This window comes from Janthinobacterium kochi (assembly GCF_051380715.1).
Lineage (GTDB): Bacteria > Pseudomonadota > Gammaproteobacteria > Burkholderiales > Burkholderiaceae_D > Janthinobacterium.
The window spans coordinates 55090-280852 of record NZ_JBNYXO010000006.1; the positions used below are offsets into that span (position 1 = coordinate 55090).

The following is a 225763-nucleotide window of genomic DNA, read 5'->3' on the forward strand; positions in this document are numbered from 1 at the left end:
ACCGCCCCAGTGCTTGCCATCGACGTGGATCGGCACGGATAAATCGTGCATGACTTCGCCCGTGTCGCGTTTATAGGTCTGCAACAGGAACGGCTTGGTATTGCTGCCGCAGCGCTTGCCCGTGCGGTCGCTGAAGATGCGCTTGGTGCGATTATTCACCATATCGGTGGCGTAATCGCCCGTCAGCGGCTGGGAAAACTTCTTGTTGTGCGTCGGAAAATATCCATTGTTGTCGACGGCGCCCGCATACGCCAGATGGGGTAGGGCGGCCAGCACGCCTTCCTGCAAGTCCGGCAGCACCTTGTCCGTGAATGCGTCGAATTTCGTGTTGTGCTTGGGCGGATTGGTATTCGGGATGGGGCGGTAGTGGCGGTCGAACAGGGCTTCGCGCGTGATGCGCCCCGATGCGATGGCTTGCTCGAACAGTTTGCCCACCTCGCGCGCCGCGCGCTGGGCCGCTGCACGGATTTCGTCGTGCGGCGTGGCCACGCTCGATTCGCCCAGGGCGCCGGCGATCGCTTCGGCCCGCTCGGCCAGCGCCATGGCCGACTGCGTGGCACGCGGCAATTCGGCATTCGTCGACAGCATGCTGTCGCGGATTTGCAGGATGGCGTCGGCGATCAGCTGCGTGGTGTCGACGTGTTCGCGCGAGGCGCGGGCGATTTGCCCGATCGCGTCTTCCGACTCACCCGACGATTCCTCGATATGGCTGAGCGAGGCATGCACGCTTTGCACATTGTGTGCCGCTTCCGTCACGCCCGCCGCAAGCGAACTCATGCCGCGCGCCGCTTTTTCCGACTGTTCATTGATCTCGCGCACCATCACGCTGATTTCATCGGAGGCTTCCTTGGTGCGCTGCGCCAACTGCCGCACTTCACCTGCCACCACGGCAAAACCGCGTCCGTGTTCGCCTGCGCGCGCCGCCTCGATGGCGGCGTTCAGCGCCAGCAAGTTGGTGCGCGCGGAAATATCGGAAATGGCTTCCGTAAAGCCGGTGATGCGTTTGGATTTGTCCTGCAAGCTCAGCATGGTGCTGGAGGCGCCTTGCGCTTCCTCGCGTGCCTTATTGATGCGGTGCAGCCCCTGATCCACTTCGGCACGCGCCGCCACGCTTTCCACGCGCACGCCGGCAGCCACCTTGGCGGCTCGTTCCGCATTGGCGGCGATCTTTTCCGTCATCGCGGCATTTTGTACGGAACTGTCGGCGATGTCGCTGGCCGTGCGCACATCGAGTTCCACCTTCTGTTTCACGGAATCGACGAAATACGAGGTTTCCGCCGCGCCGATCATGATGGCGTCGATGGCGTTGCCCACCGTGTCGGCGAACTGGTGCAAGCCCGGCTCACCGCGCGGGCGGGCGGCGAACGCCAGCAGCGCGGCGCCGATGGCGGCGGCCACGCAGGCAATCAAATAGGGATGGTCGCCGCCCGAGAGCAGCAGCAGATAGGCCAGGCAACAGGCCACAGCCATGGCCAGGATCGTGAATATAAGGAAACGCACCAGCTGATGCTGCAACTGCTTCATTTGTCCCCCGCTGCGCGAACCCGTCACGTCCCCGCGGGGACGTGCTGTAACCGTATGCGGGTGGGCACGATTGCCCACCTTGCACCCTGAACGTAACGTCTGCGCGGCGTTTCAGGCGGCTACCGGATAGCAGAATTGTAGTTCTACCCTACAACATTTGTTCCGATAGCTCAATCAGAAAAGTGGGCTGGCTACACCGAGGTCACTTAATTGGCAATTTGGTGGTGTTTTTGACCTCTTCCATGACGGCATAAGTGTGGGTTTCCCGCACACCTTTTTGCAGCAAGGTCTTGCCCAGGAATTCGCGGTAGGCCGCCATGTCCTTGACACGCGCCTTGACCAGGTAATCGAAACCGCCAGCGACCATATGACATTCCAGTACCTCTGGAATGATTTGTACGCTATGCTTGAAGGCGTCGAACACTTCCGGCGTCGTGCGATCGAGCACCACTTCGATGAAGACCAGCAGCGATACGTCGAGCAGTTGCGGGTTCAACTGGGCCGTATAGCCCATGATGTAACCGGATTCGTGCAATTTGCGCACGCGTTCCAGGCAGGCGGCCGGCGACAGGTTCACGCGCGCAGCCAGCTCCACATTGCTGATGCGTCCATCGCTCTGCAATTCCATCAAGATTTTCTTACTGATCTTGTCCAGCATTCCTATCACCCCCAAATTAATATTATTTGGTTAAATTGTCGCATCAAAAACTATCTATTGCTAGCCCCCTGTATTACCAGAATTAATCCATAAGAATCCCCTTTACAATCGAATCATCTTAACGTCCGACTTTCTGTATTTTTTTGCACCAAAAAAGAGCAAGAATTACGTCAGTTTTCGTCCCCATTTCCTTGTAAAGAGTACTTATGCATCCTGCAGGCCCCTCGGCTTTTACCCCGATTCCTTTTGCTGCGTTCCAGGCAGAAATCCTGCCCGAAGCGACACCCCAGCGCGCCGCCATCACCGCCGCCTATAGGCGCGACGAGGTTTCCGCCGTGCAGTGGCTGTTGCAACAAGTGCGCCCCAGCAGCACCGAAACGACGGCCGAGGGACAAGCCCTGGCACACCGCCTGGTCTCGAACGTGCGCCACAAACGCACGCGCGCGTCCGGCGTCGATGCGCTGATGCACGAGTTCTCGCTGTCGTCGGAAGAGGGTGTTGCATTGATGTGTCTGGCTGAAGCGCTGTTGCGTATACCCGACAGTCAAACGGCTGATCGCCTGATTGCCGACAAAATCAGCAAGGGCGACTGGAAGAAGCATCTGGGCGAATCTCCATCGCTGTTCGTCAATGCCGCCACCTGGGGCTTGCTGATTACGGGAAAACTGGTCAGTACCAGCAGCGAATCGGGCCTCGGTTCGGCCATGAGCAAGCTCATCGCCAAGGGCGGCGAACCGCTGATCCGCAAAGGCGTCGACCTGGCCATGCGCATGCTGGGCAACCAGTTCGTTACGGGCCAGACCATCGAGGAAGCCTTGAAAAACAGCCGCGAGAATGAAACGCGCGGCTACCGTTACTCGTACGACATGCTGGGCGAGGCGGCCCTGACGCAACAGGACGCGGCCAGCTATTACGCCTCGTACGAAACGGCGATCCATGCCATCGGCAAGGCATCGAACGGACGCGGCATCCGCAACGGCCCCGGCATTTCCGTGAAACTGTCGGCCCTGCACGCGCGCTACAGCCGCGCCCAGCGCACCCGTGTCATGGAAGAATTGCTGCCGAAGGTCAAGGCGCTGCTCTTGCTGGCCAAACAGTACAACATCGGCTTCAACATCGATGCGGAAGAAACGGACCGCCTGGAACTGTCGCTCGACCTGATGGAAGCATTGGCTTTTGATGCAGATCTGGCCGGTTTCGACGGCATCGGCTACGTGGTGCAGGCATATCAAAAACGCTGCCCCTTCGCCATCGATTTCCTGATCGACCTGGCGCGCCGCAGCGGCCGCAAGTTCATGGTGCGCCTGGTCAAGGGCGCGTACTGGGATGCGGAAGTCAAACGCGCGCAAGTCGATGGCCAGGAAGGCTATCCCGTCTATACGCGCAAGGTCTACACGGACGTTTCCTACCTCGTATGCGCACAAAGACTGCTGGCCGCCAGCAGCCTGATCTATCCACAATTTGCCACGCACAACGCGCAAACCCTTGCGACCATCTATACCTGGGCGAAACGCGACGGCATCACCGACTACGAATTCCAGTGCCTGCACGGCATGGGCGAAACCCTGTACGACCAGGTCGTCGGCCCCGACAATCTCGACAAGCCGTGCCGCATCTACGCCCCCGTCGGCTCGCATGAAACCCTGCTGGCCTACCTGGTGCGCCGCCTGCTGGAAAACGGCGCCAACTCGTCGTTCGTCAACCAGATCGTCGACGAAAGCGTGGCCATCGATAGCCTGATCCGCGATCCGCTCGAGCTAGCGCGCCTGCAGGGCGGCTTGCCGCACCCGTCGATTCCACTGCCGCTGGACATGTTTGGCAGCGAACGCAAGAACTCGGCTGGCCTGGATCTGTCAAATGAAGACACCTTGCGCACCCTGGCCACCGGCCTGGCGCAACAGCAGACATGGCAGGCAGCGCCGCTGATCGATGGCGCCGTCAGCCTGAATGGCCCCACGCACATGCTGCATAATCCGGCCCAGCACGACGATATCGTAGGGAAAGTCATGGAAGCCGGCCCGGCCGACGTGGAAACGGCGCTGGCCAGCGCCGCCACCAGCGCCATGGACTGGCAGACCACGCAACCGTCGATGCGCGCGCAAGCGCTGCTGCGCGCGGCCGATCTGTTCGAAGAGCATCACATCGAGCTGATGGCCCTGGCAGTGCGCGAAGCGGGCAAGTCCCTGCCAAACGCGATCGCGGAAATCCGCGAAGCCGTCGACTTCCTGCGTTACTACGCGGCGCAGGTGGAACACGCGCCGAATACCTTGGCGCTCGGTCCCGTCACCTGCATCAGCCCGTGGAACTTCCCGCTGGCCATCTTTACGGGCCAGCTGGCCGCCGCCCTGGCGGCAGGCAACGTGGTGCTGGCCAAGCCGGCCGAGCAAACGCCGCTGATCGCCCACCGCGCCGTGCAACTGCTGCATGCGGCAGGCGTGCCGCGCGGCGCACTGCAATTTTTGCCCGGCAGCGGCGAGATCGTTGGTGCCGGCCTGTGCAATGACGCGCGCGTGAAAGGCGTGATTTTCACGGGCTCGACGGAAGTGGCGCAATTGATCAACCGCAACCTGGCCACACGTGCGGTGGCCGAAGGCATCGACATTCCCCTGATCGCCGAAACGGGTGGCCAGAATGCCCTGATCGTCGATTCGTCGGCTTTGCCGGAACAAGTGGTGCAGGACGTGATGTCGTCGGCCTTTGACAGCGCCGGCCAGCGCTGCTCGGCCTTGCGCGTGCTGTTCTTGCAAACGGAAATCGCCGACAAGACCATCCACATGCTCAAGGGCGCCATGCAGGAATTGCGCGTTGGCAATCCTGACCGCCTGGCCACCGATATCGGTCCCGTCATCGATGCGGAAGCGCAAGGCAATTTGCTGGCGCACATCAACAAGATGAAAACCATGGCCATCGATCATTATTCGCTCGATTTGCCCACCGTCAAAGGCACGTTTGTCGCTCCGACCGTGCTGGAAATCAAGTCGCTGGCGCAATTGACGCAGGAAGTCTTTGGCCCCGTACTGCACGTGATCCGCTACAAGCGCTCCGAACTGCCGCAACTGGTGCAATCGATCAACGACAGCGGTTACGGTTTGACCCTGGGCATCCATACGCGCATCGATGAAACCATCGACTTCATCACCAGGCGCGCGCACGTGGGCAATATTTACGTGAACCGCAACATCGTTGGTGCCGTCGTCGGCGTGCAGCCGTTCGGCGGCGAAGGCAAATCGGGGACCGGTCCGAAGGCGGGTGGCCCCCTGTACCTGAAACGCCTGCAGCGCAATGCACCGGCCGATGCCCAGCACCAGCGTCAGGCGCCGCCCGCGCTCGACGCGCTCACCGTGTGGGCAAAGATGCATGGGCACGACAAGGTCGAGCAGTTGGCGCAGGAATACGCGCGCACGACCTTGCTGGGCAGCACCACCGTCTTGCCAGGCCCGACCGGTGAGCGCAATACCCTGAACTTTGCCGCACGCGGCACGATTCTGTGTGCGGCGGCCACCTCCGGCACGCTGATGAATCAGCTGGCGGCCGTGCTGGCCACCGGAAACCAGGCCCTGGTGCTGGCGCAAACGCCCGATCTGATCCCGGGCGACTTGCCGGCGGCGCTGAAAGACCGCATCCAGGTCGTCAGCAGCCTGGCGTCGGTCGAGCATGATTTCCAGATCGCCATGATCGAACCTGGCCTCGATGGTCAGCTCAAACCGCTGCTGGCGGCCCGGGAAGGGGCCCTGGTGGGCACCATCGCCACCACGCAGGAGGGCGTCATCCCTCTGTGGCGCCTGGTCGCTGAGCGAGCGCTGTGCGTGAATACGACGGCAGCGGGCGGAAATGCCAGCCTGATGATGCTGAGTGTTTAAAATTTAGGCAGCTTTTGAATACAAAAAGGGCAGAACCAGTGGTTCTGCCCTTTTTTTATACACGCTTGAATGAAAATCAGCCAGCCAGGCGCTGGCATAGCTGCTGAATGACCGTCAACGCGTACGGCGAGGCGACGGTCTGCACGAAGCGCATGAAGTCGACGGCGGCCTCTTCGTTGGCGTTGTCGGAAATGGTGCGCATGACCGTAAATGGCACGCCCAGTTCAAAACATACTTGCGCCACGGCGGCGCCTTCCATTTCAACGGCCAGCAGATCGGGAATATCCGCTTTCAGCTGGTTCATATGCGCGGCGCTGCTGATGAACTGGTCGCCGCTGGCGATCAGGCCGCGGTGGACTTGCGCGTGCTGCAAGCCAAATGCCACGATATCGGCCGCCTTGAGCACGCTGGAAACATCGTCACGCAAAAAATCTTCCGCGGCAGCTGCCAGTTGCGTGCTCAGTTCCAGGTCCGTAGCAAAGCGCTGCAGTCCCGTCAGCGGAACTTCGAAGCGGGGAAACAGGGGGCGAGCGTCCATATCGTGCTGCAGCAATGCTTCAGCCACCACGATGTCGCCAACTTTGACGTGTTTATCCCCACTGCCGGCCACGCCGGTGAAGACGATGTGGGTAACTCCATACTTTTCCACAAGGATAGAAGCTGTCATGGCAGCGGCAACCTTGCCCAGACGCGACAGGACGCACACAGCGTCGATATTCCACAGGGTCCCCAGGGTGTAGTCGCGCATGCCGTACGAACGCCTCTGGGGGCCTTGCATGGCTTCTACCAGCCCCTGCTGTTCTTCGTGCAAGGCACTGATGATGCCTAAACGCATTTTCTTGTGTGAATTCATGCTGTTTTTACAGGTTTTTTTTGATTGCCAGACGGTTTACAAGGTGAAAACAGCCGTTTCGGCGGCTTTTCCACCGTTTGCGTTTGTCTCTGTGTTTTAAATAAAGATGTATACATAAAAATAGTAGTGATAGTAAACGGCCATTTTTTTGTGGATAAGTCGGTATACCGTCGAAAAATCATCGACTTAACGCGCAAAAAAGTAGGCGCACAAGCATTGTATCCAGTGAGGACTTGTTTGGGATAAAAATTGAGCTGTGGACAAAGATCGACTTTTCCCACATGTCATCCTGTGGATATGCAGGCACTTATCCACAGCAACAAGCAAAAATCACGGGTTTTCTTGCTGTAGTGGCATGTTTGACGTGGCGCGTGTGCATTGATCCTTGTCCGGCAATCAACGTTGAGGGATGACGAGCGCGGTTCTTTCGCTGACGTGAGCGTCCAGTGGATTTCTGCAAGACGGTTTGGCAGTGGATCTTGCTGTCGCCGTTGGCTTCTTTTTTTTGATGCTTTTTGCCTGCTTTTTGGGAATATCCCCGGACTTCCGCTTTTTTTATCGGTTTACAATAAAGTTATATATAAAAATAGTAGTAATAGTAAACGTGGTTTTTTCTGTGGATAAGTCGCTTTTTTTCAACAGGATCAAGCGTTTACACGCAAAATAAAGCGTGCATAATCGCTGTATCACGCGAGGAGCAAAATTGTATAAAATGCGGGTCTGCGCAAAAGTTCGTGTTTACGCACAAGTCATCCTGTGGATATCAAGTGACTTATCCACAATCGTTTCAAATTTCCCCTCTTTTTGCCATCGAACTGCTTGCTGGCCCAGTGCCTGGTCAGGCCTGTTGACGTTTCCATTTTGCAAAACGGTTTGGTATTGCTTGTCTGCGTGATGCCGGCCGCGCCGGTTTTCGTCGCTCAGTTGTTGGCGCGATTTTTTTTGTCAGCAAAAGTGGCTTGCCATTTTTTTGATGAAAGGCTTGCCGGCGTTGTTGACGGCGAAGGGCATGCAAAGCGCACGTTGTCGGGTTTACCTTAATAAGATCGTAAACAAGAATAGTAATAGTAGTTAACGGTGGCATCTTCTGTGGATAAGTCCCGATTTATCCTTGTAAACAATCGCTTGGCGTGCGGACAAGCGCTGAGTAAGGCTTGTATCTGCCTGGGATGGTTTCTGGACAAAAAAACGTCGCTGGAAAAAATTTTCGTTTACGCACATATCGTCCCTGTGGATATCCATACGGTTATCCACAGCCTGCAACCCCTGTTTTGCGCTGTGTTTTACCTTGCCGTGACGCTAGCCCATACCGCTTGCCACGATTAATGTCGCCCTGGCCCGGCACTGGTGGTAATCTCAATACGGCTCAGCAGCCATGCATGCATGAAGAAAGACAGACTCTGGTAGCGGAACGCGGTGGGGAGACACGCCGCGCGACAGCTTGATGGCATACCGAAAGGAGCTTCATTGGAATCGGCAGGCGAATACGACTACATCATCGTGGGCGGCGGCACGGCAGGTTGCGTGCTGGCCAACCGCCTTACACGCGACAAGAATGCCAACGTTTTACTCGTGGAAGCGGGCGGCAAGGACGATTATGTGTGGATCCACATCCCCGTCGGCTATCTGCATTGCATCGGCAATGCCCGCACGGATTGGCTGTATTCCACGCAGGCGGACGCGGGCCTGGGCGGGCGCAGCCTGATCTATCCGCGCGGAAAAGTGCTGGGCGGTAGCTCTTCCATCAACGGCATGATCTATATGCGCGGCCAGGCTGGCGATTATGACCACTGGGCGGACCTCACGGACGACGCCTCCTGGCGTTGGGACAAAGTATTGCCGCTGTTTAAACAAAGCGAGGATTACTACGGCGGTGCGTCGGAAAACCATGGCGTGGGCGGCGAATGGCGCGTGGAAAAACAGCGGCTGTCGTGGGATATTTTGAATGCGTTCCGCGACGCGGCGCAGCAGGTTGGCATTCCAAAAACCAGCGATTTCAATGGCGGCGACAATAGCGGCAGCGCGTATTTCGACGTCAACCAGCGCCGCGGCATCCGCTGGAATACCTCGAAAGCATTTTTGAAACCGGCTGCGCGCCGCCCGAATCTGACCATCATGACGGGCTGCCACGTGGAACGTCTGCTGCTGGAAACTTCGGAGTCGGGGCCGCGCTGCACGGGCATCGTATTTTCGGGCGGCGGCACGCAATGGCAGGCGACGGCCAAACGGGAAACCTTGCTGACGGCGGGCGCCATTGGTTCGCCGCAATTGCTGCAATTGTCCGGCATCGGCCCGGCCGCCTTGCTGCAGCAGCATGGCATCGTGCCCGTGCTCGATGTTGCCGGCGTGGGCGGCAATTTGCAAGATCATTTGCAGCTGCGCATGGTTTACAAGGTGCAGGGCGTGAAAACCCTGAATGTGATGGCCAGCAATATCGTTGGAAAAATGCAGATCGGCTTGCAATATGCGTTGTTCCAGAGCGGGCCCATGTCGATGGCGCCGTCGCAGCTGGGCGCGTTTGCCAAGTCCGATCCGCAGCAAGTCACGCCGAACCTGCAATACCACGTGCAACCGCTCTCCTTGGATAAATTCGGCGAGCCGCTGCATGCATTTCCCGCGTTTACGGCCAGCGTGTGCAATCTGCGCCCCACCTCGCGCGGCCATGTGCAGATCGCATCGGCCGACAGCTATGCGGCGCCGAACATCGTTCCTAACTATCTCAGTACGCAGCAGGATCGCAGCGTCGCAGCCGACGCCTTGCGCCTGACGCGGGCCATCGCCGCCGCGCCAGCCCTGAAAAAATTCGCTCCGGAAGAATACAAGCCTGGCGTGCAATTCCAGAGCGAGGAAGAACTGGCGCAGGCGGCCAGCCAGATCGGCACCACCATCTTTCATCCGGTGGGCACCTGCCGCATGGGCCTGGCCAGCGATGCCTCTAGCGTGGTCGACAGCCAGTTGCGCGTGATTGGCGTGGCTGGACTGCGCGTCGTCGATGCCTCCATCATGCCCTACATTACTTCTGGTAATACGAACTCGCCGACGGTGATGATCGCGGAAAAAGCGGCGCAAATGATACACGCGACCTGGAAATGACCGCGTAAAAGCACGGGTTTGCGCCATTCGGGCTGGCGCAAAATCCCCGTAGTTATACTGTATTGTGCGTTAAATTTAAGTTGTGTATTATAAAAATGACTAAGTAGTACAAAAAGTACAACTAGGAGACACGATGTCAAACATAATCTTGGAAACAAGAAATTTGACCAAGGAATTCAAGGGTTTCACCGCTGTGAGCGAGGTGAACCTGAAGGTAGAGCGGGGCCATATCCACGCCTTGATCGGTCCGAACGGCGCCGGCAAGACCACGTGTTTTAACTTGCTCACCAAATTTCTGGTCCCCACTTCCGGACAGATCCTGTTCAATGGGAAAGATATCACGGCTGCCAAACCGGCCCAGATCGCCCGCATGGGTGTGATCCGCTCATTCCAGATTTCTGCCGTCTTTCCGCATTTGTCTGTGCTGCAAAATGTGCGCATCGGCTTGCAGCGCCAACTGGGCACTTCGTTCCACTTCTGGAAAAGCGAACGTTCCTTGAACCAGCTCAACGACCGCGCAATGGCCTTGCTGGCCGAGGTCGACCTGACAGAATTTGCCGACACCATCACGGTCGACATGCCGTATGGGCGCAAGCGGGCGCTGGAAATTGCCACCACCCTGGCGATGGAGCCGGAAATGATGCTGCTCGACGAACCGACCCAGGGCATGGGCCACGAAGACGTGCACCGCGTCACCGAACTGATCAAGAAAGTCTCGGCTGGCCGCACGATTTTGATGGTGGAACACAATATGAGCGTGGTCTCTGGCATCTGCGACAAGATTTCCGTCCTGCAGCGCGGAGCCACGCTGGCCGAAGGCAGTTACGCGGAAGTGTCGCGCAATCCGCAAGTGATGGAAGCGTACATGGGCACCACCCACGCCGAACTGGAAGGGGCGCATTGATGGCGACACAAGCGAATGGCGGCGCACCCGCGCTGGAAATTGCACAGCTGCACACCTGGTATGGCGAATCGCACATCCTGCACGACGTGAATCTGAAAGTGGAGCAGGGCGAAGTGGTGACTTTGCTGGGCCGCAACGGCGCCGGCCGTACCACCACCTTGCGCGCCATCATGGGTTTGACGGGGGCGCGCACGGGCTCCATCAAAGTCAATGGCGTCGAAGCGATAGGTTTGGCCACGCACAAAATCGCCCACCTGGGCATCGGCTATTGTCCCGAAGAGCGCGGCATTTTTTCATCGCTGTCGACCGAGGAAAACCTGATGCTGCCGCCGACCCTGGCCAGCGGCGAGAAAGGCATGTCGGTAGAAGAAATCTACGCCATGTTCCCGAATTTGCAGGAGCGCCGCCACAGCCAGGGCACGCGATTGTCGGGCGGGGAACAGCAGATGCTGGCCGTGGCACGCATCTTGCGAACGGGCGCGCGCATGCTGCTGCTCGATGAAATATCCGAAGGCCTGGCGCCCGTCATCGTGCAAGGCCTGGCGCGCATGATCACCACCCTGAAAGCGAAGGGTTACACCATCGTCATGGTGGAACAGAATTTCCGGTTTGCCGCACCACTGGCAGACCGGTTTTATGTGATGGAGCACGGTCAGATCGTCGAGACCTTTGCTGCATCCGAACTGGAAGCCAAGATGCCGGTATTGACCGAGCTGCTTGGCGTGTAATGCCCATGTAGTTCCGTATCGTCGTCGAGCAATCGTTTAAATAGCAAACAATAATCCCAACGGAGACACTATGAAACGTAACGCTATCGCCATTGCCACCGCCACTCTTTGCGCATTGGGCTTTTCCGCTGCCGCGCACGCCCAGGTATCGGGCGACACCATCAAGATCGGGTTTATTTCTGACATGTCGGGCGTGTATTCCGACGTCGACGGCCTCGGTGGCGCGGAAGCCATCAAGATGGCGATCGCCGATGCCGGCGTTGTTCTTGCAGGCAAGAAGGTGGAATTCATTTCCGCCGACCATCAAAACAAGGCCGACATCGCCGCTTCGAAGGCGCGCGAATGGTTCGACCAGCAAGGCGTCGACATGCTGATCGGCGGCACCAATTCCGGCGCCAGCCTGGCCATGGCCAAGGTCGCGGCGGAAAAGAAAAAAATCTTCATTGCCATCGGCGCCGGTTCCTCGCGCCTGACAAATGAAGAATGCACGCCCTACACCGTGCATTACGCCTACGACACCGTGGCGCTGGCGCGCGGCACGGGTGGCACCATCGTCAAGCAGGGCGGCAAGAGCTGGTATTTCATGACGGCCGACTACGCGTTTGGCCATTCGCTGGAAAAAGACACGGCCGAGGTCGTCAAGGCGGCCGGCGGCAAGGTGCTGGGCAGCGTCAAGCATCCGCTGGGCGCGTCGGATTTCTCTTCCTTCCTGCTGCAGGCGCAGGCAGCCAAGCCGCAAATCCTGGGTCTGGCGAATGCCGGCGGCGACGCCATCAACAGCATCAAGGCGGCCAACGAGTTCGGCTTGACGAAATCGATGAAACTGGCCGGCTTGCTGATCTTCATCAATGACATCCATTCGCTGGGCTTGAACCTGACGCAAGGCATGTACCTGACCGATGGCTGGTACTGGGACTTGAATGCGGACACGCGCGCCTGGTCGAAACGCTATTTCGCCAAGATGAAGAAAGAGCCGTCGATGCTGCAGGCGGCCGACTATTCGGCCGCGGCGACCTACCTGAAAGCCGTCAAGGCGCTGGGGACGGATGACACCGAGAAAGTCATGGCGTATCTGAAGAAGACCAAGATCAACGACATGTTCACGCAGAATGGCGAAGTGCGTCCCGATGGCCGCATGGTGCACGATATGTACCTGATGGAAGTCAAGAAGCCGTCCGAGTCGAAATACCCATGGGATTACTACAAGGTGGTCGCCACCGTGCCCGGTGCGCAAGCGTATGTGACCAAGGCTGAATCGAAGTGTTCGCTGTGGAAGTAAGGCTGTAGCAACATCCATGGAGTGCCCGCCGCTGCGCGGGTGCTCCGTCCTGCACGCTTCGCCCGCAGGGTTCGCCTTGCGCCGCCGCGCCAGTCTGCGGTGGCGTGTTTCCCTTGATACCACATCGTCGTCCGACGGTGCTTTTTATACTGTGATGCCATGGAAATTTTCGGCGTTCCAATACAAGCGATGATGAGCCAGCTGCTGCTGGGTCTCGTCAACGGCTCGTTCTATGCCATGTTGTCCCTCGGTCTGGCCGTCATCTTCGGCTTGCTCAACGTTATTAATTTCTCGCACGGCGCCATGTACATGATGGGCGCCTTCCTGGCCTGGATGGGCCTCAGCTATTTCGACATCAATTACTGGGCCATGCTGGTCATCGCCCCGATCCTCGTCGGCCTGGTCGGCATTCTGATCGAAAAGACCATGCTGCGCTGGCTGTATAAACTCGACCACCTGTATGGCTTGCTGCTGACCTTTGGCATCACCCTGATCATGGAAGGCGTGTTTCGCTCGTTCTATGGCGTCTCGGGCCAGCCGTATGCAGTGCCTGAAGCGCTGGCCGGCGCGACCGACCTCGGCTTCATGATCTTGCCGAACTACCGCGCCTGGGTGGTGATCGCCTCGCTCTCCGTGTGCCTGGCCACCTGGTTCGTCATCGAAAAAACCAAGTTGGGCGCCTACCTGCGGGCCGGCACGGAAAACCCGAAACTGGTGGAAGCGTTCGGCATCAACGTGCCGCTGATGGTGACGTTGACATTCGGCTTCGGCGTGGCGCTGGCCGGTTTCGCCGGCGTGCTGGCCGCACCGATCATTCAGGTTTCGCCGCTGATGGGCTCGAACCTGATCATCGTCGTGTTTGCCGTGGTGGTGATCGGTGGCATGGGTTCCATCATGGGCTCTATCCTGACGGGCCTGGGCCTGGGCGTGATCGAGGGCCTGACCCGCGTGTTCTACCCGGAAGGCTCGGCCACCGTGGTGTTCGTGGTGATGGTCATCGTGCTGCTGTTGCGTCCCGCCGGCCTGTTCGGCAAAGAAAAGTAATCCTCATCAGTCATGTATTGGAGCTACCACGATGAATAAAAATGTAGGCTACGCCATTGCCTTGCTGCTGGCCTTGGCGGCCCCGTTTTACGGCTATCCCGTCTTTCTGATGAAGTTGCTGTGCTTTGCCCTGTTTGCCTGCGCCTTCAACTTGCTGATCGGCTACACCGGCTTGCTGTCGTTTGGCCACGCGGCCTTCTTCGGCGGCGCCGGTTATGTCACCGGCTACGCGCTGCGCACCTGGGGCTGGCCAACCGAACTCGGTTTGCTGGCCGGCGTCGCCACGGGAGCCTTGCTGGGCCTGCTGATCGGCGGCCTGGCGATCCGCCGCCAGGGCATCTACTTTACGATGATCACCCTGGCGCTGGCGCAGATGGTGTACTTTCTGGCCTTGCGCCTGCCGTTCACGGGCGGCGAGGATGGCTTGCAGGGTGTTCCACGTGGAACCTTGCTGGGCACGATAGACCTGGGCAATGATACCGTCCTGTATTACTTCGTGCTGGCCATCTTCATCGCCGGCTTTGCCCTGATCGTGCGCACCATCCACTCGCCGTTCGGACAAGTGCTTAAGGCGATCAAGGAAAATGAACCGCGCGCCATTTCGCTCGGCTACGACGTCAACAAGTACAAGCTGATGGCCATCGTGCTGTCCGCTTCGCTGGCCGCGCTGGCCGGTGCCACCAAGACTCTGGTGCTGGGCTTTGAAACCCTCACCGATGTGTACTGGGGCATGTCGGGTCTGGTCGTGCTGATGACCTTGGTGGGCGGCATGGGCACCTTGTCCGGCCCCATCCTCGGTGCCGTGCTGATCATTGCGCTGGAAAACAAGCTGGGCGATGTCGGTACCTATCTGGCCACGCACACGGGTATCGAGTGGTTCGGCACCCTGGGCGAATCGGTGGGCATGGTCACCGGCGTGATCTTCGTCATCTGCGTGCTGCTGTTCCGGCGCGGCATCGTCGGCGAAGCCATCGCGCGCTTCGGCGGCAAGGCTGCCAAAGCCGCTGTCTGATTTTCAAGCAACGCCGGACGGATCGTCCGGCGTTTTTCATTGTGCGTCTACTGTTACTTCAACGGAGAGTACCACCATGCAAATGACGATCACGCGCGCGGGCACTACTGGCATGAGCCTGTGCACCCTGCTGGCGTTGGCAGCCTGCGGCAGCAACCATGCGCCGGAAGAACTGAACCAGATGCCAGGCTACCTGGGCTCCATCACGCGGGCCGACTACGATGGCAAGACGAACGATCTGCTGACGGCCGGGCTGGGCAAGACGGGTCTGGCGGGCGCCGCACCCGCGTATGCGAACGTGGAACAGCCGACGCCGCTCGAACTGCGCCGCAATGCCATCTACGCCAATTATCGCGCCGTGCTCGACATTGCCGCCAACAGCGGCTACGGCACCCTGTACGGACCGAACGTGGATGCGTCGGGGAACGTGGGCATGGGCGAGGGCCTGGTGGCGGGCAGCGAATACATCGCCTATGCCGACGATGGCACGGGCAAGAAGAATATCACCTTGATGGTGCAAGTGCCGGCCAGCTTCGATCCCGAGCATGCCTGCATCGTCACGGGCACGTCCAGCGGCTCGCGCGGCATCTACGGTGCCATCGGCAGCTCGGGGGAGTGGGGTTTGAAGAAGGGCTGCGCCGTGGCGTATGCTGACAAGGGGTCCGGCACGGGCCTGTATGTATTTGAAGGCGACAGCGTCAACTTGCAGAACGGCGTGCGGGCAGGCAGGGGGGCCGCCGGCAAGAATGCGCTCTTCGCGCCGGACTTGAGCGACGCCGACAGGGTGGCCTGGGCCGTTGCCAACCCGAACCGCATCGCCTTCAAGCATGCGCACTCGCAGCAGAACCCGGAAAAGGACTGGGGCAAGGCCACCTTGCAGGCGGTCGAGATGGCCTATTACGTCTTGAACGAACGCTATGGCGTGCTGGCCCGCGACGGTAGTTCACGCGTCGTGCGCCTGACGCCGAAGAACACCATCACGATAGCATCGAGCATTTCCAACGGCGCCGGCTCGGCCTTGCTGGCGGCGGAACAGGATAGCAAGGGCTTGATCAGTGGCGTGGCCGCCAGCGAGCCGCAAGTCCAGCCGGCAGCATCGAGCACCTACAGCGTGCGCCAGGGCGGAGTGGTAGTCGCCAATCCGGGCCGTGCACTGTTTGACTATGCCACCTATGCGGCCCTGTATCAGCCGTGCATCGCTTCCATCGCGGGCAATGCGGGACGCTGCACGGCGCTGGTAGCCAAGGGGCTGTTGAATGGCGCCGACCTGGCGGCGCAGCAGGCGGATGCGAAACAGCGCTTGCGCGCGTATGGCTGGCTGGTCGATTCCGATCCGCTGCAGGCGGCGCATGCAGGCACAAATATCCTGGTGGCCGTCACGTATGCCTATGCCTACGGCAAGTTCCCCGTGACAGAAAAGGTATGTGGTTTCACGTTTGCGCAGACGGATGGCAGCGGCAATCCGATCGCGTTTACTGCGGCGCAAAAGGCGGCCAGCTTTGCCGCGCAAAACGGCATACTCGGCAGTGTCGTCTACGAGCACAGCGTGGGTGGCGCCAAGGTCTATACGGCCGGTGTGTCGCCGTCAAACAGCTTGGCGGACCAGTCGCTCGATGGTTTCCTCTGCCTGCGCAGCCTGGCGACGGGGCGCGACGCCGTCAGCGGTGCCGCCTTGCAGGGTACGCTTGCCACGCAGAGCGTGCGCGTGCGGGCAGGCATGGCCGAAGTGGCGGCCAGCGGCAAATTGAATGGCAAGCCGGCCATCATCGTTCATGGCCGCAGCGATACCCTGATTCCCGTCAATCACGCTTCGCGCGCCTATCTTGGCCTGAACGCCGCGGTGGAAGGGGCGAATAGCCGCTTGCGCTATATCGAGGTGACGAACGCCAATCACTTTGATTCCTTCAGCAGTGCCTTGCCGACACTGATCGTGCCGCTACATGTGTACCTGAACCGGGCACTCGATGCCATGTATGCGCATTTGTCGGCCAGACAGGCCTTGCCGCCATCGCAAGTGGTGCGCACGGTAACACGCGCCGATGCGTCGACCTTGATCACGACTGTCAACGTGCCGGCGATAGAGTCGACCCCTGCGGCAGGCAATGCGATCAGTGTGGCGGGGGCGGTGGTGGATGTACCCAACTGAGTGTCATAGCGCGGCCGCATAGATGGCGCGGGCATCCTCGCGTGTGACGACGCGCGGATTGTTGCCCAGTAATCGCGTCTGCAGCATGGCATCGTCGGCCAGCTGGTCCAGGTCGCTCGCCGCGATGCCCACCTCGCGCAGTGTGCGCGCGATGCCGGTGGCGCGCGTCAGCGCCTGCATGGCGTCGATCAGGGCCATGGCCCGGGCTTCTTCGCTGCCCACGATGCCGGGCTGGAGAATGGCGGCCAGCTGCGCATACAGGGGCGCCGCGCTGGACAGATTGAAACGCAGCACGTGCGGAAGCACCAGCGCATTCGACAGGCCATGTGGCACGTGGAATAGACCACCGATGGGATAGGCGAGCGCGTGTACGGCTGCGACGGGCGCATTGGCAAACGCCTGGCCGGCCAGCATAGCGCCCAGTAACATGGCCTGGCGTGCCGGCAAGTTGGCGCCATCGCGGCAGGCCGTGAGCAAATTGCTGGACAGCAGTGATAGCGCCTGGATGGCCAGCATGTCGGAGAATGGATTTTTCAGCAGGCGGCTGGTGTACGCTTCGATGGCGTGCACCATGGCGTCGATGCCGGTGGCGGCTGTCACGGCGGGCGGCAAGCCCAGGGTCAGGCCGGCGTCGAGGATGGCCAGGTCCGCATACAATTGCGGCGCGACCACGCCCATCTTGCTGGTGGCACCCGTGGTGACGATGGCGATATGTGTGACTTCCGAACCTGTGCCGGCCGTGGTCGGCAATTGCACCAGAGGCAGGCGCTGGCCGGAGACATTGCCGATGCCATATAGTTGCGCCAGCTCCTGGTGCCCGGGGGCCAGCACGGCGATCAGCTTGGCCACGTCCAGCGAGCTGCCGCCACCGAGGCCGATAATCAGTTCCACGTGAAACATTTGCGCCTGGGCCACGCCGGCCAGCACGATCGCTTCGGGAGGATCGGCCTGTACCTCGGCAAAGACGTGGACCTCGATCCCCGCCGCCTGCAAGCTGTGCAGGGGAGCATCGGCCAGGCCCGTACGCAGGAAGCCCGCGTCGGTGACGAGCAGGGCGCGGCGCACGGTCGGGAAGTGATGGGCGATGTGCGCGCCCAGTTGGGCGGCGGCGCCCGGTTCAACGATCAGATGCGGCACGGTGCGGAACTGGAAGGCGGACATGCAGACTCCTGACAGTGAGGACAGAAGCCAAGCTTACCCCGCTTTCCTGTCCCGCGCATGTTTCACGTGGAACCAGAAGCGGGGGCTACTCCCACTCCAGCGCGCCGCGTTTCCATTCATAGGCCAGGCCGACGGTCAGCAGGTTCAAGAAACCCATGACGGCCCAGAAGCCTGGCAAGCCGAGTTCGTTGACGTTGGCCGCCCATGGCATCAGGAAGATCACCTCGATATCGAACAGAATGAAGAGGATGGCGACCAGGTAGAAGCGGATGTCGAACTTCATGCGCGCGTCGCCGAACGCTTCGAAGCCGCGTTCGTACTGGGACAAATTTATGCGGACCCAGCACGCGCCCCAGCAGCATGGGTACGATGCCGATCAGAATGAACAGGAGGACGGGGAAATAGTGTTCGAGGAGCATGGGGATTCCTCTCAGTGGCTGGACGACAGTTTCATCAGTACGATGCCGCACACGATGAGGACGGCGGCGCACACGCGCACGGTGTTGACTTGCTCGCCCAGAAAGACGATGCCGACGATGAAGGCGCCGACGGCACCGATACCGGTCCAGATGGTGTAGGCAGTGCCCAGGGGCAGGGTGCGCATGGCTATCGACAGCAAGCCGAAGCTGGCGATCATCATGACGATGGTCATGACGGAAGGGGTGAGTCGGGTGAAACCCTCGGAGAGTTTCATCGAGTATGCCCACACGACTTCAAACATGCCGGCAATCAGTAAAAGTATCCAGGCCATGGCGGCTCCTTATACAGAGCGGGCCGTCCCGGTGTGTACCCATGATGGGGGAGGCCGTCCTCCTGGATGATCGTCACTATGGCCACTGGCGTGACCACGGTGTTGCTGACGATGCGGCAATTGTAGCAAACATTGCCCGCCGCTGCAGCCCCATCGCCAGCCCGGTAAGTGTTCCACGTGAAACAGAAATCACCGATTTCTTGCCACTGCTGAGTAAAAATTAAGCAAAAATTGGCCCGTGGAAGGTTGCGCTCGTAAAAAGACTCTATAATCGGAGCTCTCTTCCCGCATTTTTACTTGCACTGTTACCTATTTATCATGTTATTTCCTACAGAATTCGACGTCATCGTTGTCGGTGGTGGTCACGCCGGTACCGAGGCGGCCCTCGCTTCCGCCCGCATGGGGCAGAAGACGCTATTGCTCACGCATAATATTGAGACACTGGGCCAGATGTCGTGCAACCCCTCCATCGGTGGTATCGGCAAGGGCCACCTGGTCAAGGAGGTCGATGCCATGGGCGGCGCGATGGCGATTGCCACCGACGAGTCCGGCATCCAGTTCCGCATCCTGAACTCCTCGAAAGGCCCGGCAGTCCGCGCCACGCGCGCCCAGGCCGACCGTATTTTATACAAGGCCGCCATCCGTACGCGCCTGGAAAACCAGCCGAATTTGTGGCTGTTCCAGCAAGCGGTCGATGATTTGATCGTCGAAGGCGAGCGCGTCGTCGGCGCCGTGACGCAGATCGGTTTGAAGTTCCTGTCGCGCGCGGTGGTGCTGACGGCTGGCACTTTCCTCGACGGCAAGATCCACGTGGGCTTGAATAACTACTCGGCCGGCCGCGCCGGCGATCCGCCCGCCATTTCGCTGTCCGCCCGCTTGAAGGAATTGAAACTGCCGCAGGGCCGCTTGAAAACGGGCACGCCGCCGCGCATCGATGGCCGCACGATCGACTTTTCCGTGATGCAAGAACAGCCGGGCGACCTCGATCCGGTGCCCGTCTTTTCCGTCATGGGCAACACGTCCATGCACCCGCGCCAGGTGCCATGCTGGGTCACGCATACGAATAGCCAGACACACGACATCATCCGCGCCGGCCTCGATCGCAGCCCCATGTACACGGGCGTCATCGAGGGCGTGGGCCCCCGTTATTGCCCGTCCATCGAAGACAAGATCCACCGTTTCGCGGGCAAGGAATCGCACCAGATCTTCCTCGAGCCGGAAGGCTTGACGACGCATGAGTTCTATCCGAACGGCATCTCCACCAGCCTGCCGTTCGACGTGCAGATCGCCCTGGTGCAATCGATGAAGGGCATGGAAAACGCGCACATCCTGCGCCCCGGCTACGCCATCGAATACGATTACTTTGACCCGCGCGGCTTGAAAGCCTCGCTGGAAACGAAGGCCGTGGCCGGCCTGTTCTTCGCCGGCCAGATCAACGGCACCACCGGCTACGAAGAAGCGGCCGCGCAAGGCATGCTGGCGGGCCTGAATGCAGCCTTGCTGACGCAGGACAAGGAAGCCTGGGTACCGGGCCGCTCCGAGGCGTATCTGGGCGTGCTGGTCGACGACCTGATCACCCAGGGCGTGCAGGAACCGTACCGCATGTTCACCAGTCGCGCCGAGTACCGCTTGAGCCTGCGCGAAGACAATGCCGACATGCGCCTGACGGAAATCGGCCGCACCCTGGGCTGCGTCGGCGACGCCCAATGGCAAGCGTTCGAGACCAAGCGCGAAGCGGTGGCGCTGGAACTGCAGCGCCTGCGTTCCACGTGGGTCAATCCGCGCATCCTGGCGGCTGCCGAATCGGAACGCATCGTCGGCCAGGCCATCGAGCGCGAGTATTCGCTGGCCGATTTGCTGTGCCGCCCGAACGTCGCCTACGACACGCTGATGAGCATGACGGGCATGGAAGGCCAGGCCCTGGCCGGCCCCGGCGTGCAGGATCCCGCCGTGCGCGAGCAGGTGGAAATCCAGCTCAAATATGCGGGCTACATCGAGCGCCAGAGCAAGGAAATCGAGCGCCACGAGCACTATGAAAACCTGGCCTTGCCGGAAGGTTTTAATTACCTCGATATCGGCGCGCTGTCGGTCGAAGTGCGGCAAAAACTCGACAAGCAGCGCCCGGAAACCCTGGGCCAGGCCTCGCGCATTTCAGGCGTGACGCCGGCGGCGATTTCGCTGCTGCTGGTGCATTTGAAAAAGCGCGGCTTCGGTGCCGCGCAGACCACCACTTTAAAGGACGAGGTTGTTGAATGAAGCAGTTTGACCGGGCCGCACTGGCCCCCATTTTGAATGAAGGCATCGCCGCGCTGGGGCTGGACCTGAGCGCGGATCAGACGGAAAAACTGCTCGATTACCTGGCCTTGCTGGCCAAATGGAATAGCGTGTACAACCTGACGTCGGTGCGCGATCCGATGCAGATGCTGACCCTGCACGTACTCGATTCGCTGGCGGCCGTGCCCGCATTCGCGGACGCCAAAAACGTGCTCGACGTGGGCGCCGGTGGCGGCTTGCCGGGCATGGTATTGGCCATCGCGCGGCCCGACGTAAAAGTATCGATGATCGACACGGTGCACAAGAAGACGGCATTCCTGACGCAAGTGAAGGCGGAACTGGGCCTAGCCAACGTGACCGTGTACACGAAGCGGGTGGAACAGCTGGAAGTGCAGCAGAAATTCGACGTCATCACCTCGCGCGCCTTCGCCGACCTGTCCGACTTCGTCAACTGGTCTGGCCACGTGCTGGAAGAAGGCGGTCAGTTCATCGCCTTGAAAGGGGTGGCACCGCCAGACGAGCGCGAGCGACTTCCAGCGGAATGGCAAGTTACAGAGCTACGCGCAATCGCGGTGCCAGGGCTAAATGCAGAGCGTCATCTGGTCTTTATAGCAAGAATTTAAAAGTCGGAAATTAAATAGTATAAATAATTTATACGATATAAATGATATAAACCGTATAAACGATTTATATCGTATAAATGAAATAAACAGTATAAATCGTTTCGGTCAACATGCCGGGGCGCACGATGAAGTTTGCATCTCTTTACAACTAGAAGATACATGGCCAAAATTTTTTGTGTAGCAAATCAAAAGGGTGGTGTTGGTAAAACCACAACAAGCGTCAACCTTTCCGCCGGTCTGGCCAAGTTGAACCAGCGCGTGCTGCTGGTCGACCTCGACCCGCAAGGCAATGCGACCATGGGCGCCGGCATCAACAAGGCCGGCCTGAAGGCGTCCACCTATGAAGTCATGCTGGGCGAGTCCGATGTCAAGACGGCACGCCAGCGTTCGGAAGCGGGGCGTTTCGATGTCTTGCCGTCGAACCGCGAACTGGCCGGCGCCGAAGTGGAGATGGTCGACCTGGACAACCGCGAACGCCGCCTGAAGGATGCGCTGGCCGAAGTCGACAGCGAATATGACTTCATCCTCGTTGATTGCCCGCCGGCATTATCGATGCTGACCCTGAACGGCCTGTGCGCCGCGCATGGCGTGATCATCCCGATGCAGTGCGAGTACTACGCGCTGGAAGGCTTGTCCGACCTGGTCAACACCATCAAGAAGGTGCATGCCAACCTGAACCCCGATTTGAAGATCATTGGTCTCTTGCGCGTGATGTTCGATCCACGCATGACATTATCACAACAAGTGTCGGCCCAACTGGAGCAGCACTTCGGCGACAAGGTTTTCAATACCATCATCCCGCGCAATGTGCGCCTGGCCGAAGCGCCATCGTACGGCGTGCCCGGCGTGACCTTCGACCCCAGCTCGAAAGGTGCCCAGGCGTATATCGCCTTCGGCGCCGAGATGGTCGAGCGCATCAAACATATGTAAACAGCGGCACCGGGGTCAGACCCTTGGGTCTGACCCCAGCTTTAGCAGTTGGGTTGAAAACTGCCAACCCCAAGAAAAATACTGGGGTCAGACGGGGACGCCGAGTCCCGAAGGGTCTGACCCCTTAGTTAGTTAGGACAGCATGGCTACGAAAAAATTAAAAGGACTGGGTCGCGGACTCGACGCCCTGTTGGGCGGCGGCGGCGACTTCGCCAGTCCGGACACGCATCAACCGTCGAACTTGCCCGTGTCGCAAATGCAAGCCGGCAAATACCAGCCGCGCACGCGCATGGACGAGGGGGCCCTGAATGAACTGGCCGCCTCGATCAAGGCGCAAGGACTGATGCAGCCCATCCTGGTGCGCCCGATCGGGCAAGACACCCTGAGCGGACTTGTCAAATATGAAATCATCGCCGGTGAGCGCCGCTTCCGCGCTTCGAAGCTGGCTGGCCTGACGGAAGTGCCGGTGCTGGTGCGCGATGTGGACGACCTGGCCGCCGCGGCCATGGCGCTGATCGAGAATATCCAGCGCGAAGACCTCAATCCCCTGGAAGAGGCGCAGGGTATCCACCGCCTGATCGCCGACTTCAATTTTACGCATGAGCAAGCGGCCACTGCGCTGGGACGCTCGCGCAGCGCGGTGTCGAACCTGTTGCGCCTGATGAACCTCGCCAGCCCCGTGCAGACCATGCTGATGGCCGGCGATATCGACATGGGCCATGCGCGCGCCTTGCTGGCCGTCGATGCGGCCAGCCAGATCACGCTGGCCAATCAGGTGGTCGCCAAGCGCCTGTCGGTGCGCGAAACGGAAAAGCTGGTCACCCGCACGGTCGAAGAGGCGGCCAACCCCGTCGAGCCGCGGCAGAAGGAAAAGTCCGGCGACATCGCGCGCCTGGAAGAAGAGTTGTCCGATGCGCTGGCCACGCCCGTGGTGTTCAAAATGGGCAACAAAGGCCGTGGCCAATTGGTGATCGATTTTGCAGATCTTGACGTGCTCGATGGCTTGTTGACCCGCTTGCGTGGTTAAATAGCAAGCTGCAAAGACACGGGGAGTGTGGGTGTGGACAATCCGGCCATGCTTTCCAGATGCACCACGTGATTCCTTGATAACACGGCTGGAAGCGGCCAGACAAGCGACTTTGCCATATAGTGGTGCAAATGGCGGCGAATAGTCGGTAAAGCGTCAGTTTCGCGCCGCAATCGCCCTGCTGCGGTGCAGCAACGTTTGACTCTATAGATCAAAGCCAACTATAATCCCGTGTCTTTGCGTGTGTAGATTTTTCTGGGAACCTGGCAATTGAGTGATTCACAACAAAGTATTGCCAAGCCCGTCTACAAAGTAGTTGCCTTGCAGCTAGCAATCGTGATCAGCTTTGCCACGCTCACCCTGTTTTTCGGTGGTAGTGTCAGAGGCTGGTCCGCCGCATGCGGCGGTGCGATCGCCGTCGCCGGCAGTCTGGCGTATGCCTTGCTGGTGGTTCGCGGTAGTAGCGACGCCAAAAAGGCTTTTCGCGCGCACGTGCGTGCGGAAATGGTGAAAATATTTATTACAGCGGTGCTGTTTATATTGGCACTGGTGTTGTTTCAGTCGGCCGCCTGGTTATGGCTGATCTTGGGTTTCGCGGTGGCAACCTTAGCATACTGGTTTTCATTGCTCGCTGTTTAATCATTGGTTTTGGGGCCTGTTGTGCTCTGAAACGACAAATCTAAATTCATTATGACCACAGAACACGCTATTGAAGCGGGCCATGCTGCCCCGGCCAACGCCACAGAATACATCAGCCACCACTTGACCCACTTGAAAAGCGCCGATGGCGCCTTCAATCTGGACACCTTCTGGGTGTCTGCCATCATGGGCTTTGTTTTCCTTGCCGTTTTCTACATGGCTTCGCGCCGCGCGACGGCCGGTGTTCCTGGCAAACTGCAAAACTTCGTCGAAATGATCATGGAAATGGTCAATGAAACTATTAATGGGGCCTTCCACGCAAAAAGCAAGATCATCGCGCCGCTGGCCATCACGATTTTCGTGTGGGTCTGGTTGTTGAACGCAATGGACTTCTTGCCGGTGGACCTGCTGCCGACAGTGTTGAGCTGGTTTGGCGTGCACAAGCTGCGCGTGGTGCCGACCGCCGACGTGAACCATACTTTTGGCATGTCGTTGTCGGTCGTTCTGTGCATTATCGCGTTTTCCATCAAGGCCAAGGGCCTGGGCGGCTGGATCAAGGAATTGTTTACCGCACCTTTCCATGCAAGTGGCATCATCGGCACGATCTTGTTGGCACCAGTTAATTTCTTGCTGCAAATGGTTGAGTTGGTTGCAAAACTGATCTCCCTGTCGCTGCGACTGTTCGGCAATATGTATGCCGGCGAGCTGATTTTCATCTTGATCGCGTTGTTGCCTTGGTGGGCACAGTGGGCGTTGGGTGGTCCATGGGCAATTTTCCATATCTTGATTGTAACTTTGCAAGCTTTTGTGTTTATGGCGTTGACGGTTGTGTATCTGAGCCTTGCGGTTGAGAAACATTAATCAGCAACTTTATATTTTGTTTTTTTAGTATCTTTCGTTTTTAAATTTAGGAGAATTTTATGCAAGCTCTGATCGCACAAGTACAAAGCATGACCGTTCTGGCAGCAGCAATCATCATCGGCCTGGCCGCAATCGGCACCGCTCTGGGCTTCGCTATTCTGGGTGGCAAATTCCTGGAAGCTTCGGCACGTCAACCAGAACTGATGCCACAACTGCAAACCAAATTGTTCGTTATCGCTGGTCTGCTGGATGCTATCTCGATGATCGGCGTTGGTATCGCTCTGCTGTACACGTTCGCTAACCCGTTCCTGGCTCCATTGATGGCTGCTGTTGCTCAGTAATTCGCTCCAATCCTAGGAGAAACTTTTAGTCAGGAGCAAAGGTATGGACATCAATATGTCGCTCATCGGCCAGATGATCACCTTCGCGGTGTTGGTCTGGGTCTCGATGAAGTTCGTATTTCCAGCGCTGAACACAGCGCTGGATGAGCGTGCCAAACGAATCGCGGATGGATTGGCTGCGGCCGATCAAGGTCAGGCTTCGATGGCTGTCGCTGAAAAGCGTGCGCAAGAGGCATTGAACAGTGCACGTGAAGAAGCGTCGCAACGCGTTGCGGACGCTGAAAAGCGCGCGCAGCTGGTTGCTGAAGAGATCAAGCAAAATGCACAAGCTGAAGCTGCGCGTATCATTGCGCAAGCCCAGTCGGACGCCGAACAGCAACTGTCGAAAGCACGCGAACAATTGCGCGCTCAGGTGGCTGACCTGGCTGTCAAGGGTGCCGAGCAGATCTTGAAGCGTGAAGTCAACGCTACGGCTCACGCCGAAATGTTGCAGCGTCTTGCTGTCGAGCTGTAATCATGGCAGAACTCGCAACCGTCGCCCGTCCCTACGCGGAAGCTTTGTTCCGCGTAGCCCAAGCTGGTAAGGAGTCAAGCAACCTCGCGGCGTGGTCCGAACTGGTGTCCGAACTGGCACAGATCGGTAGCCACCCCGAGGTACAGGCGTACGCGCGCAATCCGAAAGTTTCGGAAAGCGACGTCGCCGCCACCATCCTGTCGTTGTTGAAATCGCCGCTCAATGAAGAAGTCAAAAACTTCGTCACGTTGTTGATCGAAAATGGCCGCATCAGCCTGCTGCCGGAAATCGGCGCGCAATTCCATGCCTTGAAAAATGGTCTGGAAGGTGCGGCTGACGCCGAGATCACGAGCGCTTTCGATCTGAGCGAAGGCCAAACGGCCGAGCTGGTCGCAACGCTGGAAAAGAAATTCAGTCGTAAGCTCAACCCTGCCGTCACAGTGGATCCATCGCTGCTCGGCGGCGTGCGCGTGGTTGTTGGCGACCAAGTGCTCGATACCTCGGTGCGCGCCAAGCTGCAGCAACTGCACGCTGCACTGGTGTCGTAAGACACGCGCTTCGGCAGGCCAGCTAAGACAGACCCTTACCCCTCGCGCAAGCTGAGAGAAACACTTTTAGGAGTTAGTATGCAACTCAACCCATCTGAAATCAGCGAGTTGATCAAGAGCCGGATCCAAGGTCTTGACGGCGGCGCTGAAGTGCGTAATCAAGGCACGGTTATTTCCGTCGCCGACGGTATCTGCCGCATCCACGGTTTGTCGGACGTGATGCAAGGCGAGATGCTGGAATTCCCAGGCAACACGTTTGGCCTGGCAATGAATCTGGAACGCGACTCCGTCGGTTCCGTGATTCTGGGTGCCTACGAGCACATCTCCGAAGGCGACACGGTGAAATGCACCGGCCGCATTCTGGAAGTGCCAATTGGTCCTGAGCTGCTCGGCCGCGTTGTCAACGCGCTGGGTCAGCCAATCGACGGCAAAGGCGCCATCGACACGAAACTGACGGCCGCGATTGAAAAAATCGCTCCGGGCGTGATCGCCCGTGAGTCCGTTTCGCAACCAATGCAAACCGGCCTGAAGTCGATCGATGCGATGGTTCCAGTTGGCCGCGGCCAGCGCGAACTGATCATCGGCGACCGTCAAACCGGCAAGTCGGCTGTGGCGATTGATGCGATCATCAATCAAAAAGGCCAGGGCATGAAATGTATCTACGTCGCGATTGGCCAAAAAGCCTCGTCGATCAAGAACATCGTGCGCTCGCTGGAACAGCACGGCGCGATGGAATACACCATCGTTGTCGCCGCTTCCGCTTCGGAATCGGCCGCCATGCAATACATCTCGCCGTACTCCGGTTGCGCCATGGGCGAATACTTCCGTGACCGCGGTGAAGATGCACTGATCGTCTACGATGATCTGTCCAAACAAGCTGTTGCATACCGTCAAATCTCGCTGCTGCTGCGCCGTCCACCAGGTCGCGAAGCGTACCCAGGCGACGTGTTCTACCTGCACAGCCGCCTGCTGGAACGCGCAGCACGCGTGAACGCCGACTACGTCGAGAAGTTCACCGACGGCGCCGTCAAAGGCAAGACCGGTTCCCTGACGGCACTGCCGATCATTGAAACGCAAGCTGGCGACGTGTCCGCATTCGTTCCAACCAACGTGATTTCGATTACCGACGGTCAGATCTTCCTGGAAACCTCGCTGTTCAACGCCGGTATCCGTCCTGCCATTAACGCCGGTATTTCCGTATCGCGCGTCGGTGGCGCCGCCCAGACCAAGGTCATCAAAAACCTGTCCGGTGGTATCCGTACCGACTTGGCGCAGTACCGTGAATTGGCCGCGTTTGCGCAGTTCGCATCCGACCTCGATGAGTCGACCCGCAAGCAGCTGGACCGTGGTGCCCGCGTGACGGAATTGCTCAAGCAAGCCCAGTACTCGCCACTGTCGATCTCGCTGATGGCCGTATCGCTGTTCTCGGTGAACAAAGGCTTCATGGACGACGTGCCAGTCAAGCAAGTGCTGTCGTTCGAAGCTGGTGTCCACGCTTACATGAAGACCAAGCAAGCTGCTCTGCTGGCCAAGATCGAAGAAACCAAGCAACTCGACAAAGACAGCGAAGCAACTCTGTCGGCGGCCATTGCTGATTTCAAGAAATCCGGCGCATATTAAGCGGCCAGGCGGCGCCCACCTCGAGTGAGGCGCCGCCCTACGCGCAGAAGGAGTAAGGACTCATGGCATCAAGCAAAGAGATACGAGGCAAGATCAAGAGCGTAGAGAATACGAAGAAGATCACCAAGGCGATGGAAATGGTCGCCGCGTCCAAAATGCGCAAGGCGCAAGACCGGATGCGGGCCGCTCGTCCCTATAGTGACAAGATTCGGAATATCGCCGCCAATCTGGCGAATGCCAATCCGGAATACACGCACCCGTTCCTGGCAGCTGCCCAGGGTACGCAAGCGAAGGCAGTGGGTTTCATCGTTGTCACGACCGACAAGGGTCTGTGCGGCGGCATGAACACCAACATCCTGCGCCAGGTGACGTCGAAGTCGCGCGAGCTGGAAGCAGCTGGCAACCGGATTGAAGCAGTTGCCATCGGTAACAAGGGTTTGGGTTTTTTGAATCGCATCGGCGTCAAGATCATTGCGCACGCCATTCAAACCGGTGATACGCCCCACCTGGACAAATTGATCGGACCTGTCAAGGTCATGCTCGAAGAGTTCCAGGCAGGCAAGCTCGACGCAGTGTACCTGTGCTACACCAAATTCATCAACACGATGAAGCAGGAACCAGTGGTCGAACAGTTGCTGCCCCTGACGGCTGACAAGATGGTCGCCGACAAGAGCGCACACTCGTGGGATTACATCTACGAGCCGGATGCGCAAAGCATCATCGACGAATTGCTGGAGCGCTATGTAGAAGCGCTGGTGTACCAGGCAGTCGCGGAGAATCTGGCGTCCGAGCAATCGGCACGGATGGTCGCGATGAAAGCTGCAAGCGACAACGCGGGTAGTGTGATCGGCGAACTGAAGCTGATCTACAACAAGACCCGCCAAGCTGCGATTACCAAAGAACTCTCCGAAATCGTCGCCGGTGCGGCTGCGGTTTAAACGAATTTAACTATATTGAAGGAACGAACATGGCTGATGGCAAAATCGTTCAGTGTATCGGCGCTGTGGTGGACGTTGAGTTTCCCCGCAACGCGATGCCTAAGGTATTTGATGCCTTGAAGATGGCAGGCTCGGAACTGACCCTGGAAGTACAACAGCAGTTGGGCGACGGCATTGTCCGTACCATTGCACTCGGCACGTCCGATGGCTTGCGTCGCGGCATGATGATCCAGAACACCGGCAAACCTATCATGGTGCCAGTCGGTAAAGCAACCCTGGGTCGCATCATGGACGTGCTGGGCAACCCGATCGACGAATGCGGCCCAGTGTCGCACGAGCAAGTCGCGTCGATCCACCGCACCGCTCCTGCATACGACGAACTGTCGCCATCGCAAGAACTGCTGGAAACCGGCATCAAGGTGATCGATCTGGTTTGCCCGTTTGCAAAAGGCGGTAAAGTTGGTCTGTTCGGCGGCGCTGGCGTAGGCAAGACCGTCAACATGATGGAATTGATTAACAACATCGCCAAAGCGCACAGCGGCGTGTCCGTGTTCGCCGGTGTGGGTGAGCGTACGCGTGAGGGTAACGACTTCTACCACGAGATGGCTGACGCGAAAGTGGTCGATCTGGAAAATCCAGAGAACTCCAAAGTAGCGATGGTCTACGGTCAGATGAATGAACCGCCAGGTAACCGTCTGCGCGTTGCGCTGACCGGCCTGACGATCGCTGAATCGTTCCGTGATGAAGGCAAGGACGTTCTGTTCTTCGTCGACAACATCTACCGCTTTACGCTGGCCGGTACCGAAGTCTCGGCACTGCTGGGCCGTATGCCGTCGGCTGTGGGTTACCAACCGACCCTGGCTGAAGAAATGGGCCGTCTGCAAGAGCGTATCACGTCGACCAAGACCGGTTCGATCACCTCGATCCAGGCCGTCTACGTTCCAGCCGATGATTACACCGATCCATCGCCTGCTACCACGTTTGCTCACTTGGATTCGACCGTTGCGCTGTCGCGTGACATCGCTTCCCTGGGTATCTACCCAGCCGTGGATCCACTCGATTCGACCTCGCGTCAGCTCGATCCGTTGATCGTTGGTCAAGAGCACTATGACACCGCGCGTGCCGTGCAAACGACCCTGCAACGCTACAAAGAATTGCGCGACATTATCGCGATTCTGGGCATGGACGAGCTGGCACCGGAAGACAAACTGCTGGTCGCCCGTGCACGTAAGATGCAGCGTTTCCTGTCGCAGCCTTTCCACGTCGCTGAAGTCTTTACCGGCGCGCCTGGTAAATACGTTTCGCTCAAAGACACGATCAAGGGCTTCAAAATGATCGCTTCGGGCGAACTCGATCACCTGCCGGAACAAGCGTTCTACATGGTCGGCACGATCGAAGAAGCAATCGAAAAAGCCAAGAAACTTAACTAAGTTAAGTCTGGGCCTAACCCCGCCCTTTACACGGCGGGGTTCTTCAACCCGATAGGATACACATGGCACACACAATTCACGTTGACGTGGTTTCCGCTGAAGAACTGATTTTTTCAGGCGAAGCAGAATTCGTCGCGTTGCCGGGTGAGCAGGGCGAGCTGGGTATCTACCCACGCCACACGCCTTTGATTACCCGCATCCGTCCGGGCGCGGTCCGCATCAAGGTAGTCGGTCAGGCTGAAGAAGAGTTCGTCTTCGTTGCTGGCGGTCTGCTGGAAGTGCAACCTGACACCGTGACCGTCCTGGCCGATACCGCGATCCGCGGTCACGACCTCGACGAAGCGAAAGCGCTGGAAGCGAAGAAGTTGGCGGAAGAAAATATCCACAACAAGGATTCGGGCATCGACTACGCGCAAGCGCAAGCCGAGCTGGCCAGCGCGATTGCGCAGCTGGCAGCGATCCAGAAGCTGCGCAAGCATTAATTTGCTCGCACGCAGTAAAACAAAAAGGCAGCCTTCGGGCTGCCTTTTTTTTCAGCAAACTGATTTCAGTAAAAATTAGCGGCGCTTGTCCTTTCCCCTTTCCAGTCCCGCCTTCAATATCGTCTTCCACTTGGCGCGCGCGGCAATGCGCTCGAGCGGCGTCTCGTCGATGCGCCGGGCGTCGCGCAGCAGCTTGTGATAATTGCGCAAGCGGTCGGCATCGACGGCGCCGCGCACCTGGCAGCCTGGTTCGCTGGCATGCTGGCAATCGCGGAACTGGCACGTCGATGCGAGCGCCGCAATATCGTCAAACGTGGCCGCCAAGGTCTCCGCATCGGCATCGGCTCGCCAGCTGCGTAAGCCCGGCGTGTCGATGATGCAGGCACCGCTGGAGCACAGGTGCAAGGAACGCGCCGTCGTCGTATGCCGTCCGCGTCCATCGCCATGGCGCACACCGTTGGTTGCCTGCTGCGCCGCGCACAGCGTATTGGTCAGGCTGGACTTGCCGGCGCCCGATGAACCGAGCAGTACCAGGGTCTGGCCAGCGCCCAGCCAGGGTTCCAGGATGGCCACGTCATACGCATGGCGCGTATCGATGGCAAACAGCGGCACGTGCGACGGCAGACGGTGTTTCAGTTGCGCCAGCTTGCCCGGCACGTCGTCGGCCATGTCGGCCTTGCTCAGTACCACCACGGGCATCACTCGCGCCGCCAGCACGATGGACAGATAGCGTTCCAGGCGGCGCGGGTTGAAGTCCCCATCCAGTCCCATCACCAGCAGGGCCGTATCGACATTGCTGGCGAGTACCTGGCGCCGGCCGTCATTGCCGCGCCGGGCGATTTGCGTGACCGGGGATAAGTACTCCCTTATCCACAGCGTGCCCTGAGGATCCTGTTCGGCGGCGACCCAGTCGCCCACAGCAAGGATGGTGTCCTGCGCCTGCAGCTCGTGCAGCAGGCGCGGCAGGATCCGTGACGGCTGTTCCAGGATGCCATCGTGCACGCCGATGCTGTCGCGGTGCACGGCGCTCACGCGCAGCAGCTGCGCGGCGGGGGAAGATACGTTGAGTTGGGTGGCTGCGCCGGCGATGGCCTGCTGCAGCCCGATAAGGCGTAGTTGCGCAAAATCGAATGCGATCATGGTAGCGTGATTCCAAATTCTATCGTCCGCGTGCGGACGTGAAGCCTGCGCGTGCAGGCACCGCCAGTCGCGATGACTGGCACGAAAGAAGGGGAACGTCGGCTACGCGATCACGCGTATGAAGAAGAGCGGGCTAAGGGTCTTAGCCGGGAAAAACAGTGATCAGGCAGCCGACAACACGGCAGTATCCGAATGGCGCATATTGTCTACTCCTGAGGTGTGAGGGAAAACGCCAGTGTGCCACTGGCATGCGCCGCCGTCAATGGACGGTGTGGCTTAGCTGCACATGCCGTAGGTCGGATTGGCCCGCAGGGCGTAATCCGACACATTGTTGGCGCGATTGTTGAATTAGCTGCACATGCCGTAAGCCTGGCGCTCGGGGAAATAACGGTACGTAAATGTGCGCACCGGGTAGCGCTTGCCGCCGACGAGCATGTCGGGCATGGATAAATCAAAGCGCTGCGGCAGCTGGCGCGGCAGCTGCAGGCGCAAGCGCCACTGCGTCTCGGCGCTCGAACCCACGGCGGAAAACATGATGGGCAGCGTGTCGATGACGTCGACGATTTCCGCTTTCCGGTTCATGCCGCGCTGGTAGATGGTCAGCACCTTGGCTTCGGCAAACGGTGCTTGTTTTGGTTCTTCCAGCAGGAAGGACAGGCGCGTGAAGCTGGCTTGCGTGCCGACGGGCAAGGTAAAAATCAGTGCCAGCTCCGTACCGCCTTCCTTCAAGGTGACGGGGGGCGTGGCATACACGCTGATACCGCGCGGCAGATCGAAACGCGAACCTTCCGTCCATGTCTTGCACTCGGGCGTGGTGGCCTGGTACAGGCTGGGCGCCGTGTAGTCGTCGCAGGCAGAAACCAGCAGCAGCAGGGGCAGGGCGAGGAGGGCGGAACGGCGCATGGGAGTAACGGTTGGGATATGAGCCGACAGTGTAAGCGATCCCCACGCGATCCACCAGCGACGCCAGGCCTACCCCGGCGGGGCGCGCCGCATGGATTGCAGCTGGCAGTGCGCCGCCTGCAGCGCATCCTTGATGATGTCGAGCGCCAGTTGCGGCCGCGCCGCGCCGCACATGAAGATATCCACGGCGGCAAAGCCGACTTCGGGCCAGGTGTGCAGCGAGATGTGCGACTCGGCCAGCAGCAGCACGCCCGTGATGCCCTGGCCCGGGCCAAAGCTGTGGAAATGGCCGTGTAGTACCTGCGCGCCGGCCGCGACGGCCGCGTCGCGCAGCAGGCGTTCGAGCGCGGCGCAGTCGCGCAGGCAGTCCGGCGCGATGCCCGACAAGTCGGCCAGCAGATGGGTACCCAGGGGCAGATGCGGTGTGGCAGTCATGCTTATTTGTGGCTGCCGCCGCTGGAGCCGCCGCCATAGCTGCCGCCGCCGCTGCCCGTGCGCGAACTCCAGCTGCTGCCGCCGCTGCCACTGCCCGCCACCTTGAACATGCGTACCCAGTTGGCGGCCGTGACACTGAAGGTCACCATCAAGGCATAGATCACGTATTTACTCATGGGGGATTCTTTGTATTCTTGTCGAGAAAAACGGCCGGCAGGAACAGCGCCAGGCAGCCCAGCAAACTCCACATCAAGGTACTGGAAAACGAGACAAACATCGGGATCGCATTCAAGACCAGCACGATGACGATGAAGACCTTGGCGATGCCGCGGTGGCTCAGCTGGATATTCTGCACCTTGGCACCGCCATGGAAGGCGGCACCGAACCAGGCGGCCATCTGGTCATAGGCGACGGGTACGGAGCGCGACCAGGTCATTTCCTCGCCGGTGATTTCCGCCGCCAGTTTTGTTTGTCCCTGTTCGAATTCAAACACGCGCGTGCTGTCGCCGACGGCCACTTTCCAGTTGAACGCACCCGCCGCATACACCACCTGCGAGCCGTAGTCATACAGTTTGCGGTAAGTGGCGCCATCGAGCGTGCAGGTATCGGCGTCCAGCGAGGCCCAGTTGGGCCAGTTCGGCAGTACGTTGGAGCGCGACCAGCCGTCGTCCGTTTCCACCAGCCAGAAGAAGCCGGCGCGCGCGTTGTACAACAGGTATTCGTTCCACTCGCTGCCCTCGTCGTCGGCGCGGCGCATCATGCCGATCACCGTAAAGTCGGCATTGCTGATCTTTGCGCTGGCACCCAGTTCCAGCGTGATGTCGGCATTGTCGTGCACCTGCTTGCCGATGGCCAGCACCTGCGCTTCCGCTCCGCTGGCGTCGAGCTGCGCGTGGCAGGCGGGGCACACCAGCTGCGCCGCCGCGCCAGGGACGTACTTGATGCCGCTGCCGCAGGAAGGGCAGTCGAGCGCATCGAGCTTGCCGCGGTACTTGCCGGCGCTCTTGGCGATGGCGTCGTCGTCGCGCAGCAGCTGGCATTTCAAACTGTTCAGGGTGACGGCAACGCCCTGGTAGACGACCGGTTGCGGGCCATCCGTGTAGTCGAGCGTGACAAAGCTGGCGTAGTTGCGCAAGTCTGCCACCTGGATGCGCCAGCCGGCGCCCACCTTGAATGGCAATTCTCCCTGGCCGGCGATGCACTCGGCGTTGCGGATCTCGGCCGCCGTGTACGGCTCGCCGCAGAGCGTATAGCGCTTGCCCGGCGCCAGCTCGCCAAAGACGGGCAGGGCGTCTTGCGTCGCGCGCTCACGCGTCAGCGTGTACAGGCCGGACGAGTCGCCCAGCCACGCCGTGCTGGCGTCGTCGAACAGCAGATACCACTCGTTCCACGTGCCGGCGCTGTAGCGCTGCTGGATGCGCCCGACGACGGTGAAGTGCAGGCCGTCGTGTACGCCGGCCGTGCCGATCTGGATCGGTGTATAGTCTTCCAGGACGGCCGACATCTTGCCCATGTCCCTGACGGAATCGGCGTCCTTGAGGATGGTGCTGTGGCAGTAGTCGCACACGGCGAGCACGGAAGCGTGCGAGCGGAAGCGGACTTCCGCGCCGCAGCTGGGACAGGAAACAGTTTGCATGCAGTCGTATTTCGCTAATATTTAGCCGATCAGTTTTTTCAGCAGTTCAGCCTTGGCGCCGTCGTAGTCGGCCGGTGAAATGAGACCCTTGTCGAGCAGACCCTTGAGCTTTTCCAGGCGTGCCTCGATCGGCTCCTCGCTTGGCGCCGGTGGCGCCGCCGGAGCCGGTGCCTGCTGCTGCAGCGCACCGCCCATGCTTTGTGCCATCACCTGGCCGATCGACAGCCCGGCGCCCAGGCCCGCGCCGATGCCGGCCATGCCGCCTTCGTTCTGCGCCGCCAGCGGGATGGCGTTGGCGACCTGGAATTTGGTGTAGCCGCTCATCTTGTCGGCGCCCAGGCCACCCTTCATGCCGGCCGAGATGCGCTCGTCGAGCGCCGCCTGCAATTCCTCGGGCAGGCTGATGCTGGCCACGTTGAATTCATCGAGGCCCACGCCATAGCGGGCAAACGCCTGCACCAGGCCATCCTTGACCTCTTGCGCCATCAGCGCCTGGTTGGCCGCCATGTCGAGGAAGGGAACATTCGCGCCGCCCAGCGAGCTGGCCATGCTCGACATCAAAATGCCGCGCAATTGATCTTCCACCTCGTCGCGCGTATAGACTTCGCGCGTGCCGCTGATCTCGGTAAAGAAGGTGCGGGCATCGGCGATGCGGTACGAGTACATGCCGAAGGCGCGCACGCGTATCATGTCGAAATCCTTGTCGCGGATGGTGATCGGCTGCGGCGTGCCCCACTTGCGGCCAGTCTGCACGCGGGTGCTGAAGTAATACACGTCCGACTTGAAGGGCGAATCGAACAGCTTGTCCCAGTTTTTCAGGTTGGTCAGCAGGGGTAACGTCTGCGTCGTCAGCTTGTGCGTGCCGGGACCGAAGACGTCGGCGATCCTGCCTTCATTGACGAAGACGGCGACCTGCGATTCGCGCACATTCAGGATGGCGCCGTTCTGGATCTCGAAATCCTGCATGGGAAAGCGCCAGGCCAGCACGCCTTCCGTTTCTTCGTTCCACTGCAGTACGTCGATAAACTGCTTCTTGATAAAGCTGCCGAGGCTCATGATGGATATCCTTGAATGAGGTAAAACGTCAGGAAATGCAGGCGGCGTTGATGGCGCCGATCGACAGGGAAATGGCGGCCAGCAGGCCGCCGAAGGCGCTGTTGTTCGATTCGATCTGGTCCTTCGACATGCGCAGCAGGCGCGTGGTGACCACATAGGCGAGCAATTGCACCACCATGGCGCCAAAGGCCCAGGCGAAGAATTGCTGGTAGTCGGCCGTGTGCATCAGGGACGAGGCGATGGTGGCGGAAAAGCCCAGCAGCGCGCCGCCCAGCGACAGGGCCGCCGCCTGGTTGCCCTGGCGAATCAGCAGCACTTCCTTATACGGCGTGACGCGCGTGTAGATGATAAAAAATACAATCAACAGCCCGGCGGCCAGTAAAAGATGGATCAGATAGTTTAGGATGGCGGGCACGGCTTTCCTCGCAATGAGTATTTGATAACGTCAACGCATATTAGAACAAAAAAAGTCCCATGAACAAAAAGATTCTGATCTTGTCCGTCTTCGTGGTCGCCTCCTGCGGCCTCGCGTATGAGCTGATCGCCGGCGCCATGTCCAGCTACCTGCTCGGCGACTCCATCCTGCAGTTTTCCACCATCATCGGCTGCTACCTGTTCGCCATGGGTGTGGGCGCTCACTTTTCAAAGTATGTGCAGGACGACGACGTGCTCTCGCGCTTCGTCGATATCGAACTGGCCGTGGGCCTGATCGGCGGCCTGTCGGCCGCCATCCTGTTCATGACGTTTTCGTGGATGGCTGCGCCCTTTCGCACCTTATTGTATGTGATGGTGTTCCTGATCGGCGCATTGGTCGGCATGGAAGTACCGCTGGTGATGCGCGCCCTCAATTCGCGCCAGACGGAATTTAGTGAACTTGTCAGCCGCGTGCTCACTTTCGATTACCTGGGCGCGCTGGCCGTTTCCCTGCTGTTCCCTCTGGTGCTGTCGCCGTATCTGGGATTGGTGCGCACGGGCTTTTTGTTCGGCATGCTCAACGTGGGCGTGGGCTTGTGGACGATTTACGTGTTTCGCGCCGAGCTGAAGAACCTCACGGGGCGCTTCCTGCGCGCCTGCGCCGTGATGGTGGTGCTGATCGCCGGCTTTGCCATGTCGGACCGCATGGTGGCCTGGGGCGAACATGGCCTGTTCGGTGACCAGATCGTGTATTCCACCACCACGCCTTACCAGCGCCTGGTGATCACGCGCTGGAAGGACGATACGCGGCTGTACATCAATGGCAACCTGCAGTTTTCCTCGCGCGACGAGTACCGCTACCACGAAGCGCTGGTGCACCCCGTGCTGGAAGCCTTGCCCTGGGCGCGCCGCGTGCTGGTGCTGGGCGGCGGCGATGGCCTGGCGCTGCGCGAAATCCTGCGTTATCCCCATATCGAACACGTCACCGTGGTCGACCTCGATCCTGCCATGACGGCCGCGTTTACCACGCGCCCGGAACTGGCAAAATTGAATAACAGCGCGTTCTCGGACAAGCGCGTCACCGTCGTCAATGCCGATGCCGCCGTCTGGCTGCGCAACAACGGCGACATGTTCGACGCGGCCATCGTCGACTTCCCCGATCCGTCCAGCTTCGCGCTCGGCAAACTGTATTCCGTGCCCTTCTACGACCTGGTGAAAAAACACCTGGCGGCCAAGGGCTTGATGGTGGTGCAATCGACCTCGCCCTTCTTTGCCCCGCACGCCTACTGGACCATCAATGCGACCCTGCGCGAAGTGGGCATGCGCACCTGGCCCTACCACGCCTACGTACCCTCGTTCGGCGAATGGGGTTTTATCCTGGCTTCACCCCAGCTCGACTACACACCGCCGACGACATACCGCCTGCCGATGCGCTACCTGAATGCGGACACCACGCGTGAAATGTTCATCTTCCCGCCCGACATGCAGCCGCTGCCGATGGCGCCGAATCGCTTGAATACCCAGTCGCTCGTGCATGAATTCGAGCAGGACTGGAACCGGGTGATACGCTGATGCAGCGCCGCTCCTTCATGCTGTGGGCCGCTGGCGGCACGGTGGCGGCGGCCGCCGGCATCGGCAGCATCGCCGCGTATCTGCGCTGGCAGGAAATCACGCCCAAGGTGCTGTATCCGGGGCGCAGCGAAGGGCACTATTTGCGCAAGCTGCTGCGCGAGCGCACGGCGCTGCCGGCGCCTTCGGCAACCATCACCACGGATGTCGCCATCCTCGGTTCCGGCATCGCCGGCCTGACGGCGGCCTGGCGCCTGAACAAGCTGGGGCACCAGGACTTCCTCATGATCGACGGCCCGCAGCCATATGGCAACGCGGCCGGCGGGCAGTTCGGCGAGCTGGCCTATCCGACCGGTGGCCATTACCTGCCGCTGCCTTCACCCGAATCGACCCATGTGCGCGAGATCCTGTTCGATCTGGGGATCATTCAACGCGACCCGATGGCGGAAAAGCCGACTTACGACGAGCGCTACATCTTGCACGCGCCAGAAGAGCGATTGCTGTTCAACGGTCACTGGCAGGATGGCTTCATTCCCACCGAAGGCGTGCCGCCTGCGGAACTGGCGCAGCATGAACGCTTCTTTGCGCAGGTGGCGCAGCTGCGCCAGGCGCGCGGCAACGATGGCAAACGCGTGTTTGTCTTTCCCACCGTGGAATCGTCGCAAGACCCGGCCTGGCAGGCGCTCGACGCCATCACCTTGAAGCAGTGGATGGAGCGCGAAGGCTATACCTCGCCCACCCTGCACTGGTATCTGAATTACTGCTGCCGCGACGACTATGGCACGCGCTACGACCAGGTGTCGGCCTGGGCCGGCCTGCATTACTATTGCAGCCGCTGGGGGCAGGCGGCCAACGCGGGCAATGGCGCCTGGCTGACCTGGCCCGGCGGCATGCAGCCAGTCGCCACGGCCATGGAGCAGGCCTCAGGCGTCAAACGTCATGCGGGCACGGTGGTGTCCGTGCAGACGACGGAGCAGGGCGTGGAAGCGCTGTGCCTGGAATGGATCGACGGCCAGCCGCGCACCTACCTGGTCAAGGCACGCAAGGCCATCTGCGCCATGCCGCTGTATGTCGCGGCGCGCGTGGTGAACAATATCGCCGACTATGGCTTTGACGCGAAGCGCGATACGCCCGCGTATGCGCCATGGATGGTGGCGAACTTTTTACTGAAACGCTTTCCCGACGAACTGCCGCATGCACCGCTATGCTGGGACAACGTGGTGTACCAGGAACCGGGCCTCGGCTACGTCGTCTCCACGCACCAGGATATCCGTGTGCGCCCGCCCGAGAAAACCGTCTTCAGCGCCTACGTGGCCCTGTCCGACCGCACGCCGCAGGCAGCCCGCAAGTGGCTCGATACGGCCACGCCTGAGCAATTGCTGGCGCTGGCCAGCGTCGACCTGAAAACGGCGTATGGGCGCGATTTTGCCAGCTGCGTCGAGCGCGTCGACATCACCGTGCGCGGCCACGCCATGGCCGCTCCCTTGCCCGGTTTTCGCAGCAATGCGGGGCTCAAAGCCTTGCGTGAGCATGACGGCGCCATCCTGTTCGCGCATGCCGATCTGTCGGGTTTTTCCGTGTTCGAGGAAGCGGCGTGGTGGGGGGATCGTGCGGCGCGATTAGCTGCCGCATAAAAAAGGCCGGCGCAAGCGCCGGCCTGAGCCCCCTAAGGCTCGAACCGGTCTACTTGTTCTTGTTGATGACGTCGATGAACACGGCCGCCAGCAGCACCAGGCCCTTGATCACTTGCTGGTAATCGATGCCGATGCCCATGATGGACATGCCGTTGTTCATCACGCCCATGATGAAGGCGCCGATGACGGCCCCCATCACCTTGCCGACGCCGCCCGAGGCCGAGGCGCCGCCGATGAAGCAGGCGGCGATCACGTCCAGCTCGAAACCCGTGCCGGCCTTCGGCGTGGCCGTGTTCAGGCGCGCCGCGAAGATCAGGCCTGCCAGCGCGGCCAGCATGCCCATGTTGACGAAGGTGTAGAAACTGACCCGTTCCGTCTTGATGCCGGACAGCCGCGCCGCCTTTTCGTTGCCGCCCACGGCATACACGCGTCGGCCCAGCACGGTGCGGTTGGTAATGAAGGTGTAGGCGACGATCAGCAGCGACATCACGGCCAGCACGTTGGGGAAACCGCGGTACGACGACAGCAGGTAGCTGAAGTACACCATCACGGCGGCGAAGATCGCGTTTTTCAGCAGAAAGAAGGCGCGTGGCTCGTTTTCCATGCCGTGTTTCAGTTGCTTGGCGCGGCTGCGCAGCGAGGTGATGATGAGCGCTGCGGCGGCGATCACGCCCAGCAGCAGCGACAAGCCGCGCAGGTTTTCGCCGCCGAACGGGTCGGGCAGGAAGCCCGAGCTGAGCATCTGGAAGCCTTCCGGGAAGGGGCCGACTGACTGGCCTGCCAGCAGCGCCAGGGTCAGGCCCTTGAATACCAGCATGCCGGCCAGCGTGACGATAAACGATGGGATCTTGAAGAAGGCGACAAAATAGCCTTGCGCGCCGCCGATGACGGCGCCGGCCAGCAGGCAGACGATGCTGGCGGCGACAAAGTTCATCTCGTAGTTGACGATCAGGACGGCCGCCAGCGCGCCGACGAAGCCGACCACCGAGCCGACGGACAAATCGATATGGCCGGCCACGATGACCATCAGCATGCCCAGCGCCATGATGACGATGTAGCTGTTTTGCAGCACCAGGTTCGTCAGGTTCAGCGGCTGCATCAGGGTGCCGTCGGTCATGTACTGGAAAAAGCCCATGATGACGATCAGGGAGAGCAGCATGCCGTAGTCGCGCATATTGTTTTTCAAAAAGCCGGCATAGCTTTTCGCTTGCGGCGCGGCCGCTGGCGCGCCGGCCGCCGGTCCCGCTGTCAGTTTATTGTCCATTGTTTTCTCCGTGTGTAACGATCGCGCGCATGATGCGCTCCTGCGATGCTTCTGCTGCGCTCAGTTCTGCCGCGAAGCGGCCTTCGTTCATGACATAGATCCGGTCGCACATGCCCAGCAATTCCGGCATTTCCGAGGAAATCATGATGATGCATTTGCCTTCGGCGGCCAGCTCGCTGATGATGCTGTAGATCTCGTATTTGGCGCCCACGTCGATGCCGCGGCTCGGTTCATCGAGGATCAGGATATCGGGGCGCGAAAACAGCCATTTCGCCAGCACCACTTTCTGCTGGTTGCCGCCGGACAGGTTGACCACTTTCTGCGCCACGCTCGAGCAACGGGTCTTGAGCTTGCGGCGGAAATCCTCGGCCACGCTGAATTCACGCTGCTCGTCGATCACCATGCGCTGTGAAATCGCGTCCAGGTTGGCCAGGCTGGTGTTCTTCTGGATGTCTTCCTCAAGGATCAGGCCCAGGCCCTTGCGGTCTTCCGTGACATACGCGAGGCCATGGGCGATTGCCTTGCCGATGGTGCTGACGTCGATTTCCTGGCCATTCTTGAGCACCGTGCCGCTGATGCGCTGGCCGTAGGCGCGCCCGAAGAGGCTCATCGCCAGTTCCGTGCGCCCGGAGCCCATCAGGCCGGCGATGCCGATGATCTCGCCCTTTTTGGCGTGCATGTTGATGCCTTTGATGACGGGGCGGTCGGCATGCTCGGGATGGAAGACGCGCCAGTCGCGCACTTCGAAAATGGTCTCGCCGATGGTCGGCGTGCGCGGCGGATAGCGGTCCGCCATCTCGCGCCCGACCATTTTTTCGATGATGCGGTCTTCGCTGACGGGCTCGATACGGCAGTCGAAACTGTCGACCGTATTCCCGTCGCGCAGCACCGTAATGGCGTCGGCGACCCGTGAAATTTCATTGAGCTTGTGCGAAATCAGGATCGATGCGATGCCCTGGCGTTTCAGCTCCAGCAGCAGGTCGAGCAGGGCCGCGCTGTCGCTTTCGTTCAGGCTGGCCGTCGGCTCGTCGAGGATCAGCAGCTTGACGTCCTTGCACAGCGCCTTGGCGATTTCGATCAGCTGCTGCTTGCCCACGCCCAGGTTGGTGATCAGGGTGTCGGGCGACTCTTTCAGGCCGACTTTGTGCAGCAGTTCGCGCGTCTTCGTTTGCGCGTATTCCCAGTCGATGACGCCCATGCTGGACGGTTCGTTGCCGAGGAAGATATTCTCGGCGATCGACAGCTGGGGCACCAGCGCCAGTTCCTGGTGGATGATGATGATGCCGATTTCTTCGCTGTCCTTGATGCCGCGGAAGTGCCGCGTCTGGCCCAGGTAATCGATGTCGCCCGTATAGCTGCCATGGCCGTAGACGCCGCTCAGCACTTTCATCAGGGTCGATTTGCCGGCGCCGTTTTCGCCGACGATGGCGTGGATCTCGCCGCTGCGTACCCGCAGGTTGACATTGTCGAGCGCAACGACGCCCGGGAATGTTTTGCGTATCCCGCGCATTTCCAGGATAGTGTTCGTCATATAACCTCTCTGGCACGGCCGCGCTGGTCGGTATCGGTCGTGCGGCAGTCTTGTTCTGGATCGTGCATGAAGCGAAAGGCCCGGCAGCGCCGGGCCTTCAGAACTGTCGATGCTTATTTCACTTGCGCTTCCGTGTAGTAGCCGCTGCCGGTGACGAGCACCTGCTTCCAGTTCGCCTTGTCGACAGTGACCGGTTTCAACAGGTAGGACGGCACGACTTTCACGCCGTTGTTATAGGTCTTGGTATCGTTGACGGCCGGCGTCTTGCCGCTCATCATCGCGTCGACCATATTCGCCGTCACCTTGGCCAGTTCGCGCGTGTCTTTGAACACGGTCGATGCCTGTTCGCCGCGGATGATCGATTTCACCGACGGGATTTCCGCATCCTGGCCCGTGACGACGGGGAACGGTTGTTTCGGCGTGCCGTAGCCGACGCCCTTGAGCGAGGACAGGATGCCGATGCTCAAGCCATCATACGGCGACAGCACCGCGTCGACGCGCGCATTGCCGTAGTAGGCGCTGAGCAGGTTGTCCATGCGGGCCTGCGCCACGGCGCCATCCCAGCGCAAGGTGGCGACCTTTTCCATGCCCATCTGCTTCGAGCGCACCACCAGCTTGCCGCTGTCGATGTACGGTTTGAGTACCGACAGCGCGCCGTTGTAGAAGAAGTGCGCGTTGTTGTCATCGGCCGAGCCGCCGAACAGTTCGATATTGAACGGACCCTTGCCTTCCTTGAGTTTCAGCGCCGACTCGATATAGCCCGCTTGCAGCATGCCGACCTGGAAGTTGTCGAAGGTGGCGTAGTAATCGATGTTTTTCGTGCCGCGGATCAGACGATCATACGAGATGACCTTGATGCCCTTGTCGGCCGCTTTTTGCAGCACGTTCGACAAGGTGGTGCCGTCGATGGCGGCGATCACCAGCACCTTGGCGCCCTTGGTGATCATGTTTTCCACCTGTGCCAGCTGGTTCGGGATATCGTCGTCGGCAAATTGCAAGTCCGTCTTGTAGCCGCGCTCCTTGAATACCTTGACCATGTTGTCGCCGTCGGCGATCCAGCGCATGGACGACTTGGTCGGCATCGAGATGCCGATGGCGCCCTTGTCGGCGGCACTTGCCACGGGTATTACTGCCATGCCGGAGATGGCCAGCGCCAGGCTCGCGGTCAGCATTTTCATTGTTGTTTTCATTTCAGGTCTCCACCGTCTTCGATAGTTGAATGTGCCAGGGCCGTCGTCCCAGTGGGCGGGCTCCGTGCGGATGGCCGATTGCAGGCCACGGCTGATACTAGTTTGTCCATCCATCCCTCACCAATCACTTTTTTCGCATTGGTGATATCCAAAACGATATCGATGGACCAATTGATGCAATGCGCCATTGCGCCCCTTCCCGCCTGCGGACAGGGCGGAAACGTGGGTCGGGTGGCGGCTTTTTTTGGTGCACTGCAATACCAATAATCATCATTCAATTTGGTGATTTTCGTAATTGCGGCGACACAGGGCGGCGCGCAGAATCGGTCCGAACCTGAAGACCAGCCATCCCGTCACGACCTTTTGAAAGCTTGCCATGCAGCCGATTTCCCCCGTCTCCCTGTTGCCCGCCGACCTGGCGCAGGCCCTCCTCATCGGCCGCATCTGGCGTGACGGCCCATGTGTCGTCGCCGTGCGCGGCGGCGAAGTGGTCGACATCACGCAGACGGTGGCGACGGTGGCCGAGCTGTTCGAGCGCAGCGATGCGCTCGATATCGCCCGCCATGCGCCCGGTATCGCGCTCGGCCCCGTGCAAACGCTGCTGGAGCAGGCGCTGGCCGCGCCGGCCGGCGAGCCGCTGCTACTGGCGCCGTGCGACCTGCAGGCCGTCAAGGCATGCGGCGTGACCTTCGCCGTCAGCCTGCTCGAACGGGTGATCGAGGAACAGGCGGGTGGCGACGCGGCGCGCGCGGCGAGCCTGCGCGCTGCACTGCAATCGACCCTGGGCGGCGATCTGTCTGCATTGAAGCCTGGCTCGGATGCGGCGCAGCGCCTGAAACAGCAGCTGCAGCAGCGCGGCGCCTGGTCGCAATACATGGAAGTGGGGATCGGCCCCGATGCGGAAGTGTTTACCAAGGCGCAGCCGATGTCGTCGGTGGGCTGCGGCGCGCAGGTGGGCTTGCTGCCATCGTCCGCCTGGAACAACCCGGAGCCGGAGATAGTCCTGGCCGTCAACAGCCGCAGCGAGGTGCTGGGAGCGACCTTGGGTAACGACGTCAACCTGCGCGACGTCGAAGGGCGCAGCGCCCTCTTGCTGGGCAAGGCCAAGGATAACAACGGTTCCTGCGCCATCGGCCCCTTCATCCGCCTGTTCGACGAGGGCTTTACGCTCGATACCGTGCGTCAGGCGGAAGTGTCGCTGCTGATCGAAGGCGCGGACGACGGCTTTGTGCTCGAAGGCGCCAGCTTCATGCGCGAGATCAGCCGCGATCCGCTCGACCTGGTGCGCCAGACGGCAGGCCAGTACCACCAGTATCCGGACGGCTTCATGCTGTTCCTGGGGACCATGTTCTCGCCCGTGAAAGACCGCGGTGCGCAGGGTGGCGGCTTCACGCACCACCTGGGAGACCGGGTCACCATCGCCAGCGCCGCGCTGGGCGCGCTGGTCAACGAAGTACAGCGTTGCGATGCGATACCTCCCTGGACGTTCGGCGTGCGCGCGCTGTACCAGAACCTGGCCCAACGCGGTTTGCTTTGATCCGATTTTTTTAAAAGAGAGACACCATGCAGCATGCAATCTATCCCAGCCTGGCCGGCAAGCGCGTCGTCATCACGGGCGGCGGCACGGGCATTGGCGTGGCCATCGTCGAGGCGTTCGCGCGCCAGGGCGCCCACGTCACCTTTCTCGATATCGCCCGTGTAGCGTCGCTGGCGCTGCAGGAAAAGCTCGCCCACCTGCCGCAGCCGCCCGTTTTCCGCTATTGCGACTTGACGGACCTGGGCGCCCTGGCCGCCACCTTCGCCGAGATTGAACACAGCGCGGGTGCCACCGATATCCTCGTCAACAATGCGGCCAATGACGACCGCCACCAGCTGCAGGATGTCACGCCGGCCTATTGGGACGAGCGCATCGCCGTCAACCTGCGCCACCAGTATTTCTGCGCCCAGGCAGTGGCGCCGGCCATGCGCGCCAAGGGCAGCGGCGTGATCCTCAACCTGGGATCGATTTCCTGGCACCTGGCGCAAGCCCGCCTGTCGATCTACATGACGGCCAAAGCCGGCATCGAGGGTCTCACGCGCGGCCTGGCGCGCGACCTGGGCGTCGACGGCATCCGCGTCAACTGCATCATTCCCGGCGCCGTACGCACGCCGCGCCAGGAAAAGCTGTGGCATACGCCGGAAGCGGAAGCGGTGATCCTGCAGGGCCAATGCCTGCAAACGCGCGTGGAGCCGGAAGACGTGGCGGCGCTGGCGCTGTTCCTCGCGTCCGACAACGCGGCCAAGTGCGCGGGACGCGAATACTACGTCGACGCAGGCTGGTACGGCGCATGAGCATTCCCGCCCAAGCCCAGGCACGGCGCTTCCGTTCGCAGGACTGGTTCGACAATCCCGAGCACATCGACATGACGGCGCTGTACCTGGAGCGCTTCATGAACTACGGTATCACGGCCGAGGAGCTGCGTTCGGGCCGGCCCATCATCGGCATTGCGCAAAGCGGCAGCGATATCAGTCCCTGCAACCGCATCCACCTGGAGCTGGCGCAGCGCGTGCGCGACGGCATCCGCGACGCGGGCGGCATCCCGATGGAATTCCCGCTGCACCCGATCTTTGAAAATTGCCGCCGCCCGACGGCCGCGCTGGACCGCAACCTGGCGTATCTGGGCCTGGTGGAAATCCTGCATGGCTACCCGATCGACGCCGTGGTGCTGACCACGGGCTGCGACAAGACCACGCCGGCGCAATTGATGGCCGCCGCCACGGTGGACATCCCCGCCATCGTGCTGTCGGGCGGCCCCATGCTCGACGGCTGGATGGACGGCGAACTGGTGGGTTCCGGCGCCTCCATCTGGAAAGGTCGCCGCCAGCTGTCCGCCGGCTTGATCGACAACGACAAATTCCTGCAGATCGCGGCCGCCTCGGCGCCGTCGGCCGGCCACTGCAACACCATGGGCACGGCATCGACCATGAATGCGCTGGCCGAGGCGCTGGGCATGTCCCTGACGGGCTGCTCGGCCATCCCCGCGCCATACCGTGAGCGGGGCCAGATCGCCTACGAAACGGGGCGGCGCATCGTCGGCATGGCGCATGACGACGTGCGCCCGTCGAGCATCCTCACGCGCGCAGCGTTCCTGGACGCCATCATCGTCAACGCGGCCATCGGCGGCTCCACCAACGCCCAGCCGCATTTGATGGCAATGGCGCGCCATGCGGGCGTGGCATTGCACTCGAGCGACTGGATGGAACACGGCTACGACGTGCCGCTGCTCCTGAACATGCAGCCGGCCGGCAAATACCTGGGCGAGCGCTTCCACCGCGCCGGCGGCGTACCGGCCGTGATGTGGGAGTTACAGCAGGCGGGCTTGCTGCACGCCGAGCGGCCCACCGTCACGGGCCAGACGATGTCGGCCAACCTGGCGGGCCGTGAAAGCGCGGACCGCGAGATGATCCGCCCGTTTGCCGCGCCGTTGAAAGAAAAGGCCGGTTTCATGGCCTTGCAGGGCAATTTGTTCGACTTCGCCATCATGAAGACCAGCGTGATCTCGCCCGCTTTCCGCGAGCGCTACCTGTCGCGCACCGGCAGCGAAGGCGTGTTCGAGGCGCGCGCCATCGTCTTCGACGGTTCGTCCGACTATCACGCGCGCATCAACGACCCGGCATTGGCGATCGACGACAGCTGCATGCTGGTCATGCGCGGCGCCGGTCCCGTGGGCTGGCCCGGTTCGGCCGAAGTGGTCAACATGCAGCCGCCCGATGCCTTGCTCAAGGCCGGCATTTTGAACCTGCCGACCCTGGGCGACGGGCGCCAGTCGGGCACCTCGGACAGTCCTTCTATCCTGAACGCCTCGCCGGAAAGCGCCGTGGGCGGTGGCCTGGCGCTGCTGCGCACGGGCGACATTATCCGCGTGGACTTGAACGCGGGGCGCTGCGACATGCTGGTCGACCAGGCCGAGCTGGCGCGCCGCGCGCAAGAACTGCCGCCGCCCGTCAACGATAGCGCCACGCCATGGCAGGAGCTCTACCGCGCCAGCGTGGGCCAGCTGGAAACGGGCGCCTGCATGGAGCTGGCGCTGAAATACCGCGCCGTGGGCCAGACCCTGCCACGCCACAACCATTAGCAGGCGGGTCGGGGTAGGTCGGGTTAGCGCTCCGCGCGTAACCCGACACCACCACAGACATAAAATTTTTCAGCAGCACCCGTAGTGAAAAAACGTTGTTAATAAAATCCACAAGGAGACACACAATGAACAAGATCATCAGTGCAGCCATCATGACCGCCATGCTGGCATTGAGCAGCAGCGCCGCTCTGGCCGATGCGAAAAACCCGAAGATCGGCTTTTCCATCGACGATTTGCGCGTGGAACGCTGGACGCGTGACCGCGATTTCTTCATCGCTGCCGCCGAGAAGCAGGGCGCCAAGGTGTTCGTGCAATCGGCCGACGCCAGCGAACAGCGCCAGATTTCGCAGATCGAGAACCTGATCTCGCGCGGCGTGGACGTGCTGGTGATCGTGCCATTCAACGCGACTGTCCTCAACAACACCGTCAAGGAGGCGAAAAAGGCCGGCATCAAGGTGCTGTCGTATGACCGCCTGATCCTGAATGCCGATATCGACGCGTATATCTCGTTCGACAACGAGAAAGTGGGCGAGATGCAGGCCGAAGGCGTGACCAAGCTGCAGCCGAAAGGCAATTACTACCTGCTGGGCGGTTCGCCCACCGACAACAACGCCAAGATGCTGCGCGAAGGCCAGATGAAGGTACTCAAACCGTTCATCGACAAGGGTGACATCAAGATCGTCGGCCAGCAGTGGGTGAAGGACTGGAGCGCCACCGAAGCGCTGTCCATCGTGGAAAACGCGCTGACGGCCAACGGCAACAAGATCGACGCCATCGTCGCCTCGAACGACGGCACGGCCGGCGGCGCCATCCAGGCCCTGGCCGCGCAAAAACTGGCCGGCAAGGTGCCGGTCTCCGGCCAGGATGCCGACCTGGCGGCGGTGAAACGCGTCATCGCCGGCACGCAGTCGATGACCGTCTACAAGCCGTTGAAAACCATCGCTTCGGAAGCGGCCAAGCTGGCCATCCAGCTGGCGCGCAATGAAAAGCCGGCCTACAACTCCAGCTATGACAACGGCCTGAAAAAAGTCAGCACGGTACTGCTGAAACCAACGCCCCTGACCAAGGCGAATGTGAACATTCTCGTCGATGACGGCTTCTATACGAAGGCGCAGCTGGGTAATTAATCACCCGCCTGATGTCGGCTTACGCGCTGCGCGCTAAGCCGACCTACGATTGCCCGCATCGGCCGTTATCCGACAATCGCCGGCTCCGGAAACGCCGGTTGTGGTGTCGGCCGTCCGCATCGACCGTAGGTCGGATTAGCGACGCCTTGGCGTCGCGTAATCCGACATTTCCCCCCCGTATCCGCAACGAGAGTGAGCATGTCCGATTATCTGCTTGAAATGAAAGGCATCGTCAAACAGTTTGGCGGTGTCCGCGCGCTGGACGGCATCGACCTGCAGGTGCGGGCCGGCGAGTGCATCGGCTTGTGCGGCGAGAATGGCGCCGGCAAGTCGACCCTGATGAAGGTGTTGTCCGGCGTCTATCCGCATGGCACCTGGGATGGCGACATCCTGTGGGATGGCCAGCCCCTGCGCGCGCAATCGATCCGCGACACGGAAGACGCGGGCATCATCATCATCCACCAGGAACTGATGCTGGTACCGCAGCTGTCCGTGGCCGAGAATATCTTCATGGGGCGCGAGCTCACCCTGCCCGGCGGGCGCATGCATTACGCGGCCATGTACAAGCGCGCCGACGAGCTGCTGCGCGAACTGAAAATTCCCGAACTGAACGTGGCGCAGCCCGTAATGAATTACGGCGGCGGCCACCAGCAGCTGGTGGAAATCGCCAAGGCGCTCAACAAGAATGCGCGCTTGCTGATTCTCGACGAACCGTCGTCGTCGCTGACGGCGTCGGAAATCGCCGTGCTGCTCGATATCCTGCGCGCCCTGAAAGCCAAGGGCGTCACCTGCATCTATATTTCGCACAAGCTCGATGAAGTGGCGGCCATCTGCGACACCATCGTCGTCATCCGCGACGGCAAGCATATCGCCACCACGCCGATGGCGCAGATGAATGTGGAACGCATCATCGCGCAGATGGTGGGCCGCGAAATGAGCCAGCTGTATCCGCAGCGCGTGCAGCCCGCGGCCATTGGCGAGGTGCTGTTCGAAGCGCGCCACGTGACTTGCATCGACGCCGACAACCCGCAGCGCAAGAGGGTCGACGATGTGTCATTCACCCTGCGCAAGGGCGAGATCCTCGGCATCGCCGGCCTGGTGGGGGCGGGGCGCACGGAGCTTGTCTCGGCCCTGTTCGGCGCCTACCAAGGGCCGTGCCAGGCCGAGGTGTGGCTCGATGGCCGCCGCATCGACACTTCGTCTCCGCAAAAGGCCATCGCCATGGGCCTGGCCATGGTGCCGGAAGACCGCAAGCATCACGGTATCGTGCCCGACCTCGACGTGGGGCAGAACATCACGCTGGCCGTGCTGGAGCAATTCGCGCGTGCCACGCGCATCGATGGCGAGGCGGAATTGACGGCCGTGCGCGGCGAGATCGCCCAGCTGGAACTGAAGGCGGCCAGCCCGTCGCTGCCCATCACGAGCCTGTCGGGCGGCAACCAGCAAAAGGCCGTGCTGGCCAAGATGCTGCTGACGCGCCCACGCGTGCTGATTCTCGACGAGCCCACGCGCGGCGTCGACGTGGGCGCCAAATATGAAATCTACAAATTGATGCTGGCGCTGGCCGACCGGGGTGTGGCCATCATCATGGTCTCGTCGGAACTGGCCGAAGTGCTGGGCGTGTCCGACCGCGTGCTGGTGATGGGCGAAGGCCGCTTGCGCGGCGACTTTATCAACGATGGCCTGAGCCAGGAAACCGTGCTGGCGGCGGCGCTGGACCAGCGCCCGCCGCCCGCCGCCCATACCGCAAACAAGGAACCCTCAGCATGAAACCGCACAGTATCAAACAGCTGTTCACCCAATACAAGATGCTCGCCCTGCTGATCGCAGTCGCCTTGATCTGGGCCTTCTTTTCGTGGAAGACTGAGGGCAGTTTCCTCACGCCGCGCAACCTGTCTAACCTGCTGCGCCAGATGTCCGTCACCGGCATCCTCGCCTGCGGCATGGTGCTGGTGATTATCGCCGGCGAGATCGACCTGTCGATCGGTTCCCTGCTGGGGCTCCTGGGCGGTATCGCCGCGGTGCTGGATGTGACGCAGCACTGGCCGCTGGCGCTGAATTTGGCGGCGGTGCTCGGCTGCGGCCTAGTGATCGGCCTGCTCAACGGCTACCTGACGGCGTACCGGGGCATCCCCTCCTTTATCGTCGGTCTGGGCGGCATGCTGGCGTATCGCGGCATCCTGCTGGGCATCACGGGCGGCATCACGATTGCGCCCGTCTCCGAGCCGATGGTGTACCTGGGGCAGGGCTACTTGCCCGCCTTGCCCGGCATCGCGCTGGGCATCGGCCTGTTCCTGCTGGCGGCCTTCCTGACGTGGCGCGCGCGCGCCAGCCGCGCGCAGCATGGCTTGCCGCAGACGGCGCCCTGGGCCGACGGCTTGCGCCTGGCCGTCATCGGCGCCGTACTGTATGCCTTCGTGCAAACCCTGAACGGCTATGAAGGCATCCCGCTGCCCGTGCTGTTGCTGCTGGCCTTGCTGGGGCTGTTCAGCTACATCACCAGCCAGACCGTGTTTGGCCGCCGCATCTATGCCGTGGGCAGCAATATGGAAGCAACGCGCCTGTCCGGCATCAACGTGAAAGCCGTCAAGCTGTGGATCTTCGGCATCATGGGTTTGATGTGCGCGCTGGCTGGCCTGATCAACACGGGCCGCCTGGCGGCCGGCTCGCCCTCGGCCGGCACCTTCAGCGAACTCGATGCCATCGCCGCCTGCTTCATCGGCGGCACCTCGATGCGCGGCGGCTCGGGCACCGTGTACGGCGCCCTGATCGGCGCGCTGGTCATGGCCAGCCTCGATAACGGCATGTCCATGCTGGACGTGGACACCTACTGGCAGATGATCGTGAAAGGCAGTATCCTCACTTTGGCCGTGTGGGTCGATGTCAGCACGCGCGCCGGACGCCGCTAGCGGGCCCCGAAAGGCCTGGCTGCCACATGGAGGAGACACCAGCATGAAGTTACCGACCGCGCACCGGATCGCGCTGCTGTTTAACGGGAATAAAATATACGACCGCGACATCATCGCGGGCATCGCCGCCTACCTGAACACCACGCGCGTGTCGTGGGACCTGTTCCTGGAAGAGGATTTTCGCTGCCGCCTGCCCGGCATCGAGCGCTGGCAGGGCGACGGCATCATCGCCGATTTCGACGATCCCGCCGTCTGCGCGGCGCTGGCGCACAGCCGTCTGCCGGTGGTGGCCGTGGGCGGCTCGTATGCGCGCGCGGAGGATTACCCGGCCGGCATCCCGTACGTGGCGACCGATAATTTCAAGATCGTCAAGCTGGCCTATGAACACCTGGTGGAAGCGGGCCTGAGCCGCTTTGCCTGTTTCAGCCTGCCCGAGGCGGACGTCAACCGCTGGGCGCAGGAGCGCGAAACGGCGTTTTGCGCCTTGATGGAGCGCGACCACATGCGCGCCGATGTGTACCGGGGCGTCGCCACCAGCGCGCCCGCGTGGGATGAAGCGGTGGAGCAGCAGATCGCCTGGCTCAACAGCCTGGAAAAACCCGTCGGCATCATCGCCGTCAGCGATGCGCGCGCGCGCCAGCTGCTGCAAGCGTGCATGCACGCGGGTATCGCCGTGCCGGAGCAAGTGGCCCTGATCGGCATCGACAACGATCCGCTGGCGCGCATGCTCACGCGTATTCCATTGAGTTCCGTGATCCAGGGCACCGAGGAAATGGGCCGCACGGCGGCGCATTTGCTGCACCAGATGTTGAATGGCGCGCGCCTGTCCGGCACGCGCATCCTGGTGCCGCCGGCCGGCCTGAACGTGCTGGCCTCCACCTGTCACCAACCCTTCCAGCACCCGCAGGTGATGCAGGCGCGCCACTTCATTCGCCAGTACGCCTGCCAGGGCATCAAGACGGAGCAGGTGGCCGATTACGTGGGCGTGTCGCGCTCCTCGCTCGAAGCGCACTTCCGCCAGGAACTGGGGCGCAGCGTGCACGATGAAATCCTGCATTTCAAGCTCGATGCGGCCAAGACCCTGCTGGCGCGCGGACCGGGACAGGTGGCCGAGGTGGCCGTGCGTTGCGGCTTTACCACGGTGCAGTACATGCATGCCGTCTTCAAGCGCGAACTCGGTTGCACGCCGCGCGAATTCCAGCAGCGCAGCCGGCCACCGCCAGCCTCCGGGCAGGCCCCGTGATGCATCTGCTGCGCAATGCGCGCGGCATGCGCGTGGCCATCGACGCGCACGATGCCAGCGTGCGGGCCTGGTGGGCGCCCGACCGCTATGGCCGCCTGGCCGATGTGCTGGGCGCGGCGCCCCCTGTGGCGTGGTCATCCACGGGCTGGCGATGCGCATCGCCCGACGACGGCCACTTGCAGTTGCAGCTGGCGCAAGACGGCCTGTCGGTGCGCCTGACTTACCGGCTCGATGAGGATGGCAGCCTGCACCTCGACTGCGCCGCCACGGCCGATACGGTGTCCCGTTTCGCGCTTGCCGCGCCCCGCTTCAATCTGCAGGGTCATCATGCCGCCGTGGCCGACCATGTGCTGCGCCTGGCCGCCGACCATTATTGGCCTTGGCCTGGCGGCTGCGCCAGCGATGCTCCGCTCGATGTGGCGGGCAGCGCGTTTGACTTTCGCCAGCCGGCGCCGCTCGCTTCGCGCCTGGCCTGGCCCGCGCTGGTGAACTTGCCGGGATTCCGGCATGACTTTTACTGGACGGGCAGCGGCCAGCTGCGCGAGGTGGCGCGGGTTGCCGATCCCGCTTCTGGCAGGGTCTTGCGTTTTTCCAGTAGCCAGGACAGCTGCCATCTGTCTTCCGATGCGCGCTGTTTTTCCCTGCTGGCGCGGGGCGTGCAATTGCAGCCGGGACAGGTGATGCGCTTCACGCTCGCCTACCGTTTGGGCGTGCAGGATCTCGATGCGTTTGACATATCCGAACCGGTATCAATGATGTCAAATAAGTGATTGGTCAGATATGCGGGGCAGTTCTACCATGGGGTAGTTTTTCCCTCATTTATTTTTATCCTGACCGACGCTGCGAACCTGCCCATGAACATACTCACCATCGATGCCGGCACCACCAATACGCGTACCTTGCTGTGGCGCGCAGGCGCCGTCGTCGCCCAGGCGCAGCTGGAAACGGGCGTGCGCAATACCGCCATCGATGGCCATAACGGCGCGCTGAAACAGGCGCTGCGCGACACCATCGCCAGCGTGCTGGCCAGCGCGGGGCTCGCGCCGTCCGAGGTGGACCTGGCGCTGGCCTCGGGCATGATCAGCTCGCCCATGGGCGTGCAGGAAGTGGCGCATGTGCCGGCGCCCGCCGGCCTGGCCCAGCTGGCGCAAGGCATGCAGGCGGTGGACTTGCCCGACGTGCTGGCGCAGCCCCTGTGGCTGATTCCCGGCGTGCGCAACCAGCATGGCGCCGTCGGCCTGCATAACGTCGAGGCGATGGACATGATGCGCGGCGAAGAGACCGAGGTCGTCGCGCTGCTCGAGCGCTTGCAATTGCGCGGTGCGGCGACCTTGATCATGCCCGGTTCGCATACCAAATTGATCAGCGTGGACGAGCAGCGCCGCATCCTCGGCTGCAGCACCACCATCGCGGGCGAGCTGCTGCAGGCGATCACCCAACACACCCTGATCAAGCAATCGGTCGATGGCGGTTTTGCGCAGACCCTGGTGCCGAAAATGCTGCTGGCCGGCGCGGCCGCGGCGCAAAAAACGGGACTGGCGCGTGCCTGCTTCAGCGTGCGTACCCTGGGCCAGTTCAGCGCTGTCGAATGCAATGAACGGGCCAATTTTCTGATGGGCGCGGTCCTTAGCGGCGACTTGCTGGCGCTGCGCAACAGCACCGCCATCCAGATGCGGCCCGATACCCCGCTCGTCATTACCGGCAAGCCCATGCTGCGCCAGGCGCTCGGCTTGCTGATCGAAGAACACGGATTTTTTTATGGCAAGCGCATCATCGTCGACGACCAGCAGCAAGCCAATCTGGCCGGTCACGGTGCGCTGCTGATCGCTGCCGCGCGCGGCTTGATTTCCCCGCAGGAGATAGTATGAGTGACAACAAGAACAAGCGTCCCTTGCGTTCGCAAGCGTGGTTTGGCGGCGACGACAAGGACAGTTTCATTCATCGCAGCTGGATGAAGAACCAGGGTTATCCCGGCGACGCCTTCGATGGCCGTCCCGTCATCGGCATTTGCAATACCTGGTCCGAGCTGACACCCTGCAATGGTCATTTCCGCGAGCTGGCCGAGATGGTCAAGCGCGGCGTGCTCGAAGCGGGCGGTTTTCCCGTCGAATTTCCCGTCATGTCGCTGGGCGAGACGAATCTGCGCCCGACGGCCATGCTGTTCCGTAACCTGGCCAGCATGGATGTCGAGGAATCGATCCGCGCCAACCCGATCGACGGCGTGGTGCTGCTGACGGGCTGTGACAAGACCACCCCGGCCCTGCTGATGGGCGCGGCCAGCGTGGACTTGCCCACCATCGTGCTGTCGGGCGGCCCCATGTTGAATGGCAACTACCGCGGCAAACCGATCGGTTCGGGCACCGATGTGTGGAAGTTTTCCGAGGACGTGCGCGCCGGGCGCATGACGTCCGCCGAATTCAAGCAGGCCGAATCATGCATGTCGCGCTCCGCCGGCCACTGCATGACCATGGGCACGGCCTCCACCATGGCCAGCATGGTCGAGGCGCTGGGCGTGACCCTGCCCGGCAACGCGGCCATCCCTGCCGTCGATGCGCGCCGCAAGCTGCAGGCGCAACTGACGGGCCGGCGCATCGTCGACATGGTGCACGAAGACCTGAAACTGTCGCAGATCCTCACGCGCGCAGCGTTTGAAAACGCCATCATGGTCAATGGCGCCATCGGCGGCTCGACGAATGCCGTGATCCACCTGCTGGCCATTGCCGGGCGTATTGGCGTGGACATGCGCCTGGCCGACTGGGACCGCCTGGGCCGCGACATTCCCTGCCTGCTGAACCTGATGCCGTCGGGCCAGTACCTGATGGAAGATTTTTACTATGCGGGCGGCCTGCCCGTGATCATCCGCGATTTGCTGGACAAATTGCATGGCGAGGCGCTCACCGTCACGGGCGCCACTATGGCCGTCAACGTGGCCGAAGCGGAAAATTTCAATCCCGAGGTGATCACGCCGCTGGCGCGGCCATTCAAGGACGAGGGCGGCATCGCCGTCCTGCATGGCAACCTGGCCCCGCGCGGCGCCGTCATCAAGCCTTCCGCCGCCTCGCCGGAACTGATGCAGCACCGTGGCCGCGCCGTCGTCTTCAACAGCATCGAGCATTACAAGAAGCGCATCGACGATCCCGCGCTCGATATCGATGCCAGCTGCGTGATGGTGCTGCAAAATTGCGGCCCGCAGGGCTATCCTGGCATGGCCGAAGTGGGCAATATGGGACTGCCGAAAAAACTGCTGGAGCAGGGCGTGCGCGACATGGTGCGCATTTCCGATGCGCGCATGAGCGGCACGGCCTACGGCACGGTGGTGCTGCACGTGGCGCCGGAAGCGGCCGTGGGCGGGCCGCTGGCGCTGGTGCGCGACGGCGACATGATTGAACTGGACGTGGCGGGGCGCCGCTTGCACCTGGACGTCGACGAGGCCGAGCTGGCGCGCCGGCGCGCCGAGTGGCGCGCCCCCGAGCCGGCCATGAAGGGCGGTTACCAGTCCATGTACATCAAGCACGTGACGCAGGCCGACGAAGGCGCGGACCTGGACTTCCTCGTCGGTTGCCGGGGTTCGGCCGTTCCGCGCGAATCTCACTGAAAGAAGGAATAGACATGGGAACACGGGCCCAATTACTGGTCGATGCGCAGAATTTCCTGGGCGAGGGCGTGCGCTGGTGCGAACGCAGCGGCCGCGTTTTCTGGACGAATATCGAAGGCTGCCAGCTGCATGCGCTGGTGCTGGCCACGGGCGAACGCCAGAGCTGGGCCATGCCCGAGCGTCTGGCCTGCTTCGCGCTGACGCACAATGACGAGGTGCTGCTGCTGGGACTGGCCTCGCGCCTGGCGTGGTTTGACGCGCGCAGCGGGGCCGTCACGCCCTTGCACACGGTGGAGGGGGACTTGCCCATGACGCGCCTGAACGATGGCCGCTGCGACCGCCAGGGACGCTTTGTCTTCGGCACGCTCGATGAGCGCCCGTGCCGCGATGCCATCGCCAGCTTCTACCGCCTCAACCTGGACTTGAGCCTGGAGCGCTTGCCGTTGCCGCCCATCGCCATCTCGAACAGCATCTGCTTCAGCATCGATGGCACGGCCATGTATTTTTGCGACTCGATGAAGAAGGCGATCTACCGCTGGGACGATTACCTGGGGGGCGACGCCAGCCGGGTGCGCGTCTTTGCCGTGCTCGATTCCGGCCCCGGCGCCGCCGACGGCGCCACCATCGATGCGCACGACCACTTGTGGAGCGCGCAGTGGGGCGCGGGACGCGTATTGCGCTTCGCGCCGGACGGCAGCGTCGAGCGCGCGATCACCTTGCCCGTATCGCAGCCCAGTTGCGTGAGCCTGGGTGGGCCGCACTACGACGAATTGTTCGTCACCACCGCGCAGGAGAGTTTGACGCCGGCCCAGCTGGCGGGCGAACCGCTGGCCGGGGGATTGTTTCATGCGCGCCAGCCTGGCTTGCGCGGTTTGCCGGAAGTGCGCTTTGGCGCTCTGCCGGCCTGACAGGAGAGAGCATATGCAAAAACATACGGTTTTCGAGGGCATTCTCACACGGGGCATGGTCGGCATCGTGCGCGCCGGCTCGCCCGATGCGGCCGTGCAGATCGCCGAGGCGTGCATCGCCGGCGGCATCACGGCGCTGGAAGTGGCGTTCACCACGCCCGATACCCTGGGCGTGCTGCGCACCCTGCGCGAACGCCATGGCCATGACGTGCTGCTGGGCGCGGGCACGGTGCTCGATACCGAGACGGCGCGTGCCGCCATCCTGGCCGGCGCGCAGTTCATCATTTCGCCCAGCGTCAACGTGGAAACGATCACGCTGTGCCAGCGCTACCAGGTGCTGGCCATGCCGGGCGCGATGACGCCGACGGAAATCGTCACGGCCCTGCAGGCCGGCGCCGACATCGTCAAGGTCTTCCCCGCCGAGATGTTCGGCCCCGCCTACATCAAGGCCCTGCGCGCGCCGTTGCCGCAAGCGCCGTTGATGCCGACGGGTGGCGTGACGGTGGAGAACCTGCATGCATGGTTTGCCAGCGGTGCCGTAGCCGTGGGCATCGGCAGCAGCCTGAGTGGACCGGGCGCCACGGGAGATTACGCGGCCGTGACGGCGCGCGCACAGGCCTTCGTGGCGCAGCTGGCGCTCATACGCACGGCTAAGTCTTCTGGCTAGCTCCCGGCGGGACGGGAATCTGCTACGCTAGGCGGGCAATGTCGCACGCCTAACTACGACCCGAATATGCCCAACATCGCCCGCATCCTCAAAGACAGCCGCATCATCGCCATCGTCGGCATGTCCGACAAGCCCGAACGCGCCAGCCATGAAGTGGCAGATTACCTGTTGCAGCATGGCTACCGCGTGTTGCCCGTCAATCCGGCCCTTGCCGGCAAGGAAGTGCTGGGCCAGCGCGCCTATGCCACCCTGACGCAGGCTGCGGCGGCGGTTGCGCCGGCGCGCATCGATATCGTCGACTGCTTCCGCAAGTCCGAGGATATCTTGCCCATCGCCGAGGAAGCCATCGCCGTCAAGGCCGGCTGTCTCTGGCTGCAGCTCGACGTCATCAATGAGGAGGCGGCGCAGCTGGCGCGGGCGGCTGGCCTGGACGTGGTGATGGACCATTGCACAAAAATTGAGCACCGCAAGCTGGCGGTGGCAGCATGAAGGCGCGCACGCGATTCCGTGCCGGCCAGGGTTTCGCGCTGAACGAGGAATTCGCCGGCAAGCGCCTGCTGGGCGCAGCCACCAAGGCGGCGAACAGGAAGCTGACGGCGGCCCAGTGCAAGGCCCTGGACCGCGAGGAAACCGTGGCCCTGACGGCGCAGATCGCCGAGTGCCAGAGCATGCTGTACGCGCAGCACAAAAAGAAGGTGCTGCTGGTGTTGCAGGGCATGGATACGTCGGGCAAGGATGGCACGGTCAAGGCCATCTTCAGCGACATCAACCCGATGGGCATCCGCGCCGTGGCGTTCAAAGGCCCCACCGATATCGAACTGGCGCACGATTACCTGTGGCGCGTGCACCAGCACGTGCCAGTGAAGGGCGAGATTGCCATCTTCAACCGCAGCCACTACGAAGATGTGCTGATCACGCGCGTGCAGGACATGATCGACAAAGCCGAATGCCAGCGCCGCTACGCGCAGATCCGCGATTTCGAGCGCATGCTGAGCGAGACGGGCACCGTCATCCTGAAAATCTTCCTGCATATCTCGAAGGACGAGCAACGGGGACGGCTGCAGGAGCGGCTTGACGATCCCGACCGCCAGTGGAAGTTCGATCCCAACGATATCGCCCAGCGCAAAAAGTGGGATGGCTACCAGCGCGCCTATGAAACGGCGATCCGTGAGACGGATGCCGACCACGCGCCGTGGTACGTGGTGCCATCGAACTCCAAGACGCAGCGCAACCTGGTGGTCGCTTCCCTGCTGCTGGAAACGCTGCAGGGCATGAAGCTGGAATACCCGGCACCGGACCCGAAACTGTCGTCTTTCAAGGTCGAGTAGAGATTGGGGCAGTTCAGCGCTGCGCCTGCGGAATCGGCCGCGCTGTGGCATAGTATCCCTCGTCGATAATTCAAACCAGACCGGAGATCCATATGCTGCAGTTGAAAGATCCTACCTTGTTGCGTCACCAGGCTTACGTGAATGGAGCCTGGGCTGATGCCGATGGTGGCCAGACGATTAATGTGAGCAATCCCGCCACCGGCGAGCATATCGGCACGGTGCCCCTGATGGGCGCAGCCGAGACGCGCCGCGCCATCGAGGCGGCCAATGCTGCCTGGCCCGCCTGGCGCAAGAAGACGGCCAAGGAACGCGCGGCCGTGCTGCGCCGCTGGCATGACCTGATCCTGGAAAACGCCGACGACCTGGCGCTGATCATGACCACCGAGCAGGGCAAGCCCTTGCCGGAAGCGAAGGGCGAAGTGCAGTTCGGCGCCTCGTTCATCGAGTGGTTTGCCGAAGAAGGCAAGCGCGTTGCGGGCGATACCTTGCAATCGCCGTGGCCGGACCGCCGCCTGGTCATCACCAAGGAGCCGATCGGCGTGTGCGCCGCCATCACGCCATGGAATTTCCCTGCCGCCATGATCACCCGCAAAGTCGGCCCGGCCCTGGCCGCCGGCTGCCCGATGGTCTTGAAACCGGCCGAAGCAACACCGTTTTCCGCGCTGGCGCTGGCCGTGCTGGCCGAACGCGCGGGCGTGCCTGCGGGCGTGTTCAGCATCGTCACCGGTGCGCCGAAAGACATCGGCGGCGAAATGACGTCGAACCCCATCGTGCGCAAGCTGACGTTTACGGGATCGACCCAGGTGGGACGTTTGCTGGCCGAGCAATGCGCGCCAACGATCAAGAAACTCTCGCTGGAACTGGGCGGTAACGCACCGTTCATCGTCTTCGACGACGCCGATCTGGACGCGGCAGTGGAAGGCGCCATCGCCTCGAAATACCGCAATGCGGGCCAGACTTGCGTCTGCGCCAACCGCCTGTACGTGCAGGACAGCGTATATGACGCCTTCGCCGAAAAGCTGGTGGCCGCCGTGGCCAAGCTGAAGGTGGGCAATGGCATCGAGGCGGGTGTTACGCAAGGACCGCTGATCGACGCCAAGGCTGTGGCCAAGGTGGAAGAGCACGTGGCCGATGCATTGGCCAAGGGCGGCCGGCTGCTGGCTGGCGGCAAGCGCCATGCGCTGGGCAACGGCTTCTTCGAGCCGACCATCATCGCCGACGTGACGAACGACATGCGTGTGGCCACCGAAGAAACCTTCGGCCCGCTGGCGCCGCTGTTCCGTTTCAAGACCGATGATGAAGTGATCGCTCTGGCGAACAATACGGAATTCGGCCTGGCCGCCTACTTCTATTCGCGCGACATCGGCCGCATCTGGCGCGTGGCAGAAGGCCTGGAAACGGGCATGGTCGGCGTCAACACGGGCCTGATCTCGAACGAGATCGCGCCCTTCGGCGGCGTCAAGCAATCGGGCCTGGGCCGTGAAGGGTCGACCTACGGTATCGAAGATTATTTAGTCATTAAATATATTTGCATGGGCGGTATCTAGGATGCTTGATTAAATCTACTGCGCGGCGCGCTTTCCGGCCTGCGATGCTCGCTGCCTCGGCGGCCCCGTACCAAATACAGCTGCGCTTTTTAGCCAGATGGGGGCGCCGAGCCTCGTTGCCGCTCGCTACGATCTTCTCAAGCATCCGTGACGTCTGTTATCGACGGCTGTTGCGAACTGATCCTAACCTGTCCAGCATGCCCTTGACCGCTGCCATCTGCGTGCCGCTCTTGCGGTAGAAATCCGGGTCGATCGGATTGATGCTGGTGTAGCCCCAGAAATCCCAGCAGCCTTTCGGGTTGTACGGGTAGACGGGGCTCGGTTCGGCCTGCGGATACAGCACGATGATCTTGTTGGCGTCCGCCACCTGGTTGTAGCCGGTGGTGGTGTAGAAGCGGTTGCCGATGGCTTGCGTGGTTTGCAGGCAGCCGTGGAAGACCACGTGCACGCGGCAGCTCTCGCTGTCGCAGGCTTTCGGGATGTAGGCGTAGCCCGTATTGTTCATGCTGGAGTAGGCGCTCTGGATGAAGCTGCGCTGGTTGAAGGCGATCAGCTTGCCCGTCAGGGTGGTCGACGAGGGCTGCAGGTCCGGGTACAGGTGCTGCAGGATGTCGCGCGCCTGCACGAAGTCGCAGTCATTGATGAAGGGCGACTCCGTCACGGCGCAGGGCTTGTCCGGAGTGTTGTCTGTGATGATGGCATGGCCCGCGCCGACCGTATCGACGAAGCGGATTTGCGCCGCCGGCGTGCCCGCCAGTTGATAGAATTTTTCCACCTGCTCCACCACCGGCCGCGTCACGGTCTGGTCTTTCGTTCCGCTGAACAGATATACGCGCTGGCGTTTCAGGTTGGCCGTGTCGTCGATGAGACGGGCGCGCGCAAAATCGTTCGTCGCGCGCAGCAATTCGCTGGCCACGGGCGGCGCCACCTGCGCGCTGCCCGGATTCATGCAGGTGGTCAGGGCATTCGTCAGGTAGGGAATATAGGGGAAGCGGCCCGGCTGACCCGAGCAGAAAAACGGGCCACCGGCGATGATGCCGGCGCCGGCGACAGTAGCCGAGTAGGCGACGGCAAATTGCGCCGCCATGAAGCCGCCCGAGGACAGGCCCGATACGGTGGTCTGGCCCAGGTCGGCCTGGTAGGCGGGCAGGGCGGGGGCGTCCCTGGTCGCGGCGGGCTTGACGGCTTTGGCAGCCGAGGCGGCGTGCGCGCCGCCTGGCGCCAAGACGAGCAGGCTGGCGGCCAGCAGGGCGGTGGGTAATGCGGTCAGGTGCGGGAAGGACATGGTAACTCCACGGGGCAAGGGCAGGAAGGCCGAGCATAGGTAAAAAAACTGTGCGTTGGGCAAGTACTGCACGGTAGTTGATGTCGCTCAAGCTATCGCTGGTGTTGTGGCCCTCATACGCGTGCGCGGCGTTTGGCATAGAATGGTTTTTTTCCTTTTCGACCATGGTGCCCTTCATGTCCAAGACCCTTGCCCAGTTGTTTGCGCTCACCACCCTTGCCGCCGGCGCCAGCCTGGCCATGCCGGCCCATGCTGCCGATACCGCACCAGCAGCCGCCGCGCCAGCCGCCTGTCCCGCCATCCTCAAGCAGACGTTCAACCGCTTGCAGGATGAAGCGCCGCAAAATCTGTGCCAGTACGCGGGCAAGGTCGTGCTGGTGGTGAATACGGCCAGTTATTGTGGTTTTACCAATCAATACGAAGGGCTCGAGGCGCTGTACGCCAAGTACGGCAGCAAGGGCTTGGTGGTGCTGGGCTTCCCGTCGAACGACTTCGGCAAGCAGGAGCCCGGCAACAGCAAGGAAATCGCCGATTTCTGCTACAACACCTATGGCGTGAAGTTCCCCATGTTTGCCAAATCGGTGGTCTCCGGCCCCACGCCGAATCCTCTGTACGTGGACTTGATCAAGCAGACCGGCAAGACGCCGGCCTGGAATTTTCATAAATACCTGATCGACCGCCATGGCAAGGTCGTCGAGAGCTTCCCCAGCAAGGTGACGCCGGACGACAAGAAACTCGTTGGCGCGGTGGAAAAAGCGCTGGCAATGTAAGTTGCGTATACACAAGCAGGCTTGCGCGCCTGCTTTTTTAAGGCTCTGTCATCGGCAAATAGGGGAAATGCCGGAATCTTCCCTTGGCAGTGCTGTCTGACTCTGTATATTCACGATGCAGGGAGCAGATCATGCAGCCAGCCGAATGGATCAGCTTTATTGCGCAGTTTGCGCAATTGAACCGACGCCAGCGGCAGGCAGGAATGGCCTTGCTGCGTGGCAACGCGCCGCACGACGCCACCGTCGCGCTGCTGGAAAGTGTGGCGCAGCCGCGCTTGGTCTGTCCCGCCTGCCACTCGCTTCACCTGCACCGGCATGGCCATGCGCACGGCCTGCAGCGCTACCGCTGTGTGCCGTGCGGGCGCACCTTCAATGCCTTGACGGGCACGCCGCTGGCACGCTTGCGCCACAAGGCGCTGTGGCTCGCGTATGCGGAGTGCCTGCTTGATTCCAGGTCGGTGCGCCAGGCCGCTCAGCAACTGGGACTGCACCGTAACACTACGTTTCGCTGGCGCCACCGTTTTTTAACGCTCGCCAAGACGGACCGGCCGCATGGTCTGCATGGCATTGCCGAGGCCGATGAGCTATATGTGCTGGAATCGGAAAAGGGATCCCGGCAGATGACGCGTCCGGCCCGCCGCCGGGGCGGACGTGCCCGCCAACGCGGCATATCGAATGAACAGGTCTGCATCCTGGTGGCGCGCGACCGCACAGGCCAGACCCTCGATTTCGTCACGGGCAAAGGGGCGTTGACAAAGGCACAGCTGCACCGTTATTTGTTGCCCGTCATCGACAAGGATGTTCTGCTGGTAACGGATGGCCATGCCGCCTATCGGGCGTTTGCCAGGGAAGCGGGCATCAGCCACCAGGCCGTCAACTTGCGCGCTGGCATTCGTGTGCAGGGCGCCGCTCACGTGCAGAACGTGAATGCCTATCACAGCCGCTTGCGGCAATGGCTGCGTCCCTTTCACGGCGTGGCGACGCGCTACCTGCCGAACTACCTGGGATGGCGCTGGATGCTCGACGCCCGGCGCATCCGTTCACCAGAAACGTTATTGAAAGCAACGCTGGGAGCGTTCCCACATCTGACGGTGACATAGCTTTTTTTAATGCCGCGCTTGTCGTCTTGCCATCATTGTCCTAAGCTGGTTGTTCGCGTTTGTCTTCATAAAGGAGAGCATCATGGCGTATGTCGATGGATTTGTGGTTCCCGTGCCGAAAGCCAAGCTCGATACCTATCTGGCCATGTCGCGCGCCTGCGGCGCCGTCTGGCGCGAATATGGCGCGCTGGAATTTCGCGAATGCGTGGGCGACGATGTCAAGCCAGGCAAGCTGACCTCGTTCCCGCAGGCGGTGGACTTGCAGGATGGTGAAGTGGTGGTGTTTTCCTGGATCGTGTTTGAATCGCGCGCCAAGCGCGATGAAATCAACGACAAGGTCATGCAAGACCCCCGCCTGGCCGAGATGATGGACCCGGCCAAGCTGCCGTTCGATGGCAAGCGGATGATATACGGCGGTTACGAAATGCGCATCGACCTGTAACCCCTGAAACAGTCCATGGCGGCGTTGCAGTGCCTCGTCGTGCGTTCGCACTGCCTTCGGCAATGCGCCTTGCCCTGAACGGTTTCAGGTGCTACCGGTTTACAGGATGAGCTTGGCCGGCATCGCCCCGCGCAGCGCATTGCACACGACAATCGCTTCGGCCCGCGCCAGCATGGGACGCGTGATGATGGTTTCCTGCGCATTCCAGGCGGGATCGGCCAGCATGGCCGCGCGCTGCACGCCCGGCAGCAAGCCGCAGGACAGGGGCGGCGTGTGCCAGCAGCCATCGAGCCGGACGAAGACATTGCTGCGCCCGCCTTCCGTCAGCTCGCCCCGTTCGTTAAAGAACAGCATGTCGAAACCGCCTTGCGCCTCGGCCGCGCGCCAGGCCGCATCGTAGCGCGCGCGCACGCTGCTCTTGTGGCGCAGGAACAGGTCGTCCGCTGTGGTGGTGTCGGGCGCCAGCATGACGTTGACCGTGGCTGGCAAGGGCGCCAGCGTGCCGCTCTGCACACTGAACTGGCCATCCTGGCACAGCGCCAGGCGCAGGCGGAAGGGGGCATCGTCGGAGCGCGCCGCGCAGGCCGTCTGCAGCGCGGCGCGGGCAGCGTCTGCATCCCAGGCAAAACCGAAATAGGCGCAGGAAGCGGCCAGGCGCGCCAGGTGGCGTTCTTGCTGGCGGCAGCCATCGGCACGGCTGGCGTGCAGGGTTTCGAACAGTTCGAAGTCGTTGCTCAGGCCCGTCAGGAAGCGGGCCTTGAGCTGGCACTCCGCAAATTCCTCTTGCGGATCGCTGTCGAGCACGATGCCGGCGCCCACGCCCATTTCGCCGCGCCGGATGCCGCCAGGGGCAGCCGGTTGCAGGGCCAGGGTGCGGATCGGCACGGACATGCAGAAGTCGCCCACGGCGTGGGCAGCGCCGACGTTTGGTGGATCGAACCAGCCGATGGCGCCCGTGTAGATGCCGCGCGGCGCCCCTTCCAGTTCGTTGATGATTTCCATGGTGCGCCGTTTGGGCGCCCCCGTGATCGAACCGCACGGATACAAGGCCTGGAAGATGTCGGCCAGGCTGGCGTCGCCGCGCAGGCGCGCTTGCACGGTGGAGGTCATTTGCAGCACGCTGCTGTAGCGCGTCACCTGGAACAGGGCCGGCACCTTGACGGATCCCGTGGCGGCGATGCGGCCGATGTCGTTGCGCAGCAGGTCGACGATCATCAGGTTTTCCGCGCGGTTTTTCGGATCATTAGCCAGGGCGGTGGCGCGGCGCACGTTTTCTTCCATTTGCTCGGGCGGGGCGGCCGGCGCCGTGCCTTTCATGGGACGCGCCGTCAACTCGCCTTGCGCATGGCGCACGAACAGCTCCGGCGACAGCGACAGCAGGGCGCCGCCATCTGGCAGCATCACCAGTGCGCCATACGGCACCGGTTGGCGCGCACGCAGCCGCGCATACAGGGCCAGGGGCGAACCAAAGGCGTCGAAGCGCAAACGATAGGTGTAGTTGACTTGATAGGTGTCGCCGGCCACGATGTAGTCATGAATGCGGTGCAGTGCCTGCGTAAATTGCGCCTGGTCGACATTCGCGTGTATATCGGCCACGCCGACCGGCCCAGCGTCCGCATGGACGCGTTCGGCCAGCCACTGCGCCACGTCGTCCTGCGACAGCTGCGTGCAATGGTCAAAGACGAGCACTTGCGCCAGCGGCGGCGCGTTGATGCCCGCCGCGCGCGGCGGCATGGCCAGCAAATGCGCCCCCAGCTCGTAGCTGCATACGCTGACGGCGTGCTGGCCGCGTTTTAAAGCCGCTTGCAGCCCTTCGAGCATGGCTGACCACGCGCTCCCCTCGGTGCACTGCAAAACCGCTGCCAGGCCCGTGTACAGGCGCGAACCGGCGCCGGGTGTGCTGGCGTCGTCGAGCAGGGCGAAACAGTCGGAATGCATGGGGACAGCCGCGGTGGTGACTTACCCCAGCAGCATGGCGATTTGCAGCGCCGCTTCCTGGGAGGGATTGATCTTGAAGCCGCTCTTGGCGTAGCGGTGCCAGCGCCCGATGACGAAACTGACGATCAAGGTGGCGCGCGCCGCCACTTCGCTTTCCTTGCCATGGCCTTCGGCGGCGGCCACGCGCAAGGCCTGCTTGAGCGCCAGTTCCACGCGGTCGTAGAACTGGTTCATGCGCACTTGCAGGCGCTCGTCCTCATTGACCAGCGCGTCGCCGATCAACACGCGCGTCATGCCCGGATTGCTGATGGCGAAATTGAGCAGCATGCCGACGATGTCGCGTGTCTGCGTCATGCCGTCGCTGTGCTTTTCCGCGATCTGGTTGATCAGGCCGAAGACGCTCGACTCGATGAATTCGATCAGTCCTTCGAACATTTGCGCCTTGCTGGCGAAATGGCGGTACAGGGCCGCTTCCGAGACGGCCAGTCTGGCGGCCAGTGCGGCAGTGGTGATCTTTTCGCCTTTCGGCTGCTCCAGCATTGCGGCGAGGGCCTGAAGAATTTGTAGCCTGCGTTGGCCCGGCGGTGTGCTTGCCATATTTTCTCTTGTCGTTAAAAAAAATGCTGCCTTGATGGGGATATCCGTCACCGCCGCTAGCGGTGCGGCTTCCGGCGTCAACCGGAAGTCCAGGAGTCCCCTTCAGCGCAGACGGTGAAGGCGGCGTGCCAAATGCCGGACAGATTTTACTTTGACATCGACGTAAGCGGGGCGATTTAACGCTCTGGGCAGCTTTGCCACGCCGATCGGATCGGCCATTTTCAGGTATTGCGTGATCCAGGCCGTGCGCAGGCCCAGTTTTTTCGCACCCTTCAGGTTGGCCAGGGTGTCTTCCACCAGGATGCAGCGGCCAGGGCGGATCTGGTGTTTGCGCATCAGTTTGCGCAGCATCAGGGTCGATGGCTTTGGCCGCAGCTGGCGGTGCACATGCATCGCCTCGATGGCGATATGCTGCGCAAAGTGCTGGCGCAGGCCCAGGTGGCGCATCACGTCGCTCGAATAGCGCAGCGGCGCGTTGGTGAGTAAAATTTTACGCCCAGGCAGGCGTTTGAGCAAAGCCCCCAGCCCCCGTTCGGCGCGTATCATGGCGCGCAAATCGTCGAACGCGTGCGTCTCGTGGAGGAAGTGCGCGGCCTGCACCTGATGGTGCTTGACCATGCCCAGCAAGGTGGCGCCATAGCGGCGCCAGTAGGCCGCGCGCGCCGCATTGACGATCGCGTCGTCGGCCGGCGTCACACCGTCGCCCAATACGCGGGCAATATACGTGTTCATATTGGCCGTGATGGTGGGGAAGATGGCGTGCGAGGCATTGTGCAGCGTGTTGTCGAGGTCAAACAGCCAGACCGGCGACGAGCGGTTAAGATGGGACACAGGCACAAGAGTCTTTGCTAGCGAGAGAAGATGAAAAATTCAACAATCAGGAAAACCATGCGACGCCAGATTATAGTGATGTTTTGCGGATTATTCTTGCTGCCGTTGCAGACAGCCTTTGCGGAAGCGCCGCCCGTGGCGCAAAACCGGGGCGCGCTGTTCAAGGTGCAGGACGCCAGCCATACCCTGTATTTGTTCGGTACCATCCATGTCGGCGCCCCTGATTTTTATCCCCTCGAACCAACGGTGACGCAGGCATTGGAAGGCGCCGGGGCGCTGGCGCTGGAGATCGATCCGGGCGCCGACCCGCGCGCCGCCCTGGGCGCCGTGCTGAAATACGGCATGGAGGCACCGGACAGCACAGTGCCTGCCGACTGCCGCCAGACCCTGGCGCCGCGCCTGGCGCCGTTGTTGCAAAAATACGGTATTCCAGCCGAATCGGTGGCGCCGATGAAGCCGTGGATGCTGGCCAGCATGCTGGCCATCGGCGAATTTTCCACCCTGGGCTACCGCTCCGACCTGGCGGTGGACAATTATCTGTCGCAGCAAGCCAGGGCGCGCAAGATCCCCGTGCTGGAACTCGAGTCGATGGAAGGCCAGATGGCGCTGTTTGGCGCGATGTCGCCGGTAGACCAGTGCCGTTTCCTGGAAGACGGTGTGGCCTCGATCGAAGATCAGGAACAAAGCCAGGAAGCGCGCGAGATCGCCAACGCCTGGCGCACGGCCGATGCGGCCGCCTTCGACAAGCTGGCCGTCAAAGCGGCGACAGACCCCTCGTTTGCCGCGCAGTTCGTGCAAAAGGTGTTGTTAGATGGCCGCAACCCGGCCCTGGCCGACGGCATCGCCAAACTGCTGGCGCGCGAAAAATCCAGCCTGGCTGCCATCGGCGTGCTGCACCTGGTTGGAACGAAAAGCGTGCCGGACTTGTTGCGTCAAAGGGGCTTGAAGGTCGAGCGGGTGTATTGAACTGTAGAAGAGGTAACGCTGGCATAGCCGCGCAACAAACGGCGGCAGAGTAGATGAAAAGTGTTCAGGGCAAGGCGTCGAGCCGAAGACAGTACGCATGTACGGCGAGGCGAGACAACGCAGCCATGGACATTTTTCAGATACGGGGATATATCGATGGTGCCCTTGACGTGGATCGAACACGTGGCCTCTCCCTTACCAAGGGAGTGCTCTACCACTGAGCTACAAGGGCATAAAAAATCGGCGCTGGGTGAATTGCGCCGAATTATTTTTTAGTGCGAACGGATCATAGTACCAAAAGCCTGCTCGGTCAACACTTCCAGCAATAATGAGTGTTCGATGCGGCCATCGATGATGTGCACCGTGTTCACGCCGGACTTGGCGGCGTCGAGCGCGGACGAGATCTTTGGCAGCATGCCGCCCGAGATCGTGCCATCGGCGAACATCTCGTCGATTTCACGCGCAGACAGGTCGGTCACCAGCTTGCCCTGCTTGTCCTGGACGCCGGCGATGTTGGTCATCATGATCAGCTTTTCCGCTTTCAGGATTTCCGCGATTTTGCCCGCCACCACGTCGGCGTTGATGTTGTAGGCCTGGCCATCCTGGCCGAAACCGATCGGCGAAATGATGGGAATGAAGGCATCGTCCTGCAGCGCCTTGACGACGGCCGGGTTGATCGCGTCGATCTCGCCCACAAAGCCGATGTCGAGGAATTCGCCCGGATGTTCGCGGTCCGGCATCTGCATCTTGCGCGCGCGGATCAAGCCGCCATCCTTGCCCGTCAGGCCGACAGCCTGGCCGCCGTAATGGTTGATCAGCATGACGATATCCTGCTGCACTTCGCCGCCCAGCACCCACTCCACCACTTCCATGGTTTCTTCATCGGTGATGCGCATGCCTTGCACGAAGGTGCCTTGCTTGCCGATTTTTTTCAGCGCGTTGTCGATCTGCGGTCCGCCGCCGTGCACCACGACCGGGTTCATGCCAACCAGCTTGAGCAGGATGACGTCGCGCGCGAAGCCGTGCTTCAGGCGTTCGTCCGTCATGGCATTGCCACCGTATTTGATGACGATGGTCTTGCCATGGAAATTGCGAATATAGGGAAGGGCCTCGGCCAGAATCTGCGCCTTGATTTGCGGCGACACCGCCGTCAAGTCGTCATTCATGTCCAGGTTCAAGTTAGCTAGTTGATTCATGGCGAGTCCGGAAAATAGATTGGTGAGATTTTACAGGTAAGAAGAAAATCTTGGCGGCATTATAGGGCGATCTTGTTGTATTTTCCCTGATGATCCTATAGTCTGGTCCGATATGTCCCCCAGCCAGCCCTTTTACTGCCAGTTACATCTGCGTCGCACTCCGGTGCAGCATGACACACACTTGCCAATTCAAACACAGCCATGAGCCAGTGCACTCTCTGCGGCGCCACTTTCCAGTGTGGCCAGACTGACCCGCAGGCCAGCGGACCATGCTGGTGCACGGCCATGCCGCCCGCCATACCCGTGCCCGGCGGTCGCGCCATCGGCTGCTGGTGCCCGGCCTGCCTGCAAACGCATATCGCGACCCTGACACGCCCTGTAAAAGCCATCACGTCGGCCAATTAAGCGCTTCCGTATAAATTGCTTTGCAATAAACCTTGCATTCCGTAGGGTAATACGTTCAGACTTCAATTTTCAAAAATTTCTGATAGGAAAGTCATGCGCTTCAGGGATATCCGCATCGGCGTGCGCATCAATGCCGGTTATGCCATTTTGATCGTGCTGATGCTGGTCGTCATTGTCCTGGCGGGCAGCCGCATCTATGCCATCCGCGCCGAGACCGACGATATCCTGCGGCGCGACTGGGTCGCCGCCAAGGCCACCAGCAAGATCCATGGGCTGGCGCGCGAGGCGGCCACGCGCATAGGCAGCCTGCCGAACCAGCGCGAGTTGGCATGGCGCCAGGCGAATCAGGTGCGCCTGGAAGCGATCAAGCAAAGCATCGACGAGCAGGTGCGCATCCTCGATGGTCTCGATGCGCGGCCGGAAGAACGGCGTCTGCTGGAACAGATGCACCTTGCACGCGCCGACTACTATGTTTCGCTCAAGGCGATGTTCGAACTGGTCGAGCGCGGCGAGGATGCTGCTGCGGAGCAGGCCATGCAGACGCAGACCTTGCCGGTGCTGGAAAAAGTGCTGCTGTATGTGGGCCAGCTCGATGACTTGCAGCAGCAACTGATACGCGACAGCGCGGCCAGGATACGCAACGACATCGATACGTCGCTGCTGTTGATGGGTGGCATCGGGCTGGCAGCCCTGTTGGTCGGCCTGGCCTTTGCCTGGTCGGCGCGTTCGATCACGCGTCCGCTGGGCGAGGCGGTGGCGATCGCCACGCGCGTGGCCAAAGGCGACTTCAGTTCCGTCATCGAAGTGACGTCGCGCGATGAAACGGGCGAATTGCTGCAGGCGCTGAAAAACATGAGTACCAACCTGGCCGTCGAGCAGGATCTGCGCCATGCCGTTGAAGTGGCCGAAGATGCGACCAAGATGAAGTCGGACTTCCTGGCCAATATGTCGCACGAGATCCGCACGCCGATGAACGGCATCATCGGCATGACCCACCTGGCGCTGCAGACCGAGCTCACGTCGACTCAGCGCAACTACCTGGAGAAGGTGGAGTCGGCGTCGAAGAACCTGCTGGCCATCATCGACGACATCCTCGATTTCTCGAAGATCGAGGCGGGCAAGATGGCCTTTGAAAAAGTCGACTTTTTCCTCGAGGATGTGCTGGCGCAGATCGCCGACCTGTCCGTGATGCGGGCCCAGGACAAGGGGCTCGAACTGCTGTTCGACATCGGCCCCGACGTGCCGAACGCCTTGCAGGGCGATCCGCTGCGCCTGGGCCAGGTACTGATCAACCTGACCAACAATGCCATCAAATTCACGGACAAGGGCGAGATCGTCGTCACCATCCGCCTGCAGCAGCTCGAGGAGCACGCGGCCGTCTTGCGCGTGGACGTGCGCGACACGGGCATCGGCCTGACGCCACCCCAGCGCAGCAAACTGTTCCAGGCATTTACCCAGGCCGACACGTCGACCACGCGCCACCATGGCGGCACCGGCCTGGGGCTGACCATCAGCAAGCGCCTGGTGGAAATGATGGAAGGCGAGATTGACCTGGTCAGCGAAGCGGGTGTGGGCAGCACCTTTTTCTTCACGGCCCGCTTCGGCCTGGCCGCCGTGCCGCGCGACAGCCTGCCAGTGCCACAGCAGTTCCAGGGCCTGCGCGTGCTGGTGGTTGACGACAACCCCAGCGCGCGTGAAATCTTCGTCAGCATGCTGACGGCGCTGGGTTTTGAGGCGCGTGCCGTGTTTGGCGGCGTGCTGGCCATCGGCGCCGTGGCGCAGGCGCGCACCGAGGGGCGCCCGTACGGCCTGGTGCTGATGGACTGGAAAATGCCGGGCATGAACGGTCTCGATACCCTGGCCGGCATCCGCGCCGACGCCGCCGGCATCGATGCGACGCCGGCCTGCATCATGGTCACGGCCTTCCATCGCGAAGCGCTGCTGGAGGCGGCGCGCCAGCGGGACTTGCCGCTCGACGGCGTATTGAACAAGCCGGTCAGCGCCTCGACCCTGCTCGACCAGATATCGTTCGTGTTTGGCGGCGTGACGGGACAGAGCCGCAAGACGCAGCGCCAGAGCAGCTACCGCGACGACGAACGCGCCCTGCGCGGTGCCTGGCTACTGCTGGTGGAGGACAATGAAGTGAACCAGGAAGTGGCGCAGCATATTCTGAACGACGCCGGCATCCGCGTCGATATCGCGAGCAATGGTGCCATCGCGCTGGCGAAGATCGAGGAAAACGCTTATGACGGCGTGCTGATGGATTGCCAGATGCCTGTGATGGATGGCTACCAGGCCACCCGCAAGCTGCGCCAGGATCCGCGTTATTCGAATTTGCCCGTGATCGCCATGACGGCCAATGCCATGGTCGGCGACAAGGAAAAATGCCTGGACGCCGGCATGAACGATTTCATCGCCAAGCCGATCGACGTGGCGCAGCTGTTCGGTACCCTGGCGCGCTGGATCGCGCCGGCCACGCCGCAGGAAATGACGGCGCTGGTGGCGCTGCCGGAAGCGGAGCTGCCTGTGATCGCCGGCCTGAAAATGGCGGAGGCGATGCGGCGCGTGGGCGGCAATGCCACTTTGATGCGAAAATTGCTGGACCGTTTTGTGGAAACCCAGTTCGATGCCATGCAGCGCATCGTCGTCGCCATCGAGAACAACCAGCTCGAGACGGCAATTCGCGAAGCGCATACCCTGAAGGGCCTGGCCGGCAATATTGGCGCCGGCGGCCTGGCCGACAGCGCGGCGCGGGTCGAGCATTTGCTCAGCCTGGGATCGCATGACGGCTTGCCGCAGGCGCTGGCCGCCTGCACCCTGGCACTCGATGAACTGGTGCCGAAGATCGTGCTGGCCATGCAGTCGCGCAGCAACGTGGCCGAGCCGGGGAACGCCGTGGTGGCACCGGTGGACCGGGCATACCTGGAGGCGGGCTTGCGCGAACTGTCGCAACTGCTGCAGCAGGACGACGCGCAGGCCGTCAAGCATCTCGACGGCATCGGTCCCGTGCTGGTCGCGGCCGGGCAGGCGGAACATGCGCGCCAGTTGAAGCGTATGCTGGGACAATACGATTTCGAAGGTGCGCTGGCGCAGCTGGGCGAGGTGGCCGATGCGCTGGAGCTGACACTGTGACAAGGATAACTATGCAGAACGAAGGACGGGCATGAGAGCGTCAGCAAGCAAGCCAACCATCCTGGTAGTCGACGACACGCCAGACAATATCGACCTGTTGCGCGCAGTGCTGGAAGACGATTACCGGACCAAGATCGCCGTCAATGGCGAGCGCGCCCTGAAAATCGCCGCCGGCGGCGACCAGCCCGATCTGATCCTGCTCGACATCATGATGCCGGGCATGAGCGGCTACGATGTGTGCCGCGCGCTGAAGGCCGATCCCGCCACGGCCGGCATACCCGTGATTTTTGTGACCGCCATGAGCGAAGTGGCCGACGAGCAGCTGGGCCTGGCCCTGGGCGCCGTCGACTACATCACCAAGCCGATTTCGGCGCCCATCGTGCTGGCCCGTATCAAGACGCAGTTGGCGATGAAGCAGATGCAGGATTTTTTGCGCGACCAGAATCATTACCTGGAAACGGAAGTGGAGCGCCGCGTGCAGGAAGTGGCGGCGCTGCAGGACGTCACGATACACGCCATGGCTTCGCTGGCCGAGACGCGCGACAGCGAGACGGGCAACCATATCCGCCGCACCTCGCACTACCTGAAAGCGCTGGCCGAGAAAGTGCGCGGCATGCCGCGTTTCCGTGATTTCTTAACGGACAAGAATATCGAACTGCTGTTCAAGACGGCCCCGCTGCATGACATCGGCAAGGTGGGTATCCCCGACCATATCCTGCTCAAGCCGGGGCGTTTCGAACCACACGAAATGGCCATCATGAAGACGCATACCACCTTGGGGCGCGACGCCATCCTGGCGGCCGAACACGAGTTGGGCATCGAAGTCGATTTCCTCAAGTACGCCAAGGAAATCGCCTACAGCCACCATGAAAAATGGGATGGCAGCGGTTACCCGCAAGGGCTGGCTGGTGAAGACATTCCGATTTCGGCGCGCCTGATGGCGCTGGCCGACGTCTATGACGCCCTGATCAGCAGGCGCATCTACAAGCAGGGCATGGACCATGCGCAGGCCGTGCAGATCATCGTCGAGGGACGCGGTTCGCACTTCGACGCCGAGATCGTCGACGCCTTCCTGGAGATCCAGGACCAGTTCATCGCCATCTCCAACCGCTATGCCGATGGCGTGTGCGAGATCGCCGACAAGCAGCGGCAGATCGCGCCATTCACCGAAAACATCAGCTGACGGTCTTGAAAAAGCGCAGCATCTCTCGGCTGGCGTCCGGCCCTTTGCCATCCGTGTAGCTGCCGCTGCCGCTGCCGCCGGACCAGGCATGACCTGCGCCGTGGATGACCCAGTGTTCGCCCAGCGGCGAGCCATCGGCCTGGCTGTGCGTGGTGCGCGTGTAGCGGTGGCCATTCGGTACGCTGCCGTCGATGGAAGCCGCCTTGGCTGCGTTCCCGCCCGCCTGGCTGCGCACGCCCTGGGCGATCAGTTCATCGCCATTGCGCGGGTTGACGGTGGTGTCGCGGTCGCCGTGGAAAACAATGATGGGCACGCCGCCCGCCGGCGCCCGGCGCTGGGCATTGGGCATGGCGCCGCCCTTCATGGCTGCCAGCGCCGATGGCAAGTCCTTCGCCGAGGCGAACGGCAGGCCCGAATGCACACCGACGGCGGCAAACAAATCCGGGTACAAGGTGCCGACAATGACGGCCATGGCGCCCCCCGCCGACAGGCCGGCGACGAACACTTCGCGTTCATTCACCGGGTAGTCGTCGATGACTTGCCGCGCGATGCCGGCGATCAGCGACGGTTCGCCCTGGTCGCGCTGCTGGTCGATGGCATTGAACCAGTTCCAGCAGCGCGAACTGTTGGCACCCTGCGTTTGTGCCGGATAGACGACAAAACATTCCTTTTCCTCGGCCAGCACATTCATCTGCGTGCCGGCCGCGAAATCGTCGGGATTTTGCGTGCAGCCGTGCAGCATCACGATCAGCGGCATGGCCTGGCCGTGATAGCTGCTGGGGATATACAGTTTGTAGGAGCGCGTGCCCGCATGGTTGCGGTACACGCCGTCGATGAACTGCGCGCCAGCGGGCATCTGCGCCGGCGCGGCGGCCGGCGCATTGAAACCTGGCGGATGAAAATTCGGCATCTCGAAGCTGGGCATGTCGAAGCTGTGCTGTCCCAGGCCGGCGGGCACGCCCAGGCGCGCCATGAAATCCTGCGCAAATTCCTGCGCCGCCTGCGCGGGCGTGGGCGTGGGCGGCACCGCGTCAGCTTGCGGCGCCTCGGCCCGGGCCTGCGCAGGCGGTGGCGCAGGCGGTGGCGCCGGTGGCGGATTAATATCGCGCATCGGCTGCGGTGGCGGCGCTTGCGTGGCTGCCGCCGGCGGCGTCAGGCCGGCCGCAGACAGCGCCTGCTGGATCGCCTCGGTGGCGGCGGCAGGACCTTGGCCCATCAGATTGCGGGTTGCGGCGCGCATGTGCGCCAACATGTTGAGAGGTAGTTTCATGACCATCCTTAACGGTGCCGCGCATCGGCCGGGTTATCGCCGCAAACCAATGCGCTAGTGAATTCGCCCTGCGAGCGCCGTCTTGACGACGGTGCTGGCGTGCAGGGCACCTAATACGAAAATCGACTCGATGGTGGCCAGTGCCAGTTCCACGGAGACGTCGCTGGCGATGCTGGCCAGTCCCAGCACCTGGATCTGCAGGCGCTGGCCGGCTGCCTGGATCGCTTCCAGGTCGGCGCGCGAATAATGCTGCATGCCCAATACCAGGCTTTTACGGGCGACGGTTTGTTTCACCACGTCGGCGTGGATACCCAGCTGGTTGCGTATGGCCGTACGGATCAGATCCGTACGGTTGGAATAAAATCCCTCCTGGACCAGCAAATCGATCTGCCCCAGGTCGATCAAGCCGAGGTTGATCGTGATTTTTTCGGATTCCCCAATTTTGGGCTTGCTGTCTTGCTTGGCCATATATCTCCAAAAACTCCACGTGGCATCCAATTGCCATCTGTATGGATGGTAGTATAGTTCTGAAATAGTTCAAGTCAAGCAGGATCTGGCCTGGTCTGGGTGTAGGACAGGTCCTCCTAGAGTGAAAACAAGGCATAAAATAAATGCGCAACAGATGGCTTTCTAATCATGTTTCACGCTGAAAAATATAGTGATAGAAACATTGCATACCAGTGGCATCGCCTCGCCAGCCCGGTTTCGCGGCATAATGCAAGCCTGTACAGTCACCGATGCCGCTCCATGATGGTCGCTCCCCCACCTCCGCCAGCCGTTCCGCTCCCCTTGCCGTCACCGGTGCCGTCGCCCTGTGTCAGCCTGTGCAAGATGAACCGCAACAGTGGCTTGTGCGAAGGCTGTTTGCGCACGCTCGACGAGATCATCGCCTGGAGCAAGGCCGATGACGACTTCAAGCGCGCCGTATGGGCCGAATTGCCAGGCCGCGAATCTTTGCTCGATTTCGAGCCCGATTTCTGAGGAAGCCCATGCCGCGATCGCCAGCGCTGTTCCCCGATGCCATGCAGGTGTTCGAACGCGGCTGGCTGTCGTCGAACAACATTCTGTTCAAGGGCAAGGACGACACGGCCCTGATCGACAGCGGCTATGTCACGCATGCGCCGCAAACCCTGGCCTTGCTGCGCCATAGCTTGCAAGGGCGACCGCTGGAGCGGTTGTTCAACACCCATCTGCACTCCGACCATTGCGGCGGCAACGCGCTGTTGCAAGCCGAGTATGGCTGCCAGACGGCTATTCCCGTCTCGGAAGCGGACAAGGTGCGAGTATGGGATGTCGATGCCCTCAGCTTCCAGGCCACGGGCCAGCAATGCCCGCGCTTCGGCTTTGACGCCACCGTCTCGCCCGGCGACACGTTGACGTTGGCCGATATGCGCTGGCAAGCGCTGGGCGCACCGGGCCACGACCCGCACTCGCTGATTTTTTACAGTGCCGACGAGGGCATCCTCATTTCCGCCGACGCCCTGTGGGAAAACGGCTTTGGCGTGATCTTCCCCGAACTCGATGGCGGCTCCGGTTTTCTGGAAGCGCGCGCCACGCTGGATCTGATCGCCAGCCTGGCCGTGCGCGTGGTGATTCCCGGCCACGGGCGGCCGTTCCAGGACGCTGCCGGCGCCCTGCAGCGCGCCTATTCGCGTCTCGACTACCTGTCGTCCGACCCCGTGCGCAATGCGCAGAATGCGGTCAAGGTGCTGCTGAAATTTTTGCTGCTGGAGCGTCAGCGCATCGCCCTCGCCGCAATACCGGCCTTGCTGCGCGGCATGCCCATCTTCGAAGAGGCCAACCGGCGCTTCCTGCGCCAGGAGGCAGTCGCGCTGGCCGAGTGGGCCGTGTCGCAACTGGTGAGGGCTGCGGCGGCACGAGTCGAGGGTGAGTACTTGCTCAACGAGGGCTGAAACGGATAGGCGATAAATTCAGCACGATCGTACTTTTTCTGCACTATAATCAGCGTTCAGTGTGTCTTCACGTCCGATCAACTTTCCAGCGAGTCCGCCATGGCATTGCCTGTTGCGTTGCAAAACCTCTCCTTACCCGTTATCGCCTCGCCGATGTTCATCGCCAGCGGCCCGGCCCTCGTCGCGGCGCAGTGCAAGGCCGGCATTGTCGGTTCCTTCCCGGCCCTGAACGCGCGTCCCGCCGAATTGCTCGACACGTGGCTGACGGACTTGCAGGCCGAACTGGCCGCCTTCCAGGCCGCCAATCCCGATAAAAAAGTGGGACCGATCGCCGTCAACCAGATCGTGCACCAGTCGAACGACCGTCTGGCGCATGACGTGGAAGTGTGCGTGAAACACCGGATCCCCATCATCATTTCCTCGCTGCGCGCGCCGCCCAAGGAAATGCTCGACGCCATCCACAGCTATGGCGGCATCGTGCTGCATGACGTGATCTCGATCCGTCACGCGAAAAAGGCGCTGGAAGCGGGTGTAGACGGCCTGATTTTGGTGGCCAGCGGCGCTGGCGGCCATGCGGGCACCCTGTCGCCGTTCGCGCTGGTGGGCGAAGTGCGCAAATTCTTTGACGGTCCGCTGGCGCTGTCCGGCTCCATCGCCACGGGCGACGCCGTGCTGGCCGCGCAAGCCATGGGCGCCGACTTTGCCTACATCGGCTCGCGCTGGCTGGCGACCAAGGAATCGAACGTCAGCGACAGTTACCGCGACGCCATTGTCGAGTCTGCTGCATCGGACATCGTCTACACCAACCTGTTTACGGGCGTGCACGGGAATTACCTGAAAAAATCGATCGTCGCGGCCGGACTCGATCCGGAAGCCTTGCCCGAAGCGGACAAGAGTTCGATGAATTTTGGCTCCGGCAGCGCCAAGGCCTGGCGCGACATCTGGGGCGCGGGCCAGGGCGTGGGCTTGATGGATGATGTGCCAAGCGTGGAAGAGATGGTGGCGCGCCTGAAGGCCGAATACGATGCGGCGCGCGCGCGGTTGAAGCTGTAATCGTTGTTGCGATGATGGTGGTGACGGATTACGCGGCGTGCCGCCGCTAATCCGACCTACGACACCGGGCACTGGTTGTCGGATTAGCGCAGCGTAATCCGACAACCACCGCAATTACCCCAGTCACTCCTGCTTCAAATCCTCGGGTTTGATGGCCCACAGCCCCGGCAGGTTGCGCCAGTAGCCGTACGCATCCATGCCGAAGCCGACGACGAAGCGGTTCGGGATCACCAGGCCGACGATGTCCGCTTGCACGGGCTTTTTCTTGCCGATGGCCTTGTCGGCAAACACGGCCAGGATCACTTCCGAGGCGCCCATGTCCAGCAAACGCTGCTTGACGTGCGCCAGGGTTTCGCCCTCGTCGAGAATATCGTCGAGCACGATGACGGTGCGGCCCGCCACGTTCGAGCGGGGGATGACTTTCCACACCACTTCGCCACCCTTGTCGTCGTCGCCGTAGCGGCTCACATGGATGTAGTCGAATTCGAGCGGGAAGCTCAGTTGCGGCAGCAGGTTGCCCGTAAATACGACGGCGCCGCCCATCACGCCCAGCACCAGCGGGAACTCTTTCGAGTCCTCGGCGTTGAAGCGTGTGTTGAGCACATCGGCCATGCGCGTGATCGACGCCTGCACGGTATCTTGGTCGAACAGCAGTTCCGCGTTCTTGATCAGGTCACGGGCACGGTTGTGATGAAATTCTTGCATGGACTCTTGCATGGCGATGAATGGGGCTGATGGTCAATGCGGGTATTATCCCGCAAATCGGCCTTATTTGTAATCGCGCATGTCGTCGATGACCTTGCCGTCCTGCGCCAGGCTGCCCACGGCCACCAGCACCACGTCGCCGCGCAGCTTGGTCAGTTCGCGGATCGAGCCGATGATGGCTTCCACGCCGCTGGCGTCAAGCGGATCGTCGACTTCGCAATGCAAAGCCATCTCGTCGTTGGCCATGCGTCCCGATACTACCAGCCGTGCCTTTTTGATTTGCGGATGGCGGCGCGCGATGTCATGCACCTGCGACGGATGCACGAACATGGCGCGCACCTTGGTGGTCTGGTCGGCGCGTCCCATCCAGCCGCGGATGCGCGTATTCGTGCGCCCGCACGGCGAATCCGGCGCGTCCATCAGCACGGCCGATAAATCTCCCGTGGCGAAGCGAATCAGCGGGTAGTCGGCATTGAAGACGGTGACGACGACTTCTCCCACCTCGCCCGGTGCGACGGGAATCCCGCTGCCCGGGTGGACGATTTCGAGCAGCACGTTTTCATCGACGACCATGCCCGGATTGAGCTTGCCATTGCTGGCCGTTTCATAGGCGATGCTGCCGATATCGGCCGAGGCATAGGTCTGGAACACGTGCGGCACGCCGTTCTCGGCAAACCAGGTGCGCAGGGATTCGGGCAATGCTTCCGCGCCCATCACGGCCTTTGTGACGCTGCTGATGTCGGCGCCCATTTCGCGCGCCTTCTCGATGATCAGTTTTAAAAATGACGGCGTGCCGATATACGTGTCCGGCTTCAGATCCACCATGGCCTGCACCTGCATTTCCGTCTGCCCGATGCCGGCCGGGATGACGGTGCAGCCGATGCGTGCGGCGCCCCCTTCGACCATGAAGGCGGCCGGCGTGAAGTGATACGAAAAGCAGTTCTGCAGCAAGCCACCGGCGCGCACGCCGGCCGCATACATGGGCCGCGCGAAGCGCCACCAGTCGGGGCCGCGGCCTTCCGGATCGAAGATGGGACCGGGCGAGACGAATACGCGCGACAGGGCGTTTTTCGGCGTGGTGTTCAAGCCGCCGAACGGCAGTTGCGCGTGCTGCAATTGCTTGAGGTCGGACTTGCGCGTCACGGGCAGCTGCGCCAGCGCGGCGCGGCTGGTGATGTCGGTCGCGTTGACGCCATCGAGGATGTGGGCCCAGCCCGGTGCCTTTTGCGCGCGCGCGATCAGCTGCGGCAGGCCGGCCATCAATTCGCGTTCGCGCGCTTCGGGGGCGCGTGCTTCCAGACTGTCGAGCGTATCGGTCATGTTGCTGATTCTCCAATGTCACGTTGCATTTTTTTCGTCAGCCCCGCAACAATCAGGCTGTATGAGCGCTGCAGCAGGGCGGCCATTTCGTCGTCGTCGAGCGCGTCGGGGCTGGCGACCAGCACCCATTTGGCCCGCGCCAGGTAGGGCGCCGGGCGAAAACCCGGACGGTCCGTCAATTCCAGGAAGCGCCCGGCATCGACCTTGAAGCTGATGCCGCGCGGGCTGTGTGCTTCCGCGCCGCACAGGGCGAACAGCTTGCCACCGACGCAAAACGCCAGCACATTCGTCCATTTGATGTCTTCTGTCGCGCCGGGAAAGGCACGGCACACCTGCTTCACCCGTTCCAGGTCCATGACGGCAGCTCCTGTGTCAGGCCAGCCAGCGCTTGCGGCGGCGGTAGAACTTCATGTCGCGGAAGCTCTTGCGCCCGGCGCTGGACACGCCCAGATAAAACTCTTTGACGTCTTCGTTGCTGGCCAGTTCCTGCGCTTGCCCTTCCATCACGACGCGTCCGTTTTCCAGGATGTAGCCGAAGTCGGCGTAGCGCAGCGCCACGTTGGTGTTCTGTTCGGCCAGCAGGAAAGACACGTTTTCCTTGTGGTTCAGGTCCTTGACGATGCCGAAGATCTCTTCGACGATCTGCGGCGCGATGCCCATCGAGGGTTCGTCCAGTAAAATCATCGACGGCTTGGCCATCAGCGCGCGGCCGATGGCGCACATCTGCTGTTCGCCGCCCGAGGTGTAGCCGGCCTGGCTGCTGCGCCGCGTTTTCAGGCGCGGGAAATAGTGATACACCTTCTCCAGCGCGTCTTTCAGTTCGCTGCGCGACAGGCTGCGCGTGTAGGCGCCCGTCAAGAGGTTTTCCTCGATGGTGAGGTGGCCGAAACAGTGGCGCCCTTCCATCACTTGCGACAGGCCCCGCTTCACCAGCTCATTCGGCGTCAATTGATCCACGCGCTCGCCCTTGAACTGGACTTCGCCCTTGGTGACGTCGCCGCGTTCGCCGCGCAGCAGGGTCGAGATGGTTTTCAGGGTGGTCGACTTGCCGGCGCCGTTGGCGCCCAATAGCGCCACGATCTTGCCTTGCGGCACTTGCAGCGACACGCCCTTCAGGACCAGGATCACGTGGTCGTAGATGACTTCGATATTGTTCACCGACAGGTAGGGCGGTGGGGTGTCTGGTGTTTGCGTGGCAGTGGGTGTCATGGCTGCTTCGTTTTCATGTGATGTTGGTGCTTGTCGGATTACGCCTTCGGCTAATCCGACCTACGTCGTATCGAGGTAGGTCGGATTAGCGCAACGCGCGTAATCCGACACCACTTTGAGAGCCGCTTACTTCATGCACGCCGGCGTGATCTTTTTCTCTTCGGCGTACTTGCCAGACGATTCCTCGACGAGTTTACGCACCAGGGCCTTGTCGCCGACGATCCATTTCGGCGTGATGGCGATCCACTTCTTGCCATCCCACTGCTGCACCTTCACGGCGCCCGAACCTTCATGGTCGTCGCAGCTGGTCTTCACGGTGGGGAACATGCCCAGTGCGCCGATGGCCTTCTGGCGCGCATCGTCGACGTTCAGATTTTCCAGGCCCCAGCGCATTTGCTCGCCCGTGACAGGCTTGCCCTTGCCGAATTTTTCCTGCGCCACGCGGATCGCTTCCACCCACAGGATGCCGGCTGTCACGCCGCGCATGTGGTAGACGGAGCCGACGCGCGACTGGTCGGACAGGTTGCCCTTGCCGGACGCGTAGAGTTTCTTGCGGATGTCGTCGAGCACGGGGTAGTTGCCCGGCGTATTGAACGTCATCGCCGTGTAGCCCTTGGCCGCGTCGCCCGATGGAATCGTGTCTTCCTCGGAGCCGGCCCACCAGACGCCCAGCATTTTGTCGCGCGGGAAGCCGTTGCGCTGCGCCGTCTTGATGGCGACCGAGTTCATCACGCCCCAGCCCCACAGGATCACGTGGTCCGGCTTGGCCTGGCGTATTTGCAGCCATTGCGATTGCTGCTCGCTGCCTGGCGGCGCGACGGGAATTTTCACCAGTTCAAAGCCGTACTGTTTCGACAGCGCTTCGAGCACGGGCAGCGGCTCCTTGCCGAAGGCCGAATCGTGGTACAGATGGACGATCTTTTTGCCTTTCAGCTTGTCCATGCCGCCGTCCTTGTCGCCCAGGTATTTGATCATGGCAGCGGCCTGGCTCCAGTAGCTGGAGATCAGAGGATACACATACGGGAAGACCTTGCCGTTGGCGGCATCCGAGCGGCCGTAGCCGATCATCGTCATGGGGATCTTGTCCTGTGCCACGCGGTCCAGAATGCCGTAGGCGACGCCGGTGGAGAGGGTTTCGACCAGGGTGGCGCCGCCCTGCTTGGTTTTCAGGCGTTCATAGCATTCGACGCCGCGCGACGGGTTGTATTCGGTTTCGCATTCTTCCCAGCTGATCTTGACGCCATTGACGCCGCCGGCCTGGTTGACCAGGTTGAAGTAGTCGATGGCGCCGCCGTAGAAACCGGAGCCGCCGGCCGCGTACGGACCCACGCGGTAGGACGGCAGGGCGATGTACTGTTCCTTGTCCTGCGCTTGGGCGCTGCCGGCCATGGTGAGTGCGGCACTGGCGATGGCGGCGGCCAGCATGAGCGATTTGATGTGTTTCATTGTGTGTCTCCTCTTGTTTTATTTGATTTCAAGTCAACCGACATCAGACTGCAAGGTACAAATTCCTAGTGCGGGAAAGGCCACAGGCGCAGTTTCTCCTTCGCGATCTGCCACAGCCTGGCCAGGCCGTGTGGTTCGACGATCAGGAAGAAAATGATCAGCGCGCCGAACACCATCAGTTCCAGGTTCGAGGCCACGCTGGTCGGCAATGCCAGGCCGTGCGCGATGGTGTTCAGGAACACGGGCAGCAGCACGATGAAGGCCGCGCCCAGGAAGGAGCCGAGAATGGAGCCGACGCCGCCGATGATGATCATGAAGAGGATGCGGAAGGACAGGTCCAGGTTGTACGCTTCCGGCTCCACCGTGCCCAGGTAGGCATACGCATACAGGGCGCCGGCCACGCCGCAGTAGAACGAGCTGACGGCGAAGGCCAGCAGCTTGGTGCGCATCAGTCTGAAACCGATCACTTCGGCCGCCATGTCCATGTCGCGCACGGCCATCCACGAGCGGCCCACGTTCGAGCGGATCATGTTCTTGGCCAGCAGCGCCATGCCGGCGACAATCGCCAGCACCAGCAGGTATTTGCTTTGCGGCGTATCGAACTGGTAGCCGAGGATGGTCATTTTCTGCACCGTGATGACGCCCGAGGAGCTGTAGTTGGTCAGGTACGGGATCTTGGTCAGGCACCAGACGACAAAAAACTGCGTCGCCAGGGTGGAGGCGGCCAGGTAAAAGCCGCGGATGCGTAGGGAGGGCAGGCCGAAGGCGATGCCCACCATGGCCGCACACAGGCCACCGAGGATGAACGACACCAGCAGCGGCAAGCCTGGCAGTCGGGCCATGAAGTTATACGAGGCAAAGGCGCCCACGGCCATGAAGGCGGCCGTGCCCAGCGACAGCTGGCCCGCGTAACCGGTGAGGATGTTCAGGCCCAGCGCCGCCAGCGCGAAGATCAGGAAGGGAATCAGGATCGCCGACAGCATGTAGGGCGAGGCAAAATACGGCAGCAGGAAGACGGCGACAAGGAGCGTGGCCGTCAGCGCCAGGCGGTCTTGCCTGATCGGGAAAATCTGGTTGTCAGCCTGGTAGCTGGTCTTGAATTGTCCTGCTTCACGGTAAATCATGGGTATATCCTTTGATGACTGTGTTGGCTGTTGTCGGGTTACGGCCTGCGGCCTAACCCGACCTACGATGCTAATCCGACCTGTAATGGATCAAATACGCCGGATGATCTTCTCGCCGAACAGGCCTTCCGGGCGCACCAGCAGGAACAGCAGGGCCAGCACGTAAGGGAACCAGCCTTCGATGCCGCCGCCCACCATGGGACCGAGGTAGACTTCGGCCAGCTTTTCCGAGGCACCGATGATCAGGCCACCGACGATGGCGCCCGGCACCGACGTAAAGCCGCCGAGGATCAGCACCGGCAGCGCTTTCAAGGCGATGAAGGTGAGGGCGAACTGCACGCCGTTGCGCGCGCCCCACAGCAAGCCGGCCACCATGGCCACCAGGCCCGCCACACCCCACACCACGGCCCAGATGCGCTGCAGCGGGATGCCCACCGCCAGCGCCGCCTGGTGGTCGTCGGCGACGGCGCGCAGGGCGCGGCCCACCTTGGTTTTCGAAAACAGCAGGGCCAGGCAGATCACCAGCAGCGCGCAGATGCCGGCAGCCACCACGTCGAACTGCGAGATGATGATATTGAAATGCTCCATCAGGAAGGGCATCGGTACGTCTTCGATGGGCAGGTCCAGCTTGTGCACTTGCGAGCCCCACATCAGCTGCGCCAGGCCTTCGATGAAAAAGGTCAGGCCGATGGTGGCCATGAACAGCGTGATTTCCGGCTGGTTGACGAGGGGGCGCAAGACCACCCTTTCAATCGCCATGCCCAGAGCTATCATGGTGAGCATCGTCAGCGGGATGGCCAGCCACAGCGACAGGCCGAACTTGTCCATGATGCCGACGCAGGTGAGGGCGGCGAAAAACACCATCGCTCCCTGCGCAAAATTGAACACGCCCGAGGCCTTGTAGATCAGCACGAAACCGATCGCCACCAGCGCGTACATGACGCCTGACAGCAGGCCGCCGATCAGCACTTCAAAGAAAAAATTGATATTCATTGTTATTCCTCGTCTAGTGCGCCACGCCGAGATAGGCGTTGATGACATCCTGGTTGCTGCGCACCTCGTCGGGCGTGCCGTCGCCGATCTTCTTGCCGTAGTCGAGTACCACCACGCGGTCGGAGATATCCATCACCACGCCCATGTCGTGCTCGATCAGCACGATCGTCGTGCCCAGCTGGTCGTTGACGTCGAGGATGAAGCGGCACATGTCCTGCTTTTCTTCCACGTTCATGCCGGCCATCGGTTCGTCCAGCAGCAAAATTTCCGGTTCGGCCACCAGCGCGCGACCCAGTTCCACGCGTTTTTGCAAGCCGTAGGGCAGGCGCCCCACGGGTGTCTTGCGGATGGCCTGGATTTCCAGGAAGTCGATGATTTCCTCGGCCTTCTTGCGGTGCTCAATTTCCTCGCGCCGCGCCGGTCCCCAGTACAGGGCTTGCAAGAGAAAATTCGACTTCATCTTCAGGTTACGTCCCGTCATGATGTTATCGAGCACCGTCATGCCTTTAAAAAGGGCGATGTTCTGGAAGGTGCGCGCGATGCCGGACTTGGCGGCCGCGTAGCAATCCATGCCGCGCCGGTGTTCGCCCCGGTAGATGATTTCGCCCTGCTGCGGGCGGTACACGCCATTGATCACGTTCAGCATCGAGCTCTTGCCGGCGCCGTTCGGGCCGATGATGGCGCGGATTTCATGCTGTTTGACGTCGAACGAGATGTCGGTCAGCGCTTTCACGCCGCCGAACGACAGCGAGATGTTCTTCAGGTCGAGGATCACGGGCCCCGTCTTGCGGGCCGTGCCGAAATGGGCGTCGGGTTCGTTCATTTGCATCGTGCTGTGCTCCATCATGCGGCCAGGCCTTGGGGCCGATACGTTTTGCTGTCCCAGATCTGCAAGTTGGCGCTGGTCGAACCGGTGCGACCATCCTCGAACTTCACCTGGGTCTCGATGTATTGCGTTGCCTTGCCCTCATACAGGGCGGAAATGAGCACCGCGTACTTTTCGGCGATGAATTTGCGGCGCACCTTGCGCGTGCGCGTCAGCTCGTCGTCGTCCGGGTCGAGTTCCTTGTGCAGCACCAGGAAGCGGTGGATCTGCGTGCGGTCCATCAGCGGATCGGTCGCCAGTTCCGCGTTGACCTGCTCGATGCAGTCGCGGATCAAGCCGTAGGTTTCGGTGCGCGCCGCCAGGTCGGTGTAGCCGGCATACGCGATGCCGCGCCGCTCGGACCAGTTGCCCACCGCTTCGATATCGATATTGATGAAGGCGCATACCTGGTCGCGCGCATGGCCGAAGGCCACCACTTCCTTGATGAAAGGGAAGAACTTGAGCTTGTTTTCGATGTAGTTGGGCGCGAAGATGGCGCCGCACGTCAGCTTGCCGACATCGGCCGCGCGGTCGATGATCTTCAAATGGCCTTCGCTGTCGAACACGCCCGCGTCGCCCGTATGGAAGTAGCCGTCGGCATCGATCACTTCGGCGGTGGCGTCGGGACGCTTGAAGTAGCCGCTCATGGTGGCGGGTGACTTGACCAGCACTTCGCCATTGGCCGCCAGTTTGACTTCCACGCCCGGCGCGGGCAAGCCGACGCTGTCGAACTTGATATTGCCGTCCGGTTGCAGGCACACATAGGCGCAGGTTTCGGTCGAGCCGTACAACTGCTTGAGGTTGACGCCGATGGAACGGTAGAAGCGGAACAGGTCGGGGCCGATGGCGGCGCCGGCCGTATAGGCGACGCGCACGCGCGACAGCCCCAACACGTTTTTCAGGGGACCGTAGACCAGCAGCTCGCCCAGCTTGTAGCTGAGGCGATCCGCCAGCGACACGGGCTTGCCGTCCAAAATCTGCGCGCCGCAGCGCTTGGCCACGTCCATGAAATGGCTGAACATGTGGCGCTTGATGGCGCTGGCATCCTCCATGCGTATCATCACACTGGTGAGCATGTTCTCGAACACGCGCGGCGGCGCAAAGTAGCAGGTGGGGCCGATCTCGCGCATGTCGATCATCACCGTGTCGCCCGATTCGGGGCAATTGACGGTGAAGCCGGCCACCATGGCCTGCGCCAGCGAAAACAGGCAGTCGCCCACCCACGCCATGGGCAGGTAGGACAGGATGTCTTCGTCGTCGGTGAGCTTGTCGAAGGCCACGCCGCCTTCGCCTGCGGCCAGCAGCGCCGTGTGGCTTTGGCACACGCCCTTCGGCTTGCCCGTGGTGCCCGAGGTGTACAGGATGACGGCGGAGTCACTGCCTTTGCCCGCTGCCACGGCGGCGTCGAAGAAGCCGGGATGTTCGCGGTCGTAGGCCTTGCCCAGCACCTGCAGGGCGGCAAAGGACATCAGCTCCGGCTGGCGGTAATGGCGCATGCCCCGTTCATCGTCGTAGGCGATGTGGGCGATGTGCGGATACAGGGCCTTGAGTTCGAGCAGCTTGTCGACCTGCTCCTGGTCTTCGACGATGGCGTAGCGGATTTCCGCATCCTGCAGCACATAGGCCATGTCGGCGGCCGGCGCATCCTGGTACAGTGGCACGGGCACGCCGCCCAGGCTTTGCGCGGCCAGCATGGCCCAGTACAGGCGCGGACGGTTGTCGCCAATGATGGCCAGGTTCATGCCGCGCTGGAAGCCGATGGCAGCCAGGCCGCAGGCCAGAGCGCGCACCTCCTCGTTGACTTCGGCCCAGGTCCAGGTTTGCCAGATGCCCAGGTGTTTTTCGCGGAATGCGGGCTTGTCGGACCGTACTGTCCCGTGTTGCAATAAGCGCCGCGGAAAAGTCGGCATCGTTGCTGTGGTAGTCGTTTGCACCAGTGTCTCCCTGTTGCTTGTCTCAGGCGCCACCTCGTTGGATGGCGCTCTGTGTTTTTATGTGTAAGGCGTTTGTGCAATGATAGTAGCTTGCGTTAGTTTGCCAAGTTGTCTTTTCGGGGACATTTACCCACTTTTCGATGGTGCATTGCACAATGACCTACCCTGATATCAGTTTGAAGGATGCCGTGCGCGCGGCCAACTGGGCGCAGCTGCTCGATCCCGTGCAAATGGCCCGGGTCGAGGCGGATGTGTTTGAAACCTTCGTGCCGAAAGGCGGTTTTGTCTGCCGCAAGGGCGAGCCGGTGGACAATTGGATCGGCGTCATCAGCGGCATGGTCAAGATGAATAATTTTTCCGCCTCGGGCAAGGCCATGACCTTCATCGGCGTGCCGCCCGGCAGCTGGTTTGGCGAAGGTTCATTGCTGAAGAATGAAATCCGCAAATACGACACCATGGCGCTGCGCGACACGCGCGTGGCGCGCCTGCCTGGCGCCACCTTTCACTGGCTGTTGGAAACGAGTCTGCCATTCACGCGTTTCTTGCTGATGCAGCTCAATGAGCGCCTGGGCCAGTTCATCGGCATGGTGGAAAACGAGCGCCTGCTCGACCTGAACACGCGCGTGGCGCGCTGCCTGGCCTCGATGTTCAACTCGCACCTGTACCCTGGCGTGGATACCTTGGTGCAGCTGTCGCAGGAGGAGATCGGCCTGCTGTCCGGTTCCTCGCGCCAGCGCGCCAACCAGGCTCTGCAGGTGCTGGAAAAGAAAGGCTTGCTGCGCCTCGATTACGGCGGCATCCGCGTGCTGGACCTGGAAGGCTTGCGCCGCTACGAGGCCGATGATGCCATCTGAGTCCGCCCGCGCCGCAGCCCTGCGCGTACGCCTCGATGGCGGCTTTGTCGAGCATGCGCGTTTCACGGGACCGGCGGTCGATTTCAAAGACTGGACACCCGACGAACTGGGCGTCATCTGGGGGACGTTGCACCGCGCGGCGCGCTTTGGCCATGACGATCCTGCGCGGCGCGAACTGGCGCTGGCGCTATTGGCACAAGTGACCAGCATGAACCTGGCACCGGCGCTGGCAGGCGACACGTTCCTCGACGCGCTGGACGCGGCCGGCGTGCACGACTGGGACTACGCGATTGGCTGCCTGGCTTGCCTGCATGGCGTGCCACCGGAAGGCAGTGCGCAACTGGCACTGCGTATCCTCGACGAACCGAAGCACTGGGGTGAGCAGCATTTTGCTGCCTGGCTGCTGGCGCGCCTGGCCGGCGGCGACGCACCGCTGCAATTCGCGCAGATGATGGACCAGCGCCATGCGCGCTACCCGATGCTCTTGACCTTGCAGGAATTGGAACTGTTGCCGCAGCTGGCGCAAGCGTCCCTGCTGGCGCTGGCCGGCTCGCGCTACAGCGGCCACTGGAACCGCGACAGTATCGGTGAGGCGGATCCCGCCGCCGTGCTGGCCGACGATACTGCATATGTCGATTTTGCGCGCACGATACTGGAACAGGCGGCGCGCCATATCGCCGCCATCCATGACGGCAGCGTGCCGTATGCGGCCGATGCCGCCTTTGCCACGGCAGACTCTCCGGTGCTGGCGCGTGCCGCGCGGGTCGCTGCCTATCGCGATGAAGACTGGTTTGCGCCCGTGATTACCGTCTTGCTGCCTTTGGCATGCGTCGCGCCCGGCGCCGCCAAGAGCGCGCCGTCGCAGTCGTTGGCGATGGCGCTGGGCCATGCGGTGGAAACCATCCCCACGCCGGAAAGCTTGCTGGCCCTGCGCACGGCGCTGGCGCAGGTACGCCATGCGGGCATCCGCAAGAAGCTGGAACGCAATTTGAAACCGGCCGAACGGGCGCTGGCCGAACGGTCCGATATCGCCTGGAGGATCGGCATGCCGGGCCCCATGGGCAAGCGGCGCCAGGCCATGCTGGCGCGCCGCCTGGAAGCGGGCTACGCCAGCGAGGTGTGGTTTAGCCTGGACCAATGGCGTGCCCTGCGCGACGATGGCGATATTGACGTGGTGGCGCGCGCGCTGGTCTGGCGCACGGGCGACGGCCAGACTTTCATGCTCGATGGCGAGGGTGCCATCGATGCGCAGGGGCAGCCAGTGGCATTGCCTGAGCAAGGCGAAATCGGCCTGTGGCACCCCTTGCATGGCAACGGGGATGAGCGCGCCGCCTGGCAAGCGCTGGTCACGCGGCGGCGCCTGCGCCAGCCGCTGCGCCAGGTGTATCGCGAAATATATGCACCGCCCGGCGACGGCAGTGCCCCATTTGCCGGCTACCAGTTGTCGGTGCCTACCTTGCTGGGACTGGCCCGCCGCGAAGGTTGGCGCCTTGACTACGATGAAGGCCTGTCGCGCCAGTTCGGCGCCTGGCGCGTATTGCTGCGCATCGAGGGACGCGTGTATCCAGGTGCGGGCGGTGCGTGCACCTCAAACGGGCTGGCGCCCGCGCAGATGATGCCGATGGCGCCGGTGGCCTATTCGGAGGCGTGCCGCGCGGTCGATCTGCTGGTCAGCGCCAGCGCGTTGGCGCTGGTGGAAGAAGAGCAAAGCGTGCAGCGCGAAGAGCGTTTGTTTTACCTGGCCAATTTGGTACCGGGGCCGATGGCGGGCATGCGGCGCACCGTGCTGGAACGGGTATTCGCGGAGCAGATCGAGGACGGTCGAATGGCGCTCGAAGCGCGCCACCTGATTGTCGGCAGGCACGCGATCCACCTGACTACCGGCAGGGTCACGCTGGACGGCGCCGAAGTGGCGACCGAGGTGGTAGCGAAGGGGAACAAGCTGGGCGCCGTGCCCTGGCTGCCGCACGATGAGGCGCTGCTGGAAAAAATCGCTGCTACCGCCGGGGTGCTGCTGGCGTTGCACTGAGTGCAGCCCGGCTGCTAATCGCGGTATCATAGGCACTTCCCAGCACCGCGCCATTTTCACTCCCATGCAGACACCTGACCAAGCCACTCCCGCCTCCCGTTTGTCGCAGCTGCGCCGCGCCATGCACGCGCAGCACATCGACGCCTGCATCGTGCCCTCGGCCGACCCGCATCTGTCCGAGTACCTGCCGGCCCGCTGGCAGGGCCGCGAGTGGCTGTCGGGCTTTACGGGGTCCGTCGGCACGCTGGTCGTGACGCAGGATTTTGCCGGCGTGTGGACCGATGGCCGCTACTGGGAACAGGCGGAAGACGAACTGGCCGGCAGCGGCATCGTCCTGAAGAAAATCCCGTCCGGCGCCAGCGTGCTGTATATCGACTGGCTGGGCGAGACCATGCAGCCGGGGCAGACGGTGGCCGTCGATGGCGCCGTGCTGGGCCTGGCCAATGCGCGCCTGCTGCAGCAGGCGCTGGGCGCGCAAGTGACCCTGCGCACGGACACCGATGTGCTGCAAGCCGTCTGGCCGGAGCGTCCGGCCATGCCCGCCGCGCCTGTGGTTGAACATGCGGCGGCGTATCCATCGCTGTCGCGCATGGAAAAACTGGCGGCCTTGCGCGCCAGCATGGCGGCGCACGGCGCCAGCCACCACGTCATTTCCACCCTCGACGATATCGCCTGGCTGTTCAACCTGCGCGGCGCCGACGTCAATTACAACCCCGTCTTCCTCGCGCATGCGCTGGTGGGGCCCGAGCGCGCCACCCTGTTCGTCGCCGACGGCAAGGTGCCCGCCGCGCTGCGCGCCACCCTGGAAGCCCAGGGCGTGGACGTGGCCGCGTACGACCGCACGGCGGCTGCGCTGGCGGCCTTGCCAGCCGGTGCCACCCTGCTGCTGGACCCGCGCCGCATCACTTTCGGCACGCGCCAGGCCGTGGCCGAGGGCGTGCGGGTGGTGGAAGCGATCAACCCGACCACCCTGGCCAAGTCGCGCAAGACGGATGCCGAAGCGGCGCACGTGCGCGCGGCCATGGAACAGGATGGCGCCGCCCTGTGCGAGTTTTTCAGCTGGCTTGACAGCACCCTGGCCGACCCGCAGCGCGCGCCGTTGACGGAGATCGGCGTCGACGAGCACCTGACGGCCGCCCGTGCCCGCCGCGCCGGTTTTGTCAGCCCCAGTTTCGGCACCATCGCCGGCTTCAATGCGCATGGCGCCATCATGCATTACCACGCCCATGCGGGCACGGAAGCGACCATCGAAGGCGACGGCTTGCTGCTGATCGACTCGGGCGGCCAGTATTGGGGCGGTACCACGGATATCACGCGCGTGGTCCCCGTCGGCACGATCACGGCCGAACACAAGCGCGATTTCACCCTGGTCTTGCGCAGCATGATCGCCCTGGCGCGCGCGCAGTTCCCGCGCGGCGTGAAGTCGCCCATGTTGGATGCCATCGCCCGCGCGCCGCTGTGGGCCGAAGGCATCGACTTCGGCCACGGCACGGGCCACGGCGTGGGCTTTTTCCTCAACGTCCACGAAGGGCCGCAATCGATTTCCCAGTCCGCCATGCCGGAGCCGCAGACGGCCATGGAGATCGGCATGATCACCTCCATCGAGCCGGGCATCTACCGCCCCGGTCAGTGGGGCATCCGCATCGAGAATCTGGTGCTCAACGTCCCGGCCGCGTCCTCGCAGTTCGGCGACTTCTTGCGCTTTGAAACCCTGACCCTGTGCCCGATCGACACGCGCTGTGTGGAACGCTCGCTGTTGCGCGACGACGAGGCGGCCTGGCTGAACGACTATCACGCCACCGTGCGCGCGCGCCTGGCGCCGCACTTGGCGGGCGCCGCGCTGGCGTGGCTGGAACAGCGCACGGGAGCCATCTGATGCGTTCGACCCGCGCCACCTCCGCCATCGAGCGGCTCAAGGAACGCACCGGCCATCGCCTCTACACGATGGCGCGCACGGGCGATGAACTGTTTTTCCTGACTGAAGGTCCCGGCTTGCCGCCCCTGTGCCCGCCGCTGGAACTGGATGCCTTTGTCGCCTTCGTGAATGGCCTGGGACCGCAAAAGGCGCGCCGCGTCAGCAAGCTCGATGTGGCGTTTGAAAAGCAGCTGACGAAAAAGTCCTAGATGCCGACCATCGACTTCCTGCGCGCCTATTGGTCGCCGGCCGAGCTGGCGACGAATGGCGTGATCCTGCTGAACTTGCTTGGCGCGTTGCTGCTGGGCTTGCTGGTGGGCTATGAGCGCTCCTATCACGGGCGCGCCGCCGGCATGCGCACGTATGGCCTGGTCTGCATGGCTTCGGCCGCGCTGACGGTGCTGGGCGGCTATCCGGAGTTCTGGTATGGCGGCCATGGCAACGTCATCGGCAGCGACCCCACGCGTATCATCCAGGGTATCGTCACGGGCGTGGGTTTCCTCGGCGCCGGCGTCATCATGCGCGAAGGCTTCAATATCAGCGGTTTGACGACGGCCGCCTCGATCTGGGCCTCGTCCGTGATTGGCATCATGGTGGGCATCGGCTTTTATCTGTCGGCCATGGGCCTGGCCTTCATGTGTGCGATGGCGATGATTTTTCTGTCAAAATTGGAGAACTGGCTACCGTCGCGCCACGCAGTGGCCATCACCATGCGCTTCAAGCAAGGGTTTGTTCCGCGCGAAGATGCGCTGCGGCGCATGGCTGCCAAGCGCGGCTACGACATCGCCGGCGGCTCGCTGACCATCGGCAGCACCGATGGCATGCAGGAATGGCGCTTTGTCGCCATCGCGCATGGCAAGAACACGGGCATCAGCCTGTCGGCCATGTCGGCCGAACTGGCCGCCTTCGAAGGCATCGCCGGCTTCCAGCTGTCGCATGCGCGTAATTGATACGGATGCTGAAAAGGATGGATATGGACGCACAGGCCCAAGAGGTACTCGATTTCTGGTTTCTGCCGCCGGATAACCCTGACTATGGCCAGTCGCGCGTGGAATGGTTCCGCAAGGATGACGCCTTCGACGCGCAGATACGCGCGCGTTTCGGCGCGCTGATCGATGCTGCCATCGAGGGCGGCTTGCGTGCGTGGGACGCGACGCCACACGGCGCGCTGGCACGCCTCATCGTGCTCGATCAGTTTACGCGCAATGTACATCGGGGCACGCCGCGCGCCTTTGCCGGCGACGCCCTGGCGCTGGCGCTGGCCGTGGCGCTGACCGAGCAGAATCTTGACCAGCAACTGGCGCCGATGCTGCGCGCCTTTGCCTACCTGCCGTTCGAACACGCGGAAGACCTGGTCATGCAGGCGCGCGCCGTCGAATTGTTCCAGCTGCTGTCGCAGGCGCAGCCCGGCTTTGACGGCATGCTCGATTATGCGCAGCGCCACCAGGAAGTGATCGCCCGCTTTGGCCGCTTCCCCCACCGTAACGCCATTCTCGGCCGGCCCTCCACGCCGGAAGAGGTGGAATTCCTGCGCCAGCCCGGTTCCAGCTTCTAGGCAGCCATGGACGTCACCCTGAATATCATCGGCGCCGGCCATGTGGGCCGCGTGCTGGGCCGTTTGTTCGCCGGCGTGGATGGCACGCATGGCGGAAAAATCCTGGTGCAGGATGTGCTGACGCGCTCGATGGCGTCGGCGCAGGCGGCCGTGGCCTTCATGGGCGCCGGCACCCCCGTCGCCAGCTATGCGGCCTTGCGGCGCGCCGATGTCACCCTGCTGGCCGTGGCGGACGACCAGATCGTCCCGGCCTGCGCGGCGCTGGTGGCCGAGGGACGCCAGGCGGGCGCCATCGTGTTTCATTGCAGCGGCGCGCTGGCCTCCAGCGTGCTGCTGGCGGCGACGCAGGCCGGCGCTTTTGTCGCCAGCGCCCACCCGATCCGCAGCTTTGCCGACCCGCAGCAGGTGGCCGCCACCTTTGACGGCACGTTTTGCGGCGTCGAAGGCGATCCGCTGGCGCTGGCCTTCCTCACGCCGGCCTTGAATGCCATCGGCGCGCGCCCCGTGCCGATCGACCCGGCCGCGAAGACCCTGTATCACGCCGCCGCCGTGTTTGCCAGCAATTATCTGGTGACCGTGCTCGATGCCGCGCTGCGCGCCTACCAGGCGGCCGGCATTCCCGAGCCGGTGGCGCGCGAGCTGGCCCAGCCCCTGGTGACGGAAGCGGTGGCCAATGTGTTCCGCCTGGGCGCCGCGCCCGCGCTCTCCGGCCCCATCGCACGCGGCGACTCGGCCACCGTGCAACGCCAGCAGCAGGCGGTGCAAAGCTGGGATGCCGCCACGGGCGAGTTGTACCGGGCGCTGGTGGCGCCCACGCAAGATCTGGCCAGGCGCAAGCGCGGGGGATGAATCAGGCGGCGTGCACGCCGTTGCGTCCCTGCTGTTTCGCCTGATACAGGGCGCTGTCGGCGCGCGAAAAGAAGGCTGACTCGCTTTCGTCGGGCCGGTATTCGGCCACGCCCAGGCTGATCGTCACGGGTGCCTGTGGCTCGGGCAGGCCGAAATCGTGCCGCTCGACGGCGGCGCGCAGGTTTTCCGCCACTTCCTCTGCTTTGGCCAGGCTGCAGTTATTCAGCAGCACCAGGTATTCCTCGCCGCCCCAGCGCGTGATGACGTCGCTTTCGCGCACGGTGGCGCGCGCTACCTCGGCCACGCCGCAAATGACCTTGTCGCCCCACAGGTGGCCGTGGGTATCGTTGACGCGCTTGAAGAAATCGATGTCGAACAGGATGGCCGACATCGGTTGCGCCGTGCGCTTGGACAGGAGCATGGCGCGCTGGAACAGCAGTTCCAGCGATTGGCGGTTCAATAGCCCGGTCAGCGCATCCGTCGAGGCGATGCGTTCGATGCGGCGCTGGTAGCGGTTCACCGTCAGCAAGGTCAGCACCAGTACCAGCAGGGTCACGCCGAAGCTGATGGCCAGATTCAGGATGAACACGCCCTGCAGCGACTTGACTTCGTCGCTGACATTCTGCTCGACCACCAGGTACCAGCCCAGCTCGGGAATGAAACGCGAGTTGACGAGGATTTGCGCACGGCCCAGCTGGTACGACAGATGCGTCGGTGTACTCTGGTGGTTGATGATCTGCTCGGCAATGCTGCTCACGCCGGGCAGGCTGCGGATGTTGCCGTGACCCTCGCGCACGGTCTTGCCTGCCAATACCAGGGTGCCGGCGCCGTCAACAAAATAGATGTTGCGGTGGAAGCGTACCTGGTAGCGATCAATGATGTGGCTCATGGTGGCCAGGGTCAGGCCGATGCCGGTGGCGCCGATGAACTGGCCGTCATAGTCGACCACGCGGTGGTTGATAAAGATGGTCATGCTGTCGCGGTTGGCCATGTCTACGTCGACATTGGTTTCATAATCGGTGTTGTCCATGGCGCGCACGCGGTAATACCAGATGTCGCGCGTGGCTTCCGGGCTGACGGATTTGAGGGTGCCTTCGGCAAAATAATATTTGCTGCTCTTGTCCGAGACGAGAAAGCTGGTGATGGCGCCGTATTTCTTCTTGACTTCGGCCAGGTAGCGCACGATCTGCGCCGGGTTGTTTTCTCCGGCGAGTATCCAGTCGCGCACGAAGGTGTCGTGCGCCATCAGCGACGAGATGAAGACGGGGCGCAGCATGTCCTTCTGGATCTCGGAATAAATATTGTCGCCCGTTAAAGGCAAGGTCTGGTCGGCGATGCCATGCTCGATGGCCTGGCGCGACGCCAGGTAGCTGGCCAGGCTGGTGGCCATGAAGCCCGCCCCCAGGATCAGGGTCAGGAGGATGAGCAGGCGGTACTTGATCGAGAGAAGACGCATGGGTACGAGAGTAGGCAGGCCAGGGCGCGCGGATCTGGGCTCAGGCCGCGAGGCCGGGGGTAATCTTTACGCAAGCCAAAAGTATGCAGGAGGCCGGGTATTGGCGCAATGATAACTGGCTTTATTGCTAATTAACGCTGGTGTACGCGACAAGATAACCACGACTTACCAAATAAAAGTACCGATTTGTCGACAAAGATGTAAATTAGCAATAAGATTTGTCGAGGGGAATCATTGCGCACCGCCCCTGTCTTGCCGCCCGTTTTCGGCGCAGGACACCACGCGCAGGGAGTGTTGTATGTTATTTTTAAAGAGTACGTCTGCCAGCAAGGCCCCCGGCATTTATGAAGTCGACATCGCCGCCAAACCACCTGGCAAGACCTTTGGCATTTTCCTCGCCACCGATCCCGATCATCCACCACATGCCTTGCTGGGGCAATTGAAGGCGCTCGGCTACGAGAACACCTATAGTTCGCCCTACCTGCACAAGGATCAGGGCAAGGTGCTGGACTTGCATTTTCAGAAGGATGGCACGGACATCTTCAAGGGCTGGAAAACCGAGGAGTGCACGCACAACCTGGCGGCCATCACGGCCCTGTTCGAGGAACACGGCATCACCATCGCGCCACGCGTTATGTCGATGGCGGAAGCCTACGCTTAATCTGCGTCAACCCGTCTCCACGCCGATGTGATACAGCGCCCACGGGCAGCTGGCGAACCGTTCGGCCAGCGGCAGGGCCGCCACGGCCGCGATGCGGTCGGCATCATGGATCGCCCATAGCGGCCCCAGGCCGCCCAGCGCCATCGCCTGTCCGTCCAGGTGGGTGGCGACAATAAAACGCTGTGCGCGCGCCTGCGCCACGGTCAGCGCCGCGGCATAGCCGTCCACGGCGCGCAGCAGCAGGCGCACCTCATCTTCCTCCGGGGTGCCCGCCGCCTTCAAGACATCGAGCAGCAGCGGTCCACGCAGGGCGTGTGCCTTGCCGTCATATTCCAGGGTGGGGTAGATGGTGCGCGCCGGCAAGTTCGTCAGCGCCGCAAAGTCGAAGGCCCGCGCCCGCTCAAAACTGATTTTCTGCTTGTGCATCATCTGGTCGCGCACGGCGTCGAACGGACCCCGGTTGGGCTTGGCGATGCTGCCTGTGATGGTCAGCAGGGCCGGACCGCGCAGGCCGGCAGGCGCCGCCCGGGCGATGGCGGGCAGCGTCGCGGCAGCCATGCCGGCGGCGAGAAACTGGCGTTTATGCATGCACTTCTCCTCTTGGCTCAAAATCGCTAATGCTCTTAAGTCTATCTTAAGTTCGCTCAACAGTGCGCATTTTACGGTTATTGTCAGTTTGGAATGTCGGCTTACATCTTGTCACAGTTCTTACGGAATCGAGAAAGACGTAGTTTTTTTCGGCTGTTATTGTGTCCTCATCGCACTTCGCTGAACTGCGAATCCAGGCACAAATCTACGAACATTCACTATTTGAGAGAGAACATGATGAAGAAGAAAATCCTGTTTGCAATGATCGCTTCCGCTACCGCATTCACCGGCATGAGCGCCGCACACGCCGAAGGCGCCTATGTAGGTGCTGGCGTCACGGGCAACCGTTATAACTTCGATATTCCGGGCGCCACCAGCGCCGATAATCACAGCGGCTACAAGGCCGGCGCCAAGATCTTCGCCGGTTACGATTTCGATAAAACCTGGGCGGTTGAGGGCGGCTATGCCGATTTCGGCAGCAAGGATTACAGCTATGTCACCGGTGCCGGCAACGGTTCCGTGAAAAGCGACTCGCACGGCTACTACCTGGCCGGCAAGGCCAGCATGCCGGTGACCGACAAAGTCGGCGTGTTCGGCAAGCTCGGTGTGGCCAAGGTCAAGAATAGCCTGAGCGGCACGGGCCTGTCGACCGGCATCAGCGGCAACGACAAGACGGGCGTATACGCTTCCGTCGGTGCTCAGTACGCGATCAACGAGAAAGTCTCGCTGACGGCGGAAGTGGAACACTTCGGCAAGAGTGCCGATCAGGGCCGCAAGGCCACGGGCTTAGCTCTTGGCGCACGCTACAATTTCTAATTACTTAGAAATGTGCTGAAAAAAAAGGCAGTTACCGCGAGGTAACTGCCTTTTTGCATTGCTGCACCCGATTTATACGGTGAGCGGTTTGTAACGGATACGTTTTGGTTTCGCACCTTCTTCGCCCAGGCGTTTCTTCTTGTCCGCTTCGTACTCTTGATAGTTGCCGTCAAAGAAACTCACTTGCGAGTTGCCTTCGAAGGCCAGGATGTGCGTGGCGATACGGTCGAGGAACCAGCGATCATGCGAGATGACCATCACGCTGCCGGCAAATTCCAGCAGGGCGTCTTCCAGCGCGCGCAGGGTTTCCACGTCCAGATCGTTCGACGGCTCATCGAGCAGCAGGACGTTGCCGCCCGCCAGCAAGGTTTTTGCCAGGTGCAAACGTCCACGTTCACCGCCAGACAGGTTGCCGACGATTTTTTGCTGGTCGCCGCCCTTGAAGTTGAAACGGCCCAGATAGGCGCGCGACGGCATTTCGAAGCGGCCCACGGTCAGCATGTCGGCACCGCCGCACACATCCTGGAAGACGGTCTTGCTGTCCGACAGCGAGTCGCCGCGGTTCTGGTCGACGATGGAGACGCGCGCCGTCTGGCCGATGGCCACTTCGCCGCTGTCGGGTTGTTCCTGGCCCGTGATCATCTTGAATAGGGTCGACTTGCCGGCACCGTTGGGGCCGATGATGCCGACGATGGCGCCGGCCGGGATCGTGAAGCTCAGGTCGTCGATCAGCAGGCGGTCGCCGAACGCTTTCGACACATTCTTGAACTCGATGACCTCATTGCCCAGGCGTTCGGCCACGGGAATGAAGATTTCCTGCGTCTCGTTGCGTTTCTGGTATTCGTGCTCGGACAGCTCGTTGAAGCGGGCCAGGCGGGCCTTCGACTTGGCCTGGCGCGCTTTCGGGTTCTGGCGCGACCATTCCAATTCCTTCTGCAGCGCCTTCTGGCGCGCCGATTCCGTCGATTCTTCCTGCTTCAGGCGGGCTTGCTTCTGCTCCAGCCAGGTCGAGTAATTGCCTTTCCATGGAATGCCGCTGCCGCGGTCCAGCTCCAGGATCCACTCGGCTGCGTTGTCGAGGAAGTAGCGGTCATGGGTGATGGCCACCACGGTACCGGGGAAGCGCAGCAGGAATTGTTCCAGCCAGTCGACCGATTCCGCATCCAGATGGTTGGTCGGCTCGTCGAGCAGCAGCATGTCGGGCTTGGACAGCAGCAGCTTGCATAGCGCCACGCGGCGCTTTTCACCGCCGGACAGCACGCCGATGGTGGCATCCCATGGCGGCAGGCGCAGCGCGTCGGCGGCCATTTCCAGCTGCAAATTCAAATTGCCGCCGTCGGAAGTCGAGATGATCGCTTCCAGGCGCGCCTGTTCCGTGGCCAGGGCGTCGAAATCGGCGTCTTCCTCGGCATACGCGGCGTACACGGCTTCCAGTTTGGCTTGCGCTTCAAACACTTCGCCCAGGCCCGATTCGACTTCCTGGCGCACGGTTTTTTCCGGGTCCAGCTGCGGTTCCTGTGGCAGGTAGCCGATGTTCAGACCCGGCATCGGTACGGCTTCGCCCTGGATGTCGGTGTCGATGCCTGCCATGATTTTCAGCAGGGTCGATTTGCCGGAGCCGTTCAGGCCCAGCACGCCGATCTTCGCGCCTGGGAAGAAGGAGAGGGAAATATCTTTCAGAATCTGGCGCTTGGGCGGGACGATTTTGCCCACGCGATTCATGGTGTAGACGTAATTTGCCATTAGAAATCTCGGGTGATATACAAAGACGGACAGGATACGGTAAACGCCCGCTTCCGGCCAGCGCTGCGCGCTGCGGAAACGGACGCCAGGGGAAGACTAGGCGCTGGCGCGCGCGCGGCGGCTGTTCCACAGCCCCTCGGCCGCATACAGGCCCAGCGCCGTCCAGATGACGAGGAAGCCCAGCATGCGCTCCGGTGTGAACGATTCGTGGAAAACCCACACGCCGATCAGCAGCTGGCCCGTGGGGGCGATGTATTGCAGCAGGCCCAGCACGGCCAGTGGCAGGCGGCGCGCGCCGGCGGCAAACAGCAGCAGGGGAATGGCCGTGATGGGGCCGGACGCCAGCAGCAGCGCGCGCGTGGCGGTGGAATCTGTATTGACGAAGCCGCTCTGGCCATGCCAGCCCAGCCACAGCATATAGGCCAGCGCCAGAGGGAACAGAATCAATGTTTCAAACGACAGGCCTTCCAGCGCACCGAGCGCGGCCGTCTTGCGCAGCAAGCCATAGCCGCCAAACGAGGCTGCCAGCAGCAGCGCGATCCAGGGCACTTGTCCCGCTTGCCAAGTGAGCCAGGCCACGCCGCAGGCGGCCAGGCCGATGGCCAGCCACTGCAGGCGGCGCAGGCGCTCGTGCAACAGCAAGAAGCCCAGCATGACATTGATCAGGGGGGTAATAAAGTAGCCGAGGCTGGCGTCGACCACGTGGCCGTTGTTGACGGCCCAGATGTAGATGAACCAGTTGGCAGAGAGCAAAAACGCACTGGCGACGAAGCTGGCCACCACCCTGGGCTGGGCTTTCAGGCTGCCCAGCCAGCTCCACTGCCGGCGCACGGTCAGCACGATACCCAGGAACAACAGCGACCAGACCATGCGGTGCGCCAGGATTTCCTGCGGCGCGATCTCGCCGATGGCGTGGAAGTACAGGGGGAACAGGCCCCAGCACAGAAAGGCGAGGGAGGCGTAGAGCATGCCTGGATTCATGACGGGGTTCGCTGGAGAGTAGACAGCCTGTCATTATGGCTGAAAACATCGGGGGCTGCCCGGCGCCGCTGGCGAGGGGTAGAATGGCAACAAATCAATGGCCGCAAGCCCGCGCAGCAAGGCGGAGCGGTACAAAACCACGACTTTGGGGCAGCTGCGGAACCATGCAAAAATACTCTTGCTATTTGCTAATACCTATCATATTGTGCGATGCAACAAAACAGAAACGGGTGCAACCTTGACGTCGGAACATAAAAAAAGCGGCCTTGCCGGCCTGACACTGGCGGCCGTGGGCATCGTCTACGGCGATATCGGCACCAGTCCGCTGTACACCCTGAAGACCGTCTTCGACCCGGCCCACGGCCTGCTGCTCTCGCACGAGAACCTGCTGGGCATCGTCTCGCTGATTTTCTGGGGCCTGACCCTGATCGTTTCGCTCAAGTACGTGACCCTGGTGTTGCGTGCCGACAACCGCGGCGAAGGCGGCATCATGGCCCTGATGGCGCTGGTGCTGTCGTCCGTCAGCCGCCTGTCGCGCTGGCATTTCCCGCTGATGGTGATTGGCGTCTTCGGCGCCACTCTGTTCTATGGCGACAGCGTGATCACGCCGGCCATTTCCGTGCTGTCGGCGATCGAAGGCCTGGAAGTGGCCACGCCCGCCTTCAGTCCGTATGTGGTGCCGCTGACGATCGTGGTGCTGGTGGCGCTGTACTCGGTGCAGTCGCACGGCACGGCCGGCATCGGCCGCTATTTTGCCCCCATCATGGTGCTGTGGTTTGCCGCGCTGGCCGGCATGGGCGTGGTCAACATCATCAAGTCGCCGGCCATCCTGGCCGCACTCAATCCCCTGCACGCGGCGACCTTCCTGATGAATAACGGCTTTGTCGCCTTCGTCGCCTTGGGCGCCGTGGTGCTGGCGCTGACGGGCGCCGAAGCGCTGTACGCCGACATGGGCCACTTCGGCAAGAAGCCGATCCGCCTGGCCTGGTTCCTGATCGCCTTTCCTGCACTGGCGCTGAATTATCTTGGCCAGGGCGGCTTGCTGCTGGCGCATCCGGAAGCCGTCTCGAATCCGTTTTACCAGCAGTTGGGCGCGTGGAGCGTGTATCCGCTGGTGATTTTGTCGACCATGGCCACCGTGATCGCCTCGCAGGCGACCATTTCCGGCACCTTCTCGATGACCAAGCAAGCGATCGCGCTGGGCTTTTTGCCGCGCATGCGCGTGCGCCACACGTCGGAAAGCGAAATTGGGCAGATCTACATTCCCGCCGTGAACTGGCTGCAACTGGCCGTGGTGCTGCTGGCTGTCGTCAGTTTCGGCTCCTCGGAAAACCTGGCTGCCGCCTACGGCATCGCGGTGACGGCCACCATGCTGTCGACCACGATCCTGACCTTCTTCGTGATCCGTTACCGCTGGAAGATGAACCTGGCGCTGTGCTGGGGCGCCACGGGCTTTTTCCTGATCATCGACGTCAACCTGGTGTCGGCGACGGCGCTGAAACTGTTCCATGGCGGCTGGTTCCCGCTGCTGCTGGGTTCGATTTTGTTCATCGTCATGCTGACCTGGAAGCGGGGCCGCCAACTGGTGTTCCAGAACCTGGAAAAGCATGCGATTCCGCTCAACGAATTCCTCTCGTCGCTATTCATCGCGCCGCCGCTGCGCGTGCCCGGCACGGCCATCTTCCTGCGCGGCGAAACGGATGGCGTGCCGCATGCGCTGCTGCATAACTTGTTGCACAATAAAGTGTTGCATGAACGGGTGATCTTCCTGACGGTCTTCATGCATGAAGAGCCGTGGGTGGCGCCTTCCGAGCGCGTGCGCGTGGTGGACCTTGGCCACCAGTGTTACCAGGTCAATGTGCATTACGGCTTCAAGGATGAACCGGACATTCCGGGCGCGCTGGCGCAGTGCGCCGAGCAGGGACTGGATTTCGAGATGATGGAAACGTCGTTCTTCATCGCGCGCCAGACCATCATCTCGACGCCGGGTGCCGGCATGATGCCGTGGCGTGAACACCTGTTCGTCACCATGTCGCGCAATGCACGCACGGCGGCCGACTACTATCAGATTCCGAGCAACCGGGTGATCGAACTGGGTACGCAGGTGGAAATCTAGGTAGGGTAGCTATTGTAGCAACGTTGCATGGCTGCACAATTTTCCGCCGCGCTTACGTCTGCTTACAAATTGGGCAGACGACTCCTGTTAAACTGCAGCCCGTACCGGTCCGCACCGTACGGGCCTCAGTCACACACCAATATTTGAAGGGAAACCATGAAATCGGTATTTCAATTGATCGCCACACTCGCTTGCGCCGTGGCCCTGACCGCTTGCGGCGCTGCTGCCAACACCGAGAAGCCGGTCGTGCTCGACCCGAATACGCAAGTGAAAGAACTGGTCATTACCAATCCGGTGGTCGGCACCGGCACGGAGGCGGCAGCGGGCGATACCCTGGACGTGCTTTACACGGGCTGGCTGTATGACGCAAGCAAGCCGGGCAACAAGGGCAAACAGTTCGATGCGAACCAGGCGGGCGCCAGCTTCCCTTTCCCTCTGGGTATCGGCCAGGTCATCCTGGGCTGGGACCGCGGCCTGGTCGGCATGCAGGTCGGTGGCACGCGCACCCTGGCCATTCCGTATGACCTGGGCTATGGCAAGGCGGGCAAGCCGCCGTCGATTCCCGGCTACGCGGGCTTGCTGTTTGAAGTCAAGCTGATCGGCGTGACGAAAAAATAAGCACGCGCAGGACAGCAGGGACAAGGGCGATTCCACGGAATCGCCCTTTTTGCTTTGGCGGCCTCGTTACGCCACAGGCGGGGCTAGTTCCTGGAAGTAATAGGTGGCGCCGCCCAGCGTGGCCGGCGCGTCATATTGCAGCACCTGCGTGCGGCGCAGTGCCACCGGTGCGCTGAAGGCGGGGCCGTCGTAGACGAAGGTGTGGAATTCGCCGTTTTCGCCGCAGGCGTCGACGCCGGGCGGCAGGTCGGCCAAAAAGGCGGCGTCGAACTCGCGCCCGCAAAATTCGCGTGGCAGGTGCTGGCCATTGATGCAGACGACGATGGCCTTGAAGCCGGCGGCGAGAAATTCGTCGACCAGCGCGCGCCGCGCTTCACCCCACAGGGGCAGGTGGGCCGTCAGGCCGGCCGCGGCGCAGACTTTTTCTTCCCAGTCGCGGTGCGGCTGCAAGTCGATGTCGCCGAAGATCGCGTGGACTATGCCCTCGTCTTTCGCCGCGCGCAGCATGGCGATGAATTGTTCTTCATAGCTGGCCCAGCTGGCGTGATAGCGCTGCAGGCTCGCCCCCAGGCTGGCCGCCTGCGCTTCGAGCAATTCCGGCGGCACGCCGTGCGAGCGCGACTTGCGGCCATCTTCATCCATGGCCGTGATCAGCAGCGGCACGGCCATGCCGGCGTTGCGTGCGCGCCACAGGGCCAGGCAGGAATCCTTGCCGCCGCTCCAGGAAATGAGCGCCGTCGTCATGCTGCCGTCTCCGCCGCGCGCAGCATGTCGATGTGCTGTATGCCGTCTTCGTCGTAAGGGGCGCTGACGGTGACAAAGCCGAACGCCTGGTAGAAGCGCTCCAGGTAGTGCTGCGCGCCGATGCGAATGGCGTGGCCAGGGTGCTGGTGCTTGGCGCGCGCGATGCCTTCCGCCAGCAGCTGCTTGCCGGCGCCCGTGGTGCGCGCTTCGGGCGCCGTCAGCACGCGGCCCAGCGACATTTCCACATACTTTGCACCGGGCGCCAGCACGCGCAGATACGCGGCCAGCTGGCGCTGGCCATCGACCGTTTGCCAGCCCAGCAAATGCATGGCTTGCTGGTCATGGCCATCGAGGTCTGGGTAAATACACTGCTGTTCGATGACGAACACGCGCTGGCGCAAGGCCAGCACCTGGTACAAATCGTGGGGGCCGAGTTCGTCGAACGTGTTCCATTGCCAGGCGATCATGCGTACTCCGGAAAAATCAGGAAAAGAGCGCCATTCTAAATGGTACACGTGAAAAAAAACCGCGCTGCCTTCATGGCAGTGCGGTTTTGATGGCAAAGCGCGATGCGCCGCAGCCTATGTCCGGTGCGCTCAGACGATTGTCAGAGTGACGTCGATGTTGCCGCGCGTGGCGTTCGAGTACGGGCACACGATGTGGGCGGCGGCGACCAGCGCTTCGGCAGCGGCGCGTTCCATGCCGGGCAGCGAAATTGTCAGTTCCACTTCGATGCCGAAGCCCGTGTCGATGGCGCCGATGCCGACCTTGCCTTCGATGGAGAGGTCCGCTGGCAAGGCGATCTTGTCGCGGCCGCCGACGAATTTCATGGCGCCGATGAAGCAGGCCGAGTAGCCGGCGGCGAACAGTTGTTCCGGATTGGTACCGACGGCGCCATTGCCACCCAGTTCTTTTGGCGTGGTCAGCTTGACGTCGAGCACATTGTCGGACGACACGGCACGGCCTTCGCGGCCTCCGGTGGCGGTAGCGACAGCGCGGTACAGGACTTGTTTGATCGACATGATGGTTTCCTTTAGGTTGATATATAGTTGGCTACTAAATAGTGCGCTATTTGTTTCGTGGACTGGTACCCCAGGATGCCCGTCTGAAGAAGCGATGTGCGGCGTCCATGTGCTCAATATATATCGTGCGCTATTTAATTGCAAGCGATTTTATTTTGAATCGACGCACATTTGTGCTTTATTTTCTCGCCTTTGTCGCCGGTATTGCCCTTCCATCGCATAATGGCCACCGTCGCCGGGGGCTATGGTTATGCTGGGCCCACTTCAATACCCAAGGAAAAATCATGACTAGCCTCTTCTTTATCCTGCGCATCACCCTGGCCACGATGCTCACCTACATCATCGCCATGGCGATTCTGGTCGAGAATTTCCTGCGCTATATCTTCGGGCATACGGAAGGCTTCTTTGTCATCGTCGGCGCGCTGCTGGCCAGCGCCGTCATCACGAATGCGTTTTCGCACGTGCGGCGCGTGCGCCTGATCGCCGGCGCCGTCAATGCCGGCACCCTGTCGAGCCGCCAGCGGCGCCAGATCGAGATCCCGTTCGAGGCGGGCGAGGTGTTCGACATGATCGACGCGGCCATCCGCGAACTGCCGGGCAGCGAAGTGGTCGAAAGTGCGCGCGACAGCCTGCAGGTGCAGGCTAGAGTGCGCCGCGCCGCGCCCTACACGCACACGGGTTTGCCCCGCATGCGCCTGCTGGGTTTTCTGGAGCCGCGGCCGAACCAGATTCTCGCCACCGTCACGCCGAATGGCGAAGCGGGCAGCGTGACCCTGATCTGCGAACCGGCGCGCAATGCCTGGACCGACTGGTTCCTCGTCGACCATGGCAGCAACCTGGAAAACGCGGAAGCGGTGACGCGGGCGATGACGCGCCGGGTGGCGCAGCGCCGGCGCGGCGAACAGGCCGAGGCGCGCCAGACGGTGACGGAAAAGGAACTCACGGTGGCCAAACTGAGCCTGCTGCATGCGCAGGTCGAGCCGCATTTCCTGTACAACACCCTGGCCAGCGCGCAGCTGCTCACGCGTAGCGACCCGGCGCGCGCCGACGAGATGCTGGGCAACCTGATTTTGTATCTGCGCCATTCGCTGCCACGCACGGAGCAAGCCATGTCGACCCTGGGCACGGAACTGGAACGGGCGCGCGCCTATCTCGATATCCTGAAAATCCGCATGGGTAACCGCCTGAACTTGCAGATTGAGGTACCGCAATACCTGCGCCAGGCGGAGTTGCCGCCGATGATGCTGCAAACCCTGGTGGAAAACGCCATCAAGCATGGCCTGGAGCCGAAAAGCGGCGGCGGCACTATCTGGATCATGGCGCGCAGCGGCGATGGCACGGTGATCGTCACGGTGGCTGACGACGGCAAAGGCTTCAGTGACGATGGTGCCGGCACAGGCATTGGCCTGCGCAATGTGCGCGAACGCCTGCGCCTGACCTATGGCGCGGCCGCGTCGTTTTCCATCCTCGCCAATTTCCCCGATGGCGTGACGGCCACCATCACGGTGCCCGACAGCACGGCGCAAGGAGTCTCCTATGCATCAGCTTGAAATGACCTGCGTTATCGCCGAAGACGAAACCCTGCTGCGCGATGCGCTGGTGGCCCTGCTGGCCGAAGAGTGGCCCAACTTGCGCATCGTCGCCGCCTGCGACGACGGCGGTACGGCGCTCGACGCCATCGCCACCCTGCGACCCGACCTCGCCTTCCTCGATATCCGCATGCCGGGCTTGACGGGGCTGGAAGTGGCGGCCGGCGCGCTCGATGCGAGCCCCGCCACGCAGGTGGTGTTCGTCACCGCCTACGACCAGTACGCGATCGATGCCTTCGACAAGGGCGCCGTCGATTACTTATTGAAACCCATAGCCCGCGAGCGCCTGCAAGCGACCTTGCAGCGCGTGCAGGCACGGGCCGGCAAGACCCAAGTGGATGACGGTGCGTTGGCCGGCTTGCTGCAGCAATTGGGCAGCGCCTTGCCGGCGGCGGCCAAGTCGCCGCCGCTGGTGTGGCTGACGGCTAGCAGCGGCAAGGATACGCGGCTGATCATGGTGGAAGACATCGTTTATTTTCAGTCCGACACCAAGTACACGGCCGTCATGACGGCGGACGGCGAGGCGCTGCTGCGCAAGCCGATCCGTGAACTGCTCGACGTGCTTGACCCGGCCATTTTCAAGCAGATCCACCGCTCCACCATCGTCAACATGAAGATGGTGGCATCCGTCACGCGCGACGAGGTGGGACGCGGTGTCTTGCGCCTGAAAACGCGGCCGGAAACCCTGGCCGTGAGCCAGCCTTTCATGGCCTTGTTCCGGAATATGTAGAGCCGGGGTCAGACCCCCGTTTGTGTTGGCACTGAGCTTGACGTTAGCGGTGTTGAGGGTCTGACCCCACTAGTTACTCCGCGGTCTCGAAACCTTCGAGGACGTTCACCACATTGATGCCGATTTCCTTCACCGCATAGCCGCCTTCGAGGATGAAGGCGGTGGGCAAATTCAAATGCGCGAGGCGCTCGCCCACGCGCAGGTAGTCCCCGCTTTGCAGGGCGAAGTGCGAGAGGGGATCACCAGCAAAGGTGTCCACACCGAGCGAGACCACCAGCGCGTCGGGCGCGTACATATTGATGCGCAGGCAGGCCGTTTCCAGCGCGGCGAACCAGCTGGCTGTGGACGTGCCGGCCGGCAGCGGCAGGTTGACGTTGTAGCCGAGCCCCGCACCGCTGCCCGTTTCATCGGCATGGCCCAGGTAAAACGGATATTCGCTGCGCGGGTCGGCGTGCAGGGAGGCGAACAGCACGTCGTCGCGCGCATAGAAAATGCTTTGCGTGCCGTTGCCGTGGTGGTAATCGATATCGAGGATGGCGACCTTGCGGGCGCCGTCGTCGAGCAGATGCTGCGCGGCCAGGGCAGCGTTGTTGAGAAAACAGTAGCCGCCAAAGAAATCGCTGCCCGCGTGGTGGCCCGGCGGGCGCGTCAGGGCAAACGTCGCCCGCTCTCCCAGGCGCAGCGCGTGGGCCGCGTTGACGGCGCAGTCGGCGCCCGTCTTGGCCGCCGTCCACGTGCCGGCCGTCAGCGGCGTGCCATTGTCCATCGAATACAGGCCCAGCTTGGCCGTGAAGTCGTCCGGTTCGATGTCGCTGCGCAAAGTGCGCACGGGCCACACGGAGGGCAAGGCATCTTTGCCCGCGTTGTCCGGGTCAAGCGCCAGCCAGTCTTGCCAGGCATGGCGCAGGAAATGCAGGTAGCGCGGCGTGTGGATGCGTTCCAGTGACGTCAGCGGCACGCCATGCGGCGTGACGATGCGGCCCAGGTTGCGCCGTCCCAGTTCGGCCACCACCATGTCGGCCCGCTCGGGCGTCTCGAAGCAGGGCACCATGGTGCCGCGAAACATCTCGAAGCGGCCCCGGTGCTGGCTGTGCAATTCATTGTAGAAGGTCAGCATGGGGCGTTTTACGCAAGGTCAGGTGTGCGAACACAGGGTACTGGCGCGATAGGCTGCGACGAAATCGTCGAAGCTGCCGGCGGGCGCCGCTTCCATGGCGCGCTGCTCGGCCAGCGAGCTGGCGGCCATATCATCGAAATACGCGCTTTGTTCCTTTGTTGCCGGATGCGCGCGGAAATAGGCGGCGTGGCGTTCGCTCTGGCGCAGGCCAAAGGCGGCAAATGAGCCGCCGTTGGCGCGCAGCTCGGCCAATACCTTTGCCGATGGCGTCGCGTCCGGATCGGCCAGCTTGATGGCTTGCGCCGCCAGGCTGTCCGCATGCGCCGTGCCGCCTTGGCGAGAGTCGAGCAAGGCCGCCACGGGGGCGATACGGGCCAGCAATTGCTCGCCCCAGGCCTGCAGGGTGATTTCTGCGCCATCGCGGCGCAGGGTCAGGCCCGGCTTGCGGCCTTCCTTGACGGTGCGGGCGAAATTGTTCGTGTAGCAGGCGCTTTGTTCTGCCGTGATGGGTGCGCTGTCGTCGAGCGCGCAGAACAGCAAAAATGCGTCGAGGAAACGGCCCGTTTCCAGGCTGATGCCGACCGGTTCGAACGGGTCCACATCCATGCAGCGCACTTCGATGTATTGCACGCCGCGCAGGCACAGGGCCTGGATCGGGCGCTCGCCCGTGCGGATCACGCGCTTGGGGCGAATGGTCGAATAGTATTCATTTTCGATCTGCAGCACGTTGGTGGACAATTGAATCCACTCGCCATTCTTCTTGGTGCCCAGCGCCGCATACGGCGGATACGGGTCATTGACGGCGTGCGTGAGCGCGTTGACGTAGTCTTCGAGGCTGTTTTCGTGCGGGCGCAGGCCGGACTGGGCATCGTTCTGGTAACCAAGGTCGCTCATGCGCAAGCTGGTGGCGTACGGCAGGAACAGCGTGTCGTCGGACAAGGTATCGAGCTTGTGCGCGCGGCCGCGCAGGAAGCCGGCGGACAGGGCCGGCGAGGCGCCGAACAGGTACATCAGCAGCCAGCTGTAGCGGCGGAAATTGCGGATCGTCGCCAGATAGCTTTCCGACTGCACGTCTTTCGGCGTGGCCGCTGCGTGGTGCGCGCTGGCGCTGGTGTCCGGATGGCTGGCCAGCACTTGCCACAACTGCTCGTCGAGCGAGTAGTTGTAGTGGATGCCGGCGATGCATTGCATGGCTTTGCCGTAACGCAAGGCCAGCCCGCGCCGGTAGACGTGCTTGAGCATGCCCATGTTCGACGTCCCGTAGTTGGCGATCGCGATGTCCGCTTCGGGCGGCAGCTGGCAGGGCATTGACTGGCTCCACAGCAATTCGTCGCCGAGGCGGTTGTAGGCGTGGCGGTGCACGGTATCGAGCTTGTCCAGCGTGACGGCGATGTCGCTTTCAGCCGGCGTGATGAATTCGAGCAGCGCTTCGGCGTAGTCGGTGGTGATTTCAGGGTGCGTCAGCGCCGAGCCCAGGGCGGCGGGGTGGGGCGTGGAAGCGAGATGGCCGGCATGGTCGACGCGCAGGGTTTCACGCTCGATGCCGCGCAAGCCGCCCAGCAGCGCGCGGTTGGCATCTTCGGTCAGCAATGCCAGGCGGCGAGTCAACAGGTTGGGCAATTTGAGCTTCCTTTCTTGTGCAGCATATAAATAATTTGTGCTGAGATTAACCGAATTTTGGCAAATGCGTCGGCGCCGGCCCAAAAAACGCCGCGTCGCCAGCGTCCGCCCCGGGGAACGGGGACGGCGCTTCGGTCAGGAATTCGCTTGATATTTTAACAAACTGCGGGGGGATCTGGCGCGCGCCGGGTCAAGCTTTGCGCAGCTTGTCGTGCTTAGCCGAGGCGGGCGCCGCTGACGCGCTCGATGCCGGCCAGGTCGCGCCAGCTTTGCACTTTGCTGTAGTTGGCGTCGGCCAGCAAGTCGCGCACGGATGCCGCCTGGTCATAGCCGTGTTCCATCAGCAGCCAGGCACCTGATGCCAGGTGGCGCGCGGCGCCGGAGACGATGGTGCGCAGGGCCGACAGGCCATCGGCGTGGTCGGTCAGCGCACCGGTCGGCTCGAAGCGCAAATCGCCTTCGGCCAGGTGGCGGTCGCCGCTGGCGATGTAGGGGGGATTGGAGACGATCAGGTCGAATTTTTCCGTGCCCAGCGCTTCGAACCAGTCGCTGGCCATGAAGGTGATGTTGACGCCGTTGGCGCTGGCGTTGCGGCGCGCCACGGCCAGGGCCGCGCTGCTGACATCCAGGGCCGTGACGACGGCGTCGGGCCGCGTGTACGCCAGCGCGACGGCGATGGCGCCGCTGCCCGTACCCATGTCGAGCACTCTTCCGCCGGGCGGCAGGCGCTCGAGCGCCAGTTCCACCAGCACTTCCGTGTCGGGGCGGGGAATCAGCACGGCGTCGTTGACTTCGAACGGCAGGCCGAAAAATTCGCGTTGGCCGACGATATAGGCGATCGGCTCGCCTTGCAGGCGGCGCGCCAGCAAGGCTGACAAACGCTCGGCTTCTTCGTTAGTGAGCACACGCTCCGATTGTGTGATCAGCGAGACGCGCGACAGGCCCAGCGCGTGGCCCAGCAGGATGCGGTTGTCGAGCGGGTCGAGCAGCGGACGGATTTGCAGGGCGCCGACAGTGCTGCCGGCGGGGATCAGTGTTTCTGGCATGGTGCTTTCAATTATTTCTGACGGCGCAGCAAGGTCCACAGCAGGCCGACGCTAAAAATGGCGAACCAGATGAACGCCCATTGCGGAATGGACAGGCCGAAAAACGGCTCGCCGGCGTTTTCGCAGGCGCCATATGATTCAAACATGAACGGCATGAGTTCGGCCGTGAAAATCTTGTTCAGCGCCGTTTCCACCGGGTCGATGCCGCACGAGAAGCCGGGGTGCGCCAATACGTATAAATGCTTGGCGCCCACGCCCAGGCCGCCCAAGGCCGCCAAGACACCGATGGCGGCGCCGATTTTCGGCCGCTTGGCCGCCGCGCCAGCCAGGCAAGCGATGCCGATGGCGAGGAACAGGTAGCGCTGGATCACGCACAGCGGGCATGGCGCCATGTTCATGGCATGCTGCAAATACATGGCCACGCCCAGCATCAGGAAACACAGGGCGGCGATCAACAGGAGGACGGTGCGTGAATTTTTCATGGGCGACACGGTGAGGTGGATGGAATCGAGCTGGTCATTTTCGCACAAGGCCGGATTTTTATTGCTTAGCCGCTACTTAAACCCCGGGGTCAGACCCCCGCTTGCGCCGACGCCTGATCCGCCGTCAGCGGTGGAGAGGGTCTGACCCCAGCCGTTAGTCACCTAGCGCTGCCAGCAACTCTGCCTGATGTTCCGCCGCCAGCGCATTCGTCAAGTCCGTCAAATCCCCATCCATGATGAAGTCCAGCTTATACAAGGTTAGATTGATGCGGTGGTCCGTCAGGCGGCCTTGCGGGAAGTTATAGGTGCGGATGCGCTCGCTGCGGTCGCCCGAGCCGATCAGGCTCTTGCGCGTGGCCGCTTCCTTCGACTGTTGTTCGCGCAATTGCACGTCCTTGATGCGCGCGGCCAGCACTTTCATCGCTTGCGCCTTGTTCTTGTGCTGGCTGCGGTCGTCCTGGCATTCCACCACGATGCCGGTCGGCAAGTGAGTAATGCGCACGGCCGAATCCGTCTTGTTGATGTGCTGTCCGCCCGCGCCCGAGGCGCGGTAGGTGTCGATGCGCAGGTCAGCCGGGTTGATGTTGACGTCTTCCACTTCGTCCGCTTCCGGCATCACGGCTACCGTGCAGGCAGACGTGTGGATACGGCCTTGCGTTTCCGTGGCCGGCACGCGCTGCACGCGGTGGCCGCCGGACTCGAATTTCAGCTTCGAATACGCGCCGTTGCCGACCACGCGCACGATCACTTCGCGGTAGCCGCCCAGGTCGGAGTCGGACGACGACACCAGCTCCACCTGCCAGCGGTTGCGCTCGGCAAAGCGCGAGTACATGCGCAGCAGGTCGCCGGCGAACAGGGCCGATTCATCGCCGCCCGTGCCGGCGCGAATTTCCAGGAAGATATTGCGCTCGTCATTGACATCCTTCGGCAGCAGCATGGTTTGCAATTCGCGTTCCAGGCGCGCCATGGTGGCTTTCGCCGCCTCGATCTCTTCCTGGGCGAATTCCTTCATGTCCGGGTCGCCCAGCATCTCTTGCGCCGTGGCGATATCGTTGCCCGCTTCCTGGTAGGAATGGTACAGCGCCACCAGCGGGCCCAGTTCGGCGTGCTCGCGCGTCATCTTGCGGTAGCTGTCCATGTTCGACGTGGCGTCCGGGTGCATCAACAGTTCGTCGAGTTCGACCAGGCGGTTCGCCAGTTGATCGAGTTTGCCCAGCATGGATGGTTTCATAGCGATTCGCGGTAAAAGAGTGTAGGGAGGGTGCGGGTCCGGCAGGCCCGGCAGGCGGGCAGGGGGTGGCCGCGCGGGCGGCCAGCGGGGCTGCGCTAACGGCGGGGGCGGAACAGTTTCGGCAGCAGGGTGACCAGCTGCTTGCGCTCGTCGCCCTGCGCATGGTGCAGCGCCTGCTGCGGACCGTGCAGGAACTTGGCCGTCAAGCCTTTCGACAGCGCTTCCAGCACGGCGTCGATATCGGCGCCCTTGGCCAGCATCTTGCGCGCCCGTTCCACTTCCATCAGGCGCAGCGCTTCGCTGTTTTCATGCAAATGCTGAATGACGGGCACCATGGCGCGGTCGTCGACCCAGCTCATGAACGATTGCACGCGCGTCTCGATGATGGTCTCGGCTTGCGCCACGGCCGCTTGCCGGCTTTCCAGGCCCGTCTGCACGACCTTGCCCAGGTCGTCGACCGTGTACAGGAAGACGTCGTTCAGGCGGCCCACTTCCGATTCGATGTCGCGCGGCACGGCCAGGTCGACCATGAACATGGGTTTGTGGCGGCGCGCCTTGATGGCGCGCTCGACCAGGCCCAGGCCCAGCAACGGCAAGGACGACGCCGTGCACGAGATGACGATGTCGAACTGGTGCAGCATTTCTGGCAAGTCGGCCAGGCGGATGGCCTTGCCGTTGAAGCGGTGCGCCAATTCCTCGCCCCGTTCCATGGTGCGGTTGGCAATGGTGATGCTTTTCGGGTTTTGCGCCGCAAAGTGCGTGGCACACAATTCAATCATTTCGCCGGCGCCGATGAATAGCACGTTCTGCTCGGCGATCTTGTCGAAGATGCGCTGCGACAGGCGCACGGCGGCGGCCGCCATGGATACGCTGTGGGCGCCGATTTCCGTGCTGCTGCGCACTTCCTTGGCGACGGAAAAGCTGCGCTGGAACAACTGGTGCAGATACGTGCCCAGGCCGCCCGCCTCGTCGGCCGTGCGGATGGCATCCTTGATCTGTCCCAGGATTTGCGTTTCACCCAGCACCATCGAGTCCAGCCCGGAGGCGACGCGGAAGGTGTGGCGCACGGCATCGTGCTGCGGCAGCATATATAAGTGGGGGCGCAGCTCGCTGTAGTTGAGCTTGTGATAATCGGCCAGGAAATGCGCGCCCGCGTCGAGCGGATTGGGCACATGGCTGGCCGCATACAGCTCGGTGCGGTTGCAGGTCGAGAGGATGGCCGCTTCGTCGTTGTCGCGCAGGTCGATGCGCTGGAACCAGGTACGCGCCGCCATCACCGCCGAACCCAGATGCTCAGGCGCAAACGCCAGCTGTTCGCGGAGCGACACTGGAGCGGTGGTATGGTTGAGGCCGACGGCGAGCAGTTGCATTTCAGGGCTGTTGGGATGACTTATGCCGACATTATAACGCTTTGTGCCCGAGCTTTGAGCAGGTCAGCCGTTTGCCGCCATTCACCCGCCCAGTTTTTCCAAGCGATAACCATAACTGTAGACGGGCACCAGGCGGTAGCCGTGTTCCGGTTTCAGCTGCAGCTTGTTGCGCACACGCGAGACGTGGGTATCCATGGTGCGCGAGGGCAGGGCCGTGTCGCGCTGCCACACGGCTTCATGGATGTAGGCGCGCGACAGGGGACGGCCCAGGTTGCGGAAAAACAGCAGCGCCAGGGCAAATTCCTTGTGCGTTACGTCCAGCACTTCGCCATCCTTCAGCAGGCGGCCGGGGCGGGTTTCAAACGTATACGGACCGAATTGCAAGTATTCGGCGCCATTCTGCGCCGGGTAGGCCACGCGCAGCAGCGCCTGGGTACGCAAGGTCAGCTCGCTGCGCCGCAGGGGCTTGATCATGTAGTCGTCGGCACCGGCCGTCATGCCCGCCACCACATCGTCTTCGCCGGAACTGTTGGTCATAAACAACACGGGCGCCTTCGGCGCCAGTTTTTCCCGGGCACGGCGCAAGACTTCCGCGCCATCCAGATCGCTCACATGCCAGTCGAGGATGAGCATGTCGCAACTGTCCTTGCGCAATTGCCCCAGCATTTCCTTGCCACTCTGAAACTCGTGGCAAGCGTGGCCGGCGGCGGTGAGCACCTGGCAGATCAGTTCTGCCTGACTATGATCGCTATCGAGTACGGCAATTCGCATAATGGGCTGGAATGTGTAGCAACAAACAGACGGTCCGCTCTGCTTATCGTAATGTTAAGGAATGCTCAAGTGAAATATAACAGAGATTGCAACTGTGTCCAGTGAAATCAGCGGCCACATTCTTTACGTTACACTTGTTCATCCACCCCCTACTAGCGGAGAAACGCGCATGACAGACAAGAGCAGCACCGATTGGACCCTGATACCGGCCAGTCATGCCGAAATCGAGCAAGTGCGCGAGCGTTGCCGACGCCTGGTGCAGCGGCGTGCCGTGATGTCGGCGGGCGCCTCGGCCATCCCCATTCCCGGCATCGACCTGATGTCGGATGTCGGGCTGTTTTCCATGCTGATCAACGATATCAACCACGAATTCGGCCTCACGCCCGAACAGATCGAGCGGTTGAACCCGCAGTTCAAGATGATGGCCTACCGCGCGGCGGTGGGCATGGGTGGCATGCTGGTAGGGAAGTTGGTGTCGCGCGAACTGATCCTCCTGCTGCTCAAGCGCAGTGGCGTCAAGATTGCCACCAAGCAGGTGGCGCGCTTCATACCGTTTGCCGGCCAGGCGGTGGCGGCAGCCATCGGCTACGCCGTGTTTCGCCAGATCGGCAACCAGCACGTGAATGCCTGCGCCGCAGTGGCGCAGGAATTGCTTACGGTCAGGCCGGCGTAGATCTTATGCGTCCGGCAGCACCACGTTGACGTCGAGCACCTCCAGGTTGCCCTGGCGGTCCAGCGAGATCTTGATGTCGTCGGCATTGACCTTGGTGTACTTGGAAATGACGGCGATCAATTCCTTGTGCAGGGCGGGCAGGAAGTCCGGACCATCGCGTCCGCTGCGTTCGCGGGCGATGATGATCTGCAGGCGTTCCTTGGCCGCGGTGGCCGTCTTCGGCTTGGGGGGGAACAGGAAAGAAAGCAAGGCCATATCACTTCGCCCCAAAAATGCGCTGGAGTAATCCAGGCTTTTCATAGTTGGTAAAGCGCAACTCGACATCTTCGCCGAGGAAACGCGAGACCACGTCTTCATAGGCTTGCGCCACGTCCGTCCCCTTGAAATGGATGGCGGGATTGCCCTGGTTCGAGGCGGCCAGCACTTGTTCCGATTCCGGAATGATGCCCACCAGCGGGATGCGCAGGATTTCCTGCACGTCCTGGTAGGACAGCATTTCATCCGATTCCACGCGTTTCGGCGAGTAGCGGGTAATCAGCAAATGTTCCTTGACCGGCTCGCCGCCCGTCTGCGCGCGGCGCGACTTGGCTTGCAGGATGCCCAGGATGCGGTCCGAATCGCGCACCGATGACACTTCCGGGTTGGTGACGATGATGGCTTCGTCGGCAAACGTCAGCGCCATCAGCGCGCCATGCTCGATACCGGCCGGCGAATCGCAGATGATGAACTCGAAGCCCATGTTGATCAGGTCGTTCAACACGCGTTCCACGCCTTCTTCCGACAGGGCATCCTTGTCGCGCGTTTGCGATGCGGGCAGGATGAACAGGTTGTCGCAGTGCTTGTCCTTGATCAAGGCCTGGTTCAGGCTGGCCTCTTTATTGATCACATTGATCAAGTCATACACGACGCGGCGCTCGCAACCCATGATCAGGTCGAGGTTGCGCAGGCCCACATCGAAGTCGAGCACGGCTGTCTTGTGGCCGCGCATGGCCAGACCAGTGGCAAAACTGGCGCTAGAGGTCGTCTTGCCGACACCGCCCTTGCCGGACGTCACAACAATAATTCTTGCCACAAATAATCCTTTTCAGATATCTCTTGAATTGTGCAGCTTAAGAGCGGTTCACGGGAGTGACCGGATTGACAGAGTGTATATCGATTCTGTCTCCAGCCAAACGAATTTGCGCGGGTCCGCGCGCCATTTCTGCGGGGAAACCATCCTCGAACGTGCGGTAGACGCCGGCGATCGAGACCAGTTCCGGTTCCATGGCCAGCGCGAAGATGCGCGCCTGGGCATTGCCCGAGGCGCCGGCCAGCGCGCGGCCGTACAGGGAGGAATATACGTGGATGCTGCCGTCGGCGATGATTTCGGCGCCATTGTTGACGACAGCCGTGATGATCAGGTCGCAGCCGCGCGCGTAAATGCGCTGGCCGGCCCGCACGGGCGTGTCGATCACCATCACTTGCGCTTCGGCACCCGCCTGGGCCGCCGCCGTGGGGGCGTCCTTGGGTGGTGCATCGTCGCGCGTCTTGCCGCTGTCCAGGCTCAAGCCTTGCGCCAGGATGGCGTCATGCATCTCGGCCGGCGCATTGCGCACGGCCACGGCATTCAAGCGGTATTTTTTCAGCACGGCCACGAGGGCGGCCCAGTCGATGGGCATGCTGCCGGGCGGCAAGGCAGCCACGTCCAGCACGGCCAGGTCGTCCTCGAAAAAGTCCGCCACGCCCCCCGTCATGTCGCGCAAGGCGGCATCGAGTGCCTGCGTATCGGCGCTATGCAGAATGGCGGAGACAGCAACGACGGTGGAAATCTTGATTTCGATAGGCTTCTGCGACGGGCTTTTGGACATAAACATTTATCAAAGTGAAACTGCGGCAGGCCAACTGTTCCGTACGGCAACAATGGGGAGCAGTAAATTTCTTGCATTCTACTGCAAAAAAATCACCGTCAGGGGCCTGGCGCGTGCTATTCCGCAGGGCAACACCTACTTCATGTCAAAAAAAACGGGCGGCGCCCCGGAAAACCGGTGCGCCGCCCTGAAAGCAGCCCTGCATGCGGCCTGGATAGGCTTATGTCATGCAGTCGCGCGCATCTGCTGTGCCGCCGCGCCCCTATTTTTCAAAGCCGCCTCCGTTTCCGCCCAGCCCCGCGTCTTCAAGCCGCAGTCCGGGTTCACCCGTAAATTGGCTGGCCAAAGCCCGTCAGCAGTTCCATGTCCGAGCGGCTCGTCTCGATCGTGATGACGTCGGCGTCCATGGCGGCGATCTGCGTCGTGTCGCTGACGACGGACGCGGCGATGCGGAAGGCGCGCGTGGCCCAGTCCAGATAGGCATCCCACTGGCCGCGGCGCAGTGGCAAGCCTTCGCGCATGGCCGGTTCGTCGCTCTGGATGCTGCCGATGCCGGCCGTTTCCAGGTCTGGCACCTCGTCGCGGATGGCCAGGGCCAGCTGCAGCGCCGTGGCGGCGCGCGGCTGGTCGTCGCGCACGAACGACCATTGCAAGATCGTCACCGGCCCCGTCAGCCTGCCCTTTACCGGTTTATGCGTCAGGCTTTGCGCGTGCACCGTCCAGTCGACGGTCATGGCGGCCGGGCGCCGCACGTCGCCGTAGATGACGGGCGGTTTCACACAGCGCGAGCCGTACGATTGCACCCAGCCGTGGCGCGTGAAAATAAAACCGTCCAGCTGCTCACCGAAGTAGTCGACCATGTCGCTGCGTTCCGCTTCGCCATGCACCAGCACGTCCAGTCCCCGCGTTTCCCGGCGGCTGACGGCGTGGGCGATTTCTGCGCGCACCTGCTGTTCATACTCGGCGCCCGCCAGTTCGCCCCGTTGATGGCTGGCGCGCCGCCCTGCGATGGCCAGGCGAGACATTGCCAGCGCGGCTAGCGCGGCGTCATCGGGATGGCCCGCCAGCGCGTCCTTCAGCAGCGACAGTTCCGTCAATTTCTCCGTGGCGAACGCCAGCCAGGTCGTGATTTCGCCATCGAGGTCCGTCTCGGCTTCCAGGCTGAACGGCACGTGCAGCAGCGAGCATGAGGGCGCCAGCCACAGGTGACCGTTGCGTTTGGCCGCCAGCGGTTGCAGCACGGCGAGGGCCGCGTCGAGGTCGGTGCGCCAGATATTGCGCCCGTCGACGATGCCGATGGACAAGACTTTATGCGCTGGCAGCCAGTCCGTCACGCTGATCAGCTCATGCGGCGCGCGGATGCCATCCACGTGCAGGCCGGCCACGGGCAGGCGACAGGTCAGGCTGAGGTTTTCTTCCAGCGGCGAGAAATACGTGGCCAGTAGGATATTCACGCCCACCTGGTTCAGCTGCCAGTAGGCGCTCTCGAAGGCGCTGCGCCATGCGTTGGGCAAGTCCAGGCCCAGGATCGGTTCATCGAGCTGCACCCATGTCACACCTTGCTGCTTGAGGCGGTCGAGCAGGGCGCCGTAGACGGGCAGCAATTGTTCCAGCAGGGCCAGACGATGGAAGCCAGACTCGCCGGGCGTCTTTTCCTTGCCCAGCCAGAGGAATGTGAGGGGGCCGATCAGGGCCGCCTTGACCTGGTGGCCGAGCGCCTGTGCCTCGGCCACTTCCGCCAGCAGGCGCTCGCAGGCCAGCGAAAACCGGGTTTGCGGGGACAATTCGGGCACCAGGTAATGGTAGTTGGTGTCAAACCACTTGGTCATTTCCAGCGCGGGATGACTGGCCTCGTGTTCTTGGTGGCCGTGGCAGCAGCCCGCGTGCTCCGCATGGGACTCTTCACCGCGCGCCATCGTGAAATAGCGCGACAGCGGCGACTGCTCGGGCGCAAACTTGAAGCGGGCCGGTTCGCAGCCCAGCAGCTGGATATGGTTGGCCACCTGATCGTAGAAGGCGAAGTCGCCCACGGTGACGTAGGCGAGTCCGGCGTCGCGCTGCAGCGCCCAGTGGCGTGCCCGCAATTGCTGGCCCGTCGCTTCCAGGGCGGCCTCGGACACCTCGCCACGCCAGTGGCTTTCCAGCGCCAGTTTCAGTTCACGCGCGACGCCGATACGGGGAAAGCCAAGGATGTGGGTACGAATGGTCATGATGTCATCGAGATTTAATGTGAATGCGCTAGAGTGTGCGGCAACTTGGTCTATAATCAAAACGAAACCTTTTGACGAATAACATGAAAATAATTCACGTAAAGAATCCATTTCCCCGATGCTAGAAATCCGTCACCTGCGCACCCTGAGTGCCCTGCGTTCCTCCGGCAGCCTGGTGCGCGCCGCGCAGCTGCTCAATTTGACGCAGTCGGCGCTGTCGCACCAGATCCGCTTGCTGGAAGAGCGCTACAAGGCGCCCTTGTTCGAGCGCAAGTCGATGCCGATCGCCTTTACGGCCACGGGCAGCCGGCTCTTGGCCCTGGCCGACAAGCTGCTGCCCGAGATCGAGCTGGCCGAGCGCGACGTGGCGCGCCTGTCGCAGGGCGACAAGGGGCAGCTGCGCGTGGCGCTCGAATGCCATACCTGCTTCGACTGGCTGATGCCGGTGATGGATGCGTTCCGCCAGCGCTGGCCTGAGGTGGAAATCGACCTGGTGTCGGGCTTTCACAGCGAACCGGCGGAGCTGCTGCGCTCGGGCGAGGCGGATCTGGTGATCGGCTCGCCGTATGGCCCCGATTTCACCGTGTTTCCCCTGTTCCGCTTTGAAATGCTGGTCGTGATGGCGCAGAAGCACCGGCTGCAGGCGCAGCGCCGGCTGGTCGCGGCCGACTTTACGGGCGAGACCCTGATCACCTATCCCGTGCCGGAAGAGCGCATCGATCTGATCCGCGAAGTGCTGCGGCCGGCCGGTATCCAGTTTGAACGCCGCACGGCCGAGCTGACCGTGGCCGTGCTGCAGCTGGTAGCGAGCCGGCGCGGCATCGCTGCCTTGCCGAACTGGGCCATCAAGAACTACGTCGACTACGATTATGTGGTGGCGCGCCCGGTGGGTGAGCACGGCTTGTGGAGCGACCTGTATGTCTCCGTGCCGGAGCAGTTGCAGGACAAGGCGTATGTGCGCGATTTCGTCAGCGTGATACGCGAGCAGTGCGCGGCTTCGCTCGATGGTATCAAGTTGTTGTCCTGATCAACGTTGAGTTGGCAACAAACCAACAGGAAAGCTTGATAAATATCAAGGTTTAGCAAGGAACCGCCGCTTACAGTTGAGCACTGTGCGGCGCAACATGGCGCCGCCTACTCTTTGGGGAGGAACGACATGTTTTCATTTTCCGAACAATGGGCACTCGCGGGCAAGGCCGTGGTGGAAGCACAGTTGAGCAGTGCGCAAGCGTATCTCCAGGCTGCGGTCGACAGCGGTGCCAGCGTGCTCGATTGGCAGATCGATGCGGGCCGCGCGGCGCTGGCCGCCGCTACGGTGGCAGGCAATCAGCTGCTGTCCGTGAAGGATACGCAAGCGCTGCTGCAACTGTCGCGCACGCAGTCGCAACTGGCCATCGAACGCATCGGTGCATATGGCCGCCAGGCAAAGGATGTTGCTCAAGAAACCCAGGAGAAATTCGACACTGTGACAAAGGGTGAGTTTGCTGCATCGCGTCAAAAATTTGGCGAGCTGTTGCAGCTGGTAAAGCAAACGCCTGTACCCCTGATTATTCCCTTCAATAATTTTCTAAAAACCACTTTCGGCGGCGCCGATGAAGGGTATGATAAAAATAAAAACACGCGTCCCGCTCGTCAAATGTAGGCGCGTTGCGGCCCGGCAGCGGCTATCCGCCGCGTCAGGCCGCCCGCCGCCACCGCACGGCAGACTGCCATCGCCGCCGCCTGCCGTGCGGTGCTGGAACTGTGGCGCATGCCACGCTAGAATGAAACACAGCTTGTTGTGTCTTCCTGAATTCGGATTCATTGGATTCTATTAACACCTTGACCTTGGCCTTCGTGGCCTGCATATCGGAGAAATAAATGGATGATGTCGTAATCGTGGCCGCCGGCCGTACCGCAGTCGGCAAATTCGGTGGCAGTCTGGCCAAGATTCCTGCGTCCGAACTGGGCGCGCATGTAATCAAGGGCTTGCTGGCACAAACCGGCATCGACCCCAACCTGATCGGCGAAGCGATCCTGGGCCAGGTGCTGACGGCTGCCGTCGGCCAGAACGCCGCGCGCCAGGCCGTCATCAAGGCTGGCCTGCCAAGCTCCATCCCGGCATTCACCATCAACAAGGTATGCGGCAGCGGCCTGAAGGCCACGCACCTGGCGGCGCAAGCGATCAAGTGCGGCGACGCCAATATCATCATCGCCGGCGGCCAGGAAAACATGAGCGCATCGCCGCACGCCATGAACGGCTCGCGCGACGGTTTCCGCATGGGCGACTTCAAGATGATCGACACCATGATCGTCGACGGCCTGTGGGACGTGTACAACCAGTACCACATGGGCATCACGGCGGAAAACGTCGCCAAGAAATACGAAGTGACGCGCGCCGAGCAGGATGAATTCGCGCTGCAGTCGCAATTGAAGGCGGAAGCGGCGCAAAAAGCGGGCAAATTCAAGGATGAAATCCTGCCGCTGGAAATCGCCAACAAAAAAGGCACCGTGGTCTTCGACAGCGACGAATACATCAAGCCCGGTTCGACCCTGGAATCGCTGACCGGCCTGCGCCCCGCGTTCGCCAAGGATGGTACCGTCACCGCCGGCAACGCCTCTGGCCTGAACGATGGCGCCGCCGCCGTCATCATGATGTCTGCTTCGCAAGCGAAGGAACTGGGCTTGAAGCCGCTGGCGCGCATCAAGGCTTACGCCTCGTCGGGTCTGGACCCGGCCGTCATGGGCATGGGCCCTGTCTCCGCCTCGCGTTTGTGCCTGAAAAAAGCCGGCTGGACGCATGAAGAGCTGGACTTGATGGAAATCAACGAAGCGTTTGCCGCGCAAGCGATTGCCGTCAACAAGGAAATGGGCTGGGATACCAGCAAGATCAACGTGAACGGTGGCGCGATTGCCATCGGCCACCCGATCGGCGCCTCCGGCGCGCGTATCCTGGTCACCTTGATCCACGAAATGATCCGCCGCGACGCCAAGAAAGGCTTGGCCGCGCTGTGCATCGGCGGCGGCATGGGCGTCGCCCTGGCGATCGAGCGGGACTGATCGCTAGCGCCGAGCCCGGGCCGTCGCGCGCAGTGCGTGACGGCGGGGTTTGCTGCGGTACGCCGCCGTCACTCGGCGGATGCGGATAGCTTTAAGTAAATAATTAACTTTTTAGCAATAGAACGACACTGAGGGGATGAAAATGGCAAGAGTTGCATTGGTAACTGGTGGCATGGGTGGTCTGGGCGAAGCAGTCTGTTTCAAGCTGGCGGCGCTCGGCTATCGCGTGGTCACGACCTATTCTCCAGGCAATCCGAAGGTGGCGGAATGGCTGGCGACGACCAAGGACATGGGCTATGATTTCAAGGCGTATCCGTGCGACGTGGCCGACTACGATTCGGCGGCTGCCTGTGTGGCTGCCGTGGAAGCGGAAATCGGTCCTGTCGACGTGCTGGTGAATAACGCCGGCATTACGCGCGACATGACGTTCAAGAAGATGGACAAGCCGAACTGGGATGCCGTGATGAGCACCAACCTGGACTCCGTCTTCAACATGACCAAGCCCGTCTGCGACGGCATGGTGGAACGCGGCTGGGGCCGCATCATCAATATCTCGTCCGTGAATGGTCAGAAGGGCGCTTTCGGCCAGACCAACTATTCGGCCGCGAAAGCAGGTATGCACGGTTTCACCAAGTCGCTGGCGCTGGAAGTGGCGCGCAAGAACGTCACCGTCAACACCATTTCGCCAGGCTACATCGGCACCAAGATGGTCATGGCGATTCCGCAGGAAGTGCTCGACAGCAAAATCATCCCGCAAATTCCGATGGCGCGCCTGGGCAAGCCGGAAGAAGTGGCCGGCCTGGTGGCCTACCTGGCCTCCGATGAGGCAGCGTTCGTCACGGGCGCCAACATTTCGATTAACGGCGGCCAGCACATGTCGTAATTGGTATTGAGGTACAACAGAAAGACAGCTGCGGCTGTCTTTTTTTATGGTGCAAGCAAAACAGGCGGGGGGCGTACTTTGCCTTAGAATCAGCATTTCTCCACTGCATCATCTCCATGCCCCTCTTCCCTGTTTTGCGCCGCGCCAGCGTGGCCGCCATCCTTTTCCTGGGCGCCAGCGCGGCCCAGGCCAGCGTCGCATTCCACGTCACGGTGACTACCGAGCGCGTCAACGAGCCCGGCGTGAAAACCAGCCTGCCCGCGCGTGCTACGCAGGACAGCGATGTCGTGCTGGGCCCCCATTACCTGAGCGTGCGTGATGGCAAGAGCCTGTCCGTGTTTGACTTTGCCACGCGTCGCCGCCACGTCATCGATATGGCGGCTTCCACCTACGACACCTATTCGCTGTTCGACGTGGCGGGCTTTCGGCGTATCGAGATCGGGCACCGCAAGGGCATGGCTGGCGCGCTCCAGGCTGGCGGCCTGCAGGCCCACGTCACGCCGCTCGTGTATGAGGAGCAATCGCTGTCCGTGCCGGCGGCAAGGCGGCGCGGTGCGCTGGTGCCGCAGGTGCTCGACGGTGCCGTGCTGTGGTCGCTCGACGAACAGCCGCTGCTGCGTCTGGGGATAGCCGGCAATCCCGTCAGCGGCGACGCTGCCACGGCGTTTGCCCAGTACCTGCGCTACACCTGGGGCGGCCACCCGCTGGTGCTGAAGATGCTGACCGATGGCAAGCGCATTCCCGCCGACTTCACCTTGCACTACCAGGAAGTGGGCGGCAAGGTCACGCGCCATTTCCGCGTCAGCCAGCTTGTCATGGATGCGCCAGCCACATATTCCCTGGCCGCCTACCGGCCGCGCCCGCTGGCGGCCGATGCGCCGGCGCTCGAGCGCGTGCTGGCGCAGGCGGCGCGGCTGCCGCCGCCGGGATCCCAGGCGCCCCAGGCACATCTGGCGCTGCGCGCCGAAGCGGAAAAACTGTTTGCCGCAGAAAAACCCTTCGAGGCATTTTTGAGCATGCTGGAAGACCATTTTTCCACAGGCGAACTGGTCGACAAGCTGTCGCCCCAGCAGATACTGGCCATGCAGGAATGCGAGCCCATCCACGACTTGACGCGGGGGTTGCTGGCCAAGGACCAGGCAGGCATCGCGGCCGCGCTGGCCACCGTGCAGGAGTTAAGGAAGCAAACGGGGATGGAGCAGCCCGTACTGGCCTTGTTCGAGGGGAATTTGCGCGCCAAGCTGGGGCAATGGCCGGCAGCGACCGTGCTGTATCTGCAAGTGCTGCAGGCGAAGCCGCACATGGCGGCCGCGTACCAGGACCTGGGCGACGCGCTATACGCGCAATTCGATGCGCCAAACGCATGGCGCAGCTGGGATGCGGGCCGGGCCATGGCACCGTCGCTACGGCAATTTCGCAAGGTCAACAATCTTGAGCGCGACTTGCTGAGTGACTACCCCGCCTTCTTTGCCGATGGGGCGCCGGCTCAGCCGAAAGTTCAGCCCAGCACCAGCCGCCCGGCCAGCAAGACGAACACGGTAGGCAGCACGAACTTGCCGTAAGGCGAAGGCTTGCCGCGCAGGCGGCGCGCCAGGCGCGCGGCCAGCACGGCGTACACGGCGTCGAACAGCAAGCCCACCAGTACCAGGACGGCGCCCAGGCGCAGGTATTGCATACCGACATGCTCGCTGCCGACGACGAATTGCGGCAGGAACATGCTGCAAAACAGCAGTGCCTTCGGATTGAGCAGATTCGTCAGGAAGCCGCGCACCAGGCTGGCACGGGCGCCGTGCGCCGTGGCGGGGGCGGCTTCTTCCTGTGCCGTTTGGGTCGACAGGGCCGACTGCAGCAAGCGCAGCGCCAGGTACAACAGATACGCGGCACCCGCCCATTTGACCCACTGCAGGGCTTGCGGATGCGTGACCATCAGCGCCGCCAAGCCCGCGCCCGACAGCGCCACGTGTACCGCGCGCGCACCGGCGATGCCCAGGGCCGTCACCAGCGCCGTGGCCACGCCGCGCGCCGCACCCGTCGCCAGCACCAGCGCCATGTCGGGGCCCGGTAATAAAAAGGCGCCGGCCAGTGCCAGCAGGTACATCAGGAAGGTAGAATCGGACATGGCGCAGCTCGGTCACAGGAAAAAAGTAAGGGCGGGAGCAACGGCAGCTTGCCGCATGCTCGCCGGGTCCCATTATGTTCTTGTCGTGATGAAATGTGCTTGCTTTTCCTGCCCTGCATGCCCTAGTATTCGGGTAGATTCCACTCCTATAAAAACAAAAAATAGATGAAAATTTCAGAAGTTAGCCTCGATGCCACCGATTTGCAGATACTCAGGCTGTTGCAGGACGAAGGACGGCTGTCCAACGCGCGCCTGGCCGAGCGCTTGAAGCTCAGCGAAACACCCGTCTGGCGCCGCCTGCGCCGCCTGGAAGAAGAAGGTTTCATTACCGGCTACCAGGCTTTGCTCAACCGCAAGAAGCTGGGCATCGGCTTGGTGGCATTTGTACGGGTCGTGTTTGCCAACCATGGCGGCGAGCAGCCGTCGCAGTTCGAGCAAGCCATCGCGACGATTCCCGAGATATTGTCATGCCACAATGTGGCGGGCGAAGCCGATTATTTCCTGCAAGTGGTGGCGCGCGACCTGGAAGCGTATGGCGAATTCGTTTCGACCGTGCTGCGCCGCCTGCCCGGCGTGGCGGAAATCCAATCCAGCCTGTCAATGCGCGAAATCAAGTCGTCGAACCGCCTGCCCTTGCCGCTGGCCTGAGGCGCCGGGGGCACACTATAATTGGAAAAGTTGCCAGGAATCGTGCCTGGCCCCTGACTGCCATTCTAAGGACCGCCATGCCAGACTCCCTGTCGCCCCTGTTTCCCGCCCTGACGCCGAACCGGCACGGCATGCTGGCGGTCGATGATATCCACACCATTTATTGGGAAGAGTGCGGCAATCCCGATGGCATTCCCGTGTTGTTCCTGCATGGCGGCCCCGGCGCGGGCCTGTCGCCGCAGCACCGCCGCTTCTTCGATCCGCAGCGCTACCGCGTGATCCTGTTCGACCAGCGCGGCGCGGGCAAGTCCACGCCGCTGGGCGAATGGCGCAACAACACGACGCAGTTGCTGATCAACGATATCGAAGTGCTGCGCGCCCAGTTCGGCATCGCCCAATGGCTGGTGTTTGGCGGTTCCTGGGGCTCGACCCTGGCGCTGGCGTATGGCCAGGCACATCCGGAAGCTTGCCTCGGTTTCGTGCTGCGTGGCATTTTTCTGTGCACGCAGGCGGAGATCGACTGGTTCATCGACGGCGTGCGCTGGTTTTATCCGGAACTGTACGCGGAATTTGCCGCGCCCATTCCGCCAGAGGAACGGGGCGACTTGCTGGCCGCCTACGTGAAACGCATCCTCAGCAGCGACCCTGCCGTGTACTGGCCCGCCGCGCGCGCCTGGAGCCGCTTCGAGGGCCGCCGCGTGTACCTGATGCCGCAGCCGGAAGATGCGCCCAATGATGCGCTCGACCTGGGCGTGGGCCGGCTTGAATCGCATTATATGGCCAATCTCGGTTTCTTCGAGGAAGACCAGCTGATCCGCAACATGGGGCGCATCGCGCATTTGCCGGCCGTCATCGTGCAGGGACGCTACGACGCCATCTGCCCGCCTCTGTCGGCGTATCGTTTGCAGCAAGCCTGGCCCGGCGCGCAGCTCGACATGATCCCGGACGCGGGCCATGGCGCGCTCGAGCAGGGCATCGCTTCGGCGCTGGTGCGCGCCACCGAACGCTTCGTCCCGGGGCGCGGCTTCGCATGACGTTAAAACATGCCGCTTGGCAAAGCGGCCTGCCGGCGCGCGCCACCTGCTACACTAGCGCCTGTGCCGCCGCCTTCTGCGGGCGGCAATGCGACCTTACCATTTTTTACCCATGAACATACAGATCGGCGACATCGGCCATATCATACAGCTGGCGATTGCGCCGGTTTTCCTGTTGACCGGTATTGGCACCATGCTGGTCGTGCTGACCAACCGCCTGGGCCGCATCATTGACCGCACGCGCGTGCTGGAAGACCGGCTCGACATCGGCTACAACGATTTCTACATGGATGAGTTAGATACGCTCTATACGCGTACCCATCTGATCAATTATTCGATCTCCCTGAGCACGGCCTGCGGTTTCTTCGTCTGCATCATCATCGCCATGCTGTTTCTGGGCGATATCATGAACCTGACGCTGGATAAATACATCGCCGTGTTCTTCGTGCTGGCCGTGATCTGCCTGATCGGTTGCTTCACCTATCTGCTGCGCGAGATTTACCTGGCCGCCACCGCCCAGCGCATCCGGCGCCATATCCGCCCGCCCCGCTAGGCGGGCCGCGCCGGTTTTACCTTCCATATTAAGAACGAGTCAAGCATGCACGATTACAAACGCCCCCCCACCCTGCACCGCTACGGCCAGCGCAGCGAGCTCGAATTGGCCTTGAGCCTGGGCCAGTTCCGCCTGACGCCGGCGGGCAATTGCCTGACCCTCAGTTTTTCGCAAGTGTGGGACAAGCAACTGTTCGACCTGTTCGCCCCGGCTGACAGCTGCCTGATCATCCATAACACGGAAGAATTCGGCGAACGCCTGCACCGCGCCGTGCAGCGCACCCTGCCCAGCTGGGCAGGCATCGATGGCGTCGTCGAATACGGCCAGCGCGCGGCCCTGGGCGCTACCTTCACCAAGACGCGCGCCGAAGCGGCCGAGCAGGAATGGCTGTTCGCCTGGCGCTCGATGCAGCCGCAAGCGAGCCTGAACCCCGTCACGGTCAAACTGGGCAGCCTGGAAAACTTCGCGGAAATCCGCGACCGCGATACGTACTTGGCGTAATTCAGCCCGATTTATCGGCGTACTGGCTGTCGATGCGGGCCAGCACGGCCGCCATCATGCGCTCGATATCGCCGCGTATCATGGTCGTGCCCAGCATGCCGGGCACATAGAAGCCCGGCATCAGCCGGCTGGAAAAGACGATGCGCGTGCCGCCTGTCTCGGGAATGGGGTACAAGTTCCAGCGTGATTCGTAATGCCGCATGTCGCCCGAAATGAGGGCGATGTCGATCGCCGTGAACGGCGTTTCCGTGGCCCGCACCACCAGGTGGATGGGGTGGTTCATGAACAGGAAGCGCGCCATGCCCTGCTGCTCGATGATGACTTCATTGCCATTGCGCGACAGCACGCGGCAAGAGCTGAGGTCGGGCACGAATTCATGCATGCGTTCGTAGGTGGTCAGGGTCTTCCAGACGGACGCCAGCGGCGCCTGCACGCTGCCGCTGGCATCGACTTCATACATGCGCTGCCCGTCGACCTCGATGCGCTTGACGTCGACCTTCAGCCTGTCCAGACGTGGCGCCTGCATCTGCGCTTGTGCTGCCGCCGGGGCGGCAACGGTGCACAGCATCAGCAGGCAGAGGAAGAGTCGCGTCATGCTACCTAGCCTACGGGAAACTTGCGCCCTGCACAAGCTGTACCCATCGCCGGTGGGCGCGCCGGGCGATTTAGAACTCCCGGTCTAGAGAAATACGCTGCGGCGGCCAGCAATGCTTGTTACCGTACGGCCTGCATACCATCTTCTATCGGACCGACCATGACTGCCTATCCCCATTTGCTGGCCCCGCTCGACCTGGGCTTCACCACCTTGCGCAACCGCGTCATCATGGGGTCCATGCACACGGGCCTGGAAGACCGGTTTTATCATTATGGCAAGCTGGCCGCGTTTTACCGCGAGCGGGCACGCGGTGGCGTGGGGCTGATCGTCACGGGCGGCATCTCGCCGAACCGCCAGGGCTGGCTGCTGCCGTTCGGCGGTACCTTGAATTTCCTCGGCGATGTGCCGAACCACCGCAAGGTGACGCGCGCCGTGCACGAGGAGGGCGGCAAGATCGTCATGCAGATCCTGCATGCGGGCCGCTATGGGTATCAGCCGTTCGTCGTCTCGGCGTCGGCCAAGAAATCGCCGATTTCGCCCTTCCGCCCCCGTCCCTTGAGCGAACGGGGCATAGCCCGCACCATCTGTGACTACGTGCGCTGCGCGCGCCTGGCGCAAAAGGCCGGCTACGACGGCATCGAGGTAATGGGCAGCGAAGGGTACTTGCTGAACCAGTTCCTGTGTGCGTGCACCAACCTGCGCCAGGACCGCTGGGGCGGGACAATCGAGAACCGCATGCGCCTGCCCGTGGACATCGTGCGCCGCATCCGTGCCGCCGTCGGTCCCAACTTCATCATCATGTACCGCCACTCGCTGCTCGACTTGGTCGAGGGCGGCAATACCTGGGACGACGTGGTGACGGTGGCCAAGGCGCTGGAGCAGGCGGGCGTGACGATTTTGAATACCGGCTTCGGTTGGCACGAGGCGAGGGTGCCCACCATCGTCACGTCCGTGCCGCGCGCCGCCTTCGCTTCCGTGGCGGGCCGGCTGCGCCGCGAAGTCACCATTCCCGTGGTCGCCTCAAACCGCATCAACATGCCGCATGAAGCGAACGCCATCCTGGAGCGGGGCGACTGCGACCTGGTGTCGATGGCGCGCCCCTTCCTGGCCGACCCCGACTTTGTCGCCAAGGCCGCATCGGGCCGCGCCGACGAGATCAACACCTGCATCGGCTGCAACCAGGCGTGCCTGGACCACACCTTTGCCAACAAGCGCGCCAGCTGCCTGGTCAACCCGCGCGCCTGCCATGAAACGGAACTGGTGTACGCGAAAAAGGCCGTAGCGCGCAAGGTGGCCGTTGTCGGCGCCGGGCCTGCCGGCCTGTCGGCCGCCTGCGTGGCCGCCGAATGCGGGCACGAGGTGACCCTGTTCGACAGCAGCGACAGCGTCGGCGGCCAGTTCAAGGTGGCCATGCAAATTCCCGGCAAGGAAGAATTTACGGAAACCATCCGTTACTTTGCGCGCCGGCTGGCGCTGCTGAATGTCGATGTGCGCCTGGGCCAGCGCGTCACGCGCGAGCAATTGCTGGCCGGCGGCTATGATGATGTTATCGTCGCTACGGGCATCAAGGTGCGCCTGCCGGCTATTCCCGGCATCGAGCATCCGCAAGTGCTGTCGTATCTGGACGTGCTGCAAGCCAAGAAACCCGTGGGCGCGCGCGTGGCCATCATCGGCGCGGGCGGCATCGGTTTCGATGTGGGCGAATACCTGCTGCACGACCCGGCGCATCCGCTGCCACAACCCGTGGCGACCTGGGCGGGCGAATGGGGCGTGGACTTGAACGCGGCCACCGGCGGTGGCCTGATGCCACCCGTGGCGCCCCATCCCGTGCGGCAAATCTTCCTGTTGCAGCGCAAGACGTCGAAAGTGGGCGCGGGCCTGGGCAAGACCTCGGGCTGGGTGCATCGGGCGGCGCTGGCGCGCAATGGCGTGGCCATGCTGGCCGGCGTGACCTACGACAAGATCGACGAGCAAGGCTTGCACATCACCGTGGGCGGTGAGCAGCGCTTGCTGGCGGTGGACAACGTGGTCATCTGCGCGGGCCAGGACAGTTTGACGGAACTCATGCCGCCAGTGGACAAGGATGGCAAGCCCTTACAGGCGGGCGGCCCGCGTTTCCATAAAATCGGCGGCGCTGCGCTGGCGGCGGAACTCGATGCCAAGCGGGCTATACGGGAAGGTGCGGAGCTGGCCGCGAGTTTGTAACCCTGAAAAAAACCGGGGTCGGACCCGACGGGGGGGATGCGCCCCAGTGGGGCACATCCCGATCCCGCAGGGACCGACCCCGGCAAGAGGTTCGGCATCAAAGAACCTTAATGGCCATGCCCCTTTTTCACCGCCTCAAAATTCTGCAGCACGTGCTCGGCCATGCCATTGGCCAGTTCGTGCTCGCCAACGAAGACTTTGCCCGCGTTTTCCGCGCGCAGCAATTCCGCCTCTTCCTCGCTGTGCGTGCGCACCACCGTCAGGATGGCGGGGTTCAGCGCGCGCGCCGTCGCTATCATGGCGCGCACGTGGAAGGTGTCCGGCGTGGCGATGACGAGCATGGTGGCATGCGTGATGTGGGCCTGGATCAGCACGGCTGGTTCGCCCGCATTGCCGGCCACGGCCGGGATGCCCTGCCTGCGCAGCTGATCGACAATTTCGCGGTTTTCCTCGGCCACGACAAAATGAATGCCCCGTTCCATCAGGGCGGCGGCGATGCGCCGGCCCACGCGGCCATAACCCACCAGTACGATTTGGCCCGACAGCTTTTCCTGCGGCACCGTCATCGGCAGCTCGGCCAGCGGGTCCGTGGTGCGTTCGAACTTGCGCGCAAAATCACTGTTGCCGATCACGCGCAGCAACGGCTTGGCCAGGCTGAACACCAGCGGGTTGAGGGCGATGGACAGGATGGCGCCGGCCAGGATCAGGCTTTGTCCTTCCTGCGGCATCAGGCCCAAGGAGAGGCCCAGGGCGGCCAGGATGAACGAGAATTCACCGATCTGCGCCAGGCTGGCCGAGACGATGATGGCCGTTTTCGGCGGATAGCGCAGGGCCATCACCAGCAAGAAGGCGGCGATCGACTTGCCGAAGATAATGATGGCGCACACGGCCAGCACTTGCAGCGGCTTGTCGATGAGGATGTTCGGCTCGAACAGCATGCCGACGGAAACGAAGAACAGTACGGCGAAGGCGTCGCGCAGGGGCAAGGATTCTTCCGCGGCGCGGTGACTGAGTTCGGACTCGCGCAGTACCATGCCGGCGAAGAAGGCGCCAAGTGCGAACGACACGCCGAACAGCTGGGTCGAAGCGTAGGCGATGCCGACGGCGGCGGCGATCACGCACAGGGTAAACAGTTCGCGCGAACCGGTGCGCGCCACTTGCCACAGTATCCACGGGAACAGCTTGCGGCCGACGACCAGCATGAAGACGATGAAGCCGGCCACTTGCCCCAGGGTCACGGCCAGGGTTTGCCACAGGCTGACGGCCTCGGCATCCGGCGCAACTTTGCCACCCAGCACACCGGCAAACGCCGGCAGCAGCACGAGGACCAGCACGGTGACCAGGTCTTCCACCACCAGCCAACCGACGGCGATGCGCCCGTTGAGCGAGTCGAGGATGCCCCGTTCTTCCAGCGCACGCAGCAGCACCACGGTACTGGCCACGGACAGGGCCAGGCCAAAGATCAGCCCGCCACCGAGGGTCCAGCCCCACCAGTGGGCCAGGCCCATGCCCATCGCCGTGGCGACACCGATCTGCAAGATGGCGCCGGGTAGCGCGATCTTGCGCACGTCCCACAAATCTTCGATGGAAAAGTGCAGGCCGACACCGAACATCATCAGCATCACTCCGATTTCCGCCAATTGCCCAGCTATTTCCGCATCCGCCACAAAACCGGGTGTGGCCGGTCCGATGATGATACCGGCGGCCAGATAGCCGACTAATGCCGGCAGTTTCAGGCGCGCGGCGATGAAGCCGAAGATGAGGCCGAACCCGAGGGCGGCGGCGATGGTGGTGATCAGACTGATGTCATGGGGCATGCGTGGTGGGTTCCTTATGGGGACGTGCGGATGGAAAAAGAGGCTGTTCAGCGATCGAGTATAAACGCAACAAAGCTGCGGCTGGAATGTTCCTGCCGCTTTTTTTACAAAAAATTTGCGCTATATCTTCGTCCAGCTAGCTACGAACGCATGTCATCCACCCGCATCTGCGCCTAATTGAGGCAATCAGGCGCATCCCGCCCCAAACCCTTACACCTTGCGCACGACCACGCAGCCGATGGAATAGCCGGCGCCGAACGAGCAGATGACGCCCATGGCGCCCGCCGCCATATCATCCTGATATTTATGGAAGGCGATGATGGAACCGGCCGACGAAGTGTTGGCGTAGGTGTCGAGGATCACGGGCGCTTCGTTGGCCTCGGCGTCGCGGCCCAGGATCAGGCGCGCGATCAGCAAGTTCATGTTCAGGTTGGCCTGGTGCAGCCAGTAGCGGGAGACTTGCGCCACTTCCACGCCGGCCTTGGCCAGGGTCGCCTTGATCATCTCGGCCGCCATCGGGCACACTTCCTTGAAGACTTTGCGGCCTTGTTGGCGGAACAGCTTGTCGGCCTTGCCCACGCCGGATTCGTCAAAACGGTTGAGGAAGCCGAAATTGTTGCGGATGGCGTTCGAGAAGCGGGTTTTCAGTTCCGTGCCGATGATCTCGAACTGGTGCGTAGAGACGGCCGTGTCCTTGGCTTCGACGATGATGGCCGTGCAGGCGTCGCCGAAAATGAAATGGCTGTCGCGGTCGCGCCAGTTCAGGTGGCCGCTGGTGATTTCGGGATTCAAGACCAGCACGGCGCGCGCCTGGCCGCTTTGCACGGCAGCCACGGCTTGCTGGATGCCGAAGGTGGCGGACGAACACGCCACATTCATATCGAAACCATACCCATCGATGCCCAGCGCATCCTGTACTTCCACGGCCATGGCGGGATAGGCGCGCTGCATATTGCTGCACGCCACCAGCACCATGTCGATGTCGGCCGGCATGCGGCCGGCGCGCGCCAAAGCGTCACGCGCGGCGGCGACCGCCATTTCCGCCTGCAAGGACAGTTCGTCATCGCCCCGTTCCGCAATGCGCGAGACCATGCGCGCCGGATCGAGGATGCCTTCCTTTTCCATCACGAAGCGCGACTTGATGCCGGACGCCTTTTCGATGAAGGCCACGCTCGACAGCTCCAGCGCCGTCACCGTGCCTGCGGTGATCGCGTCGGCGTTGTCGGCATTGAACTTTTCCGCGTAAGCATTGAAGCAGATGACCAGCTCTTCGTTGGAGATCGAAAATGGCGGCGTGTACAGTCCGGTACCGCTGATGACGACTTGTTTCATGGTTAAACTTTCAAATTTGGCAATCGGCGCGATGCCGATAAGTGAAGCAAATTTTACACAAACGGGCTCGACCGTAGAGAGTTTCGTGTTGCGGGGGAGGAAGAAGTGTGGCGGAAGATTGATTTTTGTCGCGTGGAAGGTGGCTGGGGGTATTGCGTGTGATGGGGGCAGACCCGGCGGGTCTGACCCCAAATTGCTTACTTTTTCTGTTCTTTCTTGACGTCGGCTTGCACCACCACCGGTTCGGCCTTGGCCAGTTGCACCGGTAAACCCTTCAGGTGGTTCAGCGCCTGGTGTAGCTGGAAATCGTCCTTGCTGCCAAATTCCAGCGGCTTGCGGGTTTTTTCCAGGGCGATGATGCGCAATTGCTCTTCCATCTCGTCATTGACGGGCGTGGCCTTGGCGCCATTGTTGGCGCTACCTTGGTCGCGGTCGTTGCTCAGGTGCTTGGTCAGGTCCGCTTCGCGGATGCGCAAGCCGTTCAAGCCATCGCCATCCGCATTTTCATCGACCAGCAGGTCGGGCACGATGCCCTTGGCCTGGATCGAGCGACCGTTCGGCGTGTAGTAGCGGGCCGTCGTCAGCTTGACGGCCGTGTCGGCCGTCAGCTGGCGGATGGTTTGCACGGAACCCTTGCCGAAGGTTTGCGTGCCGATGATGGTGGCGCGCTTGTAATCTTGCAGGGCGCCGGCGACGATTTCCGAGGCCGAGGCCGAGCCCGTGTTGACCAGCACTACCAGCGGCACTTTTTTGATAGCTGCCGGCAATTTTGCCAGGGCATCACCTTCCGAGCGGAAGGTATAGTATTCGGCGCGGCCGTAGAACACCTGTTTTGAATCGGGCAACTGGCCGTTGGTCGAGACGATGGCCGCGTCCTTCGGCAGGAAGGCGGCCGAGACGCCGATGGCGCCCTGCAGCACGCCGCCCGGATCGTTGCGCAGGTCGAGCACCATGCCCTTGAGGTTCGGGTCTTGCTGGTACAGGGCCGTGATCTGTGCGGCCATGTCGTCGACGGTCGGTTCCTGGAATTGCGACACGCGCAGCCAGGCGTAGCCCGGTTCGACCATCTTCGCCTTCACGCTTTTTTGATGGATTTCCTCGCGCGTGATGGTGAAGGCCAGCGGCTGCGGCTCATCCTTGCGGGCAATGGTCAGCGACACCTTCGTGCCCGGTTCGCCGCGCATGCGCTTGACGTTGTCGTCCAGGCTGATGCCTTTCACGGGCTGGCCATCGAGGCGGGTGATCAAATCGCCGGCCTTGATGCCGGCGCGGTAGGCAGGTGAATCCTCGATGGGCGAGACGATCTTGATGTAGCCGTCTTCGCTCAGGCCGATTTCAATGCCCAGGCCGACAAACTTGCCTTCGGAACCTTCGCGCAGCTCGGCGTAGGCTTTCTTGTCCAGGTAAGCGGAATGGGGGTCGAGCGAGGCGACCATGCCGGAAATGGCGTCTTCCAGCAGTTTCTTGTCTTCCACCGGCTCGACGTAATCGGACTTGATCAGGCCAAACACATCGGCCAGCTGGCGCAACTCTTCCAGCGGCAGGGGCGGCTCGACGGTTTTTTGCGCCATGGCCGAAAATTGCAGCGACACGGCGACGCCGGCCACCACGCCCAGGCCGATCAAGCCGGTATTTTTGAGTTTGCCCATCATTGCACCTTTGCAGCTAGCGTGTCTTGCACAAGCGCCAGTCCCCGTGGAGCGGCGCTTTGTTGAAAGTATAGACCTGAATCTCTGCCGGCGTGGGCCGGCCGTGGAAAAAGCGTGCCTGGCTCCAGTCTACGCGCGAAGACGGGGCGGTCAGCTTGCCATATGTTGCGGTTTTGTAGGCGATGTATAGTTACTCTTGAGGGGAGTAAGCATTTGTAAGAGTCGAAAAAAAGCGTGTGCGGCGGCCCTATAGTGGACTCGCATTCTCGACCCGAAGTGGTTTTGCCTGCGTCTGCGGACGCAGGCTTTTTTTTATCCGGAACCCCCATGACATCGTTGACTTTTCTCCCCGCCGTGCGTCGCCTCAGCCTGGCTTTCCTGCTGGGCACCACCGCCTTGACCGCCTCGGCCGTGCCGATTGCCGAGATGCGCCTGGAAGACTTGTTGCCCATGGCCCCCGATTTCAAGGCGGAACTGAAACTCAATGCGAATCAAACCATCTTGTGGCAGCAGGTGGAAGGGAAATCCCGGCAACTCTTGCGCGAACGCAAGGCGCGCCGCGAACGCCTGCAAGCGGGCGTGACGCAGGGCTTGCAGGCGCCCCGGCTGGAGTTGCGCGACCTGCTCGCCGGCCTGGACGATGAAAGCACACAGAGCCTGGCCGAAGAAAAGCAGCTGCGCGAGTGGTGGCTGAGCGTCAACGATGCCCTCGACGAGAACCAGCGCCAGATGGTGGCCCAGTTCATCGCCGGCCAGATGGCGCGCGTGATGGACGCCGCCGCGCCCCGCAGCGAATCGCGCGGCGCACCCGGTGGCGAACACGGCGCTCGCAAGGGCGGCAAGGGAGGAATGGGCGGCGCGGGCGTGAGCATGGGTAGCGGCGGCGCCGGCATGACGATACCCGGCAACTGAGGGGCAGTCCAGAGGCAAGGATGGCCAAATGGCATGCTCGCGTGCTACATTCCTGCAGCGCCTGGCGCGGCAGGCTATCCGCCCGAAGCTATCCGCCCGGTCTTTTTGACATGCCCCATAAGGACAATTCGTGAATCGCTATCTCTTGAGCAGTCTGACCCTGACCCTGTTGGCTGCGTTTGCCCATGCCGCCGAACCGGTATCCGCCGCATCCTCCGTGGCAGCACCAACCGTGGCGCCCAGTGTCGCACCTGCCGCGCCTGCCGCCGCTGGCGTCGTTTCCGGCATCGATGTGCAGTACATCGACCCTGCCGTGCGCGTGCAGGACGATTTCTTCACCCACTTGAATGGCAAGTGGCTGGCCACGGCCGAGATTCCTGCCGACAAGTCGAGCTGGGGTTCGTTCGCCAAGCTGCGCGATGACACCACGCCACAGTTGCGCGGCATCATCGAAGCCACGCAACAAGACAAGCACAAGAAGGCCGGTTCCGAAGCGCAGAAAATTGGCGACCTGTACGCCAGCTACATGGATGAAGCCCGCCTCGACGCGCTGGGCACGAAGCCGCTGGCAGGCGAACTGAACCGTATCCGCTCGCTGCGCGACAAGAGGGGCGTGCCCGCCCTGATCGCCCACCTGAGCCAGACGGGCGTGGCCACGCCATACGCCGTGTATGTGGGCCAGGATGCGCGTGCCTCGACCAAATACGCCGCGTATGTGAGCCAAAGCGGCCTGGGCATGCCCGACCGCGATTACTACCTGGAATCCAAGCAGGCCGGCGTCAAGGAAAAATACCAGGCGCACGTGGAAAAAATGCTGGCCATGGCTGGCGACAAGAACGCCGCCGCCCGCGCCAAGGCGGTCGTGGCTCTGGAAACATCGCTGGCCGAAATGCAATGGACCAAGGTCGAGAACCGCGACCCCGTGAAACGCTACAACAAGACCGACATTAACAAGCTGAACGACCTGACCCCGGGCTACGACCTGAAGTCCAGCCTGGCTGCCTTGGGCATCGCCAACAAGGTCGATTACGTCATCGTCAACCAGCCCAGCTACTTGGCCGGCTACAACAAGGTGCTGGCCGCGACCGACCTGGACACCCTGAAAGCCTACTTCGAATGGCAGTTGCTGCGTAGTTACGCCAGCTACCTGTCGAAAAACTTCGTCGATGAAAGCTTTGCCTTCTACGGCACGGTGCTGAGCGGCGTGACGGAAAACCAGCCGCGCTGGAAGCGTGGCGTGGGCGCCGTCGAAGGCGTGTTGGGCGAAGCCGTCGGCAAACTGTACGTCGCGCAATATTTCCCGGCAGAGCGCAAGGCGCACATGCAGGAACTGGTGAAAAACGTGCTGGCCGCCTACAAGGACAGCATCGACACCCTGGACTGGATGAGCCCGGAGACCAAGAAAGAAGCGCAAGCCAAGCTGGCCAAATTCACGCCGAAGATCGCGTATCCGAACAAATGGCGCGATTACACGAAGCTGCAAATCGTCCAGGGTGACTTGGTGGGCAACATGATGCGCGCAGCGAACTTCGCTTCGGCGCGCCAGGTGGCCAAGCTGGGCAAGCCGATCGACCGCGAAGAGTGGGGCATGACGCCGCAAACGGTGAACGCCTATTACAGCTCGACGATGAATGAAATCGTCTTCCCCGCCTCTATCCTGCAGCCGCCGTTCTTTGACGCCAACGCGGACGATGCCGTCAACTATGGCGCCATCGGCGCCGTCATCGGCCATGAAATCAGCCACGGCTTCGACGACAAGGGCAGCCAGTCCGATGGCGATGGCAACCTGCGCGACTGGTGGACCCCGGCCGACCGCAAGAATTTTGCGGCCAAGGCCGACGCGCTGACCAAGCAATACGACGGCTACAGCCCATTGCCTGGCTACCACGTCAACGGCGCGCTGACCCTGGGCGAAAACATCGCCGACAACTCGGGCGTGGCGATTGCGTACAAGGCGTACAAGATTTCGCTGGGCGGCAAGCCGGCACCCGTGCTCGATGGCTTGACGGGCGATCAGCGCTTCTACATGGGCTTTGGCCAGGTATGGCGCAGCAAGATGCGCGAAGCGCAGCAAATCGTGCAAATCAAGACCGACCCGCATTCGCCGGGCCAGTACCGCGCGAATGGCACCATGGTCAACCAGCCAGGCTTCTATGAAGCGTTTGGCGTGAAACCGGGCGACAAGATGTATGTCGCGCCGGAAAACCGCGTGATCATCTGGTAAGCCCTGTCTGGATGAAAACGTAATCCTGTAGCAACAGAAAAGACCACCTCGCGTGGTCTTTTTTGTATTTCGGACAAAGTTTTTTCTGTCGTTTCGGCCGGTATGCTACAGTCAAAAACCGGGCCAGAAGCCTTGGGCCTTCTGACCCTTATATTCCACACAATATAATATAGAGGACAACCGTGAATCGTTATTTGTTAAGTGCATTGACCCTGAGTTTGCTGGCCGGCGTGTCCGGCATGGCTGGCGCCGCTGATTCTGCCAAGAAAGCCGCTGCTGCTCCCGCCACGGCCGTCGCCGCTGCGGCGCTGACGTCCGGCATCGCCGTTGAATACGTCGACCCTGCGGTGCGCGCGCAGGACGACCTGTTCCAGCACCTGAATGGCAAATGGCTGGCGGAAACCGTGATTCCTGCCGATAAGTCGAGCTGGGGCAGCTTTGCCAAGCTGGCCGATGATACGCAAACGCAGCTGCGCGGTATCGTCGAAGGCGCTAGCGCCGACAAGGCCCGCGCGGCCGGTTCGAATGCCCAGAAAATCGGTGATTTTTATAACAGCTTCATGGATGAAGCCAAGCTGGAAAGCCTGGGCCTGACACCGTTGAACGCGGAGCTGGCGAAGATCGCCGCACTGCAGGACAAGGCGGAATTGCCGGCCGTGATCGCCCACTTCAGCAAGCTGGGCGTGACCTCGCCTTATGACTTCGGCATCCACCAGGACGCCAAGGATTCCACCAAATACGTGGCCGACATCGTGCAAAGCGGTCTGGGCTTGCCTGACCGCGATTACTACCTGGAAGCGGGCAAGGCCGATACGCGCGCCAAATACCTGGCCCACGTGGAAAAAATGCTCAGCCTGGCCGGCGACGCGAACGCCGCCGCGAATGCGAAAGCCATCGTGGCGCTGGAAACGGATCTGGCCAAGGCGCAATGGAGCAATGTGCAGAACCGCGACCCTGTCAAGACCTACAACAAGGTCGAGCTGGCGAAACTGGCCGCCGTGGCGCCAGGCTACGACTGGGCCCGCTACCTGAAGGATACGGGCATCGCCGGCAAGGTCAATTACGTGATCGTCAGCCAGCCCAGCTACCTGAAGGGCTTTGCCGAGATCGCCAACAAGACGCCGCTGGCAACGTGGAAAGCGTACTTCCAGTGGCACTTGCTGCACGCCAATGCCGGCTACCTGCCGAAAGCGTATGTCGATGAAAACTTCGCGTTTTACGGCACCACGCTGACGGGCGTGACGGAAATGCGTCCGCGCTGGAAACGTGGCGTGGGCGCTGTCGAAGGCGCGCTGGGCGAAGCCGTGGGCCAGCTGTACGTGGAGCAATATTTCCCGGCCGAGCGCAAGGTGCGCATGGAAGCGCTGGTGAAAAACCTGATGACGGCCTACCAGCAAAGCATCGACAAGCTCGACTGGATGAGCCCCGTCACCAAGAAACAGGCGCAGATCAAGCTGGCCAAGTTCACCACCAAGATCGGCTACCCGAACAAATGGCGCGATTACTCGGGCCTGACGGTGGCGCCGGACGATTTGATCGGCAACATCCAGCGTTCGCACTTGCTCAATTACAACCGCGAATTGAACAAGCTGGGCCAGCCTATCGACCGCGACGAGTGGGGCATGACGCCGCAGACCGTGAACGCCTATTACAACCCGGAACTGAACGAAATCGTCTTCCCGGCCGCCATCCTGCAAGCGCCGTTCTTCGACGCCAACGCGGACGATGCCGTCAACTATGGCGCCATTGGCGGCGTGATTGGCCATGAAATCAGCCACGGCTTCGACGACCAGGGCGCCCAGTACGACGGCGACGGCAACCTGCGCGACTGGTGGACCAAGGCCGACCATAAAAACTTCGCCAAGAAAACCAAGCAGTTGGTGGCGCAGTACAACAGCTTCAGCCCCGTCAAGGGCCACTTCGTCAACGGCGAACTGACCCTGGGCGAAAACATCGCCGATAATTCCGGCGTGGCAATCGCGTATAAGGCGTACAAATTGTCGCTCAATGGCAAGCAAGCCCCCGTCATCGACGGCTTCACGGGCGAGCAGCGTTTCTATGCGGGCTTTGCCCAGGTATGGCGCATGAAGATGCGTGAAGCGCAGCAGCTGGTCTTGCTGAAAACGGACCCGCACTCGCCAGGCCAGTTCCGCGCCAACGGCACCATGCGCAACCAGCCCGGCTTCTATCAAGCCTTCGACGTGAAACCGGGCGACAAGATGTACCTGCCACCGAAAGACCGCGTCATCATGTGGTAAGACGGTTGTCCCAGGCATAAGTTGCCAGCCGCCCCGCGCAAGCCGGGCGGCTTTTTTTCGCCCGTCATGGGCGTGCTACTGCGGAGGCAAGCTGAGCACAATGAGCGAAGTGTTGTGCGCGTCAGCGGCGATTTCCATTGCTCGTTGACAACGAAGATTGAAGCGCCTATATCTGGATGAAAACAATAATAGACCTGTGTAGCGCCCCGTGCGTGATCAAAAAGGAAATATTATGAGAGACATATTTCGTACCAGCCAAGCCCGTTTTATCACCGTGTTCAGCCTTGTTTTTGTGGTGTTGCTGGTCATGACCCTGGCCGTCATCCATTTTTTCGTCACGCCGGATTTGAAACGTACCGAGGGCATGGTGGTCGGTTTTGATGTCGGCAAAATTTCCACCAGGATTACCGAACAGCTGCGGCAGGTGGAGGCGCAGCAGCGCAGCATCACACAGACGGTGGCGCTGATGGACAGCGCTGCGATCGACGTCCTGCTGCCGGGACTGGTCGACCAGTATTCCGACCCGAATGTGTTTGGCGGCGGCATCTGGCCGCTGCCGAAAAAGCGCGATCCCGAACGCGACAAATTCAGCACCTTTTTCGCCCGCGACGCTTCCAACAGACTGGTTGTCAATACCCACTGGAACTCGCCGGAGTCGTTGAAGTACTTCGAGCAGAGCTGGTATCTGGGCGGGCTCAAGTCGGCCAAGGGCCATTGCGACTGGGCCAAGGCCTACAAGGATGACGCCAGTGCGCAGCCGCGCACCAATTGCGCCATGCCGATCTACAAGGATAACGAGTTGTACGGCGTTTCCACCATCGATGTCACGCTGGGATTTTTCAACCGCCTGGTGGCCGACATGGAGGCGAAGATCCACGGCCAGATCCTGATCGTCGAACGCGACGGCAAGATCATCAGCAACAGTACTTATATCAAGGACGAAATCGTACTCAAGAAAGTCGAGGATCTGGCGTCCAGTTCGCCGATGGTGGCGGCCATCGGCCTCCTGCTGCCCAAGCTCGATGCGCAGGGTGTGGCCGAATCGGAGTATCGCAGCGACGGCACGCCCCACACGCTGTTCCTGAAGGCGATACCGGGCAGTCCGTGGGTGCTGGCGACTGGTTTGCCGACCAGGCAGCTGACCGAGCAAAGCGACCGCATCCTGGGCAAGCTGGGCATGGTGCAGATCCCCATCGCCTTGCTGTTGCTGGCCATGTTCATCGGCATCATCCGCCTGTTCATGGGGCGCCTGGGTGTACTCAAGAGTAACATCGACGCCCTGTCGGCCGGCGACGCCGACCTGACGCGGCGCCTGCCGGGCGGCGGCGGCAGCGAGTTCAACGATGTGGCCGGCAGCTTCAACGCCTTCATCGAGCGGCTGCAGCAGATGATGCGCGAAATCGGCACCAGCACGGCGTCGATCGCGCTCGCTTCGCGTGAAATCGCCAGCGGCAACCAGGATCTGTCGGCCCGCACCGAGAGCCAGGCCAGCGCGCTCGAGCAGACCGCCGCGTCGATGGAGGAGTTGACCGGCACCGTCAGGCAGAACGTCAGCAGCGGCCAGGAGGCCAACCGGCTGGCGCTGGACGCCTCGAAGGTGGCGGCGCGGGGCGGCGTGGTGGTGACGCAGGTGGTTGAGACGATGGGCGCGATCGAACGCTCGTCGAAGAAAATCGCCGACATTATCAGCGTCATCGACGGGATTGCGTTCCAGACCAATATCCTGGCGTTGAACGCGGCCGTCGAGGCGGCCCGGGCCGGCGAACAGGGCCGCGGCTTTGCCGTGGTGGCGTCCGAGGTACGCAACCTGGCGCACCGCTCGGCCACGGCGGCCAAGGAGATCGGCGCGCTGATCGTCGAGTCGGTGCATAACGTTGACGCCGGCACCAAGCTGGTCGACCAGGCTGGCGCCACCATGCACGAGATCGTCGCTGGCACCGACAAGGTCGCCAACATCATCGGCGAGATCCTGCTGGCCAGCCAGGAGCAGGAAACGGGCATCGGCCAGGTCAACCAGGCCATTGTCCAGCTCGACGACACCACCCAGCAAAATGCCGCGCTGGTGGAGCAGGCGGCAGCGGCAGCCCATTCGATGCAGGAGCAGACGGCCAAGCTCGAACAGATCATCGGCGCATTCAAACTGTAGCGCGCCGCGCACGGACATTAAAAAAGCCGCCCGGTTCAGTTTGAACCGGGCGGCTTTTTCACATCCGAAGCAACCCTGTGGCCGCTGCAACGTGCCGCTTGACGCGGCAGCGTGATTATTTCGTGGCTTCTTGCGCTGGTGCGCCAGCGCCGTCAGCGGCCGCAGCCGGTGCCGGCACTTCCGGTTCCTTGAACTTGCCGCCCGACGCGTTGGCAATGTAGACGACGGCGCGCGCCACTTCCACATCGTCGAGGTCAGGATTGCCGCCCTTGGCCGGCATCGCGCGCAAGCCTTCGATGGCGTGTTTCAGAACCGTATCGTAGCCCTGGGCCAGACGGGCCGACCAGCCGCCCGCATCGCCAAATTTCGGTGCACCGGCCACGCCGGCGCCATGGCAAGCCACGCAGGTCGCCGTGTAGACAGCTTCGCCGCTTTGCAGCACCTTCGGACCGCTGGCATCCTTGAAGGTAAAGCCGGCGTTGGCGACGGGGCTCAAGCGCTCGGCAATGGCTTCCGGCGACTGGCTTTCCGTCCCTGCGCCCGTCAGTTTTTGCGCCGTGACGAACTGCACCAGCAAGATGATGCCGATGACGGTGACGAGGAAGAAGCCAGCTACGGCGGCAAGCAATTGCTTAGGCGTTTTGATCGCTGATTGTTGTTCGTTATGTGCGTCGCTCATGATGTCCTTAGTCCAGATTTGAAACTGATGGCCGTGTAAGGTAGCATTTTTACATGCTTGGATGTAAACCTTTGTGAAACCCACAATTATAGGCACAAAAATTGAGCAGCGACATGCAATTGCCAGGGATACGACAGTTTCCGTAGACGTAGGTAAAGAAAAACGGTATCCTTCGCATCACTTCAGAAATTCCCCCTACGCGGCTGTAGCTCAGTGGATAGAGTATTGGCCTCCGAAGCCAAGGGTCGTGGGTTCGATCCCCGCCAGCCGCACCAGACAAATCAAGACCCCCGTTTTATCCAGCCGGCATTGCCATGCTGGCTGCATGCTGTATCCCCACTATGACTTCAGCAAGCCTGACAAGGTCTGTATCGCTGATTGCCAGCTTGCCAGCTTGAGGGGGATGCCATGTGCGTCGCACACCCGAAAATGCCTCTGACGCCCCTGCCGTTGTCTGTTTACAACCTCCAAAGTCCTCCAGCCACCGATATCAAAATTGATATCGAAACAGTGGAAAAATTGATTGGAGAGATTATCGTCCAGCCCCTAAGATAAACGCCGAGCATGCGAACGACATGCAAGCGGCACAACAATATCAATACAATATCTGGAGATTTATGATGCGCAACGCCACCGGTCCGCTCGCGGCCACTTTCCCTCGTCCATTCATTTTGAAGGCAGCCGTTGCGGCATTGGCCGGTATCGGCCTGCTGAGCACGGCTTCGGTCTGGGCGCAGGATGCGGTGGCGGCCGATGCCAATGCCGAGCCTGCTGCGGAAGTGTCGGTCGTGACCGTCAGCGGCGTGCGCCGTTCGGCGCAAAATTCGCAGCAGATCAAGATGCGTTCGGACCAGGTCATCGATTCCATCGTCGCTGACGACATCGGAAAATTCCCTGACAACAACGTGGCCGAGACCCTGGCGCGCATTTCCGGCATCCAGATCCGCCGCGATTCGGGCGAAGCGAGCGCCGTCATGATCCGTGGCTTGCGCGATGTCACGACCCTGCTCAACGGCCGTGAACTGTTCACCACCACGGGGCGCTACGTCAACCTGGCCGACATTCCCGCCACCATGCTGCAGCGCGTGGATGTGTACAAGTCGCAGGGCGCGGACCAGGTCGAAGGCGGCGTGGCCGGCATCATCGACGTGCGCACGAATCGCCCGTTCGACTTCAAGGAATTCACGGCCAGCGTGAATACGCGCGCCGTCTACAGCGACAAATCGAAAGCCACCGACCCGAATATCAGCGGCATGCTGGCTAACCGCTGGAAGACAGGTATCGGCGAAGTGGGCGCGCTGCTGGGCTTGTCGCAGCAGCAGCACCGTTACCATGAAGAACGCGCGTTCAGTACGGCGCCCGTGGATAAAAGTTTCCTGTCGCCTGGCTTGACGGGGCCGGACCAGGTGGGCTTGTTGCCGATCAAGGGCGACCGCCGCCGCAGCACCGCCAATGCCGTGCTGCAATGGCGTCCGAACGCCGACGTCGAACTGTACGCCGAAGGCATGGCCACGCGCTTCCTGCTCGATGCCGAATCCGACTACTTCGTCGGCTTGCCATGGTGGGGCACGCCAGTCTCGGCCACCAAGATTGCCGGCAGCAACCAGTTGCAAACGCTCACTTCCACCAACGTCAACACCATCATGTCGACGCAGGCGAACAAGAACCAGACGAAGACGCACCAGTTTGCCGTGGGCGGCTTGTGGGATATCAACCCGGAATGGCGTTTCACGTCGGAAGTGGCCAGCACCAAAAGCAGCTATACCTGGCGCAACCCGATTCTCGATGCCATTACCGTCGTGCCGAACGCCAGCATCAATACCAACCGGAACGGCACCTTGCACGTCGACTACACGGGCATCGACTTGCAAGACGCGTCGAACTACCATCTGAAGGGCTTCTTCGACCGCTATGGCCGGGACCAGGGCAGCTCGAACGATGTGCGCGCCGACCTGGCGTACACGCCCGGCGCCAGCGGCTTCTTCAAGGAAATCAGCGTCGGTGTGCGCGGCGTCAAACGCGAAGCCGAATCGATCAAGAGCTTCGAAGGCAATGCGGAAGCACCGGACGTGTCCGGCGCTGCGTTTCCGTTCGGCCGCCAGAGCGTGATGTCGATTCCCGGCTTGAATTGCCTGTCGGAACCGATGTCCAGCGGCGGCCCCGACTATGGCTTGAAGCAGTGGTACACGCCGTGCGCCAGCTTCCTGCTCAATAACACGGGCACGATCCGCCAAGCCGTCACGGGCAGCAGCGCGGCGCGCGCCATGGATCCAGGCTCGTTCTTCAAGGACACGGAAAAGACGTATTCCATCTATACCAAGGCGAAGATCGCCTTCAAGCTGGGCGGCTACCCCGTCGATGGCACCGTGGGCGTGCGCGTCGTGCGCACCGAGCAAAGCCTGCAAGGCAACAGTTCGCAGGACGGCGTCTACACGCCCGTCATCAGCGACACGGCCAGCACCGATGTACTGCCCAGCGTGGCCCTGAAAATCAAGCTGCGCGCCGACCTGGTGGGCCGTTTTGCGGCGGGCCGCACCATCAGCCGCCCCGGCTTTGCACAGTTGAACCCGGGCGTGGCCCTGGTCAACTCGACGGAAACGGTGAAGGCGACGGGCGCGGGTGGCAATCCGAACCTGAAACCGGTGACGGGCGACAATGTTGACGCCGCACTGGAATGGTATTTCGCGCCGGCCGGTTCCGTGACGGCCACCGTGTTCCACCACAAGTTCGACGGCTATATCCAGCAGCGCATTGCCAGCGAAACCATCGCCGGCAAGACCTATGACGTGGACCGCCCGTACAACACGGCCGCCGGCAAGTTGCAGGGCCTGGAAGTCGGCTACCAGCAGTTTTATGACGGCTTGCCGGGCCTGTTGAGCGGCCTGGGCTTGCAAGCGAACGGCACCTACATGAGCGGTACCACCGATGACGAGACGGGCAGCCATGCCATCACGGGCGTGTCGCGCTATGCCTACAACCTGGTGCTGCTGTACGAAAAAGACGCCTGGTCGGGCCGCCTGGCCTACAACTGGCGCTCGAAATTCATCGACAGCTACAAGCAGGGCGGCCCCGGCCTGGACTTGAAAGTGGCGGCCACGGCCCAGCTCGACGGTTCGCTGTCGTACAAGATCAACGAGCAATTCACCGTGACCCTCGACGGGAATAACTTGCTCGACACCAAATTCAAGGATTATTGGAACGAGGCAGGCGTATATCCGCGCGATACGCGCCGCTATGACCGCACGGTAGGCTTATCCCTGCGCTGGAAAATGTAAAACGTCCATGGCTGCGTTGCATTGCCTCGCCGTACTCCTCGTACTGTCTTCGGCAACGCGCCTTGCCCTGAACGTTTTACATGAGTGAAAAAAGCAGTATCCAAGGGCGTTGCCATGGTTTCGGCCGGCAACGCCCCTGTCAGTTGGGCAGTCACGCACGATTCATCATCAAAAGAATGGACGGAAAGCATGGAGACGCAAAAATTATCCACCGTTGAAAAGGTCGGCTTCGGCGCGGGCGACATGGCGCTCAATGTCGTCATCTCGTCGATGATGCTGATCATCACCTTTTTCTATACCGATATCTATGGCTTGAAAACCACGGACCTGGCCCTGCTGTTCGTGGCCGTCAAAGTGGTGGGCGCCATCGCCGACCTGGTCATGGGCCAGATCACCGACCGCTACAGCTTTGCCTCGGGCCGCTACCGCCCGTATCTGCTGTGGCTGGCCGTGCCGTTCGGCGTCAGCGTGTTTTTTGTGTTCACCACGCCGGAATGGGCCTATGACGCCAAATTGATCTGGGCGTATTCGACGTATATCCTGATGACGATCATGACGGCCGGCGTGGGCATCCCCTACATCTCGCTGATCAGCGGACTCACCAGCGACCCGCACGAGCGCCTGTCGGCCAATGGCTACCGCCTGTTCTTTGCCAAGATCGGCGCCTTCATGGTGACCATCGTCGTGCCGATTCTGTCGCAGCGCTGGGGTGGCGGCAACCCGGCTGTCGGCTACCAGGCGGCCATGGCCGTAATGGCGCTGATGGGCGTGGCCCTGTTCCTGTTCTGCTATTTCACCACCACCGAGCGCGTCGTGCACCTGGTGGAAAAACAATCGTTGCTGGAACAATTGAAGGTGCTGCTGCAGAACGACCAGTGGCTGGTGCTGTGCGGCGTGTGCGTCACGGGCACGGTCGGCTACGTGGTGCGCGGTTCCGTCGCCATTTATTATGCGAAATACTATCTGGGTGGCAACACGGAAACCGTGGCCGCCTTTCTGACCACGGGCGTGGTGGCGGCCATCCTGGCGATGATCGCCTCGACCTGGATCACCAAGTTTTACTGCAAGGTCAAACTGTTCCGCTACTCGCAAATCGGCGTCGCGCTGATCAGCCTGGCGATCTATTTCTTTGTGAAGCCGAGCGACACCGTGCTGGCCTTCGCCCTGTATTTCCTGCTCTCCTTTGTGGTGGATTTGCACGCACCCGTGTTCTGGTCGGCCATCGCCGAAACCATCGATTATGGTCAAGTCAAGACGGGCAAGCGCGTCTCCGGTTTCGCCTTTGGCGGCATCTCCGTGTGCCAGAAAGCCGGCATGGCCGTGGCGGGCTTTTTGGTCGGCATGCTGCTGTCCTACTTCGACTATCAGCCCAACCATGAGCAAACGCAGTTCGCCCTGAACGGCATCGCCCTGATGCTGTCGATCATCCCCGGCTTTTTTCACTTGCTGATGGGCTTGCTGATGTTCAAGTACCGCATCAGCGACAGCTATTACACGGGCGTGAAAACTGAAATGCACAAGCGCGGCTACGTGGCAGCGTAAGAATAATTGAATGGAGTAAGCAACATGGCAGACATCTTGAAACCGCTGATCGAACAACGCGCCGATCCGTATATCTACCGCCACAGCGACGGCTACTATTACTTTGCGGCTTCCGTGCCGCAGTACGACCGCATCGAACTGCGCCGCGCCAGCAGCATCGCCGGCCTGGCCGACGCGCCAGCGGTTGATGTGTGGCACAAGCCGGAAACGGGCCCGTACAGCGAGCTCGTGTGGGCGCCCGAGCTGCACTTCAACCAGGGCGCTTGGTATGTGTATTTCGCCGCCGCACCGAGCCGCGAAATCAAAGATCAACTGTTCCAGCATCGCATGTATGCAATCCGCAATACCAACGCCAACCCGCTCGAAGGCGAATGGGAATTCATGGGGCAGATCGACACGGGTATGGACACTTTCTGCCTGGACGCCACCACCTTTACGCACGATGGCGTGCTGTACTACCTGTGGGCGCAGAAAGATGTGGCCATCGAGGGCAATTCGAACCTGTACATCGCGCCCATGGCCACGCCGTGGCAGCTGGCCGGCCCGCCCGTGATGCTGAGCAAGCCGGAATTCGACTGGGAAATCCGCGGCTTCTGGGTCAACGAAGGGCCGTCCGTGCTGAAACGCAACGGCAAGATTTTCATCAGCTATTCGGCCAGCGCCACCGATGAAAACTATGCGATGGGCTTGCTGTGGGCCGATGACACGTCCGACCTGCTCGATCCATTCTCGTGGAGCAAGTCGCCCGAGCCCGTGTTTGCCACCTGCTACGAGCACGGCATCTACGGCCCCGGCCACAACAGCTTCACCACGGCCGACGATGGCGACGGTGTATTGCTGGTGTACCATGCTCGCACCTACACGGAAATCGTCGGCGACCCCCTGTGGAACCCGGATCGCCACACGTTTGTCAAACCGCTGCGCTGGGATGCGCAAGGCATGCCCGTGTTTGGCCGCTCATCGACCCTGTAACATTCCGGACCCGACGCCATGACCCCAGTTGATTCTGTTTCAGTGACGCCAGCACCGTTCGGCATCCTGCCCGACGGCCAGCCCGTGACGGTGTTTGCCCTGACGAACCGCCGGGGCATGCAAGTCAAGGTGCTCGACTTTGGCGCCATCATCAGCGAAATCCACGTGCCCGACCGCGACGGCACTTTTGCCGACGTGGTGCTGGGTTTCGAGGGCATCGAACCGTATCTGCACAACAGCGCTTTCCTGGGCGCCGTCATCGGCCGTTTCGGCAACCGCATCGCCGAGGGACGTTTCAGTCTGGACGGCAAGGATTACCAGCTGGCCGTGAATAACTCGCCGAATCACTTGCATGGTGGCAACCAGGGCTTTCACCAGGTCATGTGGCAGGCCGAGCCGTTCACCAGGGATGACGCCGTTGGCGTCACGTTCAAGCGCAGCAGCCCGCACGGCGAAGATGGCTATCCGGGCCAGCTCGACGTCACCCTGACCTATGAACTGGATGACGACAACGCGCTGAGCCTGCGCTACCACGCCGTGACGGACCAGGCCACGCCGATCAACCTGACCAACCACAGCTATTTTAACCTGGCGGGGCAGGGCACCATCCTCGGCCACGAGGTGACGCTCAACGCGGACCGCTACCTGCCCGTCGATGCGGGATCGATACCCACGGGCGAACTGGCGGACGTGACCGGCACGCCGTTCGACTTGCGCCAGAGTACCGTCATCGGTGACAACATCGATTTGCCGCATGAGCAGATCCGCATCGGCCGCGGCTACGACCATAACTTTGTGCTCAATAAAAAGGCAGATCAGCTGCTGAACCTGGCCGCCAGCGTGCGCGATCCCGTTTCGGGGCGGGTGATGCAAGTGTACACGCAGGAGCCGGGCATCCAGTTTTATTCGGGCAATTTCCTCGACGGCAGCCAGCACGGCAAGCAGGGTCCCATCCACTACCGCGGCGCACTGTGCCTGGAAACCCAGCATTTCCCGGATTCGCCGAACCAGTCCCACTTCCCGAACACCATCTTGCGCCCGGGCGAGGTGTATCAGACGGAAACGGTCTATCGGTTTTCCGCAGAATAATCGTCGCAGCTCCCTGGGGTCTGACCCGCCGGGTCAGACCCCAAAATACCTTCCACGCCCTGCCGCCATGCGTCCGCAGGGCGTTTTCATTGGTACATGCTGATATCGGTTTCGATATCGGAACGCATTAAAAATTGATTGGAAAGGCATGGCAGGATTCTTTAGTATTCCAACATCGCTGCCCGGGCCGACGACCTTAGATCCGGCATGGCACAACCAGGAGAATGGCATGTCTGAGACAAAAAAGAAGGTGGCCCTGCGCTCGGCCGAGTGGTTCGGCTCGCAGGACAAGAATGGCTTCATGTATCGCAGCTGGATGAAAAACCAGGGCATACCTGACCACGAATTTCATGGCAAGCCCATCATCGGCATTTGCAATACCTGGTCCGAACTGACCCCGTGCAACGCGCATTTCCGCCAGCTGGCCGAACATGTCAAGCGCGGCATCCTGGAAGCGGGCGGTTTCCCTGTGGAATTCCCCGTCTTCTCGAACGGCGAATCGAATCTGCGCCCGACAGCCATGCTGACGCGCAACCTGGCCTCGATGGATGTGGAAGAATCGATCCGCGGCAACCCGATGGACGCCGTCGTGCTGCTGGTTGGCTGCGACAAGACCACGCCGGCGCTGCTGATGGGCGCTGCCAGTGTCGACATTCCCACCATCGTCGTCAGCGGCGGCCCCATGCTGAACGGCAAACTCAACGGCAAGGATATCGGTTCCGGCACGGCCGTGTGGCAGTTGCACGAGCAGATGAAGGCAGGATCGATCACCTTGCACCAGTTCATGTCGGCCGAATCGGGCATGTCGCGTTCGGCCGGCACCTGCAACACCATGGGCACGGCCTCGACGATGGCCAGCATGGCCGAAGCGCTGGGCACCTCGTTGCCGCACAACGCGGCCATCCCCGCCGTCGACTCGCGCCGCTACGTGCTGGCGCACATGTCGGGCATCCGCATCGTCGAGATGGTGCACGAAGACCTGCGCCTGTCGAAAGTGCTGACGCGCGAAGCGTTTGAAAACGCCATCAAAGTCAATGCCGCCATCGGCGGTTCGACCAATGCCGTGATCCACCTGAAGGCGATTGCCGGGCGCATCGGCGTGCCCCTGGAGCTGGAAGACTGGACCCGTGTAGGCCGTGGCACACCGACCATCGTCGACTTGCTGCCGTCGGGCCGTTTCCTGATGGAAGAGTTTTACTATGCGGGCGGCTTGCCGGCCGTGATACGCCGCCTGGGCGAGGGCGATTTGCTGCCACATAAAAATGCGCTGACCGTCAATGGCAAGTCGATCTGGGACAACTGCATCGAAGCGCCCATCTACAACGATGAAGTGGTGCGCACCCTGGACAACCCATTGCTGGCCGATGGCGGCATTTGCGTGCTGCGCGGCAACCTGGCGCCACGCGGCGCCGTGCTGAAACCGTCGGCCGCCTCGCCGCACCTGATGCAGCACCGTGGCAAGGCTGTCGTGTTTGAGGATTTCGAACACTATAAATCGCGCATCCTCGATCCGGACCTCGATGTCGACGCCGATTCCGTGCTGGTGATGAAAAACTGCGGCCCGAAAGGCTATCCGGGCATGGCCGAAGTGGGCAACATGGGCTTGCCGCCGAAACTGCTGGCGCAAGGCATCACCGACATGGTGCGTATCTCGGATGCGCGCATGAGCGGCACCGCCTACGGCACCGTCGTGTTGCACGTGGCGCCGGAAGCCATGGCAGGCGGCCCGCTGGGTATCGTGCGCGATGGCGACATGATCGACCTCGATTGCCACAACGGCAGCCTGAACATCGACATCAGCGACGCGGAAATCGCCGAGCGCCTGGCGAAGCGCGAACTGGGCAGCGCGCCCGGGCCGAAGAGCGGCTACCAGCAGCTGTACATCGAACACGTGTTGCAGGCCGACGAAGGCTGCGATTTCGACTTCCTGGTCGGCAATCGCGGTTCCGCCGTGCCGCGCCACTCACATTAAGCGGAGAATCCCATGCTGTTGCTGCAATTTACGAATGAACATGGCGGCCGCCTGGTCGGCCTGCTGCAAGACGACCAGATCCGCGTCATCGAAGGCTACAACACGACGTATGCGCTGGCGCAAGACGCCATCCGCAAGAAGGTCAACCTGGCTGAGCTGGTCAATGCCAGCGTCGGCAACACCACGCACTTGTATGCGGACGTGGCTGGTAGCGGCCGCCTGCTGGCACCGCTCGACCACGCGGACGAAGCGCACTGCTACGTGACGGGCACGGGCCTGACCCATCTGGGCAGCGCCGGTGCACGCGACGCCATGCACAAGAAGATCGGCGGCGATGCGGCAATCCTGAGCGACTCCATGAAAATGTTCCGCCTGGGTGTGGAAGGCGGCAAGCCGGCTGACGGCACGGCCGGTGCCCAGCCCGAGTGGTTCTATAAAGGCGACGGCTCTATCGTGCGCGCCAGCGGCCAGCCGCTGCGCATGCCGGACTTTGCCCTCGATGGCGGCGAAGAGCCGGAAATTGCCGGCCTGTACGTGATCGGCGACGACGGCCAGCCGTATCGGGTCGGCTATGCCATCGGCAATGAATTCTCGGATCACGTCACGGAACGCCAGAATTATCTGTACCTGGCCCACTCGAAGCTGCGTGCTTGCAGCGTGGGTCCGGCCTTGCTGGTGGGCGAATTGCCCGCGCACATCGCCGGTACCTCGCGCGTGCTCGACGCGGCTGGCAATGTGCGCTGGGAAAAGGCGTTCGTCAGTGGCGAAGACAATATGTCGCACACGATTGCCAACCTGGAACACCATCACTTCAAGTATCCGCTGTTCAAGCGCCCGGGCGACGTGCACGTGCATTTCTTTGGCACGGCAACGTTAAGCTTTGCCGATGGCGTGAGCGTGGCACCGGGCGAAACCTTTGAAATCGAAGCGCCGGCCTTTGGCCCTGCCTTGCGCAACCGCCTCGATATCTTCCCAACCGCATTTGCGAAAGTGAGCACATTATGAATTTCAATATCACCGGTGATGCATTGATCGGCGGCGTCGCCGTCAAGGGCCATGGCGGCTCCTTCGAAGCCTGGGACCCGGCCGCGCGCGCGCACATCGCACCCGCCTTCCACATGGTCGATGCCGCGCAAATCGACGAAGCCTGCCGGCTGGCGCAAGCGGCATTCGACCCCTTCCGCGCCACCAGCGATGCGCAGCGCGCCGATTTTCTCGACACCATCGCCGCGCAAATCCTGGAATTGGGCGACGAGCTGATCGTGCGCGCCATGACGGAAAGCGGCTTGCCGCGCGCGCGCCTGGAAGGCGAACGTGGCCGCACGGTGGGTCAGTTAAAACTGTTCGCCGGCTTGCTGCGCGAAGGCTCGTGGACCGATGCGCGCATCGATTCGGCTTTGCCCGAGCGCACGCCGCCGCGTCCTGACTTGCGCTTGCGCATGATCGGCCTGGGCCCCGTCGCCGTGTTTGCGGCCAGTAACTTCCCGCTGGCCTTCTCCGTTGCCGGTGGCGATACGGCCTCGGCTCTGGCGGCCGGCTGCCCTGTCGTGCTGAAAGCCCACTCGGCCCACCCTGGCACGTCGGAACTGGTGGCGCGCGCGATTGTCAAAGCTATCGGGATTTGCCAGCTGCCGGCAGGCGTGTTCGCCTTGCTGACAGGCACGGGCAATGGCATCGGCCAGGCACTGGTCGCCCATCCGGCCATCCAGGCGGTGGGCTTTACGGGCTCGCGTTCGGGCGGCATCGCCCTGATGAAGGTGGCGGCCGAACGTGCGCAACCGATACCCGTATATGCGGAAATGAGCAGCATCAACCCCGTGTTCGTGCTGCCGCAAGCCCTGGCCGCCCGTGGCGCGGCCATCGCCAGCGGTTTTGCCGCTTCGCTGACGATGGGCGTAGGCCAGTTTTGCACCAATCCCGGCCTGGTACTGGGCCTGGAAGGTGCCGACTTTACGGCGTTTGCCGCCGCCGCCGCCGAAGCGCTGGCGCCGGCGCCGGCCGCCACCATGCTGACGGCCGGCATCGCCAGCAGCTATGCCAAGGGCGTGGCGGCCCTGGCGCAGCACGCCGATGTGACGCCACTGGTGCACAACACGGGCGAAGAAGGCAAGGGTGCCGCCGCCCTGTTCGTCACTTCGGGCGAGGCGTTTTTGGCCAGGCACGACTTGCGTGATGAGGTGTTTGGCCCGGCTTCCTTGCTGGTAGCCTGCCGCGACATGGAGCAATTGCTGGCGATCACGGAAAGCCTGGAAGGCCAGCTGACGGCCACGCTGCAGATGGATGCCGGCGACCTGGCAGATGCGCGCCGCTTGCTGCCCGTGCTGGAACGCCGCGTGGGCCGCATCCTGGCCAACGGCTTCCCGACCGGTGTGGAAGTGTCGACGGCCATGGTGCATGGCGGCCCGTTCCCGGCCACGTCGGATGGCCGCAGCACCTCGGTCGGCACGGCGGCCATCAACCGCTTCCTGCGCCCCGTGTCTTACCAGAACCTGCCGCAGGACTTGCTGCCGGAGTCGCTGCGCGACGATAATCCGCTGGGTATCTGGCGCCGTCACGATGGCGTGCTGGGCAAACTTTAATCATAAAAAAATAAAAATACACAGGTGGAGACGAGAATGAAGCAATTGGCGAAATATGGCAGCTTGCAGGGCAAGCGCGTGTTCATCACGGGTGGCGGCAGCGGCATCGGCGAATCCCTGGTGGCGGAGTTTGCCGCCCAGGGCGCGCTGGTGGCGTTTGTCGACATCGCCGTGGAAGCGAGCGAGGCCCTGTGCCGCCGCCTGGCTGAAGCGGGTCTGACGGCGCCCCTGTTCCGCCATTGCGACATCACGGATATTGCATCGCTGCAAGCCGTCATGGCGGAACTGGCAGGCGAGCTGGGCGACTTCGATATCCTCGTCAACAATGCCGCCAACGACCAGCGCCACCAGGCGCAGGACGTCACCCTGGAATACTGGAACGAGCGCATTGCGATCAATCAACGTCCCATGTTCTTTACCTGCCAGGCCGTCTTCGAGGGCATGAAGCGCAGGGGCGGCGGTTCCATCATCAACGTCAGTTCGATTTCCTGGCACATGAAGTCGGGCGGCTACCCCGTGTATGCCACCACCAAGGCGGCCGTCGTCGGCCTCACGCGGGGCCTGGCACGTGATTATGGCGCCCACAATATCCGCGTCAACACGGTCACGCCGGGCTGGGTCATGACGCAGCGCCAGATCGAGCTGTGGGTCGACGAGGCGGCGGAAGTGGAAATCAAGAAAAGCCAATGCCTGCCAAGCAAGCTGATGCCACAGGACATCGCCGCCATGGTGCTGTTCCTCGCCTCAGATGACGGCGCGATGTGCTCTAGCCAGGAATTCATCGTCGATGCCGGCTGGGTCTGACAAAACGTCCAGGGCGTTGTTGCAGCGTCTTGCCGTACTAGCGTACTGTCTTCGACGCTGCGCCTAGCCCTGGGCGTTTTGTCGGCCGCGGGCCTTTCCGCCTTACCCCATTCGAGTATGCCTCCCACTCCGTAGCCGGAGAGGCATCGCCACATCCATCGCCGGGTTGACCCCGGCCCTTGCTTTTCACTCAAAAACAGGAGACAGCATGAAATTCATCCATACCAGCATCGTGGCCTTGAGCCTCGTCGCCGGCAGTGCCTTTGCCGCGCCCGTCAGCGTCACCATCGACGTGGCCAGGCCCGGTCCCGTGATCAACAAGAACGTCTACGGCCAGTTTGCCGAGCACCTGGGGACCGGTATCTATGAAGGCATGTGGGTGGGGCCGGACTCGCCGATCCCGAACACCAAAGGCTGGCGCAATGACGTGCTGGGCGCGCTGAAGCAGTTGCACGTGCCCCTGGTGCGCTGGCCGGGCGGCTGTTTTGCTGATGAATACCACTGGAAGGATGGCATCGGCGCGCGCGACAAGCGCCCGACCAAGGTCAACACCAACTGGGGCGGCGTGGAAGAGTCGAATGCCGTCGGCACGCATGAATTCTTCGACCTGGCGGAATTGCTGGGTGCGCAAACCTATATCAACGGCAACCTCGGTTCCGGCACGCCGCAGGAAATGTCCGAGTGGCTCGAATACATGACCTCGGACAGCAAGTCGACCCTGGCCGAGCTGCGCCGCAAGAATGGCCGTGCCCAGCCGTACAAGGTTGATTACTTTGGCATCGGCAACGAAGCCTGGGGTTGCGGCGGCAATATGCGTCCGCAATACTACGCCGACCTGTACAAGCACTATCACACCTTCATGAAGACGCCGGAAAGCGCGCGTCCGAAATTCATCGCCAGCGGCGGCAATGACGACGACATCAGCTGGTCCGGCACCCTGAGCCGCGAAATCAAGCCGAACATGATGGATGCCATCAGTTTCCACTATTACACGGTGCCGACCGGTATCTGGGAAAAGAAGGGCGCCGCCACCGGCTTTGGTGAAAATGAATGGATTTCCACCCTCAACCGCACCCTGCGCATCGATAGCTTGATCAAGAACAATATCGCCGCCATCGACAAGAACGATCCCTCGAAAAAGACGGGCCTGTACGTCGATGAATGGGGCACCTGGTACGACGTGGAACCGGGCACCAACACGGGCTTTTTGTTCCAGCAAAACAGCTTGCGCGATGCGCTCGTCGCGGCCTTGAATTTCAATATTTTCCACGCCCACGCGGACCGCGTGCGCATGACGAATATCGCGCAAATGGTCAACGTGCTGCAGGCCATGATCATCACGGACAAGGATAGCTATTTCCTCACGCCCACCTATCACGCGTTTGAAATGTACGTGCCGTTCCAGGACGCCACGTCCTTGCCGGTGGCCATCGCTGGCAATGGCAAGTACCGCCTGGGCAAGGTCAGCATTCCGGAAGTGAGCGCCTCGGCCGCGCGCGCCAGGGATGGCAAGGTGTACTTGTCGCTGGTCAATACGAACCCGCACAAGGCCGTCGACGTCAATGTGGCGCTGGCGGGCAAGCAAGTGGCCAGCGTGACGGGTCGCGTGCTGACTGCAGGCAAGATGGATGCCGTCAACAGCTTTGCGCAACCGCAAGCCGTGCAGCCGGTGGCGTTCAATGCCAAGGCGCAAGGCGGCAAGCTGACCGTGTCCGTGCCCGCCAAGGCCGTGGTAGTGGTGGCGGTCGAATAAACCTGCCGATGTTGATGTATCCAGCCGGCCCGCATGACGGGCCGGCTGGCCATGTGGAGAACATGATGCAATTTTCAACAATGATGGCCTTGGCGGCCATGCTTGCCTTCAGCCCCGCCCAGGCGGCCCAGGTCAGCGTGCACGACCCCGTGATGGCGAAGGAAGGCGACACGTATTATCTGTACAGCACGGGCCCCGGCATCACCTTTTACAGTTCGAAAAACATGCACGACTGGCAGCCGGAAGGGCGCGTCTTCGCGGGCCAGCCGACCTGGGCCAAAACGGCTGCGCCCAGCTTTGATGACCATATCTGGGCGCCCGACGTGCAATTTCATGATGGCAAGTATTACCTGTATTACTCGGTCTCCGGCTTCGGCAAGAACACCTCGGGCATCGGCGTGACCGTCAACGCCACCTTGAATCCTCGCTCGCCCGACTACCGCTGGGTCGACCAGGGCATGCTGCTGCAATCGGTGCCGGAGCGCGACGAGTGGAATGCCATCGACTCGAACATCATCACCGATGCTGCCGGCACGCCGTGGATGTCGTTCGGCTCGTTCTGGAACGGCATCAAGCTGGTGAAACTCAACAAAGACTGGACCCGTATTGCGGAACCGCAAGAGTGGCATTCGCTGGCGCGCCGGGCACCGCTGCCACCAAGGGCGGGCGAATTCAAGCCCGCGCCCGAGGAAATCGAGGCGCCGTTCATCTTCCAGCGTGGCGACGACTATTTCCTTTTTGTTTCCTGGGGCCTGTGTTGCCAGAAAGAAAAAAGCACCTACCACCTGGCCGTGGGACGTTCCAAAAGCGTGACGGGCCCATACCTGGACAAGGATGGCCGCGACATGGCGCAGGGCGGCGGCACGGTGCTGCTGAAAGGCGACAAGGACTGGCAAGGCCTGGGCCACAACAGCGCGTACACGTTTGACGGCAAGGATTACCTGGTGCTGCACGCCTATGAAACGGCGGACAATTACTTGCAGAAGCTCAAGATCTTGCCCATGACGTGGGACCAGGACGGCTGGCCGCAAGTCGATGCGCGCGACTTGAACCGCTATCAAAGCCGCCAATTGCCGGCTGCCAAACGGTAAGTGGACCAGGGGATGGACGGCAGGTGATACGCAAATCGGTATCGCAAGCGAAAAAGAATTGATTGGATGGCTATGTTGCTTTCTCCTACCATGGGTTCATAAAAACCGCCCATCCGGCATCCGGCTGTGATGGTATTCCAAAAAAACTGGAGACAAGAATGACATTGACACGCCGCACACTCCTCGCCAGCGCCATGCTGTTGGCCTTTTCCGCCACCACCTTCGCCACCTCGTCCGCCTTCGCCGCCAAGCCCCTGGTCATGGGGTTTTCGCAGGTAGGCGCCGAAAGCGAATGGCGTACCGCCAATACCGTCTCCATCAAGGATGCCGCCAAGAAAGACGGCGTTACCCTGAAATTTGCCGATGCGCAGCAAAAGCAGGAAAATCAGGTCAAGGCCCTGCGCTCGTTCATCGCGCAAAAGGTCGATGTCATCGCCTTTTCGCCCGTGGTGGAATCGGGCTGGGATACCGTCTTGCGCGAAGCCAAGGCCGCCAAGATTCCCGTCATCCTGACAGACCGCGCCGTCAACGTGGCGGACAAATCGCTGTACGTGACCTTCATCGGTTCCGACTTCGTGGAAGAGGGCCGCCGCGCGGGCCAATGGCTGCTTGAGCACGCCAAGAAAACCCCGGATGCCACGCTGAACATCGTCGAACTGCAAGGCACGGTCGGTTCCGCTCCGGCCATCGACCGCAAGGAAGGCTTTCAGGAAGTCATCGGCAAGAATCCCAAGCTGAAGATCATCCGTTCGCAAACGGGCGACTTTACGCGCGCCAAGGGCAAGGAAGTGATGGAAGCGTTCCTGAAGGCTGAAGGCAAGAAGATCAACGTGCTGTACGCGCACAATGACGACATGGCCATCGGTGCCATTCAGGCCATCGAAGAGGCGGGCATGAAGCCGGGCAAGGACATCATCATCATTTCCATCGATGGCGTCAAAGGCGCATTCGAGGCCATGATCGCCGGCAAGCTGAACGTCACCGTGGAATGCAGCCCGCTGCTGGGCCCGCAACTGATGTCCATCGCCCGCGACGTGGTGGCCGGCAAGCCCGTGCCGGCACGCATCACGACGGTGGAAGGCGTGTTCCCTGCCGAGGTGGCCGCCAAGGAATTCCCGAACCGTAAGTACTAAGCTTGCCGCATGATGAAGACGCAAGCGCATCACAACGCCGCGCCAGCTCCCTTGCTGGAGTTGCGCGGCATCAGCAAGTCCTTTCCCGGCGTCAAAGCCCTCAGCGATGTCGCCCTGCGCCTGTATCCGGGCGAAGTGCACACCCTGATGGGGCAAAACGGCGCGGGAAAGTCGACGCTGATCAAGGTGCTGACGGGCGTGTATACGCCCGACAGCGGCCAGATCCTGTTTGAAGGCAAGCCCATCGCCCCCGCCTCCACTGCGGATGCGCAGGGGCTGGGCATCAGCACCGTGTACCAGGAAGTCAATCTGTGTCCGAACCTGTCGGTGGCGGAAAACATTTTTATCGGCCGCTACCCGCGCCGCTTTGGAGTCATCGATTGGCGTGCCATGCAGCAGCAGGCGCGTGCCTTGCTGCAGCAATTGCAGATCGATATCGATGTCACGGCGCAATTGTCCAGCTTTCCGCTGGCCATCCAGCAAATGGTGGCCATTTCGCGCGCGCTGAACATTTCGGCCCGCGTGCTGATCCTCGACGAACCCACGTCCAGCCTGGACGAGGCGGAAGTCAATCTGCTGTTTTCCGTACTGCGCCGCCTGCGCGAGCAGGGCATGGCGATCCTGTTCGTCACCCATTTCCTTGACCAGACCTACGCCATTTCCGACCGCATCACCGTCATGCGCAATGGCGAGCGCGAGGGAGAATATGCATGCAGCGAACTGTCGCGCCTGGCGCTGGTGAATAAAATGATCGGCGTGGCAGCCGACATGCAGGAGCAAGCGCTGGATCTGGCGCAAGACGCGGGCGCCGCCAGCTTTGGTCCCACCGTGCTCGAAGCGCAGGGACTGGGCCGCAAGGGTGCCTTGCTGCCCATGGATTTCCACATCCGGCAGGGTGAATTGCTGGGCCTGGCCGGTTTGCTGGGTTCGGGCCGCACGGAACTGGCGCGCTTGCTGTTTGGCGCCGACAAGGCCGATTCCGGCAATATCACCATGCAAGGCCAGCCGCGCCAGTTCAACGTGCCGCGCGATGCGATAGCCCGGGATATCGGTTTTTGCTCGGAAGACCGCAAGCACGAGGGGGCGATTTTGTCGCTGTCCGTGCGCGAAAACATCATTCTGGCCTTGCAGGCCCGCACGGGCTTGCTGCGCGCCATTCCGTTCAAGCGCCAGCAGGCGCTGGCCGACGAATATGTGAAGGCGCTGGGCATCAAGACGGCCAGCATCGAAACGCCGATCGGCAGCTTGTCGGGTGGCAATCAGCAAAAGGCCTTGCTGGCGCGCTGGCTGGTGACCTCGCCGGCCATGCTGATTTTGGACGAACCGACGCGCGGCATCGACGTGCGCGCCAAGCAGGAAATCATGAGTTATGTGAGCAAACTGTGCCGCAAGGGCATGGCGATTCTGTTCATCTCGTCCGAATTGCCGGAAGTGCTGCGCTGCAGCGACCGTATTTTGGTCATGCGCGACCGCAAGGCTTGCGGCGACTATGCGCGCGGCGAGCTCGACGATAGTTCCGTGCTGCAAGTGATCGCCGGAGACGCCACATGAGTTTATCCACGCCATCGGACGCGCCACTCGCGCGTCCGGCTTCCACTACGGGTACGTCCGCTTTGCATACCGTTTTACACCATCCCCTGAGCCGCCCCCTGGCCGCGCTGCTCCTGCTGTTGCTGGTCGACTTCTTTGCCATCCCCGGCTTTTTCCATCTGGAAATTCGCGACGGCCACCTGTACGGCAGCGTGATCGACATCGTCAACCGCGCCGCACCGCTGATGCTGGCGGCGCTGGGCATGACCCTGGTGATCGCCACGCGTGGCATCGACATTTCCGTGGGCGCCGTCGTCGCCCTGTCCGGCACCGTGGCCGCCATGCTGATCGGCGGCACCATGGTGATGGACAACGGCGTGCCTACCTACGTGAGCAACATCCCCATGGGCTGGGCCCTGGCCGCCGCCCTGGGCGCAGCTCTACTGTGCGGCGCCTGGAATGGCGTGCTGGTGGCGGGACTGGGCTTGCAGCCCATCGTCGCGACATTGATATTGATGGTGGCGGGGCGCGGCCTGGCGCAGCTGCTGACGGATGGCCAGATCGTCACCGTCTATTACCAGCCGTACTTTTTCATCGGCAGCGGCTACCTGTTCGGCTTGCCCTTTTCCCTGTTCCTCGTGGCGGCGGTCTTCATCATCACCGCCGTGCTGATGCGGAAAACCGCGCTGGGCCTGTTCATCCAGGCCGTCGGCATCAACCCCGTCGCCGCGCGTCTGGCCGGCATCAGGACGGCGACCCTGATCTTTTTCGTCTATGTGTTTTGCGCCGCCTGCGCGGGCCTGTCGGGACTGATGATCAGCTCGAACATCAAGAGCGCGGACGCGAACAATGCGGGCCTGATGCTGGAACTCGATGCCATCCTGGCCGTGACGTTGGGCGGGACGTCCCTGGCCGGCGGCAAGTTCAGCCTCGTGGGCAGCATGATAGGCGCGCTCATCATCCAGACCCTGACCTACACCATCTATTCGCTGGGCGTACCGCCCGAGGTGAACATGGTCGTCAAGTCGGTCGTCGTCTTCCTCGTCTGCCTGTCGCAATCGTCGGAGTTCAAGCAATTGCTGCATCGGAGAAAAGCATGAAGGGCTTGCTGCACACCCCGTATTTCACCTCGCTCGTCACGGTCTTGCTGCTGGTGGTGATGCTGGGCCTGGGCGGCGCCGCCTATCCGGGCCTGCTGTCGACGCAGGTGATCTTTAACCTGTTGATCGATAACGCCTTTTTGCTGGTGATCGCCGTCGGCATGACCTTCGTCATCGTTTCCGGCGGCATCGACCTGTCGGTCGGCTCCGTGCTGGCCCTGTCGACCATGATCGCCGCCTGGCTGCTCAACGTGGCGCATTGGCCGCCAACCCTGGTGATCGCCACCGTGCTGGCGCTGGGCGCAGTGTTTGGCGCCAGCATGGGCGCGCTGATCCATTATTTCAAGTTGCAGCCCTTCATCGTCACCTTGGCCGGCATGTTTCTGGCGCGCGGGCTGTGCTATTTGATCAGCATCAATTCCATCACTATCGATGATCCGCTGTTCGTGGCCATGTCGCAGACGCAATTACAATTCCTGGGTGGCTTTGTCTCACCCGGTGTCGTCATTGCCGTGATCACTTTGCTGCTGGCCATCTGGCTGGCGCACGCCACGCCGTTCGGCCGCGCCGTGTATGCGATAGGCGGCAATGAACAGTCGGCCCTGATGATGGGGCTGCCCGTGGGCCGCACCAAGGTGCTGATCTATGCGTTCAGCGGATTTTGCGCTTCGCTCGGTGGCGTGCTGTTTTCGTTTTACATGCTGTCCGGCTATGGCTTGCATGCGCAAGGCACGGAACTGGACGCGATCGCCGCCGTCGTCATCGGCGGCACTTTGCTCAGCGGCGGCTACGGCTACGTGGCGGGCGCTTTGTCCGGCGTGCTGGTGCTCGGTACCATCCAGACCCTGATCGCCTTCGACGGCACCCTCAGCTCGTGGTGGACCAAGATCGTCATCGGCGGCCTGCTGTTTGTCTTTTGCGTCGTGCAAAGACTGATGGCCATGGGCCAGAAAAATACCAACGGGAGTTAAGCAATATGTTTTACAAGAGCAAACTTGCCGCAGCCATCGGCATGGCGGCGGCGTTCGCCTGCGCCCCATTCGGCGCGCAGGCGGCCAACCCCATCGTGAAAAACATCTACACGGGCGATCCGGCCGCGCTGGTCGACAATGGCAGGGTGTATTTGTACGTCGGCCACGATGAAGCCAGCGCTACGGATACGGATTACCGGATGAATGAATGGCGCGTGTATTCCTCGTGCGACATGGCCAACTGGACGGATCACGGCTCGCCCGTGCGGTACTCGACCTTCGCCTGGGCCGGCAAGGATGCCTGGGCCGGCGACATCGTCAAGCGCGGCAGCAAATACTATTTTTATTCCACCGTCGATCATAAAACCATCGCCGGCAAGGCCATCGGCGTGGCCGTGTCCGACAGCCCGACGGGACCGTTCGTGGACGCGCGCGGCAGCGCCCTGATCACGAATGACATGACCAGGCAGACGGCGATCCCGTGGGACGACATCGACCCGGCTGTTTTCATCGATACGGATGGCCAGGCCTACCTTTATTGGGGCAACACGGTCTTGAAATATGCCAAGCTGAAAGCGAACATGACGGAGCTCGATGGCCCGATTCTGACCTTCGGCATGGATGCGTTCACGGAAGCGGCGTACATGCACCAGCATGGCGGCACGTATTACCTGTCGTACTCGCGCAACTTCCCCGAAGAAACGGCGTATTCGACGGGGCCCACGCCGACGGGGCCGTGGCATTTCCGTGGCGCCATCATGGACAAGAATGCCGTGGTGAAAACCATTCACCAGGCCATCATCGAGTTCAACGGCAAGTCCTACATCTTCTATCACAACGACAAGTTGCCCGGTGGCGGTGAATACCGGCGTTCCGTGGCCGTGGAAGAGCTGAAGTACAAGCCGGACGGCAGCATCGAATTCATTCACCAGACTGAACAGGGGCCGGCGGCTAACCCGAGCGCCGCCTGCAAGGCATCCTGAGCTTCATCGTCGTCATGCACAAAAAGGAGACATACCGATATCAATAATATCGATCTCAGTAAGAAACTGATATCGATCATGATATGATTTATTCATGGATACCCTCAACCCCAACTGGTTCTTGCGAGCCCGCTTGAAGACGCGGCAATTGCTGCTGTTGATCGCCCTTGACGAGCAGCGCAACATCCACCGCGCGGCGGAAGAATTGCACATGACGCAGCCGGCCGCGTCCAAGCAAATCAAGGACCTGGAAGAGATGCTGGACGTGCGCCTGTTCGACAGGCTGCCGCGCGGCATGGAGCCGACCATCTACGGCGAAACGATGATACGCCACGCGCGCATGGCCCTGACGAGCCTGTCGCTGGCGCATGACGACATCGTCGCCCTGAAGTCGGGCCTGACGGGCCAGGTGGAAGTGGGTGTCATCATGACACCGGCCATGGCCTTGCTGCCCCGGGCGATTGCCCGCATCAAGCAGCAGGCGCCGCTGATGCGCATCGGCGTGCACCTCGAGCACAGCAATACCTTGATGGACATGCTGCAGCACGGCACGCTGGACTTCATGATCGGGCGCATCCTGGAAAAGGAAAGCAGCGCCGGCCTCATCTACGAGGAATTGACGGAAGAGCCGGCCAGCGCCGTGGCGCGCAATGGCCACCCGCTGCTGTCGCGCAAGAATCTGCAATTGAAAGACCTGGCGGGCCAACCGTGGATCTTGCCGCCGCAAGGCAGCATCCTGCGCCACCGCTTCGACATGATGTTCCGCCGCGCCAGCCTGGAACCGCCCGTCGACGTGGTCGACACCACCGCCTTGCTGCTGATCACGTCCTTGCTGCAGCAGACGGATTCGCTGCACGTCATGCCGACGGAAGTGGCGCATTACTACGAATCGTTGAACGTGCTGAGCATTTTGCCCATCGAGCTGCCGTGCAAGATGGATGCGTTCGGCATCATCCGCCAGCAGGATCATTTGCTGTCGCCGGGGGCGGACATGCTGTTGAAAGCAGTACGCGCCACGGCCGCCGACATGTATTGACGATCACCGAATAAAACGTCCATGGCGTTGTTGCCGTGCCTTGTCGTACATTCGTACTGCCTGCGGCACGGCGCCTAGCCCTGAACATTTTCTTCGGCGCCGTCACCAACTTCGGCGATTTTTACTGCGAACACCTGCGCCGTATGCTTACTCTGGCACCTCAAAAAAGAACAGCTGCACCAATCGCCCATTCTCCGGCGTGTCGCCAAACACATTGCTGATCGAGTGAAAGTAGTGGCCCTTGTAGACGATCAGGCGGTTGTGGCGCATCGGCACTTCCAGCAGGGCTTGCCAACTGTCGCGCTGTTCCTGCAAGTCGTTGAATTTCTGCACCTTACTGTTCGGCAGCCAGCGTTTCTGGAAATCCTTGAAGCTGGCGTAGCCGCCCGCTTTCACGTCCGTTTCCGGCAGGCGACGGTACCAGCCGCTGGGCTGGTGGCGCCAAAAGGTGGTGCCGCCCTGGCACTGCTCGGGCGGGTTCAGATACAGCACGCCCGCATAGAAATTGAAATTGTTGCCCGTCTCATTGTCCACGTGGATATCCGTGCGTGCCATGGCGTCCGCATAGCTGAGGCGATACGAGCCGTTGTCGGGCGAAATGAAACGGATGGGGCGGCCCAGCGCCGTGGCGATGCGTTCCATGATGGCTTGACTGGGCTGGCCCGCCGTCTGGCTGCCCGGGTAGTTTTGGCCCGCGTAGCGTTGCTGTTCGAACGGTAAATTGAGCGCCTGGGCGCGCCAGGCAGCCGGGTCGGGCAGGAAATCGTCGAGGATGTGCAGGTCGGTTTCGCGCAGGAAATCGTGCAAGCTAGCCGGCACGTCGGGCGTGGTCAGCCGTTCCGTGTTTTCCGTGCTGGGACTGGCAAAGCCGATGCGGCACGTTTGCGCCAGCGCCGGGTGCAGCGCCACGCCTTGCGCGTAGCGGGCCAGGGCCAGATCCTGCTGTCCCGTGCGGTAATACAGTTCGGCCAGTCCCTGCAGGGTTTGCCAGCGCTGCGGACGCAGGGCGTGGGCCCGTTCCAGTTCGGCGATGGTCTCCATCAGCCGCTGTTTTCCCATCAGCAATTCCGCATGAAGAATCGCGAAATCGTGCTCATGCGGCGCCAGCCGCGCCGCCGTGGCATAGCTGTCCAGCGCCGCCTCCTTGTCCGTACCGCGCAGCACATTGCCGAGGTTGTAGTGGAACAGGGCGTTCTCGGGCTGCTGCCTGAGCGACAGTTTTAACAGGCCCAGGCCGAGGGTGCCCTGGCCCATCTCGAGCATGGCCAGGCCCTGGAAATGCTGCGCTTCGGCCAGGGCCGGGTCCTGTTTATACGCAGCCTGGTAGGCGTTGATCGCTTCGATCAGCTTGCCTTGCTGCTGCAGTTGCTGGCCCTTGGCCAGGTGTTGCTCCGCCAGTGTCTGTTCGCCCATGTCCCGATTCCGATGCAATGTGGCGAACAGTGTAACGCAAAGGCCCGGGCGCTTACAGCGCTTGCTGCACAGGAATTTCTTCCCCGTTCAGCTTGATCGCCACCTTGACGATCTGCGCCTTGACCTGGTTGCTGGCCATGTCCGCTTCCTGGGCGTAGGCATACACGACGATGGCGAAGTCCTTGTAGCCGCTGCGCGCCGCCTCGATCTTGCGCGCCGCCTCCTGGTCCACTTTCAGCAGCGAGTAGCCGTCGCCATTCGTGAACGCCAGCTTGTAGTCGCCGTTGTCATACATGTAGTAATACGTGCCCGCTTCGGCGAACTTGGCGGGGAAGGCGGCCTTGTCCATCGCGTACGGCGACAGCGCGCCCTGGCCATTGATCTGGTAGCGCAGGTAGCGTTTGGTTTTCGCTTCGCTGACCTTGGCGTCGATCTGCGGTTTCAACGCGTCGAGCACTTCCTGCTTGCGGAAGGCATCGTTGCTGCCCGCATATTCGCGCGAGATGCGCTGTGCCACGACGGCATAGTCGGGCGGCACGCTGGACAGGGCGATGTAGCTGTACATCAACTGGTTGCCGCTGGTAATGTCGACATAGCTGGCGCTTGGTGTGGCAGCGTCCGCTTGCGGCAGGCTGGCGGCCGCCGCCTTGACTTGCGCTTTCGCGGCCAGGTCGGCCGTGCTGGTGGCGACGGGGGCAGGGGCGGCCGGAGCGGCGGAGTCGGTTTTGCCGCAGGCGGACAGGATCAGGGCGATGGCGAACAGGGAGGGCAGGGTGCGTTTCATGGTGGTTCCTTGAGTGTGAGTTAAACGAAGCGTTGCGGGACGTGTGGCTTAGCCGATGGTCTTGCGCTTGTATTCGCCATAGCCGTAGGCGGCCAGTACGGTGGCAGACGCCAGCAACAGGTAGGTGCCGACGCCGAAAGACATGCTGTGCCAGACCTGGGACAGCATTTCATCGGCCATGCGGCGGGCGATTTCATTGTTGCGTCCGCCCAGCAGGCTTTGCACGCCGGCGGTCGACGCGCTGACCGAGTCGCGCACGGTCATGGTCAGCCTGGCGACGTAGATCAGCAGGAAGAGCAGCGGGGCGGCCTTGCCGAGGGCGGCCTTGGCGTTGTGGATGAACAGGCTGGCAAAACAGGCGCCGATCGCCAGCAGGAAGAAGAAGCGGCCCGAGGTAAAGCTGCTCCTGGCCCCTTGCGACAGACGCTCCAGATTGTCGATGGGCATGCCGAGCATTTCCCAGAAGCTGAAACTGCTGTTGCCATACAGGCGCATGTCCAGCACATTGAACAGGAAGGCGCCTGCCAGCAGGACGCCGATGCTGGCCAGTACCGGCAGTCCCAGCATGGCGACGGCCTTGCTCCACAGTTGCTGGCCCTTGGCGCGCGCCAGTTTTGCCGCGATGGCCATGTCTTCCTGCGCCAATTGCTGCGTAGAGACGGCACGCAGGGTCTCGATGGCGCCGGTGGCATCAAGGCAGACGTCAACTACGGCATTCAGGGCTGGCGCGGTGTCCGAGCGCCAGTGCTTGCTGACATCAAATGGATATTGCACGCCATCCATGCTGACGGTGCCGAGGCCGCTCGTCTGGTAGGTCATGATGCGGCCGCGTTGGCCGGTGGTGCTTGCTGCTGGGATCGATGTTTGCATGGGATTTCCCTGGTCACTGTCATGCTGTATTGCATGTACCCACGGATAACGGGGGCAGTTCCGGGAAATCCAAAATTATTTTGAAACTATTTTTTCGGCGGCTGCATCAGGTCCTTGGCGGCGCCCTGGTAATCCTTCATCAAGCCCATGAAGGCGTCCTGCAAGTGGCGGGCCGCTTCCTGCGGCGGCGCGCCCGTGCGCCGCGCCAGGTCGAATTTGTAGGCGTGCGCAGCCGTATAGCCCGCCTGGGAGGCGGCGTCGAGCAGCACGCCGGCCCGTTTCAGCGAGGCAGGATCGCCTTTGACCATCAGCAATTCGGCCAGATAGGTCTGGGCGATCGGGAAATCCTTCGCGGCGGCCTTTTCCAGCCACTGCATGCCCGCCTTCGGCTGTTTGACGCCGGCATCGCCGCCGCCGATGCCATAGCCGAGGGCCGTCAGCGCCACCAGATCGCCACCGCGCGCGCGCTTTTCCAGCTGCAGGCGGGGGAACGGGCGGGCCGCGATCTGCATGCGGATTTCGTAGTTGATGTCCTGTAAGACATTGCCTGGCCAGACCTTGGCACCGGGTGCGGCCGGCTTTTCCACCGCTGGCGCTGGCGCGCGCATGCCGCCCTGCGCGCCGGCCAGCACGCTGGCTGGAGGCTGGCTGACGCCCTTGCCGCTGCCCATGTTCAGCACCAGGCGCGCCGACGTTTCACCGAACGAGACGCGCGGTTTTTGCACATCGTGCGTCATGGCGGCGACCCGCGCCGCCACTTGCGAGAAGACGTCGCCCATGGGCAAGCCCGGCGCATCGAGCGCGTCGAGCAGGGCGCTCGTGTAGGGGCTGTTGCGCGAATCGGGCGACCAGAAATCGCGCGCCAGGGCGCCCGGTCCCGCCGAATAGGCGATCACCACGCCGCGTGGTGCTTGCGTGTCGGCAAAACCGTGGCTGGCTGCATTACTGCCGCCGAGCACGGGCTGCATGGCGCCGCCGCGCGTATATTCCTGGCGGCAAGCGTCGAGGATCAGCACCGCGCCGCGTGCGCCCGTGCGCTGCAAGTCGCCCGCCAGGCTGGAGACGGACACGCCCTGCGCGGCGATGGCGGCAGCACTAAGCGCATTCATGTTGGCGCCCAACGGCAGCACGTAATTGGCTTCGCCCGCCTGCGCGCCGTGGCCCGCATAAAACACCAGGGCGATATCGGCGCCCCGTGCCTGCGTGGAAAACTCGGCCGACGCCTTTTGCAGCTGCGCCGCAGTGATGTCCGTGCGCAACAGTACTTCAAAGCCCAGGCGGCGCAGGCGCTCGGCCATGGCGCGCGCATCGTTGACGGGATTCAATAAAGGTTGTGGATAGGCCGCGTTGCCGATCACCAGGGCGATGCGCTTGCCGGGAGCCGCTTGCACAGGTGTTGGCACGGCAGTGTGCGCCACGTTGCTGCCCAGTAAAAAGAACAGACTGAAAAATAGGGGAATCAGGCGATGCATGGGCGTCCCGGGAATTGTCGTGAAAGTAACAAAAGTTAGCGATTTTTACTGTGATATGAGAAAATTGCTTAAATGCATTTTACCTTACTGACAAGTTTCTCTTGTCTGGCCAGCGCACGGTGCGCGTCGCTGCCGGCCAGTGGCGCGTGCCGCCCAACACACGATCGGACCGGCTGTGCAATCGGAACAATTTGAACGGATTCATGCTTTCTGGACCCGCCGCCCGCAGCTGACACAAGGCGAACTGGGCGAGTTTTACCAGCGCGTCATCGCCGCGTTGACGCCGTGCCGCCCGCGCGAGGCGGCGTCGCTCGGCGATTCCCTGGCTGATTTGCGCCACCAGTTTTTTATTGAAAAAGTCCTCCACAGCGACAGCGACGCCGCGCCCCACCACGTGGGCGCCCTGTTTTTATACTTCAAGCGCTTCATCATCGACCAGCTGCGCAAGCAGCGCGATGACGAAGATGCCGATGCGCAAGAGGGCTGCGAGCTGCGCGCGCCCGACGCGTATGCCGAACCGCTGCGCGATTACCAGCTGACGCCGCAGCAGGTGCGCGACGCGGCCGACGTTTTTATCGCCACCTTGCCGCGCGACTTGATCTTGCTGTTGCGCCATTGCGGCTGCGGCGGCATGCCCGTCAAGGAACTGGCCGAGCAGATCGCTTCCGCGCATTACCACGGCGGCAAGCTGGGCCTGGTGCACAGGCAGAAGGGGGATAGCCTCAGCGCGGGACGCCAGGTCGTCGAGCCGGCCCACCGTTCCACTCTGCTGGGCGGCTGGGTATTGAGTCTGCTCAAGCTGCGCGTGGGCGATGCCCTGACCGCGCGCGACATGCAGGCGGCGCAAATAGTTTTGGATATCTTGTGCGTGGCCGCGTTATCCCTGCAGCTGGATCCGATAGCCACCTCCCCGAACCCTGATGAAAGGCCACCGGCATGACTGCATTGACGCCCTCGCTGGCCATCGTGGCCGCGCGCTTGCCATCTCCCCCACCGTCCGCCGACTTGCTGGACGCGGAGGTGAGCGGCGATACCCCCGACTGGCGCGGCATTGCCGTGCCGGAACACTTAATGGAACGCTTTGCGCGCCGCAGCGACGCCGCGCCGCTGGCCGCGCGGCCCATCGCGGGCGGACAGATGCACTTGCTGGTGCGCTGTCCCGGCTTTGGCGGCGTGCTGCTCGATGCCTGGGATAGCACGCGGCAGCGCTGGCGCGGCTGGCTCGTCACGCCCGACACAGCGTATGCGGATGCCTGCGGCCTGGTGGTCGAGCAGCGCGACGCGCCCGCCGACCCGCGTGCGGGGCTGGTGTTGTGCGACATGCCGGTGACGTTGGCCGTGACGGACCTGGGCGCCTGCCTGGGCGTGTTCAGCCAGGAGCGCTTGCAGGCGGCGCGCTGGCTGGAAATGCATGGCCGGGCGAATCGGGCCGCCAGCGCACCGGGCGTGATCGCCCGCGTGGCCTTGCCCGGCGACGACTATGCGCTGACGGGCACGCCCCTGTCGAGCGAGCTGGGCAAGGATGGTCGCGTGGCCTACCGGCAATTGCTGCGCCAGGGGCTGCAGCAGTTGCAGATCGCTGCCGCCGATGCGCTGGCACCGGTAGCTAAGCCTGTGCAGGCGGCCAACGCCAACCGCTGGCTGAAGATCGTCACGGCCGTGGCCGCCAGCGTGATGGTGGTGCAATCGGCGTGGCTGTTCCTGCCGAAAGAGAATACTGTCGTCGGCAACGCGGAATTCCGCAACGGCGGTAGCGGCGTCGAGACGGGCGTGCGCACGCGCGTGCTGTTCCGCGCCGAGGCAACGGAGGCGGAAATCCGTACCTGGCTGCAGCGCGAGCAGCTGGAAATCGTCGCCGGCCCGGACACCCTGGGCGCCTTCACCCTGCTGTCGCGCGACCGCCAGAAAGTCTTGCCGCCACCGGGACCGGACAATCCCCTGGCCGTGATCCATCCCTGACCCCGAAATAAGAGAAAGTTATCCAGCATGACAACGTATAAGATTTTTGCATCTGCGCACTGGCGCAAGTTGATCGCCGGCATGGCAGTTGGCGTCCTGTTGACGGGCTGCGCCATGACGCCGAATGGACGTGGCGGCGTGATGGTGGGCATTGATACGGCCGAGCTGTTCGGCACGCCGATTTCCACCTTCCGCCTGCGCGACGGCACGGAAGGCACTTTGCGCAAGGATCCGAAGGGCAAGTATTCGATCAAGCTGTCGCAGGCGTTTCGCGTCGTGCCGTTGGACAAGGCCATCACGGCCCGCGTGGCGCGCGTGGAAAACGTGGGTGAGCGCACCGTGGTGATCGTCGAAACCCAGGAGCGCAACTGCGCCTACCGCTATGAAGTGCTGGCTTTCCAGGGCACGGACGTGCTGCAGTGGACGGTGGGCAATTGCAAGGACCGCCCCCGCGTGGAGCTGGCGGCGGACGCGAAATCGCTGAATATCGACTTTCCCAACTACAACCGCCTGTCGCGCATGATCTACACGGACAACCGCCTGCTCAACGCCAGCGTGGCCGTGCCGCCCGGCGTCGATACGCGCGCGCAGCCGTTTGCCGACGACGCCTTGCGCGCCACGGGCCCCGTCATCGCCAGCATGCCCGGCAGCGACAGCGGGCGCGTGATTCCGGCGCCGCCGGCTGCGGCCCCGGCGCCCGCCGCCGCGCCGAAAGCGGGCCGCCGCGCCAGCGCCAAGGCGCGCCGCCAGGAGACTCCGGCCAGGGCGCCTGCCGCCATCAGCCTGCCTGCACCGCGCAGCGCGGCGGCTGCCCCAGCGGCGCCGATGATCTTCCAGGCTGAAGAAATCAAGCCCGTCGTCATCGATTTGAGGAAATAAGATGGCCGCGAGTTTGCGCAGTCTGCAAATCCGGCAGACCTTGATCCTGATCGTCCTGACGATCATTTATCTGTGCTTTGAGCTGGGCTTCAATGCCCGCCTGCTCGACGTGGTGGGCGGCGACGTCAAGCCGCACGACGTGGAGGGCGTGGAATTCTATGGCCGCAGCCTGTCGGGCATCGCCGCCGCGCTGGTGGTGCTGCAACTGATGTGGCGCCGCCGCCTGAAGAACAATGGCAGCGGCCCCAGCTGGAAAAAGATCATCTTCTGCTGCGTCGCCACGGCGGCGGTCGTCTTCGGCATTTTGAAAACCACGGTCACGGTGCTGGTCGAAACGCGCGATGCGCAGTTTCGCCGCCTGGCTTTCAATACCACCCTGATGCAGCGCTCGCTGGTGGGCGGCAGCCTGCAATTGCAGGGCCTGGTCGATGATCCCACCCTGTTTGCCAAGCCCGAAGGCAAGGCCTTCCTGGCGCTGTTCCCATTCCTGGCCGTCTCGGTCGGCCACCTCGACGAACGCATGGAGCCCGCCAAGGAACAGTTGATCAATTTTAACGTCCGCAAGATCGCCGGCGGCGCGGCCGGTTACTATGACAAGTACCAGCAGGCGATTGGCGAAGTGCATGAGAAGTGGAAATTGTATTCGGGTATCATTCCCGACGATGATGCGGGCTTGCGCCAGCAGCAGGAATCGGCCTGGAGCGATTACCGGCAAAGCCTGTCGCGCCATGGCTGGCAGCCGCATTCCGTGCCGGCGCGGCGCAAGGCGGCCGTCGTCAACAATGTGCGCAAGAAGGTGCCGGTATCGGCCAACTGGCATCCTGCCGATCAATTGAGTTTCCGCGCCGCCGTCAAGCGCCGCTATGCGTCGGAAGCGGCCAACAAGGGCTTGAGCATCAAGGGCGAGCGCATTCCGCCGGGCTTGTCCTTCCCCGCCTTCGTGGCGCGTCCCGGCATCCAGGCCGTCTTGCGCGACGGGCCGGACGGCGGCGACGGCAGCGAAGCGAGCAAGGGCTTGCGCTTGCCCAAGGGCGCCGTGGTGCAAGACGCGTATGCGAGTCCGGCCGAGTTCAGCCGTCTGTTCGACCAGTTCGCCGCGCGCCAGACGGCGGAAAAGCTGGTGGAGTACCGTGCCAGCCGCAGCGACTTCGAAGTGGGCGGCAAGTACTATGCAGAGGGCAAGGACGCGGCGCGCGCGGCCATCGTACCGCCCGTGGCCCTGTTCTTCTCGCTGCTGGGCGCCATCGGCCACTTTTCGAAACTGCTGTACCTGATCGCCACGGTGGGCTTGCTGGTGCTGGCGGCGCGCCGCGGCGAGCAGGCGGGCGCCGATGGCCAGCTGAGCCGCCGTTCCGCCTGGATCGCCACGGGCGTGCTGGCCGGCGCCTTCCTGGGAACCTGGGGCATCTTGTCCCTGCTCGACAACAACGTCACGAAGAGCGACTTGTTCCGCCAGATGCTGGACTGGAACCGCCAGGCGGCCGACGACAGCACGCGCTGGCAAATCGCGGGCAAGGGCTTGCTGGCCAATATCACGCACGTCGTGGCGGTGGGGCAGGGCTACAGCTACCCCGTCAACGAAGCGATCCGCATCAATGTTTTGCAGGGAATCGAATATGGTTATCATCCGCAACAAAAATAAGGCGGCCGCACTGGCCTTGCTGCTCTGCATGGTTAGCACGGCTGTACAGGCCGACTGCCTGGGCATGAAGGTGCACGCCCACCGTGGCGCCGGCAATGCGCCGGAAAACTCGCTGAGCGCGCTGCGCAACACGTATTTCGGCACCTGGGACGGCGTCGAGACGGATTTGCAACTGCTGGGCGACGGCAGTTGGGTGGTGCACCACGACTTGCTGACGGGCAGAGTCGTCGATACGGGCTCGCCCCGCACCGTGAAACAATTGACGGCCGACGACTGGCGCGCCGCCAGTATGAAGAACCGCGGCGTGGCCACGCCGGAAACGCCGCCGTTCGTCAGCGATATCGCCGACCTGGCGTCGGCGTTCCCGGCTAAAACCCTGAATGCGGAAATCAAGGATGTCGTGTCGTCGTGCGCGCCCATCGCCACCCTGGTGGGGCAGTTGCGCGCGAACATCAAGCATGGCAACTGGTTCTTGACCTCGGGCGTGCCGAACAACCTGGCGTGCGCGCGCCGCGCCGATCCGCAGGGTTATCTGGGCTTGCTCGTGTTTGACGCACGCCATGCGCAGGCGGCCGGCACGAACCGGGTCAGCCGCTATATCGCGAAAAATGCCCGACCGCCCAAGCTGGACAAGCCTTGGCTGCAGCGCGTGCAGCAGCAAATCGGCATGCCCACGGGCGTGCACGTCGATGCGCGCAGCCTGGACGCCAATCCGAATTTGCTCAGCGACGCGGCCAGCCTGAACATGCCCGTCTTCGTGTACGCCGTCGATGGCGACTCGGCCCTGGCCGCGTCCTTGCTGCGCGCCCAGCAGCGCAGCCACCGCTGGCCCAGTGGCGTCATTCTTGATGGCAATCCCGAAGCGTTTTGCGCGATGATGAAGTAAGTTATCCCTTCTCTGCGGCACGGTGGTTTTGCCGTGCAGCAGAACGCCTTGCCGCCCCAGAAATAGCAGCGTTCAACGGCCCGCGCCGGGCCGATTTTTGCACATTTTTGCGCACCGCAGCATCGATAATGTTTGCATCGCGCGCGCGACTGGCCTATAAATGTAATCGATTACATTTATGTGAAACCACCCATGCCGCCAGCCGTCCCGTCTTCTTTGCCGACAGAAACCGTCTCCATCAGCGCCGTCGCCGCGCATGCGGGCGTGTCGGTGGCCACCGTCTCGCGCGTGATGAACGAGCAGGCCGGGGTGCGGGCGCCCACGCGCGACAAGGTGCTCGCGTCCGTGGCCGCGCTCGGCTACCGCATGAACCACCTGGCGCGCAGCCTGCGCACGGCCGAGAGCCGCATGCTGCTGACCATGGTGCCCGACGTGGGCAACCCGTTTTATGCGCAGATCGTGCGCGGCATCGATACGGTGGCGCGCGAGCACGGCTATTTCGTGCTGCTGTGCGACACGGGTGCCGATGCGGGCCGCGAGCGCTCGTATTTCGATTTGCTGCGCATGCACCGCGCCGATGGCGCCATCTGCCTGGACCCGGACACGGTGCAACATGCCCTGTCGCATGAATCCGTCAGCCTGCCGTGGGTGGCTTGCTGCGAATTCGACCCCGCCGTGGCCGTGCCCTATGTCGGCATCGACAACCACCGCGCCGCCTCCGACGCCGTCGCGCATCTGCTGTCGCGCGGCCATACGCGCATCGGCCTGATCAATTCCGATGAACGCTATCTGTATGCGCGGCAACGCCAGCAAGGCTATCTGGATACCCTGGCCGCCGCCGGCTTGCCCGTGCAGCCGCAGTGGGTGCACACGGTGCAAAGCCTCGATTACGAAGCGGGCACGGCCGCCACCTTGCGCATGATGGCGCAGCCCGGTGCACCCACGGCCATCTTTGCCGTCTCCGACACCCTGGCCATCGGCGTGCTGAGCGCGCTGCGCCAGTTGAACAAGCGCGTGCCCGAAGACATGGCCGTGATCGGTTTCGACGATATCGCCATCGCCGCGCAGATAGCTCCCGGCCTCACCACCATCGCCCAGCCGATGCGCGAGCTGGGCGAGACGGCGGCCCGCTTGCTGCTGCAGCGTCTGGCCAACCCGGCGGTCAGCGTGCCTGGCGTGCTGCTGCAACACCGGTTAATTTTGCGAGGGAGTGCATAGTGAGCGTTGCTGTCGGTTTTGAGGGAGTGTGCAAGGATTTCGGCCCCGTGCGCGTCTTGCATGGCGTCAGTTTTACCTTGTCGCCCGGGCGCGTGTATGGTTTGCTGGGCGAAAACGGCGCCGGCAAGTCGACCCTGATGAAAATCCTCGCCGGCTACGAAGCTGTGAGCGAAGGGCAGTTGCTGATCGATGGCCAACCTCAGCGCTTCACCAGCTCGCGCGCGGCGGAGCTTGCTGGCATCGTGCTGATCCACCAGGAATTCAACCTGGCCGAACACTTGACGGTGGCGCAGAACATGTTTCTGGGCCATGAAAAGACGCGCGGCTGGCTGCTCGACGAGGCCGCCATGAAGGACGATGCGTCGCGCTACCTGAAACAGGTGGGCCTGGACGTCTCGCCCGAGACGAAAATCCGCGACCTGATTGTCGCCGAGAAACAACTGGTGGAAATTGCCAAGGCCCTGTCGCGCCGCGCCCGCTTCCTGATCATGGATGAACCGACCGCGACCCTGACATCGTCCGAGACGCAGCGCCTGTTCGCCGTGATGGCGCAGCTGAAAGCGGACGGTGTCACTATTCTGTATATCTCGCACAAGCTCGATGAAGTCGAGCGCAACACGGACGAAGTCATCGTCATGCGCGACGGGCGTTTCGTCACGCGCGAGCCGACGGCCAGCCTCACGCGCCAGCAGATGGCGAACCTGATGGTGGGCCGCGAATTGTCCGACATGTTCCCGGCGAAAGCAGCGCTGGCGAAAGAAGCTCCTGTGCTCCTGAAAGTTGAAGGCTTGTGCGTGCCCGGCTGGTCGCAGGACTTGTCGTTCGAGGTGCGCGCCGGCGAAGTGCTGGGCTTTGCGGGCCTGGTGGGCGCGGGACGCACGGAATCGTTCGAGGCCTTGCTGGGCTTGCGTCCGCGCAGCGCGGGTGTGATTCATCTCAATGGCAAGCCGGTGGACATCCGCACGCCCAAGCAAGCCATGCAGCACGGCATGACGTATTTGAGCGAAGACCGCAAGGGCAAGGGCTTGCACGTGAACCTGGGCTTGCGCGAAAACCTCACCATGATGACGATGGAACGCTATGCGCGGCCGTGGCTCGATGTCAAGGCGGAGAAGGCGGCGCTAGCCACGGCGGTGCTGGACTTCAATATCCGCACGGGCGACCTGGACAGCCGCGCGCGCATGCTGTCGGGCGGCAACCAGCAAAAGCTGGCGCTGGCGAAATACCTGCATTCGAACCCGCGTGTCGTCGTGCTCGATGAGCCGAGCCGTGGCGTGGACGTGGGCGCCAAGCGCGACATTTACTTTTTGATCCACCGCCTGGCCGCCGAAGGGCGCGCCGTGATCGTGATTTCATCCGAACTGATCGAATTGATCGGCCTGTGCCACCGCGTGGCGGTGATGCGCGCCGGCACTTTGCAAGCCACCCTGTCTGCTGACCACCTGACCGAAGAGGAGTTGATTGCCCATGCAACCGGCACGCACTGACACCACCGTATCCCCGCTTGCCGCTGCCGTTGCCAGCTTTGGCGCGCGCATCAAGGGCTTTGGCCCCGTGCTGGGCTTGTTAGCTCTGTGCATCGCGGGCACCCTGCTCAATGGCGATTTCGCCACCGTGGACAACCTGATGAACGTGCTCACGCGCACGGCCTTCATCGGCATCATTGCCGTCGGCATGACCTTCGTCATCATTTCCGGCGGCATCGACTTGTCGGTCGGCTCGATGGCGGCCCTGATCGCCGGCTGCATGATTTATTTCATGAATGCGCTGGCGCAAGGCGCAGGCGGCGACCTGGCGCCGATCACCATGCTGGTGCTGGGCATCGCCATGGCCTTGATCCTGGGCGCCGGCTTTGGCCTGATGCATGGTTTGCTCATCAGCAAGGGCAATATCGAACCGTTCATCGTCACCCTGGGCACGCTTGGCATCTTCCGCGCCGTGCTGACCTACCTGGCCGATGGCGGCGCCCTGACGCTGGACGCCACCCTGTCCGAGTTGTACAGCCCCGTCTACTACACGAGCGTGCTGGGCGCACCGATCCCGATCTGGATTTTCCTCTTCGTCGCGGCGGCCGGCGCCATCATTCTCAATCGCACGACGTTTGGCCGCCATGTGCAGGCGATTGGTTCCAACGAACAAGTGGCGCGCTATGCGGCCATCAATGTCGACAAGGTGAAAATCGCCACTTACATGCTGCTGGGCGTGTGCGTAGGCATCGCCACCGTGCTGTACGTACCGCGCCTGGGCTCGGCCACGCCGACCACGGGCTTGCTGTGGGAACTCGAAGCCATCGCCGCCGTCGTCGTGGGCGGCACGGCCCTGAAAGGGGGAGAAGGGCGCATCGTCGGCACCGTGATAGGCGCCATTTTGTTGTCCGTGATCAGCAATATCCTGAATTTGACCAGCATCATCAGTGTCTACCTGAATGCCGCAGTGCAAGGCGTGGTGATCATCGCCGTCGCCTTCCTGCAGCGAGGCCGCAAATAAAACAAGAGCGGCGTTCTGAAAGGGCGGCCACCGGGCGCCCACAACCTTGGAGGAGAGCAGCATGAAGAGCTTTATACGGGTAGCAGGGATGGCAGTGCTGGTGATGCAGGCGTGGGCGCTGCCGATGGGGCCGGCGCAGGCCGCTGACAAGCTCGTCGTGGGCGTGGCCATACCCACGGCCACGCACAGTTTCACGTCCGGCATCGTGTGGTGGGCGAACCAGGCCAAGGCGGAGCTGGAAAAAGCCCATCCGGGCGTGAAAATCATCGTCAAGACGGCCGCCACGGCGCCCGAGCAGGCGAACCAGTTGCAGGACATGTTGACGGTGAACAAAATCAACACCCTGGTGATCTTCCCCATCGAGTCGGCCTCGCTGACGCAGCCCGTGGCGCAAGTGAAAAACAAGGGTGTGTACGTGACGGTGGTGGACCGCGGCTTGACGAACACGCAGTCGCAGGATGCCTACATTGCCGGCGACAACACGGCCTTTGGCAAGCTGCCGGCCGAATACCTGGCGAAAAGCCTGAATGGCAAGGGCAATATCGTTGTGCTGCGCGGCATGCCGACCACCCTCGACAACGAGCGCTTTGATGCGTTTTCTGCCGTGATGAAGGGGCATCCCGAGATCAAGGTGCTCGACGCCAAGTACGGCAATTGGAACCGCGACGATGCCTTCAAGGTCATGCAGGATTATCTGACCCGCTTCAAGCATATCGACGCCGTCTGGGCCGCCGATGACGACATGGCCATCGGCGTGCAAAAGGCCATCGCGCAAGCCAGGCGCACGGACATCAAGCAAGTGTTCGGCGGCGCGGGCGCGAAGGGTGCGGTGAAAAAGATCATGGACGGCTCCGATCCGCTGATCGTGGCCGACGTCTCGTACTCGCCCAAGTTCATGTACGACGCCATCAAGCTGACGACGGAAGCGCGCCTGAAAGGGGATAAATTGCCGGCCAACACCATCATCCCATCGGTGCTGATCACGCGCGAGAACGCCAAGCAGTTTTACTTTCCGAACTCGCCTTTTTGATTTTTTCGTAATGCACCCAACAGCAAGTGCTGGGGTCAGACCCGTCGGGTCTGACCCCGGATTTTGCCCCTGGGGTTGATAAGGACTTTTTATGAAAACCATCCAGGGCCCGGCCATCTTCCTGGCCCAGTTTCTCGGCGACGAGCCGCCGTTCGACTCGCTCGAGCACCTGGCGCAATGGGCGGCCGGCCTGGGCTACAAGGGCTTGCAGTTGCCCACGGCGCCGCGCTTGTTTGATCTGGAACAAGCGGCCAACAGTCAGCAGTACTGCGACGACGTCAAGGCGTTGCTGGCGCGCCATGGCTTGCAGGTAACGGAATTGTCGACGCATTTGCAGGGCCAGCTGATCGCCGTGCATCCCGCCTATGACGCCTTGTTCGATGGCTTTGCGCCCGAGCACGTGCGTGGCGACAGCGCGGCCCGCACGGCTTGGGCCACGCAGCAATTGCTGTGGGCGGCCGCCGCCTCGCAGCGCCTGGGTTTGACGGCGCACGTGACGTTTTCCGGCGCGCTGGCCTGGCCCTACCTGTACCCGTGGCCGCAGCGTCCCGCCGGCCTGGTGGAAACGGCATTCGCGGAACTGGCGCAGCGCTGGCTGCCCATCCTCGATGCGTTTGATGCGGCCGGCGTGGACCTCTGCTATGAACTGCATCCGGGCGAGGACTTGCACGATGGCGTGACGTTCGAGCGCTTTCTTGCCGCCGTCAACGATCACCCGCGCGCGTCCATCTTGTACGACCCCAGCCACTTCGTGCTGCAGCAGCTCGATTACCTGGCGTTCATCGACATTTATCATGCGCGCATCAAGGCCTTCCATGTAAAAGATGCGGAATTCCGGCCCAACGGGCGCCAGGGTGTATATGGCGGCTATGCCGACTGGCAAGACCGGGCCGGGCGCTTCCGCTCGTTGGGCGACGGGCAGATCGATTTCAAGGCGATTTTCTCGAAGATGGCGCAGTACGACTTTCCCGGCTGGGCCGTGCTGGAATGGGAATGTTGTCTGAAGCATCCCGAGGACGGCGCGGCCGAAGGGGCGCGTTTCATCCGCGAGCACATCATCCACGTGGCCGAGCACGCGTTCGACGATTTCGCCGGCAGTGCGGTTGACCAGGATCAGATTCATCACTTGCTTGGCTTGAAATAAGGAAACGACATGCAGCGACGCTTACGGCTGGGCATGGTAGGGGGCGGGCAGGGCGCATTCATCGGCGCCGTGCACCGCATCGCGGCGCGCATCGACGATCAATATGAACTGATGGCGGGCGCCCTGTCGTCCGACCCGGCGCGCGCGCGCGACAGCGGCGCCGCGCTGCACCTGGCGCCCGAGCGCTGCTACAGCGATTACCGCGCCATGGCGCAAGCCGAAAGCCAGCGCGCGGACGGCATCGAGGCGGTGGCCATCGTCACGCCGAACCACTTGCATGCGCCCGTCGCCACGGCGTTCCTGGAAGCGGGCATTCACGTGATCTGCGACAAGCCGTTGGGCATCTCCCTGGCGGAAGGCCAAGCGCTGGCAGCGCTGGCGCAACAGAAAAATTTGCTGTTTGCGCTCACGCATACCTACAGCGGCTACCCGCTGCTGCGCCACGCCAGGGCCATGGTCGAGGCGGGCGAGATCGGCGAGCTGCGCCTGGTGCAAGTCGAATACTCGCAGGATTGGCTGGCCGACGCGATTGCGGCTGGCGGCATGAACGAAGGTAACTGGCATAACGACCCGCAGCGGGCCGGCCCCGGCGGCACCCTGCTCGACGTAGGGCTGCACGCCTATCACCTGGCGCAATTCGTCAGCGGCTTGACGCCGTACGCCGTGCTGGCGGAATTGTCTACCTTTGTACCGAACCGCACCTTGGACGATCACGTGCAGGTGATGCTGCGCTATGCGAACGGGGCGAAAGGTACCCTGTGGGCCAGCCAGGTGGCGACCGGTTGCGAAAACACGGTGCGATTGCGTTTGTTCGGCAGCAAGGCGCAACTGGACTTTGACCAGGAACAGCCGAACCAACTGTGGTGTACGCCGCAGGGCGGCAACCGCCAGCTGCTGCGTCCGGGCCGGGTCGACAGCGCGGCGGCGCGCCATGCCACGCGCGTGCCGGCCGGCCATCCGGAAGGCTATCTGGAAGCGTTCGCCCAGCTGTACCTGGATGCGGCCCTGGCCATCCGTGCCCTGCAAGCGGGCTTGCCCGTGCCCAGGGAAGCCAGCTGGTTGCCGACGGTGGCCGATGGCGTGGCGGGCCTGGCCTTTGCTGAGGCCGTGCTGCGCAGCCATGCGGCTGGCGCTAGCTGGACGACCTTGGCAAGCTGACTGTTACACTGGGGCATGCGCTCCTTTACCATCACCATCGTTCCGCAAGGCTGGCAATTCACTGCCGACGCGGGTACGACGCTCCTGGCCGCCGCCGAATTGGCCGGCATCCGCCTGCTCAGTTCCTGCCGCAACGGCACTTGCCGTACCTGCCTGTGTCACATGCCCGAAGGAAAGATACGCTACACGGTGGACTGGCCTGGCATCAGCCCCGATGAACGGCTCGACGGCTACATCCTGCCCTGCGTGGCCGTAGCCGAAAGCGATCTCACCGTGCAGGCGCGGGCCGTGCGCACGGGGGCCTGACTCACGACGACTTGTCGCCCTTGAGACGCTGCAGCAGCGCATCCACGCTGTCGCTGACGGGCAAGCCGTGGCGGCGCAGCAACTGGACGTGCAATACCAGGTTTTCCAGCACCAGCTTGGCCGCCACGGCCAGCAGGGCCAGGTTGCGGTCTTCCGGGCTGAAACTTTCCATCGCGTCGGCCATCTCGCACAGGTGATTGGCGATCAGGCCGCGCAATTCCTGCTCGTCAAAGGGCAGGTCGGCAAAATCGATGGGGTCGGCCACTTCCACTTCCTGCATCAGCACCGCTAGTTCTTCCGGGGTAATCGTCATGCCTGGCCTCCTTGTGTGCTTGCCTCTATTTTAATTGTATTGGCCGCAAAGCGGACTAGAATGAGTCGAGGCCGACGACGTCGAAGGGCAGCATGGCGCATCTGCATTTTACGCAACAACTGGCACGCTTCCTCGACGTCCCCACGGTGGATGTAGATGCACCACGCCTGCGTGCCGCCCTGGATGCCGCGTTTGCCCGGCAGCCGCGCCTGCGCGGCTACGTGCTCGACGAGCAGGGTGCCTTGCGCCCCAACGTGGTGATTTTCATCGATGGCGCCCGCTGCCGCGAACGGCGCGTGCTCGACGACGCCTTGCAGCCCGACAGCCAGGTGTATATCTTGCAGGCACTTTCCGGAGGTTGACGCCATGACAGCAATCCCGCAGCGCGCGTATCTCGGCACCCGCAAGGGCTTGTTCCAGTTCGATGTCGATGCGGCTGGCGCCTGGCAGCTGGCGCTGGTGCAGTTTGCCGGCGATCCCGTTTCCATGCTGCTGCACGATGGCCGCGACGGTACCCTGTACGCGGCCTTGAACCTGGGCCACTTCGGCGCCAAGCTGCACCGCCTCGACGCGGGCAGTTCCACATGGCAGGAAGTCGCCGTGCCCGCCTATCCCGCGAAACCCGAGGACAGCAGCGATACCGTGAACTGGACCCTGCAGCAGATCTGGTCGCTGGCGGCCGGCGGCGCTGACCAGCCCGGTGTGCTGTGGGCGGGTACCTTGCCTGGCGGCCTGTTTCGGTCAAGCGACCGCGGCGACAGTTGGCAACTGGTGGAAGCGTTGTGGCACGTGCCACAGCGGGCCCAGTGGTTTGGCGGCGGCTACGACGTGCCCGGCATCCACAGCATTTGCGTCGATCCGCGCGACAGCAACACAGTGCTGGTCGGCGTGTCCTGCGGCGGCGTGTGGCAAACGCTCGATGGCGGCGCCAGCTGGGCTTTGAGTGCGACGGGCATGCGCGCCGACTACATGCCGCCTGAACTCGATGAAAACGAAGCGGTGCAAGATCCGCACCGCATCGTGCGCAGCACCGGCACGCCCGATGCGCTGTGGTGCCAGCACCATAACGGCATCTGGCGTTCGTACGATGCTGGCTGGCATTGGCAGGAAGTGACGACGGCGCCGCTGTCGCATTTCGGCTTTGCCGTGGCCGTGCATCCGCGCGATGGCGACACGGCCTGGTTCGTGCCGGCGCAGGCGGACGTGCTGCGCATTCCCATCGATGGCGCGCTGGCTGTCACGCGCACGCGCGATGGCGGGAAAACTTTCGAGGTGTTGCGCGCGGGATTGCCGCAGCAGTATTGTTACGACCTCATCTACCGCCACGGGCTGGCGCTGGCCGACGATGGGCGCAGTGTATTGATGGCGTCGACGACTGGCGGCGCCTGGTATTCCGGTGACGAGGGCGAACACTGGCAGACCATCTCTGCCCACTTGCCGCCCGTTTATGCCGTCTGTTTTGCCACGCCGTAGTAGCACAGGAAAATATCGACGGCCAGTTCCGTCACTTCGCGCTGGCGTGCCGGACCCAGCAGGGGCTCACCCATGGTGATCTGCGGCCAGAAGGCAAAGGTTTTTAAGGGCGACATCAGCAGGTGCGCCACTTCCACCGTCTCGCCCGCCTTGATGCGCCCATCTTGCTGCGCCGCGCGGATCCAGAGATACAGGCCGGTTTCCTTTTCATTCAGGCGCGCCACCATGGCTTGCGCCCGCTCGGGCGAGTGGATGGTTTCGCCAAAGATCACGCGCGCCAGGTCGATGAAGGCCGGGTCGCACAGCAAACCAATTTTCTGCTCGACCAGGGCCAGCACTTGGGGCCGTAGCGGCTGGTCGGCAACATAGGGCACGGCGGGCTGGGCCACGCTGCTTTCCCACATGCGCTGCAGGATTTCCGCGAACAACTCGTCCTTGCTGGGGAAATGGTTGTACACGGTGCGCTTGGAAACGGCGGCCGTGGCGGCGATCCTGTCCATGCTGGTCGCATCAAAACCGTGCTCACGGAACTCGGCGATGGCGGCATCGACGATGGCGACGCGCTTGCGGTCGGTGAGGCGTTGCGGTGCGGCCATGGCTGAAAATCTCCTTTGAAAACAATATTTTACACCTCCTGGTTTACTTTGTTCAAAATAGGAACTACACTGTGTAGTGTAATTTAATCCTTGTTCATTCTGTCTTGGGCCGCATATGCATTTGCACCGTATCTTCTTTCTGGGAGTTCTGATCGTCATGAGTTCGTGCACCTTGCGCGCCGCGCCTGCCGCGCCCGCTTCTTCCTCAACCTCGTCGTTACAACGCCACGAAGGCAAGTTCCGCAATCCCGTGCAAATGCACAAGCTGGGCACGGCAGCGACGCTCAAGCTGTTGTGGACATTTGTCTTCGATAAACCGGATAGCACGGTGCCGGCCGCTGCCGTGCCCGTGCGCGCTTTGACCCGGGCGCAACTGCTGGCCGCGCCCGATAACAGCCTGTTTCGCCTCGGCCACTCGACCCTGCTGCTGAAACTGAACAATGAATTCTTCCTCACCGACCCCGTGTTTTCCGAGCGCGCCTCGCCGGTGCAGTGGGCAGGGCCAAAACGTTTTCACCAGCCGCCCATCAGCATCGCCGACTTGCCGCCGATCAAGGCCGTCATCCTGTCGCACGACCATTACGATCACCTCGACCATGCCGCCGTGCTGCAACTGGCCGCCAAGACGGAACACTTCGTCGCGCCGCTGGGCGTGGGCGACACTTTGCTCGAATGGGGCGTGCCGAAAGACAAGGTGCAGCAGTTCGACTGGTGGCAGGGCACGACAATTGCCGGCGTGAAACTCGTCGCCACACCCTCGCAACATTTCTCGGGACGCGGCTTGTTTGATGGCAATCAAACCCTGTGGGCGTCGTGGGTCATCGACGCGCCCGAGGTGCGCGTGTTTTTCAGCGGCGACTCCGGCTATTTCGGCGGTTTCAAACAGATCGGCGACAAGTATGGACCGTTCGACGTCACCATGATCGAGACGGGCGCGTATGACAAGCTGTGGCCGGACGTGCACATGCAGCCGGAGCAGACCTTGCAAGCCCACCTGGACTTGCGCGGCAAGTGGCTGATGCCCGTGCACAACGGCACCTTTGACTTGGGGCTACATGCCTGGCATGAACCGTTCGACCGCATCACGGGGCTGGCGGCCAAGCAGGGCATGAACCTGGCCACGCCGCAAATGGGCGAAGCGGTCGACCTGACGCAACCGCAGAAGGGGAGTAAGTGGTGGCTGGCGATGCTGGAAGAGGAAATGGCGCTGTAAGCTGGCTCAAGCCGTCACGTCAATCAGGCGTCCCAGGGTCTGGCCATAGCTGTTCAGCTGGGGTGTGCTTTTTGGCGCGGCGGGGACTGCTTGCTGCGGTACGGCCACCTTGATCGCCTGTTCCAGCTGCGGCGCCTTGATGGCGGTGGGGGCATCGGCCTGGGCTTGCTGGCTGCTGCGTTGGGTCTGGCTCAGCGATTGCTGTTCCCGCGCCAGCAACTGGCGGCTTTGCGCCAGCTGTTCGCTGTCGCGTTGCACCTGGTTCTGGCCTTGCTCGACCCGGCGTTGCGCCGTGGCCAGCGAGGCTTGCAAGTTGTTGACGGACGTTAGCGTGACCACATTGTTCACCTTTGAAAGTATGTCCAGGCGTGCAGGAAAGGGAGGGCGCCCGGCCGATGCGCTGCGTCAGGCGCAACATGCCAAGCGGTGCTTTACCTGAATCAAGAGTAGGACAAATTCTCGCACACTTCCAGTTACTTATGTTTTCTTGATAATTTTATCGTGCACCCCCTGCGTTGCCGAGCCGGCATGTGGAGGCTCGCGCAGCACTTGTTAAAGTGAGTGCCCGCTGTCGTTTCTTGCCTTGGTTTATCTGACATCAGCGATGCCGTGTTGTGAAAAGACGGGAAGTGGTCACATTTAAAACCTTGCTTTTTAAATAGTCAATATGTTGTTGTTTTTCTACCGGGTCTGCGTACGGTAATGCGCGGCCTGTTTGGCGCTCTGGGCTATAATTGACGGTCAGAGTTGGTTTCTTTTGCCATACAGACAGGTAGTTAACATGAATCTCAAGAGCCTCGCAATTGCCCTCGGCATGTCGAAAACGACAGTCAGCAGGGCGTTGAACGGCTATCCGGAAGTCAATTCCCGCACCCGTGAAATCGTCCTGGCCGCCGCCAAGAAAGTCGGCTACCGGCCCAACCCGCTGGCGCGCAGCCTGGCCGTCGGCCGCACCAATGTGCTGGGCATGATCTATCCCCTGCTGCCCAGCGACCTGGGCGACAGCGTCTTTCTTTCCGTTGTCAATGGCATGTCGGACGCCGTCGAAGCGTCGAAGATGAGTTTGATCATCGCCCCCGTGTCGCCACAGAACGAACAGCCGTCATATGAAAACATGGTGCGCGGGCGCCAGGTCGATGGCCTGGTGGTGGGCCGCACCAAGGTGGTCGACGAGCGCATCGCCTACCTGACGAAGGTGGGCTTTCCCTTTGTCGCGAATGGCCGCACGCGCATCGACGCGCCCTACGCGTATTTTGACTACGACAATGACACGGGCATCGACCTGGCCGTGTCTTTCCTGGCCGCGCATGGCCACCAGCGCATCGCGTTGCTGAGCGCGCCGCTGGATTTGCATTTTGCCTATGAGCGCAAGGAAAGTTTTATCCGCTGCATGGCGCAAGCGGGCCTGCCGCTGGATCCCCACTATCTGCTCGACAATACTTTTGATCGCCGCAGCGGCTACCAGGCCATGCAGCAATTGCTGGCCTGCTCGCCCCGTCCCACGGCCGTCATCGTCGACAATCACCTGTCCGGCGTGGGCGTGGTGCGCGCGCTGATGGATGCGGGCATCGAGATCGGCAAGGAGGTCTCCGTCATTGTCTGGGGCAATGTGGAAGACACCTTGATCGGCATCAACGTCACCACCATCGACCAGCCCGACCTGCGCCGCGCCGGCGCCAAGATGGTGGAAATGCTGCAATCGCTGCTGGCCGGCACGCCGCCGGAACGGTTGCAGGAAATCTGGCAACCGGTGCTGTTGCCGGGGGCGACGGTGGGGCGCTGCGTGGATGCGTAATCGATACCGCACCGCACGATGGGCATGACGTCTTATTGAGCCAGCCTGGCAGCCGGATTCGGACGTATCAGCAATCGGCTCCGCGCAAAATCAATGATGAGCGTTTTATCGGAGAACGGGCCTAAGCCGAGCAGGCCGAACTCCGGCCGGGTATCAAATACGGGAGCATCGTTCCTGGTACAGTAACTGGCCAATGTGCCTGGGGGAAGGGTGAGCTTGCCCATCTGAATATGCCGCGTGACGGGAGCCTGAAAGCACATCAGCGGTATGCCCCAGGCGTTGACGGTCATCACATGGGCGCCTTCCCGGCTCGTCCGACCCACTGCCAGCAGCCAGTCACTTTCCCGGAAGATGCCGAGTGTCATGCTTGCGCTGCCCGTGTCAAACAGCAGGTTTTTTGTGCCAGTTGCGAATCCCTCGGCTTTGACCATAGGCACAAAGCCATCATGCGCCGCTGTTATTTCAAGATACACGATCGTGTCATTGGGTTCTGCTTCAGTCCCGCTCTTGCCAATGCGAAAGCGCTGTTGAGAAAGATCCAGACTGATGGCCTGATCTTGCAATACATCATTTCCCAGCGTTCCAATGAGCGTCGTTGCTTTGCATGTGGCCAAAGTCCTGGTTTCAGCCGTTGCTGGCGACTGCGGAATGAACATTGTGGGCAACTTGAAGGTGCCGATTTGAAGCGTATAGGAAGCAGTCGCATGCTGAGCATGAGCCGGAGCAAGCTTCAAGGACTGGTAGAGTATGCTTCGTCCCGCCCCTGTATCAAATTGCATCAGGCAGCGTTGATCGTCGAGCCGAACAGGCATTAGTATTGCCCCCAGAACGGTGCCATCTTGCAGCACGGTCTTGCTAAAGGTAAATGACTGCCACTTATCTTCTTTGGCAGCACTCGCAGAGCAGAAGGCCAGAAAACTGAGGCACAGCATTGCTTTCATGGCACGTTCCTTTGCCGCGACAATACGGCAAGCGGGCGCTTTGAACGAATCGATGAAATCCAATTATTTGTCCTATGGTGTTGAGTCAGGATATGCGAGCGTCTTTGTTCACATGGCACTTGTGCGCATGAGTTTTACATAAAATATATTTTTTTTGCAAAAAAAATCGATCTGCAACGATTAAAGCCCAGTACGTAAAAACGCCGCCACCGGCAACAGCCCGGTAGCGACGCAGGGCATCACACATTGCATGCGGCAGGGTTTACGCCGCGCTCTTGCTACCCTGTGCCAGCACCGCCAGCAATCGCGCCTTGTCCTTGCGGTAAGTATCGACGGCGGCTTCCTTGACGTGGCCGAAGCCGCGGATTTTCTCGGGCAGGGACGCCAGTTCCACGCAGGTTGCCAGGTTGTCCGCCGTCAGGTTGACCAGCATTCCCGCCAGCAGTTCGCGGTATTCGACGATCAGCGCGCGTTCCATCTTGCGCTCGGCCGTATAACCGAAGATGTCGAAGCTGCCGCCCCGTAAGCCCTTGGCTTTCGCCAGCAGCTTGAAGGCGCGCCACATCCAGGAACCGAATTCCGCTTTCACGAGGTGGCCTTTCGCATCTTTCTTGGCGAACAGCGGCGGCGCCAGGTTGAATTTCACGGAGAAACTCCCTTCGAACTGCTGCTGCAATTGCTCGACGAAACGGCCATCCGTGTACAGGCGCGCCACTTCGTATTCATCCTTGTAGGCCAGCAATTTGAAGTAGCTCTTGGCGACAGCCGTCGACAGCTTCTGGCCCAGTCCCAGGGTATTCTCGCGGTCGCGCACCTGTTTGACCAGGGTCAGATAACCATCCGCATACGCGGCATTTTGATACGCGGTAAGGAACTCCACGCGCTTCTTGATGACGCTATCGATGCTTTGCGGCATTTGCACGATGATCGCTTGCGACGGCGTGGCGATTTGCGTGACGCGGCGCACGTCGACGGCGGCGCGGCGGCCCCACAGGAAGCTTTTCTTGTTCGACTCGATGCCCACGCCATTGAGTTCGATGGCGCGCAGCAGGGCTGCTTCCGTCAACGGGATGCGGCCCTTTTGCCAGGCGTAACCGAGCATGAACAGGTTGGCGGCAATCGAGTCGCCCATCAGTGCGGTAGCCAGTTTTGTGGCGTCGATGAAGTCGGCCGCGTCCGCGCCGCCCACGGATTCCTCGATCAACTGGCGCACTTCCGCCGTCGGATATTGCCAGTCGGCATTCTGCGCGAAGGTGCCCGGCGGCTGCTCGTGCAGGTTGACGACGGCCAGGCTGCGGCCCGGACGCATTTTCGACACGGCGTCTTGCGCGCCGGCCGTCAGCATGTCGCAGCCTAAAATCAGGTCCGCTTCACCCGTGGCGATGCGCTGGGCGCGGATGTGCGCCGGGGAGGCGGCGATTTTCACGTGCGAGGTGACGGAACCGTTCTTTTGCGACATGCCCGTCATGTCCAGCACGGAGGCGCCCTTGCCTTCCAGGTGGGCTGCCATGCCCATCAGCGCGCCCACGGTGATCACGCCTGTGCCGCCGATGCCGTTGATCAGGATGTTGTAGGGCGCGTCGCAGGCGGGCAGGACGGGTTCCGGCAGGGGGCCGAAGTTGTCCGTCTCGCCCGGCTTGCCGGCGCCCGTTTTCGTTTTCTTCAGGCTGCCGCCTTCGACGGTCACGAAGCTGGGGCAAAAGCCCTTGGCGCACGAGTAATCCTTGTTGCACGAGGATTGGTCGATGGTGCGCTTGCGGCCAAATTCCGTCTCTTTCGGCAGGATCGACACGCAGTTCGATTGCACGCCGCAGTCGCCGCAGCCTTCGCAGACGGCGTCGTTGATGATCATGCGTTTGGCCACGTCCGGATACTCGCCTTTCTTGCGGCGCCGGCGTTTCTCGGCGGCGCAGGTCTGGTCGTAGATCAGCACGGACACGCCTTGTACGTCGCGCAATTCGCGCTGCACGGCATCCATGTCCTTGCGGTCGTGCAAGGTCACATGCGCGGGCAGGTTGCTGCGGTCGGCGTAGCGCGACAGATCTTCCGTGACCAGCGCGATGCGGGCGATGCCTTCGGCCGCCACTTGCTGCGCCATCATGGGCACGGTAATCAAGCCGTCCACAGGCTGGCCGCCCGTCATGGCGACGGCGTCGTTGTACAGGATTTTATAGGTGATGTTGACCTTGGCCGCTTGCGCGGCGCGGATGGCCAAATAGCCCGAATGGAAATACGTGCCGTCACCCAGGTTCTGGAACACGTGCGGCAATGTGGAAAACGCGGCTTGCCCGATCCACGGCGCGCCTTCGCCGCCCATGTGCGTGGTCAGCTTGTTCATTTCCGGGTAGATCGAGGTGGCCATCACGTGGCAGCCGATGCCGGCCAGCGCCAGGCTGCCGTCGGGCACCTTGGTCGACGTATTGTGCGGGCAGCCGGAGCAGTAAAAGGCGGGGCGGAATGGCGTATTCACGGCCTTCTTCAAGACCGCATCCTTGGCGTCGAGGAAACTCAGTCTTGCCTTGATCAGGTCGCAGGTGACGGGGTCGGAAATCAGGCGCGCGATGCGGCTGGCGATGACTCTGGCCACTTGCGAGACGGAAAAGTCCGCCTTCGAGGTGAGCAGCCACTCGCCGCGCGGCGCCACCCATTCGCCCTTTTCATCGAACTTGCCGATGACACGTGGGCGCACGTCGTCGCGCCAGTTGTAGAGTTGCTCTTTCAACTGGTATTCGACGATTTGCCGCTTCTCTTCTACCACGAGAATTTCATCGAGACCTTGCGCAAACTCACGCACGCTGTCCGGTTCCAGCGGCCACGGCATGGCCACCTTGAACAGGCGCATGCCGACGTCGGCCGCCATCTGCTCGTCGATGCCCAGCTCTTCCAGCGCTTCGAGCACGTCCAGGTAGGACTTGCCGGACGCGATGATGCCCAGCTTGGCGTTCGGGCTGTCGATAGTGGTGTGGTTGAGCTTGTTTTCGCGCGCGTAGGCCAGGGCCGCATAGATCTTGTAGTCCTGCATCAGCGCTTCCTGGTTGCGCGCCTGCTGGCCCAGCGGAATGCTCGACAGGCGCGCGTTCAGGCCGCCTTCGGGCATGATGAAATCCTGCGGAATCTTGACTTCCACGCGGAACGGGTCGGCATCGATGGAAGCCGACGATTCGACTGTGTCGGCCAGGGCCTTGAAAGCCACGGTGCAGCCGGAAAAGCGCGACATGGCCCAGCCGTGGATGCCCAGGTCCAGGTATTCCTGCACATTGCAGGGATACAAGACGGGGATCATCGAGGCCGAGAACAGATGGTCGGACTGGTGCGGCAGGGTCGATGAGTAGGCGCCATGGTCGTCGCCGGCCACCAGCAGCACGCCGCCCAATTTGGATGTGCCCGCATGGTTCATGTGCTTGAAGACATCGCCGCAGCGGTCCACACCCGGGCCCTTGCCGTACCACATGGCGAACACGCCGTCGTACTTGGCCGGGCCGATCAGATCCACCTGCTGCGAACCCCAGACGGCCGTGGCGGCCAAGTCTTCGTTGACGCCGGGCACGAATTGCACGTGGTGCGCTTCCAGCTGCTTCTTGGCTTTCCACAGATTTTCATCGAGGCCCCCCAGGGGCGAACCGCGGTAGCCGGAAATGAAGCCGGCCGTGTTGAGGCCAGCGGCCTGGTCGCGCAGGCGCTGCATCATGGGCAGGCGCACGAGGGCCTGGATGCCGGACAGGAAGATGGCGCCGGAAGTGGCCGTGTATTTGTCGTCGAGGCTGACGGTGGTCAAACGGGAAGTATCGAGGGGCGTAGATGGCGCGGCACCGGCGTTTCTAGCGAACGCTGCGGAGCCGTTTTCCGTGGTCACGGACATGGCTGTCTCCAAAAGGGTGTTTCAGATAGCGGCTGTACAAGGTCGCGCCCGGTAAGGCGCGCGCTGTGCAGACGGGATGGCCGCGTGTGGGCGGCACATAACTATTTTAAATTTAAAATAGTGAATGTGGTCAGTGTAGAACGAGTCAGGTGCGTGGGCAAATACGCTTTGACGATGGGGGTATAAGAAATACTTATGTCATGGGCGAGAGCACGTTCGCCCCCACCCAGCGTCCGCTGCCGCACAGCTCGGCAGCCACTTGCAGCACGAGGTTTTTTACGGCGTTGCCCGCATTGGTGAGGGGAATGTTCTTCGACGCGCACAGGGCCACCGTGCGCGATAGCACTGGGCTGTGGATGGCGTAACTGCGCATGGCGCCGCTATCGAGTTCGGCCAGCAGGGGCGCGGCCGGCAAGATGGTGGCGCCCATGCCGGCCAGGATGGCCGATTTCAGGATGGCGATCGAGTTGATCTCGATCACGTTTGCCGTCTCCAGGCCCAGTTCGCGGGCGCGGCTGTCGATGCGCGGACGCACGCCATGCTGCAGGCCCGGCAGGATCAGGGTGGCGCTCAGTGCCTGCGGGAATGACAGCGCCTGGCCCGGGGGCGCGAATGGCGAATCGCTGCGGCAGATAAAACGCATCTCTTCTTCCACCAGGGGGCTGCAGGCAAACGGTGTGAGCTGGCCATCGTCGAACAGCACGGCCAGGTTGATGCGGCCCGATTTCAATTGTTCGTTCAGGTTGCCTGTGATTTCTTCCGTCAGCTGCAGGGTGATTTCGGGGTAGCGTTCGCGCGCGGCCAGCAGCAAGGGCAGGGCCAGTGCGCCGGAGATGCTGTGCGGCAAGCCCAGGGTGACATTGCCGGACGGCCGCGCGGCACTTTGCGTGACGGCCGAGCGGGCGTCGGCCACCTGTTTCAGGATCGCTTGCGCATGTTCGTAAAACACCTTGCCCGCATCCGTGCTGAGCACGCCCTGGGCCGAGCGGTGCAGCAGCTGGACGCCCAGTTCCTCTTCCAGTTGGCGCAGCTGCTGCGTCAGGGCCGGCTGCGCCACATGCAGGGTCAGGGCCGCGCGCGACAGCGAGCCGTGGTCGACTATGGCAACAAAGTAGCGTAATTGGCGCAGTTCCATGGGTCCCAAGAGCGGTGCGTTGAGGGTGCGGTGATCGGAAAAAACAGGCTGTTGCGCCGCAGCGCCGAACGCGGCCAGCAGAATAACAATTTTGTTATACTCATTCTAGCGCCTTCGGTGCTCCAGACGCGTATTTGTGGGATGACAGCATGCTCAAGAAAGTTGATTCGTCTCAATTAAAAGTGGGCATGTACGTCCACGATCTCAGCTGTGACTGGATGACGCATCCGTTCGTGCGCAACCGTTTCCTGTTGCGCAGCGACGATGAAATCCGCAAGATCGTGCAGGCCGGCATCCACGACGTGGTGATCGACAGCGGCAAGGGCCTCGACGTGCAAGATGCGCCCACGGTGGCGCAGGCGCGGGCCGAGACGGAACGCGAACTGGTGCAGATCGCCACCCCGCCGCAGGTGGTCACGCGCGTGTCGCTGAGTATGGAACTGGCGCGCGCCACGCAGGTGCGGCGGCAGGCATCGAGTCTGGTGCGCGCGGTGATGGCCGATGTGCGCCTGGGCAAGGCCGTCGAGATCGACCGCGTGCAGCACACGGTGCAAGATATCACCGAATCGATCTTGCGCAATCCCGGTGCCCTCGTCGGCCTGTTGCGCATCAAGAGCAAGGATGACTACACCTTCTTGCATTCCGTCAGCGTGTGCGCGCTGCTGGTGGCATTTTGCCGCTCGCGGGGCGTCGATGGGACCACCACGCACCAGGCCGGCCTGGGCGGCTTGCTGCACGACACGGGCAAGGCGCTGGTGCCCGACAGCGTGCTGAACAAGCCCGGCCCTTTGAGTCCGGAAGAATTTGCCCTGATCAAGCGCCATCCGCGCGATGGCTACGATATCCTGCGCCGCTCGCCCGAGCTGGGCGCCATTCCGCTCGACATCGCCTTGCACCACCATGAGCGGCGCGACGGCAGCGGCTACCCGGACCAGTTGGCTGGTGACGCCATCAGCGAGCTGGCGCAGATGGCCGCCATCGTTGACGTGTATGACGCGCTGACGTCCGACCGCAGCTATCACAAGGGCATCGCCGCCGCCGAAGCCTTGCGCAAGATTTATGAGTGGAGCAAATTTCATTTCAATCCCGTGTTTGCGCAAGATTTCATGCGCTGCGTGGGGATCTATCCGGTCGGCACCATGGTGATGCTGGAATCGGGCCGCCTGGCTGTCGTCATCGAGGCGCACGAGAGCAATCTGCTGGCGCCAAAGGTGAATGTATTTTTCAGTACAAAGAGCAATGCCTACATCAAGCCCGAGACAGTCGACCTGTCGCGCGGCTTTGGCTTTGGCGGCGCCGACAAGATTGTCGGCCATGAGTCGGCCGCCAAGTGGCAGGTTGATCCCATGCGCTTTCTTTCCCTCGCGGATGCCTAGAAGAATTCCGCCGTATCGTTCGAGGCGATGGTGGTGAGCAAGCCTTTCGCTACCAGCTCGTCATAGTGGCAAGCCAGGTTGCGGCCATGGCTTTTCGCGTAGTACAGGGCCTGGTCGGCGCGGCCGAGAATGATGACGGGCGCCTCATAGGCGTTGATGCTGACGAAGCCCACGCTGACGGTGACTCTACCCACTTGCGGGAAGTCATGCGCCTCGACATTGGTGCGGAAGCGGTCGATGATTTTCTGCGCATTTTCCAGGGTGATCGAGCGCAGCAGCACGACGAATTCTTCGCCGCCGAAGCGGAAGATGCGGTCTTGTGAGCGGAACGACGATTGCAGTTGGTTGGCGATCAGGATCAGCACTTCATCGCCATACAGATGGCCAAACTTATCGTTGACCAGTTTGAAATGATCGACGTCGATCACGGCCAGCCATTGCCGTTCCGTGTCCGTATGGTGGCGCCGTTCTTCATCGACGGGACGCGGCCTCTCCGCTTCCGGTTCGCCGCGGCTTTGCAGGATTTTCGCCAACTGGTCGTCGAAGGTCTTGCGATTCAACAAGCCGGTGAGCGAATCGCGTTCGCTGTAGTCGAGCAGGTTCTGGAAATTGCGGTACACGCTGACGATGCCGCCGATCACCTGGATGGTAGCGCCCGTGTACGGCGTGGGGTTGGTGATTTCCAGGCAGGTGGTGACCTGGTCGCCGATCCAGATGGGCAGCCACAGCAGGTGGCGGCCGTCGGCGCACAGGGTATCGGCGCTCGCTTCATGGCGCGCGATGCAGGCAGCCAGGGCCGTATAGTCCGACAGCGGTTCGCCCGGCAGCGACGGGTCGAGATTGTCTTCCATGCGGGCTACGCTGCCCGCCACGATGATGGCCCGCGACCGCACGAACACCTGGCCACGCACGGTGGTCAGTGCCAGCACACGGGTCTGCGATGCGGAAGCGAGTTCCTGCACTGCCGAGATCACGGAGATGTCGAGCATCGTGTGGTCGCGGTGCCCGGTCATGTCCACCATGTGTTTCAGTAGGGAATCCATTGTCGTTCTCTGAAAAGTAGTCACACAAGTGTCGTCATACCAGCATTGCATCAAGCAAGAGCATGTTCGCGTCCGTCTACAAGAAGCCAAGATTTATTTGGTGGCATGACGCTCTTTACCGCAGGGCGAGAGGCCTTTCCAAAGAAGAGCTAAGCAGGATAATGTCTTTTTGCCTAATAGGCAATTAACGTATGCAATATTTCATGTAAATACATGAGATTCATGCACTGCGGTGCAAAAAACTTGCCTTGACGAAGGCTTTCAATCCTGATCGCAACATTTGCGTGCGTCAGCCGTCATGTCAACAAGGTTTGATAATTTCCATGTGGAAACTTGTGGCGCGTCAATTTGCCAAAACGTGGACGCTTTATAGTCAATGCAATGGCGCAGAAATTTACGGCAGGAAACATATTAGCAGGTATGGGCAATGTTTCACACCCGATTGCGCCAGGGACTTGTGATTCACTTTTGGGAGCTTGTCATGCATACCTTCCTGTCGGCAGTACAGCAGTTTGTTAAGGATGAGGATGGCATTACGGCAATCGAATACGGCTTGATTGCGGCCTTGATGGCGACCGCCATCACGGCCGGTTTCTTGCTGATCAAGACCAACTTGCTGGCCGTCCTCACCGACATTTCGTCGAACCTGGTGTTGACGCCCTAAGCGGGGCCCGCCGCTGGCCGGCCAGTGGCGGGTTTTTCTTCAGGAGGTGCCGCATGCCTGCCTATGCCGTATTCGACCTGCTGTTGCTGTGCTTTGTGACGGGGGCCGCCGTCAGTGATTTGATCCGCCGCAAGATACCGAATGGTTTGGTGCTGTCCGGCATCCTCGCCGCGCTGGCCTTGCACCTGTGGCTGTGGCCGCAAAGCGTGCCGTCGTTGTGGCTGGGTGGCATGGCGACGGGTTTCTTCCTGTTTTTACCTTTATACGTGCTGCGCGGCATGGCCGCCGGCGACGTCAAGCTGATCGCCATGGTGGGCGCCTTTGCCGGTCCCTGGCCTGTGCTGCAGATCTGTTTCGCCACCTTTGTGCTGGGCGGTCTGATGGCCGTGCTGATGATCACGTACCAGGGCAAGTGGCGCGCCTGCCTGGGCAATCTGCGCCAGCTGCTGTGGCCAATGATCGCGCGCATGGCCGGTATTCCCCTGGCACCCGCCGCACTGGGCAGCGGCGCCAGCGTGGGCAACATGCCGTACGGCCTGGCCATTGCCCTGGGCTGCCTGGCGGTGCAAGGGCGGCATTATTTCTGATTAGTATTCATTGCTCTGAATCAATGGGCACCAGTTCCCGCTGGCTAGAATGAATTCTGTTCAATGCAGTCTTAACCGGCTTGGAGACACAGCATGACCGAGGTCGACTATTCCATGAGCACCGAGAGTGCGCCGCGTCCCGCCGACGCGAACCTGATGCCACCCTTGCCGCCGCAGCCGAAAAGCTTGCGCGAGACGGGCCTGGAGCGGCCGCTGGTGGTCGAACTGATCGCCAAGCTGATGTTTGTGGGCGGCAAGACGCACCTGTCCGCGCTGACGACGCGCTTGCGACTGTCGATCAATGTCTTGCGCGAAGTGCTCGATTTCATGGTGGCCGAGCAGATGGCTGAAGTGGCCTGGCGCGGCGAATCCGATATCGACGTGCAATACCAGCTGACGGGTGCCGGCAAGCAGCGTGCCAGCGCCTTCCTCGAGCGCTGCGCGTATATCGGCGCCGCCCCCGTCACCCTGGAAGCGTACCGCGCCATGGTGGCACGCCAGTCGTGGCTGGCGCAGGAACAGCGCGTCGGCAGCGATGACCTGGCCGCCGTATTGGGCAGCGCCCATGCGGGGCCGGGCATGCTCGACGTGGTGGGCGCGGCCCTGCATTCGGGGCGCTCGCTGCTGCTGTACGGTCCGCCCGGCAGCGGCAAGTCGACCCTGGCGCTGCAACTGGGCCAATTGCTGCACGGGCTGGTCGCCGTGCCGTACGCCATCGTTGTCGGCCAGGACATCATCCAATTGTACGATCCGGCCCAGCACCTGCCGCCTGCGCCGCAGCACGTCAGCCATGCGCGCCAGGCGCTGGAGCGGCGCAGCACCGACATCCGCTGGGTGCTGTGCCAGCGTCCCGTGATCCACGTGGGCGCCGAGCTCGACGCGGGCATGCTGGAGCTGCGCCATGACGCCAGCGGCGGCTGCTACCAGGCGCCGCCCCATGTGCGGGCAAATAACGGCATGCTGATCATCGACGACCTGGGCCGCCAGCGCCTGGGCGCGCAAGAACTGCTGACGCGGCTGATGCAGCCGCTGGCGCGCGGCAGCGACCAGCTGGGCTTGCCCGGCGGCGTGCAGATCAGCGTGCCGTTCGACAACGCCCTGGTGCTGGCCACGAATGTGCCGTCGGGCGAGCTGTTCGATCCTGCCTTGCTGCGCCGCATCGGCTACAAGGTGCAGGTGGGGCCGCTGGCCGAGAGCGCCTATCGCGCCCTGTTCCGCCAGCAATGCCGCCTGGCCGGCATGGCCATCGATGAACTGGCCCTGAACCACCTGCTGCAGCTGCATGGCGCGCAGGGACGGCCCTTGCTGGCCAGCTATCCGCAGGAATTGCTGGCGCGCATAGGCGACTTTGCCGGCTTTGCCGGTTGCGAAGCGCGCCTGACGGTGGCCGCCCTGGAGCAGGCCTGGGGCAGCCTGTTTGCCAGCTGCGACATGCCGGCCGCCAGCTTGTGCGAGCGCATCGCATGAAAAACCGGCGCGCCCTGCTGATGATGGCCCTGGCGGTGGTGCTGGGCCTGCTGGCCGTGTTGCTGGCCTCGCACTGGCTGCTGCGCCAGACGCCGGCCGGCAAGGGCAAGATCGTCGTCGCCGCCAGCGATGTCAACCTGGGCCAGCGCCTGACGCCCGAGATGCTGCGCCTGGCCGTATGGCCGGCGGAAAGCTTGCCGCAAGGCGCGCTGCAAGACCCGGCGACACTGGCGGGACGGGTGTTGAAAACCAGCGTGCTGCGCGGCGAACCGCTGAGCGAGGCCAAGCTGGCGCCGGTGGGCACCCTGGGCGGCCTGTCGGCCCTGATCACGGAAGGGCGGCGCGCCATCACCGTGCGCGTCAACGATGTGATCGGCGTGGCCGGCTTTGCCTTGCCGGGCAACTATGTCGACATCATCGTGAGCACCCAGCAGGATGCCGGCGACCGCGCATTTCCGCAAAGCCGCAACATTTCCAAGATCGTCCTCGAACGCATCCTGGTGCTGGCCGTGGCGCAGGAAGTGGGACGCGACGAGACCAAGCCGCGCGTGGTCAATGCGGTGACCCTGGAAGTGACGCCGGAACAGGCCGAAAACCTGGACTTGGCGCGCAGCGTGGGCAGCTTGTCGCTGGTGCTGCGCAACCAGGTCGACCCGCAGCCGGGCGTGACGACGGGTGCTACCAAGCTGACCCTGCTGGGCGGACCGCACGAAGCCGAGTCCGCTCCCGCCGTCGCCGTACCTGTGCTGGCCGCCGCGCCGCGTCCGGTGCGCGTGGCGAAGGCGCCGCCAGAAGCGCCGCGCCAGTGCAGCGGCGTCATCGATGGGACGCGCCAGTCGCGCGAATGTTTTTAGCCAACCATGGACACGCTCATGAACCGCGCCCTGCTGACACTGTGTTGCCTGCTGTTGCCGCTTGCCGGCGCGGCGGCCGATCCTGGCCCGCGCTGCGGCGGAGAAGCGGCGTCACCCGGCAACTTGCAGCTGCAGGTGGGCAAGTCCAGCATGCTGCGCCTGCCCGAGGCGGTGCTGGCCCGCAGCGTCGGTAATCCGGCCGTGCTGCAGGCTATGCTGGTGGCACCCGACACCCTGTACGTGGTGGGCGTCGATGTGGGCAGCACGAATATGATCATCCAGGGACGCAGCGGCGTGTGCAGCGTGGTGAACGTCAGCGTCAGCATGGACCCGGCCGGCTTGCAAGCCACCTTGGCGGCCCTGATGCCGGAAGAAAAAGCCATCCGCGTGACGGCCGTGGCCGATACCCTGGTGCTGTCGGGCACGGTGCAGGATGCGGGCGCCGTGCTGCGCGCCGTCGAGCTGGCGCACGCCTATGTGCGGCGCGCTACGCCGCCGCTGGCGTTGCCCAAGCCCGCCGATGGCGCTGCCTTGCCGGTGGTGGCCACGGCGCCCGGTGGCGGCGCCGGTGGCGCGAACAGCCGCGTCATCAATATGCTCGACGTCAGTGCGCCGCAGCAAGTGATGCTGGCCGTGCAGATTGCCGAAGTGTCGAAGTCCCTGCTGGAACGCCTGGAAGTGGGTGCCACCCTGCGTTTTGCGTCCGGCAGTTGGGCCACCACCTTGCTGTCGAATTTCCTCAGCGGCACGGCCAATGGCTTGCTCGACGTGCGCAAGTCGAATGGTCAGCAGCTGACCATCGAGGCGCAGAAACAGGACGGCCTGGTGCGCATCCTGGCTGAGCCGACGGTGATGGCGATCAGCGGGCAGGAAGGCAGTTTTCTGGCTGGCGGCAAGATCTTCATTCCCGTCGGCCAGGACAACAACAAGATCACGCTGGAAGAGCGCGAGTATGGCGTTGGCCTGCGCTTCACGCCCACCGTGCTGTCGGGCGGACGCATCAACCTGAAGGTGGCGCCGGAAGTGTCGGAACTGTCGCGCGAGGGGGTGGGCATTTCCGCCGCCGGCATCAGCGGGCGCTCTATTTTGCCCGTCATCACCACGCGGCGCGCTTCGACCACGGTGCAGCTGTACGACGGCCAGAGCTACGCCATCGGCGGCTTGATCAAGAACAACCAGGTGAGCAACATCACGGGCGTGCCCTGGCTCAGCGAAGTGCCCATCCTGGGCGCGCTGTTTCGCAGCACGGATTTCCAGCATGACCGCACGGAATTGCTGTTCGTCATTACCGCGCACCTGGTGAAACCCTTGCCGGCCGACGTCATGCTGCCGACGGCGCAGCTGGCGCCCCCTTCGCGCACGGACTTGATGTTGGGCGGCAAGATGGACGGGACGCTGGCGCCGCCGTCCGTGCCGCCGCCCGTGCCGGCACTGCGCGCGGTCTATGGTTTCGAGCTGAAATGAGACGGGGAGACATGCCATGCCGAACTCGCTTTTGATGTCACTGCGGCGCCTGGCGATGCTGCTGCTGGCACTGCAGCTGGCCGCCTGCGCGCACGGCAGCACGCCGCAGCTGGACCGGCGCTTCGGCGACGCCGTGCGCCTGGCCATGGCGCAGCAGGTGCGCGATCCGGCCAGCGCCGGCAATCGCCTGCCGGCCGATGGTCTCGATGGCCCCAGCGCGCACGCCGTCATGCAGCGCTACCGCGCCTCGTTTGCCGAACCGAACGCGCAGGCACCGCAGCCCGTGCAATTCATGCTGGGAGGCGGCAATGGCAAATAGACGCCGGCGCCAGCGCGGGGCGATGCTGATCGCCTTTTCCATCCTGCTGATCGTGGTGCTGGGCTTTATCGGCCTGGCGCTCGACGTGGGGCAGGTCATCGGCCGCAAGACGGAATTGCAGAACCTGGCCGACAACGCGGCGATGGCGGCGGCCGCGGAACTGGTGGGTACGCCCGAGGGCTTGCTTGCTGCCGTGACGAAGGCCAAGAGCAGTGCGGCCGACCGCAGTGCTTGGCGGCGCCGCATGGAAGGCGCCATTTTGTCGGACGCCAGCATCCGCTTCGCCAGCGCGCCCGACGCCCCCGCCAGCGAATGGCATGCGGCGGGCGCCGTGCCCGATCCCGCCACGGCGCTGTTCGTGCGCGTCGATACGCAGGCCAATGACCCGTCGCTGGGCCGGGTGGCGACGGCGTTCCTGGGCGCCTGGTCGCCGGCGCTGCGCACCTTGGACACGGGCGCGCGCGCCGTGGCGGGGCGGTCCAGCCTGCACCTGACCCCGCTGGCCATCTGCGCGCTGTCGGGCAGTGCCGCCAGCGCGCGGACGAATGCGGCCCTGCTGCCGGCCGTCGAGCTGCTGGAATATGGCTTTCGCCGTGGCGTGGCGTACAACTTGCTCAAGCTCAATCCGCATGGCCCGGCAGCCGACCATTTCGTGCTTAATCCGCTGGGCCGGCCGGGCGTGGTGGGATCGTCGCTGCAGGTCAGCGAGTCGAGCGTGCTGCCGTTTGTCTGCAGCGGCACGGTGCTGTATCCGCGCATCGGCAGCGCCCAGGTGCATGTGCACCGGCCTTTTCCGGCCGCGCTGTGGACGGCCTTCAATGCGCGCTTCAACCAGCATGCGGGCAGCGGCTGCCATCCGGTCACGGCGCCGCCCGACACGAACATCCGCGCCTATCCGAATACGGCGGCGAACTGGTGGATGACGAATGCGCCCGATGCGCCCAGCGCCCTGAGCACTGGCAATCCGCTGCTGTCCGTGGCCGATCCGGAATCGAATGCGACACCGCCCACGGTCGGCAGTTATGGACCGCTGTGGTCGTTTAGCAAGGCGGCCAGGTACAGCAACCCGAAGCCGGCCGGCGGCTATCTGCCCTTTGCCACCAGCGACTGGCCCAAGCTGTATCCGGCTAGCCCGGCCGCGCCGGCCGCCAAGTCCGGCTATCCTGCCACGCCGCCATACCAGACACTGGCGTACCAGACGGCGCCGACCGGCAATACGGGCGTGGCGCAGCGGCGCCTGCTGCATATTGCCCTGCTGGCCTGCCCCGTGCCGGCCGGTAGTGACGTGCTGGCCCAAGTACGCGGCATCGGCCGCTTCTTCATGACGGCGCCGGCCAGCAATGGCGTGCTGAGCGCCGAATTTGCCGGTCTGGTGGCCGAGGGTACGCTGATCGGCCCGGCGGAGTTGCTGCAATGAAGCCGCTGCGCCGCGCGCCACGTCGCCAGGGCGGTGTCGCCGCCATCGAGCTGGCGCTGATCCTGCTGTTTTTCATGGCGCTACTGCCCTTCGTGCTGCTGTTCGGCCGCGCGCTGCTGGTGTACACGGCTTTGCAAAAAAGTACGCACGATGCGGCGCGCTACCTGGCGACCATGCCGCTGTCGCAGATGGCCGGCATCGGCGCGGCGACCCAGGGGGTGGCATTTTCCCGGCAGATGGTGGTCGAGGCGATGGCGGAAAGCTGGCCCACCATGGAGTCCGTCAGGGTCAGCGTGGACTGCATCTATGCCGACGATTCCTACAGCTGCGGCAATTATGCGACGGCGCCGCTGCAGGTGCGCATCAAGGTGTCCGTGGACATGCCCGTCGATATCCTGCCCGAGTTGACGCGCAAGTGGCTGCCGCAGCTGGCGCCGATCCCGCTGCGTGCGAATGCGACATTGCGCTATGTCAACTAACCTGCCTATCGAGCAGCGGCGGCAGCGCCAGGGCGGCGTCTTCGCTGTCGAGTTCGCCATGCTGGCGGTGCTGTTCTTCCTCTTCCTGTTTGCCATGCTGGAAGTGGCGCGCGCCGTGTACGTGTGGAACATGGTGCACGAGATCACCCGGCGCGCGGCGCGCGCCGCCGCCGTCACCGATTTCAGCAATGCCGGCGCGCTGCAGGCCGTGCGCACGCAAGCCGTGCTGCGCGCCACGCCAGGCGCGCTGCCGCTGGGCGGAGGCATCAGCGACGCGAATGTGCGCATCGATTATTTGTCGGAGAGCAGCGGCGGCGCCGCGCTGGCGGCAGTGCCGGTGACGGTGATGCCAGGCTGTCCGCAACGCAACCGCATCAATTGCCTGGACGATCCGCATGGCGCCAGCTGCATCCGCTTCGTGCGCGCGCGCCTGTGCGTGCCCGGCGATGGCGCGCGCTGCGAGAGCCTGCCGTACCGGCCCGTCCTGCCGCTGCTGGGGATGATGTTTCCCTCCGGCGCAGGTGCCATACGTTTTCCCAGCGGGAGCACCATGGCGGTGGCCGAGTCGCTGGGCTATCCGGATAATCCCGGTTTTTGTCCATGAGCGCCGATCCGCGGGCGCAGCCGAATGTGTTGTATTGAGTGAAGGAGGGGGGATGAAAGCCTTGATGATTACCCGCGACGCCAGCTTGCACGATGAAATCGCGGCGCAAGGCGCGGCCCGCATGCCCGTGCTGCGGCTGCTGGAGCGGCGCAGCGGCCTGCGCGACGCCGTCGAGCGCATGCTGCCCGAAGCGCCCGAGCTGGTGATCGTCGACGCCAGCGGCCTTGACGCCGAGGAGGCGGACTTGCTGGAGCGGCTGGCGCGCCAGTATCCGCTGGCCGTGCTGATGCTGCTCACGCGCGGCCAGCAGCAGGATGTGCTGATCCGCGCCATGCGTGCCGGCATGCGCGAAGTGCTGCAACTGCCGCTGGTACACAAGGCCTTCCATGAAGCGATGGACCGCGTCGATATCCAGGCCGGCGTGACGCAGATGCGCGACGGCAAGGTCCTTGCTTTCATCTCGTGCAAGGGCGGCAGCGGCGCCACCTTTTTGTCGACGAATTTTTCCTACGCGCTGGCCAGCCTGGCCGGCTGCAAGGTGCTGCTGATCGACTTGCACGGCCAGTTCGGCGACGCCACCCTGTATGTCTCGGACCAGAAGCCGGCCATGACCCTGTCCGACATCTGCGCGCAGATCGCGCGCATGGATGGCGCCTTTCTCGCCTCGTGCCTGGTGCACGTGACGCCGAACTTCGGCGTGCTGGCGGCGGCCGACGACCCCGCGCACAAGGTCGACATGCAGCCCGAGCACATGGACCGCATCCTGGCCGTGGCGCGCCAGCACTACGATTACATCGTGCTCGACGTGGGGCGCCAGATCGATGCGCTGTCGCTGCGCGCGCTCGACAACGCCGACGCCATCTACCCGGTGCTGCAACTGGCCTTGCCCGACATCCGCGACGGGCGCCGCCTGCTCGACATTTTCCGCTCGCTCGGCTACCCGGGCGAGCGCCTGCGCCTGATCGTCAACCGCTATGAAAAGGGCGGGCGCCTGCGCCTGGCGGACCTGGAACAGGCGCTGGGCGCGGAAGTGGTGCACACGGTGCCCAACGATTACGTCGCCGCCACGGACTCCGTCAACCAGGGCATCCCGCTGCTGCAGCTGTCGCGCACCAGCGCCGTGGCGCGCAGCCTGGCCGAGCTGGTTGAGCTGGTGACGGCGCGCCGCGTGACGGAAAGCCGCGGCCTGTTCGACCGTTTGTTCAGCCGCAGCGAGGCTTAGGGCATGGATAGATGTCAAGGCTCCCGCCGGGGGCCATCATGGGAGCCGAGATGACTTTACGCGAACGCCTGGCGGCGAATGAAACGGTGCGCCCCGCCAGCAATGGGCAGGGGGCGCTGGCGCTGCACGCCTACCAGGAGCTGAAAAAGACCATGCACCAGACGATACTCGACCGTATCGACCTGGAACGCCTGAAGCGCCTGACGGCCGAGCAGTTCAAGCACGAACTGGCGTTGCTGGTGCAGCGCGTGATCGAGGAAGAGCGCATCGTGCTGAACCAGCACGAGCGGCATAGCCTGGTGCTCGACATCCAGCACGAGATGCTGGGCTTTGGCCCGCTCGAACCCCTGCTGGCCGATGCCAGCGTGTCCGACATCCTCGTCAACACCTGCGACAAGGTGTATGTCGAGCGGGGCGGGCGCTTGCAACTGACGGACGTGACGTTCCACGACAATGCGCACCTGATGAAGATCATCGAAAAGATCGTCTCGCGCGTGGGACGGCGCGTCGACGAATCGAGCCCGATGGTCGATGCGCGCCTGCCCGATGGTTCGCGCGTGAATGCCATCATTCCGCCGCTGGCCGTCGATGGACCGATTCTGTCGATCCGCCGTTTTGCCGTACAACCTTTGAGCATCGCCAACCTGCTCGACTATAAAAGCCTGACGCCGCCCATGGTGCAGGTGCTGCAGGCGCTGGGCCAGGCCAAGGTCAACATCCTGATTTCGGGCGGCACCGGTAGCGGCAAGACGACCCTGCTCAACGTGCTGTCCGGCTTCATTCCCGGCAGCGAGCGCATCGTCACTATCGAGGATGCGGCTGAACTGGCGTTGCGCCAGCCGCACGTGGTGCGCCTGGAAACGCGCCCGCCGAATATCGAAGGCAAGGGTGAAGTGAGCCAGCGCGCGCTGGTGCGCAATGCGCTGCGCATGCGGCCCGACCGCATCATCCTGGGCGAGGTACGCGGCGCCGAGGCGCTCGACATGCTGCAGGCGATGAACACGGGCCATGAGGGTTCACTGGCGACCATCCACTCGAACACGGCCAGGGATGCGCTGGCGCGGCTGGAAAACATGGTCGGCATGGCCAGCGTGAACCTGACGCCGCGCGCCACACGCCAGCAGATTTGCTCGGCCGTGACAGTGGTGATGCAAGTGTCGCGCCTGACGGATGGCGCGCGCAAGCTGGTCAGCCTGCAGGAAGTGACGGGCATGGAAGGCGACATCATCGCCATGCATGAAATTTTCCGCTTCGAGCAGACGGGCGTCGATGCCGCAGGCAAGGTGTTGGGCCACTTTTGTGCCACGGGCGTGCGGCCCCGCTTCACGGAACGCTTGCGCATGTTCGGCGCGCCGGTGCCAGATAGCGTCTTCGACCCCGACCGCATCTACGAATGAAAAACCTACTGCGCGGCGCGCTTTGCGGCCTGCGATGCTCACTGTGCTAAAGCACAGCTCCGCTTCTCAGCCACAAATCACATCCGCTCGCTACGGTTTTCTTATCTGTTTTATGGAGGCATCATGGACCTGGTCTTCTACGGCTTTGCCGTGCTGCTGTTCGCCGCCTGCATCCTGATGGTGGAAGGGGCCTGGCTGTGGTGGGCTGGTACGCACGGCAGCGCGGCGCGGCGCATCAACCGGCGCTTGCGGCTGATGGCGGCGCGCGGCGAGGCGGGCGGGGAGCGGGTCTCCATCCTCAAGCAGCGCCGCTATGCGCGTGCGCCCGGCCTGGAGCGTTTGCTGCGCCGCGCGCCGCAGGCGGCGCAGCTCGACCACCTGCTGCTGCAATCGGGCCTGTCCTGGTCGGTGGCGCAATTCATCGGCGTCACTGCTGCCCTGTTGCTGGCAGCCTTGCTGCTGCTGGCGGCCTGGTCCATGCCCTTGCCTGGTGCCTTGCTGCTGCTGTCTTGCGCCGTGAGCGGACCGTGTCTGTTGGTGCTGCGCGCGCGCGCGGCGCGGCTGAAAAAGATCGAGGCACAATTGCCGGAAGCGGCCGATTTCCTGGCCCGCGCGTTGCGCGCCGGCCACTCGTTTTCGAATGTGCTGCAAATGGTGGGCGATGAATTGAGCGAGCCGATCAGCGGCGAATTCAAGATGGCGCATGAAGAAATCAATTACGGCGTGCCGATGAACGAGGCGCTGCAAAACCTGGCCGCGCGCATTCCGCTGACGGACTTGCGCTACCTCGTCATCGCCGTGCTGGTGCAGCGCGAATCGGGGGGCAACCTGGCCGAAGTTCTGGTCAGCATCGCGCGCATCATCCGCGCCCGTTTGAAACTGCTGGGGCAGGTGCGCGTGCTGTCGGCCGAGGGGCGCATGTCGGCCTGGGTGCTGGGACTGATGCCGGTGGTGATGATCGGCGTCATGGCGCTGGTCAACCCGCAATATATCCGCCTGCTGTGGACCGATCCCAGCGGCATCAAACTGCTGTGGTACGCGGCCGGCATGGTGGCGCTGGGCGTGGTCTGGATGCGCAATGTGATACGTATCAGGATATAACAACAGGGGGGTGGCATGAACGGTTCGCAACTGCTGTTTCTCGTGATTGTCTTCGTCGTGGTCGTGGCGCTGGCCCTGCTGGGATGGCTGATCTTCTTTCCCGGCACCCTGCGCCAGCGCCTGTTTGGCGCCATGGTGCCGGCCGCCAGCGACGCGGTGGCCGACCATGGCTGGGTGGAGCGAGTGGCACGCGTGGCGCAGCCGTTCAGCAAGCTATCGCTGCCGGAAGAGGGCTGGGAGCGTTCGCCGCTGCGCACGCGCTTCATGAACGCGGGCTGGCGGCAAGCGAGCGCGCCCGCCCTGTACTTTGCGGCGAAAACCGTGCTGGCCCTGCTGTTTCCCACCGTGCTGGGGCTGTATGCGGCCAGCGCCATGGCGGCACAGTTGCGCAGCGTGCTGCTGTTGCTGCTGTGCGTCAGCGCCACCATCGGCTATTACCTGCCGAACCTGGTGCTGGCCAGCACGGCCAAGCGGCGCCAGCGCGACATCTTCGAAAACATCCCCGATGCGCTCGACTTGCTGACCGTGTGCGTGGAAGCGGGCCTGAGCCTGGAGCGCGCGCTGGTGAAGGTGTCGGGCGAAATCCACATCAAAAGCATGGTGCTGGCGCAGGAATTGCAACTGGTGCTGATGGAAATGCGCGCCGGCTTTTCCAAGGAAAAGGCGCTGCGCAACCTGGCCCTGCGCAGCGGCGTGGAAGATGTCGATACCCTCGTCGCGATGCTGATCCAATCGGAACGCTTCGGCACCAGCATGGGCGATTCGCTGCGCGTGCATTCGGAAAACCTGCGCAGCAAGCGCAGCCTGCTGGCCGAGGAGGCGGCGGCGAAGATCGCCCTGAAACTGCTGTTCCCGCTGATCTTTTGCGTCTTTCCCACCCTGATGCTGGTGCTCATGGGGCCGGCCGTGATCGAAGTCTATCGCGTGCTCGTGCCGGCCATGGCCAGCCGCTGAAAGGAGTCACCATGCGCTTGACGCTCTCCCGCCTGGCCGTCGCCTGTGCCTGCCTCGGCCTGGCCGCCTGTACCACGCAATTGGCGCATGCACCGGTGCCGGCGTGGCCTGACGCCGATGCCGCCTATGTGGCGGGGCGCCAGCATTTCGAGCGGGGCGACCTGCCCGCCGCGCAAGCGGCCTATGCGCTAGCCCTGCGTCATGCGCCGCGCCACGTGAATGCGCGCAACGGCCTGGCCGTGCTGCATGCGCAGCGGGGCGAACATGACGCGGCCATCGCCCAATGGCAGACGCTGACGCAGGAAGCGGGCATGGCGCGGCCGCAGCAGGCCTATCTGTTCAGCAATCTCGGCCATGCCTATTATCTGAGCGGGCGCGATGCGCAAGCCTTGCCCGCGCTGGAACAGGCGTGTCTGCTCGATCCGCTCAATGCGCTGGCCTGGCGGCATCTGGCGCAGGTGCTGGAGCGCCTGGGACAACACGAGCGCGCCGCCCTCATGCGGCGCCAGGCGGCCAGCTTGCAGGACCACGACTTGCGGCGCGACATGGCCTTGTTGCGCGGCGCGGCGCCGCCGCAGCTGGTGCCCGTGCCTGCGCCGGTGCAGGATGCGCTCGCCATGGCGCGCGTGGAGATCACGCAGAGCGATGGCATGGCCCAGCTGCGGCGCGTGCCCGTCGCCGCGCCGCTGCGGTCCGTGGCGGCGGCTGGTGCGCCGCATCCGCGCCTGGAAATTGTGAATGGCAACGGCGTGCCGGGCATGGCCGCCTCGCTGGCGCGCAGCCTGGCCGGCGCTCCCGTGCAAGTGGTGCGCCTGGCCAATGAAACCAGCTTCCAGGTAGCGCGCACGCGCGTCGAATACCGGCCCGCGCAAGAGCCGGCGGCGCGCCAGCTGGCCCGCCAACTGGGGACGCAAGTGCAGACCCAGGCCGCCGACTGCCCTGCCAGCGAGCTGCGCCTGGTACTGGGGCGCGACCTGAGTGACCCGGCCATGTTGCACCGCTATTATCTGCAGCAATTGCAGCTGGCGCGCCAGGCGCTGGCACGGCTCGGTTAAAACGCCTCTGCTGGCGTAAAAGACACGCGGCGCCTTGGCGGGCGCCGCGTGTCTTGAGCATGCCGGTTGCTATGTCGGCTGGCGCCGGCGCGTGAAGGCCAGGGCGGTCAGTCCCAGGCCCAGCAGGAACAGGCTTCCCGGCTCCGGCACGGCCAGGGGATCGATGACGACGATGTCGGTGCGCGTGGACTTGGAAAAGTTCAAGGTATAGCTGCCAGCGGGCAGGGCGAAATTCGAGGTCAGGGAAAACAGCGCAAAGCCATTCGTGAAGGCGCGTCCGGTGGCGGGGTCGTTCGTGCCGGCCGTCAAGTTCAGGCTGAAGGGGTCGAGGCTGCCGACCGTATGGTTGCCGTTGATATCGCTGCCATTGCTGGCGTCGCCATCGGGCGCGAACTGGAAGATCACGCCATCGGCATTTGCATTCGACAGGCAGCCGACGGGGCTGGCGCTGTTGCAGGAGATATTGAAGATATCCATGATCGACACGTTCGACTTGTCGCCCATGGTCGTCACACTGGTGCGCAGATCGCGCCGTCCCATGAAGCTGAAGGTGATGAAGCCGGCGCTCGACAGGGTCAGATTGACGGAACCGGTGAGCGTGTCGCCGGCCATGGCCGTGGCGGCGCCGACGGTGTTGCGCTGTGCTTCCGCCACGGCGCGTACGGTGGCGCCGCCATTGAGTATGTTCCCGAAGGCGTGCGCATCGCCGCGTGCAAATTCCAGCGTGGAACTGGGACTGGGTGCGTAGTGGTTCTGCGGCAAGCTGCTGCAGCCGCCGCCCGAACACACTTGCAGCACGTCGGCGTTGGCGGCCGGCCCGGTATTGACGGCGCGCGGATTGACGGCCACGCCGCCTTCGAAGAAGGCGCTGTCGCTGGCATTGCGGTTGGCGCCTGCCAGCGACAAGCTACCGGCACTGGTGGTGATGCGAAAATTGTTCAAGTCGTTGACGGCCAAGCCGTAGGCGCCGGCCTGCGCCTGGCCGCTGGCCAGCAGGCTTGCCGCCACCAGTGCGCCCAGCCAGCGCAGCGTCTTGCTTCGTGTGTGCTCGACGTTCATCGCAGCCTCTTATCGTGGTCAGTCTCGGAAAATCCGGGGGACAAAGAATCCAGAATGACTTGCCTGGATTCATTTCGTAGACACAAATAAGCAGCTTGCATGCCACACAAAAAAAGTGAATTGAATCAATTACTTGCGCAAAGCGGACTGAGCTAGATAGGCGAAGTGTAAGAAAGGCCGACGCCGCTTGGCGGGCGGCGTCGGCCAGCCTCAGGTACCGCGGTGATAGCCCAGGTGGCTACCCGAATTGCTTGCGCAACCGCAACCGATGCGCGCCACTTCCTCACCTTCCGTCAATTTCCAGTTGGTAATCGTCGTGTGCTGCCAGTCGATGTCGCTTTTCTTGACAGGTTTCACCGTCAGCGTGCGTTGTTACACATCCGTGAATTCCATCAGTTCCTCATCGTCGGCGATGTCGAACTGGCGTTGAATCAGGGAAATACCGAAGCGGTCGAGTGCGCCATAGCGCTGCAGTACGTCGCGCAGTTCGCGGAAGCAGGCCAGGTCCTCGGGCAGCAGCGGGTCGACGGCAGAAATATCGGCAACCGGTTGCCATTCATGGCGTGGATGTTCAGGCTGTGCATGATAGGCTCCTGTTCCCCGTGATGAGTGGCCCAGGCTGCCGGAGGGGCACCGGCACGCCTGGCGAAATACCCATCGTGGCCGCAAAGCTGGTGCGGCGCTTGCGCCATATCAAAGGTGCGGCACATCGCATCTCGTCCGACATTGCCCGGTAAAATAGGCCATGGCAAACAAAACCCCCACCTTCCCCGGCGCACGCACGGGCCGCGGCCAGGTCCTGGCCGTGCTGCTGTCGAACCGCGACCAGTCCGGCGCCGAGCCCCTGCAAGGCCGCGTCTCCCTGGCCGCCATCGTCAAAGCGCTCAAGCGTAAATACCACTGGCCCATCGAGACGCACAGCTTTCCCGCGAATACGCAGGATGGCCGCGCCAGCTGGGCGACCGTGTACAGCTTGCCGGAAAAGGTCATTCAAGCCGCGCTGGAGGCCGGCGGCCGGGAGTGGCTGGAGAGCCGGGCGGTGGTCGGGCGGCGTTGAGCGCGCCGCCTGTCTTACTCGATCCCTTTATTCGAGCCGGAAGCCGACCTTCAGCGTGACCTGGAAATGCGCCACCTTGCCGTCGACGATATGGCCGCGCGACTCGGTCACTTCATACCAGTCCATATGCTTGACCGTGAGCGCCGCCTTGGCAATGGCATCGCGTATCGCCTGATCGCTGCTCTCGGTCGATGTGCCAACCAGTTCGATCAGCTTGTAAATGTGTGCGGACATGATGTTTCCCCAGGTAGGCAAGCCAGACATCGGGAGCCTGCTTTGCGCAAGCACGTGCTCATCTTGCGCCTAAATGTGCCGGACGTCATTGCGCGGTGCAGCAATGCGCGCGTAAGCTTATCTGGACGGTGACGCGTGTCAAAGGACCTGGGAGTGCCCCGCAGGCAGGGAAAAAGAAAAAAGGGCTACCAGCCGAAGCGGGTAACCCTTTGATTTACTACTGAATTCTGGTGCCGACTGCCGGTTTCGAACTGGCCACCTGATGATTACAAATCAACTGCTCTACCAAATGAGCTAAGTCGGCAAAAACTGCGCGTTGCGTATTATACGCTATTTAATGCGTGTCAGGGTCGGGCGGCCGCCTTTTTTTGGTGGCTCGTCGTCGCCGGTCGTGGCGTTGTCGCGTTGTTCGGGGGAGCTGGTCGGCACGGATGACAGGGTCGGGGCGCTGGAGACCGGAGCCAGCGCTGGCGGCGGCAGGTCGGCGGAGGCCGGGCTGTCGGTCGGCTGCGCGTCGGGGTCATCGTTGCCCAGCACCGGCTCGAAGGCCATGCCTTGGCCGTTCTCGTTGGCGTAGATGGCCATCACGTTGTCGACCGGTACGTAGATTTCGCGCGAGACACCGCCAAAGCGGGCGTGGAAGCGGACGGCGTCGTTGTCCATCTTCAGGCCGCTGGTGGCGCCGAAGCTGATGTTGAGCACGATTTCGCCTTTTTTCACGTATTCCATCGGTACCGTGGTGCGAGAATCGACTTTGACCGCGAGATAAGGCGTGTAGCCGCTGTCGGTGCACCATTCGTAGATGGCGCGCAGCATATAGGGTTTGGTTGAGATTTCAGACATGGTAGGCACTGTGAGGCGGGAGCGCCCCCGTCAAGCATGAGGCGGGCGCACCGGTAGTTCAAAAGACTGGGACAGCGTAAAAACAACTTTTACACATGGCCCTAGATGTCCCGGCAAGCGTGGCTTGCCGGGCCTATCTTTTAGCGGCGCATGACCTTTTCGGAAGGCGTCAGCGCTTCGATGTACGCAGGACGCGAGAAGATGCGTTCGGCGTATTTCATCAGCGGCGCAGCCGTCTTCGACAGTTCGATGCCGTAGTGGTCGAGGCGCCACAGCAGCGGCGCGACAGCCACGTCGAGCATTGAGAATTCGTCGCCCAGCATGTACTTGTTTTTCAGGAACAGCGGCGCCAGGGTCGTCAGGCGGTCGCGGATTTCCGCGCGTGCCTTGTCGTGGGCCTTGTCGTTGCTCTTGGCGCGCTCGCTTTCCAGCACGTGCACGTGCACGAACAGTTCTTTTTCGAAATTGAACAGCATCAGGCGCGCACGGGCACGCATCAGCGGATCGGCCGGCATCAGTTGCGGATGCGGGAAGCGCTCATCGATGTACTCGTTGATGATGTTCGATTCATACAGGATCAGTTCGCGCTCGACCAGGATAGGCACCTGGCCGTACGGGTTCATGGTCGAAATGTCTTCCGGCTTGTTGAACAGGTCGACGTCGCGCACTTCGAAGTCCATGCCTTTTTCAAACAGGACCAGGCGGCAGCGTTGCGAAAATGGGCAGGTTGTACCCGAATAGAGAACCATCATTTTTTATAGTTCCTTAGAAACAAAGGGGGTGAAGCCGCGAACGGCTCACCCCAGGTCGCTTGTCCACTCATGCGGACAACGCAGAAACAGGCATAAACCGGCCTATGGCCGGCGCCTCACTTATTTGACTTCCTTCCAGAACGACGCGTTAAGGCGCCATGCCAGCAGAGCAAAGACCGACAGGAACAGCAGCACCCACACGCCCAGGCGCTTGCGTGTTTGCTGTGCCGGTTCGGCCATCCACTCCATGTAGCCGACCAGGTCGGCTACCGCATTGTCATACTCGATCTTGTTCAACGTGCCTGGCTTGACCTGCTCGAAGCCGGCAAATTTGTGGATCTTCTTGCTCGGCTCGTGGGGATCCGTCTCTTCCACGAACTTGGCAGTCTGGACACCTTGCAATTCCCATAATACATGCGGCATGGCAACATTCGGCAATACCATGTTGTTCCAGCCGGTCGGCCGAGTGTCGTCTTTATAGAACGTACGCAGGTAAGTATACAGGTAGTCGCCGCCTGTGCCAGCGGAAGATGATTTCGCGCGCGAAATTACCGACAAATCCGGCGGTACGACGCCAAAGAAGGCCTTGGCGTCCTGCGGTGCCAGGCTTGTCGTCATCAAGTCGCCTACTTTATCACCTGAGAACAACAGATTCTCCTTGATCTGGATTTCCGTCAAGCCCAGGTCGCGCAGGCGGTTGTAGCGCATCGACACGGCGGCGTGGCAATTGAGGCAATAATTGACGAACAATTTGGCGCCATGTTGCAGCGCTGCCATATTGGTCTGGCGGTCAGGTGCCTTGTCCAGCGGAAAGCCGCCTTCGCTGGCGAGAGCCATGGCGGGCACGAAGGCCAGGATGGCGAGCAGTTTTTTTGCAATCTTCATATGATGTATGTCCTTTGAGCGTGGCGTGAGAGCGGCTTAGTGCGGGTGAAACGTCACACGCGACGGCACGGTCTTGAACTTGCCCATTGCACTCCACCATGGCATCAGCAGGAAAAAGCTGAAGTAAATCAGGGTGCACACTTGCGACACGATGGTTTTCGTATCGGTTGGCGCCTGGGTGCCGAGGTAGCCCAGGATCAGGAACGACAGGCCGAAGATGGCGTACACATATTTGTGCCAGCTCGGACGGTAGCGGATCGATTTCACGGGCGAATGGTCGAGCCATGGCAGGAAGGCCAGGATCACGACGGACCCGCCAAAGAACACCACGCCCCAGAATTTCGCGTCCAGCACTTGCGGCAGCATGCCGATGATGGCGACGATGGCGATGCCGGCGATGATGGATTTGGCGGTCGTCGACAGGCGCGACTTGAGCCAGATGAACACCACGTAGGCCGCCACGACACCCATCAGCACGTACATGAAGTCGGCCGTGGTGGCACGCAGCACCGAGTAGAACGGCGTGAAGTACCAGGTTGGCGCGATGTGCAGCGGGGTTTTCAGCGAATCGCCGGGCAGGAAGTTGTTGTATTCCAGGAAGTAACCACCCATTTCCGGCGCGAAGAACACGACGGCGCTGAAAATGACGAGGAAGATCGACACGCCGAACAGGTCATGTACGGTGTAGTACGGATGCGATGGAATCGAATCGACCGGGTGGCCATCGGCGCCCAGGTTTTCCTTCACTTCGATGCCGTCCGGATTGCTGGAGCCGACTTCATGCAAGGCGATCAAGTGCGCTGCAACCAAGCCCAGCAGTACCAGCGGGATGGCGATCACGTGGAAGGCGAAGAAGCGGTTCAGGGTCGCGTCGGACACGACGTAGTCGCCGCGGATCCACAGCGACAGGTCAGGGCCGATGAACGGGATGGCGCCAAACAGGTTGACGATCACTTGGGCGCCCCAGTACGACATCTGGCCCCATGGCAGCAGGTAGCCGAAGAACGCTTCGGCCATCAGGCACAGGAAGATGGCGAAACCGAACAGCCAGATCAGTTCACGCGGCTTGCGGTACGAGCCGTACAGCAGGGCGCGCGTCATGTGCAGGTAGACGATGATGAAGAACGCCGAGGCGCCCGTCGAGTGCATGTAGCGCACCAGCCAACCCCACGGTACTTCGCGCATGATGTACTCGACGGAATTGAAGGCCAGGGCCGCATCCGGTTTGTAGTGCATGGTCAGGAAGATGCCGGTGACGATCTGCAAGACCAGCACCAGCATGGCCAGCGAGCCAAAGATGTACCAGAAATTGAAGTTTTTCGGGGCGTAGTACTTGCCCCATTGGTCATTCCACAGCTTGGTCAGGGGAAAGCGGTCATCGACCCAACCCAGCGCTTTTTCGGCGACGGGAGCGTCTGCCGGGAATTTCGTTTCTTTAAAAGCAGCCATGATCAAGCCTCGCCTTTCTCGTCTTTACCTATCAGCAATTTGGTGTCGCTCAGGTACATATGGCGCGGCACTTGCAGGTTGTCCGGCGCCGGCTTGTTCTTGAACACGCGGCCAGCCATGTCGAAGGTGGAGCCGTGGCAAGGGCACAGGAAGCCGCCTTCCCAGTCATCGGGCAGCGACGGTTGCGGGCCGGGGGTGAATTTCGAGGAAGGGGAGCAGCCCAGGTGGGTGCAGATGCCGACGGCGACGAGAATTTCAGGCTTGATCGAACGCGCTTCGTTCATGCAGTATTCAGGCGTGAATTCAGCGGGATTGCGTTGGGAATTGGCATCGGCGACCTTGCCATCGGTTTGTTTGAGCGACGCGATCATTTCCGGCGTGCGTTTCAGAATCCAGACCGGCTTGCCGCGCCATTCGACGGTGCGCATTTCGCCGGGTTGCAAGGTGGTGATGTCTACTTCGACCGGCGCGCCAGCCGCTTTCGCGCGCTCCGACGGCTGGAAGGTGCTTACCAAGGCTCCCGCGGTTGCCAATCCAACTACACTGCCCGCCGCGCACGTGGCGACGAGCAAGCCGCGACGGCCTGAATCGACCTGCTTTTCGTTACTCATGCAAACCCCAATCAGTCAAAATGCGAATCTTTATTATGAGTGGCAGCTGCGAAAAAACCGTCGCCGAAGCTCTTTCCCACTGATTGCCGCAACCCGCATCTTTGTACGGTAAAGTGGCAACATCCCTGCGGAACTTCGGCCAATGGCGCAGCCCGTGCCAGTTTCTTGTTGATTATCCAGTAACGGATAAACCCGTTACTGGCAACCGCAAATTATAAGTGAAGCAAACAACGAATAAAACAAAAACGTTGCTTGTACCATAATTTATATACTTTTGCAGGAGGTGGCTAGTTCTTTCGAACTAGATGCGCCCGGCTGTGCCCGAATTGGTCTTGACTACGACCACAAGTTGGTGGCACTGGGAATCAATAGTATGATCGGCATGTTTTTTATACATATCCGAAGGAGAAATTCATGGCAATGATGACGGAATTTAAAGAATTTGCAATGAAAGGCAACGTTGTCGACCTGGCGGTCGGTGTCATCATCGGCGGCGCCTTCGGCAAGATTGTCGATTCCTTGGTGCAAGATGTGATCATGCCGCCCATCGGCCGCATTTTCGGCGGCCTCGATTTCGCCAATTACTATCTGCCCCTGAACGGCCAAGCCACGACGATGACCCTGGTGGAAGCGAAAAAAGCGGGTGCCGTGCTGGCCTACGGTAATTTCCTGACCATTTTGCTCAACTTTGTCATTCTTGCCTTCATCATCTTCCAGATGGTGCGCCTGATGAACAAGGCCCGCCGCAGCGAACCGGTCGCGCCGGCGCCGGCGCCGGTCACGCCGGAAGACATCGTGCTGCTGCGTGAAATCCGCGACTCCCTGCAGAAGAACGGACAGAACAGCAACGATCTGGCAAAATAAGTCGTTCCGGCAATGGCCGGCTGACCTGGGCAGAGAACTGTATGCGACGATTCTGGTTATTGTTTGCGCAAACCGTGACCATCGCGTTGGCGCTGTACTTTGTGTACGGCGCGCTGCGCCCGGCCAGCCGGGTACAGCAGCTGGGCTCTGCTGCAAAACCGGTGCCCGTGGTGGAAACGGCGTCGAGCAGCCTGGCGCCCGGTTCCTACCGCGATGCGGCGGCGCGCGCCATGCCCGCCGTCGTCAACATCCTCACCCTGCAAGTACCCAAGCGCGGCGCCCATCCGCTGGCGCGCGATCCCTTTTTTAAACGTTTCTTCGGCGAGCGCGACCCGGACGGCGAGGATGACGAGGACTTGAAAAACAGCCTCGGTTCGGGCGTCATCGTCAGCCATGAAGGTTATGTGCTGACCAATAACCACGTGGTCGAAGGCGCCGACGAAATCGAAGTGGTGCTCACGGACGGGCGCAAGGCGCCGGCCAAGGTGGTGGGCCTGGATCCGGAAACGGACCTGGCCGTGATCAAGATCAACCTCGACAAGTTGCCCGTCATCGTGCTGGGCCAGTCGGAATTGGCGCGCGTGGGCGACGTGGTGCTGGCCATCGGCAACCCGTTCGGCGTGGGCCAGACGGTGACCATGGGCATCATCTCCGCCTTGGGCCGCAACAATTTGCACATCAACAGCTTTGAAAACTTCATCCAGACGGATGCGGCCATCAATTTCGGCAATTCGGGCGGCGCCCTGGTCGATACGCGCGGCAATTTGATCGGCATCAATACGGCGATTTACTCGCAAAGCGGCGGCTCCGTCGGCATCGGCTTCGCCATTCCCGTCTCGACGGCCAAGATGGTGATGGAAGCCATCATCAAGGATGGCCACGTGGTGCGCGGCTGGATCGGCGTGGAAACGCAGGACATCACGCCCGAGCTGGCGCAAAGCTTCAACTTGCAGCGCTCGAGCGGCGCCATCATCGCCGGCGTGGTGCGCAACGGCCCGGCCGACAAGGCGGGCATCGTGCCCGGCGACATCCTGCTGACGGTGCAAGGCAAACCCGTCGGCGACACGACGGAAATGCTCAATCTGATCGCCCAACTGCCGCCCGGCGGAAAAGCTAAAATGACGGTGCTGCGCAAGAATCGCGAAGCGGCGCTCGACGTGATGGTGGGCAAGCGCCCCCTCCCGAAAGAGCTTTCCAAATAGTTGCTGATCGGAATTTGACACATGCATGTGCGTGATTTGACCCAATTTTTACGTGAACTGAGCGACAACAACAACCGTCCCTGGTTTGTCATGAACAAGCCCCGCTACGACATCCTGCGCGAGGAATTCCTCGCGCTGGTGACGTCCCTCATTGCTGAACTCGGCAAGTTCGACCCGGCCGTGAAGTACTGCAATCCAAAGAAGGCCTTGTTCCGCATCAACCGCGACGTGCGTTTCGCGCATGACAAGAGCCCGTATAAAACGCGGTTTTCGGCCGCCATCGCGCCGAACGACATGCGCCGTCCCAGCAAGGCGGGCGGCCCCACGTATTATTTGCAGATCGATGGCCAGGGCAATCTGCTGTTCGGCGCCGGCGAATACATGCCGCCGCCGAGCCGCCTGAAGGCGCTGCGCGAACACATGGTCAACGACGCGCCAGGTTTTTCCAAAGTGCTGAAAAATAAGCGCTTGAAAGCCCGTTTCGGCACCATCCAGAACGAGGGCAAGTTGCAGCGCCCGCCCAAGGGTTTCGAGGCGGATGCCGAACATATCGAATTCATCAAGCTCAAAAGCTTTTTTGTCTGGACCGAAGTGCCGCTGCCCGTGAACGCGCCCGAGAAACTGCTGCCGACCCTGGCGGAAGGCTTGCAGGATGCGTGGCCGCTGGTCGAATGGATGCGCGGCGCGAAAGAGCCGGAGGACGTCACCGAGTAATTGCTGAAGGAGCACATGATGGCACTGGAGCATGCAAGATCAGGACAGGTGATCGAGGTGCTGCGCAGGGACGGCGACGACCTGTCGCAGTTTTCCGCCATCGCACTGGCCAGAACGGACGAACTGGAATTGATCCGCATGTGCATGCCCAAGGGCAAGACCATGCCCGAGCATCATGTGCTCGGTGAAATCACCTTGCTGTGCCTGCAAGGGCAGGTGGCGGTGGATACGCATGGCAAGGAGCAAGTGCTGGGGCCGGGGCAGATGCTGTACCTGCACGGCGGCCAGGCGCATGCGCTGGCCGCGCGCGAAGACAGCCTGTTGCTGCTGACCATACTCATGCACAAGGCGGGGCGCTAGGTTTTCCCTGGCGGGTCAGGCCGCCTTAGGCCACCTCAGGCCGCCTCGGCGCGCGGATCGCGCGACAGCAGCTGCTGCACCATCACGTGCGGCAAATCGCCATCGAACAGCACGCCGGCCACCGCGTTGGTGATCGGCATGTCGACGCCCATGCGGCGCGCCAGTTCGCGCACGGCCTTGGCGCACGGCACGCCTTCGGCCACATGACCGAGTTCGGCCACGATGGTGGCCAGCGCCTTGCCTTGCGCCAGGCCCAGGCCGACGCGGCGGTTGCGCGACAGGTCGCCCGTGCAGGTCAGAATCAAATCGCCCATGCCCGTCAAGCCCATGAAGGTTTCCGTCTGGCCGCCCAGGGCCGTGCCCAGGCGCGTGATTTCCGCCAGGCCGCGCGTGATCAGCGCGGCGCGCGCATTCAAGCCCAGGCCCAGGCCGTCGGCCACGCCGGTCGCAATGGCCAGCACATTCTTGACGGCGCCGCCCACTTCCACGCCCACCAGGTCGTCGCTCGCATACACGCGGATGGTGCCGCCATGCAAGGCCGAGACGACGGCGCCGCGCAAGGCGGCGCTGTGCGAGGCGATGGTCAGCGCGCACGGCAGGCCGCGCGCCACTTCCTGTGCGAACGAAGGGCCGGACAGGGCGCCGCCGGGAATATTGTCGCCCAACACTTCATGCACGATCTGGTGCGGCAGCAAGCCCGTGCCGCCTTCAAACCCTTTACAGAGCCACACCAGGTTGCCGATGGCCTTGTCTTTCAATTGATGCAGCAGGGGCCGCAGGCCTGCCACGGGGCAGGCGGCGATCAAGAGGCCATTTTGGCCGCTGGCATGCGCGACGGCGGCGTCGAAATCGGCGCTGATGTGCAGTTGCGGCGGTAAAGTAAAACCGGGCAAATAGCTGTTTTCGCCGCTGGCGGCCATGGCGGTCATGGCGTCGCCATTGCGGCCCCACAGCAGCACGTCGTGGCGGCCGGCCAGGGCCATGGCCACGGCCGTGCCCCAGGCGCCGGCGCCCAGGATGGTGATCTTGCGGGCGACGGGAATGCTATCGGGAGTGACTTCAGGAGAAACTTGCATGCAACCTCAACGGGGCAGGGGAAACGGGCGTGGTGCTTACAGTCCCCACACTTCGCTGGTCTTGACGTAGCCGCTCTGGCCGTCCTTGTGGCGCACCTTGACCCAGCCGGAGCTTGGCTGCTCGCTCATTTCCAGCAGCACGCCCTTGTCGACGAGGATGAGGGGCGAGGCGGTGTCGTCGGGGCTGGCGCGTACCTTCAGGTTCGCGGCGCGCGCCACGACGTTGCGCTTGGCTGACAGGCCCTTGGCTTCCGTCCAGGCCATTTCGCCGCTGGCGTCGCGGACCTTGACCCATTCACCGTAGCTGAGCACGACTTCCAGCGGCATGCCGCGTGGCGCCACGTACAGTTTGCCGCCCTTGGAGGATGGCGCGTCATACAGAATCACGGGAGCCGCGCCCACCGTTTTGAAATCGACGGCGTGGCTGGCGGCGGTGGCCAGCAGCAGCACGGCGCCGGCTATCCAGCGGAACTTGCTCAAGAGCGCACTTTTCAACATGATATTTTGAACCTTAACGAAACACGGCGGCCAGGCCGCCGTGTCAGGCCAGCCTTGACGGCTGGCGGGGTCTTGCAAGAGCTTAGTGCGTTTCGCTGGCTGCTGGAGCTGCTGCAGCGGCGTCAGCAATAGCTTGCAGACGTTGTTGGTAGAACACTTCGAAGTTGATCTCGGCCAGGTGCACTGGCGGGAAGCCGGCACGGGTGATCACGTCGGCGATGTTGGCGCGCAGGTAAGGGTAGATGATGTTCGGGCAGCCGATTCCCAGCAGCGGATCGAGTTGATCGGCAGGAATGTTGCGTGCTTCGAAGATACCAGCTTGCTTGCCTTCGACCAGGAAAGCGACTTTATCGCCGACTTTGGCGGTCACGGTGATGGTCACGGTGGCTTCGAAGATGCCGTCGGCCAGAGGCGCAGCGCCCACGTCCAGAGCTACTTCGATCGCTGGTGCTTCTTGTTCCAGGAAAATAGCTGGGGAATTTGGTTGTTCCAGCGACATGTCTTTCAGGTAGACGCGTTGGATTTGGAAGACTGGTTGCAGATTTTCGTCAGACATGGAACGCTTTCGTTGTAAAGGACAAGAACGGCACACCGTTCAAATATGGTGCTTGCGGTATGTAAACCGCGCCGGGTAGGCGCGGCCAGATCAGGTGCGAGGGCAATTGTATCAAAACAATACGACAAAAAACCAAGCAATTTCTCGAACCCGCTTTATATCAGGCTGCCGTGCCGTTTAACAAGGGGTCCAGCTTGCCGGCTTGCTCGAGCGCATACAAATCGTCGAATCCGCCCACGTGGGTATCGCCCACATAGATTTGCGGCACCGTACGGCGGCCCGTGCGTTCCATCATCTTGATGCGCTCTTCCGGGTCGAGGTCGACGCGGATCTTTTGCACGCTCACGCCCTTCGATTCCAACAGGCGCTCGGCGCGCACGCAATACGGGCACACGGCGGTGCTATACACAATTACGGGTACGGTCATGATCATTCCTTCAGTTAAGGCCGGCTTACTTCGCCAGCGACAAGGTTTTCAATGGCAAACCCTGCTTTTTCCATTCGTCGAGGCCGCCTTCCAGGCTGGTGGCTTCCGCGAAACCGGCTTTGGTCAGCAGGCCGACGCCCGTTGCCGAACGCGAACCTTTCTGGCAAACCACTACAATGGGGCGCGTTTTGAATTTTTCCAGCTCACCCAGGCGCTTTGCCAGTTCCGGCAGCGGGATGTTTTTCGCGTCAGGCAAGTGGCCCGTGGCAAATTCTTCCGCGCTGCGCACGTCGACGATGACGCTTTTGCCACGGTTGATCAGTTGCGTAACTTCCAGCACGGTCGCGCGCTTGCCGCGCATCGACAGCAGTGGCCAGAGGAGGGCGCCGCCGGAAATAATGACGATGGCAAACAG

The 225763-nt window shown here is 62.2% G+C and carries 208 protein-coding genes, 3 tRNA genes and 2 pseudogenes (2 of these 213 running past the window's edge); 130 read left to right on the forward strand and 83 right to left on the reverse strand.

Features of this window, described 5'->3' with window-relative positions; translation table 11 throughout:
- Positions 1-1524 carry the 5' portion of a methyl-accepting chemotaxis protein gene (locus ACQ4WL_RS14965; RefSeq protein ID WP_436510470.1) on the reverse strand. 36 nt of this gene lie to the left of the window's left edge, so 1524 of the gene's 1560 nt are visible here — the first part of the coding sequence; its start codon is at positions 1522-1524; its stop codon lies beyond the left edge, outside the window.
- A gap of 202 nt (positions 1525-1726) precedes the next feature.
- Complete coding sequence (locus ACQ4WL_RS14970; protein WP_010393827.1) at positions 1727-2182, reverse strand: Lrp/AsnC ligand binding domain-containing protein; 456 nt, start codon at positions 2180-2182, stop codon at positions 1727-1729.
- Positions 2183-2388: 206 nt separating this feature from the next.
- Between ACQ4WL_RS14970 and putA the strand changes: the two genes are divergently transcribed.
- Complete coding sequence (gene putA, locus ACQ4WL_RS14975) at positions 2389-6042, forward strand: trifunctional transcriptional regulator/proline dehydrogenase/L-glutamate gamma-semialdehyde dehydrogenase (protein WP_436510471.1); 3654 nt, start codon at positions 2389-2391, stop codon at positions 6040-6042.
- 76 nt (positions 6043-6118) lie between these two features.
- Here putA and ACQ4WL_RS14980 read toward each other — a convergent pair whose 3' ends face one another.
- A complete protein-coding gene (locus ACQ4WL_RS14980; RefSeq protein ID WP_436510472.1) occupies positions 6119-6877 on the reverse strand; it encodes a 5'-methylthioadenosine/adenosylhomocysteine nucleosidase in 759 nt (252 codons plus the stop codon).
- Positions 6878-7714: 837 nt separating this feature from the next.
- Here ACQ4WL_RS14980 and ACQ4WL_RS14985 point away from each other — a divergent pair.
- From ACQ4WL_RS14985 to ACQ4WL_RS15020, 8 genes are all read left to right on the forward strand, one after another.
- Complete coding sequence (locus ACQ4WL_RS14985; RefSeq protein WP_436510473.1) at positions 7715-7936, forward strand: hypothetical protein; 222 nt, start codon at positions 7715-7717, stop codon at positions 7934-7936.
- Between the two features lie 426 nt (positions 7937-8362).
- The gene (locus ACQ4WL_RS14990) at positions 8363-9988 is read left to right on the forward strand and encodes a GMC family oxidoreductase (RefSeq protein WP_436510474.1); all 1626 of its coding nucleotides are present in this window, start codon (positions 8363-8365) and stop codon (positions 9986-9988) included.
- Positions 9989-10121: 133 nt separating this feature from the next.
- A complete protein-coding gene (locus tag ACQ4WL_RS14995; protein WP_436510475.1) occupies positions 10122-10892 on the forward strand; it encodes an ABC transporter ATP-binding protein in 771 nt (256 codons plus the stop codon).
- Complete coding sequence (locus ACQ4WL_RS15000; RefSeq protein WP_436510476.1) at positions 10892-11620, forward strand: ABC transporter ATP-binding protein; 729 nt, start codon at positions 10892-10894, stop codon at positions 11618-11620. Before ACQ4WL_RS14995 ends, ACQ4WL_RS15000 begins: the two co-directional genes overlap by 1 nt.
- Positions 11621-11690: 70 nt before the next feature.
- On the forward strand, positions 11691-12899 hold the full coding sequence (locus tag ACQ4WL_RS15005) for an ABC transporter substrate-binding protein (protein WP_219887696.1): 1209 nt from the start codon (positions 11691-11693) through the stop codon (positions 12897-12899).
- A gap of 159 nt (positions 12900-13058) precedes the next feature.
- Positions 13059-13943: a branched-chain amino acid ABC transporter permease gene (locus ACQ4WL_RS15010; RefSeq protein ID WP_034752662.1), complete on the forward strand. Its 885-nt coding sequence runs from the start codon at positions 13059-13061 to the stop codon at positions 13941-13943.
- Positions 13944-13974: 31 nt separating this feature from the next.
- Complete coding sequence (locus ACQ4WL_RS15015; protein WP_436510477.1) at positions 13975-14955, forward strand: branched-chain amino acid ABC transporter permease; 981 nt, start codon at positions 13975-13977, stop codon at positions 14953-14955.
- Between the two features lie 82 nt (positions 14956-15037).
- On the forward strand, positions 15038-17101 hold the full coding sequence (locus ACQ4WL_RS15020; protein WP_436510692.1) for a 3-hydroxybutyrate oligomer hydrolase family protein: 2064 nt from the start codon (positions 15038-15040) through the stop codon (positions 17099-17101).
- A 3-nt stretch (positions 17102-17104) separates the two neighbouring features.
- Here ACQ4WL_RS15020 and ACQ4WL_RS15025 read toward each other — a convergent pair whose 3' ends face one another.
- The 3 genes and pseudogenes from ACQ4WL_RS15025 to sugE form a co-directional block, all read right to left on the reverse strand.
- A complete protein-coding gene (locus ACQ4WL_RS15025) occupies positions 17105-18262 on the reverse strand; it encodes an iron-containing alcohol dehydrogenase (RefSeq protein WP_436510478.1) in 1158 nt (385 codons plus the stop codon).
- A gap of 85 nt (positions 18263-18347) precedes the next feature.
- A pseudogene (ndhC, locus tag ACQ4WL_RS15030) lies at positions 18348-18681 on the reverse strand (NADH-quinone oxidoreductase subunit A).
- Positions 18682-18692: 11 nt separating this feature from the next.
- Positions 18693-19013 carry a quaternary ammonium compound efflux SMR transporter SugE gene (sugE, locus tag ACQ4WL_RS15035; protein WP_436510479.1) on the reverse strand — a complete coding sequence of 107 codons (321 nt, stop codon included), beginning with the start codon at positions 19011-19013 and terminating at the stop codon, positions 18693-18695.
- 318 nt (positions 19014-19331) lie between these two features.
- On the opposite strand from sugE, the gene mnmG reads away from it, so the two are divergent.
- The 13 genes from mnmG (at position 19332) to ACQ4WL_RS15100 (ending at position 31240) form a co-directional block, all read left to right on the forward strand.
- Positions 19332-21269, forward strand: coding sequence for a tRNA uridine-5-carboxymethylaminomethyl(34) synthesis enzyme MnmG (gene mnmG / locus ACQ4WL_RS15040; protein WP_436510480.1), 1938 nt, complete (start codon positions 19332-19334; stop codon positions 21267-21269).
- Positions 21266-21910: a 16S rRNA (guanine(527)-N(7))-methyltransferase RsmG gene (rsmG, locus tag ACQ4WL_RS15045; RefSeq protein WP_436510481.1), complete on the forward strand. Its 645-nt coding sequence runs from the start codon at positions 21266-21268 to the stop codon at positions 21908-21910. The genes mnmG and rsmG overlap by 4 nt, the downstream gene beginning before the upstream one ends.
- A 159-nt stretch (positions 21911-22069) precedes the next feature.
- Positions 22070-22840, forward strand: a complete 771-nt coding sequence (locus tag ACQ4WL_RS15050) for a ParA family protein (protein WP_426073610.1) — start codon at positions 22070-22072, stop codon at positions 22838-22840.
- Positions 22841-22982: 142 nt separating this feature from the next.
- Positions 22983-23867, forward strand: coding sequence for a ParB/RepB/Spo0J family partition protein (locus tag ACQ4WL_RS15055; RefSeq protein WP_436510482.1), 885 nt, complete (start codon positions 22983-22985; stop codon positions 23865-23867).
- A 270-nt stretch (positions 23868-24137) separates the two neighbouring features.
- Positions 24138-24506, forward strand: coding sequence for an ATP synthase subunit I (locus ACQ4WL_RS15060; RefSeq protein WP_436510483.1), 369 nt, complete (start codon positions 24138-24140; stop codon positions 24504-24506).
- 51 nt (positions 24507-24557) lie between these two features.
- Positions 24558-25367: a F0F1 ATP synthase subunit A gene (gene atpB / locus ACQ4WL_RS15065; RefSeq protein ID WP_100875074.1), complete on the forward strand. Its 810-nt coding sequence runs from the start codon at positions 24558-24560 to the stop codon at positions 25365-25367.
- A 59-nt stretch (positions 25368-25426) separates the two neighbouring features.
- Positions 25427-25708 carry a F0F1 ATP synthase subunit C gene (gene atpE, locus ACQ4WL_RS15070; RefSeq protein ID WP_010393790.1) on the forward strand — a complete coding sequence of 94 codons (282 nt, stop codon included), beginning with the start codon at positions 25427-25429 and terminating at the stop codon, positions 25706-25708.
- 43 nt (positions 25709-25751) lie between these two features.
- Positions 25752-26222 carry a F0F1 ATP synthase subunit B gene (locus tag ACQ4WL_RS15075; RefSeq protein WP_096232952.1) on the forward strand — a complete coding sequence of 157 codons (471 nt, stop codon included), beginning with the start codon at positions 25752-25754 and terminating at the stop codon, positions 26220-26222.
- Positions 26223-26224: 2 nt separating this feature from the next.
- On the forward strand, positions 26225-26770 hold the full coding sequence (locus ACQ4WL_RS15080; protein WP_071080008.1) for a F0F1 ATP synthase subunit delta: 546 nt from the start codon (positions 26225-26227) through the stop codon (positions 26768-26770).
- 78 nt (positions 26771-26848) lie between these two features.
- Positions 26849-28390 (forward strand): F0F1 ATP synthase subunit alpha, encoded by a 1542-nt coding sequence (gene atpA, locus ACQ4WL_RS15085; protein WP_071080007.1) that lies wholly within the window; start codon positions 26849-26851, stop codon positions 28388-28390.
- Positions 28391-28452: 62 nt separating this feature from the next.
- Positions 28453-29328, forward strand: a complete 876-nt coding sequence (gene atpG / locus ACQ4WL_RS15090; protein WP_436510484.1) for a F0F1 ATP synthase subunit gamma — start codon at positions 28453-28455, stop codon at positions 29326-29328.
- 29 nt (positions 29329-29357) lie between these two features.
- On the forward strand, positions 29358-30758 hold the full coding sequence (gene atpD, locus ACQ4WL_RS15095; protein WP_071080005.1) for a F0F1 ATP synthase subunit beta: 1401 nt from the start codon (positions 29358-29360) through the stop codon (positions 30756-30758).
- Between the two features lie 62 nt (positions 30759-30820).
- Positions 30821-31240 (forward strand): F0F1 ATP synthase subunit epsilon, encoded by a 420-nt coding sequence (locus ACQ4WL_RS15100; RefSeq protein WP_065307860.1) that lies wholly within the window; start codon positions 30821-30823, stop codon positions 31238-31240.
- 75 nt (positions 31241-31315) lie between these two features.
- On the opposite strand, the gene rsgA is transcribed toward ACQ4WL_RS15100, so the two are convergent.
- From rsgA to ACQ4WL_RS15135, 7 genes are all read right to left on the reverse strand, one after another.
- Positions 31316-32380 carry a ribosome small subunit-dependent GTPase A gene (gene rsgA / locus ACQ4WL_RS15105; RefSeq protein ID WP_436510485.1) on the reverse strand — a complete coding sequence of 355 codons (1065 nt, stop codon included), beginning with the start codon at positions 32378-32380 and terminating at the stop codon, positions 31316-31318.
- Between the two features lie 348 nt (positions 32381-32728).
- Positions 32729-33283, reverse strand: coding sequence for a hypothetical protein (locus ACQ4WL_RS15110; protein WP_436510486.1), 555 nt, complete (start codon positions 33281-33283; stop codon positions 32729-32731).
- A 69-nt stretch (positions 33284-33352) separates the two neighbouring features.
- Entirely contained in the window at positions 33353-33718 is a 366-nt protein-coding gene (gene speD / locus ACQ4WL_RS15115) for an adenosylmethionine decarboxylase (RefSeq protein WP_436510487.1), read from the reverse strand.
- Between the two features lie 2 nt (positions 33719-33720).
- Positions 33721-33894 carry a hypothetical protein gene (locus tag ACQ4WL_RS15120; protein ID WP_170840580.1) on the reverse strand — a complete coding sequence of 58 codons (174 nt, stop codon included), beginning with the start codon at positions 33892-33894 and terminating at the stop codon, positions 33721-33723.
- The gene (locus ACQ4WL_RS15125; RefSeq protein WP_436510488.1) at positions 33891-35354 is read right to left on the reverse strand and encodes a DUF4178 domain-containing protein; all 1464 of its coding nucleotides are present in this window, start codon (positions 35352-35354) and stop codon (positions 33891-33893) included. Before ACQ4WL_RS15125 ends, ACQ4WL_RS15120 begins: the two co-directional genes overlap by 4 nt.
- A gap of 21 nt (positions 35355-35375) precedes the next feature.
- Positions 35376-36410 (reverse strand): SPFH domain-containing protein, encoded by a 1035-nt coding sequence (locus tag ACQ4WL_RS15130; RefSeq protein WP_436510489.1) that lies wholly within the window; start codon positions 36408-36410, stop codon positions 35376-35378.
- A gap of 28 nt (positions 36411-36438) precedes the next feature.
- On the reverse strand, positions 36439-36825 hold the full coding sequence (locus tag ACQ4WL_RS15135; RefSeq protein ID WP_436510490.1) for a DUF350 domain-containing protein: 387 nt from the start codon (positions 36823-36825) through the stop codon (positions 36439-36441).
- Positions 36826-36884: 59 nt separating this feature from the next.
- Here ACQ4WL_RS15135 and ACQ4WL_RS15140 point away from each other — a divergent pair, with 59 nt between their 5' ends.
- Together ACQ4WL_RS15140 and ACQ4WL_RS15145 are read left to right on the forward strand one after the other, a co-directional pair.
- Positions 36885-38396 carry a polyamine aminopropyltransferase gene (locus ACQ4WL_RS15140; RefSeq protein WP_436510491.1) on the forward strand — a complete coding sequence of 504 codons (1512 nt, stop codon included), beginning with the start codon at positions 36885-36887 and terminating at the stop codon, positions 38394-38396.
- Positions 38396-40027: an NAD(P)-binding protein gene (locus tag ACQ4WL_RS15145; RefSeq protein ID WP_436510492.1), complete on the forward strand. Its 1632-nt coding sequence runs from the start codon at positions 38396-38398 to the stop codon at positions 40025-40027. The genes ACQ4WL_RS15140 and ACQ4WL_RS15145 overlap by 1 nt, the downstream gene beginning before the upstream one ends.
- A 49-nt stretch (positions 40028-40076) precedes the next feature.
- On the opposite strand, the gene mmsB is transcribed toward ACQ4WL_RS15145, so the two are convergent.
- The 3 genes from mmsB to chvE form a co-directional block, all read right to left on the reverse strand.
- Positions 40077-41291: a multiple monosaccharide ABC transporter permease gene (gene mmsB / locus ACQ4WL_RS15150; RefSeq protein ID WP_436510493.1), complete on the reverse strand. Its 1215-nt coding sequence runs from the start codon at positions 41289-41291 to the stop codon at positions 40077-40079.
- Positions 41281-42822, reverse strand: a complete 1542-nt coding sequence (gene mmsA / locus ACQ4WL_RS15155) for a multiple monosaccharide ABC transporter ATP-binding protein (RefSeq protein WP_436510494.1) — start codon at positions 42820-42822, stop codon at positions 41281-41283. The genes mmsB and mmsA overlap by 11 nt, the downstream gene beginning before the upstream one ends.
- Before the next feature lie 113 nt (positions 42823-42935).
- Positions 42936-43958 carry a multiple monosaccharide ABC transporter substrate-binding protein gene (gene chvE, locus ACQ4WL_RS15160; RefSeq protein WP_436510693.1) on the reverse strand — a complete coding sequence of 341 codons (1023 nt, stop codon included), beginning with the start codon at positions 43956-43958 and terminating at the stop codon, positions 42936-42938.
- 430 nt (positions 43959-44388) lie between these two features.
- Here chvE and ACQ4WL_RS15165 point away from each other — a divergent pair, with 430 nt between their 5' ends.
- From ACQ4WL_RS15165 to gabD, 15 genes are all read left to right on the forward strand, one after another.
- Positions 44389-45549, forward strand: a complete 1161-nt coding sequence (locus tag ACQ4WL_RS15165) for a fumarylacetoacetate hydrolase family protein (protein WP_436510495.1) — start codon at positions 44389-44391, stop codon at positions 45547-45549.
- A 26-nt stretch (positions 45550-45575) separates the two neighbouring features.
- Complete coding sequence (xylB, locus tag ACQ4WL_RS15170) at positions 45576-46343, forward strand: D-xylose 1-dehydrogenase (RefSeq protein WP_436510496.1); 768 nt, start codon at positions 45576-45578, stop codon at positions 46341-46343.
- Positions 46340-48127, forward strand: coding sequence for an IlvD/Edd family dehydratase (locus tag ACQ4WL_RS15175; RefSeq protein ID WP_436510497.1), 1788 nt, complete (start codon positions 46340-46342; stop codon positions 48125-48127). Before xylB ends, ACQ4WL_RS15175 begins: the two co-directional genes overlap by 4 nt.
- 152 nt (positions 48128-48279) lie before the next feature.
- Complete coding sequence (gene xylF, locus ACQ4WL_RS15180; protein ID WP_099764341.1) at positions 48280-49254, forward strand: D-xylose ABC transporter substrate-binding protein; 975 nt, start codon at positions 48280-48282, stop codon at positions 49252-49254.
- 198 nt (positions 49255-49452) lie between these two features.
- Positions 49453-51024, forward strand: a complete 1572-nt coding sequence (gene xylG, locus ACQ4WL_RS15185; protein ID WP_436510498.1) for a D-xylose ABC transporter ATP-binding protein — start codon at positions 49453-49455, stop codon at positions 51022-51024.
- Positions 51021-52163 (forward strand): sugar ABC transporter permease, encoded by a 1143-nt coding sequence (locus ACQ4WL_RS15190; protein WP_436510499.1) that lies wholly within the window; start codon positions 51021-51023, stop codon positions 52161-52163. Before xylG ends, ACQ4WL_RS15190 begins: the two co-directional genes overlap by 4 nt.
- Positions 52164-52206: 43 nt before the next feature.
- Positions 52207-53406: a XylR family transcriptional regulator gene (locus ACQ4WL_RS15195; RefSeq protein ID WP_436510500.1), complete on the forward strand. Its 1200-nt coding sequence runs from the start codon at positions 52207-52209 to the stop codon at positions 53404-53406.
- Positions 53406-54176 (forward strand): aldose epimerase family protein, encoded by a 771-nt coding sequence (locus ACQ4WL_RS15200; RefSeq protein ID WP_436510694.1) that lies wholly within the window; start codon positions 53406-53408, stop codon positions 54174-54176. The genes ACQ4WL_RS15195 and ACQ4WL_RS15200 overlap by 1 nt, the downstream gene beginning before the upstream one ends.
- An 84-nt stretch (positions 54177-54260) precedes the next feature.
- Positions 54261-55274: a 2-dehydro-3-deoxygalactonokinase gene (locus ACQ4WL_RS15205; protein WP_436510501.1), complete on the forward strand. Its 1014-nt coding sequence runs from the start codon at positions 54261-54263 to the stop codon at positions 55272-55274.
- Complete coding sequence (araD, locus tag ACQ4WL_RS15210) at positions 55271-57001, forward strand: L-arabinonate dehydratase (RefSeq protein ID WP_436510502.1); 1731 nt, start codon at positions 55271-55273, stop codon at positions 56999-57001. The genes ACQ4WL_RS15205 and araD overlap by 4 nt, the downstream gene beginning before the upstream one ends.
- Positions 57002-57015: 14 nt before the next feature.
- Positions 57016-57909: an SMP-30/gluconolactonase/LRE family protein gene (locus ACQ4WL_RS15215; protein WP_436510503.1), complete on the forward strand. Its 894-nt coding sequence runs from the start codon at positions 57016-57018 to the stop codon at positions 57907-57909.
- A gap of 13 nt (positions 57910-57922) precedes the next feature.
- Positions 57923-58576, forward strand: coding sequence for a bifunctional 2-keto-4-hydroxyglutarate aldolase/2-keto-3-deoxy-6-phosphogluconate aldolase (locus tag ACQ4WL_RS15220; protein WP_436510504.1), 654 nt, complete (start codon positions 57923-57925; stop codon positions 58574-58576).
- Positions 58577-58642: 66 nt separating this feature from the next.
- Entirely contained in the window at positions 58643-59065 is a 423-nt protein-coding gene (locus tag ACQ4WL_RS15225; RefSeq protein WP_436510505.1) for a CoA-binding protein, read from the forward strand.
- Complete coding sequence (locus ACQ4WL_RS15230; RefSeq protein ID WP_436510506.1) at positions 59062-59904, forward strand: PPK2 family polyphosphate kinase; 843 nt, start codon at positions 59062-59064, stop codon at positions 59902-59904. The genes ACQ4WL_RS15225 and ACQ4WL_RS15230 overlap by 4 nt, the downstream gene beginning before the upstream one ends.
- 92 nt (positions 59905-59996) lie before the next feature.
- On the forward strand, positions 59997-61451 hold the full coding sequence (gabD, locus tag ACQ4WL_RS15235; protein WP_099761128.1) for an NADP-dependent succinate-semialdehyde dehydrogenase: 1455 nt from the start codon (positions 59997-59999) through the stop codon (positions 61449-61451).
- Positions 61452-61608: 157 nt separating this feature from the next.
- Here gabD and ACQ4WL_RS15240 read toward each other — a convergent pair whose 3' ends face one another.
- The gene (locus tag ACQ4WL_RS15240; RefSeq protein WP_436510507.1) at positions 61609-62736 is read right to left on the reverse strand and encodes an extracellular catalytic domain type 2 short-chain-length polyhydroxyalkanoate depolymerase; all 1128 of its coding nucleotides are present in this window, start codon (positions 62734-62736) and stop codon (positions 61609-61611) included.
- A 176-nt stretch (positions 62737-62912) separates the two neighbouring features.
- Here ACQ4WL_RS15240 and ACQ4WL_RS15245 point away from each other — a divergent pair, with 176 nt between their 5' ends.
- The 3 genes from ACQ4WL_RS15245 to ACQ4WL_RS15255 all read left to right on the forward strand — a co-directional run bounded on the left by ACQ4WL_RS15245 (position 62913) and on the right by ACQ4WL_RS15255 (position 65048).
- Positions 62913-63506, forward strand: coding sequence for a glutathione peroxidase (locus ACQ4WL_RS15245; protein ID WP_086137428.1), 594 nt, complete (start codon positions 62913-62915; stop codon positions 63504-63506).
- A 131-nt stretch (positions 63507-63637) separates the two neighbouring features.
- Entirely contained in the window at positions 63638-64606 is a 969-nt protein-coding gene (locus tag ACQ4WL_RS15250) for an IS1595 family transposase (RefSeq protein ID WP_436510508.1), read from the forward strand.
- A gap of 82 nt (positions 64607-64688) precedes the next feature.
- On the forward strand, positions 64689-65048 hold the full coding sequence (locus ACQ4WL_RS15255; protein ID WP_436510509.1) for a DUF1428 domain-containing protein: 360 nt from the start codon (positions 64689-64691) through the stop codon (positions 65046-65048).
- 99 nt (positions 65049-65147) lie between these two features.
- Here the strand turns inward: ACQ4WL_RS15255 and pabB are convergent, their stop codons facing one another.
- The 3 genes from pabB to ACQ4WL_RS15270 all read right to left on the reverse strand — a co-directional run bounded on the left by pabB (position 65148) and on the right by ACQ4WL_RS15270 (position 68420).
- Positions 65148-66986, reverse strand: coding sequence for an aminodeoxychorismate synthase component I (gene pabB, locus ACQ4WL_RS15260; protein WP_436510510.1), 1839 nt, complete (start codon positions 66984-66986; stop codon positions 65148-65150).
- Between the two features lie 21 nt (positions 66987-67007).
- Positions 67008-67583: a nucleoid occlusion factor SlmA gene (gene slmA, locus ACQ4WL_RS15265; RefSeq protein ID WP_086144344.1), complete on the reverse strand. Its 576-nt coding sequence runs from the start codon at positions 67581-67583 to the stop codon at positions 67008-67010.
- 102 nt (positions 67584-67685) lie between these two features.
- Positions 67686-68420 (reverse strand): pyrimidine 5'-nucleotidase, encoded by a 735-nt coding sequence (locus tag ACQ4WL_RS15270; RefSeq protein WP_436510511.1) that lies wholly within the window; start codon positions 68418-68420, stop codon positions 67686-67688.
- Between the two features lie 90 nt (positions 68421-68510).
- On the opposite strand from ACQ4WL_RS15270, the gene ACQ4WL_RS15275 reads away from it, so the two are divergent.
- Positions 68511-69380, forward strand: coding sequence for a TraB/GumN family protein (locus ACQ4WL_RS15275; protein ID WP_436510512.1), 870 nt, complete (start codon positions 68511-68513; stop codon positions 69378-69380).
- Positions 69381-69537: 157 nt separating this feature from the next.
- Here ACQ4WL_RS15275 and ACQ4WL_RS15280 read toward each other — a convergent pair.
- Together ACQ4WL_RS15280 and argB are read right to left on the reverse strand one after the other, a co-directional pair.
- Positions 69538-69612: transfer RNA gene (locus tag ACQ4WL_RS15280), tRNA-Thr, on the reverse strand.
- Positions 69613-69652: 40 nt separating this feature from the next.
- Complete coding sequence (gene argB / locus ACQ4WL_RS15285) at positions 69653-70546, reverse strand: acetylglutamate kinase (protein WP_152251658.1); 894 nt, start codon at positions 70544-70546, stop codon at positions 69653-69655.
- A gap of 231 nt (positions 70547-70777) precedes the next feature.
- On the opposite strand from argB, the gene ACQ4WL_RS15290 reads away from it, so the two are divergent.
- The 3 genes from ACQ4WL_RS15290 (at position 70778) to ACQ4WL_RS15300 (ending at position 75296) form a co-directional block, all read left to right on the forward strand.
- Complete coding sequence (locus tag ACQ4WL_RS15290) at positions 70778-70981, forward strand: cysteine-rich CWC family protein (RefSeq protein ID WP_436510513.1); 204 nt, start codon at positions 70778-70780, stop codon at positions 70979-70981.
- 93 nt (positions 70982-71074) lie between these two features.
- Positions 71075-74113 (forward strand): response regulator, encoded by a 3039-nt coding sequence (locus tag ACQ4WL_RS15295; RefSeq protein ID WP_436510514.1) that lies wholly within the window; start codon positions 71075-71077, stop codon positions 74111-74113.
- Between the two features lie 31 nt (positions 74114-74144).
- Positions 74145-75296, forward strand: coding sequence for a response regulator (locus ACQ4WL_RS15300; protein ID WP_436510515.1), 1152 nt, complete (start codon positions 74145-74147; stop codon positions 75294-75296).
- Here the strand turns inward: ACQ4WL_RS15300 and ACQ4WL_RS15305 are convergent.
- On the reverse strand, positions 75289-76566 hold the full coding sequence (locus ACQ4WL_RS15305; protein ID WP_436510516.1) for an extracellular catalytic domain type 1 short-chain-length polyhydroxyalkanoate depolymerase: 1278 nt from the start codon (positions 76564-76566) through the stop codon (positions 75289-75291). The two genes, ACQ4WL_RS15300 and ACQ4WL_RS15305, sit on opposite strands and share 8 nt — an antisense overlap.
- A 54-nt stretch (positions 76567-76620) precedes the next feature.
- On the reverse strand, positions 76621-77034 hold the full coding sequence (locus tag ACQ4WL_RS15310; protein WP_034783786.1) for a CopG family transcriptional regulator: 414 nt from the start codon (positions 77032-77034) through the stop codon (positions 76621-76623).
- 363 nt (positions 77035-77397) lie between these two features.
- On the opposite strand from ACQ4WL_RS15310, the gene ACQ4WL_RS15315 reads away from it, so the two are divergent.
- The 3 genes from ACQ4WL_RS15315 (at position 77398) to ACQ4WL_RS15325 (ending at position 79532) form a co-directional block, all read left to right on the forward strand.
- Complete coding sequence (locus tag ACQ4WL_RS15315) at positions 77398-77547, forward strand: DUF1289 domain-containing protein (RefSeq protein WP_436510517.1); 150 nt, start codon at positions 77398-77400, stop codon at positions 77545-77547.
- Positions 77548-77555: 8 nt separating this feature from the next.
- Entirely contained in the window at positions 77556-78479 is a 924-nt protein-coding gene (locus ACQ4WL_RS15320) for an MBL fold metallo-hydrolase (protein WP_436510518.1), read from the forward strand.
- 99 nt (positions 78480-78578) lie between these two features.
- Positions 78579-79532 (forward strand): NAD(P)H-dependent flavin oxidoreductase, encoded by a 954-nt coding sequence (locus ACQ4WL_RS15325; protein ID WP_436510519.1) that lies wholly within the window; start codon positions 78579-78581, stop codon positions 79530-79532.
- A 123-nt stretch (positions 79533-79655) separates the two neighbouring features.
- On the opposite strand, the gene ACQ4WL_RS15330 is transcribed toward ACQ4WL_RS15325, so the two are convergent.
- The 9 genes from ACQ4WL_RS15330 to ACQ4WL_RS15370 form a co-directional block, all read right to left on the reverse strand.
- Positions 79656-80237: a hypoxanthine-guanine phosphoribosyltransferase gene (locus tag ACQ4WL_RS15330; protein ID WP_035823544.1), complete on the reverse strand. Its 582-nt coding sequence runs from the start codon at positions 80235-80237 to the stop codon at positions 79656-79658.
- A 63-nt stretch (positions 80238-80300) separates the two neighbouring features.
- Positions 80301-81557 carry a phenylacetate--CoA ligase family protein gene (locus ACQ4WL_RS15335; RefSeq protein WP_436510520.1) on the reverse strand — a complete coding sequence of 419 codons (1257 nt, stop codon included), beginning with the start codon at positions 81555-81557 and terminating at the stop codon, positions 80301-80303.
- A complete protein-coding gene (locus ACQ4WL_RS15340; protein WP_436510521.1) occupies positions 81554-81913 on the reverse strand; it encodes an MmcQ/YjbR family DNA-binding protein in 360 nt (119 codons plus the stop codon). The genes ACQ4WL_RS15335 and ACQ4WL_RS15340 overlap by 4 nt, the downstream gene beginning before the upstream one ends.
- A gap of 16 nt (positions 81914-81929) precedes the next feature.
- Positions 81930-82766, reverse strand: coding sequence for an ABC transporter ATP-binding protein (locus ACQ4WL_RS15345; protein WP_436510522.1), 837 nt, complete (start codon positions 82764-82766; stop codon positions 81930-81932).
- Positions 82767-82892: 126 nt separating this feature from the next.
- Positions 82893-84212 (reverse strand): ABC transporter substrate-binding protein, encoded by a 1320-nt coding sequence (locus ACQ4WL_RS15350; RefSeq protein WP_436510523.1) that lies wholly within the window; start codon positions 84210-84212, stop codon positions 82893-82895.
- A gap of 65 nt (positions 84213-84277) precedes the next feature.
- Positions 84278-85336 carry a branched-chain amino acid ABC transporter permease gene (locus ACQ4WL_RS15355; RefSeq protein WP_034752817.1) on the reverse strand — a complete coding sequence of 353 codons (1059 nt, stop codon included), beginning with the start codon at positions 85334-85336 and terminating at the stop codon, positions 84278-84280.
- Between the two features lie 90 nt (positions 85337-85426).
- Positions 85427-86323, reverse strand: a complete 897-nt coding sequence (locus tag ACQ4WL_RS15360; protein WP_193316686.1) for a branched-chain amino acid ABC transporter permease — start codon at positions 86321-86323, stop codon at positions 85427-85429.
- A gap of 19 nt (positions 86324-86342) precedes the next feature.
- Positions 86343-87158 (reverse strand): ABC transporter ATP-binding protein, encoded by an 816-nt coding sequence (locus ACQ4WL_RS15365; protein WP_029496076.1) that lies wholly within the window; start codon positions 87156-87158, stop codon positions 86343-86345.
- Between the two features lie 14 nt (positions 87159-87172).
- Entirely contained in the window at positions 87173-89104 is a 1932-nt protein-coding gene (locus tag ACQ4WL_RS15370) for an AMP-binding protein (protein ID WP_436510695.1), read from the reverse strand.
- A gap of 179 nt (positions 89105-89283) precedes the next feature.
- Between ACQ4WL_RS15370 and ACQ4WL_RS15375 the strand changes: the two genes are divergently transcribed.
- From ACQ4WL_RS15375 to ACQ4WL_RS15405, 7 genes are all read left to right on the forward strand, one after another.
- The gene (locus ACQ4WL_RS15375; protein ID WP_436510524.1) at positions 89284-89982 is read left to right on the forward strand and encodes a Crp/Fnr family transcriptional regulator; all 699 of its coding nucleotides are present in this window, start codon (positions 89284-89286) and stop codon (positions 89980-89982) included.
- Positions 89969-92011, forward strand: coding sequence for a DUF4132 domain-containing protein (locus ACQ4WL_RS15380; RefSeq protein ID WP_436510525.1), 2043 nt, complete (start codon positions 89969-89971; stop codon positions 92009-92011). The genes ACQ4WL_RS15375 and ACQ4WL_RS15380 overlap by 14 nt, the downstream gene beginning before the upstream one ends.
- A gap of 64 nt (positions 92012-92075) precedes the next feature.
- Positions 92076-93887 carry an aminopeptidase P family protein gene (locus ACQ4WL_RS15385; RefSeq protein ID WP_436510526.1) on the forward strand — a complete coding sequence of 604 codons (1812 nt, stop codon included), beginning with the start codon at positions 92076-92078 and terminating at the stop codon, positions 93885-93887.
- A complete protein-coding gene (locus ACQ4WL_RS15390; RefSeq protein ID WP_436510527.1) occupies positions 93887-94135 on the forward strand; it encodes a hypothetical protein in 249 nt (82 codons plus the stop codon). Before ACQ4WL_RS15385 ends, ACQ4WL_RS15390 begins: the two co-directional genes overlap by 1 nt.
- Positions 94136-94876 (forward strand): MgtC/SapB family protein, encoded by a 741-nt coding sequence (locus tag ACQ4WL_RS15395; RefSeq protein WP_436510528.1) that lies wholly within the window; start codon positions 94136-94138, stop codon positions 94874-94876. It begins immediately after the preceding gene.
- 17 nt (positions 94877-94893) lie between these two features.
- Positions 94894-95481, forward strand: a complete 588-nt coding sequence (locus tag ACQ4WL_RS15400; RefSeq protein ID WP_436510529.1) for a DUF924 family protein — start codon at positions 94894-94896, stop codon at positions 95479-95481.
- A 6-nt stretch (positions 95482-95487) separates the two neighbouring features.
- Positions 95488-96330: a Rossmann-like and DUF2520 domain-containing protein gene (locus ACQ4WL_RS15405; protein ID WP_436510530.1), complete on the forward strand. Its 843-nt coding sequence runs from the start codon at positions 95488-95490 to the stop codon at positions 96328-96330.
- A gap of 1 nt (position 96331) precedes the next feature.
- Here the strand turns inward: ACQ4WL_RS15405 and ACQ4WL_RS15410 are convergent, their stop codons facing one another.
- Positions 96332-97786: a sensor domain-containing diguanylate cyclase gene (locus ACQ4WL_RS15410; protein WP_436510531.1), complete on the reverse strand. Its 1455-nt coding sequence runs from the start codon at positions 97784-97786 to the stop codon at positions 96332-96334.
- 298 nt (positions 97787-98084) lie between these two features.
- On the opposite strand from ACQ4WL_RS15410, the gene ACQ4WL_RS15415 reads away from it, so the two are divergent.
- Entirely contained in the window at positions 98085-98447 is a 363-nt protein-coding gene (locus ACQ4WL_RS15415; RefSeq protein ID WP_436510532.1) for a hypothetical protein, read from the forward strand.
- A 6-nt stretch (positions 98448-98453) separates the two neighbouring features.
- Here the strand turns inward: ACQ4WL_RS15415 and ACQ4WL_RS15420 are convergent, their stop codons facing one another.
- A complete protein-coding gene (locus ACQ4WL_RS15420) occupies positions 98454-99035 on the reverse strand; it encodes a putative pterin-binding protein (protein ID WP_436510533.1) in 582 nt (193 codons plus the stop codon).
- A gap of 234 nt (positions 99036-99269) precedes the next feature.
- Between ACQ4WL_RS15420 and ACQ4WL_RS15425 the strand changes: the two genes are divergently transcribed.
- Positions 99270-99851: a porin family protein gene (locus ACQ4WL_RS15425; RefSeq protein ID WP_436510534.1), complete on the forward strand. Its 582-nt coding sequence runs from the start codon at positions 99270-99272 to the stop codon at positions 99849-99851.
- A 72-nt stretch (positions 99852-99923) separates the two neighbouring features.
- Here the strand turns inward: ACQ4WL_RS15425 and ettA are convergent, their stop codons facing one another.
- Together ettA and rarD are read right to left on the reverse strand one after the other, a co-directional pair.
- Positions 99924-101594: an energy-dependent translational throttle protein EttA gene (gene ettA, locus ACQ4WL_RS15430; protein WP_102121407.1), complete on the reverse strand. Its 1671-nt coding sequence runs from the start codon at positions 101592-101594 to the stop codon at positions 99924-99926.
- A 96-nt stretch (positions 101595-101690) separates the two neighbouring features.
- The gene (rarD, locus tag ACQ4WL_RS15435) at positions 101691-102575 is read right to left on the reverse strand and encodes an EamA family transporter RarD (protein WP_436510535.1); all 885 of its coding nucleotides are present in this window, start codon (positions 102573-102575) and stop codon (positions 101691-101693) included.
- A 238-nt stretch (positions 102576-102813) separates the two neighbouring features.
- On the opposite strand from rarD, the gene ACQ4WL_RS15440 reads away from it, so the two are divergent.
- Positions 102814-104691 (forward strand): potassium transporter Kup, encoded by a 1878-nt coding sequence (locus ACQ4WL_RS15440; RefSeq protein ID WP_436510536.1) that lies wholly within the window; start codon positions 102814-102816, stop codon positions 104689-104691.
- A 156-nt stretch (positions 104692-104847) separates the two neighbouring features.
- Entirely contained in the window at positions 104848-105309 is a 462-nt protein-coding gene (locus ACQ4WL_RS15445) for an FKBP-type peptidyl-prolyl cis-trans isomerase (RefSeq protein WP_436510537.1), read from the forward strand.
- Between the two features lie 66 nt (positions 105310-105375).
- Here the strand turns inward: ACQ4WL_RS15445 and ACQ4WL_RS15450 are convergent, their stop codons facing one another.
- From ACQ4WL_RS15450 to ACQ4WL_RS15460, 3 genes are all read right to left on the reverse strand, one after another.
- Positions 105376-106053, reverse strand: coding sequence for a Dph6-related ATP pyrophosphatase (locus ACQ4WL_RS15450; protein WP_436510538.1), 678 nt, complete (start codon positions 106051-106053; stop codon positions 105376-105378).
- Complete coding sequence (locus ACQ4WL_RS15455) at positions 106050-106520, reverse strand: GNAT family N-acetyltransferase (RefSeq protein WP_436510539.1); 471 nt, start codon at positions 106518-106520, stop codon at positions 106050-106052. The genes ACQ4WL_RS15450 and ACQ4WL_RS15455 overlap by 4 nt, the downstream gene beginning before the upstream one ends.
- A gap of 129 nt (positions 106521-106649) precedes the next feature.
- Positions 106650-107075 (reverse strand): organic hydroperoxide resistance protein, encoded by a 426-nt coding sequence (locus tag ACQ4WL_RS15460; protein ID WP_102121401.1) that lies wholly within the window; start codon positions 107073-107075, stop codon positions 106650-106652.
- A 284-nt stretch (positions 107076-107359) separates the two neighbouring features.
- Between ACQ4WL_RS15460 and ACQ4WL_RS15465 the strand changes: the two genes are divergently transcribed.
- The gene (locus ACQ4WL_RS15465; RefSeq protein WP_436510540.1) at positions 107360-108625 is read left to right on the forward strand and encodes a histidine kinase; all 1266 of its coding nucleotides are present in this window, start codon (positions 107360-107362) and stop codon (positions 108623-108625) included.
- The gene (locus ACQ4WL_RS15470; RefSeq protein ID WP_436510541.1) at positions 108612-109394 is read left to right on the forward strand and encodes a LytR/AlgR family response regulator transcription factor; all 783 of its coding nucleotides are present in this window, start codon (positions 108612-108614) and stop codon (positions 109392-109394) included. The genes ACQ4WL_RS15465 and ACQ4WL_RS15470 overlap by 14 nt, the downstream gene beginning before the upstream one ends.
- 73 nt (positions 109395-109467) lie before the next feature.
- Here ACQ4WL_RS15470 and ACQ4WL_RS15475 read toward each other — a convergent pair whose 3' ends face one another.
- From ACQ4WL_RS15475 to ACQ4WL_RS15505, 7 genes are all read right to left on the reverse strand, one after another.
- Complete coding sequence (locus tag ACQ4WL_RS15475) at positions 109468-110511, reverse strand: histone deacetylase family protein (RefSeq protein WP_436510542.1); 1044 nt, start codon at positions 110509-110511, stop codon at positions 109468-109470.
- Positions 110512-110529: 18 nt separating this feature from the next.
- Complete coding sequence (gene gshA, locus ACQ4WL_RS15480; protein WP_436510543.1) at positions 110530-112131, reverse strand: glutamate--cysteine ligase; 1602 nt, start codon at positions 112129-112131, stop codon at positions 110530-110532.
- A 215-nt stretch (positions 112132-112346) separates the two neighbouring features.
- A complete protein-coding gene (gene prmC, locus ACQ4WL_RS15485; RefSeq protein ID WP_436510544.1) occupies positions 112347-113177 on the reverse strand; it encodes a peptide chain release factor N(5)-glutamine methyltransferase in 831 nt (276 codons plus the stop codon).
- 11 nt (positions 113178-113188) lie between these two features.
- A complete protein-coding gene (locus ACQ4WL_RS15490) occupies positions 113189-113659 on the reverse strand; it encodes a disulfide bond formation protein B (RefSeq protein WP_436510545.1) in 471 nt (156 codons plus the stop codon).
- 154 nt (positions 113660-113813) lie between these two features.
- Positions 113814-114890, reverse strand: a complete 1077-nt coding sequence (gene prfA, locus ACQ4WL_RS15495) for a peptide chain release factor 1 (RefSeq protein ID WP_071079939.1) — start codon at positions 114888-114890, stop codon at positions 113814-113816.
- 95 nt (positions 114891-114985) lie between these two features.
- Positions 114986-116260: a glutamyl-tRNA reductase gene (gene hemA, locus ACQ4WL_RS15500; protein WP_071079938.1), complete on the reverse strand. Its 1275-nt coding sequence runs from the start codon at positions 116258-116260 to the stop codon at positions 114986-114988.
- An 81-nt stretch (positions 116261-116341) separates the two neighbouring features.
- Complete coding sequence (locus ACQ4WL_RS15505; protein WP_436510546.1) at positions 116342-117031, reverse strand: response regulator transcription factor; 690 nt, start codon at positions 117029-117031, stop codon at positions 116342-116344.
- Positions 117032-117200: 169 nt separating this feature from the next.
- Here ACQ4WL_RS15505 and ACQ4WL_RS15510 point away from each other — a divergent pair, with 169 nt between their 5' ends.
- Positions 117201-117704, forward strand: a complete 504-nt coding sequence (locus ACQ4WL_RS15510) for a hypothetical protein (RefSeq protein ID WP_436510547.1) — start codon at positions 117201-117203, stop codon at positions 117702-117704.
- A gap of 3 nt (positions 117705-117707) precedes the next feature.
- Here the strand turns inward: ACQ4WL_RS15510 and minE are convergent, their stop codons facing one another.
- From minE to ACQ4WL_RS15530, 4 genes and pseudogenes are all read right to left on the reverse strand, one after another.
- On the reverse strand, positions 117708-117959 hold the full coding sequence (minE, locus tag ACQ4WL_RS15515; protein ID WP_034752886.1) for a cell division topological specificity factor MinE: 252 nt from the start codon (positions 117957-117959) through the stop codon (positions 117708-117710).
- 1 nt (position 117960) lies between these two features.
- Positions 117961-118776, reverse strand: a complete 816-nt coding sequence (gene minD, locus ACQ4WL_RS15520; protein WP_131689577.1) for a septum site-determining protein MinD — start codon at positions 118774-118776, stop codon at positions 117961-117963.
- Positions 118777-118813: 37 nt separating this feature from the next.
- The gene (gene minC / locus ACQ4WL_RS15525) at positions 118814-119551 is read right to left on the reverse strand and encodes a septum site-determining protein MinC (RefSeq protein ID WP_436510548.1); all 738 of its coding nucleotides are present in this window, start codon (positions 119549-119551) and stop codon (positions 118814-118816) included.
- A 225-nt stretch (positions 119552-119776) separates the two neighbouring features.
- A pseudogene (locus ACQ4WL_RS15530) lies at positions 119777-121761 on the reverse strand (5-methyltetrahydropteroyltriglutamate--homocysteine S-methyltransferase).
- A gap of 118 nt (positions 121762-121879) precedes the next feature.
- Between ACQ4WL_RS15530 and ACQ4WL_RS15535 the strand changes: the two are divergent.
- The 5 genes from ACQ4WL_RS15535 (at position 121880) to ACQ4WL_RS15555 (ending at position 127245) form a co-directional block, all read left to right on the forward strand.
- Positions 121880-122788, forward strand: a complete 909-nt coding sequence (locus ACQ4WL_RS15535; protein ID WP_436510549.1) for a LysR family transcriptional regulator — start codon at positions 121880-121882, stop codon at positions 122786-122788.
- 129 nt (positions 122789-122917) lie between these two features.
- Complete coding sequence (locus ACQ4WL_RS15540) at positions 122918-123403, forward strand: phasin family protein (RefSeq protein ID WP_436510550.1); 486 nt, start codon at positions 122918-122920, stop codon at positions 123401-123403.
- Between the two features lie 218 nt (positions 123404-123621).
- Positions 123622-124800: an acetyl-CoA C-acetyltransferase gene (locus ACQ4WL_RS15545; protein WP_426073533.1), complete on the forward strand. Its 1179-nt coding sequence runs from the start codon at positions 123622-123624 to the stop codon at positions 124798-124800.
- Positions 124801-124942: 142 nt separating this feature from the next.
- Complete coding sequence (phbB, locus tag ACQ4WL_RS15550; protein ID WP_034752894.1) at positions 124943-125683, forward strand: acetoacetyl-CoA reductase; 741 nt, start codon at positions 124943-124945, stop codon at positions 125681-125683.
- Between the two features lie 116 nt (positions 125684-125799).
- Positions 125800-127245 (forward strand): tetratricopeptide repeat protein, encoded by a 1446-nt coding sequence (locus ACQ4WL_RS15555; RefSeq protein WP_436510551.1) that lies wholly within the window; start codon positions 125800-125802, stop codon positions 127243-127245.
- Here ACQ4WL_RS15555 and ACQ4WL_RS15560 read toward each other — a convergent pair.
- Complete coding sequence (locus ACQ4WL_RS15560) at positions 127182-127802, reverse strand: LysE family translocator (RefSeq protein WP_436510552.1); 621 nt, start codon at positions 127800-127802, stop codon at positions 127182-127184. The two genes, ACQ4WL_RS15555 and ACQ4WL_RS15560, sit on opposite strands and share 64 nt — an antisense overlap.
- A 165-nt stretch (positions 127803-127967) precedes the next feature.
- On the opposite strand from ACQ4WL_RS15560, the gene ACQ4WL_RS15565 reads away from it, so the two are divergent.
- The 4 genes from ACQ4WL_RS15565 (at position 127968) to ACQ4WL_RS15580 (ending at position 130538) form a co-directional block, all read left to right on the forward strand.
- Positions 127968-128450 carry an Lrp/AsnC family transcriptional regulator gene (locus ACQ4WL_RS15565; RefSeq protein ID WP_010393611.1) on the forward strand — a complete coding sequence of 161 codons (483 nt, stop codon included), beginning with the start codon at positions 127968-127970 and terminating at the stop codon, positions 128448-128450.
- A 77-nt stretch (positions 128451-128527) separates the two neighbouring features.
- Positions 128528-129484: a prolyl aminopeptidase gene (gene pip, locus ACQ4WL_RS15570; protein ID WP_436510553.1), complete on the forward strand. Its 957-nt coding sequence runs from the start codon at positions 128528-128530 to the stop codon at positions 129482-129484.
- 112 nt (positions 129485-129596) lie between these two features.
- On the forward strand, positions 129597-130037 hold the full coding sequence (locus ACQ4WL_RS15575) for a DUF2721 domain-containing protein (RefSeq protein WP_071079926.1): 441 nt from the start codon (positions 129597-129599) through the stop codon (positions 130035-130037).
- Between the two features lie 45 nt (positions 130038-130082).
- Positions 130083-130538, forward strand: a complete 456-nt coding sequence (locus tag ACQ4WL_RS15580) for a hypothetical protein (RefSeq protein WP_436510554.1) — start codon at positions 130083-130085, stop codon at positions 130536-130538.
- Position 130539: 1 nt separating this feature from the next.
- Here ACQ4WL_RS15580 and ACQ4WL_RS15585 read toward each other — a convergent pair whose 3' ends face one another.
- Positions 130540-131133, reverse strand: a complete 594-nt coding sequence (locus tag ACQ4WL_RS15585) for an SRPBCC family protein (RefSeq protein WP_436510555.1) — start codon at positions 131131-131133, stop codon at positions 130540-130542.
- Positions 131134-131292: 159 nt separating this feature from the next.
- Between ACQ4WL_RS15585 and ACQ4WL_RS15590 the strand changes: the two genes are divergently transcribed.
- Positions 131293-133338, forward strand: coding sequence for an oxidoreductase (locus ACQ4WL_RS15590; protein ID WP_436510556.1), 2046 nt, complete (start codon positions 131293-131295; stop codon positions 133336-133338).
- A 107-nt stretch (positions 133339-133445) separates the two neighbouring features.
- Here the strand turns inward: ACQ4WL_RS15590 and ACQ4WL_RS15595 are convergent, their stop codons facing one another.
- The 3 genes from ACQ4WL_RS15595 to ACQ4WL_RS15605 form a co-directional block, all read right to left on the reverse strand.
- A complete protein-coding gene (locus ACQ4WL_RS15595) occupies positions 133446-135155 on the reverse strand; it encodes a cation:proton antiporter domain-containing protein (protein WP_436510557.1) in 1710 nt (569 codons plus the stop codon).
- 210 nt (positions 135156-135365) lie between these two features.
- Positions 135366-136487: a beta-ketoacyl-ACP synthase III gene (locus ACQ4WL_RS15600; RefSeq protein ID WP_436510558.1), complete on the reverse strand. Its 1122-nt coding sequence runs from the start codon at positions 136485-136487 to the stop codon at positions 135366-135368.
- 197 nt (positions 136488-136684) lie between these two features.
- Positions 136685-138139 (reverse strand): S41 family peptidase, encoded by a 1455-nt coding sequence (locus ACQ4WL_RS15605; RefSeq protein WP_436510559.1) that lies wholly within the window; start codon positions 138137-138139, stop codon positions 136685-136687.
- 324 nt (positions 138140-138463) lie between these two features.
- Here ACQ4WL_RS15605 and ACQ4WL_RS15610 point away from each other — a divergent pair, with 324 nt between their 5' ends.
- The 4 genes from ACQ4WL_RS15610 (at position 138464) to ACQ4WL_RS15625 (ending at position 145676) form a co-directional block, all read left to right on the forward strand.
- Entirely contained in the window at positions 138464-139048 is a 585-nt protein-coding gene (locus ACQ4WL_RS15610; RefSeq protein ID WP_436510560.1) for a hypothetical protein, read from the forward strand.
- A gap of 130 nt (positions 139049-139178) precedes the next feature.
- Positions 139179-141272 (forward strand): M13 family metallopeptidase, encoded by a 2094-nt coding sequence (locus ACQ4WL_RS15615; protein WP_436510561.1) that lies wholly within the window; start codon positions 139179-139181, stop codon positions 141270-141272.
- Between the two features lie 182 nt (positions 141273-141454).
- On the forward strand, positions 141455-143530 hold the full coding sequence (locus ACQ4WL_RS15620) for a M13 family metallopeptidase (RefSeq protein ID WP_436510562.1): 2076 nt from the start codon (positions 141455-141457) through the stop codon (positions 143528-143530).
- 232 nt (positions 143531-143762) lie between these two features.
- A complete protein-coding gene (locus tag ACQ4WL_RS15625; protein ID WP_436510563.1) occupies positions 143763-145676 on the forward strand; it encodes a methyl-accepting chemotaxis protein in 1914 nt (637 codons plus the stop codon).
- A gap of 115 nt (positions 145677-145791) precedes the next feature.
- On the opposite strand, the gene ACQ4WL_RS15630 is transcribed toward ACQ4WL_RS15625, so the two are convergent.
- Positions 145792-146355 (reverse strand): c-type cytochrome, encoded by a 564-nt coding sequence (locus tag ACQ4WL_RS15630; protein ID WP_436510564.1) that lies wholly within the window; start codon positions 146353-146355, stop codon positions 145792-145794.
- Between the two features lie 199 nt (positions 146356-146554).
- Between ACQ4WL_RS15630 and ACQ4WL_RS15635 the strand changes: the two genes are divergently transcribed.
- From ACQ4WL_RS15635 to ACQ4WL_RS15715, 17 genes are all read left to right on the forward strand, one after another.
- Positions 146555-146630 (forward strand) — tRNA-Arg (locus ACQ4WL_RS15635).
- A 342-nt stretch (positions 146631-146972) separates the two neighbouring features.
- Positions 146973-149630: a TonB-dependent receptor gene (locus ACQ4WL_RS15640; RefSeq protein ID WP_436510565.1), complete on the forward strand. Its 2658-nt coding sequence runs from the start codon at positions 146973-146975 to the stop codon at positions 149628-149630.
- Between the two features lie 189 nt (positions 149631-149819).
- Positions 149820-151172: an MFS transporter gene (locus ACQ4WL_RS15645; RefSeq protein WP_436510566.1), complete on the forward strand. Its 1353-nt coding sequence runs from the start codon at positions 149820-149822 to the stop codon at positions 151170-151172.
- A gap of 24 nt (positions 151173-151196) precedes the next feature.
- On the forward strand, positions 151197-152144 hold the full coding sequence (locus tag ACQ4WL_RS15650; RefSeq protein ID WP_436510567.1) for a glycoside hydrolase family 43 protein: 948 nt from the start codon (positions 151197-151199) through the stop codon (positions 152142-152144).
- An 18-nt stretch (positions 152145-152162) separates the two neighbouring features.
- Complete coding sequence (locus ACQ4WL_RS15655) at positions 152163-153233, forward strand: aldose epimerase family protein (RefSeq protein ID WP_436510568.1); 1071 nt, start codon at positions 152163-152165, stop codon at positions 153231-153233.
- A 229-nt stretch (positions 153234-153462) separates the two neighbouring features.
- A complete protein-coding gene (locus ACQ4WL_RS15660; RefSeq protein WP_436510569.1) occupies positions 153463-155205 on the forward strand; it encodes an IlvD/Edd family dehydratase in 1743 nt (580 codons plus the stop codon).
- A 12-nt stretch (positions 155206-155217) separates the two neighbouring features.
- Complete coding sequence (gene araD1 / locus ACQ4WL_RS15665; protein ID WP_436510570.1) at positions 155218-156210, forward strand: AraD1 family protein; 993 nt, start codon at positions 155218-155220, stop codon at positions 156208-156210.
- Complete coding sequence (locus tag ACQ4WL_RS15670; RefSeq protein ID WP_436510571.1) at positions 156207-157784, forward strand: aldehyde dehydrogenase (NADP(+)); 1578 nt, start codon at positions 156207-156209, stop codon at positions 157782-157784. Before araD1 ends, ACQ4WL_RS15670 begins: the two co-directional genes overlap by 4 nt.
- Before the next feature lie 36 nt (positions 157785-157820).
- On the forward strand, positions 157821-158588 hold the full coding sequence (locus ACQ4WL_RS15675; RefSeq protein ID WP_436510572.1) for an SDR family NAD(P)-dependent oxidoreductase: 768 nt from the start codon (positions 157821-157823) through the stop codon (positions 158586-158588).
- A 208-nt stretch (positions 158589-158796) separates the two neighbouring features.
- Positions 158797-160341, forward strand: coding sequence for an alpha-N-arabinofuranosidase (locus ACQ4WL_RS15680; RefSeq protein ID WP_436510573.1), 1545 nt, complete (start codon positions 158797-158799; stop codon positions 160339-160341).
- Between the two features lie 65 nt (positions 160342-160406).
- The gene (locus ACQ4WL_RS15685; RefSeq protein WP_436510574.1) at positions 160407-161432 is read left to right on the forward strand and encodes an arabinan endo-1,5-alpha-L-arabinosidase; all 1026 of its coding nucleotides are present in this window, start codon (positions 160407-160409) and stop codon (positions 161430-161432) included.
- Between the two features lie 158 nt (positions 161433-161590).
- Positions 161591-162565: an ABC transporter substrate-binding protein gene (locus ACQ4WL_RS15690; protein ID WP_071079903.1), complete on the forward strand. Its 975-nt coding sequence runs from the start codon at positions 161591-161593 to the stop codon at positions 162563-162565.
- Positions 162566-162574: 9 nt separating this feature from the next.
- The gene (locus tag ACQ4WL_RS15695) at positions 162575-164116 is read left to right on the forward strand and encodes a sugar ABC transporter ATP-binding protein (protein ID WP_436510575.1); all 1542 of its coding nucleotides are present in this window, start codon (positions 162575-162577) and stop codon (positions 164114-164116) included.
- Entirely contained in the window at positions 164113-165195 is a 1083-nt protein-coding gene (locus tag ACQ4WL_RS15700) for an ABC transporter permease (protein WP_436510576.1), read from the forward strand. Before ACQ4WL_RS15695 ends, ACQ4WL_RS15700 begins: the two co-directional genes overlap by 4 nt.
- On the forward strand, positions 165192-166166 hold the full coding sequence (gene yjfF, locus ACQ4WL_RS15705) for a galactofuranose ABC transporter, permease protein YjfF (protein ID WP_436510577.1): 975 nt from the start codon (positions 165192-165194) through the stop codon (positions 166164-166166). Before ACQ4WL_RS15700 ends, yjfF begins: the two co-directional genes overlap by 4 nt.
- Positions 166167-166171: 5 nt before the next feature.
- Positions 166172-167149 carry a glycoside hydrolase family 43 protein gene (locus ACQ4WL_RS15710; protein WP_436510578.1) on the forward strand — a complete coding sequence of 326 codons (978 nt, stop codon included), beginning with the start codon at positions 166172-166174 and terminating at the stop codon, positions 167147-167149.
- Positions 167150-167243: 94 nt separating this feature from the next.
- Positions 167244-168185 carry a LysR family transcriptional regulator gene (locus ACQ4WL_RS15715; protein ID WP_035823672.1) on the forward strand — a complete coding sequence of 314 codons (942 nt, stop codon included), beginning with the start codon at positions 167244-167246 and terminating at the stop codon, positions 168183-168185.
- Between the two features lie 147 nt (positions 168186-168332).
- Here the strand turns inward: ACQ4WL_RS15715 and ACQ4WL_RS15720 are convergent, their stop codons facing one another.
- From ACQ4WL_RS15720 to ACQ4WL_RS15735, 4 genes are all read right to left on the reverse strand, one after another.
- Positions 168333-169598, reverse strand: coding sequence for a DUF6445 family protein (locus tag ACQ4WL_RS15720; protein WP_436510579.1), 1266 nt, complete (start codon positions 169596-169598; stop codon positions 168333-168335).
- Between the two features lie 52 nt (positions 169599-169650).
- Entirely contained in the window at positions 169651-170382 is a 732-nt protein-coding gene (locus ACQ4WL_RS15725) for a hypothetical protein (protein ID WP_436510580.1), read from the reverse strand.
- A gap of 48 nt (positions 170383-170430) precedes the next feature.
- Positions 170431-171252 carry a hypothetical protein gene (locus tag ACQ4WL_RS15730; RefSeq protein ID WP_436510581.1) on the reverse strand — a complete coding sequence of 274 codons (822 nt, stop codon included), beginning with the start codon at positions 171250-171252 and terminating at the stop codon, positions 170431-170433.
- Positions 171253-171338: 86 nt separating this feature from the next.
- Positions 171339-172724, reverse strand: a complete 1386-nt coding sequence (locus ACQ4WL_RS15735) for a caspase family protein (RefSeq protein WP_436510582.1) — start codon at positions 172722-172724, stop codon at positions 171339-171341.
- 175 nt (positions 172725-172899) lie between these two features.
- Here ACQ4WL_RS15735 and ACQ4WL_RS15740 point away from each other — a divergent pair, with 175 nt between their 5' ends.
- The 12 genes from ACQ4WL_RS15740 to ACQ4WL_RS15795 all read left to right on the forward strand — a co-directional run bounded on the left by ACQ4WL_RS15740 (position 172900) and on the right by ACQ4WL_RS15795 (position 185433).
- Positions 172900-173664 carry a hypothetical protein gene (locus ACQ4WL_RS15740; RefSeq protein WP_436510583.1) on the forward strand — a complete coding sequence of 255 codons (765 nt, stop codon included), beginning with the start codon at positions 172900-172902 and terminating at the stop codon, positions 173662-173664.
- Positions 173661-174683, forward strand: a complete 1023-nt coding sequence (locus tag ACQ4WL_RS15745) for a hypothetical protein (protein ID WP_436510584.1) — start codon at positions 173661-173663, stop codon at positions 174681-174683. The genes ACQ4WL_RS15740 and ACQ4WL_RS15745 overlap by 4 nt, the downstream gene beginning before the upstream one ends.
- An 81-nt stretch (positions 174684-174764) precedes the next feature.
- Positions 174765-175562 (forward strand): hypothetical protein, encoded by a 798-nt coding sequence (locus ACQ4WL_RS15750; protein ID WP_436510585.1) that lies wholly within the window; start codon positions 174765-174767, stop codon positions 175560-175562.
- 1 nt (position 175563) lies between these two features.
- On the forward strand, positions 175564-177204 hold the full coding sequence (locus ACQ4WL_RS15755) for a hypothetical protein (RefSeq protein ID WP_436510586.1): 1641 nt from the start codon (positions 175564-175566) through the stop codon (positions 177202-177204).
- Positions 177179-178090 (forward strand): glycerophosphodiester phosphodiesterase, encoded by a 912-nt coding sequence (locus tag ACQ4WL_RS15760; RefSeq protein WP_436510587.1) that lies wholly within the window; start codon positions 177179-177181, stop codon positions 178088-178090. Before ACQ4WL_RS15755 ends, ACQ4WL_RS15760 begins: the two co-directional genes overlap by 26 nt.
- Positions 178091-178282: 192 nt before the next feature.
- Positions 178283-179308 carry a LacI family DNA-binding transcriptional regulator gene (locus tag ACQ4WL_RS15765; RefSeq protein ID WP_436510588.1) on the forward strand — a complete coding sequence of 342 codons (1026 nt, stop codon included), beginning with the start codon at positions 178283-178285 and terminating at the stop codon, positions 179306-179308.
- Positions 179308-180795 (forward strand): sugar ABC transporter ATP-binding protein, encoded by a 1488-nt coding sequence (locus ACQ4WL_RS15770; RefSeq protein ID WP_436510589.1) that lies wholly within the window; start codon positions 179308-179310, stop codon positions 180793-180795. Before ACQ4WL_RS15765 ends, ACQ4WL_RS15770 begins: the two co-directional genes overlap by 1 nt.
- Positions 180776-181795: an ABC transporter permease gene (locus ACQ4WL_RS15775; protein ID WP_436510590.1), complete on the forward strand. Its 1020-nt coding sequence runs from the start codon at positions 180776-180778 to the stop codon at positions 181793-181795. Before ACQ4WL_RS15770 ends, ACQ4WL_RS15775 begins: the two co-directional genes overlap by 20 nt.
- 61 nt (positions 181796-181856) lie before the next feature.
- Complete coding sequence (locus tag ACQ4WL_RS15780) at positions 181857-182825, forward strand: substrate-binding domain-containing protein (protein WP_436510591.1); 969 nt, start codon at positions 181857-181859, stop codon at positions 182823-182825.
- Positions 182826-182916: 91 nt separating this feature from the next.
- Positions 182917-183969 carry a sugar phosphate isomerase/epimerase family protein gene (locus ACQ4WL_RS15785; protein WP_436510592.1) on the forward strand — a complete coding sequence of 351 codons (1053 nt, stop codon included), beginning with the start codon at positions 182917-182919 and terminating at the stop codon, positions 183967-183969.
- 9 nt (positions 183970-183978) lie between these two features.
- Complete coding sequence (locus ACQ4WL_RS15790) at positions 183979-185127, forward strand: Gfo/Idh/MocA family protein (protein WP_436510593.1); 1149 nt, start codon at positions 183979-183981, stop codon at positions 185125-185127.
- A gap of 15 nt (positions 185128-185142) precedes the next feature.
- Positions 185143-185433, forward strand: a complete 291-nt coding sequence (locus tag ACQ4WL_RS15795) for a 2Fe-2S iron-sulfur cluster-binding protein (protein WP_436510594.1) — start codon at positions 185143-185145, stop codon at positions 185431-185433.
- Between the two features lies 1 nt (position 185434).
- Here the strand turns inward: ACQ4WL_RS15795 and ACQ4WL_RS15800 are convergent, their stop codons facing one another.
- The gene (locus ACQ4WL_RS15800) at positions 185435-185746 is read right to left on the reverse strand and encodes a hypothetical protein (protein ID WP_436510595.1); all 312 of its coding nucleotides are present in this window, start codon (positions 185744-185746) and stop codon (positions 185435-185437) included.
- Between the two features lie 92 nt (positions 185747-185838).
- Between ACQ4WL_RS15800 and ACQ4WL_RS15805 the strand changes: the two genes are divergently transcribed.
- Together ACQ4WL_RS15805 and ACQ4WL_RS15810 are read left to right on the forward strand one after the other, a co-directional pair.
- Positions 185839-186108, forward strand: a complete 270-nt coding sequence (locus ACQ4WL_RS15805) for a MoaD/ThiS family protein (protein WP_436510596.1) — start codon at positions 185839-185841, stop codon at positions 186106-186108.
- Between the two features lie 13 nt (positions 186109-186121).
- Positions 186122-187219 (forward strand): WD40/YVTN/BNR-like repeat-containing protein, encoded by a 1098-nt coding sequence (locus ACQ4WL_RS15810; RefSeq protein WP_436510696.1) that lies wholly within the window; start codon positions 186122-186124, stop codon positions 187217-187219.
- Here the strand turns inward: ACQ4WL_RS15810 and ACQ4WL_RS15815 are convergent.
- The gene (locus ACQ4WL_RS15815) at positions 187192-187815 is read right to left on the reverse strand and encodes a TetR/AcrR family transcriptional regulator (RefSeq protein ID WP_436510597.1); all 624 of its coding nucleotides are present in this window, start codon (positions 187813-187815) and stop codon (positions 187192-187194) included. The two genes, ACQ4WL_RS15810 and ACQ4WL_RS15815, sit on opposite strands and share 28 nt — an antisense overlap.
- A 157-nt stretch (positions 187816-187972) precedes the next feature.
- On the opposite strand from ACQ4WL_RS15815, the gene ACQ4WL_RS15820 reads away from it, so the two are divergent.
- A complete protein-coding gene (locus ACQ4WL_RS15820) occupies positions 187973-189028 on the forward strand; it encodes an MBL fold metallo-hydrolase (RefSeq protein WP_436510598.1) in 1056 nt (351 codons plus the stop codon).
- A gap of 6 nt (positions 189029-189034) precedes the next feature.
- On the opposite strand, the gene ACQ4WL_RS15825 is transcribed toward ACQ4WL_RS15820, so the two are convergent.
- A complete protein-coding gene (locus tag ACQ4WL_RS15825) occupies positions 189035-189367 on the reverse strand; it encodes a hypothetical protein (protein WP_436510599.1) in 333 nt (110 codons plus the stop codon).
- Positions 189368-189809: 442 nt separating this feature from the next.
- On the opposite strand from ACQ4WL_RS15825, the gene ACQ4WL_RS15830 reads away from it, so the two are divergent.
- Positions 189810-190823 carry a substrate-binding domain-containing protein gene (locus ACQ4WL_RS15830; protein WP_436510600.1) on the forward strand — a complete coding sequence of 338 codons (1014 nt, stop codon included), beginning with the start codon at positions 189810-189812 and terminating at the stop codon, positions 190821-190823.
- Positions 190824-190855: 32 nt separating this feature from the next.
- Here the strand turns inward: ACQ4WL_RS15830 and ACQ4WL_RS15835 are convergent, their stop codons facing one another.
- From ACQ4WL_RS15835 to ACQ4WL_RS15845, 3 genes are all read right to left on the reverse strand, one after another.
- Positions 190856-191827, reverse strand: a complete 972-nt coding sequence (locus ACQ4WL_RS15835) for a hypothetical protein (protein WP_436510601.1) — start codon at positions 191825-191827, stop codon at positions 190856-190858.
- A gap of 199 nt (positions 191828-192026) precedes the next feature.
- Positions 192027-195623 carry an indolepyruvate ferredoxin oxidoreductase family protein gene (locus ACQ4WL_RS15840; protein WP_436510602.1) on the reverse strand — a complete coding sequence of 1199 codons (3597 nt, stop codon included), beginning with the start codon at positions 195621-195623 and terminating at the stop codon, positions 192027-192029.
- A 193-nt stretch (positions 195624-195816) separates the two neighbouring features.
- Complete coding sequence (locus ACQ4WL_RS15845) at positions 195817-196758, reverse strand: LysR substrate-binding domain-containing protein (RefSeq protein WP_436510603.1); 942 nt, start codon at positions 196756-196758, stop codon at positions 195817-195819.
- Positions 196759-196907: 149 nt separating this feature from the next.
- On the opposite strand from ACQ4WL_RS15845, the gene ACQ4WL_RS15850 reads away from it, so the two are divergent.
- Positions 196908-198134, forward strand: a complete 1227-nt coding sequence (locus tag ACQ4WL_RS15850; protein WP_436510604.1) for an HD-GYP domain-containing protein — start codon at positions 196908-196910, stop codon at positions 198132-198134.
- On the opposite strand, the gene ACQ4WL_RS15855 is transcribed toward ACQ4WL_RS15850, so the two are convergent.
- The gene (locus ACQ4WL_RS15855) at positions 198131-199177 is read right to left on the reverse strand and encodes a GGDEF domain-containing protein (RefSeq protein WP_436510605.1); all 1047 of its coding nucleotides are present in this window, start codon (positions 199175-199177) and stop codon (positions 198131-198133) included. The genes ACQ4WL_RS15850 and ACQ4WL_RS15855 overlap by 4 nt on opposite strands.
- Positions 199178-199658: 481 nt before the next feature.
- Between ACQ4WL_RS15855 and ACQ4WL_RS15860 the strand changes: the two genes are divergently transcribed.
- The 14 genes from ACQ4WL_RS15860 to ACQ4WL_RS15925 all read left to right on the forward strand — a co-directional run bounded on the left by ACQ4WL_RS15860 (position 199659) and on the right by ACQ4WL_RS15925 (position 212761).
- On the forward strand, positions 199659-199841 hold the full coding sequence (locus tag ACQ4WL_RS15860) for a Flp family type IVb pilin (RefSeq protein ID WP_034752975.1): 183 nt from the start codon (positions 199659-199661) through the stop codon (positions 199839-199841).
- Positions 199842-199894: 53 nt separating this feature from the next.
- Positions 199895-200428 carry an A24 family peptidase gene (locus ACQ4WL_RS15865; protein ID WP_436510606.1) on the forward strand — a complete coding sequence of 178 codons (534 nt, stop codon included), beginning with the start codon at positions 199895-199897 and terminating at the stop codon, positions 200426-200428.
- A gap of 93 nt (positions 200429-200521) precedes the next feature.
- Positions 200522-201895 (forward strand): ATP-binding protein, encoded by a 1374-nt coding sequence (locus tag ACQ4WL_RS15870; protein WP_436510607.1) that lies wholly within the window; start codon positions 200522-200524, stop codon positions 201893-201895.
- Positions 201892-202749 (forward strand): Flp pilus assembly protein CpaB, encoded by an 858-nt coding sequence (gene cpaB / locus ACQ4WL_RS15875; RefSeq protein ID WP_436510608.1) that lies wholly within the window; start codon positions 201892-201894, stop codon positions 202747-202749. Before ACQ4WL_RS15870 ends, cpaB begins: the two co-directional genes overlap by 4 nt.
- An 18-nt stretch (positions 202750-202767) precedes the next feature.
- Entirely contained in the window at positions 202768-204213 is a 1446-nt protein-coding gene (locus tag ACQ4WL_RS15880; RefSeq protein ID WP_436510609.1) for a type II and III secretion system protein family protein, read from the forward strand.
- A 16-nt stretch (positions 204214-204229) separates the two neighbouring features.
- Positions 204230-204532 (forward strand): hypothetical protein, encoded by a 303-nt coding sequence (locus ACQ4WL_RS15885; RefSeq protein ID WP_436510610.1) that lies wholly within the window; start codon positions 204230-204232, stop codon positions 204530-204532.
- On the forward strand, positions 204522-205949 hold the full coding sequence (locus ACQ4WL_RS15890) for a pilus assembly protein TadG-related protein (protein ID WP_436510611.1): 1428 nt from the start codon (positions 204522-204524) through the stop codon (positions 205947-205949). The genes ACQ4WL_RS15885 and ACQ4WL_RS15890 overlap by 11 nt, the downstream gene beginning before the upstream one ends.
- Complete coding sequence (locus ACQ4WL_RS15895; RefSeq protein ID WP_436510612.1) at positions 205946-206428, forward strand: TadE/TadG family type IV pilus assembly protein; 483 nt, start codon at positions 205946-205948, stop codon at positions 206426-206428. The genes ACQ4WL_RS15890 and ACQ4WL_RS15895 overlap by 4 nt, the downstream gene beginning before the upstream one ends.
- Positions 206418-207032, forward strand: a complete 615-nt coding sequence (locus ACQ4WL_RS15900; protein WP_436510613.1) for a TadE/TadG family type IV pilus assembly protein — start codon at positions 206418-206420, stop codon at positions 207030-207032. Before ACQ4WL_RS15895 ends, ACQ4WL_RS15900 begins: the two co-directional genes overlap by 11 nt.
- Positions 207033-207084: 52 nt before the next feature.
- On the forward strand, positions 207085-208254 hold the full coding sequence (locus tag ACQ4WL_RS15905; protein WP_436510614.1) for a CpaE/TadZ family protein: 1170 nt from the start codon (positions 207085-207087) through the stop codon (positions 208252-208254).
- Positions 208255-208304: 50 nt separating this feature from the next.
- Positions 208305-209651 carry a TadA family conjugal transfer-associated ATPase gene (locus tag ACQ4WL_RS15910; protein ID WP_436510615.1) on the forward strand — a complete coding sequence of 449 codons (1347 nt, stop codon included), beginning with the start codon at positions 208305-208307 and terminating at the stop codon, positions 209649-209651.
- 123 nt (positions 209652-209774) lie between these two features.
- Positions 209775-210752, forward strand: a complete 978-nt coding sequence (locus ACQ4WL_RS15915) for a type II secretion system F family protein (protein WP_436510616.1) — start codon at positions 209775-209777, stop codon at positions 210750-210752.
- A gap of 15 nt (positions 210753-210767) precedes the next feature.
- The gene (locus tag ACQ4WL_RS15920; RefSeq protein WP_436510617.1) at positions 210768-211706 is read left to right on the forward strand and encodes a type II secretion system F family protein; all 939 of its coding nucleotides are present in this window, start codon (positions 210768-210770) and stop codon (positions 211704-211706) included.
- Between the two features lie 11 nt (positions 211707-211717).
- Entirely contained in the window at positions 211718-212761 is a 1044-nt protein-coding gene (locus tag ACQ4WL_RS15925) for a LytR C-terminal domain-containing protein (RefSeq protein ID WP_436510618.1), read from the forward strand.
- Between the two features lie 69 nt (positions 212762-212830).
- On the opposite strand, the gene ACQ4WL_RS15930 is transcribed toward ACQ4WL_RS15925, so the two are convergent.
- The 3 genes from ACQ4WL_RS15930 to ACQ4WL_RS15940 form a co-directional block, all read right to left on the reverse strand.
- A complete protein-coding gene (locus ACQ4WL_RS15930; RefSeq protein WP_436510619.1) occupies positions 212831-213820 on the reverse strand; it encodes an EDSAP-1 family PEP-CTERM protein in 990 nt (329 codons plus the stop codon).
- A 210-nt stretch (positions 213821-214030) separates the two neighbouring features.
- Positions 214031-214177 carry a hypothetical protein gene (locus ACQ4WL_RS15935; RefSeq protein ID WP_436510620.1) on the reverse strand — a complete coding sequence of 49 codons (147 nt, stop codon included), beginning with the start codon at positions 214175-214177 and terminating at the stop codon, positions 214031-214033.
- A gap of 15 nt (positions 214178-214192) precedes the next feature.
- Entirely contained in the window at positions 214193-214489 is a 297-nt protein-coding gene (locus ACQ4WL_RS15940) for a hypothetical protein (RefSeq protein WP_436510621.1), read from the reverse strand.
- Between the two features lie 76 nt (positions 214490-214565).
- Here ACQ4WL_RS15940 and ACQ4WL_RS15945 point away from each other — a divergent pair, with 76 nt between their 5' ends.
- Positions 214566-214877 (forward strand): hypothetical protein, encoded by a 312-nt coding sequence (locus ACQ4WL_RS15945; protein WP_426087385.1) that lies wholly within the window; start codon positions 214566-214568, stop codon positions 214875-214877.
- A 27-nt stretch (positions 214878-214904) separates the two neighbouring features.
- On the opposite strand, the gene ACQ4WL_RS15950 is transcribed toward ACQ4WL_RS15945, so the two are convergent.
- From ACQ4WL_RS15950 to petA, 7 genes are all read right to left on the reverse strand, one after another.
- Positions 214905-215111 carry a dodecin gene (locus ACQ4WL_RS15950; protein WP_436510622.1) on the reverse strand — a complete coding sequence of 69 codons (207 nt, stop codon included), beginning with the start codon at positions 215109-215111 and terminating at the stop codon, positions 214905-214907.
- 228 nt (positions 215112-215339) lie between these two features.
- A tRNA-Thr gene (locus tag ACQ4WL_RS15955) sits at positions 215340-215415 on the reverse strand.
- 26 nt (positions 215416-215441) lie between these two features.
- On the reverse strand, positions 215442-215954 hold the full coding sequence (locus ACQ4WL_RS15960; RefSeq protein ID WP_436510623.1) for a ClpXP protease specificity-enhancing factor: 513 nt from the start codon (positions 215952-215954) through the stop codon (positions 215442-215444).
- Between the two features lie 140 nt (positions 215955-216094).
- Positions 216095-216706, reverse strand: coding sequence for a glutathione S-transferase N-terminal domain-containing protein (locus ACQ4WL_RS15965; RefSeq protein WP_010394154.1), 612 nt, complete (start codon positions 216704-216706; stop codon positions 216095-216097).
- Positions 216707-216826: 120 nt separating this feature from the next.
- Complete coding sequence (locus ACQ4WL_RS15970) at positions 216827-217591, reverse strand: cytochrome c1 (RefSeq protein WP_436510624.1); 765 nt, start codon at positions 217589-217591, stop codon at positions 216827-216829.
- A gap of 36 nt (positions 217592-217627) precedes the next feature.
- Positions 217628-219040: a cytochrome b gene (locus tag ACQ4WL_RS15975; RefSeq protein ID WP_436510625.1), complete on the reverse strand. Its 1413-nt coding sequence runs from the start codon at positions 219038-219040 to the stop codon at positions 217628-217630.
- Between the two features lie 2 nt (positions 219041-219042).
- The gene (petA, locus tag ACQ4WL_RS15980; RefSeq protein ID WP_034783594.1) at positions 219043-219651 is read right to left on the reverse strand and encodes a ubiquinol-cytochrome c reductase iron-sulfur subunit; all 609 of its coding nucleotides are present in this window, start codon (positions 219649-219651) and stop codon (positions 219043-219045) included.
- A gap of 414 nt (positions 219652-220065) precedes the next feature.
- On the opposite strand from petA, the gene mscL reads away from it, so the two are divergent.
- Genes mscL through ACQ4WL_RS16000 form a run of 4 tightly spaced genes read left to right on the forward strand, consistent with a single transcriptional unit; the run spans position 220066 to position 222791 of the window.
- Positions 220066-220515: a large conductance mechanosensitive channel protein MscL gene (gene mscL, locus ACQ4WL_RS15985; RefSeq protein ID WP_436510626.1), complete on the forward strand. Its 450-nt coding sequence runs from the start codon at positions 220066-220068 to the stop codon at positions 220513-220515.
- Between the two features lie 41 nt (positions 220516-220556).
- Entirely contained in the window at positions 220557-221717 is a 1161-nt protein-coding gene (locus ACQ4WL_RS15990; protein WP_436510627.1) for a Do family serine endopeptidase, read from the forward strand.
- Between the two features lie 21 nt (positions 221718-221738).
- On the forward strand, positions 221739-222431 hold the full coding sequence (locus tag ACQ4WL_RS15995; protein WP_436510628.1) for a DUF2461 domain-containing protein: 693 nt from the start codon (positions 221739-221741) through the stop codon (positions 222429-222431).
- Positions 222432-222446: 15 nt separating this feature from the next.
- Positions 222447-222791 carry a cupin domain-containing protein gene (locus ACQ4WL_RS16000; RefSeq protein WP_436510629.1) on the forward strand — a complete coding sequence of 115 codons (345 nt, stop codon included), beginning with the start codon at positions 222447-222449 and terminating at the stop codon, positions 222789-222791.
- 35 nt (positions 222792-222826) lie between these two features.
- On the opposite strand, the gene ACQ4WL_RS16005 is transcribed toward ACQ4WL_RS16000, so the two are convergent.
- From ACQ4WL_RS16005 to ACQ4WL_RS16025, 5 genes are all read right to left on the reverse strand, one after another.
- Positions 222827-223867: an NAD(P)H-dependent glycerol-3-phosphate dehydrogenase gene (locus tag ACQ4WL_RS16005; RefSeq protein ID WP_436510630.1), complete on the reverse strand. Its 1041-nt coding sequence runs from the start codon at positions 223865-223867 to the stop codon at positions 222827-222829.
- A gap of 36 nt (positions 223868-223903) precedes the next feature.
- On the reverse strand, positions 223904-224365 hold the full coding sequence (locus ACQ4WL_RS16010; RefSeq protein ID WP_436510631.1) for an SH3 domain-containing protein: 462 nt from the start codon (positions 224363-224365) through the stop codon (positions 223904-223906).
- A gap of 82 nt (positions 224366-224447) precedes the next feature.
- Positions 224448-224921 carry a protein-export chaperone SecB gene (gene secB / locus ACQ4WL_RS16015; RefSeq protein ID WP_010394167.1) on the reverse strand — a complete coding sequence of 158 codons (474 nt, stop codon included), beginning with the start codon at positions 224919-224921 and terminating at the stop codon, positions 224448-224450.
- Between the two features lie 160 nt (positions 224922-225081).
- Complete coding sequence (gene grxC, locus ACQ4WL_RS16020; protein WP_436510632.1) at positions 225082-225348, reverse strand: glutaredoxin 3; 267 nt, start codon at positions 225346-225348, stop codon at positions 225082-225084.
- Positions 225349-225373: 25 nt separating this feature from the next.
- A protein-coding gene (locus ACQ4WL_RS16025; protein ID WP_436510633.1) for a rhodanese-like domain-containing protein crosses the window boundary here: on the reverse strand, positions 225374-225763 show its 3' portion. Its footprint extends 27 nt past the window's final position; 390 of the gene's 417 nt are visible here — the last part of the coding sequence; its start codon lies beyond the right edge, outside the window; the stop codon is at positions 225374-225376.

What these genes read in the sequence shown, in the direction of transcription:
- ACQ4WL_RS15220 (WP_436510504.1), top strand. Translation starts at nt 57,923, where the DNA reads ATGCAAAAACATACGGTTTTCGAGGGCATTCTCACACGGGGCATGGTC.
- ACQ4WL_RS15390 (WP_436510527.1), top strand. Translation starts at nt 93,887, where the DNA reads ATGCGTTCGACCCGCGCCACCTCCGCCATCGAGCGGCTCAAGGAACGC.
- ACQ4WL_RS15110 (WP_436510486.1), bottom strand. Translation starts at nt 33,283, where the DNA reads ATGCGCCGTTCCGCCCTCCTCGCCCTGCCCCTGCTGCTGCTGGTTTCT.
- ACQ4WL_RS15655 (WP_436510568.1), top strand. Translation starts at nt 152,163, where the DNA reads ATGACCCCAGTTGATTCTGTTTCAGTGACGCCAGCACCGTTCGGCATC.
- ACQ4WL_RS15510 (WP_436510547.1), top strand. Translation starts at nt 117,201, where the DNA reads ATGACAGACAAGAGCAGCACCGATTGGACCCTGATACCGGCCAGTCAT.
- ACQ4WL_RS15860 (WP_034752975.1), top strand. Translation starts at nt 199,659, where the DNA reads ATGCATACCTTCCTGTCGGCAGTACAGCAGTTTGTTAAGGATGAGGAT.
- ACQ4WL_RS15685 (WP_436510574.1), top strand. Translation starts at nt 160,407, where the DNA reads ATGCAATTTTCAACAATGATGGCCTTGGCGGCCATGCTTGCCTTCAGC.
- ACQ4WL_RS15370 (WP_436510695.1), bottom strand. Translation starts at nt 89,104, where the DNA reads ATGCCGACTTTTCCGCGGCGCTTATTGCAACACGGGACAGTACGGTCC.
- ACQ4WL_RS15380 (WP_436510525.1), top strand. Translation starts at nt 89,969, where the DNA reads ATGATGCCATCTGAGTCCGCCCGCGCCGCAGCCCTGCGCGTACGCCTC.
- ACQ4WL_RS15305 (WP_436510516.1), bottom strand. Translation starts at nt 76,566, where the DNA reads ATGAAACTACCTCTCAACATGTTGGCGCACATGCGCGCCGCAACCCGC.
- ACQ4WL_RS15310 (WP_034783786.1), bottom strand. Translation starts at nt 77,034, where the DNA reads ATGGCCAAGCAAGACAGCAAGCCCAAAATTGGGGAATCCGAAAAAATC.
- ACQ4WL_RS15020 (WP_436510692.1), top strand. Translation starts at nt 15,038, where the DNA reads ATGACGATCACGCGCGCGGGCACTACTGGCATGAGCCTGTGCACCCTG.
- ACQ4WL_RS15715 (WP_035823672.1), top strand. Translation starts at nt 167,244, where the DNA reads ATGGATACCCTCAACCCCAACTGGTTCTTGCGAGCCCGCTTGAAGACG.
- ACQ4WL_RS15345 (WP_436510522.1), bottom strand. Translation starts at nt 82,766, where the DNA reads ATGACACCCACTGCCACGCAAACACCAGACACCCCACCGCCCTACCTG.
- ACQ4WL_RS15950 (WP_436510622.1), bottom strand. Translation starts at nt 215,111, where the DNA reads ATGTCCGCACACATTTACAAGCTGATCGAACTGGTTGGCACATCGACC.
- hemA (WP_071079938.1), bottom strand. Translation starts at nt 116,260, where the DNA reads ATGCAACTGCTCGCCGTCGGCCTCAACCATACCACCGCTCCAGTGTCG.
- ACQ4WL_RS15455 (WP_436510539.1), bottom strand. Translation starts at nt 106,520, where the DNA reads ATGATCGCCTGGCAATGGAACACGTTCGACGAACTCGGCCCCCACGAT.
- ACQ4WL_RS15965 (WP_010394154.1), bottom strand. Translation starts at nt 216,706, where the DNA reads ATGATGGTTCTCTATTCGGGTACAACCTGCCCATTTTCGCAACGCTGC.
- ACQ4WL_RS14995 (WP_436510475.1), top strand. Translation starts at nt 10,122, where the DNA reads ATGTCAAACATAATCTTGGAAACAAGAAATTTGACCAAGGAATTCAAG.
- ACQ4WL_RS15320 (WP_436510518.1), top strand. Translation starts at nt 77,556, where the DNA reads ATGCCGCGATCGCCAGCGCTGTTCCCCGATGCCATGCAGGTGTTCGAA.
- ACQ4WL_RS15745 (WP_436510584.1), top strand. Translation starts at nt 173,661, where the DNA reads ATGACTGCATTGACGCCCTCGCTGGCCATCGTGGCCGCGCGCTTGCCA.
- atpA (WP_071080007.1), top strand. Translation starts at nt 26,849, where the DNA reads ATGCAACTCAACCCATCTGAAATCAGCGAGTTGATCAAGAGCCGGATC.
- ACQ4WL_RS15990 (WP_436510627.1), top strand. Translation starts at nt 220,557, where the DNA reads ATGCGACGATTCTGGTTATTGTTTGCGCAAACCGTGACCATCGCGTTG.
- ACQ4WL_RS15505 (WP_436510546.1), bottom strand. Translation starts at nt 117,031, where the DNA reads ATGCGAATTGCCGTACTCGATAGCGATCATAGTCAGGCAGAACTGATC.
- ACQ4WL_RS15595 (WP_436510557.1), bottom strand. Translation starts at nt 135,155, where the DNA reads ATGCCCCATGACATCAGTCTGATCACCACCATCGCCGCCGCCCTCGGG.
- ACQ4WL_RS15895 (WP_436510612.1), top strand. Translation starts at nt 205,946, where the DNA reads ATGAAGCCGCTGCGCCGCGCGCCACGTCGCCAGGGCGGTGTCGCCGCC.
- ACQ4WL_RS15410 (WP_436510531.1), bottom strand. Translation starts at nt 97,786, where the DNA reads ATGCGTCTTCTCTCGATCAAGTACCGCCTGCTCATCCTCCTGACCCTG.
- ACQ4WL_RS15335 (WP_436510520.1), bottom strand. Translation starts at nt 81,557, where the DNA reads ATGACCGATACGCTCGACAGTCTGGAAGCACGCGCCCCCGAAGCGCGC.
- ACQ4WL_RS15870 (WP_436510607.1), top strand. Translation starts at nt 200,522, where the DNA reads ATGACCGAGGTCGACTATTCCATGAGCACCGAGAGTGCGCCGCGTCCC.
- ACQ4WL_RS15945 (WP_426087385.1), top strand. Translation starts at nt 214,566, where the DNA reads ATGGCAAACAAAACCCCCACCTTCCCCGGCGCACGCACGGGCCGCGGC.
- atpD (WP_071080005.1), top strand. Translation starts at nt 29,358, where the DNA reads ATGGCTGATGGCAAAATCGTTCAGTGTATCGGCGCTGTGGTGGACGTT.
- ACQ4WL_RS15690 (WP_071079903.1), top strand. Translation starts at nt 161,591, where the DNA reads ATGACATTGACACGCCGCACACTCCTCGCCAGCGCCATGCTGTTGGCC.
- xylB (WP_436510496.1), top strand. Translation starts at nt 45,576, where the DNA reads ATGCAGCATGCAATCTATCCCAGCCTGGCCGGCAAGCGCGTCGTCATC.
- ACQ4WL_RS15695 (WP_436510575.1), top strand. Translation starts at nt 162,575, where the DNA reads ATGATGAAGACGCAAGCGCATCACAACGCCGCGCCAGCTCCCTTGCTG.
- mmsA (WP_436510494.1), bottom strand. Translation starts at nt 42,822, where the DNA reads ATGACGAACACTATCCTGGAAATGCGCGGGATACGCAAAACATTCCCG.
- sugE (WP_436510479.1), bottom strand. Translation starts at nt 19,013, where the DNA reads ATGGCCTGGATACTTTTACTGATTGCCGGCATGTTTGAAGTCGTGTGG.
- ACQ4WL_RS15865 (WP_436510606.1), top strand. Translation starts at nt 199,895, where the DNA reads ATGCCTGCCTATGCCGTATTCGACCTGCTGTTGCTGTGCTTTGTGACG.
- ACQ4WL_RS15425 (WP_436510534.1), top strand. Translation starts at nt 99,270, where the DNA reads ATGATGAAGAAGAAAATCCTGTTTGCAATGATCGCTTCCGCTACCGCA.
- ACQ4WL_RS15540 (WP_436510550.1), top strand. Translation starts at nt 122,918, where the DNA reads ATGTTTTCATTTTCCGAACAATGGGCACTCGCGGGCAAGGCCGTGGTG.
- ACQ4WL_RS15315 (WP_436510517.1), top strand. Translation starts at nt 77,398, where the DNA reads ATGAACCGCAACAGTGGCTTGTGCGAAGGCTGTTTGCGCACGCTCGAC.
- ACQ4WL_RS15720 (WP_436510579.1), bottom strand. Translation starts at nt 169,598, where the DNA reads ATGGGCGAACAGACACTGGCGGAGCAACACCTGGCCAAGGGCCAGCAA.
- grxC (WP_436510632.1), bottom strand. Translation starts at nt 225,348, where the DNA reads ATGACCGTACCCGTAATTGTGTATAGCACCGCCGTGTGCCCGTATTGC.
- ACQ4WL_RS15290 (WP_436510513.1), top strand. Translation starts at nt 70,778, where the DNA reads ATGAGCCAGTGCACTCTCTGCGGCGCCACTTTCCAGTGTGGCCAGACT.
- ACQ4WL_RS15920 (WP_436510617.1), top strand. Translation starts at nt 210,768, where the DNA reads ATGAACGGTTCGCAACTGCTGTTTCTCGTGATTGTCTTCGTCGTGGTC.
- ACQ4WL_RS15790 (WP_436510593.1), top strand. Translation starts at nt 183,979, where the DNA reads ATGCAGCGACGCTTACGGCTGGGCATGGTAGGGGGCGGGCAGGGCGCA.
- ACQ4WL_RS15905 (WP_436510614.1), top strand. Translation starts at nt 207,085, where the DNA reads ATGAAAGCCTTGATGATTACCCGCGACGCCAGCTTGCACGATGAAATC.
- cpaB (WP_436510608.1), top strand. Translation starts at nt 201,892, where the DNA reads ATGAAAAACCGGCGCGCCCTGCTGATGATGGCCCTGGCGGTGGTGCTG.
- ACQ4WL_RS15565 (WP_010393611.1), top strand. Translation starts at nt 127,968, where the DNA reads ATGAAAATTTCAGAAGTTAGCCTCGATGCCACCGATTTGCAGATACTC.
- ACQ4WL_RS15845 (WP_436510603.1), bottom strand. Translation starts at nt 196,758, where the DNA reads ATGGAACTGCGCCAATTACGCTACTTTGTTGCCATAGTCGACCACGGC.
- ACQ4WL_RS15605 (WP_436510559.1), bottom strand. Translation starts at nt 138,139, where the DNA reads ATGATGGGCAAACTCAAAAATACCGGCTTGATCGGCCTGGGCGTGGTG.
- ACQ4WL_RS15330 (WP_035823544.1), bottom strand. Translation starts at nt 80,237, where the DNA reads ATGCAAGAATTTCATCACAACCGTGCCCGTGACCTGATCAAGAACGCG.
- ACQ4WL_RS15915 (WP_436510616.1), top strand. Translation starts at nt 209,775, where the DNA reads ATGGACCTGGTCTTCTACGGCTTTGCCGTGCTGCTGTTCGCCGCCTGC.
- ACQ4WL_RS15580 (WP_436510554.1), top strand. Translation starts at nt 130,083, where the DNA reads ATGCACGATTACAAACGCCCCCCCACCCTGCACCGCTACGGCCAGCGC.
- ACQ4WL_RS15395 (WP_436510528.1), top strand. Translation starts at nt 94,136, where the DNA reads ATGCCGACCATCGACTTCCTGCGCGCCTATTGGTCGCCGGCCGAGCTG.
- ACQ4WL_RS15800 (WP_436510595.1), bottom strand. Translation starts at nt 185,746, where the DNA reads ATGACGATTACCCCGGAAGAACTAGCGGTGCTGATGCAGGAAGTGGAA.
- ACQ4WL_RS15175 (WP_436510497.1), top strand. Translation starts at nt 46,340, where the DNA reads ATGAGCATTCCCGCCCAAGCCCAGGCACGGCGCTTCCGTTCGCAGGAC.
- ACQ4WL_RS15960 (WP_436510623.1), bottom strand. Translation starts at nt 215,954, where the DNA reads ATGTCTGAAATCTCAACCAAACCCTATATGCTGCGCGCCATCTACGAA.
- ACQ4WL_RS15000 (WP_436510476.1), top strand. Translation starts at nt 10,892, where the DNA reads ATGGCGACACAAGCGAATGGCGGCGCACCCGCGCTGGAAATTGCACAG.
- ACQ4WL_RS15015 (WP_436510477.1), top strand. Translation starts at nt 13,975, where the DNA reads ATGAATAAAAATGTAGGCTACGCCATTGCCTTGCTGCTGGCCTTGGCG.
- ACQ4WL_RS15415 (WP_436510532.1), top strand. Translation starts at nt 98,085, where the DNA reads ATGTTATTTTTAAAGAGTACGTCTGCCAGCAAGGCCCCCGGCATTTAT.
- secB (WP_010394167.1), bottom strand. Translation starts at nt 224,921, where the DNA reads ATGTCTGACGAAAATCTGCAACCAGTCTTCCAAATCCAACGCGTCTAC.
- ACQ4WL_RS15750 (WP_436510585.1), top strand. Translation starts at nt 174,765, where the DNA reads ATGGCAGTTGGCGTCCTGTTGACGGGCTGCGCCATGACGCCGAATGGA.
- ACQ4WL_RS15830 (WP_436510600.1), top strand. Translation starts at nt 189,810, where the DNA reads ATGAATCTCAAGAGCCTCGCAATTGCCCTCGGCATGTCGAAAACGACA.
- ACQ4WL_RS15450 (WP_436510538.1), bottom strand. Translation starts at nt 106,053, where the DNA reads ATGACGACGGCGCTCATTTCCTGGAGCGGCGGCAAGGATTCCTGCCTG.
- mnmG (WP_436510480.1), top strand. Translation starts at nt 19,332, where the DNA reads ATGTTATTTCCTACAGAATTCGACGTCATCGTTGTCGGTGGTGGTCAC.
- ACQ4WL_RS15840 (WP_436510602.1), bottom strand. Translation starts at nt 195,623, where the DNA reads ATGTCCGTGACCACGGAAAACGGCTCCGCAGCGTTCGCTAGAAACGCC.
- ACQ4WL_RS15245 (WP_086137428.1), top strand. Translation starts at nt 62,913, where the DNA reads ATGTCCAAGACCCTTGCCCAGTTGTTTGCGCTCACCACCCTTGCCGCC.
- ACQ4WL_RS15775 (WP_436510590.1), top strand. Translation starts at nt 180,776, where the DNA reads ATGCAACCGGCACGCACTGACACCACCGTATCCCCGCTTGCCGCTGCC.
- ACQ4WL_RS15195 (WP_436510500.1), top strand. Translation starts at nt 52,207, where the DNA reads ATGAAGTTACCGACCGCGCACCGGATCGCGCTGCTGTTTAACGGGAAT.
- ACQ4WL_RS15675 (WP_436510572.1), top strand. Translation starts at nt 157,821, where the DNA reads ATGAAGCAATTGGCGAAATATGGCAGCTTGCAGGGCAAGCGCGTGTTC.
- ACQ4WL_RS14970 (WP_010393827.1), bottom strand. Translation starts at nt 2,182, where the DNA reads ATGCTGGACAAGATCAGTAAGAAAATCTTGATGGAATTGCAGAGCGAT.
- rarD (WP_436510535.1), bottom strand. Translation starts at nt 102,575, where the DNA reads ATGAATCCAGGCATGCTCTACGCCTCCCTCGCCTTTCTGTGCTGGGGC.
- ACQ4WL_RS15610 (WP_436510560.1), top strand. Translation starts at nt 138,464, where the DNA reads ATGACATCGTTGACTTTTCTCCCCGCCGTGCGTCGCCTCAGCCTGGCT.
- ACQ4WL_RS15230 (WP_436510506.1), top strand. Translation starts at nt 59,062, where the DNA reads ATGAAGGCGCGCACGCGATTCCGTGCCGGCCAGGGTTTCGCGCTGAAC.
- ettA (WP_102121407.1), bottom strand. Translation starts at nt 101,594, where the DNA reads ATGGCAAATTACGTCTACACCATGAATCGCGTGGGCAAAATCGTCCCG.
- ACQ4WL_RS15200 (WP_436510694.1), top strand. Translation starts at nt 53,406, where the DNA reads ATGCATCTGCTGCGCAATGCGCGCGGCATGCGCGTGGCCATCGACGCG.
- ACQ4WL_RS15055 (WP_436510482.1), top strand. Translation starts at nt 22,983, where the DNA reads ATGGCTACGAAAAAATTAAAAGGACTGGGTCGCGGACTCGACGCCCTG.
- argB (WP_152251658.1), bottom strand. Translation starts at nt 70,546, where the DNA reads ATGAATGACGACTTGACGGCGGTGTCGCCGCAAATCAAGGCGCAGATT.
- ACQ4WL_RS15120 (WP_170840580.1), bottom strand. Translation starts at nt 33,894, where the DNA reads ATGAGTAAATACGTGATCTATGCCTTGATGGTGACCTTCAGTGTCACG.
- ACQ4WL_RS15465 (WP_436510540.1), top strand. Translation starts at nt 107,360, where the DNA reads ATGACTAGCCTCTTCTTTATCCTGCGCATCACCCTGGCCACGATGCTC.
- ACQ4WL_RS15420 (WP_436510533.1), bottom strand. Translation starts at nt 99,035, where the DNA reads ATGCATAAACGCCAGTTTCTCGCCGCCGGCATGGCTGCCGCGACGCTG.
- ACQ4WL_RS15295 (WP_436510514.1), top strand. Translation starts at nt 71,075, where the DNA reads ATGCGCTTCAGGGATATCCGCATCGGCGTGCGCATCAATGCCGGTTAT.
- ACQ4WL_RS15730 (WP_436510581.1), bottom strand. Translation starts at nt 171,252, where the DNA reads ATGCAAACATCGATCCCAGCAGCAAGCACCACCGGCCAACGCGGCCGC.
- ACQ4WL_RS16010 (WP_436510631.1), bottom strand. Translation starts at nt 224,365, where the DNA reads ATGTTGAAAAGTGCGCTCTTGAGCAAGTTCCGCTGGATAGCCGGCGCC.
- ACQ4WL_RS15815 (WP_436510597.1), bottom strand. Translation starts at nt 187,815, where the DNA reads ATGGCCGCACCGCAACGCCTCACCGACCGCAAGCGCGTCGCCATCGTC.
- ACQ4WL_RS15300 (WP_436510515.1), top strand. Translation starts at nt 74,145, where the DNA reads ATGAGAGCGTCAGCAAGCAAGCCAACCATCCTGGTAGTCGACGACACG.
- ACQ4WL_RS15145 (WP_436510492.1), top strand. Translation starts at nt 38,396, where the DNA reads ATGCAGCGCCGCTCCTTCATGCTGTGGGCCGCTGGCGGCACGGTGGCG.
- ACQ4WL_RS15805 (WP_436510596.1), top strand. Translation starts at nt 185,839, where the DNA reads ATGGCGCATCTGCATTTTACGCAACAACTGGCACGCTTCCTCGACGTC.
- araD (WP_436510502.1), top strand. Translation starts at nt 55,271, where the DNA reads ATGAGTGACAACAAGAACAAGCGTCCCTTGCGTTCGCAAGCGTGGTTT.
- ACQ4WL_RS15680 (WP_436510573.1), top strand. Translation starts at nt 158,797, where the DNA reads ATGAAATTCATCCATACCAGCATCGTGGCCTTGAGCCTCGTCGCCGGC.
- ACQ4WL_RS15880 (WP_436510609.1), top strand. Translation starts at nt 202,768, where the DNA reads ATGAACCGCGCCCTGCTGACACTGTGTTGCCTGCTGTTGCCGCTTGCC.
- ACQ4WL_RS15385 (WP_436510526.1), top strand. Translation starts at nt 92,076, where the DNA reads ATGCAGACACCTGACCAAGCCACTCCCGCCTCCCGTTTGTCGCAGCTG.
- ACQ4WL_RS15325 (WP_436510519.1), top strand. Translation starts at nt 78,579, where the DNA reads ATGGCATTGCCTGTTGCGTTGCAAAACCTCTCCTTACCCGTTATCGCC.
- ACQ4WL_RS15350 (WP_436510523.1), bottom strand. Translation starts at nt 84,212, where the DNA reads ATGAAACACATCAAATCGCTCATGCTGGCCGCCGCCATCGCCAGTGCC.
- ACQ4WL_RS15760 (WP_436510587.1), top strand. Translation starts at nt 177,179, where the DNA reads ATGGTTATCATCCGCAACAAAAATAAGGCGGCCGCACTGGCCTTGCTG.
- ACQ4WL_RS15660 (WP_436510569.1), top strand. Translation starts at nt 153,463, where the DNA reads ATGTCTGAGACAAAAAAGAAGGTGGCCCTGCGCTCGGCCGAGTGGTTC.
- minC (WP_436510548.1), bottom strand. Translation starts at nt 119,551, where the DNA reads ATGTCCAAAAGCCCGTCGCAGAAGCCTATCGAAATCAAGATTTCCACC.
- ACQ4WL_RS15405 (WP_436510530.1), top strand. Translation starts at nt 95,488, where the DNA reads ATGGACGTCACCCTGAATATCATCGGCGCCGGCCATGTGGGCCGCGTG.
- ACQ4WL_RS15650 (WP_436510567.1), top strand. Translation starts at nt 151,197, where the DNA reads ATGGCAGACATCTTGAAACCGCTGATCGAACAACGCGCCGATCCGTAT.
- ACQ4WL_RS15255 (WP_436510509.1), top strand. Translation starts at nt 64,689, where the DNA reads ATGGCGTATGTCGATGGATTTGTGGTTCCCGTGCCGAAAGCCAAGCTC.
- ACQ4WL_RS15250 (WP_436510508.1), top strand. Translation starts at nt 63,638, where the DNA reads ATGCAGCCAGCCGAATGGATCAGCTTTATTGCGCAGTTTGCGCAATTG.
- ACQ4WL_RS15215 (WP_436510503.1), top strand. Translation starts at nt 57,016, where the DNA reads ATGGGAACACGGGCCCAATTACTGGTCGATGCGCAGAATTTCCTGGGC.
- ACQ4WL_RS15630 (WP_436510564.1), bottom strand. Translation starts at nt 146,355, where the DNA reads ATGAGCGACGCACATAACGAACAACAATCAGCGATCAAAACGCCTAAG.
- ACQ4WL_RS15080 (WP_071080008.1), top strand. Translation starts at nt 26,225, where the DNA reads ATGGCAGAACTCGCAACCGTCGCCCGTCCCTACGCGGAAGCTTTGTTC.
- ACQ4WL_RS15885 (WP_436510610.1), top strand. Translation starts at nt 204,230, where the DNA reads ATGCCGAACTCGCTTTTGATGTCACTGCGGCGCCTGGCGATGCTGCTG.
- ACQ4WL_RS15900 (WP_436510613.1), top strand. Translation starts at nt 206,418, where the DNA reads ATGTCAACTAACCTGCCTATCGAGCAGCGGCGGCAGCGCCAGGGCGGC.
- ACQ4WL_RS15140 (WP_436510491.1), top strand. Translation starts at nt 36,885, where the DNA reads ATGAACAAAAAGATTCTGATCTTGTCCGTCTTCGTGGTCGCCTCCTGC.
- ACQ4WL_RS15445 (WP_436510537.1), top strand. Translation starts at nt 104,848, where the DNA reads ATGAAATCGGTATTTCAATTGATCGCCACACTCGCTTGCGCCGTGGCC.
- ACQ4WL_RS15025 (WP_436510478.1), bottom strand. Translation starts at nt 18,262, where the DNA reads ATGTCCGCCTTCCAGTTCCGCACCGTGCCGCATCTGATCGTTGAACCG.
- ACQ4WL_RS15710 (WP_436510578.1), top strand. Translation starts at nt 166,172, where the DNA reads ATGTTTTACAAGAGCAAACTTGCCGCAGCCATCGGCATGGCGGCGGCG.
- ACQ4WL_RS15700 (WP_436510576.1), top strand. Translation starts at nt 164,113, where the DNA reads ATGAGTTTATCCACGCCATCGGACGCGCCACTCGCGCGTCCGGCTTCC.
- pip (WP_436510553.1), top strand. Translation starts at nt 128,528, where the DNA reads ATGCCAGACTCCCTGTCGCCCCTGTTTCCCGCCCTGACGCCGAACCGG.
- ACQ4WL_RS15075 (WP_096232952.1), top strand. Translation starts at nt 25,752, where the DNA reads ATGGACATCAATATGTCGCTCATCGGCCAGATGATCACCTTCGCGGTG.
- atpB (WP_100875074.1), top strand. Translation starts at nt 24,558, where the DNA reads ATGACCACAGAACACGCTATTGAAGCGGGCCATGCTGCCCCGGCCAAC.
- ACQ4WL_RS15125 (WP_436510488.1), bottom strand. Translation starts at nt 35,354, where the DNA reads ATGCAAACTGTTTCCTGTCCCAGCTGCGGCGCGGAAGTCCGCTTCCGC.
- ACQ4WL_RS15725 (WP_436510580.1), bottom strand. Translation starts at nt 170,382, where the DNA reads ATGAAACGCACCCTGCCCTCCCTGTTCGCCATCGCCCTGATCCTGTCC.
- ACQ4WL_RS15795 (WP_436510594.1), top strand. Translation starts at nt 185,143, where the DNA reads ATGCGCTCCTTTACCATCACCATCGTTCCGCAAGGCTGGCAATTCACT.
- phbB (WP_034752894.1), top strand. Translation starts at nt 124,943, where the DNA reads ATGGCAAGAGTTGCATTGGTAACTGGTGGCATGGGTGGTCTGGGCGAA.
- ACQ4WL_RS15585 (WP_436510555.1), bottom strand. Translation starts at nt 131,133, where the DNA reads ATGACGCGACTCTTCCTCTGCCTGCTGATGCTGTGCACCGTTGCCGCC.
- ACQ4WL_RS15225 (WP_436510505.1), top strand. Translation starts at nt 58,643, where the DNA reads ATGCCCAACATCGCCCGCATCCTCAAAGACAGCCGCATCATCGCCATC.
- ACQ4WL_RS15975 (WP_436510625.1), bottom strand. Translation starts at nt 219,040, where the DNA reads ATGGCTGCTTTTAAAGAAACGAAATTCCCGGCAGACGCTCCCGTCGCC.
- ACQ4WL_RS15925 (WP_436510618.1), top strand. Translation starts at nt 211,718, where the DNA reads ATGCGCTTGACGCTCTCCCGCCTGGCCGTCGCCTGTGCCTGCCTCGGC.
- ACQ4WL_RS15780 (WP_436510591.1), top strand. Translation starts at nt 181,857, where the DNA reads ATGAAGAGCTTTATACGGGTAGCAGGGATGGCAGTGCTGGTGATGCAG.
- ACQ4WL_RS15535 (WP_436510549.1), top strand. Translation starts at nt 121,880, where the DNA reads ATGCTAGAAATCCGTCACCTGCGCACCCTGAGTGCCCTGCGTTCCTCC.
- ACQ4WL_RS16005 (WP_436510630.1), bottom strand. Translation starts at nt 223,867, where the DNA reads ATGCAAGTTTCTCCTGAAGTCACTCCCGATAGCATTCCCGTCGCCCGC.
- ACQ4WL_RS15575 (WP_071079926.1), top strand. Translation starts at nt 129,597, where the DNA reads ATGAACATACAGATCGGCGACATCGGCCATATCATACAGCTGGCGATT.
- ACQ4WL_RS15460 (WP_102121401.1), bottom strand. Translation starts at nt 107,075, where the DNA reads ATGTCGATCAAACAAGTCCTGTACCGCGCTGTCGCTACCGCCACCGGA.
- yjfF (WP_436510577.1), top strand. Translation starts at nt 165,192, where the DNA reads ATGAAGGGCTTGCTGCACACCCCGTATTTCACCTCGCTCGTCACGGTC.
- xylG (WP_436510498.1), top strand. Translation starts at nt 49,453, where the DNA reads ATGTCCGATTATCTGCTTGAAATGAAAGGCATCGTCAAACAGTTTGGC.
- ACQ4WL_RS15470 (WP_436510541.1), top strand. Translation starts at nt 108,612, where the DNA reads ATGCATCAGCTTGAAATGACCTGCGTTATCGCCGAAGACGAAACCCTG.
- gabD (WP_099761128.1), top strand. Translation starts at nt 59,997, where the DNA reads ATGCTGCAGTTGAAAGATCCTACCTTGTTGCGTCACCAGGCTTACGTG.
- ACQ4WL_RS15785 (WP_436510592.1), top strand. Translation starts at nt 182,917, where the DNA reads ATGAAAACCATCCAGGGCCCGGCCATCTTCCTGGCCCAGTTTCTCGGC.
- ACQ4WL_RS15050 (WP_426073610.1), top strand. Translation starts at nt 22,070, where the DNA reads ATGGCCAAAATTTTTTGTGTAGCAAATCAAAAGGGTGGTGTTGGTAAA.
- ACQ4WL_RS16000 (WP_436510629.1), top strand. Translation starts at nt 222,447, where the DNA reads ATGATGGCACTGGAGCATGCAAGATCAGGACAGGTGATCGAGGTGCTG.
- ACQ4WL_RS15600 (WP_436510558.1), bottom strand. Translation starts at nt 136,487, where the DNA reads ATGAAACAAGTCGTCATCAGCGGTACCGGACTGTACACGCCGCCATTT.
- pabB (WP_436510510.1), bottom strand. Translation starts at nt 66,986, where the DNA reads ATGCATTCCGACTGTTTCGCCCTGCTCGACGACGCCAGCACACCCGGC.
- ACQ4WL_RS15670 (WP_436510571.1), top strand. Translation starts at nt 156,207, where the DNA reads ATGAATTTCAATATCACCGGTGATGCATTGATCGGCGGCGTCGCCGTC.
- petA (WP_034783594.1), bottom strand. Translation starts at nt 219,651, where the DNA reads ATGAGTAACGAAAAGCAGGTCGATTCAGGCCGTCGCGGCTTGCTCGTC.
- prfA (WP_071079939.1), bottom strand. Translation starts at nt 114,890, where the DNA reads ATGAAACCATCCATGCTGGGCAAACTCGATCAACTGGCGAACCGCCTG.
- ACQ4WL_RS15355 (WP_034752817.1), bottom strand. Translation starts at nt 85,336, where the DNA reads ATGATTTACCGTGAAGCAGGACAATTCAAGACCAGCTACCAGGCTGAC.
- araD1 (WP_436510570.1), top strand. Translation starts at nt 155,218, where the DNA reads ATGCTGTTGCTGCAATTTACGAATGAACATGGCGGCCGCCTGGTCGGC.
- ACQ4WL_RS15590 (WP_436510556.1), top strand. Translation starts at nt 131,293, where the DNA reads ATGACTGCCTATCCCCATTTGCTGGCCCCGCTCGACCTGGGCTTCACC.
- ACQ4WL_RS15640 (WP_436510565.1), top strand. Translation starts at nt 146,973, where the DNA reads ATGATGCGCAACGCCACCGGTCCGCTCGCGGCCACTTTCCCTCGTCCA.
- rsgA (WP_436510485.1), bottom strand. Translation starts at nt 32,380, where the DNA reads ATGATCGCATTCGATTTTGCGCAACTACGCCTTATCGGGCTGCAGCAG.
- ACQ4WL_RS15765 (WP_436510588.1), top strand. Translation starts at nt 178,283, where the DNA reads ATGCCGCCAGCCGTCCCGTCTTCTTTGCCGACAGAAACCGTCTCCATC.
- ACQ4WL_RS15995 (WP_436510628.1), top strand. Translation starts at nt 221,739, where the DNA reads ATGCATGTGCGTGATTTGACCCAATTTTTACGTGAACTGAGCGACAAC.
- ACQ4WL_RS15910 (WP_436510615.1), top strand. Translation starts at nt 208,305, where the DNA reads ATGACTTTACGCGAACGCCTGGCGGCGAATGAAACGGTGCGCCCCGCC.
- ACQ4WL_RS15735 (WP_436510582.1), bottom strand. Translation starts at nt 172,724, where the DNA reads ATGCATCGCCTGATTCCCCTATTTTTCAGTCTGTTCTTTTTACTGGGC.
- ACQ4WL_RS15400 (WP_436510529.1), top strand. Translation starts at nt 94,894, where the DNA reads ATGGATATGGACGCACAGGCCCAAGAGGTACTCGATTTCTGGTTTCTG.
- slmA (WP_086144344.1), bottom strand. Translation starts at nt 67,583, where the DNA reads ATGGCAAGCACACCGCCGGGCCAACGCAGGCTACAAATTCTTCAGGCC.
- ACQ4WL_RS15850 (WP_436510604.1), top strand. Translation starts at nt 196,908, where the DNA reads ATGCTCAAGAAAGTTGATTCGTCTCAATTAAAAGTGGGCATGTACGTC.
- ACQ4WL_RS15855 (WP_436510605.1), bottom strand. Translation starts at nt 199,177, where the DNA reads ATGGATTCCCTACTGAAACACATGGTGGACATGACCGGGCACCGCGAC.
- ACQ4WL_RS15645 (WP_436510566.1), top strand. Translation starts at nt 149,820, where the DNA reads ATGGAGACGCAAAAATTATCCACCGTTGAAAAGGTCGGCTTCGGCGCG.
- ACQ4WL_RS15010 (WP_034752662.1), top strand. Translation starts at nt 13,059, where the DNA reads ATGGAAATTTTCGGCGTTCCAATACAAGCGATGATGAGCCAGCTGCTG.
- ACQ4WL_RS15375 (WP_436510524.1), top strand. Translation starts at nt 89,284, where the DNA reads ATGACCTACCCTGATATCAGTTTGAAGGATGCCGTGCGCGCGGCCAAC.
- ACQ4WL_RS15165 (WP_436510495.1), top strand. Translation starts at nt 44,389, where the DNA reads ATGCAGCCGATTTCCCCCGTCTCCCTGTTGCCCGCCGACCTGGCGCAG.
- xylF (WP_099764341.1), top strand. Translation starts at nt 48,280, where the DNA reads ATGACCGCCATGCTGGCATTGAGCAGCAGCGCCGCTCTGGCCGATGCG.
- mscL (WP_436510626.1), top strand. Translation starts at nt 220,066, where the DNA reads ATGGCAATGATGACGGAATTTAAAGAATTTGCAATGAAAGGCAACGTT.
- ACQ4WL_RS15555 (WP_436510551.1), top strand. Translation starts at nt 125,800, where the DNA reads ATGCCCCTCTTCCCTGTTTTGCGCCGCGCCAGCGTGGCCGCCATCCTT.
- speD (WP_436510487.1), bottom strand. Translation starts at nt 33,718, where the DNA reads ATGACTGCCACACCGCATCTGCCCCTGGGTACCCATCTGCTGGCCGAC.
- ACQ4WL_RS14980 (WP_436510472.1), bottom strand. Translation starts at nt 6,877, where the DNA reads ATGCGTTTAGGCATCATCAGTGCCTTGCACGAAGAACAGCAGGGGCTG.
- ACQ4WL_RS15625 (WP_436510563.1), top strand. Translation starts at nt 143,763, where the DNA reads ATGAGAGACATATTTCGTACCAGCCAAGCCCGTTTTATCACCGTGTTC.
- mmsB (WP_436510493.1), bottom strand. Translation starts at nt 41,291, where the DNA reads ATGGACAATAAACTGACAGCGGGACCGGCGGCCGGCGCGCCAGCGGCC.
- ACQ4WL_RS15205 (WP_436510501.1), top strand. Translation starts at nt 54,261, where the DNA reads ATGAACATACTCACCATCGATGCCGGCACCACCAATACGCGTACCTTG.
- ACQ4WL_RS15930 (WP_436510619.1), bottom strand. Translation starts at nt 213,820, where the DNA reads ATGAACGTCGAGCACACACGAAGCAAGACGCTGCGCTGGCTGGGCGCA.
- ACQ4WL_RS15130 (WP_436510489.1), bottom strand. Translation starts at nt 36,410, where the DNA reads ATGAGCCTCGGCAGCTTTATCAAGAAGCAGTTTATCGACGTACTGCAG.
- ACQ4WL_RS15340 (WP_436510521.1), bottom strand. Translation starts at nt 81,913, where the DNA reads ATGGACCTGGAACGGGTGAAGCAGGTGTGCCGTGCCTTTCCCGGCGCG.
- ACQ4WL_RS15545 (WP_426073533.1), top strand. Translation starts at nt 123,622, where the DNA reads ATGGATGATGTCGTAATCGTGGCCGCCGGCCGTACCGCAGTCGGCAAA.
- ACQ4WL_RS15240 (WP_436510507.1), bottom strand. Translation starts at nt 62,736, where the DNA reads ATGTCCTTCCCGCACCTGACCGCATTACCCACCGCCCTGCTGGCCGCC.
- ACQ4WL_RS15190 (WP_436510499.1), top strand. Translation starts at nt 51,021, where the DNA reads ATGAAACCGCACAGTATCAAACAGCTGTTCACCCAATACAAGATGCTC.
- ACQ4WL_RS15365 (WP_029496076.1), bottom strand. Translation starts at nt 87,158, where the DNA reads ATGCAAATGAACGAACCCGACGCCCATTTCGGCACGGCCCGCAAGACG.
- ACQ4WL_RS15890 (WP_436510611.1), top strand. Translation starts at nt 204,522, where the DNA reads ATGGCAAATAGACGCCGGCGCCAGCGCGGGGCGATGCTGATCGCCTTT.
- ACQ4WL_RS15490 (WP_436510545.1), bottom strand. Translation starts at nt 113,659, where the DNA reads ATGAAAAATTCACGCACCGTCCTCCTGTTGATCGCCGCCCTGTGTTTC.
- putA (WP_436510471.1), top strand. Translation starts at nt 2,389, where the DNA reads ATGCATCCTGCAGGCCCCTCGGCTTTTACCCCGATTCCTTTTGCTGCG.
- minE (WP_034752886.1), bottom strand. Translation starts at nt 117,959, where the DNA reads ATGGCCTTGCTTTCTTTCCTGTTCCCCCCCAAGCCGAAGACGGCCACC.
- ACQ4WL_RS15560 (WP_436510552.1), bottom strand. Translation starts at nt 127,802, where the DNA reads ATGTCCGATTCTACCTTCCTGATGTACCTGCTGGCACTGGCCGGCGCC.
- rsmG (WP_436510481.1), top strand. Translation starts at nt 21,266, where the DNA reads ATGAAGCAGTTTGACCGGGCCGCACTGGCCCCCATTTTGAATGAAGGC.
- ACQ4WL_RS15475 (WP_436510542.1), bottom strand. Translation starts at nt 110,511, where the DNA reads ATGCTGACCTTCTACAATGAATTGCACAGCCAGCACCGGGGCCGCTTC.
- chvE (WP_436510693.1), bottom strand. Translation starts at nt 43,958, where the DNA reads ATGGCAGTAATACCCGTGGCAAGTGCCGCCGACAAGGGCGCCATCGGC.
- ACQ4WL_RS15755 (WP_436510586.1), top strand. Translation starts at nt 175,564, where the DNA reads ATGGCCGCGAGTTTGCGCAGTCTGCAAATCCGGCAGACCTTGATCCTG.
- atpG (WP_436510484.1), top strand. Translation starts at nt 28,453, where the DNA reads ATGGCATCAAGCAAAGAGATACGAGGCAAGATCAAGAGCGTAGAGAAT.
- atpE (WP_010393790.1), top strand. Translation starts at nt 25,427, where the DNA reads ATGCAAGCTCTGATCGCACAAGTACAAAGCATGACCGTTCTGGCAGCA.
- prmC (WP_436510544.1), bottom strand. Translation starts at nt 113,177, where the DNA reads ATGCCAGAAACACTGATCCCCGCCGGCAGCACTGTCGGCGCCCTGCAA.
- ACQ4WL_RS15820 (WP_436510598.1), top strand. Translation starts at nt 187,973, where the DNA reads ATGAGTTCGTGCACCTTGCGCGCCGCGCCTGCCGCGCCCGCTTCTTCC.
- ACQ4WL_RS15005 (WP_219887696.1), top strand. Translation starts at nt 11,691, where the DNA reads ATGAAACGTAACGCTATCGCCATTGCCACCGCCACTCTTTGCGCATTG.
- ACQ4WL_RS15970 (WP_436510624.1), bottom strand. Translation starts at nt 217,591, where the DNA reads ATGAAGATTGCAAAAAAACTGCTCGCCATCCTGGCCTTCGTGCCCGCC.
- ACQ4WL_RS15100 (WP_065307860.1), top strand. Translation starts at nt 30,821, where the DNA reads ATGGCACACACAATTCACGTTGACGTGGTTTCCGCTGAAGAACTGATT.